The sequence below is a fragment of the Caballeronia sp. LZ001 genome, from assembly GCF_031450875.1.
In the GTDB taxonomy this organism is placed as follows: domain Bacteria; phylum Pseudomonadota; class Gammaproteobacteria; order Burkholderiales; family Burkholderiaceae; genus Caballeronia.
Genome location: NZ_JARTVX010000004.1, coordinates 2,045,802 through 2,271,530, shown reverse-complemented (window position 1 = coordinate 2,271,530; position 225,729 = coordinate 2,045,802). Strand labels below are relative to the sequence as shown.

General features: G+C 59.8%; 230 protein-coding genes, 1 tRNA gene and 7 pseudogenes (2 of these 238 running past the window's edge). 153 read left to right on the top strand and 85 right to left on the bottom strand.

Annotated features, from left to right (window positions below; all coding sequences use genetic code 11):
- Both P9292_RS21545 and P9292_RS21540 read left to right on the top strand, forming a co-directional pair.
- A protein-coding gene (locus P9292_RS21545) for a sigma-54 dependent transcriptional regulator (RefSeq protein WP_244827452.1) crosses the window boundary here: on the top strand, window positions 1-579 show its end. The gene continues 828 nt to the left of window position 1, outside the view; only the last 579 of its 1,407 coding nucleotides appear in the window; its start codon lies off the left edge, out of view; it ends in the stop codon at window positions 577-579.
- Between the two features lie 239 nt (window positions 580-818).
- The gene (locus tag P9292_RS21540; RefSeq protein WP_309961158.1) at window positions 819-1,025 is read left to right on the top strand and encodes a hypothetical protein; all 207 of its coding nucleotides are present in this window, start codon (window positions 819-821) and stop codon (window positions 1,023-1,025) included.
- A 24-nt stretch (window positions 1,026-1,049) separates the two neighbouring features.
- Here the strand turns inward: P9292_RS21540 and P9292_RS21535 are convergent, their stop codons facing one another.
- The gene (locus tag P9292_RS21535) at window positions 1,050-1,232 is read right to left on the bottom strand and encodes a hypothetical protein (RefSeq protein WP_309961156.1); all 183 of its coding nucleotides are present in this window, start codon (window positions 1,230-1,232) and stop codon (window positions 1,050-1,052) included.
- A gap of 2 nt (window positions 1,233-1,234) precedes the next feature.
- On the opposite strand from P9292_RS21535, the gene P9292_RS21530 reads away from it, so the two are divergent.
- The 4 genes from P9292_RS21530 to P9292_RS21515 all read left to right on the top strand — a co-directional run bounded on the left by P9292_RS21530 (window position 1,235) and on the right by P9292_RS21515 (window position 4,629).
- The gene (locus tag P9292_RS21530; protein ID WP_244827455.1) at window positions 1,235-1,471 is read left to right on the top strand and encodes a hypothetical protein; all 237 of its coding nucleotides are present in this window, start codon (window positions 1,235-1,237) and stop codon (window positions 1,469-1,471) included.
- A gap of 191 nt (window positions 1,472-1,662) precedes the next feature.
- Window positions 1,663-3,123 (top strand): alpha,alpha-trehalose-phosphate synthase (UDP-forming), encoded by a 1,461-nt coding sequence (gene otsA / locus P9292_RS21525; protein WP_309961153.1) that lies wholly within the window; start codon window positions 1,663-1,665, stop codon window positions 3,121-3,123.
- A 131-nt stretch (window positions 3,124-3,254) separates the two neighbouring features.
- A complete protein-coding gene (locus tag P9292_RS21520; protein ID WP_244827457.1) occupies window positions 3,255-3,605 on the top strand; it encodes a chemotaxis protein in 351 nt (116 codons plus the stop codon).
- Between the two features lie 115 nt (window positions 3,606-3,720).
- A complete protein-coding gene (locus tag P9292_RS21515) occupies window positions 3,721-4,629 on the top strand; it encodes a YihY/virulence factor BrkB family protein (RefSeq protein WP_309961151.1) in 909 nt (302 codons plus the stop codon).
- A 137-nt stretch (window positions 4,630-4,766) separates the two neighbouring features.
- Here the strand turns inward: P9292_RS21515 and P9292_RS21510 are convergent, their stop codons facing one another.
- Window positions 4,767-6,254, bottom strand: a complete 1,488-nt coding sequence (locus P9292_RS21510) for an RNA polymerase factor sigma-54 (RefSeq protein WP_244827459.1) — start codon at window positions 6,252-6,254, stop codon at window positions 4,767-4,769.
- Between the two features lie 474 nt (window positions 6,255-6,728).
- Between P9292_RS21510 and P9292_RS21505 the strand changes: the two genes are divergently transcribed.
- Window positions 6,729-7,067, top strand: coding sequence for a BON domain-containing protein (locus P9292_RS21505; RefSeq protein ID WP_244827460.1), 339 nt, complete (start codon window positions 6,729-6,731; stop codon window positions 7,065-7,067).
- Between the two features lie 312 nt (window positions 7,068-7,379).
- Entirely contained in the window at window positions 7,380-7,595 is a 216-nt protein-coding gene (locus P9292_RS21500) for a hypothetical protein (protein WP_250463988.1), read from the top strand.
- A gap of 167 nt (window positions 7,596-7,762) precedes the next feature.
- On the opposite strand, the gene P9292_RS21495 is transcribed toward P9292_RS21500, so the two are convergent.
- The 7 genes from P9292_RS21495 to P9292_RS21465 all read right to left on the bottom strand — a co-directional run bounded on the left by P9292_RS21495 (window position 7,763) and on the right by P9292_RS21465 (window position 12,614).
- Window positions 7,763-8,215: a PA2169 family four-helix-bundle protein gene (locus P9292_RS21495; RefSeq protein WP_250463990.1), complete on the bottom strand. Its 453-nt coding sequence runs from the start codon at window positions 8,213-8,215 to the stop codon at window positions 7,763-7,765.
- A gap of 114 nt (window positions 8,216-8,329) precedes the next feature.
- Entirely contained in the window at window positions 8,330-8,899 is a 570-nt protein-coding gene (locus tag P9292_RS21490) for a hypothetical protein (RefSeq protein ID WP_244827463.1), read from the bottom strand.
- An 83-nt stretch (window positions 8,900-8,982) separates the two neighbouring features.
- A complete protein-coding gene (locus P9292_RS21485; RefSeq protein WP_244827994.1) occupies window positions 8,983-9,270 on the bottom strand; it encodes a DUF1488 domain-containing protein in 288 nt (95 codons plus the stop codon).
- 113 nt (window positions 9,271-9,383) lie between these two features.
- On the bottom strand, window positions 9,384-9,917 hold the full coding sequence (locus tag P9292_RS21480) for a DUF4142 domain-containing protein (protein ID WP_250525580.1): 534 nt from the start codon (window positions 9,915-9,917) through the stop codon (window positions 9,384-9,386).
- A 62-nt stretch (window positions 9,918-9,979) separates the two neighbouring features.
- Window positions 9,980-10,531: a type 1 glutamine amidotransferase domain-containing protein gene (locus tag P9292_RS21475; RefSeq protein WP_250463994.1), complete on the bottom strand. Its 552-nt coding sequence runs from the start codon at window positions 10,529-10,531 to the stop codon at window positions 9,980-9,982.
- A gap of 136 nt (window positions 10,532-10,667) precedes the next feature.
- Window positions 10,668-12,035, bottom strand: a complete 1,368-nt coding sequence (locus P9292_RS21470; protein WP_250463996.1) for an MFS transporter — start codon at window positions 12,033-12,035, stop codon at window positions 10,668-10,670.
- A 75-nt stretch (window positions 12,036-12,110) separates the two neighbouring features.
- Window positions 12,111-12,614, bottom strand: coding sequence for a YbhB/YbcL family Raf kinase inhibitor-like protein (locus P9292_RS21465; RefSeq protein ID WP_250463998.1), 504 nt, complete (start codon window positions 12,612-12,614; stop codon window positions 12,111-12,113).
- Window positions 12,615-12,930: 316 nt separating this feature from the next.
- Between P9292_RS21465 and P9292_RS21460 the strand changes: the two genes are divergently transcribed.
- Window positions 12,931-14,412, top strand: a complete 1,482-nt coding sequence (locus P9292_RS21460; RefSeq protein ID WP_250525582.1) for a sensor domain-containing diguanylate cyclase — start codon at window positions 12,931-12,933, stop codon at window positions 14,410-14,412.
- 18 nt (window positions 14,413-14,430) lie between these two features.
- Here P9292_RS21460 and P9292_RS21455 read toward each other — a convergent pair whose 3' ends face one another.
- Window positions 14,431-14,826 carry a hypothetical protein gene (locus P9292_RS21455; protein WP_309961149.1) on the bottom strand — a complete coding sequence of 132 codons (396 nt, stop codon included), beginning with the start codon at window positions 14,824-14,826 and terminating at the stop codon, window positions 14,431-14,433.
- 156 nt (window positions 14,827-14,982) lie between these two features.
- Here P9292_RS21455 and P9292_RS21450 point away from each other — a divergent pair, with 156 nt between their 5' ends.
- Window positions 14,983-15,660: a TetR family transcriptional regulator gene (locus P9292_RS21450; protein WP_244827470.1), complete on the top strand. Its 678-nt coding sequence runs from the start codon at window positions 14,983-14,985 to the stop codon at window positions 15,658-15,660.
- 75 nt (window positions 15,661-15,735) lie between these two features.
- Here P9292_RS21450 and P9292_RS21445 read toward each other — a convergent pair whose 3' ends face one another.
- A complete protein-coding gene (locus tag P9292_RS21445) occupies window positions 15,736-16,602 on the bottom strand; it encodes a shikimate dehydrogenase (protein WP_309842074.1) in 867 nt (288 codons plus the stop codon).
- 239 nt (window positions 16,603-16,841) lie between these two features.
- Here P9292_RS21445 and P9292_RS21440 point away from each other — a divergent pair, with 239 nt between their 5' ends.
- Both P9292_RS21440 and P9292_RS21435 read left to right on the top strand, forming a co-directional pair.
- On the top strand, window positions 16,842-18,758 hold the full coding sequence (locus P9292_RS21440; RefSeq protein ID WP_250464024.1) for a sugar phosphate isomerase/epimerase and 4-hydroxyphenylpyruvate domain-containing protein: 1,917 nt from the start codon (window positions 16,842-16,844) through the stop codon (window positions 18,756-18,758).
- Window positions 18,759-18,824: 66 nt separating this feature from the next.
- The gene (locus tag P9292_RS21435; protein ID WP_250464003.1) at window positions 18,825-18,995 is read left to right on the top strand and encodes a hypothetical protein; all 171 of its coding nucleotides are present in this window, start codon (window positions 18,825-18,827) and stop codon (window positions 18,993-18,995) included.
- On the opposite strand, the gene P9292_RS21430 is transcribed toward P9292_RS21435, so the two are convergent.
- Window positions 18,979-19,299: a hypothetical protein gene (locus P9292_RS21430; RefSeq protein WP_309961147.1), complete on the bottom strand. Its 321-nt coding sequence runs from the start codon at window positions 19,297-19,299 to the stop codon at window positions 18,979-18,981. The two genes, P9292_RS21435 and P9292_RS21430, sit on opposite strands and share 17 nt — an antisense overlap.
- Before the next feature lie 881 nt (window positions 19,300-20,180).
- Between P9292_RS21430 and P9292_RS21425 the strand changes: the two genes are divergently transcribed.
- Together P9292_RS21425 and P9292_RS21420 are read left to right on the top strand one after the other, a co-directional pair.
- The gene (locus P9292_RS21425) at window positions 20,181-21,467 is read left to right on the top strand and encodes a hypothetical protein (RefSeq protein ID WP_309961145.1); all 1,287 of its coding nucleotides are present in this window, start codon (window positions 20,181-20,183) and stop codon (window positions 21,465-21,467) included.
- Window positions 21,467-22,564, top strand: a complete 1,098-nt coding sequence (locus tag P9292_RS21420; protein ID WP_309961143.1) for a hypothetical protein — start codon at window positions 21,467-21,469, stop codon at window positions 22,562-22,564. Before P9292_RS21425 ends, P9292_RS21420 begins: the two co-directional genes overlap by 1 nt.
- 140 nt (window positions 22,565-22,704) lie before the next feature.
- Here the strand turns inward: P9292_RS21420 and P9292_RS21415 are convergent, their stop codons facing one another.
- Both P9292_RS21415 and P9292_RS21410 read right to left on the bottom strand, forming a co-directional pair.
- The gene (locus P9292_RS21415) at window positions 22,705-23,190 is read right to left on the bottom strand and encodes a hypothetical protein (RefSeq protein WP_309961141.1); all 486 of its coding nucleotides are present in this window, start codon (window positions 23,188-23,190) and stop codon (window positions 22,705-22,707) included.
- An 8-nt stretch (window positions 23,191-23,198) separates the two neighbouring features.
- Window positions 23,199-24,323: a HigA family addiction module antitoxin gene (locus tag P9292_RS21410; RefSeq protein ID WP_309961139.1), complete on the bottom strand. Its 1,125-nt coding sequence runs from the start codon at window positions 24,321-24,323 to the stop codon at window positions 23,199-23,201.
- Window positions 24,324-25,078: 755 nt separating this feature from the next.
- On the opposite strand from P9292_RS21410, the gene P9292_RS43230 reads away from it, so the two are divergent.
- Window positions 25,079-25,342, top strand: coding sequence for a helix-turn-helix domain-containing protein (locus P9292_RS43230; protein ID WP_409015400.1), 264 nt, complete (start codon window positions 25,079-25,081; stop codon window positions 25,340-25,342).
- Between the two features lie 392 nt (window positions 25,343-25,734).
- Here P9292_RS43230 and P9292_RS21400 read toward each other — a convergent pair whose 3' ends face one another.
- The 3 genes from P9292_RS21400 to P9292_RS21390 form a co-directional block, all read right to left on the bottom strand.
- Entirely contained in the window at window positions 25,735-26,688 is a 954-nt protein-coding gene (locus tag P9292_RS21400) for an IS5 family transposase (RefSeq protein ID WP_309961136.1), read from the bottom strand.
- 197 nt (window positions 26,689-26,885) lie between these two features.
- Window positions 26,886-27,221: a hypothetical protein gene (locus P9292_RS21395; protein ID WP_309961135.1), complete on the bottom strand. Its 336-nt coding sequence runs from the start codon at window positions 27,219-27,221 to the stop codon at window positions 26,886-26,888.
- Between the two features lie 92 nt (window positions 27,222-27,313).
- Entirely contained in the window at window positions 27,314-27,931 is a 618-nt protein-coding gene (locus P9292_RS21390) for an MSMEG_1061 family FMN-dependent PPOX-type flavoprotein (RefSeq protein WP_309961132.1), read from the bottom strand.
- 434 nt (window positions 27,932-28,365) lie between these two features.
- Here P9292_RS21390 and P9292_RS21385 point away from each other — a divergent pair, with 434 nt between their 5' ends.
- From P9292_RS21385 to P9292_RS21375, 3 genes are all read left to right on the top strand, one after another.
- Window positions 28,366-28,887 carry an AraC family transcriptional regulator gene (locus P9292_RS21385; RefSeq protein ID WP_309961130.1) on the top strand — a complete coding sequence of 174 codons (522 nt, stop codon included), beginning with the start codon at window positions 28,366-28,368 and terminating at the stop codon, window positions 28,885-28,887.
- Between the two features lie 148 nt (window positions 28,888-29,035).
- Window positions 29,036-30,577 carry a diguanylate cyclase gene (locus P9292_RS21380; protein ID WP_309961128.1) on the top strand — a complete coding sequence of 514 codons (1,542 nt, stop codon included), beginning with the start codon at window positions 29,036-29,038 and terminating at the stop codon, window positions 30,575-30,577.
- Window positions 30,578-30,736: 159 nt separating this feature from the next.
- Entirely contained in the window at window positions 30,737-32,614 is a 1,878-nt protein-coding gene (locus P9292_RS21375) for a methyl-accepting chemotaxis protein (RefSeq protein ID WP_309961126.1), read from the top strand.
- A gap of 509 nt (window positions 32,615-33,123) precedes the next feature.
- Here P9292_RS21375 and P9292_RS21370 read toward each other — a convergent pair.
- A pseudogene (locus P9292_RS21370) lies at window positions 33,124-33,473 on the bottom strand (IS256 family transposase); the annotation flags it as partial.
- 737 nt (window positions 33,474-34,210) lie between these two features.
- Here P9292_RS21370 and P9292_RS21365 point away from each other — a divergent pair.
- Together P9292_RS21365 and P9292_RS21360 are read left to right on the top strand one after the other, a co-directional pair.
- Complete coding sequence (locus tag P9292_RS21365) at window positions 34,211-34,540, top strand: hypothetical protein (RefSeq protein WP_309961124.1); 330 nt, start codon at window positions 34,211-34,213, stop codon at window positions 34,538-34,540.
- A gap of 163 nt (window positions 34,541-34,703) precedes the next feature.
- Window positions 34,704-35,435, top strand: coding sequence for an OmpW family outer membrane protein (locus P9292_RS21360; RefSeq protein ID WP_309961122.1), 732 nt, complete (start codon window positions 34,704-34,706; stop codon window positions 35,433-35,435).
- Between the two features lie 1,062 nt (window positions 35,436-36,497).
- On the opposite strand, the gene P9292_RS21355 is transcribed toward P9292_RS21360, so the two are convergent.
- The 3 genes from P9292_RS21355 to P9292_RS21345 form a co-directional block, all read right to left on the bottom strand.
- Window positions 36,498-36,713 (bottom strand): hypothetical protein, encoded by a 216-nt coding sequence (locus P9292_RS21355; protein ID WP_250492048.1) that lies wholly within the window; start codon window positions 36,711-36,713, stop codon window positions 36,498-36,500.
- A 66-nt stretch (window positions 36,714-36,779) separates the two neighbouring features.
- Window positions 36,780-36,959 carry a hypothetical protein gene (locus P9292_RS21350; RefSeq protein WP_250464033.1) on the bottom strand — a complete coding sequence of 60 codons (180 nt, stop codon included), beginning with the start codon at window positions 36,957-36,959 and terminating at the stop codon, window positions 36,780-36,782.
- 238 nt (window positions 36,960-37,197) lie between these two features.
- Window positions 37,198-37,413 (bottom strand): hypothetical protein, encoded by a 216-nt coding sequence (locus tag P9292_RS21345; RefSeq protein WP_309853176.1) that lies wholly within the window; start codon window positions 37,411-37,413, stop codon window positions 37,198-37,200.
- A 799-nt stretch (window positions 37,414-38,212) separates the two neighbouring features.
- Here P9292_RS21345 and P9292_RS21340 point away from each other — a divergent pair.
- On the top strand, window positions 38,213-38,560 hold the full coding sequence (locus P9292_RS21340) for a hypothetical protein (protein ID WP_309961120.1): 348 nt from the start codon (window positions 38,213-38,215) through the stop codon (window positions 38,558-38,560).
- Between the two features lie 293 nt (window positions 38,561-38,853).
- On the top strand, window positions 38,854-39,717 hold the full coding sequence (locus tag P9292_RS21335) for a DUF535 family protein (protein ID WP_309964114.1): 864 nt from the start codon (window positions 38,854-38,856) through the stop codon (window positions 39,715-39,717).
- A 799-nt stretch (window positions 39,718-40,516) separates the two neighbouring features.
- Here P9292_RS21335 and P9292_RS21330 read toward each other — a convergent pair.
- The 3 genes from P9292_RS21330 to P9292_RS21320 all read right to left on the bottom strand — a co-directional run bounded on the left by P9292_RS21330 (window position 40,517) and on the right by P9292_RS21320 (window position 42,674).
- Window positions 40,517-40,750 carry a hypothetical protein gene (locus P9292_RS21330; protein WP_250464040.1) on the bottom strand — a complete coding sequence of 78 codons (234 nt, stop codon included), beginning with the start codon at window positions 40,748-40,750 and terminating at the stop codon, window positions 40,517-40,519.
- 26 nt (window positions 40,751-40,776) lie between these two features.
- Window positions 40,777-41,616 carry a hypothetical protein gene (locus P9292_RS21325; RefSeq protein ID WP_309961118.1) on the bottom strand — a complete coding sequence of 280 codons (840 nt, stop codon included), beginning with the start codon at window positions 41,614-41,616 and terminating at the stop codon, window positions 40,777-40,779.
- A gap of 347 nt (window positions 41,617-41,963) precedes the next feature.
- Complete coding sequence (locus P9292_RS21320) at window positions 41,964-42,674, bottom strand: helix-turn-helix domain-containing protein (protein ID WP_309961116.1); 711 nt, start codon at window positions 42,672-42,674, stop codon at window positions 41,964-41,966.
- A gap of 94 nt (window positions 42,675-42,768) precedes the next feature.
- Here P9292_RS21320 and P9292_RS21315 point away from each other — a divergent pair, with 94 nt between their 5' ends.
- Window positions 42,769-43,182, top strand: coding sequence for a carph-isopro domain-containing protein (locus P9292_RS21315; protein WP_309961114.1), 414 nt, complete (start codon window positions 42,769-42,771; stop codon window positions 43,180-43,182).
- A gap of 557 nt (window positions 43,183-43,739) precedes the next feature.
- Complete coding sequence (locus P9292_RS21310; protein ID WP_309961112.1) at window positions 43,740-44,543, top strand: ParB/RepB/Spo0J family partition protein; 804 nt, start codon at window positions 43,740-43,742, stop codon at window positions 44,541-44,543.
- 100 nt (window positions 44,544-44,643) lie between these two features.
- Here P9292_RS21310 and P9292_RS21305 read toward each other — a convergent pair whose 3' ends face one another.
- The 7 genes and pseudogenes from P9292_RS21305 to P9292_RS21275 form a co-directional block, all read right to left on the bottom strand.
- Complete coding sequence (locus tag P9292_RS21305; RefSeq protein WP_309961110.1) at window positions 44,644-44,913, bottom strand: hypothetical protein; 270 nt, start codon at window positions 44,911-44,913, stop codon at window positions 44,644-44,646.
- A 45-nt stretch (window positions 44,914-44,958) separates the two neighbouring features.
- Window positions 44,959-45,144 carry a hypothetical protein gene (locus P9292_RS21300; protein WP_309961108.1) on the bottom strand — a complete coding sequence of 62 codons (186 nt, stop codon included), beginning with the start codon at window positions 45,142-45,144 and terminating at the stop codon, window positions 44,959-44,961.
- Between the two features lie 10 nt (window positions 45,145-45,154).
- A complete protein-coding gene (locus P9292_RS21295) occupies window positions 45,155-45,472 on the bottom strand; it encodes an XRE family transcriptional regulator (RefSeq protein WP_309961106.1) in 318 nt (105 codons plus the stop codon).
- Between the two features lie 95 nt (window positions 45,473-45,567).
- A pseudogene (locus P9292_RS21290) lies at window positions 45,568-45,771 on the bottom strand (helix-turn-helix domain-containing protein).
- A gap of 150 nt (window positions 45,772-45,921) precedes the next feature.
- Window positions 45,922-46,323: a HigA family addiction module antitoxin gene (locus tag P9292_RS21285; protein WP_309961105.1), complete on the bottom strand. Its 402-nt coding sequence runs from the start codon at window positions 46,321-46,323 to the stop codon at window positions 45,922-45,924.
- Entirely contained in the window at window positions 46,289-46,597 is a 309-nt protein-coding gene (locus P9292_RS21280; protein ID WP_309961103.1) for a HigA family addiction module antitoxin, read from the bottom strand. The genes P9292_RS21285 and P9292_RS21280 overlap by 35 nt, the downstream gene beginning before the upstream one ends.
- 15 nt (window positions 46,598-46,612) lie before the next feature.
- Window positions 46,613-46,891, bottom strand: coding sequence for a type II toxin-antitoxin system RelE/ParE family toxin (locus P9292_RS21275; RefSeq protein ID WP_309961101.1), 279 nt, complete (start codon window positions 46,889-46,891; stop codon window positions 46,613-46,615).
- 12 nt (window positions 46,892-46,903) lie between these two features.
- On the opposite strand from P9292_RS21275, the gene P9292_RS21270 reads away from it, so the two are divergent.
- The 32 genes from P9292_RS21270 to P9292_RS21115 all read left to right on the top strand — a co-directional run bounded on the left by P9292_RS21270 (window position 46,904) and on the right by P9292_RS21115 (window position 72,876).
- Window positions 46,904-47,833, top strand: a complete 930-nt coding sequence (locus P9292_RS21270) for a Bro-N domain-containing protein (RefSeq protein ID WP_309961099.1) — start codon at window positions 46,904-46,906, stop codon at window positions 47,831-47,833.
- 130 nt (window positions 47,834-47,963) lie between these two features.
- A complete protein-coding gene (locus P9292_RS21265; protein ID WP_309961097.1) occupies window positions 47,964-48,317 on the top strand; it encodes a hypothetical protein in 354 nt (117 codons plus the stop codon).
- Window positions 48,314-49,417, top strand: coding sequence for a helix-turn-helix domain-containing protein (locus P9292_RS21260; protein WP_309961096.1), 1,104 nt, complete (start codon window positions 48,314-48,316; stop codon window positions 49,415-49,417). Before P9292_RS21265 ends, P9292_RS21260 begins: the two co-directional genes overlap by 4 nt.
- A 150-nt stretch (window positions 49,418-49,567) precedes the next feature.
- Entirely contained in the window at window positions 49,568-49,897 is a 330-nt protein-coding gene (locus P9292_RS21255; protein ID WP_309961094.1) for a hypothetical protein, read from the top strand.
- A complete protein-coding gene (locus P9292_RS21250) occupies window positions 49,891-50,475 on the top strand; it encodes a hypothetical protein (protein ID WP_309961092.1) in 585 nt (194 codons plus the stop codon). Before P9292_RS21255 ends, P9292_RS21250 begins: the two co-directional genes overlap by 7 nt.
- Window positions 50,475-50,879, top strand: coding sequence for a nuclease domain-containing protein (locus P9292_RS21245; RefSeq protein WP_309964112.1), 405 nt, complete (start codon window positions 50,475-50,477; stop codon window positions 50,877-50,879). Before P9292_RS21250 ends, P9292_RS21245 begins: the two co-directional genes overlap by 1 nt.
- Window positions 50,876-51,241 carry a hypothetical protein gene (locus tag P9292_RS21240; protein WP_309961090.1) on the top strand — a complete coding sequence of 122 codons (366 nt, stop codon included), beginning with the start codon at window positions 50,876-50,878 and terminating at the stop codon, window positions 51,239-51,241. The genes P9292_RS21245 and P9292_RS21240 overlap by 4 nt, the downstream gene beginning before the upstream one ends.
- On the top strand, window positions 51,238-51,480 hold the full coding sequence (locus tag P9292_RS21235) for a hypothetical protein (RefSeq protein WP_309961089.1): 243 nt from the start codon (window positions 51,238-51,240) through the stop codon (window positions 51,478-51,480). The genes P9292_RS21240 and P9292_RS21235 overlap by 4 nt, the downstream gene beginning before the upstream one ends.
- Before the next feature lie 246 nt (window positions 51,481-51,726).
- On the top strand, window positions 51,727-52,209 hold the full coding sequence (locus P9292_RS21230; RefSeq protein WP_309961087.1) for a hypothetical protein: 483 nt from the start codon (window positions 51,727-51,729) through the stop codon (window positions 52,207-52,209).
- A 126-nt stretch (window positions 52,210-52,335) separates the two neighbouring features.
- The gene (locus P9292_RS21225; protein WP_309961085.1) at window positions 52,336-52,689 is read left to right on the top strand and encodes an HNH endonuclease; all 354 of its coding nucleotides are present in this window, start codon (window positions 52,336-52,338) and stop codon (window positions 52,687-52,689) included.
- Between the two features lie 249 nt (window positions 52,690-52,938).
- On the top strand, window positions 52,939-53,325 hold the full coding sequence (locus P9292_RS21220; RefSeq protein ID WP_309853211.1) for a hypothetical protein: 387 nt from the start codon (window positions 52,939-52,941) through the stop codon (window positions 53,323-53,325).
- Between the two features lie 205 nt (window positions 53,326-53,530).
- Window positions 53,531-55,246: a terminase large subunit gene (locus tag P9292_RS21215; protein WP_309853213.1), complete on the top strand. Its 1,716-nt coding sequence runs from the start codon at window positions 53,531-53,533 to the stop codon at window positions 55,244-55,246.
- The gene (locus P9292_RS21210) at window positions 55,243-56,544 is read left to right on the top strand and encodes a phage portal protein (RefSeq protein WP_309853215.1); all 1,302 of its coding nucleotides are present in this window, start codon (window positions 55,243-55,245) and stop codon (window positions 56,542-56,544) included. Before P9292_RS21215 ends, P9292_RS21210 begins: the two co-directional genes overlap by 4 nt.
- Entirely contained in the window at window positions 56,534-57,214 is a 681-nt protein-coding gene (locus P9292_RS21205; protein ID WP_309853216.1) for an HK97 family phage prohead protease, read from the top strand. The genes P9292_RS21210 and P9292_RS21205 overlap by 11 nt, the downstream gene beginning before the upstream one ends.
- Before the next feature lie 11 nt (window positions 57,215-57,225).
- A complete protein-coding gene (locus P9292_RS21200) occupies window positions 57,226-58,488 on the top strand; it encodes a phage major capsid protein (RefSeq protein ID WP_309853218.1) in 1,263 nt (420 codons plus the stop codon).
- A gap of 309 nt (window positions 58,489-58,797) precedes the next feature.
- On the top strand, window positions 58,798-59,160 hold the full coding sequence (locus P9292_RS21195) for a head-tail connector protein (RefSeq protein WP_309853221.1): 363 nt from the start codon (window positions 58,798-58,800) through the stop codon (window positions 59,158-59,160).
- A complete protein-coding gene (locus P9292_RS21190) occupies window positions 59,160-59,474 on the top strand; it encodes a phage head closure protein (RefSeq protein ID WP_309853223.1) in 315 nt (104 codons plus the stop codon). Before P9292_RS21195 ends, P9292_RS21190 begins: the two co-directional genes overlap by 1 nt.
- Window positions 59,464-59,817: a DUF3168 domain-containing protein gene (locus P9292_RS21185; protein WP_309853226.1), complete on the top strand. Its 354-nt coding sequence runs from the start codon at window positions 59,464-59,466 to the stop codon at window positions 59,815-59,817. The genes P9292_RS21190 and P9292_RS21185 overlap by 11 nt, the downstream gene beginning before the upstream one ends.
- A gap of 61 nt (window positions 59,818-59,878) precedes the next feature.
- Entirely contained in the window at window positions 59,879-60,373 is a 495-nt protein-coding gene (locus P9292_RS21180; RefSeq protein ID WP_309961083.1) for a phage tail tube protein, read from the top strand.
- 70 nt (window positions 60,374-60,443) lie between these two features.
- Window positions 60,444-60,779 carry a hypothetical protein gene (locus tag P9292_RS21175; protein ID WP_309961081.1) on the top strand — a complete coding sequence of 112 codons (336 nt, stop codon included), beginning with the start codon at window positions 60,444-60,446 and terminating at the stop codon, window positions 60,777-60,779.
- Between the two features lie 20 nt (window positions 60,780-60,799).
- On the top strand, window positions 60,800-61,168 hold the full coding sequence (locus tag P9292_RS21170) for a hypothetical protein (protein WP_309958894.1): 369 nt from the start codon (window positions 60,800-60,802) through the stop codon (window positions 61,166-61,168).
- Window positions 61,161-61,664, top strand: a complete 504-nt coding sequence (locus P9292_RS21165) for an HK97-gp10 family putative phage morphogenesis protein (RefSeq protein WP_309961079.1) — start codon at window positions 61,161-61,163, stop codon at window positions 61,662-61,664. Before P9292_RS21170 ends, P9292_RS21165 begins: the two co-directional genes overlap by 8 nt.
- Window positions 61,654-64,413 carry a phage tail length tape measure family protein gene (locus tag P9292_RS21160; protein ID WP_309961077.1) on the top strand — a complete coding sequence of 920 codons (2,760 nt, stop codon included), beginning with the start codon at window positions 61,654-61,656 and terminating at the stop codon, window positions 64,411-64,413. Before P9292_RS21165 ends, P9292_RS21160 begins: the two co-directional genes overlap by 11 nt.
- A complete protein-coding gene (locus P9292_RS21155) occupies window positions 64,410-64,769 on the top strand; it encodes a phage tail protein (protein WP_309958821.1) in 360 nt (119 codons plus the stop codon). The genes P9292_RS21160 and P9292_RS21155 overlap by 4 nt, the downstream gene beginning before the upstream one ends.
- A complete protein-coding gene (locus P9292_RS21150) occupies window positions 64,766-65,464 on the top strand; it encodes a phage minor tail protein L (protein ID WP_309958820.1) in 699 nt (232 codons plus the stop codon). The genes P9292_RS21155 and P9292_RS21150 overlap by 4 nt, the downstream gene beginning before the upstream one ends.
- Before the next feature lie 3 nt (window positions 65,465-65,467).
- Complete coding sequence (locus P9292_RS21145; protein ID WP_309851386.1) at window positions 65,468-66,232, top strand: C40 family peptidase; 765 nt, start codon at window positions 65,468-65,470, stop codon at window positions 66,230-66,232.
- Entirely contained in the window at window positions 66,220-69,372 is a 3,153-nt protein-coding gene (locus tag P9292_RS21140) for a phage tail protein (protein ID WP_309961075.1), read from the top strand. The genes P9292_RS21145 and P9292_RS21140 overlap by 13 nt, the downstream gene beginning before the upstream one ends.
- Window positions 69,373-69,377: 5 nt before the next feature.
- Window positions 69,378-70,358, top strand: coding sequence for a pentapeptide repeat-containing protein (locus tag P9292_RS21135; RefSeq protein WP_309961073.1), 981 nt, complete (start codon window positions 69,378-69,380; stop codon window positions 70,356-70,358).
- Between the two features lie 353 nt (window positions 70,359-70,711).
- Window positions 70,712-70,912, top strand: a complete 201-nt coding sequence (locus tag P9292_RS21130) for a hypothetical protein (protein WP_309853404.1) — start codon at window positions 70,712-70,714, stop codon at window positions 70,910-70,912.
- A 71-nt stretch (window positions 70,913-70,983) separates the two neighbouring features.
- Window positions 70,984-71,481 carry a lysozyme gene (locus tag P9292_RS21125; protein WP_309853401.1) on the top strand — a complete coding sequence of 166 codons (498 nt, stop codon included), beginning with the start codon at window positions 70,984-70,986 and terminating at the stop codon, window positions 71,479-71,481.
- A 66-nt stretch (window positions 71,482-71,547) separates the two neighbouring features.
- Window positions 71,548-72,132, top strand: coding sequence for a hypothetical protein (locus P9292_RS21120; RefSeq protein ID WP_309853399.1), 585 nt, complete (start codon window positions 71,548-71,550; stop codon window positions 72,130-72,132).
- 153 nt (window positions 72,133-72,285) lie between these two features.
- Complete coding sequence (locus P9292_RS21115; protein ID WP_309961071.1) at window positions 72,286-72,876, top strand: lysis system i-spanin subunit Rz; 591 nt, start codon at window positions 72,286-72,288, stop codon at window positions 72,874-72,876.
- Window positions 72,877-74,546: 1,670 nt separating this feature from the next.
- Here the strand turns inward: P9292_RS21115 and P9292_RS21110 are convergent.
- Both P9292_RS21110 and P9292_RS21105 read right to left on the bottom strand, forming a co-directional pair.
- A complete protein-coding gene (locus P9292_RS21110) occupies window positions 74,547-76,598 on the bottom strand; it encodes a prolyl oligopeptidase family serine peptidase (RefSeq protein ID WP_309853393.1) in 2,052 nt (683 codons plus the stop codon).
- Window positions 76,599-76,833: 235 nt separating this feature from the next.
- Window positions 76,834-77,634, bottom strand: a complete 801-nt coding sequence (locus P9292_RS21105; RefSeq protein ID WP_309853391.1) for a hypothetical protein — start codon at window positions 77,632-77,634, stop codon at window positions 76,834-76,836.
- A 363-nt stretch (window positions 77,635-77,997) separates the two neighbouring features.
- Between P9292_RS21105 and P9292_RS21100 the strand changes: the two genes are divergently transcribed.
- Window positions 77,998-78,630 carry a response regulator transcription factor gene (locus tag P9292_RS21100; RefSeq protein WP_309853388.1) on the top strand — a complete coding sequence of 211 codons (633 nt, stop codon included), beginning with the start codon at window positions 77,998-78,000 and terminating at the stop codon, window positions 78,628-78,630.
- Window positions 78,631-79,234: 604 nt separating this feature from the next.
- On the opposite strand, the gene P9292_RS21095 is transcribed toward P9292_RS21100, so the two are convergent.
- Window positions 79,235-80,332, bottom strand: a complete 1,098-nt coding sequence (locus P9292_RS21095) for a site-specific integrase (protein ID WP_309853386.1) — start codon at window positions 80,330-80,332, stop codon at window positions 79,235-79,237.
- 214 nt (window positions 80,333-80,546) lie between these two features.
- Between P9292_RS21095 and P9292_RS21090 the strand changes: the two genes are divergently transcribed.
- From P9292_RS21090 to P9292_RS21080, 3 genes are all read left to right on the top strand, one after another.
- Window positions 80,547-80,621: transfer RNA gene (locus tag P9292_RS21090), tRNA-Arg, on the top strand.
- A gap of 290 nt (window positions 80,622-80,911) precedes the next feature.
- Window positions 80,912-81,739, top strand: coding sequence for a hypothetical protein (locus tag P9292_RS21085; RefSeq protein ID WP_309853383.1), 828 nt, complete (start codon window positions 80,912-80,914; stop codon window positions 81,737-81,739).
- A complete protein-coding gene (locus P9292_RS21080) occupies window positions 81,736-82,149 on the top strand; it encodes a hypothetical protein (protein WP_309853381.1) in 414 nt (137 codons plus the stop codon). Before P9292_RS21085 ends, P9292_RS21080 begins: the two co-directional genes overlap by 4 nt.
- Before the next feature lie 7 nt (window positions 82,150-82,156).
- Here the strand turns inward: P9292_RS21080 and P9292_RS21075 are convergent, their stop codons facing one another.
- The gene (locus P9292_RS21075; protein WP_309853379.1) at window positions 82,157-82,699 is read right to left on the bottom strand and encodes a DUF4224 domain-containing protein; all 543 of its coding nucleotides are present in this window, start codon (window positions 82,697-82,699) and stop codon (window positions 82,157-82,159) included.
- 32 nt (window positions 82,700-82,731) lie between these two features.
- Window positions 82,732-83,103, bottom strand: coding sequence for a toxin-antitoxin system HicB family antitoxin (locus P9292_RS21070; protein ID WP_309853377.1), 372 nt, complete (start codon window positions 83,101-83,103; stop codon window positions 82,732-82,734).
- A 222-nt stretch (window positions 83,104-83,325) separates the two neighbouring features.
- Here P9292_RS21070 and P9292_RS21065 point away from each other — a divergent pair, with 222 nt between their 5' ends.
- Window positions 83,326-83,454 carry a hypothetical protein gene (locus tag P9292_RS21065; RefSeq protein ID WP_309853375.1) on the top strand — a complete coding sequence of 43 codons (129 nt, stop codon included), beginning with the start codon at window positions 83,326-83,328 and terminating at the stop codon, window positions 83,452-83,454.
- Between the two features lie 292 nt (window positions 83,455-83,746).
- On the opposite strand, the gene P9292_RS21060 is transcribed toward P9292_RS21065, so the two are convergent.
- The 6 genes from P9292_RS21060 to P9292_RS43225 form a co-directional block, all read right to left on the bottom strand.
- A complete protein-coding gene (locus P9292_RS21060) occupies window positions 83,747-84,103 on the bottom strand; it encodes a hypothetical protein (RefSeq protein ID WP_309853370.1) in 357 nt (118 codons plus the stop codon).
- A 20-nt stretch (window positions 84,104-84,123) separates the two neighbouring features.
- Window positions 84,124-84,363 (bottom strand): hypothetical protein, encoded by a 240-nt coding sequence (locus P9292_RS21055; RefSeq protein ID WP_309853368.1) that lies wholly within the window; start codon window positions 84,361-84,363, stop codon window positions 84,124-84,126.
- A gap of 73 nt (window positions 84,364-84,436) precedes the next feature.
- A complete protein-coding gene (locus P9292_RS21050; protein WP_309961068.1) occupies window positions 84,437-84,745 on the bottom strand; it encodes a S24 family peptidase in 309 nt (102 codons plus the stop codon).
- Window positions 84,742-85,110: a hypothetical protein gene (locus P9292_RS21045; protein ID WP_309853364.1), complete on the bottom strand. Its 369-nt coding sequence runs from the start codon at window positions 85,108-85,110 to the stop codon at window positions 84,742-84,744. Before P9292_RS21045 ends, P9292_RS21050 begins: the two co-directional genes overlap by 4 nt.
- A 177-nt stretch (window positions 85,111-85,287) precedes the next feature.
- A complete protein-coding gene (locus P9292_RS21040; protein ID WP_309853362.1) occupies window positions 85,288-85,713 on the bottom strand; it encodes a hypothetical protein in 426 nt (141 codons plus the stop codon).
- A gap of 31 nt (window positions 85,714-85,744) precedes the next feature.
- Window positions 85,745-85,897: a helix-turn-helix transcriptional regulator gene (locus P9292_RS43225; RefSeq protein WP_404989499.1), complete on the bottom strand. Its 153-nt coding sequence runs from the start codon at window positions 85,895-85,897 to the stop codon at window positions 85,745-85,747.
- Window positions 85,898-86,067: 170 nt separating this feature from the next.
- Here P9292_RS43225 and P9292_RS21035 point away from each other — a divergent pair, with 170 nt between their 5' ends.
- Window positions 86,068-86,628, top strand: a complete 561-nt coding sequence (locus tag P9292_RS21035; RefSeq protein WP_309853360.1) for a hypothetical protein — start codon at window positions 86,068-86,070, stop codon at window positions 86,626-86,628.
- Window positions 86,629-86,676: 48 nt separating this feature from the next.
- Here P9292_RS21035 and P9292_RS21030 read toward each other — a convergent pair whose 3' ends face one another.
- Both P9292_RS21030 and P9292_RS21025 read right to left on the bottom strand, forming a co-directional pair.
- A complete protein-coding gene (locus P9292_RS21030; RefSeq protein ID WP_309853358.1) occupies window positions 86,677-87,513 on the bottom strand; it encodes a Bro-N domain-containing protein in 837 nt (278 codons plus the stop codon).
- Between the two features lie 266 nt (window positions 87,514-87,779).
- On the bottom strand, window positions 87,780-88,496 hold the full coding sequence (locus P9292_RS21025) for a LexA family transcriptional regulator (protein ID WP_309853356.1): 717 nt from the start codon (window positions 88,494-88,496) through the stop codon (window positions 87,780-87,782).
- Between the two features lie 587 nt (window positions 88,497-89,083).
- Between P9292_RS21025 and P9292_RS21020 the strand changes: the two genes are divergently transcribed.
- The 54 genes and pseudogenes from P9292_RS21020 to P9292_RS20760 all read left to right on the top strand — a co-directional run bounded on the left by P9292_RS21020 (window position 89,084) and on the right by P9292_RS20760 (window position 133,850).
- Window positions 89,084-89,413, top strand: a complete 330-nt coding sequence (locus P9292_RS21020) for a helix-turn-helix domain-containing protein (protein ID WP_309853354.1) — start codon at window positions 89,084-89,086, stop codon at window positions 89,411-89,413.
- Window positions 89,410-90,321: a hypothetical protein gene (locus P9292_RS21015; RefSeq protein ID WP_309853352.1), complete on the top strand. Its 912-nt coding sequence runs from the start codon at window positions 89,410-89,412 to the stop codon at window positions 90,319-90,321. Before P9292_RS21020 ends, P9292_RS21015 begins: the two co-directional genes overlap by 4 nt.
- Complete coding sequence (locus tag P9292_RS21010) at window positions 90,318-92,129, top strand: toprim domain-containing protein (RefSeq protein ID WP_309853350.1); 1,812 nt, start codon at window positions 90,318-90,320, stop codon at window positions 92,127-92,129. The genes P9292_RS21015 and P9292_RS21010 overlap by 4 nt, the downstream gene beginning before the upstream one ends.
- Window positions 92,126-92,503, top strand: a complete 378-nt coding sequence (locus P9292_RS21005) for a hypothetical protein (RefSeq protein WP_309853348.1) — start codon at window positions 92,126-92,128, stop codon at window positions 92,501-92,503. Before P9292_RS21010 ends, P9292_RS21005 begins: the two co-directional genes overlap by 4 nt.
- 35 nt (window positions 92,504-92,538) lie before the next feature.
- Window positions 92,539-92,775 carry a hypothetical protein gene (locus P9292_RS21000; RefSeq protein ID WP_309853346.1) on the top strand — a complete coding sequence of 79 codons (237 nt, stop codon included), beginning with the start codon at window positions 92,539-92,541 and terminating at the stop codon, window positions 92,773-92,775.
- Between the two features lie 88 nt (window positions 92,776-92,863).
- Window positions 92,864-93,364 (top strand): MarR family transcriptional regulator, encoded by a 501-nt coding sequence (locus tag P9292_RS20995; protein WP_309853344.1) that lies wholly within the window; start codon window positions 92,864-92,866, stop codon window positions 93,362-93,364.
- Window positions 93,365-93,536: 172 nt separating this feature from the next.
- A complete protein-coding gene (locus P9292_RS20990; protein ID WP_309961066.1) occupies window positions 93,537-94,703 on the top strand; it encodes a tyrosine-type recombinase/integrase in 1,167 nt (388 codons plus the stop codon).
- Window positions 94,700-94,930, top strand: a complete 231-nt coding sequence (locus tag P9292_RS20985) for a hypothetical protein (protein ID WP_309936379.1) — start codon at window positions 94,700-94,702, stop codon at window positions 94,928-94,930. The genes P9292_RS20990 and P9292_RS20985 overlap by 4 nt, the downstream gene beginning before the upstream one ends.
- 19 nt (window positions 94,931-94,949) lie before the next feature.
- On the top strand, window positions 94,950-95,405 hold the full coding sequence (locus P9292_RS20980; RefSeq protein WP_309853338.1) for a hypothetical protein: 456 nt from the start codon (window positions 94,950-94,952) through the stop codon (window positions 95,403-95,405).
- Window positions 95,406-95,631: 226 nt separating this feature from the next.
- A complete protein-coding gene (locus P9292_RS20975) occupies window positions 95,632-95,880 on the top strand; it encodes an HNH endonuclease signature motif containing protein (protein WP_309958773.1) in 249 nt (82 codons plus the stop codon).
- 106 nt (window positions 95,881-95,986) lie between these two features.
- A complete protein-coding gene (locus P9292_RS20970; protein ID WP_309960039.1) occupies window positions 95,987-96,463 on the top strand; it encodes a terminase small subunit in 477 nt (158 codons plus the stop codon).
- On the top strand, window positions 96,460-96,762 hold the full coding sequence (locus P9292_RS20965; protein ID WP_309961063.1) for a hypothetical protein: 303 nt from the start codon (window positions 96,460-96,462) through the stop codon (window positions 96,760-96,762). The genes P9292_RS20970 and P9292_RS20965 overlap by 4 nt, the downstream gene beginning before the upstream one ends.
- A 196-nt stretch (window positions 96,763-96,958) precedes the next feature.
- Complete coding sequence (locus P9292_RS20960; RefSeq protein ID WP_309958841.1) at window positions 96,959-98,146, top strand: phage integrase central domain-containing protein; 1,188 nt, start codon at window positions 96,959-96,961, stop codon at window positions 98,144-98,146.
- A 45-nt stretch (window positions 98,147-98,191) separates the two neighbouring features.
- Window positions 98,192-98,413 (top strand): AlpA family transcriptional regulator, encoded by a 222-nt coding sequence (locus P9292_RS20955; protein WP_309851577.1) that lies wholly within the window; start codon window positions 98,192-98,194, stop codon window positions 98,411-98,413.
- A gap of 781 nt (window positions 98,414-99,194) precedes the next feature.
- On the top strand, window positions 99,195-99,440 hold the full coding sequence (locus P9292_RS20950) for an AlpA family phage regulatory protein (RefSeq protein WP_309854387.1): 246 nt from the start codon (window positions 99,195-99,197) through the stop codon (window positions 99,438-99,440).
- Window positions 99,441-99,450: 10 nt separating this feature from the next.
- Window positions 99,451-99,702, top strand: a complete 252-nt coding sequence (locus tag P9292_RS20945; RefSeq protein WP_309854389.1) for a hypothetical protein — start codon at window positions 99,451-99,453, stop codon at window positions 99,700-99,702.
- Window positions 99,695-100,123, top strand: coding sequence for a hypothetical protein (locus tag P9292_RS20940; RefSeq protein ID WP_309854391.1), 429 nt, complete (start codon window positions 99,695-99,697; stop codon window positions 100,121-100,123). The genes P9292_RS20945 and P9292_RS20940 overlap by 8 nt, the downstream gene beginning before the upstream one ends.
- Window positions 100,116-100,349, top strand: coding sequence for a hypothetical protein (locus tag P9292_RS20935; RefSeq protein WP_309854393.1), 234 nt, complete (start codon window positions 100,116-100,118; stop codon window positions 100,347-100,349). The genes P9292_RS20940 and P9292_RS20935 overlap by 8 nt, the downstream gene beginning before the upstream one ends.
- A complete protein-coding gene (locus P9292_RS20930; protein ID WP_309841010.1) occupies window positions 100,346-100,576 on the top strand; it encodes a transcriptional coactivator p15/PC4 family protein in 231 nt (76 codons plus the stop codon). Before P9292_RS20935 ends, P9292_RS20930 begins: the two co-directional genes overlap by 4 nt.
- Before the next feature lie 131 nt (window positions 100,577-100,707).
- The gene (locus P9292_RS20925; RefSeq protein WP_309854398.1) at window positions 100,708-101,019 is read left to right on the top strand and encodes a hypothetical protein; all 312 of its coding nucleotides are present in this window, start codon (window positions 100,708-100,710) and stop codon (window positions 101,017-101,019) included.
- Window positions 101,016-103,748, top strand: a complete 2,733-nt coding sequence (locus tag P9292_RS20920; protein WP_309958840.1) for a DUF927 domain-containing protein — start codon at window positions 101,016-101,018, stop codon at window positions 103,746-103,748. Before P9292_RS20925 ends, P9292_RS20920 begins: the two co-directional genes overlap by 4 nt.
- 1,165 nt (window positions 103,749-104,913) lie before the next feature.
- Window positions 104,914-105,531, top strand: coding sequence for a DUF3164 family protein (locus tag P9292_RS20915; protein ID WP_309958839.1), 618 nt, complete (start codon window positions 104,914-104,916; stop codon window positions 105,529-105,531).
- The gene (locus P9292_RS20910) at window positions 105,528-105,812 is read left to right on the top strand and encodes an HNH endonuclease signature motif containing protein (protein WP_309958838.1); all 285 of its coding nucleotides are present in this window, start codon (window positions 105,528-105,530) and stop codon (window positions 105,810-105,812) included. Before P9292_RS20915 ends, P9292_RS20910 begins: the two co-directional genes overlap by 4 nt.
- Window positions 105,813-106,088: 276 nt before the next feature.
- Window positions 106,089-106,346 carry a hypothetical protein gene (locus P9292_RS20905; RefSeq protein ID WP_309961061.1) on the top strand — a complete coding sequence of 86 codons (258 nt, stop codon included), beginning with the start codon at window positions 106,089-106,091 and terminating at the stop codon, window positions 106,344-106,346.
- Window positions 106,343-107,857 carry a terminase TerL endonuclease subunit gene (locus P9292_RS20900; RefSeq protein WP_309854541.1) on the top strand — a complete coding sequence of 505 codons (1,515 nt, stop codon included), beginning with the start codon at window positions 106,343-106,345 and terminating at the stop codon, window positions 107,855-107,857. The genes P9292_RS20905 and P9292_RS20900 overlap by 4 nt, the downstream gene beginning before the upstream one ends.
- A gap of 68 nt (window positions 107,858-107,925) precedes the next feature.
- Window positions 107,926-109,797: a phage major capsid protein gene (locus tag P9292_RS20895; RefSeq protein WP_309958836.1), complete on the top strand. Its 1,872-nt coding sequence runs from the start codon at window positions 107,926-107,928 to the stop codon at window positions 109,795-109,797.
- Between the two features lie 75 nt (window positions 109,798-109,872).
- Window positions 109,873-111,144: a phage portal protein gene (locus P9292_RS20890; RefSeq protein ID WP_309958835.1), complete on the top strand. Its 1,272-nt coding sequence runs from the start codon at window positions 109,873-109,875 to the stop codon at window positions 111,142-111,144.
- Window positions 111,125-111,448 (top strand): head-tail connector protein, encoded by a 324-nt coding sequence (locus P9292_RS20885; RefSeq protein WP_309958834.1) that lies wholly within the window; start codon window positions 111,125-111,127, stop codon window positions 111,446-111,448. The genes P9292_RS20890 and P9292_RS20885 overlap by 20 nt, the downstream gene beginning before the upstream one ends.
- Window positions 111,448-111,768, top strand: coding sequence for a phage head closure protein (locus P9292_RS20880; protein ID WP_309958833.1), 321 nt, complete (start codon window positions 111,448-111,450; stop codon window positions 111,766-111,768). The genes P9292_RS20885 and P9292_RS20880 overlap by 1 nt, the downstream gene beginning before the upstream one ends.
- A gap of 97 nt (window positions 111,769-111,865) precedes the next feature.
- Complete coding sequence (locus tag P9292_RS20875; RefSeq protein WP_309851536.1) at window positions 111,866-112,333, top strand: hypothetical protein; 468 nt, start codon at window positions 111,866-111,868, stop codon at window positions 112,331-112,333.
- 429 nt (window positions 112,334-112,762) lie between these two features.
- On the top strand, window positions 112,763-114,223 hold the full coding sequence (locus tag P9292_RS20870) for a terminase TerL endonuclease subunit (protein WP_309964108.1): 1,461 nt from the start codon (window positions 112,763-112,765) through the stop codon (window positions 114,221-114,223).
- 8 nt (window positions 114,224-114,231) lie between these two features.
- The gene (locus P9292_RS20865; protein WP_309958903.1) at window positions 114,232-115,563 is read left to right on the top strand and encodes a phage portal protein; all 1,332 of its coding nucleotides are present in this window, start codon (window positions 114,232-114,234) and stop codon (window positions 115,561-115,563) included.
- On the top strand, window positions 115,541-116,419 hold the full coding sequence (locus tag P9292_RS20860; RefSeq protein ID WP_309961058.1) for a head maturation protease, ClpP-related: 879 nt from the start codon (window positions 115,541-115,543) through the stop codon (window positions 116,417-116,419). Before P9292_RS20865 ends, P9292_RS20860 begins: the two co-directional genes overlap by 23 nt.
- Before the next feature lies 1 nt (window position 116,420).
- The gene (locus tag P9292_RS20855) at window positions 116,421-117,716 is read left to right on the top strand and encodes a phage major capsid protein (RefSeq protein WP_309961056.1); all 1,296 of its coding nucleotides are present in this window, start codon (window positions 116,421-116,423) and stop codon (window positions 117,714-117,716) included.
- Between the two features lie 27 nt (window positions 117,717-117,743).
- Entirely contained in the window at window positions 117,744-118,064 is a 321-nt protein-coding gene (locus P9292_RS20850) for a head-tail connector protein (protein ID WP_309958829.1), read from the top strand.
- Window positions 118,064-118,378 (top strand): phage head closure protein, encoded by a 315-nt coding sequence (locus P9292_RS20845; RefSeq protein ID WP_309961054.1) that lies wholly within the window; start codon window positions 118,064-118,066, stop codon window positions 118,376-118,378. Before P9292_RS20850 ends, P9292_RS20845 begins: the two co-directional genes overlap by 1 nt.
- A complete protein-coding gene (locus tag P9292_RS20840) occupies window positions 118,368-118,724 on the top strand; it encodes a DUF3168 domain-containing protein (protein WP_309851881.1) in 357 nt (118 codons plus the stop codon). The genes P9292_RS20845 and P9292_RS20840 overlap by 11 nt, the downstream gene beginning before the upstream one ends.
- Window positions 118,725-118,809: 85 nt before the next feature.
- A complete protein-coding gene (locus P9292_RS20835; protein WP_309851437.1) occupies window positions 118,810-119,313 on the top strand; it encodes a phage tail tube protein in 504 nt (167 codons plus the stop codon).
- Window positions 119,314-119,369: 56 nt separating this feature from the next.
- Entirely contained in the window at window positions 119,370-119,705 is a 336-nt protein-coding gene (locus P9292_RS20830; protein WP_309851440.1) for a hypothetical protein, read from the top strand.
- A 20-nt stretch (window positions 119,706-119,725) separates the two neighbouring features.
- On the top strand, window positions 119,726-120,109 hold the full coding sequence (locus tag P9292_RS20825) for a hypothetical protein (RefSeq protein ID WP_309851443.1): 384 nt from the start codon (window positions 119,726-119,728) through the stop codon (window positions 120,107-120,109).
- Entirely contained in the window at window positions 120,106-120,609 is a 504-nt protein-coding gene (locus P9292_RS20820; RefSeq protein WP_309961052.1) for an HK97-gp10 family putative phage morphogenesis protein, read from the top strand. The genes P9292_RS20825 and P9292_RS20820 overlap by 4 nt, the downstream gene beginning before the upstream one ends.
- The gene (locus tag P9292_RS20815) at window positions 120,599-123,358 is read left to right on the top strand and encodes a phage tail length tape measure family protein (RefSeq protein WP_309961050.1); all 2,760 of its coding nucleotides are present in this window, start codon (window positions 120,599-120,601) and stop codon (window positions 123,356-123,358) included. Before P9292_RS20820 ends, P9292_RS20815 begins: the two co-directional genes overlap by 11 nt.
- Entirely contained in the window at window positions 123,355-123,714 is a 360-nt protein-coding gene (locus P9292_RS20810) for a phage tail protein (RefSeq protein ID WP_309851381.1), read from the top strand. The genes P9292_RS20815 and P9292_RS20810 overlap by 4 nt, the downstream gene beginning before the upstream one ends.
- Window positions 123,711-124,409, top strand: coding sequence for a phage minor tail protein L (locus P9292_RS20805; RefSeq protein WP_309961048.1), 699 nt, complete (start codon window positions 123,711-123,713; stop codon window positions 124,407-124,409). The genes P9292_RS20810 and P9292_RS20805 overlap by 4 nt, the downstream gene beginning before the upstream one ends.
- Window positions 124,410-124,412: 3 nt before the next feature.
- Window positions 124,413-125,177 (top strand): Mov34/MPN/PAD-1 family protein, encoded by a 765-nt coding sequence (locus P9292_RS20800; RefSeq protein WP_309964106.1) that lies wholly within the window; start codon window positions 124,413-124,415, stop codon window positions 125,175-125,177.
- On the top strand, window positions 125,165-128,317 hold the full coding sequence (locus tag P9292_RS20795) for a phage tail protein (RefSeq protein ID WP_309961045.1): 3,153 nt from the start codon (window positions 125,165-125,167) through the stop codon (window positions 128,315-128,317). Before P9292_RS20800 ends, P9292_RS20795 begins: the two co-directional genes overlap by 13 nt.
- Window positions 128,318-128,322: 5 nt before the next feature.
- Entirely contained in the window at window positions 128,323-129,303 is a 981-nt protein-coding gene (locus tag P9292_RS20790) for a pentapeptide repeat-containing protein (RefSeq protein ID WP_309961042.1), read from the top strand.
- A gap of 308 nt (window positions 129,304-129,611) precedes the next feature.
- A complete protein-coding gene (locus tag P9292_RS20785) occupies window positions 129,612-129,812 on the top strand; it encodes a hypothetical protein (RefSeq protein WP_309842091.1) in 201 nt (66 codons plus the stop codon).
- A gap of 71 nt (window positions 129,813-129,883) precedes the next feature.
- Window positions 129,884-130,381 (top strand): lysozyme, encoded by a 498-nt coding sequence (locus P9292_RS20780; protein WP_309842093.1) that lies wholly within the window; start codon window positions 129,884-129,886, stop codon window positions 130,379-130,381.
- Window positions 130,378-130,962, top strand: coding sequence for a lysis system i-spanin subunit Rz (locus tag P9292_RS20775; RefSeq protein WP_309842095.1), 585 nt, complete (start codon window positions 130,378-130,380; stop codon window positions 130,960-130,962). Before P9292_RS20780 ends, P9292_RS20775 begins: the two co-directional genes overlap by 4 nt.
- Before the next feature lie 264 nt (window positions 130,963-131,226).
- Window positions 131,227-131,454 (top strand): annotated as a pseudogene (locus P9292_RS20770) (RHS repeat-associated core domain-containing protein); the annotation flags it as partial.
- Between the two features lie 30 nt (window positions 131,455-131,484).
- Window positions 131,485-132,345 (top strand): hypothetical protein, encoded by an 861-nt coding sequence (locus P9292_RS20765; protein ID WP_309845338.1) that lies wholly within the window; start codon window positions 131,485-131,487, stop codon window positions 132,343-132,345.
- 341 nt (window positions 132,346-132,686) lie between these two features.
- Window positions 132,687-132,959, top strand: a pseudogene (locus P9292_RS43220) (RHS repeat-associated core domain-containing protein); the annotation flags it as partial.
- A 30-nt stretch (window positions 132,960-132,989) separates the two neighbouring features.
- Window positions 132,990-133,850, top strand: coding sequence for a hypothetical protein (locus P9292_RS20760; protein WP_309842097.1), 861 nt, complete (start codon window positions 132,990-132,992; stop codon window positions 133,848-133,850).
- 379 nt (window positions 133,851-134,229) lie between these two features.
- Here the strand turns inward: P9292_RS20760 and P9292_RS20755 are convergent, their stop codons facing one another.
- Entirely contained in the window at window positions 134,230-134,460 is a 231-nt protein-coding gene (locus tag P9292_RS20755; RefSeq protein WP_309842099.1) for a hypothetical protein, read from the bottom strand.
- Window positions 134,461-134,748: 288 nt separating this feature from the next.
- On the opposite strand from P9292_RS20755, the pseudogene P9292_RS20750 reads away from it, so the two are divergent.
- Window positions 134,749-135,215 (top strand): annotated as a pseudogene (locus P9292_RS20750) (ABC transporter permease); the annotation flags it as partial.
- A gap of 33 nt (window positions 135,216-135,248) precedes the next feature.
- On the opposite strand, the gene P9292_RS20745 reads toward P9292_RS20750, so the two are convergent.
- Together P9292_RS20745 and P9292_RS20740 are read right to left on the bottom strand one after the other, a co-directional pair.
- Window positions 135,249-135,377: a hypothetical protein gene (locus tag P9292_RS20745; RefSeq protein WP_309842102.1), complete on the bottom strand. Its 129-nt coding sequence runs from the start codon at window positions 135,375-135,377 to the stop codon at window positions 135,249-135,251.
- A 143-nt stretch (window positions 135,378-135,520) separates the two neighbouring features.
- Window positions 135,521-136,531, bottom strand: coding sequence for a site-specific integrase (locus tag P9292_RS20740; protein ID WP_309842106.1), 1,011 nt, complete (start codon window positions 136,529-136,531; stop codon window positions 135,521-135,523).
- Window positions 136,532-137,297: 766 nt separating this feature from the next.
- Between P9292_RS20740 and P9292_RS20735 the strand changes: the two genes are divergently transcribed.
- Entirely contained in the window at window positions 137,298-140,462 is a 3,165-nt protein-coding gene (locus tag P9292_RS20735; protein ID WP_309961040.1) for a PAS domain S-box protein, read from the top strand.
- A 9-nt stretch (window positions 140,463-140,471) separates the two neighbouring features.
- Here P9292_RS20735 and P9292_RS20730 read toward each other — a convergent pair whose 3' ends face one another.
- From P9292_RS20730 to P9292_RS20705, 6 genes are read right to left on the bottom strand one after another with little or no spacing between them, the layout of a single operon-like run.
- Window positions 140,472-141,794: a hypothetical protein gene (locus tag P9292_RS20730; RefSeq protein WP_309964103.1), complete on the bottom strand. Its 1,323-nt coding sequence runs from the start codon at window positions 141,792-141,794 to the stop codon at window positions 140,472-140,474.
- Window positions 141,794-143,374, bottom strand: a complete 1,581-nt coding sequence (locus P9292_RS20725) for a VWA domain-containing protein (protein ID WP_309961038.1) — start codon at window positions 143,372-143,374, stop codon at window positions 141,794-141,796. The genes P9292_RS20730 and P9292_RS20725 overlap by 1 nt, the downstream gene beginning before the upstream one ends.
- Before the next feature lies 1 nt (window position 143,375).
- Window positions 143,376-144,389: a VWA domain-containing protein gene (locus P9292_RS20720; protein WP_309961037.1), complete on the bottom strand. Its 1,014-nt coding sequence runs from the start codon at window positions 144,387-144,389 to the stop codon at window positions 143,376-143,378.
- Complete coding sequence (locus P9292_RS20715; RefSeq protein ID WP_309961035.1) at window positions 144,376-144,891, bottom strand: DUF4381 domain-containing protein; 516 nt, start codon at window positions 144,889-144,891, stop codon at window positions 144,376-144,378. Before P9292_RS20715 ends, P9292_RS20720 begins: the two co-directional genes overlap by 14 nt.
- Window positions 144,888-145,871: a DUF58 domain-containing protein gene (locus P9292_RS20710; RefSeq protein ID WP_250492068.1), complete on the bottom strand. Its 984-nt coding sequence runs from the start codon at window positions 145,869-145,871 to the stop codon at window positions 144,888-144,890. The genes P9292_RS20715 and P9292_RS20710 overlap by 4 nt, the downstream gene beginning before the upstream one ends.
- Window positions 145,872-145,889: 18 nt before the next feature.
- The gene (locus P9292_RS20705) at window positions 145,890-146,849 is read right to left on the bottom strand and encodes a MoxR family ATPase (RefSeq protein WP_250464128.1); all 960 of its coding nucleotides are present in this window, start codon (window positions 146,847-146,849) and stop codon (window positions 145,890-145,892) included.
- A 240-nt stretch (window positions 146,850-147,089) separates the two neighbouring features.
- On the opposite strand from P9292_RS20705, the gene P9292_RS20700 reads away from it, so the two are divergent.
- From P9292_RS20700 to parC, 11 genes are all read left to right on the top strand, one after another.
- On the top strand, window positions 147,090-148,298 hold the full coding sequence (locus P9292_RS20700) for a formylglycine-generating enzyme family protein (protein ID WP_370652093.1): 1,209 nt from the start codon (window positions 147,090-147,092) through the stop codon (window positions 148,296-148,298).
- Between the two features lie 45 nt (window positions 148,299-148,343).
- Window positions 148,344-149,417, top strand: a complete 1,074-nt coding sequence (locus tag P9292_RS20695; protein ID WP_309842123.1) for an HAD family hydrolase — start codon at window positions 148,344-148,346, stop codon at window positions 149,415-149,417.
- 43 nt (window positions 149,418-149,460) lie between these two features.
- On the top strand, window positions 149,461-151,125 hold the full coding sequence (locus P9292_RS20690; RefSeq protein WP_244827481.1) for an arylsulfatase: 1,665 nt from the start codon (window positions 149,461-149,463) through the stop codon (window positions 151,123-151,125).
- An 18-nt stretch (window positions 151,126-151,143) separates the two neighbouring features.
- On the top strand, window positions 151,144-153,723 hold the full coding sequence (locus P9292_RS20685) for a fused MFS/spermidine synthase (RefSeq protein WP_309961031.1): 2,580 nt from the start codon (window positions 151,144-151,146) through the stop codon (window positions 153,721-153,723).
- Window positions 153,724-153,802: 79 nt separating this feature from the next.
- Entirely contained in the window at window positions 153,803-154,771 is a 969-nt protein-coding gene (locus tag P9292_RS20680) for a transporter (protein WP_250508789.1), read from the top strand.
- Window positions 154,772-154,900: 129 nt separating this feature from the next.
- Window positions 154,901-155,701 (top strand): hypothetical protein, encoded by an 801-nt coding sequence (locus P9292_RS20675; RefSeq protein ID WP_250464137.1) that lies wholly within the window; start codon window positions 154,901-154,903, stop codon window positions 155,699-155,701.
- A 116-nt stretch (window positions 155,702-155,817) separates the two neighbouring features.
- Window positions 155,818-156,558, top strand: a complete 741-nt coding sequence (locus P9292_RS20670) for a methyltransferase domain-containing protein (protein ID WP_309961028.1) — start codon at window positions 155,818-155,820, stop codon at window positions 156,556-156,558.
- 187 nt (window positions 156,559-156,745) lie between these two features.
- Window positions 156,746-157,105 carry a DUF4399 domain-containing protein gene (locus P9292_RS20665; RefSeq protein ID WP_244827998.1) on the top strand — a complete coding sequence of 120 codons (360 nt, stop codon included), beginning with the start codon at window positions 156,746-156,748 and terminating at the stop codon, window positions 157,103-157,105.
- 313 nt (window positions 157,106-157,418) lie between these two features.
- On the top strand, window positions 157,419-159,353 hold the full coding sequence (locus P9292_RS20660) for an ATP-binding cassette domain-containing protein (RefSeq protein WP_250464141.1): 1,935 nt from the start codon (window positions 157,419-157,421) through the stop codon (window positions 159,351-159,353).
- Between the two features lie 335 nt (window positions 159,354-159,688).
- Window positions 159,689-161,668 carry a DNA topoisomerase IV subunit B gene (locus P9292_RS20655; RefSeq protein ID WP_244827487.1) on the top strand — a complete coding sequence of 660 codons (1,980 nt, stop codon included), beginning with the start codon at window positions 159,689-159,691 and terminating at the stop codon, window positions 161,666-161,668.
- A 65-nt stretch (window positions 161,669-161,733) separates the two neighbouring features.
- Window positions 161,734-164,052: a DNA topoisomerase IV subunit A gene (parC, locus tag P9292_RS20650; protein WP_309961025.1), complete on the top strand. Its 2,319-nt coding sequence runs from the start codon at window positions 161,734-161,736 to the stop codon at window positions 164,050-164,052.
- A 49-nt stretch (window positions 164,053-164,101) separates the two neighbouring features.
- Here the strand turns inward: parC and P9292_RS20645 are convergent.
- Both P9292_RS20645 and P9292_RS20640 read right to left on the bottom strand, forming a co-directional pair.
- A pseudogene (locus P9292_RS20645) lies at window positions 164,102-164,679 on the bottom strand (PIN domain-containing protein).
- On the bottom strand, window positions 164,676-165,143 hold the full coding sequence (locus tag P9292_RS20640; RefSeq protein WP_309845180.1) for a helix-turn-helix domain-containing protein: 468 nt from the start codon (window positions 165,141-165,143) through the stop codon (window positions 164,676-164,678). The pseudogene P9292_RS20645 and the gene P9292_RS20640 overlap by 4 nt, the downstream one beginning before the upstream one ends.
- A gap of 137 nt (window positions 165,144-165,280) precedes the next feature.
- On the opposite strand from P9292_RS20640, the gene P9292_RS20635 reads away from it, so the two are divergent.
- The gene (locus P9292_RS20635) at window positions 165,281-165,739 is read left to right on the top strand and encodes a CopD family protein (RefSeq protein WP_244827489.1); all 459 of its coding nucleotides are present in this window, start codon (window positions 165,281-165,283) and stop codon (window positions 165,737-165,739) included.
- A gap of 3 nt (window positions 165,740-165,742) precedes the next feature.
- On the opposite strand, the gene P9292_RS20630 is transcribed toward P9292_RS20635, so the two are convergent.
- The 5 genes and pseudogenes from P9292_RS20630 to P9292_RS20610 all read right to left on the bottom strand — a co-directional run.
- Window positions 165,743-168,235 carry an EAL domain-containing protein gene (locus tag P9292_RS20630; protein ID WP_309842142.1) on the bottom strand — a complete coding sequence of 831 codons (2,493 nt, stop codon included), beginning with the start codon at window positions 168,233-168,235 and terminating at the stop codon, window positions 165,743-165,745.
- A 659-nt stretch (window positions 168,236-168,894) separates the two neighbouring features.
- Entirely contained in the window at window positions 168,895-169,356 is a 462-nt protein-coding gene (locus tag P9292_RS20625) for a RidA family protein (RefSeq protein WP_244827491.1), read from the bottom strand.
- A gap of 54 nt (window positions 169,357-169,410) precedes the next feature.
- Window positions 169,411-170,607, bottom strand: a complete 1,197-nt coding sequence (locus P9292_RS20620; RefSeq protein WP_309961023.1) for a PLP-dependent aminotransferase family protein — start codon at window positions 170,605-170,607, stop codon at window positions 169,411-169,413.
- A gap of 146 nt (window positions 170,608-170,753) precedes the next feature.
- Entirely contained in the window at window positions 170,754-171,680 is a 927-nt protein-coding gene (locus P9292_RS20615; RefSeq protein WP_309961021.1) for a DMT family transporter, read from the bottom strand.
- Between the two features lie 296 nt (window positions 171,681-171,976).
- Window positions 171,977-172,639: pseudogene (locus P9292_RS20610) on the bottom strand (VOC family protein); the annotation flags it as partial.
- Between the two features lie 225 nt (window positions 172,640-172,864).
- Between P9292_RS20610 and P9292_RS20605 the strand changes: the two are divergent.
- A complete protein-coding gene (locus P9292_RS20605; protein ID WP_309961019.1) occupies window positions 172,865-174,304 on the top strand; it encodes a PLP-dependent aminotransferase family protein in 1,440 nt (479 codons plus the stop codon).
- Window positions 174,305-174,357: 53 nt separating this feature from the next.
- On the opposite strand, the gene P9292_RS20600 is transcribed toward P9292_RS20605, so the two are convergent.
- The gene (locus P9292_RS20600; protein WP_309961017.1) at window positions 174,358-174,930 is read right to left on the bottom strand and encodes a Rhs element Vgr protein; all 573 of its coding nucleotides are present in this window, start codon (window positions 174,928-174,930) and stop codon (window positions 174,358-174,360) included.
- 187 nt (window positions 174,931-175,117) lie between these two features.
- Here P9292_RS20600 and htpG point away from each other — a divergent pair, with 187 nt between their 5' ends.
- The gene (gene htpG / locus P9292_RS20595; protein WP_309961015.1) at window positions 175,118-177,022 is read left to right on the top strand and encodes a molecular chaperone HtpG; all 1,905 of its coding nucleotides are present in this window, start codon (window positions 175,118-175,120) and stop codon (window positions 177,020-177,022) included.
- Window positions 177,023-177,203: 181 nt separating this feature from the next.
- On the opposite strand, the gene P9292_RS20590 is transcribed toward htpG, so the two are convergent.
- A complete protein-coding gene (locus P9292_RS20590; protein WP_250492084.1) occupies window positions 177,204-177,455 on the bottom strand; it encodes a hypothetical protein in 252 nt (83 codons plus the stop codon).
- Between the two features lie 124 nt (window positions 177,456-177,579).
- Here P9292_RS20590 and P9292_RS20585 point away from each other — a divergent pair, with 124 nt between their 5' ends.
- The 6 genes from P9292_RS20585 to P9292_RS20560 all read left to right on the top strand — a co-directional run bounded on the left by P9292_RS20585 (window position 177,580) and on the right by P9292_RS20560 (window position 182,841).
- Window positions 177,580-178,227, top strand: a complete 648-nt coding sequence (locus P9292_RS20585) for a chorismate lyase (protein WP_309961012.1) — start codon at window positions 177,580-177,582, stop codon at window positions 178,225-178,227.
- Window positions 178,224-178,706: a DNA-deoxyinosine glycosylase gene (locus tag P9292_RS20580; protein WP_309961010.1), complete on the top strand. Its 483-nt coding sequence runs from the start codon at window positions 178,224-178,226 to the stop codon at window positions 178,704-178,706. The genes P9292_RS20585 and P9292_RS20580 overlap by 4 nt, the downstream gene beginning before the upstream one ends.
- Window positions 178,703-179,605 (top strand): spermidine synthase, encoded by a 903-nt coding sequence (locus P9292_RS20575; RefSeq protein WP_250508800.1) that lies wholly within the window; start codon window positions 178,703-178,705, stop codon window positions 179,603-179,605. The genes P9292_RS20580 and P9292_RS20575 overlap by 4 nt, the downstream gene beginning before the upstream one ends.
- A 250-nt stretch (window positions 179,606-179,855) precedes the next feature.
- Complete coding sequence (locus P9292_RS20570; RefSeq protein WP_244827500.1) at window positions 179,856-180,113, top strand: DUF3311 domain-containing protein; 258 nt, start codon at window positions 179,856-179,858, stop codon at window positions 180,111-180,113.
- Window positions 180,113-181,663, top strand: coding sequence for a monocarboxylate uptake permease MctP (gene mctP, locus P9292_RS20565; protein ID WP_244827999.1), 1,551 nt, complete (start codon window positions 180,113-180,115; stop codon window positions 181,661-181,663). The genes P9292_RS20570 and mctP overlap by 1 nt, the downstream gene beginning before the upstream one ends.
- A gap of 89 nt (window positions 181,664-181,752) precedes the next feature.
- Entirely contained in the window at window positions 181,753-182,841 is a 1,089-nt protein-coding gene (locus tag P9292_RS20560; protein ID WP_309961007.1) for an FUSC family protein, read from the top strand.
- A gap of 34 nt (window positions 182,842-182,875) precedes the next feature.
- Here the strand turns inward: P9292_RS20560 and P9292_RS20555 are convergent, their stop codons facing one another.
- The 7 genes from P9292_RS20555 to P9292_RS20525 all read right to left on the bottom strand — a co-directional run bounded on the left by P9292_RS20555 (window position 182,876) and on the right by P9292_RS20525 (window position 188,851).
- On the bottom strand, window positions 182,876-183,310 hold the full coding sequence (locus P9292_RS20555) for a VOC family protein (protein ID WP_250464167.1): 435 nt from the start codon (window positions 183,308-183,310) through the stop codon (window positions 182,876-182,878).
- A 197-nt stretch (window positions 183,311-183,507) separates the two neighbouring features.
- The gene (tal, locus tag P9292_RS20550) at window positions 183,508-184,461 is read right to left on the bottom strand and encodes a transaldolase (protein WP_244827503.1); all 954 of its coding nucleotides are present in this window, start codon (window positions 184,459-184,461) and stop codon (window positions 183,508-183,510) included.
- A gap of 210 nt (window positions 184,462-184,671) precedes the next feature.
- The gene (locus tag P9292_RS20545) at window positions 184,672-184,977 is read right to left on the bottom strand and encodes an energy transducer TonB (RefSeq protein ID WP_250464169.1); all 306 of its coding nucleotides are present in this window, start codon (window positions 184,975-184,977) and stop codon (window positions 184,672-184,674) included.
- Window position 184,978: 1 nt separating this feature from the next.
- Window positions 184,979-186,181, bottom strand: a complete 1,203-nt coding sequence (locus P9292_RS20540; RefSeq protein ID WP_250508804.1) for a benzoate/H(+) symporter BenE family transporter — start codon at window positions 186,179-186,181, stop codon at window positions 184,979-184,981.
- Between the two features lie 13 nt (window positions 186,182-186,194).
- Window positions 186,195-187,370, bottom strand: coding sequence for a VWA domain-containing protein (locus P9292_RS20535; protein WP_244827506.1), 1,176 nt, complete (start codon window positions 187,368-187,370; stop codon window positions 186,195-186,197).
- Between the two features lie 25 nt (window positions 187,371-187,395).
- Complete coding sequence (locus tag P9292_RS20530) at window positions 187,396-187,986, bottom strand: GNAT family N-acetyltransferase (protein ID WP_309961004.1); 591 nt, start codon at window positions 187,984-187,986, stop codon at window positions 187,396-187,398.
- A gap of 22 nt (window positions 187,987-188,008) precedes the next feature.
- The gene (locus P9292_RS20525) at window positions 188,009-188,851 is read right to left on the bottom strand and encodes a MoxR family ATPase (protein ID WP_244827508.1); all 843 of its coding nucleotides are present in this window, start codon (window positions 188,849-188,851) and stop codon (window positions 188,009-188,011) included.
- 397 nt (window positions 188,852-189,248) lie between these two features.
- Between P9292_RS20525 and P9292_RS20520 the strand changes: the two genes are divergently transcribed.
- Together P9292_RS20520 and P9292_RS20515 are read left to right on the top strand one after the other, a co-directional pair.
- Window positions 189,249-189,614, top strand: a complete 366-nt coding sequence (locus P9292_RS20520) for a c-type cytochrome (protein WP_061121774.1) — start codon at window positions 189,249-189,251, stop codon at window positions 189,612-189,614.
- 96 nt (window positions 189,615-189,710) lie between these two features.
- On the top strand, window positions 189,711-190,091 hold the full coding sequence (locus tag P9292_RS20515; RefSeq protein WP_244827509.1) for a c-type cytochrome: 381 nt from the start codon (window positions 189,711-189,713) through the stop codon (window positions 190,089-190,091).
- 96 nt (window positions 190,092-190,187) lie between these two features.
- On the opposite strand, the gene P9292_RS20510 is transcribed toward P9292_RS20515, so the two are convergent.
- The 3 genes from P9292_RS20510 to rsxB all read right to left on the bottom strand — a co-directional run bounded on the left by P9292_RS20510 (window position 190,188) and on the right by rsxB (window position 192,282).
- A complete protein-coding gene (locus P9292_RS20510) occupies window positions 190,188-190,619 on the bottom strand; it encodes a DUF1841 family protein (RefSeq protein WP_250464171.1) in 432 nt (143 codons plus the stop codon).
- Between the two features lie 101 nt (window positions 190,620-190,720).
- Window positions 190,721-191,365, bottom strand: coding sequence for an endonuclease III (nth, locus tag P9292_RS20505; protein WP_309961002.1), 645 nt, complete (start codon window positions 191,363-191,365; stop codon window positions 190,721-190,723).
- Window positions 191,362-192,282, bottom strand: coding sequence for an electron transport complex subunit RsxB (rsxB, locus tag P9292_RS20500; RefSeq protein WP_409015182.1), 921 nt, complete (start codon window positions 192,280-192,282; stop codon window positions 191,362-191,364). The genes nth and rsxB overlap by 4 nt, the downstream gene beginning before the upstream one ends.
- A gap of 261 nt (window positions 192,283-192,543) precedes the next feature.
- Here rsxB and P9292_RS20495 point away from each other — a divergent pair, with 261 nt between their 5' ends.
- Complete coding sequence (locus P9292_RS20495; RefSeq protein WP_244828000.1) at window positions 192,544-193,176, top strand: TetR family transcriptional regulator; 633 nt, start codon at window positions 192,544-192,546, stop codon at window positions 193,174-193,176.
- Between the two features lie 112 nt (window positions 193,177-193,288).
- Here P9292_RS20495 and P9292_RS20490 read toward each other — a convergent pair whose 3' ends face one another.
- Complete coding sequence (locus tag P9292_RS20490) at window positions 193,289-194,560, bottom strand: polyhydroxyalkanoate depolymerase (RefSeq protein WP_250464175.1); 1,272 nt, start codon at window positions 194,558-194,560, stop codon at window positions 193,289-193,291.
- 347 nt (window positions 194,561-194,907) lie between these two features.
- Entirely contained in the window at window positions 194,908-196,782 is a 1,875-nt protein-coding gene (locus tag P9292_RS20485) for a glycoside hydrolase family 15 protein (RefSeq protein WP_309842184.1), read from the bottom strand.
- A 396-nt stretch (window positions 196,783-197,178) separates the two neighbouring features.
- Between P9292_RS20485 and P9292_RS20480 the strand changes: the two genes are divergently transcribed.
- Window positions 197,179-197,427 (top strand): hypothetical protein, encoded by a 249-nt coding sequence (locus tag P9292_RS20480; RefSeq protein WP_244827515.1) that lies wholly within the window; start codon window positions 197,179-197,181, stop codon window positions 197,425-197,427.
- A 65-nt stretch (window positions 197,428-197,492) separates the two neighbouring features.
- Here P9292_RS20480 and P9292_RS20475 read toward each other — a convergent pair whose 3' ends face one another.
- On the bottom strand, window positions 197,493-197,645 hold the full coding sequence (locus P9292_RS20475) for a DUF3096 domain-containing protein (RefSeq protein WP_244827516.1): 153 nt from the start codon (window positions 197,643-197,645) through the stop codon (window positions 197,493-197,495).
- Between the two features lie 170 nt (window positions 197,646-197,815).
- On the opposite strand from P9292_RS20475, the gene P9292_RS20470 reads away from it, so the two are divergent.
- Complete coding sequence (locus P9292_RS20470; RefSeq protein WP_309960995.1) at window positions 197,816-199,159, top strand: lactonase family protein; 1,344 nt, start codon at window positions 197,816-197,818, stop codon at window positions 199,157-199,159.
- Between the two features lie 275 nt (window positions 199,160-199,434).
- Entirely contained in the window at window positions 199,435-200,502 is a 1,068-nt protein-coding gene (locus tag P9292_RS20465; protein WP_244827518.1) for a transporter, read from the top strand.
- A 6-nt stretch (window positions 200,503-200,508) separates the two neighbouring features.
- Here the strand turns inward: P9292_RS20465 and P9292_RS20460 are convergent, their stop codons facing one another.
- Entirely contained in the window at window positions 200,509-204,174 is a 3,666-nt protein-coding gene (locus P9292_RS20460; RefSeq protein ID WP_409015397.1) for a DNA translocase FtsK, read from the bottom strand.
- 151 nt (window positions 204,175-204,325) lie between these two features.
- Window positions 204,326-204,898: an META domain-containing protein gene (locus P9292_RS20455; protein ID WP_309960990.1), complete on the bottom strand. Its 573-nt coding sequence runs from the start codon at window positions 204,896-204,898 to the stop codon at window positions 204,326-204,328.
- A 296-nt stretch (window positions 204,899-205,194) separates the two neighbouring features.
- Between P9292_RS20455 and purT the strand changes: the two genes are divergently transcribed.
- The 4 genes from purT (at window position 205,195) to P9292_RS20435 (ending at window position 208,982) form a co-directional block, all read left to right on the top strand.
- Window positions 205,195-206,463: a formate-dependent phosphoribosylglycinamide formyltransferase gene (gene purT, locus P9292_RS20450; protein WP_309960987.1), complete on the top strand. Its 1,269-nt coding sequence runs from the start codon at window positions 205,195-205,197 to the stop codon at window positions 206,461-206,463.
- 45 nt (window positions 206,464-206,508) lie between these two features.
- Complete coding sequence (locus P9292_RS20445; protein ID WP_309845184.1) at window positions 206,509-206,664, top strand: DUF6726 family protein; 156 nt, start codon at window positions 206,509-206,511, stop codon at window positions 206,662-206,664.
- A gap of 58 nt (window positions 206,665-206,722) precedes the next feature.
- Entirely contained in the window at window positions 206,723-207,091 is a 369-nt protein-coding gene (locus P9292_RS20440) for an MliC family protein (RefSeq protein WP_309964101.1), read from the top strand.
- 421 nt (window positions 207,092-207,512) lie between these two features.
- Window positions 207,513-208,982, top strand: coding sequence for a DEAD/DEAH box helicase (locus tag P9292_RS20435; RefSeq protein WP_250464186.1), 1,470 nt, complete (start codon window positions 207,513-207,515; stop codon window positions 208,980-208,982).
- 240 nt (window positions 208,983-209,222) lie between these two features.
- On the opposite strand, the gene gluQRS is transcribed toward P9292_RS20435, so the two are convergent.
- Window positions 209,223-210,098 (bottom strand): tRNA glutamyl-Q(34) synthetase GluQRS, encoded by an 876-nt coding sequence (gene gluQRS, locus P9292_RS20430; protein WP_309960984.1) that lies wholly within the window; start codon window positions 210,096-210,098, stop codon window positions 209,223-209,225.
- Window positions 210,099-210,117: 19 nt separating this feature from the next.
- Complete coding sequence (locus P9292_RS20425) at window positions 210,118-210,972, bottom strand: sulfurtransferase (protein ID WP_250464190.1); 855 nt, start codon at window positions 210,970-210,972, stop codon at window positions 210,118-210,120.
- 213 nt (window positions 210,973-211,185) lie between these two features.
- Between P9292_RS20425 and dnaE the strand changes: the two genes are divergently transcribed.
- On the top strand, window positions 211,186-214,716 hold the full coding sequence (gene dnaE / locus P9292_RS20420) for a DNA polymerase III subunit alpha (RefSeq protein ID WP_409015181.1): 3,531 nt from the start codon (window positions 211,186-211,188) through the stop codon (window positions 214,714-214,716).
- Window positions 214,716-215,777, top strand: coding sequence for a glycosyltransferase family 4 protein (locus P9292_RS20415; protein WP_309960979.1), 1,062 nt, complete (start codon window positions 214,716-214,718; stop codon window positions 215,775-215,777). Before dnaE ends, P9292_RS20415 begins: the two co-directional genes overlap by 1 nt.
- 24 nt (window positions 215,778-215,801) lie before the next feature.
- Here P9292_RS20415 and P9292_RS20410 read toward each other — a convergent pair whose 3' ends face one another.
- Both P9292_RS20410 and P9292_RS20405 read right to left on the bottom strand, forming a co-directional pair.
- Window positions 215,802-216,563: a glycosyltransferase family 2 protein gene (locus P9292_RS20410; protein ID WP_309842203.1), complete on the bottom strand. Its 762-nt coding sequence runs from the start codon at window positions 216,561-216,563 to the stop codon at window positions 215,802-215,804.
- 54 nt (window positions 216,564-216,617) lie between these two features.
- Window positions 216,618-217,613, bottom strand: coding sequence for a glycosyltransferase (locus P9292_RS20405; protein ID WP_250525617.1), 996 nt, complete (start codon window positions 217,611-217,613; stop codon window positions 216,618-216,620).
- 159 nt (window positions 217,614-217,772) lie between these two features.
- Here P9292_RS20405 and P9292_RS20400 point away from each other — a divergent pair, with 159 nt between their 5' ends.
- The 3 genes from P9292_RS20400 to P9292_RS20390 all read left to right on the top strand — a co-directional run bounded on the left by P9292_RS20400 (window position 217,773) and on the right by P9292_RS20390 (window position 222,382).
- Window positions 217,773-219,050 (top strand): O-antigen ligase family protein, encoded by a 1,278-nt coding sequence (locus tag P9292_RS20400; RefSeq protein WP_309960976.1) that lies wholly within the window; start codon window positions 217,773-217,775, stop codon window positions 219,048-219,050.
- Between the two features lie 172 nt (window positions 219,051-219,222).
- Complete coding sequence (msbA, locus tag P9292_RS20395; RefSeq protein ID WP_370652127.1) at window positions 219,223-220,941, top strand: lipid A export permease/ATP-binding protein MsbA; 1,719 nt, start codon at window positions 219,223-219,225, stop codon at window positions 220,939-220,941.
- 181 nt (window positions 220,942-221,122) lie between these two features.
- Window positions 221,123-222,382, top strand: coding sequence for a CotH kinase family protein (locus tag P9292_RS20390; protein ID WP_309960974.1), 1,260 nt, complete (start codon window positions 221,123-221,125; stop codon window positions 222,380-222,382).
- A 291-nt stretch (window positions 222,383-222,673) separates the two neighbouring features.
- Here P9292_RS20390 and rng read toward each other — a convergent pair whose 3' ends face one another.
- From rng to rsfS, 4 genes are all read right to left on the bottom strand, one after another.
- Window positions 222,674-224,143: a ribonuclease G gene (gene rng, locus P9292_RS20385; protein WP_250492108.1), complete on the bottom strand. Its 1,470-nt coding sequence runs from the start codon at window positions 224,141-224,143 to the stop codon at window positions 222,674-222,676.
- A 7-nt stretch (window positions 224,144-224,150) separates the two neighbouring features.
- A complete protein-coding gene (locus P9292_RS20380; RefSeq protein WP_309960972.1) occupies window positions 224,151-224,762 on the bottom strand; it encodes a Maf family protein in 612 nt (203 codons plus the stop codon).
- 66 nt (window positions 224,763-224,828) lie between these two features.
- Window positions 224,829-225,299, bottom strand: a complete 471-nt coding sequence (gene rlmH, locus P9292_RS20375; RefSeq protein ID WP_309960971.1) for a 23S rRNA (pseudouridine(1915)-N(3))-methyltransferase RlmH — start codon at window positions 225,297-225,299, stop codon at window positions 224,829-224,831.
- Between the two features lie 14 nt (window positions 225,300-225,313).
- Window positions 225,314-225,729, bottom strand: partial view of a ribosome silencing factor gene (rsfS, locus tag P9292_RS20370; protein WP_244827534.1) — the 3' portion only. Its footprint extends 40 nt past the window's final position; only the last 416 of its 456 coding nucleotides appear in the window; its start codon lies beyond the right edge, outside the window; the stop codon is at window positions 225,314-225,316.

The following is a 225,729-nucleotide window of genomic DNA, read 5'->3' as shown; positions in this document are numbered from 1 at the left end:
CTGATTGCCGCGACCAATCGCGATCCCGAGCAGGCCGTGCTCGAAGGCAAACTGCGGCTCGACCTGTATCACCGCCTGAACGTGTTCCCGATCAACCTGCCGCCGCTGCGCGAACGCGGCACGGACGTCGAATTGCTCGGGCAGGCGTTCCTCGACGAACTCAACTCGCGTTACAACACGAAGAAGGTGTTTCCCGCCGCCGTGCGTGAAATGCTCGCGTCCTACAACTGGCCCGGCAACGTGCGCGAGTTGAAGAACTACGTGCAGCGCGCGTACATCATGTCGGGTACGGATTCGGATAGCACGGCCACCGTGCCGCTGCAGATTTCACTGTCGCGTCCTTCGGCGGGCACGGCCGTGACGATTCCCTTCGGCACGTCGCTCGCGCAGGCTGATCGGCAACTCATTCTCGCTACGCTCGAACAATGCGGCGGCGTGAAGACGCGGGCGGCGGAAATTCTCGGCATCAGCCTGAAGACGCTGTATAACCGGCTCGTCGAATACGGCGAGGATGCCGCTGGCAAGGCAGCCGTCGGAGAAGGCGGAGACCTTTCTGACGCGGATAGCGAAAATACCTGAACCTCGCTTATCTTTAGACAAAACATTGCCCGCTGCTTGCAAAAGCGCGGGCTTTTTTATTTGTCGCATGCGGATTCAGCGCCGATAATGAAGCGGAGTCCTGGCGTGAGGTAGGCGTAAATTGGAAGAAACAAGGGCATAGGCCTTGCTGACCTCTGACTGCCATCCACGCGCGGGAAACCGCAGGAAAAGGAGCGTGGATGCGGCGATTACGATCACAAGACCGCAAGGAGCCTGACATGCCCGATTTCGCATCCGATAGCGCTCGAATCAGCGCGCAGACGCCCCAGCCGCCGGACCCGCCCGTGACGCCGCCCGATCAGCCGCCGCCCACGCCGATCCCGCCCGACACGAATCCCGATCCGACTCGCGAGCCGCCCGAACAACCGATGCAGCCCATTGGCGACCCGCCGCCCGGACCGAACGAAGCGCCGCACGCGCAATAAGGGAATTGGCGGACTTTCGACCATTCACTGAATCTGTGCAGGCTTTGAATAAGTTTCCATCTCGAAGGTAGGGATTACAACGTAGCCAGCAACGATGACCGGCGCTGCAAGCAGTGTCCGGTCGATTTTTCTAATAAAGACGCATTGCGACAAGATCGGTCCGACGCCGCCGACGTCATTTTCGACGGCCTTCTTCTCTGGAGGCATTGATGAGGCATCCCGCACTCCGACGCTCCGCGCGTCACTCTTCCAAGCGCGAAGCACGCGCCGAGGCGGCTAAAACCGCTGGTGGCGAAGCCGCGCCGGCACCGCCGATCGAACACGATCCCGCCAGCCAGAACCGCCCCGCACCTGACGCTCCGCCCGACGGCGAGCACAATCAGGGCGGCGTGCGCCGCGAGGGAATCGACTATCAGCGCGACCTGGGTTCGGAGCAGGATTCCTGATTTCACCGCCTTCGTTTCCTTCGACGAAAGAGCAAAAACTTCTACGCGGCGACGGCTTACCGCGTATCCGATTTCGTTCGTAACACTTGGATACGAATTTTCATCCTGCCCGTGTCTCAAAAAGGCACGGCTCTTGCATATCTTCAGCCGCCAATTCGAGCAAGCAACGACAACTGAGAGGTGATGCTGTAATGGGCAGATTGATCGTGGTTTCGAATCGCGTCGCGCCGATCCAGGAAGGCAAGCCCAGCGCGGGCGGTCTTGCTATCGGCGTTCTGGATGCGCTCAAGGAGACGGGCGGCGTATGGTTCGGTTGGAGCGGCGAGATCGTCGGTGAAGCGGCTGACCCTGTCATCGAGAAAAACGGCAATGTGACGTATGCCACCGTCGGCCTGACGCGCCGCGATTACGACCAGTATTACCGTGGTTTTTCGAACGCCACGCTGTGGCCGACTTTCCACTACCGCAACGACCTGTCGCGCTTCGATCGCGAGGAATACGCGGGCTATATGCGCGTGAACGCGGGACTCGCCGCGAAGCTCAAGACGCTCATCAAGCCGGATGACATCATCTGGGTACACGACTATCACTTGCTGCCGTTCGCGCAGGAGTGCCGCAAGATCGGCATCCAGAATCCGATTGGCTTCTTTCTGCACATTCCGTTTCCGGTGCCGGAAGTAATGCGGACCGTGCCACCGCACGAGGAACTGATTGCCGGCATGTGTCAGTACGACGTCGTGGGCTTTCAGACCGATGCCGACAAGCAGTCCTTCACCGATTACGTCGAACGCAGCGGACGGGGTCATCTGAGCGAAGACGGCATGTTGCAGGCGTTTGGCCGCATGCTGAAAGTGGGCGCGTATCCGATCGGCATCTATCCGGACGCCATCGCCAAGGCAGCGGATCAGTTCTCCAACCGCAAGCAGGTCAAGAGCCTGCGCGACAGCATGCGTGGCCGCAAGCTCATCATGAGCGTCGATCGGCTGGATTATTCGAAGGGCCTCGTCGAGCGCTTCCAGGCTTTCGAGCGCCTGTTGCTCAACGCGCCGGGCTGGCATGGCCGCGTTTCGCTCGTGCAGATCGCGCCGCCGACGCGCTCGGATGTGCAGACGTATCAGCGCATTCGCCAGAACCTGGAAGGCGAAGCGGGGCGTATCAATGGCCGTTTTGCGCAACTCGACTGGACGCCGATTCAATATCTCAACCGCAAATACGAACGCAATCTGCTGATGGCGCTTTTCAGGCTTTCGCAGGTCGGATATGTCACGCCGCTGCGCGACGGAATGAATCTCGTGGCGAAGGAATATGTCGCGTCGCAAGACCCGGCCGATCCGGGCGCGCTCGTGTTGTCGCAATTTGCCGGCGCGGCAGATCAACTGCCGGGCGCGCTCGTCGTCAATCCGTTCGATCTGTCGCAGATGTCCGAGGCGCTCGAACGTGCGTTGTCGATGCCGCTCGCCGAACGCCAGGCGCGTCACGCCGATATGATGGCGCCGCTGCGCGAGAACAATCTGTCCGTGTGGCGCGATTCGTTCCTGTCGGATCTGCGCAGCGTCGCAACCGCGACTTCCGTCACAGAGCAGACCGTCAAGACGGTGCGCCAGGGCGCGAGTACATCGACGCAGGCAAGACGGCCCTCCGCCAAGGCTTGAACGTGTAATCAGAAAACCCCGCGCCTCTACACGGCGCGGGGTTTTTATTTGTGCGCGCCATTCGACGCCGCACGGTTTGCGCGGAACGCTCCTTGCGCTTCAACCTTCGACACGAAACGAAGGAGGTCACGATGAGCGGAAGCACTCTGAATCCCAATGAAGAAGGCGAGATCGAAGTTGGCAAGGGGCACGGCACAGGCGCGTTAGGTCCGAGCGATTCCTCGGATAGCGGTTCCGACGTGCAGGGCGAAATGCGTCATCCGGGCGACATCGAAGACGAACTCGATGCCCACGCGCTCGGCCAGTCCAAAGCCGAACTCGCGAGCGATACCGACCGCTACGGCACGGGCGAGGCAGCTTCCGCCGATGGCGACCACAATCTCGAACCGGACGCGGACATTCTGCCGGACGACATTGAGGACGAAACGCGCGGCCTGCTCGACGAAGACGCCGACCCCGCGGACGACGAAGACAAGGTCTGAGCACGCATTAACGATCGATACGGCGTGCCGCGATGCACTTGCGGCGCGCCGTTTTTACGCACGTCTTTCGAAGCGGCGTTAACATCGGCGATTGATAACCGCCAAGCTTACGCCGATGACCCGAGAAGTTCCGACCTCTTCCACGCCTGTCGCTGTCGGCCGCACGTCGCGTTTCGGCTGGGTTGCGTGGTTCGTCGATCCCGTCAGGCAATGGATTCAGGACCATTGCCTGATGTTCTCCGCATCGATTTCGTTTTTCGCGGCGTTCTCGCTGGCGCCGACGCTCGTCATCGTCATCGCGGTCGCGAGCGTTTTCTTCGGCGCGGATGCCGTGCAAGGCAGACTCTTCGATGAAATCAGCGGCGTGGTCGGCCCCGATGCGGCGCACGCGCTCGAAGCCATCGTCGCCAACGCGTGGCACGCCGATATCGCGCGCAGCACGGCGCTGCTTTCGGCGGGCGGCGTGCTGATCGGCGCGTCGGCGACGTTTTCATCGCTGCATAGCGCGCTGAACGTGATCTGGCCCACGCCTATTGTGAGCGCGAAGGAAAGCATCGTCTCGCTGCTGCGCGTTCGGCTGATGTCCTTCGGCCTGGTCGTCGGCTCCGGCTTGCTGGTGGTTGCGTTGCTCGTGCTCGATGCGCTCGTCGAAGTGCTCGGCCATTGGGCTTTCGGCGACGGCAATCCGTTCATCATTGTGTCGAGCGTCACGCAGCGCGCAATTTCACTTGGCATGCTCACGCTCGCGTTCACGCTTCTGCTCAAGTTCTTGCCGACCACGCGCATGATGTGGCGCGACGCCGCGTTAGGCGCAACCGCGGCGGCCATGTTGTTCGAGGCGGGCAAGCGACTGTTTGCGTTTTATCTCGCGCATGCGGGCACGGCTAACATGTTCGGCGCGGCGGGGTCGCTCGCGATCATCCTCATGTGGCTCTACTACTCGGCGGCGGTGTTTTTGCTCGGCGCGGAGCTGGCGGCAACGGCGGCACGCAGGCGCACGCATCGGGAAGCAGGCTGGCGTTAGCGCGTCGACTAAACGCGGCGATTCGGCCGCGCATAAAAAAACCGCCCGTTGAAAGGGCGGCTGCATGCTGAGGCTACGAGGCGACTCTCTTGACCGGGTCGTCGCCCAATGCGTCAGCGCGTGAAATCTGCATGCGTTCAGGCTTGGCGGCGCAACTCGGCGGGCGGCACCTTCATCAGATGACGATACTTCGCCACCGTGCGGCGCGCGACGATTACGCCCTGATCCGCGAGCATCTTGGCAAGGCTCACGTCCGATAGCGGGTCGCGCGAGTTTTCCTTCGAGATCATTTCCTTGAGCAGCGCGCGCACGGCGGCAGCGGAGCATGTACCGCCGCTTTCCGTGCTGAGTTCGCGCGGGAAGAAGTGTTTGAATTCGAAGATGCCGCGCGGCGTCGACATGTACTTGTTGCCCGTGGCGCGCGAGATGGTCGATTCGTGCAGGCCGAGCTCGTCGGCGACATCGCGCAGGACGAGCGGCTTGAGCGCGATTTCGCCGTAATCGAAGAACGCCTTTTGATGCGAGACGATACATTCGGCCACGCGTTGAATCGTCGTGAAGCGCTGCTGCGCGTTGCGGATCAGCCAGCGCGCTTCCTGCAACTGTTGCGCGAGCGGCGAACGGCTTGCGCCAGCGGACTGCGCGAACAATTCCGCGTACATGCGGTGGATGCGCGCGCGCGGCAACACCGCCGGATTGATCGTGACGACCCAGCTTTTCTTGACCTGACGTACGATGACGTCCGGCACCACGTAGTTGTCTTCGCTCGCGCCGTAGTTCTCGCCCGGCTTCGGGTCGAGACGACGCACCAGCGCACACGCTATACGCAGTTCTTCCGCGCTGCAGCCGATCTTCTTTTGCAGTTCGGCCTGCTCGCGACGTGCAAGTCGTTCCAGATGATGTCCCACGATCTCGCGTGCGACGGCGCGGCCCGGCGTGCCTTCGGGCATCGCATCGAGCTGCAGGGTCAGGCATTCCGAGAGGTTGCGCGCACCGACGCCCGGCTTGTCGAGCGACTGCACGAGCTTGAGTGCGATAGTGAGTTCGTCTTCGGTCAGCGCCGGTTCGATATCGACCACATCGGCGAGTTCGCTCAGTTCCTGACGCAGATAGCCGTCGTCATCCAATGCTTCGATGATGAGCTGGGCAATCGCGCGGTCGCGCTGGCTGAGTTGATAGAGGCGCAGCGTATCGTGCAAGGTCTCATGCAGCGACGGCTCGATGCGTACCCAGTCGGCGGGATCGGAACCTTCGCCGTCGCCGCTGTTGCGCGTCGAACTGCGGCCGAACGGATCGGACGAGTAGTCGCTCATGGAGTCGTCGCGCGAATTGTTGTCGCCGCCGGAGTCGCTGTCCATGCTGCTTTCGGAGGCCATTGGCGCTTCGGTCGCATTGTCGGACGAATTCGAGAGCGGCGAGTCGCTCATCGAATTGCCGTTGTCGGCGGAAAGGGCGTTGTCTTCGGTTTGCGACTCGTCGTATTCGAGAAACGGATTCGTGTCCAGCGCGTTACGCAACTCCTGTTGAAACTCCAGCGACGACAACTGCAGCAGGCGTACCGACTGCTGAAGGCGCGGGGTGAGTGCGAGGCTTTGCTTGGTGCGAAGTTCGAGTGTAGGCGGCATTGCTTGCTAATCCTCGTTATTCTGGACTGAGAGGTGTTCGTAACGAGGACTAAAGCAATGGTTATGCCAATGCGCATCGGATGCCTGCTGCATCTACGTTTCGATCTTTGTCCACGGCTTGTTTTCACTTGGCGAAGCGATGCTTTCGCGCACTTTTTACACGCACTCAGACAAAAGCGCCGCGCCCTCCCGGGCTTATGGATTGGACTTGAGCGGTTGATGCCGCGCTTGCCGAGGACGACTTCGAGAAGCGCCAAGCCCTTTGATTCGTCGGGCTTTTTTGCTGCGTGCGGAGACCCACTAAGCACTTTTGACGGGGCACGGCACGCAAGTTGCGGTAGGGGGGACACGATTCGTGCAACACGCGGCGAACGTGATCGAGCATCACTAAAAGCAGCACCCACGGGGCGTTCCGCAAACAGGCTCAAAGCCGCGGACGCGCAGTATCGAAAATCGAAAAAATGGAGTATTGCCATGAAGACGACTCAATTCCTCAAAGCTGCTGGCGGTATCGCATGTGTCGTGTTCGCGCTGAACGTGAACGCGCAGACCACGACGACGAACTCGGGTTCGACGGACACGTCCGTTGGCCAAAAGGTCGATGACAGCGCAGTGACGACCAAGGTCAAGGCCGAACTGCTGCAAGCGAAGAACGTCAAGTCGACGCATATTCACGTCAAGACGCGCGCCGGCGTCGTCTCGCTGACCGGCACGGTGCCGTCGGCGGAAGACAAGACCGCCGCCGAAGAAACCGTTAAGCAGGTTTCCGGTGTTGCTTCCGTGAAAAACCATCTTAAAATCGCTGCCAACTAATGGCATAGTGCGTATGCCCGGCTCGTCACGGCGGGTCGCGGTGTAGCAGTCGCAGTATCGGAACCCGCGCGGAAGTTTGGCGAATCGCTCTCTTGAACGATGAAGCCAGGCTTCTAGCGCGGGTCTTGCATGAGCAGCGTGGAGAACGTGCGCGCGGCCATGCGAAAGTCGCAGACAGACATGACACGCAATACCCTCGCAGCATCTTTGCTACCTTAAAACGAAGTACGTCCGTTCGAGGACGTTACGCAAAGCCGGCCTGCGAATGCTTCCTTCGCGATGCATCCAAGGGCCACGGCAAATGGAGCTCTTATGAAGACGAAAAAGATGGCCTTGATTGGCGCGCTGGCACTCGCATTCTCGACGACGGCATTCGCGCAAGCGGCTTCCGACGCCGCTGCCGCTCCGGCGAAGAAGCAGAAAGGCACGTATCTGCATCAGCAAGACAAGGCGCACAAGCTGAAGGGCGCATCGGCGGCCGCTGCGGCTTCCGCGCTCGGGACGAACGATAAGGGTCAGCCGCACTAAGCCTTCGTCGTTGCCTGCTGCTTAACTGAAACGGCCGCGCAAGCGGCCGTTTCTCTTTGAGCTTTCGCTTCCACACGCGCGCGCCGCAATAAAAAATCGCCGCGCACTTGGCGCGGCGACTGTCGCATCACGAGCCGCCAACCTCGCGGCTTCGACGCTAAACCGAATCAGGACTTCGCTGCGGCGTACTGATCGCGCAGATCGCGGATACGGTCGTGGTTCTCGAGCACGCCCTGATACTGGCGTTCGACCACGGCACGCACATCGGCGGGCAAATCCTTGTCGAGTGCTTCGCGATAGTTCTTCTTGGCGGAATCTTCACCGCGCTCGCATTCGGCGAGAATCGCGTGATCGCCGTGACCGGTGACGGCCGATTTGACATCGACCCAGCCGCGATGCAGCGCGCCTGCAACCGAGCCGCCCGTTTCCGGCGTGCCGCCCAGACGCTGAACGATTTCCTGCAACTCGCGTGCGCCCGTCGTGCAGGCTTGCGCGCGGTCCTGGAATAGCAGCTTGAGGCTTGCGTCACGCGTCTCTTCGGCGGCCTTGAGGAAACCCTTTTCGCCGTCCTTCGACGTTTCGATGAGATCGTTGAGTACCGATACGACATTCGTGCTCATATGACACCTCCTATTAGTTTGGATCTTGCCATCGTGCAACATCCGGCACGTTGGCTCTGGTACGAGTAGACGCACGCGGCGTGCCCGGCAGACCGCTTTCCGCAGTCATTCGCTTCAGGCACGATGTTCCGCAAACTTTTCCACCGGCTTCGGCGGCTTGGACGGATCGAAGTCGCTCCACTTGCCTTGCTGCCAGCGGCCCGACGCGCGTTCGACATCGACGCCGCCTGCATCGCGCAAGATGGTGGCGGCATCGTTCGAATTCTCCGGCGACACATGCACCGCGACCAGCACGCCCGCATGACGCGGCGCCGCTTCGGTGTGAGCCGATTCCTTGGTCTTGGTATGCGACATCGCGCCCGCCAGCGAGCCAACGTAGGCGCCGACGCCTGCTGCGATGGCCGAGACGATCAGCGGCGCCTTGAAGATGGCGAAGAGCGCCGCGCCGACGATAGCGCCCACGACCGCACCGATGGTCACGCCTTTACCTGCGCCCTTGGGCGAGGAGCGCGCGCCAACGTCGGTGCCGACATCGCCACCCAGCGGATGCCGCGCATGTTGACCGCCCGGATTCACGAAGAACAGGGTGACATCTTCTTCGATGAAGCCGCGTTCGAAGAGGCGCTGTGCCGCGGCTTCGGCAGCGGGAAAAGTCTGGAAGCGACCCGCGATGATCAGGGACATATTCCCTCCTTCTTTTCAGTGTTGCGTGGTTCGGCCCGGGCGCGTGCGCTCGCGGGACAAAGGATTAACGATGTAAGTCCTGCTCAATCCGGTTCGAGTCCCGCGACTCGGAACAAGCCGCTACGCAGCACGACGGGCACGCCGCCGTTGTCATCGAGCACTTCGGCGCATACCGCGCGAATGCGCGCCTCGCCGCGCTCGAATGCGGGAAGCAGATCGTCCTCGCGCGCGGATGGAGCGCCGAAATGATCTTCTAGCGCTTCGGCGCTGATAGAGCACACGACGGGTTCGGAGTCGACGAGCGCGGTGAAGTGGAGGGCGAGGTCGTCGCCATCGAACACGGGTTTTTCGTCTGCAAAGGTGATATGCATGGTCGAATCCTCATAGGCCGGACGATGTCTTGCATGCGCGTCCGCTACGGCGCGGGTCAGCCGTGTTGCAGGGCTGTCGGATACATCGATGACTTCCATGAATTGAAAGACGCTCATGACGCCGCCTTTGCCTTCGCCAGTTGTTGCGCCATGGCGTAGTGATGGCCGATAACGGGCAACGCCTTCGCCGCGACTGCCTTCAACGCGGCGTCATTGCCTTGCTCGCTTTCTTGCTTGAACAACTCCATGGCCTTGCGATGCCCATCGACGGCTACCTTTTGGATATAGGCATCGTCGAATGCATCGCCCTGAAGATTTTGCAGGCTGCCGATCACCGACGAATCCGCGCTCGGTGGCTCGCTCATGCCGTGGCGTTTTGCGATTCCATCCAGGCTGTGCGCGAGCTTCGTATGATCCGCAATCATTCGCTGTGCAAAGTCCTTTACCTGCTTGCCGCTTGCATGCGTGAGCGCGAGCTTGCTGGCTGCGATTTCGGTCGCGCCCGCGGTGCCGGCGTCTTGCACGAACTGCTGGTCGACGCTCGACAGTTTGGCGCTCGCGGCGTCACCGGTCTGCGCGTGAGCAGCGCAGGCAACGGCCAGCGTTATCGCACTTGCACAGCCTGCGAACAACGATCGCGGCATCATCGGCTCGACTCCGTTTTGGTCGTTGATTCTTGTTGAATACGGTGGCCCCGTCGCTTCTTGTTTCAGGCGGCGCGCGTCTTGCCGAGCGCGTCGATCAGTGCCTTGTTGAAAGCGGGAATGTCGTCGGGCTTGCGGCTCGTGATGAGATTGCCGTCGATCTGTACTTCCTGATCGACCCAAGTGCCGCCCGCGTTGCGAATGTCGTCCTGCAGGCTCGGCCAGCTCGTCATCGTGCGGCCTGCAATGATGCCCGCCGAGATCGGCAGCCAGCCGCCATGGCAGATCACGGCGATGGGCTTCTTCGCCTGATCCGCTTCCTTCACGAAGCTTTGCGCCTTGGCGTCCAGGCGGATGGCGTCGCCGTTGACCACGCCGCCCGGCAGCACGACGGCGTCGTAATCGGATGCGTTGGCGGCGTCGAAGGTTTGGTCCACATCGACCTTGTCGCCTTTGTCGACGTGTTTGAAGCCCTGGATCTGTCCGGGCTTTTGAGAAATGACATCGACCTGCGCGCCAGCTTCCTTGAGCGCGCGCTGCGGCTCGATTAGTTCGGCTTGCTCGAAGCCGTCCAATGCAAGAATCGCGACCCTGTAACCGTCAAGGGAAATTGCCATTGCTTCACTCCTTCATTGCTCGAATTTTGATGCACCGCAAGAGGCGGATACCTGATTCGAAAAGGAGCAAGGGGTGTGCCCAAGTGGGGGCTGGGGCGCGTCGGTGATCGGCCAAACCATGGCTAAAGCCGAACCATCAAACGGTCTCGACGCTACGCTTCCCCGTCAGCCGCAAGAGACTAACCAAAGCCGCCGTCGCCGCGAAACCAGCGCCTACGCCAAGCGCGATCAGCGGCCCGTGCTGCGGCTCGACGCCAAAGATCAACGCGACGATAGCCGCGCCGAGTGTCTGCCCCGTCAGCCGCGCCGTGCCGAGCATGCCGCTCGCGCCGCCGCTGCGATGCCGTGGCGCGGAAGAAATGATTTGTCGGTTGTTCGGAGACTGGAACAGCCCGAAGCCAAGCCCACAGACAGCCATGCGCCAGCCGATATCGAACGCATCCGGATGCGGGCCTGTCGTGGCGAGCAGCGCAAGACCCACGGTCAGAACCGCCAGCCCGATGCCGCCCAGCAGACCAGCGGGATAACGATCCGCGAGCACGCCCGCGAGCGGCGCGACGAACACGATCACGAGCGGCCACGGCGTCATCAGGAAGCCAGTTTCGACCTGACTCATGCCGAAGCCGTTCTGCAGCAGAAAAGGCAGCGACACGAACGCCAGCATCTGCGCGCAGAACGAACACACCGACGCGCCAATCGATAGTGCGAACACTGGAATGCGCAACAGATCGACGGGCAAAAGCGGCGCGCTTTGACGCAATTGCCGGCGCACGAAAAAGTAGCCGATGACCGCCGTCACGATGAACTCGCCGATCACATACGGCCGATGCTCGCCGTGCCCGAGCCCGTCGACCGCGACGATGGCAAGCCCGAAGAAAAGCGCGTTCATCAGCGCGCTGATGTAGTCGTAAGGCCGGCGATGCCCGTCCATGCGCGGCAGCGCCTTCGTGCCGATGGCAAGCGCCACGAGTCCTATCGGCACGTTGATGGCAAAGAGCCACGGCCAGGTGGCGACCGAGAGCACGCCCGAGGCGACCGTCGGACCGATCACCGATGAAATCGCGACCACGGTTGCATTGATGCTGATGCCGCGCCCCAGATGCTTTTGCGGATAGATCATGCGCACGATCGCGGTGTTCACGCTCATGATTCCCGCCGCGCCGAATCCCTGCACGATTCGCGCTAGCGTCAGCGTGAGCAGCGAACCGGACATCGCGCAGGCCAGCGACGAGACAGTGAAGACCGCGAGGCCGGCCATATACACGCGACGGTAGCCGATACGGTCGCCGAGCGAAGCCAGCGGCAAAAGCGAGATGGTGATGGTGAGCTGATACGCGTTGACGATCCAAATGGAATCCGCGGGCGAGGCCAGCAGATTGCGCGCGATGGTCGGCAACGCGACGTTGGCGATGGCGCCGTCGAGTACCGCGAGCGTAATGCCGAGCGCGACCACCGCGATGGCCCAATAACGCTGCGGCAGGGGAAGACCTTGTTCGGAATCCATCGGTAGGCGAGAGGTAGGAGCGGCGCGTTCAACGGCCGGACGATGCGCGCATCGTCCGGAGAAGAAGCGTGGTGCTTATTTCAGCTGATAGAGACCGGTGTACGTCGCCGAGTCGATCTCGTTGAGATGAGTCATGAAGCGCGCAACGGCATTGGTCGCGTTGGCGTCGAGCGGCAGTTGATCCGCCTTCAGCGCGTGAATACGGAAGATGTAGCGATGCGGCTTGTCGCCACGCGGCGGCGCGGCGCCACCGAAGCCAACCGTGCCGTAGTCGTTGCGCATTTGCAGCGCGCCCGCCGGCAAGAGGCTGCCATCCGCCTTGCCCGCGTTGCGCGGCAGCGAGCGGACATCGGCGGGAATGTTGACCACGACCCAGTGCCAGAAGCCGCTGCCGGTGGGCGCGTCGGGATCGTAGACGGTAAGCGCGAGGCTTCGCGTGTCGGCCGGCGGGTCTTCCCATTGCAGCGCCGGGGAAAGGTTGTCGCCCGAGACGCCGAAAGCCTGCTGATCGAACTCGTGCTCGCGCGTCAAGTAACCGTTGGCGGGAAATTCGTCGGACCAGATGCGGAAATCAGCCATGAGAGTCATGCCTCCTTGTCGCGTGTTGGGAGTTGGCGGACTGAAGGGTCCGCGGACGTGTGTCGATGCACGCTTGAATACGGCAGCACGCAACCGATTGCAGCAAGCATGCCTACGATCGGGAGTTGAACTTGCGGCGCGTTATTCGATCGAGTGTAGCATCCGCCCCTCAATTGAGTCGGGCGTCGCTCCCGATTCGGGAAAATCGCCCGGAATCTGCTCGCTTTTCAGCGGATGGGACGTAAAAGCGGCGCGCTACAATATTGAGACAAATCGTGCGATGAATAGCGCTCCGACGCGAGCCGAAGGGATTTTTATGCCAAACGATCCGCGCCCAATCACTGGACAGTTCACACCCGCGAGCGTGCCGGAAGACGATGCCGACATGTTCGACCTCGCTCCGGTCTCGCTCTGGCTCGAAGACTTCAGCGCCGTGCGCGAGCAGTTCGAGCGCTGGCGCGCCGCGGGCGTCACCGACTTGCGCGCGTTCCTCGAAGAAGACCCGGCGCGCATCGTCGAATGCTCTTCTCGCATTCGGGTGGTGAAGGTGAATCGGCGCACGCTCGGCTTGTTCGGCGCGAAAGACCTCGATCATCTCGTGCAAAACCTCGAACGCGTGTTTCGCGACGACATGCTGACCACGCACATCGACGAACTGGAGCAACTCTGGTCCGGCGAACCGCGTTTCGTAAGCCAGACGGTCAACTACACGCTCGACGGCAAGCGTCTCGACGTGCTTCTCAAGGCCGCGATCTTGCCGGGGCACGAGAATACGTGGAGCCGTGTGCTCGTCACCATCGAGGACATCACGGAACTCGAAACCATGCGCCGCCAGACCGCGGCGAGCGGCCTTTATGCGCGCGGCCTTTTCGAGCATTCGCCGGTTTCGCTGTGGGTGGAAGACTTCAGTTCCGTGAAAGACTTGCTCGACGATGTACGCGAACGGGGTATCGTCGACTTCCGTACCTTTACGAGCGTGCATCCCGAATTCGTCGAACGATGCATGCAAGAGATTCACGTCCTAGACGTGAATCAGCACACCTTGCGCATGTTCGCCGCGCCCGACAAGGCGACCTTGCTCGCGCGTCTGCCGGAAGTGTTCCGCGACGACATGCAGCAGCACTTTCAGGAGCAGTTGATCGAGCTATGGGAGCACAAGCTCTTTCATCAGCGCGAGGTGCTGAACTATTCGCTCGATGGCAACGAGGTGCACGTGCACCTGCAATTTTCGGTGTTTCCGGGGCACGAGAAGCGCTGGGATCTCGTGCTCGTCGCGCTCACGGACATCACCGCGCGCAAGAAGGCCGAGGCGTATCTGGAGTTTCTCGGCAAGCACGACGTGCTCACCAAGCTCAAGAATCGCTCGTTCTATGCCGATGAAATCAATCGGCTGGAGCGCAAGGGCCCGTTCCCCGTGACGGCCATCGCGGTCGATGTGAATGGCCTCAAGACCGTCAACGATCAGCTCGGCCACGCGGCCGGCGACGCCTTGCTGCGCCGCGCGGGCGAAGTGCTCTCGAAGGCGGTGGAGAAGCCGTTCCAGGCGGCGCGGATAGGCGGCGACGAATTCATGGTGCTGCTGCCCGGCACGGACGAACGCGGCGGCGAGGCGCTGATGGACGGCATTCGCCAGTTGCTCGAAGTGAACAATCAGTTCTACTCGGGCATGCCGCTCAGCTTCGCGATGGGCGCCGCGACCGCGCACGAAGGCGAGCGCATCGAGCCGATGCTGCAACGCGCCGATGCCGCGATGTATGTAGAGAAGCGCCTGCACTACGCCAACGCGCAACGCAAATAAGGCGCTTCGGACGACGGCTTATTGAGCCTGTGCCGTCGCTTCATCGATACCCTTGTTCAGCGCCGGGCAGGCTTCGTCGACCTGCTTTTGGTATTGCGCCGGATTGCTCGTCTGCAGCTTGTTGATGCGATCCACCGTCGGTTGCGCCTGCGCGAGCCCGAGCTTCCACTCGGCGTCGAAGTCGGGCGCATCGGGGAAGTTCTTGCGTGCCATGTCCTTGAAACGGGCCACCTTGGCAGCGTCGATATGACACACGTCGGCTGCGCCGCGCGCGATGTTCGCGCTCGTCATCACGCCTTCGGCGGCAAGCAGTTGCGGCGTGGCGGGATGACCGGGAGGCAGTTGCGTCTGCGCCGCCGCGTGCAGGGCGCCAAGACCCAGCAAGGATGCGGCAAGTACCTGAAGGTGCTTCATTCGATTCTCGTTTGATTGATGCGGACCACGCATCGGGGACCGAAAAATTATAGGTTAAGCCTTTGAAAACAAATGCCGCGCATAGGGATGAAGCGCATAAGACGCTTGGAAACCCCATGCTAGAATCGATTTTCGATGCCGTTCTCAGACAGAAAAATGAAGAAAGGAAGCAAGGCCGCCAGTGCTGCGCCCTCGTCGTCCTCGGAAGGGCGGCGCAAGTACGATCCTGAGGAGACCAAGCGGAACATCCTTGACATCGCGACGCAGGAATTCTCGGCAATGGGTCTGACCGGCGCGCGCGTCGACGCAATCGCGGAGCGCACCAACACCACGAAGCGCATGCTGTATTACTACTTCGGCAGCAAGGACGGTCTCTATGAAGCCGTGCTGGAGCAGGTGTATGGCGACATCCGCGCGCTCGAACAAGAGCTCAGGCTGGAAGAGCTGGACCCTGAAGAGGCCATGCGCGAGTTCATCGGCTTCACGTTCGACTATCACGACAAGCATCGCGATTTCGTGCGTCTCGTGACTATCGAGAACGTGCATGGCGCGAAGTACATCGAGCAGTCGAAGACCTTCAAGGCGCGTAACTCGACCGTCATCAAGACCATCGAAGACCTGATTGCGCGCGGTGTCGCGGCGGGGCGTTTTCGCGAGGACATCGACCCGATCGATCTACATCTGATGATCAGCTCGTTCTGTTTTCATCGCGTGGCGAATCGGCATACGTGGGGCGCGGCGTTCGGGCGCGATCCATCCGGGCCGCGTTCACGGGCGCGGCATCGCGAGATGATCATCGAAGCGGTACTGCGCTTCGTGCGCCGCGAAGACTGAAGCCAAGACGAGCCAAGACAAAACGGCGGCACTTCTGCGAGTGCCGCCGTTTTGGTTTCGAGGGCGCCGAAGGGCTCAGCGTTCCAGCAAGGTCTGGAAATGCGCGAACATGCGCTCGGCATCCGGTTCGAGGCCGGTAAAGATGCGCAACGCATCCACGGCCTGACACACCGCCATGCCGCCGCCGCTCACCGTGCGGCAGCCGAGCGCGCGGGCTGCTTTCAGCAACTCCGTTTCGAGCGGGAAATAGACGATCTCCGCCACCCACAAGTCCTTGTGCAGAAACTCGGCGGGCAAGGGCAGGCCGGGCAGTTTCGCCATCCCGGTGGGCGTCGCATGAATCAGGCCGTTCGCCTTCTGCAATACGTCGCGTAGATCGCCGCCGCTCTTGACTTCGCGATCGGGAAAACGCGCGGCGAGTTCGCTTGCGAGCGCGGCCGCGCGAGTGTCGTCCGAATCGAATAGCGTGAGCGATCGCGCACCCATGGTCAGCGCGGCATGGGCCACCGCCGCGCCCGCGCCGCCCGCGCCGAGTTGCACCACGCGATCCATCGGCACACCCGGCAGACCGCGTTCGAACGCCCGCGCGAAACCCGACCAATCGGTGTTGTAGCCGATCCGCTTGCCATCCCTGAAGACAACCGTATTGACCGCGCCGAGCGCGCGGGCGTCGGGGTCGAGGTCGTCGAGCAAGGGGATCACGCTCTGCTTGCACGGATACGTGATATTGAGCCCGTCGAAGCCCATGCGTTCGGCGGCATCGAGCAGATCGGGCAGCGCGGACGGTTCGAGCGCGAGCGCCTGCAAGTCGATCCGTCGATACACATAGTTGAGCCCGAGCTTGCCGCCTTCTTCCTCGTGCATCGCGGGCGTGAGCGAGCCGCCAATACCCGAGCCGATCAGCCCGACGAGATAGGAGCGGGGAGACGCTTTGCTGGTCATGCGCAATACTCCAGTGCAAATAATGTAAGCGCAGTGTGACGGGCGCTCGGTGCCGTGTCCTTCGGTGTTTTCACGTATTTGTACGGTCTAGTTAGTTTGTTATGCTTGCGCACAATGACGTGGATTGCGTGCGCACCGCTCCGTTTCCCGCAAGCGCCGCGAACGTCCTACACTGACGGGACTGCACCGATCCACCCGCATCATCTGAATGCAACGAGGAGGCAGCGATGCTGCGTTCAATCCGGACATCCATTGCGACGGTATCCATCAGCGGCACCTTGCCCGAGAAGCTGAAGGCAATCCGCGCGGCAGGGTTCGATGGCGTCGAGATTTTCGAGAACGATCTGCTGTACTTCGACGGCACGCCCGCCGACGTGCGCCGCATGTGCGCGGATCTTGGCCTCGCCATCTATCTGTTCCAGCCGTTTCGCGACTTCGAGGGCGTGAGCGCCGAGCGTCTCGCGAAGAACGCCGAGCGCGCGAAGCGCAAGTTCGAGCTGATGCACGAGCTCGGCGCGGATCGCATGCTGGCGTGCAGCAATGTGTCGCCGGACACCATCGGCGACGACGCGTTGATCGTCGATCAACTCGGCAAGCTCGCGCGCCTCGCGGAAGAAGCGGGCGTGATCGTCGGTTACGAAGCGCTTGCGTGGGGGCGTCACGTCAACTCGTACAAGCACGCGTGGAAACTCGTCGATGCCGTGAATCACGCGAGTCTCGGTATCGTGCTCGACAGCTTCCATACGCTTTCCATCCGCGATTCGGTGGAGGAGATCGCGCGGATTCCGGGCGACCGCATCACCTTCGTGCAAATCGCCGATGCGCCCGTGCTCGCCATGGACGTGCTCGAATGGAGCCGTCACTATCGCTGCTTTCCGGGGCAAGGCGCGTTCGATGTCGCGGGCTTCACGGCGCGCGTGTTCGAAGCGGGTTATACCGGCCCGCTCTCGCTCGAAATCTTCAACGATGGTTTTCGCGCGGCGCCCACGGCCATCACCGCCGCGGACGGGCATCGCTCGCTGCGCTTTCTGGAAGAGCAGACGCGCGCATTGATGGGCGACCAGGCGCCAGCCGAACTCTTCGATCCGCCCGCGCCGCCCGCGCATATCGGCTTCCAGTTCCTCGAATTCGCCGTCGATGCCGCCACGCGCGAACATGTCGCCGGCTGGCTCGGCAGGTTGGGCTTTCGGCTGGCGGGCAAGCATCGCTCGAAGGATGTCTCGCTGTACCGGCATGGCGCGGGGTCGATCGTGCTCAACGCGGAAGCCGATTCCTTCGCGAGCGCGTTCTTCGAGCAGCACGGCTTGTCGCTGTGCGCGTCCGCATTTCATGTCGATGACGCGAAGCTCGCGTTCGAACGCGCGGCCGCTTATGGGTCGAAGCCGTTTTCGGGGCAGGTCGGACCGAACGAGCGCGTGGTGCCAGGCGTGCAGTCGCCTGACGGCAGCCTCGATTATTTCGTCGATGAGGAACCGGGCGGTCCCACGCTGTGGGAATCCGATTTCATTTTGACGGACATCGACGGGCCTTACGAAGTGGGTCCGCTCGAACGTATCGACCACGTGTGTCTGTCGCTGCCCGCCGACGCGCTCGACACCTGGGTGCTGTTTTTCCGCAGCGCGTTCGGCTTCGAGGTCGAAGCGAGCGTGACCGTGCCGGACCCGTACGGTCTCGTGCGCAGCCGTGCGGTACGCAGCCGCGACGGGTCGGTGCGCATTGCGCTGAATGCGTCGATGGACCGGCATACGGCGGTGGTGGAGTCGCTGACGACTTATCGCGGTTCGGGTTTGAATCACGTGGCGTTCAGCACGTCCGATATCTTCGATGCCATTCCTCGACTCGAAGCCGATGGCGTCAAATTCCTGCGCATTCCGCGCAACTACTACGACGATCTGGTTGCGCGCTACGGCCTGGCCGACGAACTGATCGACGCCATGCACGAACACAACATTCTTTACGATCGCGACGAGCGTGGCGGCGAGTTTTTTCATGCGTACACCGAGCAGCTCGATCAGCGCTTCTTCCTGGAAGTGATCGAACGGCGCGGCGGTTACGATGGTTACGGCGCGGCGAATGCGGCCGTGCGGCTCGCGGCGCATGCGCAACAGCAGCGGGCGCGGCAGGGGGCTTCAACTTCGGCTTCGGCGGGCGGATGATTGGCTGGCCGTGCGTGACTGCACGTCCTATCATGAAGACATGGCGGCAATTCAAAGGAGGGCGCCATGTTCGACTTACCGATGTTTCTAGTGGGCCTCGCGGCGCTTGCCGCCATTAGCATCGTCTTGCTGGCCGACGATTGGCGCGATGCGCGGCGCGAGCGCATGGCGCGACGTGAGCTCGAACAAGCGGCGCATCATCCGCTGCGGGAGTGGTGGCTCAGGCATCGGCACTGAGCGGCGCGCCGGGTTCGATATCGGCAGCATCGGCCAGGCGCTTGGCTTCGCGTGCCTCCGCGGCGGCTTCGAACCGGTCGACATACAAATACAACCGATGCACCGTCTGCAACTGCGTGTGAGACAGATGCGCCTGCCGCGTGATGGCCGCGAGACGCTCGCGCCAATACGCTGGTGGCAGCGCGTACCCGCCCGCGTCGCGCGACAATGACTGCCGCAACACCCGCTCGAGATGAGTCAGGTCCTGGTCTGCCAGCAATGCCGAGAACGCGCCTTGTGGCTTGGTATCGGGGATAGGGTCCATTATTGCGATGGCGGCCGTTTCTGATCCAACTTGATAGGGATAAACCCTGAACGTACGCCGTTGGCGTCAGCGTGATGAATTTTCCGCGCGACGTCCCGATTAGCGCGAGTGGCGTTTGCTATACTCTGCGCTCGCTTGCCGTCTCGCAACGGCGAGCCGTGCGCCTCGATGCTGGCGCGCTCCCCGTAGTTCACGGGGTGGAATGAGGGGCGCAACGCCTCTCACGCGGAGCACTGACCATGTGCTGTAGCAGATTTGTAGCATCGCTTCCGCCGCGCCATTGAAGGCGAGGGGAAAATCAAGGCGTTCCGAGACGTTTCCCCGCCAGGACCAAAAGCGCAAAATTGAGCTCGCGCTTTTGTTGGTTCTATGGCTCCATACGTTTAACGACATTCAGCTTCGCTAACTGTCCCCGATAGAACTTCATTCTCGCAAGCGTTCTTCCTGCGTAGCCGTTAATTTTCGGCGATTGGCTGTCTCGATTCGCACCTGCGATCCCTCAGCATGCCATTAAAATGTCGCAGACGCTGTAGGCGGTGACGGTTTCACTGTTGAATCGAAAAATGACCGGTTGTCCCCACGAATCGCTACGTGAGGTGACAAAGCACGAAATAAGTGGTCGTCAGCGTATGGAAAACTGGTCATGTTGCGATGCGGACGCTCGTGGTCGCGAGCTGACCGATCGTGTATTCGATGCGACCGCTCGATTACTAATGCGAACCGCCATCACCACCATGCGCGCAGTACGGACATTGGTTAAGTTGTTCAGCCGCCGCGAGCAGTTGGAATCCGCGTGTCGGACGCGATGTCAGATAATTCAACTAGTGCGAAATTTGTCTTATTATTCACACTATCCATGCCGACAATAACAAAGGGGACGCATGAATACAAAGAATCAAACGACTGCGGAGTTTGCCCATGACATCCAAACTGGCCTGGCGAGGCTAAGCGTACCGGAATATGAGCAGCTGCCAATTATTGGAATGGCTGCGTCATTGGCGCTGCATATCCGGGGACTGGGCGAAATCGACTATGTAGTGATGAAGCCGGTCGCTGACTACTATTTCGACATTCCGGCAATGGTCTTGCCGCAAGTCCTCTCCGTAATGGAGGAGGTTCGGCACGTCAATCTAGTGACCGAAGGGAAAACCATCAAGAAAGTCATTCCGATGGTACCGCACTTCACAACTGTGTATAAAGGCCTTGGCGACTATGTGGGGACGATTGCACTAACGGAGCACGAGCAACTCTCGGTCGCCATCCTGAATGAGCTCTCCCAAAAGGCCGAAAAGCGTGATGCACTGTTCACGCGACTCGGCGCGGACACGCGAGCATTCTCGCGTGTCGAATCGATTACTCAGGCTGGCGGACTTGTAGTACCAAAACGCGCCCGCGGGCACGACATCCTCGTGAGCCCCACGTACTTTGCCGATAACCTAGATGCACTGGCAAATCTCGCAGCGGCCGGTGGTGCGAAGAAGATAGAGAAAATCCTTGGCCTCATCAAAGCAACACAAGGGTGGCCGCTTTCTGTCATTCTGAAAACTGGGGAAGTGCACGGGACGAAGCTTGATCCGACTGAACTGGCTTTGCTTCAGAGTCTCATTGCTGACGGCATCCTTAAGCCGCCCACTATCAAGAATGGCACAACGGGAGCGCTGGAGCACTTTATTTTCACACCGAAGCCCGGCAAGGTGAGACTAGATGGCGCTAACCGCATGATCTTTGAACGTTCCATGGCTCTGGCAGCTGCCGTGCGGAAGGGGCAACTCCTACCGAACGTTTATCCTATCAAGTATCCGACTGCACTTTTGAGGAAGTTGCGGGACGAGAAGCAAATTGGAGCAACTACGGAGGCGGCTTTTCAATATCAAAATCTGGTATCCCTTTCAGTCGGTCGACTCGACAAGGTGTCAGGCAACCGTTACAGGCTATCTCTGATCGACACTCCCGAAAATATTCAGGCGGTCGACGGAGCTATTGCCCTCTTTTCGGGCAGTGCGGCATTCGAAGCAGGCTACTCGGATGACGCTCGGATCGCACTGCAGAAGGATGAGGCCTATATGCATTCAATTGTTGGTGCAGCGCAATTCCGCGCTATCAGACGCCCTGAGCTGGATGAGGCGGCGAAGGCCGAAGTAGAACAGCTGTTGTTGGACTTGCGATAATGAAAGACAGCGGACAAAAACAAAAAGCGATCCGATATTGCGTAGCGATGGGCGTTGTTCCTTATCTTGAAGCCGTTGTGCGCTATGACGCTGATGTCTCCGACGTAGTTTCGGATATCACAGATGTGGACGTTCTTGGCATAAAGGCTAGTGACGCTAATCGATCGCAACGCATCATCTTTGATTGCAAGACGCTGGCGAAAGTAAGCGGTATTAGCAGAGCACTATGGGCAGCGGGATTGAAGCAGTTCGTCGAGGCAGACGATGCGTTCGTTATCCTGAATAAAGCGGCGCCGGAAGGTCATCGTCTTGCGGCGGGAACACTGGGCGTCCGCCTTTTCTCCGAACCTCTCTTCGACCAATTCGCGGCATCTGCATCGAAAAACTATTTCGCTGAGTCCTCCTACCTTGAGAGTATGGAGGCTTGGGAAAAAGTCTTCGAAGCGCGCAAGTCGAATCCGCGGTTGGAGGAGCTGGTCAATTATCTAACTTCCGACGCTCCCCTTGAGAATAATCCAGCAGCAGGCTTTCGGAGTCTGCTTGCGAAGTTCAAGCGGGCGGGGGGCGAAATTGATCCATCGAAACCTGTCCACCGTGCCATTTTTGGCATGATGCTAAGCCAAGCTCTGGTGTTCCTTAGCGAGATGGCATGTGCTCTTCATTATGTTTTCGATGCCAATGGGAACTCAGCGCAGTACGAGAAAATGCTGCGTTATTACATTTGGGGTGGCAAGGAAGGCTACGAACTGCGTCAGAGGCTCACGGTCTCGCTCAAGGCGGCAAAAGGTATGGATGATTTGCCAAGCTTCGATCTTCCGAACTGGGGGGAATTCAAAGAGTTGATGCGAGCCTATCTTGACGCTCCGTTTTCTCTCAGTGCCGCTTGCTTGCCGATGAAAGAGCTTGCTTTCAGAGAGATAGCTACCAATGCTGCGAAGCAAGATCTTGAACTATCGCGGCGGCTCAAGGCAAACAATCGCATTCATCAGTTTTCTCTTGTACTAATCAATTATTTCGCCGGCTTGTCAATGCTGACTAGGGAGTGCGGAACTCGTTTCGCCAGAACGATCCCTGAAGTCGGTGCAATAGCACCATAAATTCGGACCGCCTCGCTCCGCTCAATTAGGCGGAGACCGAGAAAAACACAACTCCTGTGAAAATGAAGATGCTTGAGCGCTCCGAGCTTTCGCCGAACTAATGCTGGAACGTGGGCTCGGCCCAGGAGGACCGTTGCAACTCACGCAGCGTCTCCGGCGCCGTAGCCTGGCGAGTTTAGGCGCTCTTCTACGTCATACGTTAAATCCATCTCCTGTTGAATAGGTTCTTCTTCGGGATGTTTGCTGTTCCAGATCATTTCATCAATTTTCAGGTGCACCGCGTCCCCGACCATTTGTTGCCGGCGGTCGGTGAGAGACCAAAGCATTTGCGAGCGAGTTGCATCCTCCATGTCAACCCACAGTACCATTTGTCGGCCATCGTTATCCCTCTTGCGCAGCGCGTGGTTTGCGCGATAAGACAACCCTGTCTTGGGATCGACACGATACTCGGCGCGTGCTGCGTCGGCCAGCTGAGCGGAGAATAGCTCGCGCGCGGTCTTTGGCTTCGGAAGTGTGGCTCCTTGGCGAATCGCCCAGTCGGCGATTTGCTCCATATCAACGGCCTTTTCCCCGGTCTCTTGCTTGTACCGATGTATCAACGCTAGCAACCGCTCATTCTTCGTCATGCCATTCCTCAACTCAAGCCCACCGGTGCAACGTCACCCCATCCATCTACAACCGCACTGGGCAAAACGCGATCGCGGATCTTTGCGAGATGGGGACGAAAGAGGTCATACCTGCCCGTTTTGAATTGAATCTGTCCCGCGACGAGGGCCGGGTGTACGCCGAGTACCTTTGCAAGACCTAGAAAGTCGCGCTCAGGGAAAATAGGTGCTTTCCGCTTGATGAAACTATCGATGCGTGCCTTGGGCGCGCAGAACTCTGAAGCAGCCGTATTGGCTAACTTCTCTTCTTCGTCAATGACATTTCCATTCAGATCGACATCAAGCGACGGTTCCGTCTTGCCGTGGCCCAACAAGACGTGTTCGAGCTCGTGCCGAAGCACAAACCAGAAGTTATCCATGCGATCGAACCGCATTGTCATACCGATCACAGGTGACTGCTCGTCGAGCCAAAGACAAATTCCATCGATCTTCGACGACTTAAGCGCCTCTACCACGACAAATCGAATGCCACATTCGTTAAGAAAACGAGGCACGTGTCGCGCCTCTTCTGGAGCGCTCAGCAAAGCCCGAAGCTTGGGCAGCATGGCACGCGCGGAGGCCTCGCGATACCTAGGCACCAGCAGCTCCTTGGCTATATGCCGGACACGATACAGCCAGGCTAGTTGCGCTGCTGACGCCTGCTCGCCTGCGGACGTTCTCCTAGCAGCGTGAGGCGTCCGCGCGATCTGACTTGGATTTTGGCCGTCAAAGAATGTGTAAAGCGCCTGATCCACAGCTTCCAAGTCGCGTATGTCGTCTGCATTGATCCACTGCCGTTTGATTAACTCGGCTACAGGCAACTCAGCGAACACCTGAGCGCGTTCGGCACGCACTGGATTCGGAATTGTGACAATTCGCGCCTTGGCCAAATCAAGATTGCGCTGAAGCTCAAGAAACCGCTCTGCAGGTAGGCCGAATACTTCTTCCAGTGAGATGGCGACCTCAGGTGTGACAGCCTTCTTACTAGAAATCAACTTACTTACGCCGGTTTCCTCTACTTCAAGCACAGCGGCTAATACGCGATTGTTCCATCCGCGTTCGGTAAGCAACGCCTCAATGAGCTGGCCGGGAGTGCGATACTGAGTAGATTCCATTTGTTTGCGATGATACCCAAACTTGCACCAAATCGCAAACTTTTACGGTGTCTCGCGTGATAGTAGGTCGATTCGGTCGAGTGCGAGGGCGATGTACTTTAGGTTGGATGGCGAGGCGAATTGGCGGATAGAGGCAGGTCTGTGTCAGTCCGGCCGCTAATTGCTTGTGATTTGCTGTACGGTTCCTCGCCGCCGCTGGTAGCAGTCGATGTAGTCAGGGTCGAGCGTTTTGTTATTCGCGTCAGTCCTGACTACGGATGTCAAGAGGCCGCGCGGTAGACGCTCGTCTCAAAGGACTCTGTTTGACGCAATTTCGCGAGCAAGCTTAACGCGACTGTCCTTGCGATCCTGTCTGCCATCGGTACTTGCAGGCGAACAGGCGAAAAGATGAATTCGGCAGATCGACCGACTCGTGCCCTTGAAGGTGCGCGCGTTCTGGACATCATCCTCAATTCCTCGCAGCACTAATGTGCGGCATGTCCTTCGCTGCGCTTCGCAGATCGCCTACGAATGTCGGTGACCGTGCGGCGCACGCAGGCTGATCGGGCGGCAGTGCGTCCAAACAGCGGCGTATGGTCTTTGACGGGGTCGGCGGGGAAGCTGCAGGTCTATCGCAAACGTCACGGCGTGGAATGCGAGCGGTGATGACTCTCAGGACTGGTCTCACGTATTTGCTGTAGAAATTTGCAGCAAGGCGTTTTTCGGACTACGAGTGAGGAGGGGTTGAACGTTGGGCGCATGCAGCGTCACGTACGCTGGCCTCGTGCAGCGCCACGGGCAGTGAGTCGCCGCCGCTTCACTTCAGAGACTGGGCTCACGATCACTGTGCGGCGGCAAGTGAGCCTGTCGCCAGTGTTGCGTATCAGGTCGGATATGACAATGTGAGCGTGTTTATCGCAGTATTCCGGCGAACCTTCGGTATCACGCCGGGCCGCTATTTCGCGGCTGAGCTGGCTTCACTTGGAGCCACCCTCGAGTCTCCGAGTCTCCGCGGGGCGTGGACAAAAGCACCACCATGATCAACGGCTAAAGCCGCGACTCGAACTTCAGGCCGATCGCTGCGTCATCGGGAGTTGTGAATGGATCATGCATTCGAGGTCCGCACAAAGTGACCAATGACCAGAGACGAGACATCCTCGAGTCTAACGTGAAGATGTTTTTGAAATCGATTGACCGACGTCACGAAACGGTCGGTGCAGCCATCCGAGTTGCGAGGGCAACGGTGCACAGCGAGTCGCCTCGGCAGTGACGCGCAATTAGGGACGGTCTGCAGAACACGGTTTAAAATGCCTGTGCACCATGTAGACGTTGGAGCAGTTTTTTTATCCAGCTCGGTCCATCAATGACAGAGGCGATGGGCCCAATTGTGCCCTCAACGAGGGTGCGGGGCGAGTTCAACCTGCGGTGTCTTTTACGCTTTGCGCAGCGCCTTGCGCACCATCCATAAATTGCCCAACGCAAATAATGTGGTGATCTGTGCGGTGTTCTTCGCCAGCCCCCGGTATCGCGTCTTCAAATAACCAAACTGTCGCTTGATGATTCGGAACGGATGTTCGACCTTTGCACGAATCCCGGCCTTCAGTCGTTCTATCTTGTCGTATATCGCATCGAGAGGATTCTTCAAGTTCAATTTCCTTCGCTTGCTGGGCCGCATCGCAATATGCCATCGAGCCGAGCCCGTTTGCTTACGTTTTTCGATGCCTTGGTATCCAGCGTCAGCGTAAACATCCGTTTCTTCACCGTGCAATAGCGCAAGGGCCGCGTTGATGTCGTGCTCGTTAGCCGCCGTGCCGATGACCGTGTGAACGAGGCCTGATTCTGCGTCCACGCCTATATGCGCCTTCATGCCGAAGTACCAATTCCTGCCTTTCTGGGTCGACTGCATCTCCGGGTCACGTGTGCCCGACCCGTTCTTGGTCGAACTGGGCGCTGCGATCAACGTAGCATCGACAGCCGAACCGGCTTTAAGCATCAGTCCCTTTTCATTCAATATCTCATTGACGACCGCAAGAATCTGCGCAGCGATGCCATGCGCTTCGAGCAGGTGCCGAAACCGCAAGATAGTCGTTTCGTCTGGAACACGGGTCATCCCTCCATCGAAGCCTGCGAATTCGCGATACAGCGGGACATCATAGACGGCTTCTTCCATCGCTGGATCCGACAGACCAAACCATTGCTGGAGGAAGTGAATTTGCAACATCGTCGCTACCGGAAATGGCGGCCGACCGGTCTTCCCCTTCGGATAATGCGGCTCGATCAATGCAATCAGCCTCGACCATGGCACCACTCGTTTCATCTCGTCCAGAAACTCCCGCTTACGCGTGCGCTTGGTTGACAGGTCCAAGCCGAGATGAAGCTGCGTCATCGTGATGCCTCCAAGTCGCTTGTTTACTAATAGTATTCCTTATTGTAACCACAAGAAGGAGTTCTGCAGAGTCTCCTTAGCAGCATACGCCGCGAGTCGTGGCTTCCTCCGTGGTGCCCGAGTTGGCGCATCGAGCCGGCAGCACGAGCGCCGTTAGGCCTACATCAGAACCAGCTTGCAAGCGTCATGCATTGCGCTCAATTATTCCCTGCGCGGTGATAAACGCTCGCGCTAACTTGGCCTTTAATGTCGCTTTCGGGAAAGGCATTTTGCTCTGCGCGTTCGGTCAGACAACGCCGAGCTGCATGACGCAGCCGCTTTGCTGCGTTGAGCGCAGAGTCGTTGACCTGCGACCACTCCCAATCGGAATGCCACCAAGCGATGTGGCCGGCAGCACTCCTGACCGTCGGTGCGTCTACTACCGCCAAGACATCCAACGCGACCGATGCCCACCAGGCGGCGCTTTCGCCGTCCGCATTTGGATCAATGGCGTCCCGATAAACTCTTTTAATCTGCTCTAAGGTCATTTTCATGCCGTCTATTTATACTAATGCGCCGCGTTAAGACGTTCGGATACTGCAGGCACCATTTCTATAGTCCAATGTCCCTGCCCAAGCCTTGGCGCTCAATACAAGTTCTTGCGGACTGACTGGTAGTACGCATCGTCGATCGTGCGTACGATGTTCGCATCCTTTTCAGCCATTGCCGCTTTCATTTCTCCAGGCGACGGAACGCTCGAACGATCAAGTCGCGATGCGTCGCTCCAGAGCTTTGCTCGATTAATTGCTTTGCCGCAGTGAAACAGTACCCCGTCAATCGTCACGACAATTACCGTCTTGGGTGTTTTTGTGCCCTCGGCAAAGCGTCCTAGAACTGCTGGGTCACCTGTGATTGTGGCGCGTCCATTAATGCGCATGAATACCTCGAGACCGGGAAACAAGAACAACATGCCAACGCGGTCGTCTTCGGTCAAATTTCGCAACGACGCTATGCGGTTATTTCCCGGCCAGTCCGCAAAGGCGACGTGCTTTTCGTCGAGCGCGTGCACGAATCCGGGTTCGCCTCCGCGAGGTGACGCATCTAGACCTGCAGCATTGCCTGTAGCGAAACAAAAAAAACTCGCAACACGCAAGTAGGCAAGGTGGAAAGGTAGCAGGCGCGGCAATACGCCCTTTGTGATGAATTCGGATGGTTGATCATACAAGCGGGCGAGGTCGCTCGCGTCGAGCGCGGCAGATGACATGGTTCGGCTCCGGCAAGAGGATGCTCGAAGCATAATCCGATAAGCGTTGGCAGCGGTAGACTATAGGTGCCAACCGATAGCGCGAAGCCGCCATGCCTTCACTCAATCATCTGCAGAGCAAATTCGACCTCGTCCATACGTTGACGGGTGTGGATCCACCGTTGATCGCGCTAGCGGGGAAGCAGAGCGCTCCGCGCGAGTCAGGGGCCCATCAGCACCCTACGGGTCAATTGCTGGGCCTCTTTCAAGGCCTGCTGAGCGTTCGGACTCATAGCGGCGCTTGGGTACTTCCGACGACACGGGCCGCGTGGATCCCGCCATCAACCGTCCACGCCGCACGTTCGCACGGTCCGTTCTCGGGTTGGGCGGCATACGTGTCTGCGCACGCGTGCGCTGCACTGCCCAAAGAGCCGCGCGTTATCGAGATGACGGGCTTGCTGAAAGAGGCGATCGTGCGTGCGGCCGAGTGGGAGTACGCGCCTTTAGACAACCGACAGCGGCACATCGCCGCCGTGATCCTCGACGAGATCGCCGGCAGCCCCGCCGATGCTTTTAGCTTGCCGATGCCTAGCGACGCTCGGCTATTACGCATCGCGACCGCACTTGCCGATTCGCCCGCTGACACGCGATCGCTCGAAGACTGGTCCATCTGGGCGCATGCAGCACCACGTACGGTAAGTCGCCGCTTCGTTTCAGAGACTGGCATGACGTTCACCGCGTGGCGACAGCGAGCTAGGCTTGTGCGCGCACTCGAGTTGCTAGCGGCAGGAGAGCCAGTTACCAGTATTGCCCTGCAGCTCGGGTACGACAATGCGAGCGCATTTATCGCGTTATTCCGGCGGACGTTCGGCACGACGCCGGGCCGCTACTTCGGGGCCGAGCCCACTACGCTCGGGTGTGCGCCTGACTCTCTTGCAACTCTATCAAAGCCAGCGCCGAAATTAACACATCTATAGCTCTTGGCGGAAGGCGGCAACACGCCTTTCCTGCTGCGGAACCTATAGAAGATGGCGGATGTGCCGTTATACCTTTCGTGCTGTCGCGCCGTTCCGTGCATAGAGCAGAAAGCGCGGTGTCTCACGCTTGACCCATAGCATTTTGCAAATGAAGCGCCTTACAAATTTCTTGATAGTAGTGTCGACGTATGGCGCGCTTGCATGTTTAGGCATAGCCCTGACCCGGACGACATGGGGCGTCAGCAGTATATGGCCTGCAAATGGTCTGATTGTCGGCCTGTTTTATAACGGCCGTAATACCCACTGGAGCGACCTTGTCAGCGCTGTCGCCATCGGCGGCTTCATCGCCAATGCGGCGTTCCTGACTGATCGCACGGCGGTGCCGCTTTTCACATTCGGAAATGTTATTGAACTCGTGGTCCTTTGGATTTCGTTCACCGTTTCTCATGCCTCCGTATCAGCAGTCAAGAATCCGCGCAGTTTGTTTTGGTTTTTGACCTGCGCGGTGCTTTTTCCGGTAACAGTGTCGGCGGTCACGGTCGGGGTGGCCTCGCATCTCGCACTAGGGTGGCCTCCGCTGTCTGTCAGCCGCAGTTGGTTCGTCAGCGATGCGCTCGGTCTATTGCTTTTCATGCCGCTCGGCTATGTTTTCCGACGTGCGCAGCGTCAATTGTTCGTTGCAAGAAGGCGCCGAAGGTCATCAGAGAACGTCCTGAGGATGTGCCGACAAGGCGCATTTGCGCACGCAATCGTTTTAGTCGTGACCATCGCCGCATTTCAACAATCGCACTGGATACCAGCCTACTGGGTATTGCCCTCTGTGGTACTCGCCGTTCTTTACGCAGGCAGTTATGTGGCTGTAACGGGCACCTGCATCGCCACGGCGCTTGCGGTGACTTGCACCGTTGGACAACCGCTTCTTAGTCCGCTGGGCACATATACAGGTCCCGAGCAGGCCATTCTCGCAGTTCAGGGATTTGCTCTGGCATGCGTGCTTGCTTCATATCTGATGGCGTCTGTACTTTCTGACCGCCGTCAATATTTGACTCGGGTGCAAACGATCTGCCGTACGCAGCAGGACCTTGCAGAAAGGCTTCGCGCTGCGAATGACGAACTTGCAACGCTGGCGCTGCGAGATCCTCTAACTGAGCTTGCTAATCGTCGCTGTTTCGAAGCAGCATTGATAAATGTCCCACGTGCTAAGGGCGTAGCTGACAACAAGATCGCGATTCTGTTCATTGACGTCGACTGGTTCAAATGCTTCAACGATCGCTACGGACACGCATTCGGCGATGCGGTCTTGAGGGCGGTCGCGCTTGCCATCAGCGAGCCGTTGCCGGTCGGCTCGACGGCTGCGCGGATTGGCGGCGAGGAATTCGCGGTGTTGTGTTCGGTCGACAGCGTGCTCGCGGCGGAACAACTCGCGGAAACAGTGGTGCAGAGAGTTCGAAATCTTTCGATCACGCATGCCGATAGTGCATACGGTGTTGTAACGGTGAGCGCGGGTCTCATGCTATTCGAGCATACGCAAGTTGTCGAAGGAGTGCGCGTGCTGGACCTCGCTGACGCAGCAATGTATCGCGCCAAACATGCAGGGCGCAATCGTTGGGTCCGTCTATCGCACGACGAATCGACGCAATATAGCGGCGACCTCGTTACGAACGAGCCGAAGTTGTCCTGTGCGATATGACAACTATATGGACGACGATGGTGCTCAACGCTCAACTTTGTTAGCGAGAGAACCGTTACCCATAAAGCGGTGGATGCTTCGTTCGATGCAGGCATGTTGAGCAATCGGATGATCCCCAAACGGTCTGAAATCCCCTTTCCTTCTTTGCAGCGAAATAAAATGAAGCTTCTCAATCGTCTCACGGTCCGCCAAAAGCTTCTCGTAGCAATGGGCTTCGCCATCCTTTGTTTTGTGTTGGTCTCGACGGGGTTGAGTGTCGCCCTAACAGGCAACAGCATCAAGCAGCGGGCGGTGGCCGTCGAGTTGCCAGCCGCGCTGGGCGAAATTCGTAATGACGTGTTGCGGCAGATTGGCGCGCCGCTTGCGCTCGCGGATGGGATGGCCTCGAATACCTTCCTGCTGAACTGGGAAGCCAAAGGCTTGCCCGATGATGGCATTGGAGAGTGGAAGGCTTATGCGGAGGCGTTGAAGAAACAAGCAAATGCGTCGACGATTTCGTGGGTGTCTGCTAAAACGGGCAAATATCTGAACGAGACTGGCCTGTCCCGGACAGTTTCGCGAAGCGACGCCGGCGACCAATGGCTATATAAATTTCTTTCGAGTGGCAAGCCGTATGAGTTGGATCTCGACAAAGACAAGGCTTCGTCGCAATACAACCTCTTTATCAACTCTCGCTTCGACGCAGGCGGAAAAGTCGGCGTTGCGTCACTCGGACTGTCCATCAGCCAACTCGCGGATGCGATTCGCAACTACCGCATCGGAGAACACGGTTTTGTTTATCTTGTGCGCCCGGACGGCGCTTACGTTATTCATCGCGACACGACGCTCGCAGATGGTCATCACTTCCTGAAAGACCAACTTGGTTTTGGCGGGGAAACTGTGAAAGCGCTGCTTTCCGGGCAGAAATTCGCAATAACAAGCGTGGCCGGAGCAAATGGGCGGGAGTTCGTGGCTGCCTCATACATGCCTGAGCTCAACCTGTACGTGCTTGCTGAGGTGCCTGAAGCAGACGTATTGGGCAAGATTACACAAACATCGACAATTGCTGCCATCGTCGCTTCTCTGGTTGGCGGCGGCATTGGATTGCTAATCATCATGTTCGTGTGTCAGACGATTGTCGGTCCGCTCGGTCGCGCAGCGTTGATGCTGCGTGAAATTGCGAACGGCCAAGGTGATCTCACTCGGCGCATGAAAGTGGAAAGCTCAGACGAAGTAGGGGTGCTTGCTCAGTCTTTCAACCGTTTCGTGGAATCGTTGAACGGCATCATCGGAGAGGTACGCACCAGCACGCAGACGATCACTACAGTCTCGGGTGAAATCGCCTCCGGAAATTTGGACCTTTCCGCCCGCACTGAAGCCCAAGCGTCTAGCCTGCAAGAAACTGCGGCGGCAATGGAAGAACTCACAACAACTGTGCAACAGAATGCCATGAATGCGCGTGCGGCTAACGATCTGGTCGTCGCCGCCGTGGGGTGCGCGCAACGCGGCGGTGAAGTCGTCACTGATGTAGTGAACTCAATGGCTGCGATCAGCGAGTCTTCACGGCGGATCACGGAGATCATTGCGGTTATCGACGGCATTGCATTCCAGACCAATATCCTCGCGCTAAATGCGGCCGTCGAGGCTGCCCGCGCAGGCGAGCAAGGGCGCGGCTTCGCAGTCGTCGCGTCGGAGGTACGCTCGCTGGCACAACGCAGCGCTAGCGCCGCGAAGGAAATCAAGCATTTGATCGATGGGTCCGCCGAAAATGTCGATGAGGGCAGCCGTCAAGTTGCGATCGCTAAAGCATCAATGACAGAAATCGTAACTTCAGTTGAACGCGTGACCCAGATAATCAGCGAGATCGCGAATGCGAGTTCTGAGCAGAGTGTCGGTATCGGTCAGGTTAATCAGGCGGTGGTACAAATCGATCAAAATACACAGCGCAATGCAGCGCAGGTCGAGGAAGCGGCTGCAGCGGCCGGCGCGATGCAGGATCAGGCCGCCGCGCTGGCGCGCATTGTCGCAATGTTCAAGCTTGACGATCACGTGTGCTGATCGGCATCAGGTACTGGGCCCCGCGTGTCATGCGAAATACGTCCGCAGCGCTCAAAGATAACGGAGCGGATGCGATGCAAAGAAGGGCAAGCGAAATCTTTTTATTAGACGTGTATGCAAGCCTTTCCCTGATTTAGATGGCGCTTCGTCAAGCTCGCAAGCCGGCGACCGGGACCGCGGCCAATGCGACGGTATGGCTTAACGCCGGCCATCACATAATGTTTTGAATGCTCAGCGTTAATCGCTGGCATGAGCACATAGACGAAGAGTCGGACGGTCACCCGTCGCTTAACAAGTCCTATGCCTTTCACACTAAGCGTTCTCTGCGGCTACCGCCCGCGCATGTACTGACTCAGAAAAGCCAACGCTAAACGCTTCTTCGCATGCGGCCACATAGATAGTAGGGATCGTATATCAATCTCTTTTGAGATACTGGCGGTTCATCTGACTCGCGGCTCGAACGAGCTAACGTCAAGAGTGGTGTATGAGCAGCATCGTCACGGTCGATTTCAAGCGGCGAGTTTCTGCTGAACCGGTCGATCGCCTTGCACCGGTTCGCCGTCCTTGAAGGTGACGCCTTCGAGCAACAGCTTGATCTTTTCCGGTCCGTTGATGCGGCGCCAAGTTTTCTCCGCCTCCTCCATCAGCTTGTATGCCAGACCGAGGAAGGTAGGCCGCGACACGCAGTTACGCGTACGCGTCGTTCGATGATGTACCGTCGCGAACGTCGACTCAATCGCGTTGAAGAACGCCAACAGGCTCTCTCGCGATCCTTTTTCAGCGTCTCGGTTGCCCTCGGATATTTCGCCGAATGGATCGACACGAAACGGTCGAAAGCGGCGTACGCGTCGGCTCGTGTCACCAACCGGCGCTATCGAGTCATTCCCTCGATATTGCACAGTTTCATAGTCCGGAACAACGATGATTGCCGTTCCCGCCCGCGAGTGCCTCGACGCGCGCTTACAACTAAACCCAGGCACTCGTTATCAATCTGCTGACCTGCCGCGCTCTACATTACGGAACTTCTGAGGTACGTGTGCTTCTCGCGCGTCGCTTAGCCACGAGAGGCGGAGTGCCAGCACGCAGCTTCGACTCGTCATCCGCTGCGGAGCAAGCCGGGCGGTATTTGACGACGACTGAAGCGCTGATTTCAAACGACCGTCTCGCGTGAGGACGCGCGAAGTGTGCCCTGAAGGAGAGCCCTCTTACGCGCGGATGCGGCGCTGAACGCTACCCAGAAATGGCAGTGCTTTACGCATATAAAAGCCGAATAAACTAAAAAAGTTTGATATATCTTATAAATCGTTTACTTATCGTGAATTATTAGAACGAAAACGAATTTCGTTGGCAAAAGTGTCGCACGTTGTATCGCCGTGCGAACAATGCATCAGCAAAAAAACATGTCTAGGCAAGTAAACTTTGCCGATGCCTCATTTTTGGTGTTTAATTGTGTTGCGGCTTGGCTAGGCGGCACGAACGCGAGGATTGAGCCCTCCACGCGCCGCAGTTTGACGAGTGTATACATTGAAACGTACACAGCGATGCTGAGGTCACTCGCGCGCTCGCTACGCGTTAAAAGTACCGAACCGAGAGGAAATGATGCTTTGCAACATCGAGTGGGGCAGACACGCAATCGCTGTGGTAGTGAAGAGCAGGGTGTTCGTTGGTGTATTCCCGCGAGCAGTCAATGTTGGTTATGAAGATTCAGCCTTCCATATCCTGCACCTTGCAAACGGCGCGTCGCTGAAAGACATCTTCGCCTGTAAAGACTTAAAGTTCACTGGCGGAGAAAACGAGGTCAGCGAGTACCTTCTCGAATTCGTCTCGCAGGCTAGGCAGACAGTAGGATCGATTCACGTTCCATCAACTCATCCAAGATTTGTAAGCACGATCGCGAGAGGAGGCTGGCATATAACATCCGGGTAAATTTGCGGTAAGGCTTCGGACAGTGCGCTTCATCTTGCGTCGTCTACCATAATCGTTCTGTCCGGTAGTGCTTACACCATTAATCGACTTATGCGTTATCAATCGGGATCGCGCCAAACACCCTATATTGCGAATCCGTCATCCTGCACTAACGAAAATAAACATGAGATTTTTTCTGAGCGCCATACTCTTACTTATTTCCACAAATGCGCTGTCGAAACTGGCTGATCCGACATATGTCTTGGTAGGAGGCGAGACGGCGATTTTCCACGCCAGGAGCGGTCCGATCTTAATCAGTGAGAGCGGAATTCTCCATGATTCCCCCGGAACGGGAATCAGCATCAAGGATGCAAGTGCCGCGAATCTCACCATCGGCCATTTCCTCACGAACAACATTTCGGTTGAGGCTGAGGTCGGCTCACCATATGACTATGCGATTTACGGAAAGCTTGAGGAATTTGCAAATCGCGACTTGGCGCATGGATCGCTTATTCGTGGAACCGTTCAAGCCAAGTATTTCTTTGATATTCCGAATACGACGATTCGCCCTTTCCTAGGCGGCGGGGTCGCGCTCCAGTTCGAAAATGGTGTCCACCTGAGTAATGACGTTTCTGACTGGCAGCCCCACGTTGTTCAGATGAACATGAGAACTCCATTGGCGGCGCCATTGGTGACTGCTGGCGTGTCTTTCCACTTCAATCAACACTTGTTTGGAGTGTTCTCACTTTCTGCCAGTCCACTTCAGTCGCGGATAAGCTACCGCCATCACATGGAAGAAGACACTTATGTCGTCGACGGCCATAAGCGCGTGTATCCAGCAAGAGAATTGTACGGCAATGCTGTCTTGCCACTAAATCCGGTAACTGCAAGCCTGAACATCGGATACCGGTTCTAATGACCTGACTGTTCGCATGCAATCCTCGGCCTCACGTCGATTGTGCGAAGCGGGTGTGCCCAGAGAGCACGGCAAGTGCGAATACTATCGAAGTCCCGTTCTCACGTCTGAAAGCCACCGCAACTTAGCTGGCCGTATGGAAAAGCACCAAATTGCTCCAGTTCGAGCCAATGCAGCATGCAGAGAGATTTTTTGGGAAGGAGGCTCGCGTTGCCCTTGCAATGGTTCAGTTAATTAGGCCCGCGAGTTGCTTGTATGAAGAATCTCGGACGGAGGTCGCCATGCACAAGATCGGCGGTTACATCGTGGAATGCTTGGTAGAAGAATATCGGGACGGATGGAGAGCTATTCTGCGGCTATTCCGCCATTGGCCGACATCACACCGTCGCGAGGCGGCAGTGCAATACTCTGTCCCTGCGTTATTCCCGGCTAAGTCAGCTGCCGAACGTGCTGCGTTTCTTTGGGCTCGCCGGCTGAATCGATACTAACCGAGACAACATTGAGCTCGCGCTGGCGGACGCGGAGTTGGATGGCGAGTTGGCAACCCACCGGTAACTTGCATAGACGCCTCATCTGTCCTCAGATTCGGTGAGGCGGAGAAGTAACTCGTTTAGCACGGCGACTTCGCTTTGTATAAGCGAACCTCGGGCAAGCAAGTCTACGATGCGACGCCGCCAGTACGCGGGCGGCAAAACTTGATTTGGCGAGCGCAGGACAATGGCCACGGCGACCTGAAGGTGTGCTAGCTCGCCATCATTCATGTTAATGACACGCGCGTCGAAGGGAGGGCCGGAATGTGAAGTCACACCATGATATCGGCATGGGTGTGCTTTTCTTAAAGATTCGCTTACAAATAAATTCGTCTTGTAAGCGTATTGCCTAACCGACGAGCCGGTCAGCCGATGGCGAACCTTACAGCGTCGTTCAACCTTCGAGTGGCGTCGTCATCGCGGCTGCGATAGCCTAAGTGTTCCTAGCTGCTCGCGACGGTCGGCTGCGACTGAAAGCGACGGCCGCGGACGATTTCGTTTCAATCTCAGCGCGATACATCACGGAGGGCACTTATCGGTCGAGCACTTCAGCCACCTCAACTGTGGTGCTGACGACTAAACCTGCGATCTGATCAAGAAACATGCGTATTTCCGGAGTGAGTCCCGCCTCTTTCAGTTGCTCGGAAAAATCGTCCGCACGTGCCGAAATATCAGCAAGTCCAACTTGGTATGACCGGATCGCCTTAAACATCTGAACCTTCGTCCAGGCGACATCGTCGTCTTTCATAATTCCGCCATTTTGTATAAAAGCGTTGTAATCAAAACAAAAGCCGAATCATAGCTTCACGCCCAATCACAGGCCCAGGCTTATTTTCGCGGCATGATTTGCCTCAGCCACCGCGCGAATCGTCTCAACGACGAAGACATGTGCCTCAAGATCGAGTCCACGGGAGTTGGCCACTTCGAGCATGGCGTCGGCTTGCTGCGAGATCTCTGACAGTCCGGCCTGAAGCGCCTGGATTGCGTCGAGCATCTGAAGTTTCGTGAACGGTATTATTTCATCGAACATCTCTTTTTCCCTGTCGGCCACAAGTCGTCAATGACAAAAAAAGAGACACCACAGGTCCTGCCGCGCTACCTCTTTAAGCTCCTACTTACATCATGGACGGAAGTTCGTCAAATTACTATTGCGTTCTCTCATGCGGGGTCCACTGCTCGACAGGGAAAAGGCAGCTCCAATCGATGCCGACTAGCCTCGGCTCAAGCCTGTGTCAGGGCCACAGGCTGTGAACCGCAGTCATCCGAGCTCTGTTAATTGTTGCTTCGATGCTGAACACAGCATGGCGGGACTCGGCGTTTATCAGATGCTTGCGCCCAGCTAGGGCCAGCACTTCGACGTTATCCGAAACCTCGTCCAAAGCGGTTTGAAGTGTCTGAAGTGCCTCGAAGAGCTGCACCTTGGTGAAGGGAACTTCGTCGTCGACCATCTATCTCTCCAAAAAGCGTAGGGCGTTAGGAAGTACCACGTATTGGTTCGCCGTTATCAGTCATCGAGGACGTCACGTTGCGGGATGCGCTGCTGCGACGCGGTCGAGCATGTCCTGAGGCTGTCTAAAGCCCAAAGTGGGCCGACAAAATGCCGGTGATTCCGATGTTTCTGCCGTGGCAATGCACAGGACATCTCGATAAAGATTGAGATTAAATGACTATTCCGAATCCGACGACTCGGTAAAGGAGCTGTTTTGGCTTCTGTTCGTGCAATCGCCACACCACACGACGTGCTGTGCCAGTCTGGGGCGCTCAGCACTACTAGATTGACCCGGATTTCGGCAACAATCAGCCAGGCGTACGAAAGCCGATCGACGCAACTCTCATTGTCTCCCGCACTTGAATATCGAAATACTCCAATTGAGCGCGCAGGATGATAGCGGCGATGGTCATGGGGCGCTCCACGACCGTCACGCGGACATTGAGAAGCTTCGGCGGAGCAATCAGCGCGCCGGCGCCCAAATGGACGCGGCTGGTGCGCCGGTTTAAGTAGAAGGTCTTTCAAGCACCGTTCACATCATTTCCCATAGCCGACTAAACCGTTCACGTCGATTTCAACGCGCTTCGATATCCTAGACAACGTTATCCCTCTGTCGAATGCGCCAAGCGCTGGCAGGCATCTGAAACGATCTCTCGATTCAACATAATTCGTTCAGACTTTGGCCTCGAACTTTGGTACCCGTCTGATTCCATCGCTAACGAGCCAACGCTACTCTCTCTTTTCTCGCGAACACATGAATGAAGGGGTCGAAATTGAAGGCTATGAAAAAAGTCGGCGAAGTGATGGTCTTGGTGTCTTGCATCGGCGCTGCTTGCTTATCCTACAGCGCGGCAGATGCAGCTGTAGTTTCCAACGTCTCAAATGGACGATCGTATGCGGAACACTTACCGGCAAAGAGCCGGTTGAAGCGAGGCTCCAAAGAGGGTAAGAAAAAACGCAAGCACCATCGCTCTAAGTCATTCGAGCAACAAAGTTGGTTGATGAACCCGAGCAACCGCACGGGGAAGGCCCTTCGCCGTGACAAGACACATGAACACGCTCGCTCCCAGCGTCGCGATGCTGGCGTGGAATTGACCTCCTACTGACTTTGAAGAAACAGCAAGCCTAAATTGACGCCCGCACCTTCACGTGAGGGAATTGTCGCCGCGATTACTAAAGGGATTTTGGGCTTAATCTTCTTTACCGTCTTTCGAAGCGAGGCTCATGCGAACGGTCGACATTAATTCAGGGGTGTCGCCAAGTCTCACCCGAGTGCACGTTTTAAACAAAGAAATTGAAAGAATATAAACAGAAATGGATCCCGAAGCTAGCATCGATAAATCGAACTCGTTCGCGGTTTGTTGCGGAGTGCGCCTTGCATGTGTATCCGGGCAAGACCATGTACGCGCGCTGGCGTAGATTCCGATTTGTTACCCGAACTCTAATTTGCTACAAGACGACTATTTGTTGGTTAGACGCTTGCTTATCGTCAAAAACTCCAGGGCTAGTGAGCCGAGCGCCGCAATGCTTTGAGCGTATTCACCGTCCGTTCCTGCACAATGCGCTCCAGCCAGACGACATTCTCCGAGTGAGTTTGGAGCATCAACGTTTCGCATGCAAACTGCTTCCTTCGATAGCAGGCGAAATTGCTAAGTCAGGCGTCGCGGTTGTCGCAACCTTCTCAGTAGGTGAAGAAAGCTGGCAGGTCGTAATTGAAGTGCTAGAGCAATTTAAGAGGGAGGGAGATTGGACGCTATCCATCAAAGACGCAGAAGGCTATTCCGTCGTTTCATGCTCGTTTTCAATAGCCAGCTTAGGAGGACGAATTTTTCGTCCAAGGTTGATGATAGGAAGTGTGCAAGGTCCGGCACAGGGGAGGAACGGGCAAGAACTATTCCGGTCGTTGACTCACAAATGGCATGGATGGCGACCGAAGCAACTGGCTGTTCGCCTGATTCAGGAGATTGCTCATGAGATTAACGCGCGTAACGTTTTGATTGTATCGAACGATTCCCACGTTTATGCGAGCTGGCGCTATCCGTCGTTCAGGTACCGCATCGCTGCGGACTATCAAACCTTAGCGATCGAATGCGGTGCGAAGCGACAGTGGCGAGGATGGCTCATCTTGGGTTGCGCAAAAACGCCGAGAAAAGGGCGAGACGATGAGGAATTCGTCACGCGCCGAGGCCGACGCACGGCACTTTTGAGGCAACTGACAGAGCAGATTCGATGCTCAATCGGCTTGACGGAATCCAGCAACTGATTGGTACCGCCTGGCTAAGGTTTGCACCGGAGGAGCGGACTGCAACCACATTATAAGTGGCAAGTTGGCTGCAATGTCCCTGAAGCGTGGGCAGGACGCCTTCGCCTTCATGCTCTGTAATCGATATTTTCCTGCAGCCGGAGAGGGCGGAAAGTTTGCTGATGTTCAACTCGCTTTATCAAATGTCCCAACGAATATTCGCTGGACCCTTTATACGAACGGCCATCATGCTCGCGATATTGTCGGTTAGCGTTGCAACGGCAGTAGGTATATCGCTGAATGATAGATTAGCGAGGCATCGGGCAGTCATGTTTGTCGTGTCCATTGCTCTCAGTGACTTCCGTGAAACACGGCACGGCGCCGTTCGCGTTTTCAATTATGCACCAAACGAAACGGAGCAGACTCTGTCTTCCTCCATTCAAAGATGGCTGAATGAAGGCGATAAGACTAACCTACGACTTGTGTATCCGGACCAGGAGACCATCTTCGCGGCTTACTGGGCAGCGACGCAAATGTCAGCGACTTCCCCGTGCTTCTCTAGAATTGAAAGCGAGGGTTGTCAAAAGGAACTGGGGTATTGGCTCGCGCGTGTACGGACCGGAGATCCTAGGTTTATCGCAGCTTACGAGCAATCTTATGTCCGACTCGGCTTGCCACCTTTAGTGCGGCAAAGCGACTGAAATCTTTTATAGGCGCCGATAAGGTAGATAGGGAGGTGGAAGCGGTACGCCTCGTTCGAATGCGGCGAGCGATCGTCTGCATCGCGCCATGGATTGGTTCAGATTCGCCAGGCGTCATATCATGCCGCAGCTCGCGCACGCGCCTTCTTTGACATGGAATCCAAATAGTCCGCAACAGCCTCGTACGATGCAAACCGCTTAGAGCCCTCCGTGTAAGTTGCGATCGGGAAGGTTTCAGCGCTGACTTGGTTGCGGATAGTGCCCTCCGACATCGCGAGTAGCGTTGCCAACTGATTCATCGTGAGGCGAACACCGTATTTTTCCAAAATGAAGGCGCGGGTTAGAAGAGTCATCGTTTCGTCTCTGTTGTTCACGAAGGTTAAACCTTGATGAAACGATTATCATCGCTCAGTGTGTAGATGGTGTATGGGTCTAAGCCGTCCTCTCCAATGTATCCGACCTTCATGAGGTAACGCCTTTCCATGAAATCCCAATACCAAATGCTGATTTGACCAAGCTTGCCAGCGCTTGCTTTGCCTTGAAAGCCGGTGATCGCAGTTCCATGATCGTCTACAGCAGCGACTCCACCATCGCCAGCGACAGCTGTTCCGCAGCGACCCGCCACGGACGTGCCGAGAAAGCCGGTGGTTGCTACTCCGCGAGCTCCAACTAACGCAACGCCACGATTTCCCGCGACAGCGGTTCCGTTATCTCCAGCGGATGCTGTGCCAAGCGCGCCAACGATAGCGGACTTGCCATTGCCGACGGTGCGATGCTCACCAATCACGGGAAGCTCGCGAGCGCGGGGCTCATGCGTAATGAGATATTCAGCAGCCTTCTTGCGCGGGCCAATAAAAAGCACCTTACCGCGCGGAAACTTGCAGATACCGTGGAATTCGATGATGTCGCTCGTATCCGCCTCGACAACGAGCCACTTCGCTGTCGGCTCGATACATCCGCCAAGGGCATACTCGCCATGACCGTAGAGCCAACCACGAAGACCGCCAAAGCGAAGGTTCGGCTCCCAGATGGAAGCTTCTGCCGTTTCGCCAACACTCGGCCATGTGTAGCCAAATTCGGTCGACCTGTCAGCGCCAGATGTGCAGAGCACGAGCGATTTGTCCGAATGAAACGGTTTCGGTGGATCGTCTTTGAACGGAAAGCCGAGAAGCGTAGCGGCTTTGGGGAACGGCAATAGTGCTAAAGCTGCCTCAATCATATGTATTCCACTTAGTAGACCTAGGTTTTGTGCCATCGTAGACATTTAAGGGCGCCGTGTTTGATCAACTGGGCCTGCATGGCCCATGCGATGTCCGCCACGCATATCAATATCGGTGACCTAATCCTGATGGGTGTGCGCGATATTCCTACCGCCGCAGGCTGTTGATCAATTGCGGTTGAGGTGCTGGCTAAGCACATGCGAACGATACATATGAAGATATTAGGAGAGGCTAACTTAAAAGTCAATAGCGAGGAGAAGCGCGTGGCGCTATCGTCGAACAGGGAAGAGGACTAACGGGCGAGTTGCAAGGAGAAGATAACGCGGAGCCCGCTGCCTTAGTGCGGTTAGAGAAAGTTGTCGTTCCAGAGCGCGCGGCCAACGAGCATTGTTCGATCGTCAGGCGGAAGAATTTTGTCTGGATGTGCAGCCTTGTCAGGATTGTCGCTGCGCATAATCCAAGTCTGTGCGCCTATTGCGGCGTGGTAATCCCAAATCAACCGCTTTAGAACAAGCCCCCCTTCGGGTATGCACATGGCAAAGACTTTTCCGTCTTTAGGCGTTACATCAGCCGTGTTGATTAAGACTGAGCAACCGTCATGCAAAGTCGGCCACATGCTGCACCCGACAGCACTGATTATTCGTGCCGTTACCTCGGTGACGCCGAGGGCTCTCAAAGTTGAGCGCCTGAAAACGAAATTGCCCTGCACGTCGGCATGCTCATTAAGCCGCCCATCCCCGCAGGCTGCGGAAATATCTAGTTGCGCAATTAGCGCGAAATCATCGTGCGGCAGATGATCGTGAGGTCGGAGTTGCGCGTTCGAATCGGCCTGTATGTGCGCGGGCTGGCCCTTCATTGGCCCCTTGCCAGTAGCCAGCCACTCTTGCGAAACCTTCAGCGCCCGTGCTGCTGAGAGCAGGTTTTCGCCACGAAGAAATTTTGACTTTCCACTAAGCCATCCATGGACGCTGGGCGGCCGAACACCACAGGCACGCGCAAGCTCTGCTTGGCTAATGCCTTCGGCCTTCATTGCAAGAAGTAGTCTTTCAGAGAGCATTAGTTAATCCTAACACTTTAACGCAAAGGAGAAGCTATTGACAATGACTTTAGCTAGTCCTAACATGGTGTGGTTTTGCACTGTTTTTTGAGATATGAGACCTTCCGCACTCATCGATTCTTTGGGCGGCACGACAGCTGTGGCGCGGCTGTTGGGCATAACCGCGCCTTCCGTTCATGCGTGGCGCAAAGGCGGCATCCCAGACGACAAATTGATTCGTCTTGCACCTTTGGCGGAGAAACGCGGGATTTGCCGTCGCCGCGATCTGCGACCCGCTGACTGGCATCTGATCTGGCCGGAACTCGCTCAAAAGCAGGCCGCATTCGTGAAAGGACGATTCCGATTTCGGCGCGAAAGATCGAGCGTTAGGGATCGGCCGTGCCCACTGCGTCCGACGCCATCCGCAGCGGTTCGACGAAAAGCAAGCGCCTTGCCTCCACTTGCGACCTCAGGGTCCCTCTTTTCACAACGTCGCATCCGGCGAAACAAAAATAGCCGCGGAGTTTAAAGCATTCGCTAGGACCCGACAGTCACGGCTTTGATGCTTACGCGGACTATCGCTGGGAAAGAGGTTCCCAGCATTTGACAAGCGGCGGCGGTTGGTTCGGTCAATCAAGGGGATGAAGCCGGAAGGCGCCATGTTTTGCGTACCATAAGGAGAAGCAAGAATGCTTACTGAGCGGCATCATCGAATGCTTAAGAATGCGACTAGCGAAACACTTGAGGCAATTGTCGAGCAAGTAAAAACCGAATGTCCTGGAGCCTTTCATGTTGAGACCGGCGAGAACGAGACACTCTCACAGCGGCGCTTTGTCTATGAGCCCGCAATGCCATTACCAATGGCAGCTTTCACCGTCGCGCGGAACAGAGCCGCAGACGCCATACCGTCAGCTCCGCAGGAAGCCCCGCAGCAGCAGACGAATCAGTAACTGAAAAGGCGCGATTGACGGGTGTTCGTTTTGCGGTTAGTACGACTACGAAAAATGCGATACGCCGGATTGCATTACGGCAGCAAACCCCTGCGCTCATGGATCGATTGAGACGCGAAATTGATGAGCATGAACTATGGCAAAGAACTCAATTGACGCTTATGGCGCATCGGGAAAGACGAACCTGCTCTTCTTCGATCCTGACAAGCTGGTGTTGGTGACGGACCTGAATTCGCCGCTTTATGATCCACGCGTTGACCTCCCGGTCAACGAGGATCTTGCTCGAAACATCGACTTTCAAGGCGTCTTGCAACCTATCTCGGTTGTGAAAAACACCGAGACCGGAGAGACCGAGGTTGCGGTTGGTCGGCAACGTACCAAAGCGGCCCAGTTGGTCAACGAGTGGCGGCGAGCACGTGGCGAGACGCCTATTCAGATCCCGGCGCAGGTGTATCGAGGCGACAGACGCACGACGCTGACTGCAATCATCGGCGAGAACGAACTTCGTGAGGCGGACACGCCGCTCAGCCGTGCTGAGAAGATGAGGCGCGTAATGGCGCTCGGCTACAGCGAAGCCGAAGTCGGCACGATCTTCGGGTGCGGCATAGGCACTGTTCGCGCCACCATCGCGCTGCTCGACTGCTGTGCCGACGTCCGCAAGGCGGTAGAGAGCTTGCGCATCAATGTCACGCACGCGCGCCAACTTTCGAAGCTTCCACCGGACCAGCAACGAGAAAATGTTCAGAAATTGGTTGCAGCGGGGCAGCATGTCGTTGGCCACGCACGCGCTCGCGCGCAACGTGCAGTAATCGGCGCTGCGAAGCCAAAGCTGCGCGGTCGAAAGGAGATCACGCGCGAGCTCGAAAAGTCGTCGGGAGATCGCGCAGCCGCGCTGCGCTGGGTGTTGGGAATGGAGCACAACGGTGAGGGAGGAGCATGACGGGCTCGATTTTCTCGTCCGCAGCTTCTGGGGAACTACGCGCTCTCAGTCTTTTAGCGAGACCCGTTCTCACGCCTAAACGGCAGCTCGGATCGTTTGGTCAGCTTAACTTGCGTGGACGCTGGGCAGCACATCCCGCTAGTTCTGCACCCGAACTCTTTTCTGACGGCGTCACGCTGAGCCGCTTAATTAACGCTAGTGGCAGCGCTTCACTTGCGCGTTTAAAGAAATGCGCATCTGCTTTCGTCATCTCACGGACTTCGCCCTTGCTGTCGGTTAAGGGGACTAAAATTGGAACTTCGTATGTATCGACAGTGAGTTTCTCACCGCGCGGCGACTTTTTCTTACGATTGCCGTTGTCGCGTCCCACGTCAACCGCCGGGCAGTGCTTGCGGCAAGCGCGTTATTCTTCCAATTATGCGGCTGCCGGTGTCTTCGTGCCGATGCGCTCGTCAACTTCAGCGTGGCTGAGGCCTGCTTCGCGCCACGTAGCCAGGATCTCATCAAGCAGCGCGTACTCTTCGCTATTCAGTCTGTTGTACTCCGCGCGCACGGCCACGTCAGCCAGTGCGCGTTCTCGCAATTCTTTATACGTTGCCATTCCGGCTCTCCTACCTGCGCTCGAAAGCGATTTTCGGCTGACTGGACTCAAGCTCTATGCGGGGATGCAGGCCAGCCCGCGCAGCCAACCTGACGAGCAAGTCGAGGCTGAACTGGTTGATCTTCCCTCGTTTGATGTCAGACACGCGCGCCTGTTTAGTGCCAAGCACTTTCGCGACTGCGGCTTGCGTCATCGTCTGACCGTCCAACCAGGTCGAGAGCCCTTGAAGCAAGATTGCGCGCATTTCGAGCGACGCCGCTTCGCTATCGGCGAACAAGTCATAGAAAACGCTTTTCCCTCGCGTCGTTTGCCCGGTAATCAATTGCATAAAGAGCTAACTCGTATTCAGCAGAGTTTGTTTCGGGCTTGCTTATCGCGATCGACGTCACTCGCCGTCAGACACCGGAACAAAACTGCGCCCACTCAACTGCTTTGCAGATCGCGAAGCGCTTCCGGGTGCAGCGCCGCAACGCGCAGCGAGGCTTGGGCAGCTCCGGTCGGCTTGCGCCGGCCTTGCTCCCACTCCTGCAACGTGCGCATTGAGACGCCAATAAGCTTGGCGAATTCATTTTGTTACAGACCGCTTTTATCGCGAGCGACAGATGCTGTGGACGGCTCCACGTGCATGACGCGAACTGCACGGCCTTCCTTCATTTCGCGGATCGCCTGCAGCAACTCGCCAGCAAGATTCCGCTTCGCTTCTTTTACGGCGAGATTTGGTTTTGTGAGTGTCATTATAAAAATAAAAGACATCGATGGCCATGCGTGCGCACCAAATCAACCAGCGTGTCTTTCCAATGGTTTGATGTCCGGCCTTGGTTGCTGCTGCGCTTGCCAAAGATCCCACTGGGCTTGCATCCCCATCCATAGGTCGGGAGGAGTCCCGAGCCAAGCTGCTAAGCGCAAAGCAATATTCGCCGTTGCGCTTGCCTTGCCATTCAAAAGCTTCGACAACGTCACACGATTTATCTGTAGCGCCTTGGCTGCCTGCGATACGGTGATTCCTTCTGGAATCCATTCCCTGAGGACCTCGCCAGGGTGGGGCGGATTATGCATTCGGCTCATGTGGTGTTTATGGCGATTGTCATACTCAGCCGCGCGCACGTCGTTGTGGCGATATTGGGACCAGCGCACAAATCGTTTTTCAGAAATGGGCCGCTTCGCGAGGCGAAATCTCACGCTCAATATCGCGAGCAAGGTCACGCTCGGCAATCTTCATGTCGTACATGAGTTGAAGGTTCATCCAGCTTTGGGCATCTCCACCAAAATAGCGCGCAAGTCGCATTGCGGTGTCGGGCGTAATGCCGCGCCGCTCCCGCACGATGTCATTGATACGCCCGGCCGTGACATGCAGCGCGTTCGCCAAAGCGTTTGCGCTCATCCCAAGCGGCGCGAGGTAGTCCTCGCGCAGAACTTCACCTGGGTGCACCGGGCGCATTCCATTTTTGACCATTTCATTAGCTCCTGTTCAGTCATAGTCGACGATCTCAACGTCGGCAGGACCCTTTACCGTCCACGTGAAACAGATTCGCCACTGACCGTTAATTCTGATGCTGTACTGGTTCGCGCGGTTGCCCTTGAGACTCTCCAGCCGGTTACCCGGCGGGGAGCGCAGCGCATCCAAGGTTGCCGCTGCATCAAGCGCGCTGAGCTTGCGTTCGGCGGTGGTCAGGATGTTCGCAAAGCGCGGGATGCGTTGGCCTTCAAAAAGCGCCTTCGTATCGGCGCATCGAAACGACTGGATCATGCTGCAGATTATATGCTGTTTGCCGATAAACGGCAAATCTCGGGCTTGACCGCTTCCTACCGTGCTGCCTATACTCAAAGCGTCGCTCACACCAAAGCGATCGGGTTTAGCAGCCTGGAGAACACAAGCGCACAACCGCGCAACGCGGTTTTTTTGTGCGTAACGCCTCTGTGCGCCTCTTTCAATGGGCGGGCCTTGGCGGGGGAGCCTTCGGGCTCGCCGGTTTCTTGTGTTCCCGGTCTGCTAACCCTGTCATGTGCCCGCCCACCCCATTTAGCAGTGGGGAGCGGGTTGTTAACCCGAACACAAGAGGCCGCCATGCGTGCCAATACCCTCGCTCGTCCTGAGCAAACACGATCTCTTTGTTTTCAGACTTACTGCTTCGACGTTATCGATCGTTACGGTCAACGTTGGCTAAGGGCGCAGCAGATTGCTGATGCCCTTGGCTACAAAAATCGTCATCGGGCGATCAGCGACTTATTCGAGCGCAACGCTGCAAAATTCAGCGACGACATGACCAGCGTTGTGGCGCTGCCTGCAAAAGGTGGCGATGAGCAAGTCCGCATTTTCTCTCTACGTGGCGCGCACTTACTCGGCACGCTTGCGCGTACCTCGAAGGCGGCCGAGTTTCGGTGTTGGATAGCGGAGTTGCTCGAATGCGAAGCGACGGGCTGGATCGCGATCAGGCATGACGAAGCCCAGCACCTGGGCGCGCTCTTAATCCATCTCACGATTGCACAAGCTGCCTGGCGCAAAGCAATGCCTGCGCTGCAAGCGCTTGAGTCGCCGCTCACTCGGCATCAAGACGCGTTCGCACACGTCTCCTTCTATGCGTCCACGATCTCCGCGATTCTTGCGAGACACGCTGCATCGGGCGCGGGCACGTCTGAACGTCAACCGTGGGATAGGGCTTCCCGCAAAACTTCGGAGGCACGCTCATGAGCGGCTACGTCTACAGATGGGTCGAGCACCGGCAACTTGGCGACCTTGTGCTTAAAACGCATACGCATTGGACTGTTCTCTTGTGCTCTCGCGCTATTCCCGACGCTCAAAGTGACCGTGGAGGTGGCGCATGAGGCTGTTAGAGTTCCTCGATAACGTAGGCCACCCGTGGGCCTATTATCCCGCTCTCGCTACTCCCCTTGGGGGCGCGAAGGCCGCGTTGTTTCTCAGCGCCATTGCCGCGTGGCAAGACGAATGTTGCGGGCCGCTGGGCGTCAGCAAATCCGTTGATGAGATCCAGCGCGCAACCGCTCTCACGGCAACTGAACAGCGCACAGCGCGTAAGGCGCTGCGCGCAGCTGGTGTACTGATTGAAGTTGAGCGGCGTCTCGAACATAAGCTGTATTACCGGATCGATGTTGTCGCATTGCTTGCTCTGATCGATCGTACGCGCGCCATTGGTGTCGAAAGGAGGGCGCGTTGAGCCGCTTCATCATCATTCCACATCGCGTGCTCTCGGACGCGCGCTTTACCTCAATGACGCCTCTGCGCGTCTTGATGGCGCTTGGCAACCGAACCGATAAGAACGGCTGGGCATTCGTCAAACGCAAAACCCTCGCCGAAAGCGTGGGCGTATCACGTGCGCGCATCAGCCAGTGCATTGCTGATCTTCGCGCGTGGGGCTACATCGAAGTCATAGCGCAGGAACGCAGCGGCGGCGGCGGACAGACCTGCAATCGTTATCGCGTGCTGTATGACGTTGGTGGTCCCGAGCAGCTCGACGAGATCGACGACGAGGACGGAAACGGTCCCACTCCCGGGGTAAGCGTCCCTGACCCCCCGGTAAGCGACGCTAACCCCCCGGTAAGCCCCAAGGAGCTTACCCCCCGGTTAGCAGCGCTTACCCCCGGGTTAGCTCTATACGATTTACCCCCCGGTAAATCCCGGGGATTTACCCCTGTAGTTAACGATGTTGTCGTTAACGATAAAAGCAGCAGCAACGCGTGCGCGCGCGACCCTGTGGATAACTCCGATGCTGCCGCTGCTGCTTTCTCGAAAACCCAGAATCCAAACCTTGAGCACGAGCTCACCGAGCTGCTTATCGCTTTGGAGGCGGCTCGTCGCAAACGTTGTCGTGTCAATCGCAGTTCGGACCGAGCGCACGTGCTCGCATGGGTGCGCCGTGGGATCACGGCCGATCAGCTTCGCGAGGCGCATTGTCGAGCGGTGGCGGCGCGCGAGCGGGACATTGACAGCCGTGCCGTGAATGTTGGCTTCCTGGCTCGGTTCGTTGACGAGGTACTTGCCGAAGCGCCCAGCGCTCGCTCAGGCGCCAGCCGAAATGAGTGGTGGCTCGGCGGCGAAGCCGATGTCTGCGGCGAGGCTGCGCGACTCGGTGTGCGCCCTAAGGACCCTGACGAGTCGTTGCCCGAATACCGCGTGCTGGTCGCGAAGGCCGCAGGCAAAGGGCCATGGATAGACCACGTGCTGAAAGACGCCCAGCGCAGTGGGTCCGAGCGCTTCTATCGAAACGTGCTCGACATATTCGGCGATGCACTGTTGCCGGCGGATTTTCACGCCTGAGCCGTGAGAACACATACGCCTCGAGGTAGCTCCGGCAACGAAGCAGTGTTTCGTCCGGGCTTTCGCAACTGCGCGTTCCTCCCCGACTGGCGTTACGTGTCGGGACAGTCGACGTGTCTTATCGACCTTTTTTTGCTGGAGTTGAAAATCATGAATCTTCGGAAACTTGTACGTACCATCTTCTTCGACATTTTGCTGGTTATCTGCCTGTATCTGTGGATCGAGTGCGGATATGAACACGCGCGAGAAATCGCCATTGCTTACCTCTGCATCATTGCCGAAATCATGTGGATAGCGGCGTTGTTGGTGCGTGCAAGGGACTACGAGCATGGTTATCCGGTGAACGCGTTCTACGATTTCGTAAGCACGATGGCAATCATCGGCATTCTCGTGTGGCAGCGCGAATCCTACATTGCGCTGTTTCTGGGCATCCCGTATTGCCTCACGTTGGTAAAACGAGAGGTAGCGCAAGCATGGTGAAACGCTGCTCATCTTGGCCCGTGCACGTGCCGGCAGGTACGAAGAACGTCGGCACGGCGCGCGTACGCGACATAACTGTTGGTCGAGATTCGCAGCAGCGTGCGCTTGCGCAGAAGTTCGGCACACAGCCAAACAGCGAAGTCGACGAGATCATGTCCGGCTTCGATCCGGTGGTGTCTCAAGTAGTGGCGGCGCGCGGCACGGCGACACCGGGCGAGGCTGCGAGAAAGACACTTCACGCGCTCGGTCGGCTTCGCGACGGCGAGCAGAACGCAACCGAGCGTCGTTATGAAGCGCATCTCGAACAGCAACGACGCTCAGGCGAAATCCAGTGGTACATGTTTGAGGGCATCAAGCTGAAACTCGCGCCGAGGACCTTTCTGACTGTGGATTACGTGGTGTTGCCTGCGTCCGGGGTGCTGGAGATGCACGACGTGAAGGGTGCGCGTGCCATCTTCAGCGACGACGCCAAGGTCAAGATGAAGGTCGCTGCACGGATCTTCCCCCTCGTTTTCAAGGTGGTGTATCCGAGAAAGGCGCGCGACGGCGGCGGCTGGGATGTGGAGGAAATTCGGTGATTAACTCGCGACTTACGCCGTCGCCATTCAGAAAGACGGCAGACCGGTCGACCACCCTGCGACGCACGGCGATAAAGCGGCGCATCAAGAAGCCGACGGTGGCCGAAGGTTCCAAGTATCTCGCTGCATGCTGCGGCGAATCATGCTGGATTCGGCTTGCAGGAGTCTGCCTTGGCGCGTCAGCGTCGGTCGTGCCCTGCCACTCAAACCAAAGCAAGCACGGCAAGGGAATGGGGCTTAAGGCGAAGCACGAGTTCACCGTTCCGGGCTGCCACGCTTGTCATGCGTGGATCGATCAAGGGTCGGCGGCGCGCAAGGTCAAGTTTGCAACGTGGGACCGCGCATTCGCGCGATGGGAGCGAGTGCGCGCTGTGAAGATGGGTTTGAAAGAGGAAAGCGCATGAAGATGATGCAGCCGATGGTATTAACCGTACAGATCCCCGTAGTTGGTCTGGTGACTGAGAGAGGAATGCGCGGACGATACACCTATATGACGAACAAAACGCCATTAGAAACGATGGTGCATGGCTTGCGCCGTGTGCGGCATCTTGATCACAGCGGTGAGGAATACAAGGTGAAGGCGCTGGCTTTTATCCCTTTGGGATACCGCGGCTCGATCCAAAGATCTGATTGGGTCAATCACGAATACGCATGGGTCGATTGCCTTTATGCGAGTAACTGGAAGTCGCTTGAGGCGTTTCGCGATAGCGGCGATCGGACATGGATGGCGCCGGACGCGCCGGCATCGGAAAGGGCCACAGCATGATTAACATCCACACCGGACGTACAAACACGGAAACCCACCGCGCGGTAGTGCATGCAGAGCAGATCAAGCACATCCTCGCGGACCACGTGTGTAACGCCGCAGGCGTCCCCCGCGCGAGCGATGGCACGAGCGTCGTTGTGCAGCTTAGCAGCCGGATGGGAAGCTGCGGAACAGAGTACGAAGCCGTCGTCACCATCACGGTCGATTTCGAGAAGCTGCCGCGTGCGAGCCGAGAATGAGCGCGTTCACGTACATACAGATGTCTGCCATCCCGGGGCCTATATTGCAGATGGCCGTCCGACGCGTTGATTGCGGTCAAAGTTGGATCTCATTTCCGGGTTGTCCTTTCGCGGGAATCGAAGCGGGAGGTGAGGTCCAATTACCGTATCCTCGCAATCAAGAATTGCGCGAGCAGTTGGTGGCTTGGTTGGATCAGTGGAGTATTTCTTATGGGGTTGAGCGATAGCAGGATGAGCGGAGAGGCTATGAGTGAACAGGAGTTGAGCGAAGGGGCACGCAATGCGGCGGACGACAAGGCGCATCGCTGGGTCATCTGGTGTCTGACGCGCCGCATCTTTGCGCCGTACGTCAAGTCGAACGTGCTCGCGCGTCTCCAGCCGCCGCGGCGTTTGACAGCAATGGAGCCTGACTCGTTTCTTGATCCAGAGATGCCATTTTTCAACATGGCAATCAGCGAGCTATGCAATCGCGAGGAGTTGTTTGAAGAGGCCGAATGCTTTCTTGGATTGTATTGGTTTCGCGCTAACATCAAGTTGGTAGCCCATCAACAGCAGTGTGCACGCGGTACTGTTTATAACCGAGCGCGGCGGTTCGCCATTCGAGCTACAGCCCTAGGTAGGTCTATCCGGCGTAAGCGGGAGCGACTCGGCCTCGACAAAGTGTTCAATTCAATTGAACAAAATAGTTGTACTGCTGATCGAACACTTTGGTCTAAAATCAGCCCTTAATCGATAGGCTGCGTCATTGCCTCTAAAGCCCGCGCAGCGTCCGTCGCGTGGGCTTTTCATGAAGTCAGTCTCGCGCGGTAGCCTCGTTCGAGGCTAGTTCATTGATCACTCTGTTGCAACTTACGAATGCCACCCAGACCAATGCGTCCATGCAGACATCGTGGATGCGGCGCCCTTGTGTCAGGTGGCAATTCGTATTGTCTGCACCACGCGCGTGAAAATGTGAAGTGGCAGCCGGACGCCGTGCGCGGTAATCGGCATGCACGCGGTTACGGGTCTGTGTGGGTTAAGCAGCGGGAGCGGATCCTGCTGCGCGACGGCGGTTTGTGCCAGGTCTGCAAGCGCGCTGGCCGTGTGGCCCTAGCAGCAGAGGTCGATCACCGAGTTCCCAGATCTCAAGGCGGCACTGACGATGATGAGAATCTTCAAAGCATCTGCCGAAAGTGTCACGCGACTAAGACTGGCAGTGAACGCCGCTGATGGGGAGGGGGTGGAAAAACTCTGGGTCGAATCGGCCAGGGACCGACCGTTCCGTCGAATTTTTACATCCACAAAATTCATGTTTCGGGTGTAGTCGGTAAAGCCTTGTCGCATAAGGCATGTGCTCCATAAAAGTCGCCAATTTGCTCAAAAATTAAACAATGAGATTTGAAAAGCGCGTCTGGGCGACAGGTCAACGAGTCCGAACAGCGCGGCGCAATTGCTCGCGCTTGAGAAGAGGGTTAATCCATGGCGCGTCCACGTACGCCAGCTGCAGTCTTGGAGTTGCGTGGCTCCTACAAACGAAATCCGAAAAGGCGTCGCGAAGAGCCGGATGTCTCTGGCCCGCTTGGAGATGCGCCCTCTTATTTCTCCGGCGAGGAGCTGGTGGCATGGAATGACATTACAAGCGGAGCGCCGCGTGAGGTACTCACGAGCGCCGATCGCATCACAGTCGAGCTTTCGGCACGCCTGCTGGCAGAGTCTCGCCTGAATTGGACAAATTTTAGCGCCGCCAAACTCGCTCGCCTGGAGGCGATTCTCGGCAAATTTGGAATGTCGCCGGCCGACCGGTCGAAGGTGACGGGGGGCGGTAAAAAGAAAGATAGCAATCCGTTTGCTCAATTGCTCGGATAGACCAGCGATCATGCTCTGAAGATCGTGCGGCTTCGCGCGCTCGTCGACTATGCAGAGTGTCTCGATGCAAAGCGTTGGCGCGATGCTCACGGCCAAGCAGGTCCTTAGGCAAGCGCCGTTGCGCCAGCGCTCGGCGATGCATGCACCGTGAACTGAGTAACGGCTTCGGGATATGATTGAATGTTTTTTTTGGCCTTAAATCCGGATGGCAGCAAGCTATACGCGCGTGGAGCAGGGTCTCCAGTTTGCGCGCGCCGTCGTGCGCGGAAAGCGGCTGGCAGGGAAATACGTACAGCTCGCGTGTCAGCGTCATCTGAAAGAACTTGCAGCGAGCCGTAAAAGAGATTTTCGCTGGAAGTTCGATGCGGCGGCGGCCGAAAGAAAGCTTGCACTGATTGAACTGATGCCGCATGTGAAGGGCGATTGGGCGTTCAAGCGGCAGCTTGTGACGCTTGAGCCATGGCAGAAGTTCGGTTTGATGTGCACGTTCGGATGGGTGAGCAAGCGCACGGGACAGCGCCGTTTCCGCGAGAGTTATTGGGAGGTGCCACGCAAGAATGGAAAGTCGGTTATTGCGGCGGGCGTCGGCATCGGAATGTTTGTACTCGACGACGAGTTCGGCGCCGAGGTGTACGCCGGCGCGACGACTGAAAAGCAAGCATGGGAAGTGTTTCGACCCGCTCGTCTGATGGTCAAGCGTTCGCCGATGCTGATCGAGGCCGCAGGAATCGAGGTGAATGCCTCGAACATGAACAAGCCGGAAGACGGCAGCCGCTTTGAGCCGCTGATCGGCAATCCGGGCGACGGCGCATCGCCGTCGTGCGCGATCGTGGACGAGTATCACGAGCATGATTCATCTGCCCTCTATGAAACCATGCTTACCGGCATGGGTGCGAGGCAACAACCTCTAATGTTCATCATCACGACGGCCGGGGCAAACATCGAAGGTCCGTGCTACGACAAGCGGCGGCAGGTCATCGAGATGCTGGAAGGAACTGTGCCCGACGATGAGCTTTTCGGCTGGATATGGACCATCGACGAAGGCGACGACTGGACCGATCCGCGCGTGCTGGCGAAAGCCAACCCGAACATTGGCATCTCGGTTTATCAGGAATATTTGGAGAGCCAGCAGCAGCGCGCGATCAAGTCGGCGCGCTTCACGAACACGTTCAAGACCAAACATTTGAACGTGTGGACGTCGGCGAAGGCGGGATATTTCAACCTCGAGGACTGGAAGAGCTGCGAGGACCCGACGCTCAGGCTCGAGCAATTTGAGGGGCAGGACTGCATTCTGGCACTGGACATGGCGCGCAAACTCGACTTGAACAGCCTGGCACGACTCTTCTGGCGCGATATCGAGGGTCGACGGCATTACTACAGCGTCAAGCCACGCTTCTGGGTGCCGGAGGAAACGGTAAAGAACACCGAAAACCGGCGCATGGCGGAGCGGTACCAGAAATGGGTTAATTCGGGCCATCTGCTCGAGACGGATGGTGCCGAGATTGACTATCGCGACATTCAGCATGAGGCTGTTGAGTCTAACCGGAGCAGCCCAGTGCAATGTGTGCCGATGGACCCGCACGGCGCGACCAACCTTGCGCACCAGCTCGCAGACGAGGGGCTGACACCGGTCACCATTGTGCAGAACTACACGAACTTGTCCGATCCGATGAAAGAACTTGAGGCTGCGATCACCTCGGGCCGGTTCCATCACGACGGTAACCCGATCATGTCGTGGTGCGTGAGCAATGTGGTCGGCAAGAACTTGCCAGGCAACGATGACGTCGTGCGCCCGATCAAGCAGGGTAACGACAACAAGATTGACGGCGCGGTGGCGCTGATTATGGCAGTCAGCCGGGCCATGCTCGCAGGGCAAACAGGCTCCATCGGAGATTTTCTTTCGAGTCCGATCATCGTATGAAGCAGAGCAAGCAGAAGTCGCCGGGGCGCGTCAAGGCGCGCGTCCTGAAGTGGCTTGGCGTGCCAATTTCACTCACGGACGGTAGTTTTTGGGCAGCGTGGGGCGGGATGAATTCGTCCAGTGGCGAGTCCGTCACCGTTGATTCGGCGCTTCAGTTGTCGGCGGCATGGGCGTGCGTGCGCTTGATTGCTGAAACGATCGCAACTCTGCCGATGAACTTCTATCGAAAGACGACTAATGGAACGCGATTGATCGCTACGTCCCATCAGCTTTACGACATCCTGCATCGCCAACCGAACGCCGAAAACACGGCGACCGAGTTCTGGGAAGTGATTGTTGCGAGCATGCTGCTGTGGGGCAATGGTTACGCGCGCAAGCTTGTTTCGGCTGGAACCATCATCGGCCTTGAAATGATGCTTCCTCAGCGCACGCAGGTGAAACGTCTTTCAACCGGAGCGCTGCAATACACGTATCAAGATCTCGATGGAACGACGGCGACGCTATCGGAAGATGACGTCCTGCACTTTCGGGGCTTCAGTCTCGACGGTCTGATGGGGCTTTCCGTGATCTCGTATGCACGTGAGGTACTCGGTAACGCAACTGCGGCGAACAAGACTAGTAGCAGCGTCTTCAAGAACGGCTTGCGGCCGTCGGGGGTGCTTTCGACTGACCAGATACTGCAAAAAGAGAAGCGAGGCGAGATCCGCAACGACCTTGCCGAGCAGTTCGGCGGCGCAATGCAGGCCGGCAAGACGATGGTGCTTGAGGCGGGCATGAAGTATCAGGCCATCACCATGAATCCGGGTGATGTGCAGTTACTCGAAACCAGGGCGTTTAACGTCGAAGAAATCTGCCGCTGGTTTCGCGTGCCGCCGTTCATGGTCGGGCACAGCGAGAAGTCCACCAGTTGGGGTACGGGCATTGAACAGCAAATGATCGGCTTCTTGACTTTCTCATTGCGCCCGTGGCTGACCCGCATCGAACAGACAGTCAGCAAAGGATGCCTCCCGCCGGCTGAGCGCGGATCGTACTACGCCGAGTTTTCAGTTGAGGGCCTTTTGCGCGCTGACAGTGCAGGGCGCGCGGCTTTCTACTCCACCATGACGCAAAACGGCCTGATGACGCGCGACGAGTGCCGAGTGAAAGAAAATCTGCCGCCGATGAGCGGCAATGCGGCAGTTCTCACGGTGCAGTCGGCGCTGCTGCCGATCGACGAGCTCGGCGAGCAGTCGGCCGCGTTGCAAGCGCAAGACGCGCTCAAGAATTGGCTGAATCAGGAGCAAAAGAATGAATCGTAGAAGCCGAAATGGTTACAAGGTCCGCGCGTTCGATCTCGACGTTAAATCTGTCGATGATGCGGGGCACTTCTCCGGCTACGGATCGGTGTTTGGCAACGTCGACAGTTATGGCGAGATCGTCGCGCCTGGCGCATTCGGGAAAAGCCTCAAAGAACTCCAATCCAGCGGCCGCGCGCTTCCAATCCTCTGGCAGCACGACACCTATACGCCGATCGGATCGTGGTCGGGCTTGAAAGAGGACGATCACGGCCTTTTCGGCGACGGCGAACTGTGGATCAACGATGCGCCGAACGCAAAGATCGCGTATCGCGGCATGAAGTCGAAGGCCATCACCGGCCTGTCGATCGGCTATTACGTGCTGGACTCCAGCTACAACGAGAAGACCGGCGTTCGTACTCTGAACGAGCTAGATCTCGTCGAGATCAGCATCGTGACGAACCCAGCAAACCCGGACGCGCGCATTGAAGCCGTGAAGTCGGTCATCGCACACGGCGGCATGCCATCGCTTTCACAATTCGAGCGGTTCCTGCGCGATGCAGGCTTCTCGAAATCGCAGTCTGCGGTGATCGCCAATCGCGGACTGAAGCACCTGCTCCAGAGCGAGTCTGGCAGCGAGGCGAACGATGTAGGTAATCGGCTGCTGGACAGCCTCAAATCTCTCTCTTTCTGAGGAATCGCACAATGAGCACCGCGCAATCCCGTGAATTGGGTCGTAAGGAATACGGCCGCAAAGACACCGGCTCGAATCCCGAGCAGGTCATGGAACAGGTCACCGCCGAACTGAAGCGCATCGGCGACGAAGTAAAGAAGTTCGGCGAAGAAGCGCTGAAGCAGGCGAAGTCAGCTGGAGAAGTAAGCGCCGAGACGAAATCAAAGGTGGACGAACTGTTGCTAAAGCAGGGCGAGTTGCAAGCGCGGCTGACTGAGGCGGAGCAAAAGCTTGCGCGACGCGGAGATCTCCGCGAGCCCGTCGAGGTTAAGAGTTGGGGACGCCTGGTCGCCGAATCGGAAGAGATGAAGGGGATAGACAGTAGCGCGCGCAAATCCGTGCGTGTTCGCATCGACCGAAAAGACATCATGAATGTCCCGGCGAGCGTGGGTGCCAGCACAAGTGCGACAAATTCGCTGACCGTTGCCGACCGTCAGGCCGGCATCGTGGCGCCGGGACAGCGCACGATGACAATCCGCGATCTGCTCATGCCCGGTCAAACGAGCGCCAACTCCATTGAATACACCGTCGAGACGGGGTTCACCAATGCTGCAGCGACGGTGGCTGAAGGCAAGCAAAAGCCGCAATCGGACATTAAGTTTGATCTGAAGAACCAGCCGGTCCGCACGATCGCGCACGTTTTCAAAGCATCGCGGCAAATTCTTGACGATGCACCGATGCTCCAAAGCTACATCGACGGGCGCGCTCGTTACGGCCTGATGTATTCAGAAGAAGCTCAACTGCTTAGCGGCGATGGCACGGGTTCGAACATCCTCGGCATCATGCCGCAAGCTTCGGCATTCAAATCTACTCTGGACTTCGCGAGTTCTACTGCTATCGATCGCCTCCGACTCGCGCTGTTGCAGGCCGTGCTCGCGGAGTTTCCGTCGACTGGTATCGTGCTCAACCCTATCGACTGGGCGACCATCGAGTTGATGAAGGATAATCAGGGGCGCTATCTTATCGGCAACCCGGTTAACGGGACCGCGCCGCGCCTGTGGAATCTTCCGGTAGTGGAGACTCAAGCGATGGAGCGAAACCACTTTCTGACCGGGGCATTTGCAATGGCTGCGCAGATCTTCGATCGGATGGAGGTCGAAGTTCTGATCTCGACGGAGAACCAGGACGACTTCATTAAAAATATGGTAACGCTGCGCGCGGAAGAACGACTCGCGCTGGCGGTCTATCGTCCTGAAGCCTTCGTGACTGGTGAAGTCACGGCGAAAGCACGCTGACGCTGCGTCGCGATCTAGATAGGGAGCCGCCTTCGATGCGGCTCTCTTTTTGGGGGGAGTTCAATGAGCAGTTACAGCGATCCGAACAAGGTTTGGGTGCAGCCAATCTGCACCTATGGCGGCGAGGATGGGTTCAAGAATCCTACTAGCGCCCCGTATGAAGTTACCCGTGCGCGAGCGGCCGAGTTAAAGGCCAATGACCTTGTTCGCGAATTGGACAGTGGTGGCGAAGTTGGGAGCGGAAAGATCGCTTCGCCCCCTTCAAACAAGAAGGCGCCTGATCCGCAAAACAAAGCCAGGGCGCGATGAATGGATGATCCGACGCCCATCATTACGAGGGAACAAGCACTTGCGCATTTGCGCGAGGACGCGGGCGTAGCTGATCAATTGATCGCGCTCTACACGCGCGCAGCGGTGCAGTCTGCTGCAGACTTTCTTAATAGACAGATCTACGCAAACGCGGATGACATGGCTGCGGCCGTTCGCGCCGGGACGGCTGGTGATGATCCAATCGTGGTCAATGACGCCGTACGCGCGGCGATTTTATTGATTCTCGGCACGCTGTACGCTTATCGCGAGGACGTCGCTGTCGGCACCTCGTCGAGCATTTCAGAACTGCCCCTGGTATCGAAGCAATTGTTGTTTCCGTACCGCAATGGGCTTGGCGTCTAATGCGTGCGAGCGAACTAAACAGGCGAGTGCGCATTGAGCAGCAAGACACGCAAAGTAAGTATGCCAACGGAATCGAATGGGTGCTTGTCGACACTGTATGGGCTGACGTGTTCATGGATAGCGGTCGGACGGTGATTGCCTCCGATGCACTCATCAGCGAGGTCCGAGCGAGTGTGCGCATTCGCTATCGACGGGATATTCGTGCAGGCATGCGCGTGGTTGTGGATGGGCAAGCAATGCGTATAGAGGCGGTGCGCCTCGATTTGCGTCGACGCCAACACGTCATCCTCATTTGCGTGAGTGATGAGCGCTGAAGACATTGTTCGCGATGCTTTGGCGAACCTGGCGGACGGCCACGTTTTTGCTGACGTCGCCAAGCAAGGCGTGCCTCCGCCCTGGATCGTGTATCAAGTGGCGGGGGGCGAAATCGCGGCGGATCTGAGCGGCAGGCCATTCGACGAGTATCTTGCGCGCGTGCAGATCGCGGTGTGGCATGCAACGCCGGAGGGTCGCTCCTCGCTGATGCAACAAGTCGTGCGCGCAGTGATTTGCCCTGAGGTAGGGGCTGTACCGCTAGGCGCGCCTGCGAACATCTTCGAGCACGAGACGCGGCTATTCGGTAGTCGCGTTGAAGTGAGCGTTTGGAGTGATTTGTAGCGAGACGCGCAAATCTATTGAACCGCGAGATTGTTTTTGTTGCTTTAAGAGGAGTACAGATATGAACGAAATGCGAGTATCGCCAGACGGTAGCAACAGTGCCGATGTCTCAAGCGCAGTACCGTCTCTCGGTACGCAATTGGATTACAAAAAAAATGGTGAAGGCGATGAGAAGTTTGCCGCAGTCGCCAACTTTACGGACATCTCGAGTTTCACGGGTTCAGCGAATCTTGTTGATGTGACGCGCCTAAACAGCAAGGGGCGAGAGAAGAGGCGCGGCATGCCAGATTGGGGGCAGGTAACGGTTGCCTTGCACATCAATATGACAGAGCGATCGCATCAAGACTTGTTCAATGCGAGAAAAGACGGAACGCTTCTTAACTTCAGGCTCACGTTGCCTGATGAAAAAAACGATTCGAAGGATAAAGTGCGAACGTCGATTCACTTTAACGCCTACGTGAAAGATTTCCCGATTTCCGCGAAAGTCGACCAGATGCTATCGAGCTCGGTCAACCTTGAGGTGACGGGCGACATCGAGATCAACTTCCGTAAGTAAGTATCGATTGAGTCTCCCCGCACGTCCCTTCGGTGTACCACATGAACAGCGAGAGCTGAAAAGGATATCAATGAAAAGAGAACAAATGCTGGCGGCGTTGGAGCCGCTGATTGTCGAGGAACCAGTTAAGGCGCTGAGTGGCAGTTTGATACGGTTTCGCGAGCTTTCGGGCGCAGCGCGCGACGCGCTGTACGACAGTGTAAAGAACAGTGGCGGCAACAGCGGCTTCGAAGCGGCACTGATTGCGGCCACCGTTGTTGACGAGAACGGGGTTCCGGCCTTTCGCGAAGACGATATCGACACGCTGCAAGCAGCGCGCACGCCGCTGTTGGAGGAGCTATCGCAGATCGCGATGCGCCTGAATGGTTTGGGTCAGCACGCGCAGGAGGAAGCCTCAAAAAACTGAAGGCCGACCCGCGGAAATTGATGTGGATGCGCATCGCCATGAAGCTGGGCATGTCAGTGCGGCGCGCCAAGCTCGAGGTGTCCAGCGCTGAATTCGCGGACTGGGTTGCGCTGTATGAGCGCGAGCCTTGGGGTGAGCACATTGAGGATCTGCGGGTGGGCGCCTTGATGAGCCTGCTGTACAACATGAGTCGTGCTCAAGACGCGCCGGTGGCGAGCGCCGCGCAGTTCACGCCTTGGTCGGGATGGAGCCGAGATTCGCTCAAGCCGCGCAAGCGCAGCGCACATGAGATCGTAGCGAGCATGTTGGGTGTCGATCTGGAGGCGGCCGCGCGCTCTGGCATGAAGCGCGTGATCGTGCGCAACGGTGAGGTGATCGAAGGTGAGTAAAAACTTTCGTGTCGACAATCTGGAGGCGTTGAAGGGGATGTTGAGCAAGCTCGACGGGGCGATCAGCGAAAGCACGCTTCGCCAGGCGGCGGTCGCCGGCGCTCGCGTCATTCACGATGAGATCAAACGGCGTGCGCCGGTGGGTGACCGAGAGGGGATGCGTAGAGGTCAGCCGCACGCCCCCGGTTTCCTGCGGGACCATATGCTGATTGCCTATGATAGGGAAGAGTCGGTGCCGGGCAAGTATGCCTCCTACCTCATCACCTGGAGCAAGGATGCCTTTTACGGGCGCTTCGTCGAACTTGGCAAGCGCAACGCGGTAAAGCTCACTGAGCGCACGCTTGCGCGCGCGATTCGAGAGATCGAGTTCGGCAGTTCGCGCACGCCTGCGCAACCCTTCATTCGCCCTGCCTTCGATGCCAAGAAGTCTGAAGCAGCTCGGAAAATAGCTGAAGTGGTCGAGCGGAAGCTAAAGGAGGCCGGCTGTGACAAATGAAGTCGTCACGCGTGTCAGTGTCGATGCGAGCGGTTTCGAAGCAGGCATGGAGCGCACCAAGCGAGCTGCGAACGGGTTCGTGGCGCATCAGCAAGCGAGCGCGAGCAAGTATGAGGCGTCTCAGCAGCAGATGGCGGCAAGCAGCGCTATTACGGCCCGCGCGCTTGAGGAAGCGGCGAGGTCGGGCAGTGCCGCGACGGCACGGCAGGTAAGCGCTGCTGTGAGGGGATTCGAGAAGGTTGCGGATACAGCAGGTAAGACGCGCTTTGATCTGATGCGATTGAGAGCGGCAAATCTCGGCATTGCCGAGTCTGCGGAGCCTTTGATTGCAAAAGCCGAGGCGGCGTCCAAAGCGATGCATCACTTAGGCGCAGGCTCGGTAGCGGCTCGACGCGAGCTCTTTGTGCTGGGTCACGAGGCGATGCAGGGCAGCTGGAAAAACTTCATGGGTTCGCTCATGGTGCTGGCCGAGCGCATCGATGTGTTGCCGATGTTGTGCGGGCCGGCGGGCGTAGCGCTCGGCGCGCTGGGCGCAAGCGGCTATGCTGCCTATCATGCGATTCATTCGTTGACCGAGCAGCAGGAAAAGCTTGATCGCGCAATGCTGCTCACGGGCAACTATGCAGCGCTCACGCAGGGCAAGTTGCAGGCGTATTCCGACATTATCTCTCGTCGCGTGGGCGTCTCGGTCAGCGAGGCGCGCGATGCGCTGATGGCGCTGGCCAGTTCGGGGCATGTGGCCGGAGCGGATATGCAGCACGCGGGTGAGAGCGTTGCGGCCTACGCAAAAGTTTCGGGCCAGGCGGTCGAGGAGGTCGCCCGCCAGTTTCTGCAATCGTACGGTCATGCAGCGGACGCTGCGCGCAAGTGGCGCGAGGACCATCACGATCTTGGACAAGCGCAGATCGACCATATTCGCATCCTTGAGTTGTCGGGTGACAAGGCAGGAGCTTGGGCGGCGTTCGTGCAGGCGGCAAGCGCGAGGGCACGCCAGGCAGTGGCGTCCGACAACCGCGAGATGGCGCAAAGCTATGAAACGCTCGGCCAGAAGTGGGACCGTTTCTGGCGAGCCATGACGGGCAAAGGCGACGCTTTGCAAAAGGCGCAGGACGAGCTGGCAGCGGCGCGCTCGGCGCTGCTCGATCCCGAGTTAAATCCCGGCGGGATGAACACGGAGGCGTTCGACAAGAAGATCAAAGCGCTTGAGCAGTTGCAGCAGACATTGCTTAACGCGAGTGAAAAAAACGATCCGCATCAAAAGAGCGTTGAGACGTTCAAGGCGATGATGGATCATCATGCCGAGTACATGAAATCGGCGCGCTCGCGGCAGGAGCAGCTTGCCGACGCGAACAAGGAGACCAACGCGTATTTCGATACGCTGAAAAGAGCGGGCCAGGCAGCGGGCAAGACTCGCGAAGAGCTCAAGGCGCTCGATGCAGAGCGCCAAAAAATGCTTGCGCATAATGAAGACCGTTACCGGCCGCACGACCGAAAACTGCATGCGTCTCAAGTCGATGCCGCGGCACAGTATCTGGAGCGTATCCGAGAGCAGGGCGCTGTGCTCGATGCGCAATCGCATACAACGGACAAACTCACGAACGCGCAGAAGGAACTCGCGCAGTTCAACGAGAGGGTGGCTGCTGCCAAGCAGCATGTTGCGAGCGCTGACGATAGGAGCCTGCTTCATTCGGAGAAGCAAATCCGGTTTGCGCTTGAGCACAACGTGGCGCTGGAGAAGGCAAACACGCTGCGGGAGGCACAGGCGAAGCTCGCGCAGCGCGCAGATCGGACGCACGCGAATTTGATTGAATATCAGCAGGGCCAAAAGGAGCGCTATGCACGCGTGCTCGATGAGCGCGCGGGCGGCGGCCAGGTCGATCCTTTGCGTCGGCAAGCGCGGGCGGATATGACCGAGATTGTGCGCCATTATCAGCATGCGCTCGATGCGCTCAAGCAGACGACACCCGCCGAGTTGCTCGGCAGTGACGCGTATCGCAAAGCAGTTGAGCAAATCAAGGCAAATCTTGATCTTTCCACCGCGATGCACACCGAACACTTTGCGACGCTCAAGCGCCTGCGTGACGATTGGGCGGCGGGCTTAGGCAATGGCGTCGCTGATTTTTATAAAGACACGCTCGACAGGGCTGAGACCGCGAGACAGGCGATGGTCAATGTCATGAGCCGGATGGAAGACGCGGTGGCGAAGTTCGTGACGACGGGCAAGCTCGGTGTGAGAGAGTTTGTCGCCAGCGCGCTCGCCGATCTCTCGAAGCTTGCATTGCACCAGGCAATGGGGGGCGTGATTGCAAGTCTCATGGATCGCTCACCGACCACGGGGGTGATTGCGCAGCTTCTGAAGCTGCTGCCCCATCACGCGCAGGGCGGATCCATTTCCGGGCCAGGCACGGGCACGAGCGACAGCATTCCTGCGATGTTGTCCAACGGCGAGTACGTGGTGAACGCCGCTTCGGCTCGCCAGCATCATGCGCTGCTTGACGCGATCAATTCGAACCACGCTACGCATTTCGCTTCCAGCGGCGTCGTGGGCGCAACGGCTGCAGCGGCCCCACGATCAGCGGGCGCGCAAGTTCATCTGGAGGTCCACCATCACGCAGGTGCGGGCTTGGGCGAACAGGACGCACGTGAGTTGCAGGAGATGGTGCGCGCATTTGTGGATCAGAGAATCGCCCGCAAGATGGGCGGGCAGGGCGGAGTCGGTTATTTGATGTCGCAGGGGTTGCTTGCGTGAGCATATCAGCTACGCATCGCACCTTTACCTGGTCACCTTCTGTTGATGCGGAGGGAACCACGCACTTTCGAGTGCGTGCGGTGCAGTTTGGCGACGGCTATAGCCAGGTCGTGGCGGACGGCGCGCGCAACGTTACCGAGTCGTGGCCGTTACGGTTTGTTGGTGATGGGCAAGAAATCGGCGCAATCCGCGCGTTTCTTGATGCCACGCGCGGTACCGAAGCCTTTTACTGGACACCGCCATTACGCACGCGCGGTCTGTTCCGACTCGACGCTCAGCAGGGCGTGCAAACGCGCGCGCTCGGCGGCGATCTTTACGCATTGAGTGTGACATTCAAGGAGGTCTTTGACGCATGAGTGAAGTGATCAATGCGGCACGTGCGGATGTGCAGCGACTGGAGCCGGGTGCGCTGATCAATTTATTCGAGCTCGATCTGACAAGCCGAGGCGGTGAAGTTCTGCGGTTTCACGCGCATCAGAACGGCGGCGTGATCAAATGGCAAGGACAGGAGTACCACGCATTTCCCGTGCAGATTATGGGCTTCGGACGAACGGGGGACGCCGCACAACCCACGCCTACGCTGAGCGTCGCCAATCTCGACGGCGCGATTTCCAGACTATGTGAGCGATTTGCCGATCTTGTGGGCGCGCCGGTGCGACGGCGCAGAACGCTTGCGCAGTATCTTGACGATAGCGCGCAAGCCGACCCGCATGCCGAGATGCCCGTCGAGGTGTGGCTAATTGAGCAAAAGACGCTTGAAACGGCGGCGGTGGTCGAATTCTCTTTGAGTTCACCCTTGGATCTGTCGGGGCGCAAACTGCCTGCACGCCAGATTATCAGTGCGGTGTGTCAATGGGAGTACCGCGGTGCTGAATGCGGTTATCGCGGAACGGATTACTTCACGCGCAACAACATTAAGACGGACAATCCGGAAGAGGATAGGTGCGGTGGGCGATTGTCGTGCTGCCGAAAGCGCTTCAAGGACGTGCCGCTGCCTTTTGGTGGCTTTCCGGCGGCAGGCGCGGATGGCACGCTCACGCGCGGCGGATAAGTGATGCTTGCCGATCGGACGCGTGCGGCGATTCAGAAGCACGCGCTCGCGTGTTATCCGAACGAATCGTGCGGGCTAATCGTGAACGGCGCTTACCTGCCGTGCGCCAACGCTTCTCATCACCCATCCGAGCACTTTTCCATTTCAGCGGCCGACTATGCTTGCGCAGAAGATGTGGGGTCCGTGCAGGCCATCGTTCATTCGCATCCTGATGCGAGTGCTCTGCCAAGCCTTGATGACCTGTTTGCATGTGGGACGTCAGGCGCTCCGGTGTGGCTCATCCAAAGCGTTGAACGCGGCGAGGGCGGCGCCGCTCAGGCAGGCCGCCTTCACCAATTTACGGCGCAAGCAATCGCTCAAGCGACTGCCACCGCGCCGCTCCTCGGTGCGCGCTTCGTACACGGCACACATGATTGTTATGGCGTCGTGCGACGTTATTACCGCGCAGCACTCGGGCTGGATCTGCCGGACTTCGAACGCTCCGGGAAGTGGTGGATCGATCCCGCCCGCTCGCTGTACCTGGACAACTACGAAGCGGCGGGCTTCGCGAACATAGAGCTCAGTGCAAGCTTGCATACGGGCGACGTCTTACTTATGGCAATTGCGAGCCGATACGGCGTGCCCAACCACGCCGCAGTCTATCTTGGGAACGACGAGATATTGCACCACCTTTGGGGTCAGCTCTCGCGACGTGAGCCGCTGCCCCGTTACCGCAAACACGTGACGCATGTGCTGCGTCATCGGGAGACGCTCAATTGGAAGATGTAGTGCGCCCAATCAGGCTCTATGGGAGTCTGGGGGCCAAGTTCGGTCGCGACCACGCCTATATCGTGCGTTCTCCTCGCGAAGCGATCGGTGCCCTCGGTGCCATGATTCCGGGCTTCTGGCGCGAGCTCTGCAAGAGCGGGGAACAAGGCGTGCGCTATGCGGTGTTCGTCGGACAGCGCAACGTGACAGAGACGCAGCTTGGCTGGCCGTCTGGCGGCGAGCCGATTCGTATCGCACCGGTGCTTGCAGGAAGTAAGGCGGGCGGGATCTTCCAGACGATTGCGGGCGTGGCGCTTGCCGCGGCAGGCGCTGCGTCGATGTGGCTGATTCCAGGCAACAAGTTCGGCATCGACATGATGCTCATGGGAGGATCGTTGGCGCTTGGCGGAATCGCGCAAATGCTCTCGCCACAAACGCCTACACCGCCTACGGCAAACCAGCATGGGATGCCAGGTATCCAAAATGTGGTCGCTCAGGGCGGGCCCGTACCGTTGCTCTATGGCCGTATGCGCGTGGGTTCGACCGTGATCAGCGCCAGCATGCTAGCCGTCGAAGCGCATGTGAGCGCCGTGCAAGAGCAGCCCGGGCAAGATTCATTATCGCAAGCGAGCAGCAGTCTTGCGGAGCAAAGCAAGACGCCTATTAAGAGCCGCCTGTGTTGCACGACGGTTGACCTGATTTCCGAGGGGGAAATTTCCGGTTTAGCAGAAGCAGATCAAGTTAAGCTTCGCTCGGTTTATTTGGACGGCGTGCCGGTCGAAAACAATGATGGAAGCCGTAATTTCCAGGTTGAGCAGTTTGAGACCCGTAAGGGAGGGATTCAGCAAGACGCCATTGACTGGGTGACGGCGGCCTCAAGTGAGGTGCAAGTCGGTCACGAGCTGCAGCGTCGTCTGGTTGACAAAGAGGAGAGCGGTGGGAAGATCAAGGTGACGCATTTCACGCCTTGTTCGATCGAGGTCTCCGAGCCGGACGTGAGTGAGGTGGATGTTACTGTCCAAGTGAGCAATCTGTGGTGGGATTCGAACAAGGGGCACACCAACGCGACGGTCGAGCTGCAGTTCGAACCATCCTATAGAACACTGTCGAAGGACGAGCTTCCGCCGAAGACCGAGTCCTGGGAAATCACCGGGTTGAAGGACAAGCCTCCGCCGAAGACCGAGTCCTGGAAAATCACCGGCGTCTGTCAGGTTTATTGCAAGACCTTTACCTTTCCCGTGCATTTGGCTGCGGGGGCGCGATTCGTCTTGAAAATCTCCCGGACAGACGTCATTGACCAGGGTGAGAATGCGGGTAAAAAGCATGGCACAGCGCACGTGCTTAGCTACACCAAGCGCCGCACCGGAAAGTTTAAATACCCCGGCAGCGCGCTGGTGGCGATGCAAATCAGCTCGCAGAAATTTGACCGGGTACCTGTTCGCTCGTACGACGTGAAGGGATTGCTGGTTGAGGTACCGGACAATTACGATCAGGCCGGTCGCGAGTACAAGGGCACGTGGACCGGGAAATTCAAGCGAGCTTGGACCGACAATCCGGCCTGGATTTTTAGGGATCTTCTGCTCAATCGGCGGTACGGCGCCGGTGCCTGGGTGAACGAGTCGTGCGTAGACCGGTATGCGTTGTATGCCATCGCAAAATACTGCGACGAGAAGGTTCCAAGTAGTGGTGGCGGCACAGAGCCGCGCTTCACGTGCAACTGCTATATCACATCACGCACGCACGCCTTCGCTTTGCTGCAACAGCTTGCGAGCATATTTCGGGGGATTGCTTATTGGTGCGCGGGCAGTGTGCTGACGTCGGCGGACATGCCGTGCGACCCGGCATACATCTACAACCCGAGCAATGTAGTGGAAGGGGTGTTCAGGTACGCCGGGAGCGCGCTGAAGTCACGCTACACGGCCGTGATGGTGACGTGGTGTGACCCGAACAATGGGTTTCAGCGCGCCGTCGAGAGCGTTGAAGATGCCGACGGTATTGCGCTGTACGGGTATAACACCGCTGAGATCACCGCCTTTGGCTGCACCAGCCGATCACAGGCGCAACGCGCAGGCCATTGGTTGCTCCATACATCGCGCCTAGAGACCGATACGGTGACATTCGGCGTCGGGCTCGATGGGGCGCTTGCACTTCCCGGACAGGTTATAGAGATTGCCGATCCGTTGCGCTCGCAGCGTTCGGCCGGTGGGCGTGTCAAGGCGGTGAGCGAGACAGGCCATGTGATCCTGGACCGCGAGGTGCAAGCGCTTTGCGGGGACTATCTCACGTTGATGCTGCCGGATGCGCAGATTCAGCGCGTGGAAATTGAGAGTGCGCACGGCGCGGAGGTCACACCTTGCAGGCCACTTTTGCAGACGCCGGTTTGTGGTGCCGCATGGACGATTCAACCGGCAGCCGAGGTACGGCAGTTGTATCGCGTGGTCAGCGTATCTGAATCGCATGACGGAACGTCTTTCACGATCACGGCGACGCGGCATGCGCCAGAAAAGTTCGCGCTCGTCGACAATGCGGCGTCGACTGACAAGACCGATCAAGCTTACGTGCCGATTGCCGCGCCAAGCGCGCTACGCATTGAAGCACTCGCGGACTACGGTGCCAGAATGTCGGCCAAGATATCGTGGGGCGCGGTGGCTAGCGCCAAGCAGTATCTGATTGAATGGCATGAGCCGGGTCACGAAGTAAAGAAAGAGCGGCTTGCAAACATGAAGTGCGAGTGGGTCGTGCACGACTTAAAGCCCGGCAACTACAAAGTGCGCGTTCAGGCCGAGGTGTGGGACGGTCTCTTATCGGAGGTGGCTGAGGTGAGCCGGACGCTCAATGGATTGGTCTCAATCAAGGATCTGCGCCTGGGCCGTGATCGTAGAGCGTTGATGATCGACTGCGAGCTCGAAGGCGCAACGAACACACTGCAATGGCGTGTTGAGATTCGCCTAGGTGAGACGGACAAGTTCACTGACGCCAGGGGCAACCTATACGGCGAAATTGGCTCCGCACGGATGCGGGTAGCCGAGCGCCGTTCAGGATATTGCTGGGTCCGGGCGATCTATGCGATCCCCTCTCCATCTGGCGACTTCAATAGCCCTCATTCAAGCGCCTGGTTTCCGAGTGAAGCCGGGCCTGGCATGCGATACGAAAAGGATTGACGCGGATGCAAGCGAACGAGACCAGGTGGGGACTTCTACCTTGGAACAAAGGTTTCGACTATAAGAATCGCCGAACGGGCAAACTGATCCTCACGCAAACCGACGATAAATTCCGAGATTCGCTGCGTGAGGCTGTTTCCAAAAAGCGTGATCTCAGCCATATCGACCTGGGTAGAACAACAATATTTAGTGGCGCTCCGCTATCAGATTCGCAGTTGAGCGCAGCGCGCCTGGCCGACGCAAATCTGGTGGGGGCGAATCTGGAACGAGCTACGATTGAAAAAGCCGATATGCGCAGTGCCGATCTAGAGGAGGCAGTGCTCGTTGGCGCGCAATTGAGCGGTGCCGTTCTGTGCGGCGCTAATTTGGTCAATGCCAAGATGGCTGGGGCTGTATTGCGCGGTGCGGATTTAACAGGCGCTAACTTGTACGGAGCTGACTTGAAAGGGGCTGATTTGCGCGATTGCAACCTGAGCGGCGCGATGCTTGAGGGCGCGAACCTCGACGGCGCAATTCGCAGCGACACGTCGTGGAAGCGTGGTACTGAGATCAAGAACCGCCATACCGGTGCGGTGATACTGACCACGCAGAGCGACAATCTTGCTGACGATCTCAGTCAAGCTGCGAACAGGAATCTAAGTCACGCAGATCTTGGCGGCGAGCATCGGGGCAGCGCGCCGCTCGTGAATGTGAAGCTCGCGAACACCGCGCTTTGCGATGTCGACTTCACTGGAGCAAAGCTCACATGCGCGGACCTGCGTGGGGCTGATTTGCGGGGTGCGATTCTTGTGCGAGCTGCGCTTGAGGGCGCGAATCTGAGCGGAGCTTGTCTGCGCAGCGCGGACCTGTCCGAAGCTGACTTGCGCGGAGCCGACCTAAGCGGCGCTGACCTGGATGGAGCGCGGCTGGAAAATGCGAAGCTTCGCGGTGCGGATTTGGCGGGTACAAACCTGCGTGCTGCGTGCTTGAACCGGACCCAGCGATAATAAAGCTATTGCACGGGACGTCGGTCGGCTATCTGCCGCGTGGCGTTGCGACCTCAGAATTCGTACGCGTCATATTGTTCAAGGAGCAGGATGCTTTTACAGTAGTACCGCTCCGCACCGATTGGTAACGGCGTTGCTTGTCCGACTGGACGAGCGATTGCGGAGTAGTTTGTGATCCTCGACCCTGGGGGCCATTTTCAAGCCCTCTTTAAGCCGCCTTGTGCGGCTTTTTTTTTCGTCCACTGAAGCGCACGAATGAAGCGGCTAACGCCGCTGCAGAGAAAGCGCGTCTGCGCGAAACGGATCGCAGACTAAGCAGGCAGACGACACAAGCGGTAATTAGCGGAGATGCAATGAAAGATGACCTAACTATAAGCGTTGCAAAAGCGATGCCCGTCGTTGGTGGCAACTTCTGGTTATGGCTGAGTAGTCACGATATTAACTGGTGGGTCGCGGTGGCGACGCTTGCCTATATTGGCGCGAGTTTCGTGTTCGCCTGGAGAAAAGACCGGCGCGATCAACGCGCGCGCGAACGCGAGTCGGCTCACGTCTGATCCGCCAAAATCTGAGCAAAGCCCCGTTTGCCATCGAAAGCCGGGGCTTTGTTGCTTCTGGAGACTCTTAAATGGCCAACCTTGGGAAAGCAGCGCTCGCGGGCATAGTCGGCACCGTAGCTGCGACTACGTTGTATTGCATCGTGCCTCGCTTTGAAGGGGTGGTGCATCGCGGTTACCTCGATCCGGTGGGCGTTGCGACGAAATGCAGCGGCGACACGCACGATGTCGTTGTCGGTCAGTCGTACAGTTCGGCCGAGTGCTGGGAGTCGTTGAACCGCCAACTCATGAGGCATGCCGATATTGTGCTTCGGTGTACGCCGGAATTGAAGGACCATCCGAATCAACTCGCGGCCGCGGTCAGCTTTGCCTACAACATAGGCGGCACAGCCTACTGCAAAAGCACCACCGCGAAACGATTCAATGAGCGTGACTGGAGGGGCGCTTGCCGGGCGATGAATGAATCAGACGACGGGCGCGCTCAATGGGTGAGTTCAAGAGGCCAGGTGCTTCCTGGTCTTGTAAAACGGCGCGCTGAGGAGCGTGCACTTTGTGAAAAGGAGCTGTGAATGAGGAGTCTGAATCGAATACGGTCGATAGCGCGAACGTTGCGGCGAGGCATACCAACGTCGAGGATGCCTAGACCTCCCGCCGATTACACCGGCGAGGCGCGCAGTATTGCTTTGATGATCATGCGCTGGCTGGGTCTTGCGTTCGTCAGCCTGTGCGTTGTATCAATAGCGTGCCTTATGGCACCCGTTCTACCGTTATTTGCCCTCGGTAGTAATACTTTGCCGCGTTGGTTGCGATGGTTCCAGACACCCGATAACTCTTTAGACGGCGACGAAAATTTTAAGAAAGACGTTGCACCCTTTCCCGGGCCACAACGGGGCTGGCGGCAGTATGTTAACCGGGTTGTCTGGCTGTGGCGCAATCCTTCTTACGGGTTCGACCTCGAAGTTCTTGGGTTCACCGCGACAGAAGACGCGACTCTGTCCACGTTCGGCACGCTGCCGATGAACGTTGCTCCGCCGCGTACGGGATGGTACTTCGCGGTGGCGGAAAATCTTGACGGTACAACCGCGTGGCAGTTTTATGCCGTAAAGCGTTGGAGAGCGTGGGCGTCGCGCGTGAATTTTGGCTGGAAGCTGTGGAGCGTGCCTGGCAGGTGCCAGTTTGTCGTGACGATACAGCCTTACCTTTCGATATCGACGCAATAGCTGGCGCGTCGCACACGGAAAACGCATGATGTAGCCGCTGATTGCCGAGTCGATCGGCGGATGCAGCTATCGCTTGAACTTCACTGACGCGAGCTTCTCGGTTGGAGCCCGTCAGTCGATTCGCATTGAATTTCTAAAGCGAGGAAAGGACTCGTGTCCTCAACTTTCAGCGACGTAGCTCTCCGTTTGGTCTTTGGCGTCGTGATCGGTGCGACGTCGATGCACGCGTTGGACAACGCTCAACTCGTTTTCGAGCAGGCTGCGCATGCGCGCGATAACGAAGCGAATGCGCAAAAGCTCAGTGCGGTATCTGATGCTGCGGCCAAGGCCGCACGCGAGTCGATCGCCGCGCATAACGAAGCGGCCGCGCAAATCGCAGCACTCGACGAACGTTTCTCTAAGGAGCTTGCATCTCATGAAGATGATTACGCCAAAAATCGCGATGCTGTTGCTGACGGCACTCGTCGGTTGCGCATCGCAATCGCGGACGCAGAACGCCGTAGCAGTGCCGCAAATCCAAGCACTGCCGCCGGCGGCGTGGGCGATGGAACGCGTCGCTACGCCGAGTTATCACCAGCGGTTGGAACAGCTCTTTTCGGAATAGTTGACGATGCGGACAACGACGCCCGTAGAAAAGCCGAATACCTCCAGCGATACATCTGCGCGCTTCACAAACAGGGCGTGATTGCGGGCAGATGTTCCGACCGGGACCGCGGGCGCGAGCTTCCAACGGGCGCTTCTTGATACGGCGAATATTTGACGTAATGATTTGGCGCGAGAAAAATGAATTGCATAGGCTTCGACGAACTTCAGCGTCAGCAAAGCAATTACATGATTGTGGGAATATTTTTGTGTCAGGCAAGGCTCAAATTCGTACGAGTCCAATTGTCGGGCAAGCAGAATATTCATAAAGTAGTTTCCGCTCCGCGTCTGTATCAACAGCACGCCTGATCTGAACGGTCAAGCAATTGCGGAGCAGTTTGTGATCCCCGACCTTGGGGGCGAAGCACGCCCTCCTTAAGCCGCCTCGTGCGGCTTTTTTTTTGACCGCTCGTTGGTTTCATGCAACGAGCGCGACCGGCGCGGTGGATGTCGGTGAACAAACAGGCGAGCGCCGGAAGACAACGATGGATTACTTCTCACGGTGAAAAATCTTGACGGTCTGGTGAAGCGTTGGGCCACGGAGCGCCCACTTTGCGAGTAAGCTTTATGACGCAAGTGTGTGTATCTGCAATTCGAACAGACTTCATAAATCGGCGACGACATTTCGCCTAAGAGTTCTCTCAGTTCATATCCGTGTGCTTTACCGGCATTGCATATTGCGCATGCGGCAGGCCTTTGCGCGTTTCTGGTTGAATAAGAACCAACTCGGTTCGTAAGGCGACAGTTGTATTTTTTAGGCGCGTTGACTCACCCGCATTTATGTAGGGCTTCGGTAGTACGACTACCCGTCTACTTGGAAGTAGCACAATGAATGGAGACATCCTCACTGGGTAGTCGGTTGGATTCGTAATCGTCAAGGTGTTGCCTAACTCGTGAAATTGCAACTTGGTCCATGGTTCGATGTTTCCCTTCAACTCCGCTGGCCCAGAAAAAATCCTCACTAACGCTATTCCCGCACTTGACGAGAGTGTGGAACTGATTGAGTTGGATGTTGGCTCGGAAGACCTTGCGCTTTCGCGGGGTGCAGGAGGTATGACGTTCGACGCCAGCGCCTTGGCGTTGATGGCAAGAGGGTTAGAGCTACCGCACATGCTGCACTGCTCAAAGGAATGCTCTACATAGCCGGTGTTATGGCCGGGCACATGCCCGAGAATCAGCCACGCCAAGATGGTAGTTATGAGATCGTCGGTTGTCATGCCTATATTGTTGCGAGTTAAAGGAACTAAGCTACGCGATGAAGGCGACAACATCAATCAGACGCTTCTCGGACTTGTCATTGAGACGGCCGAGGGCGCCAATGCGTCATCGTAGGACTGCAACCCGTTAATGTCGAACTGTCGGATGGGAAGCTGAGAAAGCTTCGTATGGCCCAGCCCCAAGGCCCTAAAATCGTCATATCTCTCAGCGTTACAGCAGACTTCTTATGGGAGCTGTCGGCGTCATTGGCGTTGAAACCGGTGCGCATGCCGAGCTATCACTAGAAGTTGCAGCAACTCGTTTCAAAATGGGAGATGACGCCGAGCATAGCGCTCGCGCAACAGTTAATATTTGCAACGCTATGTCTGCGCGCTACGGCAGGAAGCGAGTCTCGTCGGCCACCGCAAGACTCCTTTCCCTCGAAGTGACGATTGTTGTGACCGTCTGTACTGCCTCTGCTAGACCACGGTAACTAGGTCGAAAGGGACCGTCGGGCAGGAAAGTATTGACTCTCACCAGAACCTGTTTGCGGACGGCTCCGCGCTGCGTGGGAATCACCCGTCAAGAAGCCCAATCGTTTTGCGAAAAAATTCAAAGTTGATCGCTTCACTGCGCGCGATCTGTACAGGTGTCACTCCCGCGCCGTGTCCTCCTTCATCCACTTCTCGATACCAAACGTTGCTGTGCCCTTGCGCCTGCATCTTTGCCACCATCTTACGCGCATGAGCCGGATGCACGCGGTCATCGCTCGTAGATGACGTGAAGAGTGCCGGAGGGTATGTGACATCAGCTTTCACATTTTGATAGGGCGAATACGACAACAAATTGCTGAGGTCGTCATTTTTATTGGGGTCCCCATATTCGTCAATCCACAATGTGCCTTGCAGTAGCAAGTGAAACCGCGTCATGTCGAGTACCGGCATTTCCGACAGCACAGCACCGAATAGATCGGGTCGCTGCACCATGCATGCCGCCACCAGTAGGCCGCCGTTACTGGCGCCGCGAATCGCGAGCTGCTTCGGCGACGTGACATTCGAGTGAATCAGCTCCTGCGCGACCGCAATGAAATCGTCGAATGCTACTTGTCGGTTCTTGCGCAACGCCGCCTGATGCCAGGCTGGTCCAAACTCGCCGCCGCCGCGAATGTTGGCGACCGCATACAAGCCGCCGCGCTCAAGCCACGCGATGCCTGTCGTCGCATCGTAATGCGGATCGAGTGCGATTTCGAAGCCGCCGTAGCCATAAAGCAGGCAAGGGCGGGCAGCGGTGTATGTTTCAACATTGTGGCCGATCAGCCAGTACGGGATGCGTTCGCCGTCCGGCGCAATAGCATGATGGCGCACGGCTGACATTCCGTTCGCGTTGAACCGGGCGGGCGACTGCGCTAGCAGTTGGCACGGCGCGTTGTTGGCGAGGTCGGCATAGTAGAGCGTAGGAGGTGTCAAAAAATGTTCGACTTGAATTAAGACCGTATCGTCCCGCTTGCCGTCGACTGCGCGCACGGACATCTGACCCGCTTCTGGTATGGGAAAATCGCGCCATTCCCACGAAGCGTTGCAGTCGACTGTCGGGCGCATCAACGTTATGTGCGGCCTACCATCGTCCTTTTGGGAGACGACGAGCCAATGTTTTGTATGATCGATTCCGGCGAGCACTCTGCGATCGGACGGTGCGAATAGCTCTGTAAAGTCTCGCCCTCCGGCAAGGAAAGTGTCTCGGAGGATGACGAGCAGCGAACCCGCATCATGGCGCTTCTCGTTAACGGTCCATTGTTTGCGCAGCGTGACGATAAGCCAGCGGTTCCAATGATCGATTTCAGCGTGTGCCGGCAGGTCATACTGCCTCCAGCAACCTGTTGTTTCGTCAAGCCAATAGTGCAGCGTTTCGTAGAACGTCAAGTTGCGAAATGCAAAACGCAACTTCGCAGCCGGGTCATAGAAGGCAACCGCAACCATATCGCTTTTTGCGCCTTCAAACGCGACGGGTGCATCGGCGAGACGCGTACCGCGGGTCCAGAGACGCGATTGTCGCGGTAAGCCTGAAGTTGTGACCGCGTCTTCTGTGTCAACGAGGCTGTCATCCCAACTTACGTAGACAGCGTCGCAACTGATCCATGAAATGAAATGTTTCCCGACGTTGGGAACATTGAAGCCGTCGTCTATGAAACGCTTTGCTTCAACATCGAATTCGCGTACTACGCACGCGTCGGACCCGCCACGAGAGAACTTGATCAAGGCGCGGTTGTGGTCGGGGTGCAATAAAGCGTAGCTAGCCAGCGTCCAATGGATGTCTTCTATATCGGACACGTTCAGGTCAATCGCGCCAACATCCAAAACTGTTTCCCAATCCGGTTCACCAGCGAGCCATGCATGCCAGGCAGTGCGTCTTAAGATACCTAGGGGATACTCATTGTCTTGCCAGGTGTTGTATGCCCAGTCGCCATGACGCGTGCACATCACCATCCGGTCCTGCGACGTATATGCCCGTTCGAGGCGCGCCGCGAGTGCGAGGGCGTCTGCTGTCTCGCCGAACGACACCTCGGTGCGACATGTTTGGGCGTCAACCCAAGCCTGCGCGCAAAGACTATTTAGCGATTCGAGCCCCATGAAAGCGTCGGGATCGTTTGATTTGGGCCAAAGTAGGCCGTCGCAGTGCCGTGATTTATAAGTCATCAACGAGAAAATAAAAACTGCTCTAGAAAAGAATCGGCGATTCGAACGCAGCTTCAACGTAAGAAGGCGTCACAGTGCTCTGGTTATCACTGCCGTGCGGCTGGTTCGCCTACTTCAACCCCGGTTATGGTAAAGCCCAAATTTTGTCTTGGGAATTAACACCGCAGCGTTATTCAAATGGTCCATGCCATGAGCGTTCGATTGCAGTCCACGGACGCAGATGCAGATCAAGCGAAGAGGTCGTGACCCCAGTCGGAGTCTCGATGGTGATACCGATAGCGGATGGTGTCATGCCTGACGCCACTCCGCGGCAGAGCTGCCATGACTGTGGCGCGATGTAGCGCTGCGAAAGCACAAACGTTTGACCGAAAGGGACCAAGGTGACTAGCGGAGAAAGAAAGACAATATGCGCGCTACGATTCTCAATGATTACGTCGCCATATTTGTTTATCGATGCAGAGAGCAACTCGCATGGGTCGTCTTCAAACTTTAGTCCCGCTGGTCGAAAAATTAAAGGAATGGATGTCTCCGCCTCCTGCGTGGCAGCGTTGGGATAGGATTGGAACCATTCGAAACGGGCTCGGTACAATTGTTCTGTCTCTGCTTCGCCCGTGAGGAGAACGTAGTCGATAGTTCCACACTCCCCGCTTTCTAAACTCATCATAAGGGGCATTACCATGATCGATGTCGCCTGCGTCTCCGGGAACCGGTGAACTGACGGTAAAACTACAATGCGAGACCTGCCTACGTTTTGAACCGCCAGTTTTGTCTGCTTCGCGTCCGTATCGATCGTGATCATACGCGCACCGATGGCTAGCGAATCAAATAGTGAGAATTCCTCATTCTCTTGGTTCAAATCGGAGCTTTTGCAAGCTGGCTCTATTCTCATCTTATCCAGAAGGCGCCTCTTCCCGCGTTGAAGTTTCGTGATAATCGATCTTGGTTTGTCGATGAACGATTGGGTCGGCATATCATTTTCTCCCTCGTGTGTTTGTCAGTTAAGCATCTGACATCCAATTTTGCGCGTCTGATTAGTTTGGCTTGAACTTCGGACATAGACAATCGGACCTTTCGTACTTGCGCCTCGAATGTGTCCGACCCGAATCGAAGCCCAATTTCAGTACGGGTGCAGTTTTCAACGGCGCGTCATCATTCTGTGCGCTAGATTCGTACGAGTCAGATTGAGGGCGGCCGACAGTTCATCTAATCTGACTGCCCTTTGTGCGTCCGGTGATCCGCTATCCTCTGCGGCGTACCTTCACGTTCCATGAGTTGGCTAAAAATGTGTATAAAAGTTATATCTGCTGAAAGCCACCCGCTAACCGCGCTCGGAGTGAAAACTCTAATTCAGCGTTATGAAGGGATGGATTTGGTGGCAGTCGTTCGGAGAAGCGATGAACTTTCAAACTTGGCGTCAGCGCACGATTTTCACGTCGTGATTACAGATCAGGAGGCGGCGTGTGAGGCGGCCGGAAAGTCGTTCAGACCGTTGCTTAAAATAATCCTTGAAGACCATCCAGCGGTGGGCGTGGTTCTACATTCTTGTGTCCGCAATCCGGCTTATGTATCGACTTTAGCGCAGCTTGGTGTACATGCGATACTTGATAAAGAAGACATAATCGAATTTCTACCAGTCGCTATTTTGGCAGCTCACGCGAAGGCTACTTACGTTTCTCCGAAACTTGCAGGTTTTAACGTTGCACCAAGCTCGACTGCTGATGTCAGGCCGTTGTCTCGATGCGAGATAAATGTGTTGAAATCGGTCTTGGCCGGATTGTCTGTGAAGGAGATATCGTTGACGCTCTACCGGTCGAAGCAAACAGTGAGCACGCACAAGAAAAATGCGATGCGAAAGCTTCAAATTAATTCAGACGCCGAGTTGTTCCGAGCCTTCTCTGAGCAAGATTTCGCGATTGTTGAGTCTGGGCTTCGTTATGTCACTGGTGGTCCGCAATGCAGAGGGTAAGCGGATCGTTCAATGTTAGCCGATGTAGGCAGTCGGTCATTCCAGCTATTATCCTTTGCGTTGCTTTCGGGCTGTTGGGCTGTACAGACCTGCACGAGCACGGCTATGCAGGCTCTATCCCAAATTCAGATGCGTCACCCACAAATCCTGGGCCGGAGCTACCTCTTTATCGAGTTGAAGATCTTTCAGGGCGGGTTCAGAGTTTTTTGGCTGACGGCTACGTCGTTGTAGCCGTGGCGGCTTTCGTCACAAGTGACGAAGGTAAGGAACGAGAGAAAGCAGTACAGTTTGGAGCGGACAACAACGCCGACGTTGTGATTATGTGGGACGTACCAGCCAAGGAGTCATTCATGGACATACCTTCCGGCCTGCCACCGCAGTTTTGTCGATTCGCGGGCAGCCGATGTGGCTCCATCAGTATTGCTCGAGCGAACCGTGCGCACGTGTACGTTGCAATGGCTAGGCGACCAAATGCTGACACGACCTAACGTCGAGATCTCCCAAATTTGGTGGACCTTGAATTGCAAACGATGCCGTGGGGTAGTGATGCGCGTTCGTATAGAGCGGAGCGAGAATGCCGTCGAATTCCCAGGTCGCCCCTCGATTAGGCAGCCGAGTCGATAGTGAGGCGTCCTTTCTTCGCAATGTTGGCGACGTTTAAATTTGTGTAGCGCTTGAGGTTACGCCAATCCTTATGGCCGGTGACTGCCGCAACTTCGGGAATCTCCCATCCTGCCTCAAAAAGAGCACTCGTTGCTTCATGCCGCAGATCATGTAGACGGAGGCCGACTATTCCTTTCGCGTCGCATGCTTGTTTGAAGTATTTGCTCGCGGTGCCTTTGTTAAAACGAAAAATGAATTCGTTTTTATGCGGCGGTAGGGAAGGGTCAGCGGCTCGCTTGCGCATGTAATCTTCCGGGACCGGGTAGCGCGGTTGCCTTGCAATGACCTCGGACGAATCGCCGATAAGCGGAACCCACTCGTTGTTGCCGGCCTTCTGCCTCGGATGTTTTCGGTCTCGCACAAGCGCTAGGTGTCTCTCAGTGTCGATGTCATCCCAACGTAGCGAGAACAGCTCCCCCCGGCGAAAAGCGCACTGTATTGCAACCCGCAGCAAGTCTGGCATTGCCTGCTCCCGCTCCGGGTGTTCTACAAACCAAGCGAAGATCTGTTCAATTTCTTCTTTCGAGGGGCGGCGTTCTCGCTTTTTCCCCGGTCCTATCAGATGCAGGTGATGGAGGGCCGGCCGCGCGGTGCCCACTGCATCAGGTAACGCAATGTCCAGGAGCGAGGCGGTGTGACGCATTACTGTGCCGAGTTTTGATAAGTCCATGTCGATTGTGTACGCGCCAGCACCGCCCGCTTTGCGCGCTTGGGCAAACTTGACAATCCGCTGCGTATTCAGCTCGGCGGCTAAGCCATCGCCAAACTCATCCTCCAGCCGTTGCAGAATGTAGTGTTCATTCGACTTAAGCTTGATTTGGCGGCCGGACGCAGCGCGTGCCTCGCGATATTTGCCAATCAGCTCTCCGACAGTGACGGCGCGAGCGTCGGCGGCGTTTTGTCCTTTGTCGATCGCTGTTTCCTGTTCGCGTGCCCACGCTTGTGCCGCGCCTTTCGTTTTGAATGTCTTTGTTATACTCTGCCCGCAACGGCGCACCTGGGCGCGCCAGCGGCTACCAACTTGCAAGATAGAAGCCATCCGTGATCTCCATGGTTGTAGCAGTGCCAGATCAATCTTTAGCCCAAAAAGTGGGTTTTGTAGCAAAAGTGTAGCAAAGATGGTGTTAAACGAGGTCTCATTGCGTGTCACGGTGCTTCATTTAGGAAGAAGCTTGAACGGCCGGAAACGCAAGCTGTATAAGGCTTAAGGACTGATCTTCGTGAGCCCGAGTCGTCCCCTCGGAATGGTCTCTCTCCCCGTAGTTCAATGGATAGAACGAGTGCCTCCTAAGCGCTAGATGCAGGTTCGATTCCTGCCGGGGGGACCAATGAACGGCGTCGGAGCATTGTCGGGAAAGGGATTGCGTGAAGTTTGGCGTAAATCTGGCGTAACGGAGAAAATTTGTCGCTACGTTGGAGCACACTAGATTCCGCCAAGCATCATCGACTTCAGTCACTTATACTTCGTTACCGCGCCGCGTGCTGGGCCGGCACCCATGTTCGGCGCCGCACTGTTTTTTTGCGGTTTTGCCCTCAAATTTTGGGCATGGCGGACGTTAATGTGTATGTGAGCAGGCGTCTGCAATCGCCTCGATGCACTCAAGGTCGTTACTGTCAAATGCCAATTTTCGCAGCCGCTAGCAACGCTGAAGAGCAGATCTTCAACGAAGTTGTGCACCTCCTTGTGAGGCAGCGAGACGCTTCGGTTTCCGGGGCATTGATCGAGCTCAAAGCGCAGTTGGAAGCCATCTATCAACGCAAGATGAAGGATGTTGTTGCCTGCCAGATGGGGCTCGGCCTTGCAAACCTCGGGCTGGGCGATCACGCAGAGGCTTTCAGGTTGATCGCTAACGCACAAAAGATTGCTCCAGGGGTCGATTACGTGGTGGGCAACGCGATTGTTGCCTTCGTGAACATGGGGTACTTTGAGGACGCATTGAAGCTGGCGAACACTGCCGTAGTTAGATTCGAAGGTGACCAACTGGTCCTACGCGCGGCGACGCTCGCACTTGAATCGACGTTGCACTTCGAAGAAGCATCTCAAAGTATTGATAACCTCCTGAAATTCGCTCCGGACGCCAACATGCAAGCATCTCTTGTCGCTCGTCAAGCACTTCTGGCACAGTTGGCCGCAAGGGGCAAGCATGATGGATTTGATGGCGATTCATTGATGGCACGTGCTCAATGTGCGGTCGAGTGCTTGAAGCGATCTGGCAAGCAGATCTTCTCGATTGATCTGCGTGGAGTCCACGTCAACTCTGTAGCGCTGGAACTCTCGATCGATGCGTCACCGCAGGAATGCGCGGAGTTGAATTACGTCGTTGCCGAGGCACTTTTCGACAACTTCGAAGATGCGACGGCTGTTGATCTTGTCACCTTCTCAGTTCGGTCGTTTGTAGGAGCGTCGCCTCTTTCCACTTTCGCGGATTCGCGGGTAATTGCATGACAGTTTCGTCTGCGGACTTCCTCGTTAGCGCGATCGCCTGCAGCAACGGCGGCGCCGAGATCGATTTCAGGAATTGCATCAGCCGCGCATACTACAGCGTTTATCATGCTGCGCTCCCGGTCGCGGACGCACATTTTCCCGACACAAATGCTGCCTTGGCGATGGGGACTCACGAGCGCCTCAGCAAGCGTTTCCTTGCGTCTCCGACGAGGTCGGCAAAAGGCGTTGGATACGTTCTTGAAAACCTGAAGCGCGCCCGCCATCGAGCTGACTATGATCTTGGCGATGAAGTGACAGGTTCAGACGCAGCTCAGGCGATAGCTGATGCCCGCGCGTTCGCGCAACGTTTGTCGCAGTGTGTTCCGGCAACGGCGATGTCAGCTTCTGCCGTTTCCGCGCAGAAAACGTAACTTGGCCTTACGACCGTTTCGGGAATAGCGGACGCAGCGGAGGTCGAAGTTCCGCGATGGGCCCACTGTCTAGCCGATATTTTCGGGCCAACAATAATTCGAACGTGTCCCAAGTCATAACAACTAGGCCGTCGTTACGACGCACGACGTTAATCGCGAAGTTCTCCGCAAACCAGTCAGCCTGTTTGTTCCGCTGAAGCAACCCCGTCACTTCGGCAAGGTCTGCATGAGTGAGTAGGCGATCGCCCATCGTCTTCTCACTCCATGTAATCGGCGTTTGGACTAACGAAGAATCTGCCACCGATCTTCTTAGGAGGAGGGTAGATGTGCCCGTCTTCCATCCATTTGCGGATGTCGTCATGTGCGGCGCATGGTCACCGAACATGATCTCAGCCCAGATTTTGAGCGGCACATATCTCGGAAAACCTTTGAGTTGGGGCTTCGTTGCATACTTCGCAGCGCGCTTGGCGATCGCCTCGCTCCGTTCGTCCATGCCTTTGGCAACCCACTCGGCAAGCCAATTCGGGTTGCTGCGGTCGACCTTTGGCATCGTCGATCCTCTATCCTCAAGTCGGGACGTGTTCACTTGTGAGCGCTAATCACGCTGAGCAATTGACGCGCAATTTCAACCTCTCGCCTCAACGAGCCAGCCTCGCTTTCACCCGATACTCTCGACGGCGCGTGCGCGACACGATCGAGCACTTCGGCGGCACGGCCCAAGCCACTCCAAAGTATTCCGTTGTGCTTCATCAGCGAGTCGGTGAGTTGGGTATCTCGTTGCCGAATTGCTTCAAGGATGTCGGACGTCGCGTCCTTGTGTGGGTCGTGACGCAACCGTAGCGTGACTTCGGCGTTGAAGGACGAACCGGCGGCATCCGCAGCATGGGTGATGGCCGCGTGTAGCTCCGGCGGCATGCGAAGCGTCGTTTTGTTCTCTTGGTCGTCGGCGGGCATGCGCGAATTCTATCCGCCGGGTGATAGAACGGCTACCGATAAGGAAGCCGACGCCGATTATCGCAGGTAAATGCCCTCATTTTGGCGCTTCGATACTACATTTGAGACGGCACAATGCCATCGCTTTATCCACGATGCGAGATGGCTGCAGGCCAACATGTAAGCCGGAAGATCGCGATAGTCGACTTGCTGACTGACCGATCGACTCCGATCGAAGCACTTATGGCCGCGCTCATCGCAGTGACCGAAACCCCGGATCTGCCGATCGAGCAGTTGCGCTCTCTACTTGGCCTTGCGGCGGACATGGCTTCGGACGTGTCAACGGCCGCAAGTTCGATGCTCATCAGCTAAAGCGCGCGCCGACGTCGGCCTGGCCGGCCTGCCGGAATCACTCCTTTATTGCTCCGCGCCCATTCGAGTACATCGCTCGCAAACCAACGCCGCTGCGCCTGTTTTGAATCGACGGGGCGAAAGGAAGATGGGAATCCGGGTCGGGTAACCACACGCATTTCAACGGTCGTCTTCGACAAACCCAGCCATTGCGCAATCTGATCGACGCTCCAAAGCGTTTCGCTAAGCGGGCGCCGATTCTCCAATGCCGCGACTAGACGCTCAATCAAATTCTCTTCGATCGTTTCGGTACTCATGCTAATTCCTTTTCAGGCACCTGGGGCCAAGCACTCGATAATCCGTTTGTGAGACGCGCACGACGGGCGGCGCGCATCGCTTCAATATGTTTGCGCGACACGGGATTGACCAGGTGCGGACCTTCTCCAAGCGTGTCGGTTTCAACGTGTCCGAAAGTCGTCACGACGCCGACGTGGGATTGCGACACCTGCGTGAAGCATGACAGCAGCCCGCCGAGAATTGCTACGACTAAGAAGGCGATAACGCTGTATCGGTACTGGGGCTGGCGGTCTTTGCGCAGGAGCGCGCTGCCTATTGCGGCGAGGGCTGCGATCGTACCGCCGAAAAAGATGATGACGAGGACTTGGAACATTTCGGGGCCTTCTAGATTGGTTAGGTGGAACGACGTTCGGATTCGTTGTTGTGCTGACGCTGCAAGGCTTCGTCGCACAGGGCAATGACGGTCTCGGGCGTCATCAGCTGCGCGAAGATGTCGACGGCGCGGAAGGCGAAAACGGCCGGCAACATCGGATCGAGTTTCATGGCCTGCGCCGACTTCGCGGCGCGCTTAATGTGTTCGATTTGGTTACGGGTCATCAGAAGTCCCTGAGTTTGAAAACGCGGATCAACCACGTGCAGACATCATTGCTGATGATCTCGTGCGACCAAGCGCGCATCACGATGCGTTTAAGTGGGGTGCGGAAGTTCACGTCGCAGACCCCGCAATCTCGTTGTAGAAGCTTGCTTTGCAGCGGCCGATAATCGGATAGCAGGCTTTCACATCATCACGGCGCAAAGTGCTTGCGGCGGCTGGTGTGTAAGAGCGCAGCCGGTACCTGTCCCCGTCGAAGGACGCCAGCGAGCGCACGATCGTCTGCCCGTTCGTGAGGTTGATTACGACGTCGTCGTCGGGCTCGGTCGCATCTTCGGTGTCGTAGATGACGACTTCATTGACCTTGATCCGCGGATGCATGTCGCGCGACTCGACGCGCAGTGCGAAGTAGCGCTCACTCATTGCGACACCGCTTGGTTTTCTTGCTGAACTTCGTCGATCCGGTCGGCGTAGAACTCGATCTTGTCGATCGCCATTTCGGCCAGCGCTTGAATCGCCGAGTGCAAACCGCCTGTCATGTATCCGTCGAGCGGTTCGCATCCGTTATCGGACGAATAGCGATCGTTTGTGAGAAGGGTGTTCACGACAGCGATGCCCTGAAGTGCACGATGCACGTGGTTGAGACAGTGCGCTGCGCCCGCATCGCCTAATAGTGGCTGGGCGCTGATGCGGTTATATCGGTCGTTGTAATGGTTCGATTCCTCAAACTCGCTGACCGCGCCCCGCTTGCCATCGCTGGCCAGTTGTGTAGAATCCGCCGTGTTCATGTTTCAAGTCCTCGTTGTGCGACGCGCCTCGGCTGCCACCAGCGGCGCGTCATTCTTAAAAGCCGTGTTCTCGGCGCCTTCAAAAATTTGCAAATTCTCGATTCGTAAGTACGAGTGCTCCCCCTCAGTAGTAGTACTGAGTAGTTGCAACGAAGTGGTTACAGCTTTTTGGCTGTCTTATGCGGCGCTATCGCTGATCCATTCGGCGGTCGATTTCGCGTGATCTCGGCAGTACATTTCGTCAGCCATGTCGTGCAAGATGCACTGCACGTCGGCGGGCAGTTCATGCTCGCTGAGTTCCTTGAGGCTATGGCGGATGTCGGCAACATACGCGGTTGCGTCCAGAATTGCGGCGACCATCGAAAGGCTCGAAACAGCGGAAGTCCCCCGCAAATCGGATATGACAGTGGAAAGGACAGCCGAATCGCGCTCTTTAGCGAGCTCGTCGGCCACATGCGCTGATGCCGACAACAGTTCGGCGGACGCTGCAGAATCGCGGTTGGCAATGTCGTGCAACTGCAGTCCAGCGTTGTGGATTGCGGCGGAGAGTCGCGCGGCCGCGCCACCTTCGTCGTAATTGACTGTTGGGATGGGATATTTCACTTTCTTCCTCCGTTGTATCCTGGCAGGCTTGCTACAGCACTGGGCTTAGCCAAGCGTCCAAGTCTTCCTTCCGGTACCAGACTCGGCCCCGCTTGATGAACTTCGGTCCCTTCCCGGAGACCGCATACATGGCTAGCGTTTTCACGGACAGGCCGGTGTACTTCGCCGCATTTTTCCGATCCATCCGACCGTCCGGTAGCACGGTGACTTCGACATGTCTGAGATGCTCCACCTTGTAAGTTCCTATGTGTGTTAACAGACAGTACACGAATCATACAGAATTTCAGATGTTGTACAAGAGCTGCGATGTGTTTAAAATCACCACATGGATTCTTATAGAACATTGAGGAACAGATGATCGACGACGCAGAGAAGCGAAAAGGCGGTGGCGCTAAGACGAGCCGGTCGGAAACGGTGACGGTTCGACTCGAGCCTCGGCTCAGATACTTAGCGGAGCTTGCCGGCCGGAAACAACGCCGCACGCTCTCGTCATTCATCGAGTGGGCAATCCTCGAAAGTCTCGAAAGGGTGAACATTGATGACGGCGGTCCGAACCACAACTCGGAGTCGATCGCTGAGGCCAGCAGCAGACTGTGGGATGTTGATGAGGAAGATCGTTTCGCAAAGTTGGCTTTGCATTTCCCCGAGCTGTTGACGCATGACGAGCAAGTCTTATGGAAGCTAGTCAAGGAGAATGGGTATCTCTGGAAGGGAAGATATGCACGGCCCAACCTCGTTTGGACGTGGTCAACAGACGAAGCCAGTCTGATCTTTGAGAGGCTGCGTGAGCACTGGGCCGTATTCAATGCTGTTGCAAGAGGAGAGCGGCCAAGAACTGATTTACCGAGCTGGAATCGAATCGATCCAACCAAGGCCGGCGATCCTGATCCTATGGACGACGACATTCCGTTCTGAGGAATACTTACTGTAGTCGTTTTTCTCTTGCGCACATGTGCCTCCTTTTCAGCGCGTCGTGGCGATGCCGAACAGACCAGCCCCGGCGAGCGGTTCGTCGGAAGCCGCGTTGGCGCGCACCTTGAATCGTCCGCTAATGTAGGGGTGCTCGAATTGAGCTGTCGTTACTGGCCGACACTCGTCGACAAACCGCCGGAACACCGCAGTCACATCTTTTCGCCACCAAACGGTGTAAGTCGAGCCGTTCGCGTCTTCGTGGTTATTCTTGACCTCGCCGGCAGGCTTCGGTGCGAGCGGGCTCTGGCGGATTACCTCGTCCACGATTTTTGCCGACAAGCCGAACTCTTCGGCGATGCGTTTGCGAATATGGGTGATCGACTCCGCGTTGCTCGGGCATGACGTGAAAGCGCGGGTCTCGGTGAGGTCAACGACCTGCTGGCGCACGAGCTCAATCGCTGCTGCCTGTTCGATCTGACGCGTTTCAATCTCGGCCATCAGCTGTGCGCTCTGCAGGAACATCTGCGCCGGCGAAAGTGGCTGCGCACCAGGCATCGCATACGACCCGGTCTTGCGGATCGACGGCAGCACTTCCTCAAACACCCAGCGCTCGAACTTCTCGGCGGCCGGCATTCTGCTGTTCACGATCAGTCGGAGCACGTCGGCCTCGGTCAGGACTCGGAGTTCCTGCATTCCGCCAGCCGTCTGAAGGGGGTAGCGATTCGTTACCCCCTTGCAGTGATCGTTCATAGCCTTGCTGGCGTTGGCGTAACTCAGCACGTCACACACATCTTTGCCGACGAAGTGCTGAATGCCATCAACATCAACCACGCGCACGTCGTGCTTCTTGCCATCCGACGCAAACTGGAAAATGTTGAGCGCGCTCATGCCGACACCTCGGCCGCAGCCGGGCGCTTGACGTCGATGCCTGCACCGCGCATCCACTCGGCTTGTTCGGCGTCAGCGTGGCCGCGCATGAATGCGCAAAGGACTGCGACTAAGACCGCCCAAATCAGGGCGAAGAGTGCTGCGTGTTGGAGGTCCATCTAGGCTCTCACTGGCGGGTGACTGTGAGAGGCAGTATCGCAAAAGCGATTAAAGCGCGCAATGGCTTTTGCGATTTTTAAGAAAGAAAATTACTATCGTGCGATAGCTCACATAGTTAAAGCCGATCCAGAGCGATACACACATTGGCCGATGATCCAGAGGCGATCAAGGTGGATAGGCTCGACAGTGCGGTCCAGATAGTTCTTGCTTAATGCGTGGACGACAAGCGTCCCGCCGGCAAGTTTGAAAATCTGCCGGATGATAGGCTCACCTTCGAAGATCATCGCGAACACTTGGCCGTCGCGCGGCTCGCAATACGCAGTGTCAATCAGTACGAGATCGCGGTCATTTAGAAGAGGTTGCATAGCGGTCCCCCGCATCGTCACGACCTTACAATCCTTGGGATCTCGCCCCGTCGCGACGAAGAAATCTCGTGGAACAGGGACAGCCAACCGCCTGACGGCCAGCCAGTCCACAGCATTTTCCTGCTGTGAACTTCGTTCGAAGGTCTCGAGATCGAACCAAAAGTGAAGGTCTTGACTTGCCCTGCCGTGATGCAGTCCAGGAGCGGCTTTGGTCGCCTCGCTCGTCGCTTCAAAGTCACCATCCATTCCGACACTCAACCTCGGCGGTGTCCCATCCAGCAACCATTTCACGTTCGTATTTAGCGCGTCAGCAATCTGCACCACATGCTTGCTTCCTAGATTGCGACCCGTTTCGATATTGTTGATCGTGGTCTGCGACACTCCCGCGAGCTTGGAAAGCTCGGCTTGCGACAGGCGGGCCTCTCGGCGCGCAATCTTCAACCGTTGACCTAGCGTCATCTCTGTTCCCTATGGCAAATGCCTTGCGAAATATTCGCAAAAGCCATATATTGCGATAATCGCCAAAGCGATTGGCGTCCACCGCGTTCGCAATATTAGGGCATATATGAAGGCAAATCTACTTGTCCACGAATTGATTCTGTTGGGTCTCACACAATTGGAGATCGAGCAGCGCTCTGGCGTCGGTCAGTCCGTAGTCTCAGATCTGAAGACCGGCCGCAAAGGCAAACGTGTTTCGTACGAGACGGTGGTAGCACTCGAACGCCTCCGAGACGCCGTTCTGCACGAACGCTTCGCTACCTCGGTTCGGCGCACCCCGCGATCGAGGAGGATCGCTGCAATGGAAACGGTGGAATGAGGCGCGCTTGTCTGACTCTCGCTCCGAGATCCGATTTCGACCGTGAGCGTCTGATCGGTCAACTCGGCGCGCTCGTCTGCTCGTCGTCTTCGACGCGCCTTTGGCGGATCACCTGCATGGCCGCCCAGCGCCGCCTGATCCGCGGTCGTTCGCCAATTCAAGTCGCCAAGATGGACACGCAGTTGCGCGTCCGTGCCTATCAAGAACAATCGTCCGGACGCCGTCGCAAGTGAAGCCCTATACCTGGCGCCAAGCCATTATTCGGTCGGAGCTTCCGCCGACGACCCGTCACGTTTTACTGACGCTTGCCTGCCATCTGAAAGAGGATGGCGCCGTACCTCCCACCTCGAACGACGTCCTTGCCTTCGAATCGGGCCTGTCTGAACGGTCCGTCACGCATCATCGCCGTCGCGCGACAACCCTCGGTTGGCTTGACAGAGCGCAACAGCCGGCAATTCCGTCGAACTTCTCGCCCTCATTTCTCGGCGACGACGACTCTGTTTTCCGCGAAGTGGACCGCGAGTCCTCGCAATCTAACCGTCGCAGTGTGCCAGCATGAAACCCACTTCCCCGAAAGAGAAAACGGCACCGCGTCGATTTCAAGGCGTATGGATCCCGGCCGAGATGTGGCTTGATCGCTCGCTGTCATTCGTCGAAAAGCTAATGCTTGCCGAGATCAGCTCACTCGAGAGCGACGCTCGCGGATGCTATGCGTCGAACACGTACTTCGCTCAGTTCTTCGACCTCTCGCCGTCTCGCGTGTCTGAAATCATCTCGTCGCTGTCGGCCAAGGGGCGAGTCGGTGTAACGCTCATTCGGAAGGGTAAGCAGATCATCGAACGGCAGATCCGGACCTTACCCCCCTTCGATTTTCCGAATACCCCCTATTCGGAAAACACGGAGAACCCTATTCGGAAAACCGACGAGGGGTATTCGGAAAACACGAAAGAGATAACAAAGAAAAGCATTAATACAAAAGCAGACACACACTCGGCTGACGCCGAGGAGCGCGAGACCGAAAACGAGAAATCGAACGACGATGCCGACTTCGAAGAAGCGTGGAAGCTCTATCCGAAACGTGACGGCGGAAATCCGAAGGCAGCGGCGCTGAAGGCATGGAAGGCGCGGATTCGTGAAGGCATCGAGGCAGCCCGACTTGTCGCGGCCACGCGCGGCTATGCGACAGCGATGCTGAAGGCGGGGAATGTCGGCACGCGGTTCGTCCTCCAGGCGTCGACGTTCTTCGGTCCTGATCGGCGATTCGCGGAGTTCGCGCCTCGCGATGATGAAGCCAGTGAAGCCGGCGCGACGGAAGCGCTGCTGCCTTGGTGGCGGCGCGCCGGGTTCGATATGGAATGGAAGGCCATCAACGCCGGCTGCAGCGAAAAATACGCTTTCGTGTGGCGGCACGGCGTGCGGATGACTGACGACGAAATCCGCGCGGCTCGCGAGCGAGGTGAACTGTGAACGCACGCGAACTGAGCGCGCTGATGGCGGAGAGCGCCGAACACATTGCGGCGCACCTGCTGCGCGAAGGTAAGAAGCAAGGCCGTGAGTTCAAGGCAGGAAGCATCGCCGGCGAGGCGGGCAACAGCCTCTCGGTTTGCGTCTCGGGTGCCAAGCGGGGAGTGTGGAAGGACTTCGCGACCGGTGAGACCGGCGACATGCTAGCGCTGTGGTGCGCGTGCCGCTCGCAATCTGTCGCGGAGGCAATGCGTGACGCGAAACGCTTCCTAGGCGTGCGCGACGAGATGCCTGCTCGTTTAATGCCGAGCTACAAACGGCCGCCGCGGCCGCAGAATGCAAAACGCCCGACCAGCGCGGTCTCCGACTGGCTGTCGGCGCGAGGCCTGAGCGAGAGCACGATTGCGGATTTCAAAGTCGCGGAGATTGTGCGCGGTGACTCGGTGTACGTCGTGCTGCCATACCTGCGTGACGGCGAACTGATCAACGCGAAGTATCGGAACATCGCCGACAAGAAGGACATGCGTCAGGAAGGCGGCGCGGAGCCCTGCTTATTCGGCTGGCATCTTGTCCCGCCCTCTGCCCGGACCATTGCTATCGCTGAGGGCGAGCTTGACGCGATGTCGCTTCATCAGATGGGCATTTGCGCTTTGTCCGTGAACGCTGGGGCAGGGAATCACGGATGGATCGATAGCGATTGGGACCGGCTCGAGCGTTTCGATGAGATCCTGCTTTGCTATGACGCAGACGACGCTGGTCGAAAGGGCGCGAAAGAGGTCGCCACGCGGCTCGGACTTGACCGTTGCCGAGTCGTCACTTTCGGCGATTCTAAGGATGCGAACGATTTCCTGCTAGCCGGGGCTGACACTGCAGCGTTCCGCGCCTGTCTGGCGGCGGCGCGCTCTTTCGACCCGGACGAGCTGCGGTCATTGGCTGACTTCTGGCCCGGCGTAAAGGCGCTGTTCTGGCCGGCGCACGAAGGCGCGCACGCGCCGTTCCTATCGTTCTGCGGCCAGTCGCAGCTCTGGTTTGAGTTCCGCTATGGCGAGGTGACGGTCTGGAGCGGTTACAACGGTCACGGCAAGTCGCTGTTACTGAATCAAGTTCTCATTGGTCTGCTCGACCAAGGCGAGCGCGCCTGCGTGTTCTCGGGGGAGATGACGCCAGCGCGTCAGGGCAAGCGTCTCGCGAAGCAACTGGGCGGACTCGACAGGCCTTCTCCGGCGTATCTCGATCACATGGCCGACTGGGTTCGCGATCGGATGTGGATCTTTGATCTCGTCGGGACCGCGTCGATCGACCGCCTCTTGATTGTCTTCACGTATGCATTCAGGCGCTACGGGATCAGGCACTTCGTCATCGACTCTCTAATGATGACCGACACACAGTCCGATGGTCCGGGATCGATCACTGCGCAAAAAGAAGCGATGCGCAAGCTGGCGAGCTGGGCGCGCGCCAACGATACCCACGTCCATTTGGTCGCGCATCCCCGCAAGGGACAAGACGAAAAGCGCACACCTGGCAAGCAGGACGTTTCTGGGGCCGGCGTTATCACCGACGCGGCTGACAACGTGTTTTCCGTGTGGTCTGCCCAAAAGCAGGACGTTATGCCCGGCGACCCCGAGCCGGATGGCTGGCTTGAATTGCTGAAGCAGCGCAACGGCGATGTCCAGAACAAGAGGCTGGCGCTGTTCTTCAACCGAGAAGCTCAGCAGTTCAGCACCTCGGACTCCCGGCGTGCGCACACCTATCTGGAATACAGCGCTCAGCCTGCGCAGTACGACGCTGCCCGCGAGGGATACATGCAATGACTATCGACGAACTGATGAAGGACATCGCGATCATGTTTCCGCGCATCAAGCGGATGCAGCGGCAATACCGATGGGCCGATGACGACGAGCCACGCTGGATGATCGGGGCCGCATCGGACGTCCTGTTTGCCGACGCCCTCCCGATTTTCTGGGATCTTATGAGCGGCGAACCTTCCCACGATGGCGGCGTACACACAGCTTTCACGGCATGGGTCGAAAGCCGCGGTTGGTATCTTGAACGCGTCGATGCCTTCTGGTGGATGCCGGTCGAACAGCCGACCGAGGAGGAATTCACAGAGATGGGTGAAGAGGAGTCGGCGCGCATCGAGCAAGCCTTGCAAGGTCCGCACAACCCCTTCGATTGCCCGTTCTGATCATGCCGACCAATTGCACACGAGGAGATCTCGCAGTGATCGTGCGGGCATCGGCCAATGGCGATGAGGCGTATCGCAAGTACACGAAGCGTCTGATCGGAAGGGTCGTGACCGTGACGAAGTGGGAGATGCAGGGCGCCGAAGTGTGCTGGGCGATCCGCCGGCCGTTCTGGATGCGCATCGACGGCGTGAAGACCCGGGTCACAGGCATCCACGACAGCCTACTGCAGCCCATCCGCGGCGCGGCGGCGCGCGAAGTTGAGGTCCTATGAGGCGCTTCGAATATCTCGATCCGGCGATCGTGCTTGAGCGAAAGCAGGAGGGCACGTGTCTCGGATGCGATTTGCTGGAGATCTCCCGATGGAGCGGCACGCGGAAGTACGTTTGCAGCAAGGGCTTTCAAAAAGCATCGACGGAATGGTCCGAGATGCGTCGATGCAGAAAGTACGAGGAGCCGGTATGAGGCCGCCGTTGACGTTCGAAATCGTGATGCTGCTGAGCAAGTCGGAGTTGGGCCTGCAGAGCGCCATGATCGCGCGAGAGCTAGAGGCCTCGCGCCATGCAGTCCAGAAGGCGCTACCGAAGTTGGTTGCGCGGGGGTTCGTCACTCGCGCCAAGGCGCGCAAGGGCGAGTTCAGCCGCTATTTCGTCACAGATGAACAGGCAGCGCGATACCGGCTCAGCTGCGTTCGCAGGGCGCCAGCGCAATTCGGCGCAATGCGCGACGACGCCATCGCCAGGAAACTCAAATTTCTTGAGTCGGTTGGACGCGGGGTGTTCGGCGAGAGTCCTGTGCTGGCCGAGATCATTGCGGATTTTCAAGAATTACGCCGGCGTCAAGCCGAGACGGAGTCGCGATGAAGACGCCGCACACATGCTGCTCACGAGGGACCCGGGTTCGCGTCGTGCTTCGCAATGGAGACGTGATCGTTGATCGTTTTGTTGAACGCACGGGCAAATTCATCGTGCTTGCTAACCATCGGCTTCGCGGAGGCGATTTAAAGTCGTTCGGGATTTATCGAGGGGCGACCCGGTGAGCTATCGGTTATTTCGTATTGGAAAGATCTGGCATTACCGCTTTCAGTTAAACGGCGCGCGCGTGCAGCGCAGCACACGCGAGAGTGTCAAGCACAAGGCCGAAGCCGTGGCCGCGCGCGCCTATAACGATGTCAAGCTTTGGTCCAGAGGATGCGAGCCCGTCCCGACGTTGCGGGACTTGTTCGTCAAATGGATCGCGGCCAACGAGCCGGTTGTGAGCAACGCGCACATCAAGTCGATGCGAACCGTCGCCCGTTTGCATCTGTACGAGCTCGGAGATGTTTCGGTCGATCAGTTGACGAACGGGGCCATTGAGCAGGCGCGCATCGAGCACTTGAAGACCCACAGTCGCGCGAGTGCCAATCATTGGCTCAAGTCGATCAAGGTCGTGTGCAATTGGGCGGTTCGTCGCAACATCCTACCGATGGTGCCGTGGTCGGTGAAGCTGATCAAGCTGCAGAAAAGGCCACGCACGACGTTGCCGGCGTCGATGGCTTCGAAGTGGTTGATCGAAGTGGATGCGGCGGCCGCTCGGCAGCCGGGTGTGTCGATCGCCGTGAGGTTGATGCTCGGATTGGGGCTGCGCGAAATGGAGACCATCACGGCGCGCTGGGAGTGGCTCGACTGGGAGCGCGGCACCTATACGCCAGGTCGGACCAAAGGGCGCGAGGCCGACCCCGTACCAGTGCCTCAATGGTTGCTTGACTATCTGCATCCGATGCGCCACGCATGCGGACTGATCGTGACGCGCAAGAGCGGCGAGGCGTTCAAGGCGGGTTTTACGCGTCGAGCGATGTTCGCCGCAAACGCCGCATGTGAAGTGGTCGGGCTCACACCGCACCGACTGCGAGGCACGTTCGCCACGCTATTGAGCGAACAGGGTGTTCCCATCCAAACCATTCGGCGGGTGATGCGCCATAAGGATCCACGCACGACGATGGTGTACTTGGAGGCGGACCTTGCGGCAGTTGTCGATGCACAAGCACGGCTGAGCGACAAGATGGGCTTGGCCGATGCATCAAAACCTAAAGTGAGTGGCGAAAAAGTGGCGAAGAGCATCGCTCAAACCCTTGTCGTTACTGAGTTGTCAAATTCCTGTGAGTCATCCGCTCAAGGCGCAAAAAGCGGGACTAAGGTCATCATGAAACCATCGACATCATGAGCGCGTACACCTACATTGAGATGTCTTCTGTCCCGCGCCCGCTCTTGCAGATGGCCGTGCGACAAGTAGAAGGATTGCAGAGTTGGATCTCGTTTCCCGGCTGCCCATTCGCTGGAATCGAAGAAGAAGGTGAGGTCCAGTTCCCGTATCCGAGCAACCGCGAATTGCGCGAGCAGCTGGTCGCTTGGCTGGATCACTGGAACATTTCTTACGGCGTTGAGCAATAGCGCGATGAGGAGCGAGGCTATGAGTGAACATAGTTTGAATGAAGATGCGCGAAACGCGGCAGACGACAAGGTTCATCGTTGGGTCGCTTGGTGTCTGACACGCCGCATCTTCGCGCCGTATGTAAAGTCGAATGTGCTCGCGCGTCTGCAGCCCGCCCGTCGAGCAATGGCGCGCGAGCCGGACTCGTTTTTGGATCCCGAGATGCCGTTCTTCAATATGGCGATCCATGCGCTGTGCGAACAAGGCGGTAGCGCGCACGAGGCGGAGTGCTTCCTCGGGGTCTATTGGTATAACGCGAACATTAAGGCATTGGCCTACGAGCAGAAATGTGCGCGTGGCACAATCTATAACCGCGCCCGGCGGTTTGCGGTACGCGCCGAATCGCTTGGTAAATCAATCCGCCGGGCAAGTGAGAGCTTCATGTCCGAAAAGTGTTCAAGAATTATTGAACAAAATAGTTCTACTGCTGATTGAACACTTTCATATAAAATCGGCTCTTAATCGATAGGCTGCATCACTGTCTTTAAGGCCCGCATGGCTCAAACCATGTGGGCTTTTTTGCGTTGGTGCGCGTCTTGCGCGATAGCCTCGTTCGAGGCTAGTTCATCCATCTCTGTGTTGCAACCTGCGAATGGCGAGACTGAGGACCCTTAAGCCCCGACTGGGTAACGTGAAGGCCAATAGGCTCTCGTTGTTGGACGTGAAAGCTGGATCCACGGTGCGCATTCGCGGGCGCAGATGGATGACGACGCGCATGCGCATCGCCGCGCGTGACAACTTTTGCTGCGCGCGGTGCGGCCGATTGTGGAACGAGCATCTCGATCACGTCGATCACCGCGTTCCGCTCGAAGCTGGCGGCAGTAACGACGACGCCAATCTGCAGTTGCTCTGCGTTGACTGTCATGCGCGCAAGACGGCGGCGGAGGCTGCGGGGCGGTTTGGACGTTGAGCAAGTGTTTGGGGGGGAGGGGGTGTCGAAAGTCTGGTGGGTTCGAGGCTCGGACACCGACTGCTCTCTCACGCGCAGAAAATTTCCCCTTTTACGAGAGTTGCTAATGTCGCTAACGAATAAGCAACGGCTGTTCGTAGAGGCGTATCTCGTTGATGGAAAAGGGAAAAACGCCGCAGTCGCAGCCGGATACAGCCAGCGCACCGCTAGCATCGAAGCTAATCGGTTGCTAAAGAACCCGCGGGTGTTAGCGGAGATCGAGCGTCGAAAAAAGTTGCTTGATCGTCCCGCGAAGGTCGATGCGAATTTGGCAAGTGTGGCCGCGGCCGCAGGGTTCGACATATCTAAAGCGGTCGCGACGCGCGACGCGCTGGAGTTTTTAATCGCCGTGTTTAATGATCCGATGACCGAGCCGAAATTACGCGTTGATTCGGCGAAAGCGGTTGTTCCGTATCAACACGCGAAGAAGGGCGAGGGCGGCAAGAAGGATGCAGAACAAGAGGCAGCGAAGCGGGCTGCATCCAAATTCGGGGCGCCTCCACCTGCACCGCGCCTTGCGGCGAGCGGGGGTAAGAAGCTGTGACGCCCGAACAAGAGGAGATCGTTCTCGATTGGGTCACGTCATGTAAGGATTGGGGCGAACGGATCAAGGAAGGCCGCACGATCATCCCGCCGCCGATCTTCGCCGAGGAGGCCGAGTATGCGCTGTCGATCTTTAAGGCGCTGAAGATCGTTGACGCCCCCGGTTCACCTTCGTATGGCGAGGCGTCGGCGCAGTGGGTGTTTGATCTGGTGGCGTCGATCTTCGGTGCGTATGACCGCGCGAACAATCGGCGGCTGATTATCGAATGGTTTGTGTGCCTGCCCAAGAAGAAGGAATAGCACCTTTTCGAGGGCGTTCTACCCCGTCTGCGGAGGTACGGGCGCTTATTCCAACTTCATGATTTCATTGCGTTTGTCGCGCTAGTTTTATTCGGCGAGGTCCTGGGAGATACCTTCGCAGCGTGCCCTTTTTGGGGGTGCGCGTGGGGGTAGCGGTAGCGTCGAAGTGCTTTTCATAAAGAAGATACCCCCAAATATGCGGCTAACCAATATCGCAATTCGCAACGCCAGACCGGCTGGAAAAGCCAGAAAACTGTTTGACGGACGCGGCCTGTATCTGCTGCTTACACCGAGCGGCTCGAAATGCTGGCGAATGAAATATCGCTTTGCTGGCCGCGAAAAGCTCATGTCCTTGGGCATGTATCCGGACGTCTCATTGGCTGAGGCGCGTGAACGTCACGCACAGGCGCGCAAGGTGTTGTCGGGTGGTGTGGATCCGGTGCAGGAGCGACGCAAGACAGAAGTCAAACCCTACGTGACGTTCAAGGAGGCGGCCGAAGCGTGGTTCGCACATTGGAAGCCTTCGCGATCGCCGTCGCGGGTCAACCAGGTCGAAAACTATCTAGCTTCGGACATCTATCCGATCATGGGCGGGCGGCCGGTCACGGATATTCGGCCAGCAGTGCTTCGCGAGATGCTCAGGAAAATTCAAGCACGGGGTGCGCCCTCAGTCGCCAAAGTGGTCCTGCAGATTTGCAATCAGGTATTGCGTTACGCGATGGCGCACGACTGGGCAGAGCGGAACCCTGTCGCCGAGCTTCGCACAGGCGATCTACTGTCTCTTCCTACAGCGAAAAATCACGCCCGCGTCTCGGAGGCTGATCTGCCTGCCTTGCTGCATGCAATCGATTCGTACGGCGGCGAGGAGCAGACGCGGCTTGCGTTGAAACTCATGAGCTACTGCTTTGTGAGAACGGGTGAACTGGTGGATGCCCCATGGTCTGAGTTTGATCTCGATCACGCTCGTTGGACGATCCCGGCCGAGCGCATGAAGATGCGCACGCCGCATATCGTGCCGCTTTCGCGTCAGGCGGCCGATGTCGTGCGTCGGCTGAAAGAGATCGGCGTCGGAGGCGAGTTCGTATTCCCGGGTTATCACTCGCACAAGAGGCCGATGAGTCGAGCGACGATGCTCATGGCGCTACAGGCGCTTGGTTATCGCGGCCGCATGACTGTGCATGGATTCCGCGGCGTTGCCTCGACGATCCTGCATGAGCAAGGCTGGTCGCACGAGCATATCGAGCTTCAGCTCGCGCACCAGTCGCGTGGCAAGGTGAGCGGGGCTTACAACCATGCGCAATATCTCACGCAGCGAGCCGAAATGATGCAGGCATGGGCGGACTATCTCGATGCCCAGCGCGCCCGCTACGTGCGCCCTGTCTGACCAACCAACCTATTAACACCACAGCCCGCGCATGCGGGCTTTTTTATGGAGTTCACAGTGGAACAAAGACTTCTTCGATTGCCGCGCGTGCGTGAGAAGACGGGCCTGAGTCGCACAGCTGTTTATAGCAACCCGTCGTTTCCTAAGCCAGTGAAGATCGGCGAGCGGGCGGTGGCATGGCTGGAGAGCGAGGTCGATGACTGGATTGCTCAGAGGATCGTCCGGAGCCGGGGTTGCGCTTTTGACGCTGGTGAGGGTCGGGTTTGATGAGTGGAAATGCAGACAAGATCGATATGCCGCACCGAGCGCCATACTCGTGCCCTTTGCCGAAAAAACGAAGTGAGAAAATCTCACTTCGGTAAGCACGTAGCGCACTGGCTGACAAACGCTGAAACGAAGCAATATCTCACTGCCTTTGCAGAGGCGCTAAAAAGTCGGATTTCCGATGTTTTTCGAGCGCGCCACACCAATGGGAATTGCCAATATCTAAGACCGAAGCGTGGGCTGACAGCAGCGCTAAATCCCACAGATGTGCGGGGTTTAAGTCCTGCAATTAGAAACGGGAAAATTCCGTTTCTAAAGCTCATCCGCCGCGACCTTAGATATCTCGGATGTGAGAGCTTTGAACCGGGGATTTGGGTGCTGAGAGCGCTGCAACGGCAGACAAAAAGAGCTGGCCCGAAGGCCAGCGAATACACCTTTCGAAGGAGACTGCACCGCAATAATAGCTATGCGATGCGGTCAGCGCCATCTGACCGGTCTGAAAAATACTTGCACGAACGTCGGAGAACTCCGTATACTTCTCACGTGGCCGAAACAGAGGTCACCCGGATTGGAGTCCGGAAGCGTTCTCTGGCGGACACACCGCCAACTGGCGGTTTTTTTACGTCCGCTGCCTTGCGCACGCCTTCAATGGTCGGGCCTTGGTGGGGGAGCGTTCGCGCTCGCCGGTTTCCAGAGACGCCGGTACTCCAATCCTGCCTTGTGCCTGGCCACCCCAATTGGAGTTGGGAGGGTCGGGATTTTACTACCGTCTCTGGAGTCCGCAATGCGTGCTAATCCCTCCGCTCGTCCTGAGCAATCACAGCAGTCTGTTGCCCCCACCACGACCTTAATCAAGCTGCCTCGTGTGCTTGAGAAAACCGGTCTGAGCCGTACGGCCGTCTACACCGAGGCATCGTTCCCGAAGTCCATCAAGATTTCCTCTCGTGCTGTTGCATGGATCGAGCAGGAAGTCGACGACTGGATCGCGGCACGAATCGCGGCGAGTCGCTCTGCCAACGAAACCGAGTGAGGGCGCGACGATGACTGCAAATATCCTCGCTCGTTCTGAGCAAACCCAAATCCCCGTTTTCGTCGTTCAAATCGACATCATCAATGGCGCGTTGCGTGAAGCGGCGCTTGCCGCAACTGCGAATGATGCGCTGGACATCACCGGAAATGCGCTGCGTCAGCTGGTGGACATTGCTCGGGCGAGCAGTGGCGAAAAATCCCCGTATTTCGGGTATTTGACCTGTCCCGCAACCGGAGATGATGCAGAGGTGCGTCATGACTAACACCACAGAAGCGATCGTTCGTCGACACACGACGGCCGCAGGCTTGATTGATTTCTTCTTCGAGCGCTTCGATACCGCCCATGCGTCGGACAGTGAATTGGAATATCTCGCGGGCTTCACAGGCACCGTTGCGGACATGGCTGAATCGCTCTCTACGTTGACCGCGGGCATCGGTATGTTGGTGAGCGCGGATTGTCGATCGGAGAACAAGCACCTTCGCGTCGAAGCTTTGCAGGGCAAAGATGAGCCGCTGTTGCTCTTTCATATCGCGGCCGAGATCGAGCTGATGGCTCGCATTGCGGAAGTAGCAGCCGATTCAAATTGCAACCTGCAACGACGGTTCATTGACCGTCTCAAGGTTGAGCGCTCTCGTCGTGGATTTAGCGATGAGTACTCCTCACATGATGTAAGCCATGGCTAAGAACAGTGAAATGCCGGCGAAGGTGCAACAGATCCACGACACCTTGCAGATGCTGCTGATCGCTATCAGCCATCTTCCTATCAGCGACGGCCACCCGATTTATGGAGTCATCTGCTTGTTGATCGATCAGGCTCAGGAGGTGGCAAACAAGCTGTCCGATCCAGCGTATGCGGGTGATGACGCGCGTTTCGAGAAGCACGCAGGCGGTTCGAAGGAGGACGTATGAGTACGGTCGATCAGGACAAGATGGTGATGGAGGTTCAGAAGAACGCGACGCAACGCGTTCGTATCTCGCATCGCTGGTACAAGGGCCGTCAGTACGTTGATGTTCGTCTGGTGGTTGTTGATATGGCGGGTGATTTTGTGCCGACTCGACAGGGCATCATGCTTCGCCCGGAGTTGCTTGCGCAGGTCATTCAAGGGCTGACGCTGGCCGCGCGGGAGGTTGTATGAAAAACAGAAAGAACATGGGTAAGAGAACGGTCATTCTGCGTAGCGCCCAAGAAATTTGGGACGAGCGCTGTCGAAAGCAAGCTTCCACTAGCGGCGCGGAACGGCGCATAAACGAGAACTACGAGCTGGGTATGCCCATCGCTGAGGGCGAGTATGCAAGCCCGACGCAATGTGTGCTGATGTGCGGTTTCCTCGTGTTTCAAGCGAAGAAGGTTGATGACGAAGTGCGCCAGTTCGCACGCCGCGTGCTCGATGTTGTATTTGCCGCAGCCGCCGAGAACGGATTTCGCAACAGCGATCTGCTTGAAACCATGATGTCCAAGCGTGAACCATCGCCGCGCATGCGCGTTCTCGCGGAGCAGGCGACGGCGGCGATCGGCGACAACCTTGCTTTCGCTCGCGTGGTTGCACGGGCAGGTGTCATTGCGGGAGGCAAGCAATGAGCACTGTCTTTGACCATCATCAGCGCATCCTCGAAGCACTGTCATACATCCCGCCGGACTGTGATCGAGACGTATGGTTTCGAGTTGCTGCTGCGTTGAAACACGGAGAAGGGGAAGCAGCGTTCGAGACCTTCGACACCTGGAGTAAGGCGAGCCCGAATTACTCGGCCGCTGACACGCGCGACACGTGGCGCTCGATCCGTCCCGACGCCGGAATCACGATCGCGACGCTGTTCGCGATCGCCAAGAAGTACGGCTACAACACGCGTTCGAAAGTCGGTGCGGTTGTTGATCCGAAGGAGGTCGAGCGTCGTCGTGCCGAGCGCGACGCCCGTGTTGCGCAGGACGCGCAGAAACGCGAGGTGAAACGCAAGCATGCAGCATCGCTTGCGCTTGCCATCGTCGAGAAGGCCGGGTCTGCACGCGATGATCATCCGTATCTGTTGCGCAAGGGTGTAAGTGCTGTTGACACGCTGCGCGAAATGGATGCCGCGAAGCTTCAGAGGCTGATCGGCTACCGTCCACAGTGCGGCGGCTCGCACCTCGAAGGCCGGATTCTGATCGCGCCGGTGACGATCAGCGGCGCGATCACGACAGTCGAGATGATCGATGAGTCGGGGCGCAAGTCCGCCTTGGCGAACGGCGAGAAAGCGGGCGGCTGTTGGTTCGCGTGCGCCCTGCCCGAGAAGTCCGAGCGCATCCTCATTGCTGAAGGTGTCGCCACGGCGCTGTCGGCTCACCTGTGTACGGGTGATGCGGCTGTGGCGGCGCTCTCGGCAGGCAACCTCATGAAGGTTGCTCAGGCAATGCGCGCGGCTCATCCCGACGCCGAAATCACCGTGCTGGCTGATCTCGGCAACGGGCAACAGAAGGCAGTTGATGCGGCGCGCTCGGTAGGTGGCGCCGTCGCTGTTCCCGACTTCGGAGATACGCGTGCAGATAACGAAACCGACTTCAACGACATGCACACGCGCTTTGGCGCGGACGCAGTCGCCGCGCAAATCGAGAAAGCTGCAAAGCCCGATGGTGACGAGCAACGCGATAAGGGCTGTGTGCCACGCGGCTTCTCAATAACGAAGGAAGGTGTGTTCTATACAGACGATGACGGCATGCCGCATTGGATGTGCTCACCGCTTCATGTGCGTGCCTTGGTTCGGGATCGGGCTTCGGAGAATTGGGGGCGACTGCTGGAGTGGACGGACGCCGATGACCATCCTCACGTGTGGGCCATGCCAATGGAGATGTTGCGCTCGGACGGCGCGGACATGCGCGGCGAACTCGCTCGACTCGGACTGGACATCGCGCCAAGCAATCGAGCGCGCAACAAGCTCACGGAGTATGTGACAACCGCCAAACCAAAAGCGCGGGGGCGGTGCGTCACTCGCACGGGCTGGCATAGCGGCGCTTTCGTGTTCCCGGACAAGACCATCGGAAACGCGTCCGAACGTGTCATCTTTCAATCGGAGGCAATTATGCGTGCATATTCACAGGCCGGAACGTTAGACGACTGGAAGCGCGACGTCGCTTCGTATTGCTCGGGCAACTCCCGCATGCTGGTCGCGGTCTCGACGGCATTTGCCGGGATGATGCTCGCGTATTCGGGTCAGGAGTCGGGCGGCCTGAATTTCGTTGGCGACTCGTCGACAGGTAAAACGACGGCGCTTCGAGCCGCGTGCAGTGTCTACGGCGGACCCGAGTACATGCAGAGGTGGCGTGCAACCTCGAACGGGCTTGAGGGTTTGGCCGCCCTACACAACGACACGCTGCTCGTGCTTGATGAACTCGCGCAGGTCGATCCTCGGGAGGCGGGTGAGATCGCCTACATGCTGGCAAACGGCAGCGGCAAGGCACGAGCGGGGCGAACCGGCTCGGCGCGGGCGCGGCAATCGTGGCGGCTGCTGTTTCTGTCGGCAGGCGAGATCGGCCTCTCACAGCACATGCAGGCAGGTGGGAAGAAGGCCAAGGCGGGCCAAGAGGTGCGCTTGGTAGAAATTCCGGCTGACGCGGGTCGTGGCTTCGGCTTGTTCGAGACGCTGCACGAGCAAGTCGGCGGCGCGCAGCTCTCGACGCTGATCAACGAAGGTTGCAAGCGTAGCTACGGCGTTGCCGCCATCGAGATGCTCAATGCTATTGCCAATGAGCCGGAGGTGATCGAGCAGTACCTGCGTCAGGAGACGGCCAAGTTCCTCGCCGAGCATCTGCCAGCAGACGCCAGCGGACAAGCCCACCGTGTTTGCGAACGGCTTGCACTCATTGGTTTGGCGGGCGAATACGCGACGAATCGGGGTATTACTGGATGGCAAGACGGCGAGGCGCAATCAGCCGCAGCTTATTGCTTTAAAGCGTGGTTGAGCAATCGCGGCGGCGCGGGGAATCACGAACATACTGCGATTCGCGCTCACGTAAAAGCGTTCTTCGAAGCGCATGAAGAGTCTCGTTTTACCGACTTAAACGAAATGTCGGAAAGACCGACGATTAATCGAGCGGGATTTAAAAGAACGGTTGACGGTGTTGTTGAGTATCTCGTTTTTCCGGAGGTATTTAAACGCGAAATTTGCAATGATGTGGATGCAAAAACCGCCGCCAAGCTTCTAATCGATTCTGGCTGGATTAGGCCTGCCGCAAACGGGTGGGCGCAGCGCGCTGAGCGACTTCCCGGGAAGGGGCCGACGCGCATGTACGTCTTCACTTCGTCGCTCTGGTCGGGAAACTCTTCACCATCCTGCTGAATATCGCTGTTACGGCTGTTACGCTGTTACAAAAACGCGCAAAGCCCCAGTGGGCGGGGCTTTGCGCGTAACAGCGAAAGCGTAACAGCGAAGCAGTGTAACAGCGCCCCGCTGTAACCTCGATGCACGACGCTCCACCGTTCTATCAACTCCGCTGTTACAGCATGCCGCTGTTACGCTTTCGCTGTTACGCGCAAACCTTTACCGGTAAAGGCTTTCGACGAAGGTGTAACAGCGTAACAGCCGTAACAGCGAAAAAAAACAGATGGGTGAGACTTACTGAGTGGATTCCGTGCGGCCATCGAGACGCCTTACATGTGGCGCTCAAGAAAGAGCAGGAGGAAGTCGTCGCTAACCCATGATTTTGACTCGGTTCAGTCGTTAGGTGGGTAAGCGCAACCATGCGTTTTCATACTATCTTTCATGCACTGACGGTAACCAGATTCCGCTTTCGAATTGCATTTTTCCACGCTGTTCATGAATGTGTGGAAACATCTGCTTTCGGCGTCGTCATCTCTTATTTGCAAAACAAGATAGCCGATTATCACAAGAAAAAGCAATGTAATCAAAATGTGCTTTAACTGCTGCCTCGTTAGAGAACAATTCATATTCAGACGCCAAATTAAAAGACTGCCGGTTCGAACTGCCTATATCCGCTATTAGATATCAAATTCGGCTGTTCGCAAATCGTACTTGTCCTGGAAATCTCGTGTTGAGATAGCAATTGAGGTCGAGACTGACATGCTTAGCTTCGTGCGCTTCCTGGATACCCGTTTAAGACCGATAACTCGTCGGTTAAGAGTTGCATTCATGCTTAGGTCGTCGCTTCACATCCAGAGGAGATGGCGGCCATCACCGTGACAGGTTCCTCCTGAGGGTTTAGGAACTGTATGGGTTCAACTGCCAGCGGCCACCTTCGATGAGAGAGGTACGAAAAGAAGAAGGGGCGAGAGTTTCGCTCACCCCTTTTCGTATTTGTAGTGGCGAGAAAGTGGCGAAGTGCATCGCGCAAACCCTCGTGGTTACGGGATTGCCACATTCTTGTAGGTCATCCGTTCAGGGCCACCCCGCGTCCTCAGCGTCGCATATCATTGCCATGAGTTAGGTTTTTACGACATATAATTTGTCGATTAGTCAACAGTAGATTCACTTATTCGAATCCATCGTGAACTCGCAACCTGTAATGCCCGGCTTCGTCCTTGACGCGCGAGGCCGCTACGTCCCCGAATCAATGATCAAGCCCGTTGATCGTCTGCGTGACCAGACGGTCATGGCCCTGATCGACACTGCGAAAAAACATCAGGAACAACTCCTTGCATTCAAGGAGCTGGCCTTTGCTGATGTCGCCGCGTTCGTCGAAGCCAGCAGCGAGCAATACGGCGTGCGCATGCGGGCCATCAAAGGAAATATTTCGCTAGTGACCTTCGACGGGCGCTATAAGGTCGTGCGACAGATCGCCGAGCACATCCAGTTCGGCGAACAGTTGCAGGCGGCCAAGGAGCTGATCGACGCGTGCATTCACGAGTGGACCGAGGGTAGCAGCGACGAGATCAAGGCGCTGATCAACGAGGCGTTCCAGGTGGACAAGCAGGGCAACGTCAGCACGGCCCGCGTGCTTGGCCTGCGTCGCCTGTCCATCAGTCATCCGACGTGGGACACCGCCATGCGTGCGATCTCCGACAGCATCTGCGTAACAGGGACGAAGCCCTACATCCGTTTCTACGAGCGCGACGCCGCGACCGACGCATGGCGTGCGATCAGTCTTGATCTAGCCAGCCTATGACAGGTACGGCTCGGACCCGAGGCCGTCGATGGCTTCGCATTCGAGGTCGCATCCTTGAGCGTGACCCGATCTGCATGCGCTGCGCATCGGCCGATCAGGTTAGGGAATCAGTGATCGTGGACCACATCATCCCATTGGCCCAAGGCGGCACGGATGACGAATCGAACCTGCGCGGGCTGTGCACCGCCTGCCACGACGCAGTGACACGCGAGCAGTTCGGATATCGGGAGCGTAAAGCGTTCGGCGCGGACGGGTTGCCAGCGGACGGCGAGTGGTCGTAATGGATGGCGGGGGGTAGGTCGATTTCTGGCAGCGCGCGGGGCGGACACCGACCGTTCCCCTTCGCGACCATAAACGTGGACAAAAAAAGTAAAAAATGGCTCAACGGGGAAGGAAATCCGCGGCATCGCTGGCAATCGCGCCAACGGTGCCGATCGCGCTCGAGCAGCGTCTCGCACCGCCCGTTCACCTTAGTGACGCGGAGCGCGCAGCGTGGCTGGAGCTCGTCAACGACCAGCGCCGGCGCATTCAGCGCGACTCACGCTCCATTGCTGGAAATGTACTGTCGGCACGTCGTCAATGCCCGCACGCTCGCCGATGAGCTGCTCAACTTTGAGCGCGCATGGCTTGCGCGTGACGATGGTCTGAAACGCTATGACCGGCTACTGGCGATGAGCGAACGTGAGAGCCGCGCAGCCTCGTCGCTCGCCACGCGTCTTCGCATCACGCGGCAGGCCGTGGAGCATCCGACGACCGCCGGGCGGGCGATTGCCAATCAGAAGAAGGCGGGCAAGCCGTGGGAGCTGCCTACGTGAGCACCCGTGGTCGGCTCGCGCGCAGCAAGCGCAACATTGAATGGATCGAGGCGCACTGCCGGGTGCCCGAAGGCCGTCTTGTCGGTCAGCCGGTGAAGCTCACTAAGGAACAACGGCGCTGGCTCAAGCGAATCTACGACACGCCTACGCGCACCTTCATCCTGTCGATGGCGCGCAAGAACGCCAAGACCGCGCTCTCCGCGTTTCTCGTGCTGCTGCACCTCGTCGGCCCCGAGGCGCGAGTCAACAGCCAGCTTTACAGTGCGGCTCAATCTCGCGATCAGGCGGCGGTGCTGTTCGAGCTGGCGGCGAAAGTCGTGCGCATGTCGCCGGAGCTCTCGCAGTATGTGACCATTCGCGACACCGCCAAGGAAATGCTATGCGCTGAGCTGGGCACGTTCTTCAAGGCGCTCTCGGCGGATGCGACGACCAAATTTGGTCTGAGCCCCGCGCTCGTCATCCACGATGAGCTGGGCCAGGTCACGGGGCCGCGCTCGCGGCTATATGAGGCGCTTGAAACCGCAACCGGTGGGCAAGAGAGCCCGCTGTCGATCGTGATTAGCACGCAAGCGCCGACCGATGCAGATCTGCTCAGTCTGCTGATCGACGACGCGCTCACAGGCGCCGATCCGCTCAACAAGGTCGAGCTGTACACCACCCCCACGGACATGGACCCGTTCAGCGATCGCGCCATTCGCCTGGCGAACCCGCACTTCGACGTGTTCATGAATCAGGCAGAGGTGCGCCGCATGGCGCGCGAGGCCAAGCGCTTGCCGAGCCGCGAGGCTACCTACCGCAACTTGATCCTCAATCAGCGCGTGGACGCGCGCAATCCGTTCGTGGCGCACGCCATTTGGATGGAGAACGGCGAGCCGCCTGCCAACATTGAAGGCGAGACGGTCTACGGCGGCCTCGATCTCTCCTGCGTGAACGATCTGACCGCGCTCGTGCTGGTGTCCGAAGCGGGTGATGTTCACCCAACCTTCTGGCTGCCGGAGGCAGGTCTTGCTGAGAAGTCGCGCGCCGATCGCGTGCCGTACGATTTATGGGCCCGAGATGGTTACTTGCAAACGACGCCGGGGCGTGCGATCGAGTATGAGTTCATTGCCCAACACCTGCGCACGGTGTTCGACCGTTGCGACGTACGGGCGCTCGCCTTCGACCGTGCGAACATGCGTCATCTGAAGCCATGGCTGGCACGCGCAGGTTTTACCGAGGAGCAGTTAAGCCGCTTTGTTGATTTTGGGCAGGGCTGGGTATCGATGTCGCCTGCCATTCGCGAACTTGAAGCACGCTTGCTTGCGTGCAAGCTGCGTCATGGGAAGCATCCGGTGCTGACGATGTGCGCGGTCAACGCGGTGACAGAAGCAGATGCTGCGGGCAACCGCAAATTCACGAAGCAGAAGGCCACGGGGCGCATTGACGGGATGGTAGCGCTGGCAATGGCCGTGGGCGCAACGCAACTTAATGCGGAGGAAATGGAGAAAGAACCGCAGATGTTCTTTATCTAGGCATTGTAATTGCATTAAATGCGTGCTATACCGCATCGATGCACAATTACTATCGATCAACCCCGGTTTTGACGCAATTCGTTGCGAAGAACACGCCCACACCGTCGAATAAAGCGTTCTCCCGACTTCAGGTCAAGCGCCTCGACGAGGATTCCCGCACCCTTACCGGTATCGCCAGCACGCCCACTCCTGATCGCGTGGGCGATGTTGTCGTGCCGGATGGCATCCAGTTCAAGACGCCGTTTCCGCTGCTGTGGCAGCACGACCCGCGTCGGCCGATCGGCACCGTGACGAAATTGACTGTGACGAAAGCGGGGGTCGAAGTCGAGGCAAGCATCGCCCCCGCGGGGACTGCGGCCTACATCGACGAGGCCTACAGCTTAATCAAGGCGGGGCTCGTGCCGGGACTGTCGATCGGCTTTCGCCCCATCGACGCGGAGTTCGACCGCTCAACCGGGGGCTTTCTCATCAAAGCGTGCGAGCTCTTCGAAATCAGTGCCGTCACCATCCCGGCGAGCGCCGACGCCGCCATTCAATCCATCAAATCGCATGACAGCGCGCGCGCGGCTATGCCCGTCGTGCGCTTGAGCGCATCTCTTCCCAAGGAAACCGATATGACCATCGCAGAACAGCTCAAGGCGCTGAACAAACAGCGCACCGCTCACCTCGCCCGACGCAAGGCGCTCATGGACGACGCAGCGGCCGACAATGCGCGCACGCTCAATGACGACGAGTCGGCCGAATACGACCAGCTCGGGCTTGAACTGAAGTCGCTGGACGCTCACGAGGTGCGGCTAAAGGAGCAGCAAGCCCTTGAAGCGAAGTCGGCCGTGCCGGTCTCGGGCGGCCCCGCCTCGCACGCCCCTATCTTGCTTAAGCCAAATGTGGCCAAGGGCACGGCTTTTACACGCTACGCCATCGCGCTGATGCGCTCCAAGGGTAACGTCATGCAGGCGGTCGAGATCGCCAAGGAGTGGAAGGACTCGACGCCTGAGGTCGAGTTGGTGCTCAAGGCGGCGGTGCAGGCGGGGACCACCACCGATCCGGCGTGGGCCAAGCCCTTGGTGGAGTATCAGAGCATGGCGAGCGAATTCATCGACTTGCTGCGCCCGGCCACGATCATCGGGCGCATCGAGCACTTCCGGCGCGTGCCGTTTAACATCAAGGTGCCCGGTCAGGTCACGGGCTCCTCGGTCAACTGGGTCGGAGAAGGCAAGCCCACGCCTGTCTCCTCCTTGGCCTTTAACACCACCTCGCTCGGCCACTCGAAGGTCGCGGGTCTGGTGGTCATGACCGAGGATCTGGTGCGCTTCTCAAGCCCTAGCGCCGAGGCGCTGGTTCAGCAAGACCTGATCGCAACGGTGGGCGGCTTTCTTGACGGCCAGTTCATCGATCCGAAGAAGGCCGAAGGGGAGTACGGCGTCTCGCCCGCGTCCATCACGCATGACCTGAACCCGATCAAGGCATCAGGCGTCGATGCGGCGGCCGTGCGCGCGGACGTGAAGGCCGCATTCGACGCCTTCATCGCGGCCAATCTATCGGTCGCCAAGGCGGTCTGGGTCATGTCCGAGAGCACGGCGCTGGCGCTCTCGATGATGCACAACGCGCTGGCGCAACCGGAGTTCCCGGGCCTCACGATGGCGGGCGGCACCTTCTTCGGGCTTCCTGCGCTGCTCTCGCAAACCGCCGGCGACATGATGATTCTCGCCAATGCGTCGGAAATCCTGCTGGCTGACGATGGTGATGTGACGCTCGACGCGAGCCGCGAGGCGTCGGTCGAGATGGAAAGCGGGCCTAAGGGCGGTGCCACGCAGCTCGTCTCGCTCTGGCAGAACGGCTTCGTTGCGATGAAGGCCGCGCGTTTCATCAACTGGAAGCGCCGCCGCACGCAGGCTGTCCAGTACATCACGGGCGTGAAGTACGGCGCGCCCAAGGCTTAAGCGGAATCATTGATGCGCCTGTTTCCGTGGCATAACAAGTCGGCTCCTCGCGCCTCGGTCGTCCCGGCCCGGTCAGTGCACAGCGCGCAAGCTGTCCCGGTCGGCGCAAACAGCTTTATTGGCATGATCCGCGAGGCGTTTGCGGGCGCGTGGCAATCGGGCGAAACGCTCGACTGTCGAGAGAATCTGCTGGCCTTCTCGGCCGTCTACGCGTGCGTGGATCGCATCGCCTCGGACATCGCCAAGCTTGGCGTGCGCTACGTGAGGCGCGAAGGCGCGATCTGGCAGGATTACCGTGCGCCACGTTTCACGACGCCACTGCGCCGCCCGAATCCGTATCAGAACCGCATCCAGTTCATCAAGGCGTGGCAGACCTCGAAGCTGCTCTTTGGCAACACCTACGTGCTGCTGGCGAGAGACGTGACGCGCAATGTGGTCGCCATGTACGTGCTCGATCCGACGCGCGTGCGGCCACTGGTGGCCACTAGCGGCGCGGTGTTTTACCAGCTCGGCACGGATGCACTCAGAGGCTTGCCCGAGCAGATCACGGTTCCTGCCTGCGACATCATCCACGATCGCGGCATTTGCCCATGGGATCCGCTTATCGGCGTCTCGCCGATCGTGGCGGCCGCTGCCGCCGGCACGATGGGCAACCGCATCCAGTTCAACAGCCGCAAGTTCTTCGGCAACCTGTCGCGCCCCGGCGGCATCCTCTCGACCGACGGCAAGATCAGCGATGAGACCGCCAACCGCCTCAAAACGCAGTGGGAGACGAACTACAGCGGCGAGAACGCGGGACGCGTGGCCGTCGTCGGGGACGGCCTGAAATACGCCACCGTCATGATGAGCGCCATTGACGCGCAGCTCATCGAGCAACTCAAATGGGCGGTGGAGGATGTGGCGCGCTGCTATCACGTGCCGCTCTACAAGATCGGTGCGGACCCGACCGGCTCAAAGACAGCGGCCAACATCGGCGCGCTTGAGCAGTCCTACTACACCGACTGTCTGCAAGCGCCGATCGAGGAGCTCGAGCTTTGCCTGGACGAGGGGCTTGACGTGCCAGACGGTCAGGGCTTCGAGGTCGATGTGCGAGATCTGTTGCGCATGGACCCGGTGGCGCGCTACGACGCGCATTCCAAGGCGGTCGGCGGCGGTTGGATGGCGCCGAACGAAGCACGTGCGGCCGAGAACCTGCCGCCGGTCGCGGGTGGCGACACGCCCTACCTCCAGCAGCAGAACTTCGCGCTCTCGGCGCTCGCCGCGCGTGACAAGCAGCCCGCGCCGAGCAACACGGCCGCGCGCAGCGAACCGAACAAGGAGCCGACCGATGGCAACGAGCCTGAGTAAGCCGCTGGTGTCGCTGGGGCGTGCCTGTGCGCATCTGCGCGTCTCGCCCGGTGAGGATGACGCAGCCATCAACGACCTCATCAGCGCGGCAAGCGACATCGTGATCGACTATCTGAAGAAGCCCGCGCCTGAGGAGTGGAAAGTCGAGAGCGATTTGACGCCGAGCACAGTGCCGGGTCCGGTTCGCTCGGCTGTGCTGCTCGTGCTCGGGCATCTCTATGCCGATCGTGAAGGCGGTGGAAGTCCAATCAGCCCGGCCGTCGAGTCGTTGCTCATGCGCTTTCGTGATCCGGCGGTGGCGTGATGCTGCGAGCTGGCTCACTTAACCGGACGGTGCGCATCGAACGGCGTGCAAAGGCGAAGCCGGGCGATATGGACATTCGCTGGGAGGAAGTGGTGACGGTGCCCGCGAACATCCGCATGCTCAACGGCAAAGAGGTGATGGCGGCAAACGCGAACATCTCGATGGGCACGGCGAGCATCCGCATTCGATATCGCACAGATGTGAAGGCGGGCATGCGCGTCGTCCATGGTGACGCGGCGTTCCACGTGACCGCCGTGCTGCCCGATTATGTGAGACGTGAGCACGTCGATCTCACTTGCCAGACGGATGATATTCACTAGCCATCAGACTGATATCGCGCAAGGGTACCCGGGATCGAGGACCCCTTGTCAACGAGAACGGGACTGTCCTCGCCCGTTGTCCCTACGGGGTAGCCAAATGAAAAAACATCGTGACCTGACGCAGCATGACCGCCACGCGGTGGACGATCTCATCAATCGTTGGGTGGAATGGTGCCGAACGCGCCGCATCTTCGTGCCGCCGGTGAAGTCGAACGTGCTCGCTCGGCTTCGGCCGTCACGGCGCACGCGCACCGATGAACCCGACGCGTTCCTTGACGCCGAAATGCCTTACCTGAACATGGCGATTCACGCGCTTTGCGAACGACCCGATTTCGCGGGTGACGCGGAGTGCTTCCTCGGCGTGTACTGGTATCGCGCCAACATCAAAGTGATCGCGCATCAGCTTCAGTGCTCGCGTGGCACGGTTTATAACCGCGCACGAGCCTTCGCGAGGCGCGCTCAGTCCCATAGCGCCACGATCCGCCGGATACATGAGCACTTCACGTCGGCGGACAACAACGAAACTTTCGTAGTGAGCAATTCTGAGGGGTCACACGCTTCTTGAGAAATCAGTGCTCGTTGTCATGCGTATCGACCCAATCGCGTCCCCATAAAATCCCAGCCATTTCCGCTTCCACACACGAGTCGCGCAATACGACTTGGACAAATCGAAAACGCCGTTTCGGTGACTGAGGAGTGACCGGTGCAGCCTCTAAATAAACGCTTGCACTGTAGGGTTTGCCAGTGTCTGAACAAGCCGCTTTCACCGTCCATTGTCGATAGGTTTCTTGCCGCATTATGGTTTGCCTCGTCTCCCGCATGCCGAACAACATTTGTCGAGTCGGCAGCCGAGCTTGGAAGGAATGCAGTCTTCAGTATCGCTCAGGACACGAGCCCTCACCACTGCCTTTATCGAGGGGGTAACTAACGGGGTATCAGCGGTATCCTTGCCAATGAGAACCTTGCCCAATAAGCGACAGCGGGGACATTTCGCATTTCCAAGAAGAACAGTAAGTCGACGCTTGCGGCGGGCATCATGATGACCGCGATGCTGGTCAATCAGCGCCAGTCGGCGGAATTCGCCATTCTCGCGCCCACCATTGAAGTCGCGAACAACAGCTTCGCGCCATCGCGTGACATGGTCAAGCACGAACCCGAGCTCGAGCCGATCTTTCAGGTTCAGGTGCACGTGAAGACAATCACGCACCGCATAACGGGCGCGACGCTCAAGGTTGTGGCGGCTGATGCCAATACGGTATCGGGCAAGAAGTCGGTCGGCACGCTTGTTGACGAGCTATGGCTGTTCGGGAAGATGGCGAACGCAGAGGACATGCTGCGCGAGGCCATCGGCGGTCTCGCGGCTCGCCCTGAAGGCTTCGTTATCTACCTGACCACGCAGTCGAACGAGCCGCCCGCAGGTGTGTTCGCCAAGAAGTTGCAGTATGCGCGCGACGTTCGCGACGGCAAGATTATCGACAAGCAGTTCGTGCCGGTCATTTATGAGCATCCACCGGAAATGGTGCGCTCGAAGGAACACCTAAAGGTCGAAAACTTGGCGATGGTCAATCCGAACTTCGGATTCTCTGTTGATCAGGCGTTTTTAGAGCGCGAGTTCCGCAAGGCGCGCGAAGAGGGCGAAGAGTCATTCCGGGGGTTCCTCGCGAAGCACGCCAACGTAGAGATCGGCCTTGCATTGCGCTCAGATCGCTGGGCGGGCGCGGAGTTCTGGGAGGCAGCAGTACTCGCGTCGGGTCTCACGCTTGAGGCGCTGATGGCTCGTTCAGAGGTAATCGACGTGGGAATCGATGGCGGTGGTCTGGACGATTTGCTCGGTCTCGCGGTAGTGGGTCGCGAGAAAGACACCCGTAACTGGCTTGCCTGGACGCACGCGTGGGCGCATCCGTCTGTGCTCGATCGTCGAAAGGAGATTGCGCCGCGATTGCGCGATTTCGAAGATGATGGCGACTTAACGATGGTGGCGCAGATTGGCGATGACGTGCGCGATGTCGCGGAGATCGTTTCGACGATCTTTCAGGCGGGCCTGCTCGATAAGGTGGGGGCCGACCCAGCAGGCATCGGCAGCGTGCTCGATGCGCTGGCCGAAGTAGGCATACCCGAAGACAAGGTAGTTGGAATCTCGCAAGGCTGGAAGCTCTCAGGCGCGATCAAGACTGCCGAGCGTCGTCTCGCGACTGCGGGTAGTGGTCACAGCGCAGACGATGAAGGCGCGCCCGATGGCGTGCTCATGCACGGTGGTCAGCCGCTCATGGCGTGGTGCGTTGGGAATGCACGCGTGGTCCCGGTTGGCAATGCGGTGAACATCACGAAACAGGCCAGTGGGACGGGCAAAATCGATCCGTTGATGGCGCTATTTAACGCCGTGACGTTAATGGCGCTCAATCCCGCCGCGGCGCGTCGCTCGGTGTATGAAACGCGTGGATTGTTGTTTATCTGAGGAACGGATTGGGATTGCTCAACATTTTTCGGCGCGGCGATGCATCGGCGCACTCGCCGCACGCGATGAGTGCTGTCGATCGTAGTGAGGCGATTGCGCGCGTAGAACCCACGATGACCCGCGCCCATGCCTCGGTGGGACTGAGCGCGGCAGGCGTGACGTTCGACGGGCTCAACGATCCTCGTCTGCTGGACTATATCCGCGAGGGTCAGTCGGGTGGCGGCATGTGGGGCAGATCGTGCAGCTTGCGCAATATGGCGGTGCTGCGATGCGTGACACTGATTTCCGAGGCGATCGGAACGCTGCCTTTGAATCTGATTGGCAGCGATGATCGCAAACAGGTGCAGCGAGACCACCCGGCGCACCGGCTCTTGAAATACAAGCCCAACGATTGGCAAACGCCATACGAGTTTAAAAGCCTGCTTCAGCTGCATACGCTGTTGGACGGTCAGGGCTTTGCGCGCGTTATATGGTCGCGTGATCGGCCGGTGCGGCTCGTGCCGATGCCACGAGGCTCGACCAAGCCTCGTCAGACGGATACGTGGGAGATGAAATATGACTTCACGAGCGCCTCAGGCGAAAGCATCACGCTGGGCGCGCGCGACGTATTCCATTTGCGTGACTTGTCACTGGATGGGGTCAATGGGCTGTCTCGGGTGACGCTTGCGAGCGAGGTCTTGGAGCTGGCCTCGGCCGCGCAGCGCGCCGCATCGCGCACATTCCGCACAGGTGTCATGGCCGGAGGGGCGCTTAAGTTCAAGGAGGGTCTGTCCGAGCAGACCTATGCTCGCATGCGCGAGCAGCTCGATGCGTTCGGTGGCCCGGAAAGCGCGGGCCGATGGCTGATTGCCGAGGAAGGTGCGGAGCCGGTGAAGTTCGCTAACACGGCGTCCGACGCGCAGCAGGTCGAGAACCGTAATCACCAGATCGAAGAGGTAGCGCGCATGTATGGCGTGCCGCGCCCACTGTTGATGATGGATGACACGAGCTGGGGCAGCGGGATCGAGCAATTGGCCATCTTCTTTGTGCAATACGCGCTGTCGCACTGGTTCACGGCGTGGGAGCAGGCCGCTGCGCGCGTGTTATTGCCTGAGGAGGCACTTGACGAAATGCAGTTCAAATTCAATGAGGGTGCGCTGCTGCGCGGCACGCTCAACGACCAGGCGAATTTTTTTGCCAAGGCGCTTGGCGCGGGCGGCCACGCGCCGTGGATGTCGCAGAACGAAGTGCGCGATCTGTCGAACCTGCCGAAGTCTCGCGATGCGCAGGCCGATCTGTTGCGTAATCCCATGACACAGAAACGTAAAGGAAGGGGCGATGAGTCTACTCAGCCTGCCTGAGATTCGAGCGGATGGACGGCTTGCTGCCGCCCAGTTCGAACTGCGTCCGGATGCGCTGGAGCGCTGGGAGCCTGAGATTCGCGCGGCGACGGGCGACGATGCGGCAACGATTTCGATCTACGATGCGATTGGTGAGAACTGGGAAGGTAGCGGCGCGACGGCCAAGCGAATCAGTAGCGCGCTTCGTAATATCGGGGCGCGCGATGTGACGGTCAATATCAATTCGCCGGGCGGTGACTTCTTCGAGGGCGTAGCGATCTATAACCTGCTGCGCGAGCACAAGGCGAAGGTGGTCGTCAACGTGATGGGGTTGGCCGCGTCCGCGGCGTCAGTGATTGCGATGGCGGGCGACGAAATTCGCATGGGTGATGGTGCGTTTCTCATGATCCACAACGCGTGGGGGGTGGCGGTGGGCAATCGTCACGACATGATCAATGCCGCCGCTGTGCTTGAGCCATTTGATGGGGCGATGGCAAAACTTTACGCGCAGCGCACGGGCATGACCGAATCCGAGGCTGCGGCGTTGATGGACAAGGAGACATGGATTGGTGCGAGCCAGGCGCTCGCCGATGGCTTTGCCACGGGCAGACTCGACCAGGCGCAGCAATCTAAGAACACGCAGATGAGCACGAGCCGAAAGGCGCTTGCGCTCATCGAAGCATCGATGGCGCGCGCGGGATATACGCGTGCGCAACGCCGCGAGGCGATCAAGGCTTTATACGACGGCCGCGACGGCCGCGACGGCCACGACGGCCACGACGGCAAGCCGGGCGCTGCCGGTTATCCCGCCACGCCGGGCGCTGGCGATGCCGTTGCAGCTTCGCTGCGCAATCTTCTTAACACTATCGAAGGCTAATATGAATACGTCTAGCTTCATCGCTGCGCTCGCCGCGGCGTTGACCCCGCGCGCCGGTTTCGTGCCGCGCGGCCTAATGTTTGTGCGCGCCGAGGGCGCAATGCCCGAGGTCAAGGCGTTGGTCGAGACGCTGCAAAAGGCATTTCACGACTTCAAGGCCGAGCATACGAAGCAGCTCGAGATCGTGAAAGCGGGTTTGCCCGCAAGCGACATCGCAGCCAAGGTGACGAAGATCGACGCCCACGTCGAGGAGCTACAGAAGGCCATCGACGATGCGAACATCAAGATTGCGGCCACGCAGATGAATGCGGGCGGCAAGCAGCTTCGCGACGCGCAATACACGGAAGCGTTTAATGCGCATGTGAAGCGCGGCGACGTGAATGCGGCGCTCAATAAAGGCGCCGATGAGCAGGGTGGCTATTTGACGCCAGTCGAGTGGGACCGCACGATTACGGACAAGCTGGTGCCTATCTCACCGATGCGGCAGATCTGTCGTGTGCAATCGGTCTCGAAGGCGGGCTTCTCGAAGCTGTTCAACATGGGGGGCACCGCAAGTGGCTGGGTGGGCGAAACGGAGGAGCGCAAGCAGACCGGCACCGCGCAATTCAAGTCTTTGACGTTTGGTTCGGGCGAGATCTATGCGAACCCGGCGGCCACCCAACAAATCCTCGACGACAGCGAGATCGATCTCCAAACCTGGTTCGCTGATGAGGTGCAGGCTGAATTTGCCAAGCAGGAGGGTAGAGCGTTCCTTGACGGCGACGGCGAGAACAAGCCCTGCGGCATTCTGCAATACGTGAAGGGCGGTGTGGCTGAAAAAAAACACCCATTCGGCGAGATTGGTATCGTAGGCTCGGGCACAGCGGGCGCAATCTCGTCAGACGCAATCATCGATCTTATCTACGATCTGCCATCGGCCTTCACCGGCAACGCGCGCTTTGCAATGAATCGCAACACGCAGCGCGCGGTGCGTAAGCTCAAAGATGGGCAGGGCAATTATTTGTGGCAACCGTCGTTCGTCGTTGGTCAGCCCCCGACCCTGGCAGGTTATCCGGTGACGGAAATGCCCGACATGCCGGACGTTGCGGTCGCTGCGACGCCGATCCTGTTTGGCGATTTCAAGCAGTCGTACCTCATCATCGATCGCATCAGCACTCGCTTATTGCGCGATCCCTACACGACCAAGCCGTATGTGATGTTTTACACGACTAAGCGTGTTGGCGGCGGCTTGCTCAATCCCGAACCGATGCGTGCGCTCAAGATCGACGGTGCAGCCTCGAAGAAGAGCGAGGTCTAATTCATCGTGGCGCTTGTGGATTTGCAGGTGGCGCTCGACTACCTGCGGGTCGATCCAGGCGTGGAAGATGGCGTGATTGAGGTGCTCGTGGAAGGGGCGATTCAGTATGTGGCGGATTACCTGAACCGGCAGGTGTTCGCCACAGAAGCCGAGCTTAAGGAGGCGCTTGCCAAGAACGAGGCGGGCACTCAGCCGATGGTCATCAATCCAGCGGTTCGCATGGCCATACTCAAAGTGGCCGCCGATCTTTATTCGAACCGCGAAAACAGTGCGCAAGGCTCGCTTTCCGAGGTGCCGCTGAGTGTTCGCAAGCTGTTGGCGGCTCATCGTCGCCGGCCGGGGCTGTAGTGAGCATCGGCAGCTTCAATCGGCGCGTGCGCATCGAGCAGCAAGACACGCAAAGTCCGCATTCCGATGGCATCCAATGGGTGCTCGTGGACACCGTATGGGCTGACGTGTTCATGGATAGTGGCCGGACGGTGATCGCCTCCGATGCACTCATCAGCGAGGTCCGGGCGAGTGTGCGCATTCGCTATCGACGGGATATTCGTGCAGGCATGCGCGTGGTGGTGGATGGGCAAGCGATGCGTGTGGAGGCGGTGCGGCCCGATTTGCGTCGGCGCCGACACGTCATCCTCATTTGCGTGAGTGATGAGCGCTGAAGACATTGTTCGCGATGCTTTGGCTAACCTGGCGCACGGCCACGTGTTTGCTGACGTCGCCAAGCAAGGCGTGCCTCCGCCCTGGATCGTGTATCAGGTGGCGGGGGGCGAAATCGCGGCGGATCTGAGCGGCAGGCCATTCGACGAATATCTTGCGCGCGTGCAGATCGCGGTGTGGCATGCGACGGCAGAGGGTCGCTCCTCGCTGATGCAACAAGTCATGCGCGCGGTGATTCGCCCTGAGGTAGGGGCTGTGCCGCTAGGCGCGCCGACGAACATATTCGAGCACGAGACGCGGCTATTCGGTAGCCGAGTTGAAGTGAGCGTTTGGAGTGAGCTGGGGTGAGCCGGGGGTAAGTGGTAGCGAGCAGTGCAAACTTCTTGGCCACGCTGAGTCGGGGGATTACGTATGATGAGGGAGAGCAACTGAAATGGCTGAAGTGAGAACGCTACAAGACAGCGTCCAAACGCAGAAAAGCACAAGCGCTGTGCGATCGCAGAAGACAGTGCTGCAGTACAGCGTTGCTGGCGGCGATTCCCAAGCAGTAACTTGGGAGCAGGTCACAAACCTGAGCGACATAACAGGCTTCAATGGTTCGGCCAACATGGCCGATGTCACGCGTCTCGATAGCGAAAGCAAAGAGAAGAGTCCTGGCTTGCAGGACTGGGGACAGGTGACGATCGCCCTATTTATCAATTTCAAGGAAGCGTCTCACAAGGCCCTGCTTGAAGCTAAGCAGAAAGGCACCTTGCTCCAATTCAAGCTCACGCTCTCGGATGGGAGCACGATCGAGTTCAAGGCGTATGTCAAGGACTTCCCGATTTCTGCCAAGGTTGATCAATACGTGGCGGGCTCGATCAATCTCGAGATTACCGGTGACATTACTGTAAAGCCGAGCACGAGTAGCGTCGATCACGCGAAGCCAACGACGTAATCCAAGCCCGACGCTGTGGACCGGTCCTTAAATTTAAGATGCAGGATGCAAAGGTGATGAACAAGGAGCAGTTTCTCGCGGCGTTTGCGCCGCTTGTTGTGGAAGAGCCGGTGCAGACGCTGGATGGCGAAACGGTGCGCTTTCGAGAGCTCTCAGGGGCGGCGCGCGATGCACTCTACGACAGCGCGAAGAATGGCGGGGGCAATAGTGGTTTCGAAGCAGCCCTGATTGCGGCGACGGTCGTGAACGAAAACGACGAGCCGGTGTTCAGCCAGGATGATGTGGCGGTCATGCGCGCCGGTCGTGCGCCGTTGCTCGAGGAACTCGCGCAGATTGCGATGCGCCTGAATGCGCTGGGTCAGCGCGCGCAGGAGCAAGCCTTAAAAAACTAAGGGCCGACCCGCAGAAACTGATGTGGATGCGCATCGCCATGAAGCTGGGCATGTCGGTGCGGCGCGCCAAGCTCGAAGTGTCTAGCGCCGAGTTCGCGGACTGGGTAGCGTTGTTCGAGCACGAGCCGTGGGGCGAGCACATCGAAGATTTGCGGGTAGGCACGCTGATGAGCCTCTTATACAACATGCATCGCGGCAAGGATGCGCCCGCGCTGCGTGCGGCGGATTTCACGCCATGGTCCGGTTGGTGCAACCCGGCTCGTTCAGCATCCGAGCGTGCTGGCGAGTGCAATCGAAGTGCCGACGAAATCGCGATCTGTGCCTTCGGCATCGATCTCGAGGAGATCAAGCGCTCTGGGGCGAAACAGGTGATTGTGCGTAAGGGCGAGGTCATTGGGCGATGAGCCGAGACTATCGTATCGAGAATCTCGAATCGTTGACGGGGATGTTGCGCTCGCTTGACGAGGCGGTGAGCGAAAGCACGCTTCGCCAGGCGGCGGTCGCCGGCGCTCGCGTCATTCATGACGAGATCAAACGGCGTGCGCCGGTGGGTGACCGAGAGGGGATGCGTCGAGCTCAGCCGCACGTCCCCGGTTTCCTGCGGGACCATATGCTGATTGCCTATGATAGGGAAGAGTCGGTGCCGGGCAAGTATGCCTCCTACCTCATCACCTGGAGCAAGGATGCCTTTTACGGGCGCTTCGTCGAACTGGGCAAGCGCAACGCGGTAAAGCTCACGGAGCGCACGCTTGCGCGCGCGATTCGAGAGATCGAGTTCGGCAGTTCGCGCACGCCTGCGCAACCCTTCATTCGCCCTGCCTTCGATGCCAAGAAGTCTGAAGCAGCTCGGAAAATAGCTGAAGTGGTCGAGCGGAAGCTAAGGGAGGCCGGCTGTGACAAATGAAGTGGTCACGCGTGTCAGTGTCGATGCGAGTGGTTTCGAAGCGGGCATGGAGCGCACCAAGCGAGCTGCGAACGGGTTCGTGGCGCATCAGCAAGCGAGCGCGAGCAAGTATGAGGCGTCTCAGCAGCAGATGGCGGCAAGCAGCACCATCACGGCCCGCGCGCTTGAAGAAGCGGCGAGGTCCGGCAGTGCCGCGACGGCACGGCAGGTAAGCGCTGCGGTGAGGGGCTTTGAGAAGGTTGCTGATACGGCGGGCAAGACGCGCTTTGATCTGATGCGATTGAGAGCGGCGAATCTCGGCATTGCCGAGTCCGCGGAGCCGTTGATCGCGAAGGCGGAAGCTGCCTCGCGTGCCATGCATCATCTCGGCGCCGGGTCGGTGGCCGCCCGGCGCGAATTATTTGTGCTGGGTCACGAGGCGATGCAGGGCAGCTGGAAAAACTTCATGGGCTCGCTCATGGTGCTGGCCGAGCGCATCGATGTGTTGCCGATGTTATGCGGGCCGGCGGGCGTAGCGCTCGGCGCGCTGGGCGCAAGCGGCTATGCTGCCTATCATGCGATTCATTCGTTGACCGAGCAGCAGGAAAAGCTTGATCGCGCAATGCTGCTCACGGGCAACTATGCAGCGCTCACGCAGGGCAAGTTGCAGGCGTATTCCGACATTATCTCTCGTCGCGTGGGCGTCTCGGTCAGCGAGGCGCGCGATGCGCTGATGGCGCTGGCCAGTTCGGGGCATGTGGCCGGAGCGGATATGCAGCACGCGGGTGAGAGCGTTGCGGCCTACGCAAAAGTTTCGGGCCAGGCGGTCGAGGAGGTCGCCCGCCAGTTTCTGCAATCGTACGGTCATGCAGCGGACGCTGCGCGCAAGTGGCGCGAGGACCATCACGATCTTGGACAAGCGCAGATCGACCATATTCGCATCCTTGAGTTGTCGGGTGACAAGGCAGGAGCTTGGGCGGCGTTCGTGCAGGCGGCAAGCGCGAGGGCACGCCAGGCAGTGGCGTCCGACAACCGCGAGATGGCGCAAAGCTATGAAACGCTCGGCCAGAAGTGGGACCGTTTCTGGCGAGCCATGACGGGCAAAGGCGACGCTTTGCAAAAGGCGCAGGACGAGCTGGCAGCGGCGCGCTCGGCGCTGCTCGATCCCGAGTTAAATCCCGGCGGGATGAACACGGAGGCGTTCGACAAGAAGATCAAAGCGCTTGAGCAGTTGCAGCAGACATTGCTTAACGCGAGTGAAAAAAACGATCCGCATCAAAAGAGCGTTGAGACGTTCAAGGCGATGATGGATCATCATGCCGAGTACATGAAATCGGCGCGCTCGCGGCAGGAGCAGCTTGCCGACGCGAACAAGGAGACCAACGCGTATTTCGATACGCTGAAAAGAGCGGGCCAGGCAGCGGGCAAGACTCGCGAAGAGCTCAAGGCGCTCGATGCAGAGCGCCAAAAAATGCTTGCGCATAATGAAGACCGTTACCGGCCGCACGACCAAAAGCCGCATGCGTCTCAAGTCGATGCCGCGGCACAGTATCTGGAGCGTATCCGAGAGCAGGGCGCTGTGCTCGATGCGCAATCGCATACAACGGACAAACTTACGAACGCGCAGAAGGAACTCGCGCAGTTCAACGAGAGGGTGGCTGCTGCCAAGCAGCATGTTGCGAGCGCTGACGATAGAAGCCTGCTTCATTCGGAGAAGCAAATCCGGTTTGCGCTTGAGCACAACGTGGCGCTGGAGAAGGCAAACACGCTGCGGGAGGCACAGGCGAAGCTCGCGCAGCGCGCAGATCGGACGCACGCGAATTTGATTGAATATCAGCAGGGCCAAAAGGAACGCTATGCGCGCGTGCTCGATGAGCGCGCGGGCGGCGGACAGGTCGACCCTTTGGGTCGGCAAGAGCGGGCGGATATGGCCGAAATCGTGCGCCACTATCAGCATGCGCTCGATGCGCTCAAGCAGACCACGCCTACGGAGTTGCTCGGCAGCGGCGAATACCGCAAGGCGGTAGAGCAAATCAAGTTGAATCTGGATCGATCGAGCGCGATGCACACCGAACACTTTGCGACGCTCAAGCGCCTGCGTGACGATTGGGCGGCGGGCTTAGGCAATGGCGTCGCTGATTTTTATAAAGACACGCTTGACAAGGCTGAGACGGCGAGACAGGCGATGGTCAACGTCATGAGCCGGATGGAAGACGCGGTGGCGAAGTTCGTGACGACGGGCAAGCTTGGTGTGAGAGAGTTTGTCGCCAGCGCGCTCGCCGATCTCTCGAAGCTTGCATTGCACCAGGCAATGGGTGGCGTGATTGCAAGTCTCATGGATCGGTCACCGACCACCGGGGTGATTGCGCAGCTTCTAAAGCTGCTGCCCCATCACGCGCAGGGCGGATCCATTTCCGGGCCAGGCACGGGCACGAGCGACAGCATTCCTGCGATGTTGTCCAACGGCGAGTACGTGGTGAACGCCGCTTCGGCTCGCCAGCATCATGCGCTGCTTGACGCGATCAATTCGAACCACGCTACGCATTTCGCTTCCAGCGGCGTCGTGGGCGCAACGGCTGCAGCGGCCCCACGATCAGCGGGCGCGCAAGTTCATCTGGAGGTCCACCATCACGCAGGTGCGGGCTTGGGCGAACAGGACGCACGTGAGTTGCAGGAGATGGTGCGCGCATTTGTGGATCAGAGAATCGCCCGCAAGATGGGCGGGCAGGGCGGCGTCGGTTATTTGATGTCGCAGGGGTTGCTCGCGTGAGCATATCAGCTACGCATCGCACCTTTACCTGGTCACCTTCTGTTGATGCGGAGGGAACCACGCACTATCGAGTGCGTGCGGTGCAGTTTGGCGACGGCTATAGCCAGGTCGTGGCGGACGGCGCGCGCAACGTTACCGAGTCGTGGCCGTTACGGTTTGTGGCATGCGGCCAGGAAATCGGCGCAATCCGCGCGTTTCTCGATGCCACGCGCGGTACCGAAGCCTTTTACTGGACACCGCCATTACGCACGCGCGGTCTGTTCCGACTCGACGCTCAGCAGGGCGTGCAAACCCGCGCGCTCGGCGGCGATCTTTACGCATTAAGCGTGACATTCAAGGAGGTCTTTGACGCATGAGTGAAGTGATCAATGCGGCACGTGCGGATGTGCAGCGACTGGAGCCGGGTGCGCTGATCAATTTATTCGAGCTCGATCTGACAAGCCGAGGCGGTGAAGTTCTGCGGTTTCATGCGCATCAGCACGGTGGCCTAATCAAATGGCAAGGGCAGCAGTATCACGCATTTCCCGTGCAAATCATGGGCTTCGGACGAACGGGGGACGCCGCACAACCCACGCCTACGCTGAGCGTCGCCAATCTCGACGGCGCGATTTCCAGACTATGCGAGCGATTTGCCGATCTCGTGGGCGCGCCGGTGCGACGGCGCAGAACGCTTGCGCAGTATCTTGACGATAGCGCGCAAGCCGATCCGCATGCCGAGATGCCCGTCGAGGTGTGGCTAATTGAGCAAAAGACGCTTGAAACGGCGGCGGTGGTCGAATTCTCTTTGAGTTCACCCTTGGATCTGTCGGGGCGCAAACTGCCTGCACGCCAGATTATCAGTGCGGTGTGCCAATGGGAGTACCGCGGTGCTGAATGCGGTTATCGCGGAACGGATTACTTCACGCGCAACAACATCGAGACGAAGAAGCCGGAAGAGGATAGGTGCGGTGGGCGATTGTCGTGCTGCCGAAAGCGCTTTAAGAACGTGCCGCTGCCTTTTGGCGGCTTTCCCGCTGCGGGCGCGGATGGCGCGCTTACGCGAGGCGGATAAGTGATGCTTGCCGGGCGCACGCGTGCGGCAATTCAATCGCACGCGCTTTCGAGTTATCCGAACGAATCGTGCGGGCTAATCGTGAACGGCGATTACCTGCCGTGCGCCAATGTTTCAAATCTTCCGTCCGAGCACTTCTCCATTTCAGCGGCCGAGTACGCTTGCGCAGAAGACTTGGGATGCGTGCAGGCCATCGTTCATTCGCATCCTGATGCGAGTGCTCTGCCAAGCCTTGATGACCTGTTTGCATGTGGGACGTCAGGCGTTCCGGTGTGGCTCATCCAAAGCGTTGAACGCGGCGAGGGCGGCGCCGCTCAGGCAGGCCGCCTTCACCAATTTACGGCGCAAGCTTTCGCGCAAGCGACTGCCTCTGCGCCGCTGATCGGCGCGCGCTTTGTGCACGGCGTGGACGATTGTTACGGCGTCGTGCGTCGTTATTACCACGCCGCACTTGGGCTGGAGTTGCCGGACTTCGAACGCGCCGGAAAGTGGTGGACCGATACTGCGTGCTCGCTGTATCTCGACAACTACGAAGCGGCGGGCTTCATCAGCCTGGGGTTCGACGCGCGTTTGCATACGGGCGACGTCTTACTTATGGCGATTGCGAGCCGATACGGCGTGCCCAACCACGCCGCAGTCTATCTTGGGAACGACGAGATACTGCATCACCTTTGGGGTCAGCTTTCGCGACGCGAGCCGCTGCCCCGTTACCGCAAACACGTGACGCATGTGCTGCGTCATCGGGAGACGCTCAATTGGAAGATGTAGTGCGCCCAATCAGGCTCTATGGGAGTCTGGGGGCCAAGTTCGGTCGCGACCACGCCTATGTCGTGCGTTCTCCTCGCGAAGCAATCGGTGCCCTTGGTGCCATGATTCCGGGCTTTTGGCGCGAGCTCTGCAAGAGCGGGGAACAAGGCGTGCGCTATGCGGTGTTCGTCGGACAGCGCAACGTGACAGAGACGCAGCTCGACTGGCCGTCTGGCGGCGAGCCGATTCGCATCGCACCGGTGCTTGCAGGAAGTAAGGCGGGCGGAATCTTCCAGACGATTGCGGGCGTGGCGCTTGCCGCGGCAGGCGCTGCGTCGATGTGGCTGATTCCAGGCAACAAGTTCGGCATCGACATGATGCTCATGGGAGGATCGTTGGCGCTTGGCGGAATCGCGCAAATGCTCTCGCCGCAAACACCTACACCGCCTACGGCAAACCAGCATGGGATGCCAGGTATCCAGAATGTGGTCGCTCAGGGCGGGCCCGTACCGCTCCTCTATGGCCGTATGCGCGTGGGTTCGACCGTGATCAGCGCCAGCATGCAAGCCGTCGATGCGCATGCGAGCGCCGAGCAAGAGGAGGCTGAGAAAAACTCTCTATCACAAGCGAGCGGCAGTTTGGCTGAACAATTCAAGACGCCCATTAAGAGCCGCCTGTGTTGCACCACGGTCGATCTGATCTCCGAGGGGGAAATTTCCGGTTTAGCAGAAGCAGATCAAGTTAAGCTTCGCTCGGTTTATTTGGACGGCGTGCCGGTCGAAAACAATGATGGAAGCCGTAATTTTCAGGTTGAGCAGTTTGAGACCCGTGAGGGGCAGATTCAGCAAGACGCCATTGACTGGGTGACGGCGGCCTCAAGTGAGGTGCAAGTCGGTCACGAGCTGCAGCGTCGTCTGGTTGACAAAGAGGAGAGCGGCGGGAAGATCAAGGTGACGCATTTCACGCCTTGTTCGATCGAGGTCTCCGAGCCGGACGTGAGTGAGGTGGATGTTACTGTCCAAGTGAGCAATCTGTGGTGGGATTCGAACAAGGGGCACACCAACGCGACGGTCGAGCTGCAGTTCGAACCATCCTATAGAACACTGTCGAAGGACGAGCTTCCGCCGAAGACCGAGTCCTGGGAAATCACCGGGTTGAAGGACAAGCCTCCGCCGAAGACCGAATCCTGGAAAATCACCGGCGTCTGTCAGGTTTATTGCAAGACCTTTACCTTTCCCGTGCATTTGGCTGCGGGGGCGCGATTCGTCTTGAAAATCTCCCGTACAGACGTCATTGACCAGGGTGAGAATGCAGGTAAAAAGCATGGCACAGCGCACGTGCTTAGCTACACCAAGCGCTGCACCGGAAAGTTCAAATACCCCGGCAGCGCGCTGGTGGCGATGCAAATCAGCACGGAGAAATTCGACCGGGTACCTGTTCGCTCGTACGACATGAAGGGATTGCTGGTTGAGGTACCGGACAACTACGATCCGGCCGGCCGCGAGTACAAGGGCACGTGGACCGGGAAATTCAAGCGAGCTTGGACCGACAATCCGGCCTGGATTTTTAGGGATCTTCTGCTCAATCGGCGGTACGGCGCCGGTGCCTGGGTGAACGAGTCGTGCGTAGACCGGTATGCGTTGTATGCCATCGCAAAATACTGCGACGAGAAGGTTCCAAGTAGTGGCGGCGGCACAGAACCGCGGTTCACCTGCAACTGCTATATCACATCACGCACGCACGCCTTCGCTTTGCTGCAACAGCTTGCGAGCATATTTCGGGGGATTGCTTATTGGTGCGCGGGCAGTGTGCTGACGTCGGCGGACATGCCGTGCGATCCGGCATACATCTACAACCCGAGCAATGTAGTGGAAGGGGTGTTCAGGTACGCCGGGAGCGCGCTGAAGTCACGCTACACGGCCGTGATGGTGACGTGGTGTGACCCGGACAATGGGTTTCAGCGCGCCGTCGAGAGCGTTGAAGATGCCGACGGTATTGCGCTGTATGGGTATAACACCGCTGAGATCACCGCCGTTGGCTGCACCAGCCGATCACAGGCGCAACGCGCAGGCCATTGGTTGCTCCATACATCGCGCCTAGAGACCGATACGGTGACATTCGGCGTCGGGCTCGATGGGGCGCTTGCACTTCCCGGACAGGTGATAGAGATTGCCGATCCGTTGCGCTCGCAGCGTTCGGCCGGTGGGCGTGTCAAAGCGGTGAGCGAGACAGGCCATGTGATCCTGGACCGCGAGGTGCAAGCGCTTTGCGGGGACTATCTGACGTTGATGCTGCCGGATGCGCAGATTCAGCGCGTGGAAATTGGGAGTGCGCACGGCGCGGAGGTTACGCCTTGCAGGACACTTTTGCAGACGCCGGTTTGTGGTGCCGCGTGGACGATTCAGCCGGCAGCCGAGGTACGGCAGTTGTATCGCGTGGTCAGCGTTTCTGAATCGCATGACGGAACGTCTTTCACGATCACGGCGACGCGGCATGCGCCAGAAAAGTTCGCGCTCGTCGACAATGCGGCGGCGACTGACAAGACCGATCAAGCTTATGTGCCGATTGCCGCGCCAAGCGCCCTACGCCTTGAAGCACTCGCGGACTACGGTGCCAGAATGTCGGCCAAGATATCGTGGGGCGCGGTGGCCAGCGCCAAGCAGTATCTGATTGAATGGCATGAGCCGGGTCACGAGATGAAGAAAGAGCGGCTTGCAAACACGAAGTGCGAGTGGGTCGTGCACGACTTAAAGCCCGGCAACTACAAAGTGCGCGTTCAGGCCGAGGTGTGGGACGGTCTCTTATCGGAGGTGGCTGAGGTGAGCCGGACGCTCAATGGATTGGTCTCAATCAAGGACCTGCGCCTGGGCCGTGATCGTAGAGCGTTGATGATCGACTGCGAGCTCGAAGGCGCAACGAACACACTGCAATGGCGTGTTGAGATTCGCCTAGGTGAGACGGACAAGTTCACTGACGCCAGGGGCAACCTATACGGCGAAATTGGCTCCGCACGGATGCGGGTAGCCGAGCGCCGTTCAGGATATTGTTGGGTCCGGGCGATCTATGCGATCCCCTCTCCATCTGGCGACTTCAAAAGCCCTCATTCAAGCGCCTGGTTTCCGAGTGAAGCCGGGCCTGGCATGCGATACGAAATGGATTGACGCGGATGCAAGCGAACGAGACCAGGTGGGGACTTCTACCTTGGAACAAAGGTTTCGACTATAAGAATCGCCGAACGGGCGAACTGGTCCTCACGCAAACCGACGATAAATTCCGAGATTCGCTGCGTGAGGCTGTTTCCAAAAAGCGTGATCTCAGCCATATCGACCTGGGTAAAACAACAATATTTAGTGGCGCTCCGCTATCAGATTCGCAGTTGCGCGCAGCGCGCCTGGCCGACGCAAATCTGGTGGGGGCGAATCTGGAACGAGCTACGATTGAACAAGCCGATATGCGCAGTGCCGATCTAGAGGAGGCAGTGCTCGTTGGCGCGCAATTGAGCGGTGCCGTTCTGTGCGGCGCTAATTTGGTCAATGCCAAGATGGCTGGGGCTGTATTGCGTGGCGCGGATTTGATGGGCGCTAACTTGTACGGAGCTGACTTGAGAGGGACTGATTTGCGCGATTGCAACCTGAGCGGCGCGATGCTTGAGGGCGCGAACCTCGACGGCGCAATTCGCAGCGACACGTCATGGAAGCGTGGTACTGAGATCAAAAACCGTCATACCGGCGCGGTGATTCTAACCACGCAGAGCGACAACCTTGCTGACGATCTCAGTCAAGCCGCGAACAGGAATTTAAGTCACGCAGATCTTGGCGGCGAGCATCGGGGCAGTGCGCCGCTCGTGAATGTGAAGCTCGCGAACGCCTCGCTTTGCGATGTCGACTTCACTGGAGCAAAGCTCACATGCGCGGACCTGCGTGGCGCTGATTTGCGGGGCGCGGTTCTTGTGAAAGCGTCGCTTGAGGGCGCGAATCTGAGCGGAGCATGTCTGCGCAGCGCGGACCTGTCCGAAGCTGACTTGCGCGGAGCCGACCTAAGCGGCGCGGACCTGGATGGCGCGCGTCTGGAAAAAGCGAAGCTTCGCGGCGCGGACTTGGCAGGTACGAATCTGCGCGGGGCCGGGACCGCGGGAATGGAGCGGTAGCAGAAACGCCGTATTAAGCAACTGTGAAAGGCGATGAGCCTGAATAGGAACAAGCGATCACGTACATCCGAAGATTCACACCGTTTGCACCTGAAGCATGCGCACAAGCCGCTTGCATCGGAAAGGCTGTGTTGTAAAAATCGGCCTTGCCTCGCAGCAGTGCGTTCGCCGGTGTCGGGACTGCGGCGCACGGTGAGGTCTCTCGAAGCATGGTGATGGTCTTTAAGCCGCCTCCGGGCGGCTTTTTTTAACCATTGCAAACGCAACGGCATGCGCGATCGCTCACCAGGATGAATGTGGGAGAAGCGATGAACGATGAATTTGTTGCGAGCGCGGCGAAGTGCGCGCCCGTGGCAGGCGGGAACATGTGGCTGTGGTTAGGCAAGCACGATATCAACTGGTGGGTGGCGGTGGCGACGCTTGCCTATATTAGCGCGAGTTTCGTGTTCGCCTGGAGAAAAGACCGGCGCGACCAACGCGCGCGCGAACGCGAGTCGTCTCGCGCGTAGTTCTGCTCAATATTAATGAAACCCCGCTTGCCATCGGCAGCCGGGGCTTTGTTGTTTCTGGAGATCATTGAATGGCAAACCTTGGGAAAGCAGCGCTCGCGGGCATAGTCGGCACCGTAGCTGCAACCACGCTGTATTGCATCGTGCCTCGCTTCGAAGGGGTTGTGCATCGCGGTTACCTCGATCCTGTGGGCGTTGCGACGAAATGCAACGGCGACACGCATGACGTCGTTGTCGGCCAGTCGTACAGTCCGGACGAGTGCTGGCAGTCGTTGAACCGCCAACTCATGACGCATGCCGATGATGTGCTTCGATGTACCCCGGGCCTCAAGGATCATCCGAGCCAACTCGCGGCCGCGGTGAGTTTCGCCTACAACATAGGCGGCCGCAACTATTGTGCGAGCACGACCGCAAAGCGATTCAATGAGCACGATTGGAGGGGCGCATGCCGGGCGATCAACGAATCGGACGATGGTCGCGCGCAGTGGGTGAGCTCGCGAGGGAAAGTGCTTCCCGGCCTAGTGAAGCGTCGCGCCGAAGAGCGAGCGCTTTGTGAGCGAGACTTATGAGTTACGCACCATACCTCATCGCCGGGCTGACAGCATGCGCTGTTGGCGTCGCAATCGGCGGCGGCGCTGTTCACGTGTTCGACAACAGCCAGCTCGCTACGGAGCAGGCCGCTCACGCGCGCGACAACGAGGCGAACGTACGGAAGCTCGCGACCCTGTCGGAGCACGCAGCGAAGGAAGCGAGCGTTGCGATCGCGGCTCACAACGCAGCGGCCGCTCGTATTGCCGCGCTCGATCAACAATTCCACCGTGAGAAAACGTCCCATGAAGCAGACAATGCGAAAAATCGCACCGCTATTGCTCACGGCACTCGTCGGCTGCGCATCGCAATTACCAAAAAAACCAGCGGTGTCAATGCCCCAGGTACAGGCACCACCGCCGGCGGCATGGGCGATGGAGCCCGTCGCTACGCCGAGTTATCACCAACGGTTGGAGCAGCTCTTTTTGCAATAGTTGACGATGCTGATGGCGACGCCCGAATGAGAGCAACATACTTGCAGCACTACGTGCTCATGCTGCAACGGCGAGGTCTGATCACCGGAGACGAGCCGTCGAGTAACGCGGCCAAAGAATTTGATTAGCGAAGCGGGATACTCGGTATTCCTCCATCAATAATGCGTCGATCCGCCGCGCGCTGAACGACGGTTCAGATTCTAGCGAATAACTAACCAATCCGAGTTGTATTCGCGAATGTGGTGTTCGGTCGTTCCGGTGGGACGCTTGCCTGACGACACTGTTCGTGCAAAAAATGAACGTCACGGAAGATGACAACACGGCTTTGCTTTTGAACGACCTACACGACGTTGTTGTCACGTCAGACGAAGCGCAGACATTCGAGATTTCATATGGATCAAACGGCATCAAGCAGCACACGGAATGCAGACAGAAAACTCCCGGCATTCGGCGGGGAGCGGCACGATGCATTTAGCAACGCCTACCATCTGGGTAACGGGTACAGAGCGTACAGTCCCGCATTAATGCGCTTCCGATGCCCGGATAGCTTGAGCCCGTTTGGAGCGGGCGGCATTAATCCCTACGCATATTGCGCGGGCGACCCCATTAACAGGCTGGATCCCTCCGGACATCTTAGTTGGCAGGCGTGGATGGGTATCGGTTTGGGGTTAGTGGGACTAGGGCTCGCGGCATTCACCGCGGGCACTTCCATCGCCGCTGCAGGCGGTGTCATAGCCGCAATCGAAAGCGCTTCCGCCGTGGGACTGGCTGTTGGAACGGCGGGCGTAGTCGCTGACGTTACGGCGATCGCGAGCGGCGCTGTTGAGGATAGCGATTCGAAAGCATCAGCCATCCTAGGGTGGATGTCGCTGGGCGCGGGTGCTCTTGGAGTGGCTTTCGCACGGCCATTTGGGTTGCGCGGTATTGCTCGCACAGCGAACGAGGGGGCTCCCGAATTTGTCGCAATGGGAGGCAATATCAGGCTTTTGGTTTTCCCTTATCAATCTGCCTTCTATTTCGGTGACAATTATAAAGGCCTGAGGCGCCTGAATATAGTAGCGCATTCAACACATCAGCATGGAATTACTTTCTTGCAGAGGCACCCGACCGACTTACTCACGGCTGGCCAACTTGCGTATGTCTTAGAACAGTCATTTATCGACATAGATGCCTATCGCTACGTTCGACTTGTATCTTGTTTTGCTGGCTATGGAGGAGCGAATTCTTACGCTCAGAGGTTTGCCACCATGATTAACAAACCGGTGAAAGCTTATGCTGGACGCGTGTATGCGACATCGCCGAGGTTTTGGCCTGAGGGCCTTTTTCGTGAGATGCATGCGCTTTATCCAGCACCTCCCCACATCACAAACCCTTCTGAGGTGCTTCGCTATCAATTTCGGGCTTTCAACGCAAACGGTCATCGGTTCCGTGTTGACAAGTCTCGACTGAATTATCAACCAGTCCACTTTGTGCCGCAACGTCCGCCGCTGACTCCGCCGCTAAGCCCATGAGGAAAGCAGCTCTGCTCCTGAGCAGAATCGACGCAATCAATCCAAACAAGTATGCTGAACTCACTATGAGATAGGTACTTTAGTTTCCCTTCGGTTTATACACACAGGCCATTAGGTTGATGATGCTGCGGCTCGTTTGGTCTCGCGAGGCAAGCTATATTTCAGGGCTTTGACCGGGTCGCGCTCTCAGCTTAAACACAATTACCGGGCGGAGCAACTTTCAAATTGGATCTCAGACTCTACTGCGGGTCGGGAGCAGCACCTACTGCGTTTGGGTCCGGCCACCTTGGCGCAGGTTAACGACGGTGCGCAGCAGACGACGTGGCTCACTGGTACTAGCGATGGCCATGAAGTCGTTGCTGCGTTTAATAGAACTTAACATGTGGAGTAGGTATATGGCCCGTATGGTGAAAAGAAGTGAGGCACCGGGCCTCCCGGCTTATGGCGGAGAACGGCGAGACGCCGTGAGCGGTGCCTACCATCTTGGTAACGGGTACAGAGCCTACAGTCCTAGCTTGATGCGCTTCACATGCCCAGACAGTCTGAGCCCGTTTGGGGCGGGCGGCATTAACCCTTACGCATATTGCGCGGGCGACCCCATTAATAGGCTGGATCCCTCCGGACATCTCAGTTGGCAAGCCTGGATGGGTATCGGCCTGGGGGTAGTGGGGCTAGGGCTTGCAGCATTCACCGCAGGCGCTTCCATCGCCGCAGCAGGCGGCGTTATAGCCGCAATCGAGAGCGCGTCCGCAGTAGGACTGGCTGTTGGAACGGCGGGCGTAGTCGCTGACGTTACGGCGATCGCGAGCGGCGCTGTTGAGGATAGCGATCCGAAGGCGTCGGCTGTACTCGGATGGGTATCGCTCGCCGTCGGCATATGCGGGTTCGCTGGCGGTGTGCGGCAGGTCTCGCAACGTTTCGCCCGACGGAGTAAGTTGTCTTACGCATCACGCATTACTCTGGGAGGTGCAATGGAGCTTGTAGCGTCAGAACCTGGCTTTTATTTGTTTGACGACATTTATAAGAACGCCAAGCGTCTCAACCTTGTTGCTCATTCACGTTTCGTGAACGGCGAACTGCATATTGGTGAAATGAACGCATCGGCGAGCCAGGTGAGTCGGCTTCTGCGTTGTTATTATTCCCTCGAGGACTATAATTACTTGCGACTTGTAACTTGCAATGGGGCGGATGGCGGGCCTCGCTCCTTTGCCGCAAAGCTTTCAATTGAAACTTTTACTCCCGTTAAAGCTTATCAGGGAGAAATAAGTATCATGGAGAGTCTTGATCCGCGATATGTACATCAGACGGTGAATGGAGATATTGCCCGAGCACGTTGGCCTGGCACGAATATTGTAGAAAGATTTGATTTCTACAACGCTGACGCCGGGCCTTTCGCTATCGAGAAAGAAGTGCCGGGATATTCGCCACAGTATTTTCTTCCTCGGCGACATCCCACCTTTGAGCGATTGCTAGGCGGCCAAAAAAGGCGCCGTCGGTGCTTATAAAGACCGGTGTTGACTAGAATGATCAATGCACATGAGCGCACGGCGGGGATGCCTCGGCGCACCACTTGGAATAGGCGCATTTCTCATTCAATCGTGTTTTGAAAGGTGCCACCGCGATCGACTGGTACATCGATTTAAACTCCGGTGGTATGAGTCAGGAGTCCGTCGCGATGAAACTCTAAGCAACCAGTGACGTACCGCAAATCCAGCACCGCTGTAGGCATGGGCGATAGACACGCCGCTATGTCGGGCTGTCACTAGTGGTTGCAGAAGCTTCTTCTGGGATGGCCGATAATGCTGACGCCGACGCATGGGGTAGTGCTAAACGTCCCAGCGTGAGGTCTTTACCCTTCAAGCGCAGGGCGTTATCGCAAGTCACTTATTCGATAAAGGCGTAGGCCCGGCAAGGGAAACCAAAGATATCGAAAGAAAGCCTCGCACCGAGGAAGCAGTAGACGCAAACGCGGAAGCGCTGCACCAACCGGAAGCAGGATAAACCATGGCGGAAAAATTCTGGGCACGTCTCGACGAGCACGTTGCTTGCGTGATCTCCAGGCTCTTCCACGATCCCGGTGCCGATATCTCGATTCAGGGCAAGCAGCTCTGCCAAGACCGACCCGAGTCGTCGAGAACACATCCCTATACTTCAAGTCCTCACGCCGAATGACGCCTATGTGCGCCTATTTCGCATTGCCTCGGATCATAACAAGGTGAACGCGCAGCGTTACTGATGGACTTCGGCACATCTTTGTCGGCCTCACTGAAATCCAAAACAGCTTCCTGAAACGTTGATCTATATCGTGCGTAGTTGTGCGAATGATGCATCGATTAGTGATGGGAAAATCCGGTCCGAGCGCGCGTATGTCTCTCCGGCTAATGGGTTGATGTGCTGATGCGGCATATCGATCTTTCGGTGGCGTCGGTGCTCGGCGCATCGAGCGCGCTGATGGGCGTGCTCTGGCACATGGGTTTGCCGATGCCGCTCGTCATCGTCCTCGTGCTGTTGTCCGGCGTGCTTGCGGGGCTAATGAACGGGCTCGTGATCGTGCGCTTCGGTTTGCCTTCGCTGGCCGTGACCATCGGCACGCTGGCGCTGTTTCGTGGCCTTGCGTACGTGCTGCTGGGCGATCAGGCAATTGCGGATTTTCAGGCGGCGTACATGGCGTTCGGCATCAGTACGGTTTGCGATTCATTCCTGCCGACGCCCTTCGTTCTGGTGATCGCGGGCGCGATCGTTTTTGCGGTCCTGCTTCAGGCGACGCCGGTCGTCCGCAGTCTCTACTCATTCGGCGCGAACTCGACCGCCGCGCAGTTTTCGGCATTGAAGTCGCGGGCACCAAACTCAAACTTTTCATGATGTCCGGCGCGCAGGGTGAGATCTATCACGGCAGTTAAGCGTTACTGCGATTGAATGATGATGGTCGGCATGTTGGCGGGCAGGGGGTAGGGCGTTTGCGCGCCGCCGCCTTTGGGCATGGCGGCCTGCTGTGCCTGAAACTGCGCCTGATGTTCGTCTGCGAAGCGCATAGCGTCAATCACGCGATCACAGGACGGAGGCTCAACCCTGTTCGCACATTCGGCTTATTGCGCGGCGTTTGCGCTCTCGAAAACGCTCACTACTCCTGCCACAATCAAAATCTTGATTTTCATGGTTGTTCTCTGTCTGCGGCCTAGTCTAGGCGCGCAGCGAGTTCCGCTGGCGTCTCGTCATAGTAAATCATCAACGATTGAATATCGCGATGCCCGATCATCTTGGCGAGCGCCAGCACATTAAGCTTCCGCGAAAGTCTTGTGGTCGCTTCATGCCGTGAGTCGTGAAAATGCAGATCAGCCATATGCGGATGTTTCTGAGCAAGTTTGTTTCGTACCTTGCGCCACAATGCATCGACACTACTCTGCGCTATAGGGAAACACCTTTGATCACCCTGAATCTCCGGAAGGCGCTTCCACAACTCAACCGCCTTAGTTGTTAGCGGAACATCACGCGCATCACCGTTTTTCGATTTCGGGATATGCACGTACCGCTGCAATAAATGGACGTTCGGTCGAATAGTGTTTAGCAATTCTCTTTGCCGCATTCCCGTCTCAATCGCGATAAGAAAGGCCACCGCAGCGTACTGCTGCGTCGTCGCAATTATCGTTCCATCTTCAAGTCCAAGAGCATGGGTCATGAGCGATGTGTCTGAGTCCGGAACGCGCCGGCGGCGAGGTGGCGGGTCTTTTGGACGCTTCACCTCGTGACAGGGATTATCGTGAATCCACTTCCATTCCGTTTTCGCTGCCTCGAACACGGCAGAAAGCAGGTTCATGTCTCTGTTAACGGTCGATGACTTCACATTCTTTAGGCGCTTGTCTCGCCAGTCAGCGATCGACTCGGGCCTTACATTGCGGATCAGCTCGCCGCAGAAGTCCAGTTCGGCTTTCAAAAAAGCGATGCGGGTCACATTCCAGTCGTGCTTGCCCAAATTCGGCGAGATCTTATTGAGGTATTCGTCCATCGCGTCGGACAGCGTCTTCTGGACCTTCGCGTATGCCCGCCGCCGGCCACCCGCAATCTCAGCTTCGAGCTTCGTGGCCCATTCGACAGCCTGGGCCTTGGTATCGAATGTGGCCGACTCTCGGACGCCGCCCTTTGCCACCTCTGCGCGCCAACTCGTGCCGCGCTTCCTGTACGTTGCCATGCTTCCCCATCAGTTGGCGTAAATTTGGCGTAAAGCATATCCGAAATGCGGGGAATTCTGATGGATTTCGATGTCGGAAATGTCGGCTACCGAACGCGCCGAACGCCCGCCAGCATTGAGTTTGAAGGCATTTGATAGTGTTGCCTAAAAGTTTGCTGTTTGCCGGGAGATTCCTGCCGGGGGGACCATCCTAGGTGCCGACATCACCTAGGAAAACCCCATCGCCCTCTCGAAAACGCCAATCGGCAGGGCGCGCTCATGAGCGGCAAGCGCCCGTCTAATGGATACGCCTCGGCTCGGGCGTCTTGCATCCTGTCGCAAAGCGCGGCCACCTCATGGATTCCCCAGTCCTCGTGTGCGGGACGTCAGTCATTGGTTGACGCACCCATTTGATGTGTCCACTACGGCTTGAGTCGATCAAGTCTGCCGAGACGCTGCGGCACCTACGACGAACCCCAAAGCGCGCTCGCAACGACGCCGGAATCGTTGCAAGCGCCTGGGATCGAGTTCAAGCCGACGCTGTAGCCAGCACGCATATCCAACATTGCCCCTGAGCGTCTTCCGCCATGAGATGCGCCCGTCGACTACGCGTGCCTCAATCAAATCGATCTTCACCGCCTGTTTAATTTTTTCCTTCCAGTGCCGTTAATCCAGAAAGTTCGCGCTTAGGGAAAAGGTTAAGTGATCGTCGAATTCGATCCATGAGACAACTTCGTTCCAACCTGCCATCAGCGCATATCGCCGCAACTTCTACTGGCGGGTGACAATGCATAACAATCCGGTCAAATTCTCCTTTACTCCGGCCGATCAGGAAGCGCTGGAGAGAAGCCTCGGGCGGATCGCCTTCGCGCCCGACGGCAGCATCCTTCGTGTCAACGAGCGCTTCCTGGAGCTCTTCGACTACAAGGGCTGGGAGCTCGTCGGACGCAATCGCAGCATCTTCAGGCCGCTCGCGACAGGCGCCACCGCGCCGGACGAGATCGATACGGTCTTCGCAACCGCCAAAGCCTTCTTCGGCGAGATGCAGCAATTGAAGCGCGATGGCACGTCCTTCTGGACCGAGGTTTCCTGCATACCGGTCGCAGCAGAAGACGGCGCGGTCGGCGAGACCGTCATGCTGGTGCGCGACGTCACTGACCGCATGATGTTGGCCGCCGACGTCGCCGGCCAGATCGCCGCCATCAACACTTCGCAGGCCGTCATCCATTTCGCGATGGACGGCACCATCCTTCATGCCAACGAGAAGTTTCTGGAAGCCACCGGCTACCGGCTCGACGAACTCGTCGGCAAGCATCATCGAATGTTCGTCGCCGCCGACGAGGCCAGGGACCCGTCCTATGCCGCCTTCTGGGAACGGTTGCGGCAGGGTTTGCACGCTTCCGGCGAATATCGGCGATTCCGCAAGGACGAAAAGGCCGTCTGGCTTCGGGCAACCTACAATCCGATCCTCGACCTCGAAGGACGTCCGTTCAAAATCGTCAAGTATGCGGTCGATGTCACGTCGGAGAAGAAGCAGAACGCCGATTTCGAAGGCCAGATCGCCGCGATCGACAAGTCGCAGTGCATGGTGACCTTTTCGCCCGACGGCACCATTCTCGACGCCAACCGCAACTTCCTGGAAGCGGTCGGCTACACGATGGAGGAGCTCGAAGGCCGTCATCACCGCATGTTCGTCGATCCCGCATACGCGCACAGTCTCGACTACGAGATCTTCTGGAGCGATCTGGCCGCCGGCCGTCATCGCAGCGGCGAGTTCCGGCGGATCGGCCGCGACAAGCGCGAAATCTGGCTGCAGGCAATCTACAGCCCGGTGCTCGACCAGGACGGGCGGCCCTTCAAGATCGTCAAATACGCGACGGTGGTCACGCGTGAAAAGCTTCGCCAGGCGGACCACCAAGGCCAGATCGCCGCGATCCACAAGTCGCAGAGTGTCGTCGCCTTCAATGTCGACGGCACGATCCTCGACGCCAACGACAACTTCCTGGACCTGACGGGCTATCGGCTGTCCCAGGTCATCGGTCGCCATCATTCGATGTTCGTCTCGGCCGAGGAGCGCGAAAGCGAAGCTTATGGGAAGTTCTGGCAGACGCTCGCCGCGGGCGAGTATCAGGCAGGCGAGTTCAAGCGGCTCGGCCGCGATGGCCGCGAGATCTGGCTGCAGGCTTCCTATAATCCGATCCTCGACATGAACGGGCGCACCTTCAAGGTCGTCAAGAACGCCGTCGACGTCACCGGGCAAAAGCTGCGGCAAGGTGATTACGAAGGACAGATCGCCGCCATCAACAAGTCGCAAAGCGTCGTCTCGTTCGACATGGACGGCAATGTGCTCGAGGCGAACGACAACTTCCTTACCCTGATGGGCTACGCGCTCCCGGAGGTCGTCGGCCGGCACCATCGCATGTTCGTCGACAAGGAGACCGTCGCGCATGCCGATTACGCACGCTTCTGGAGCGATCTGCGCGCGGGCAAGTTCCTGTCCTCGAAGTTCAAACGCATCGCCGCGAACGGGGCGGAAGTGTGGATTCAGGCGTCCTACAATCCGATCTACGACCTGAACGGCAAGCCCTTCAAGATCGTTAAGATCGCCGCCGACATCACCGCCGACGTCTCGCTCGCCGCCGATCTCTCGCGCGCCCAGAAAGAAGTCCAGCACGATCCGGCGACGGGCCTTCCGAACCGGCTCGGCCTGCGCAAGTTCATGCGTCAGGTGCTTTCGGCGACCGACAGCGAGCTCGCGCTCTTCTATCTCGATCTCGATCACTTCAAGCCGATCAACGACACGTTCGGCCATGAAGTCGGCGATCTCGTCCTGCGCACCGTTGCCGCCCGTCTGACGGGCGAGTTGACGGAAGGGCAGCTCGTGGCGCGGATCGGAGGAGACGAGTTCGTCGTCGCGGCCACGAATCTCACGCGGCCGCAGATCGTCGAACTCGCGGAGCGCCTCATCGAGTCCGTGTCGCAGCCGATCGCTCATGGCGAGCGGTGGCTGGAGGTCGGTCTTTCGATCGGTATCGCGCTGACGCCGCAAGACACGCTGGAGGAAGACGAGCTTTTCCGCTTCGCCGACGTCGCGCTCTATCGTTCCAAGGGCAAGCAGCGTGGCACCTTCACCTTCTACGCCGAGGATGCGGAAACCTCCGCCGAGACCGAGCGGCATCTGGCGCACGACATGCTGATCGCGATCAAGGCGCGTGAGTTCGATCTTGCCTGCAGCGTGCGTGTTTCTGCAAACGACGCAATCGCCGTCGAGATTCAGCCGTGGTGGAACCACCCGACGCTCGGCCGCCTCGGCACCGAAACCTACCTGCGCGTCGCCGAACAAAGCGGTCTCGTCGTTCCTCTCGGCGACTGGATCTTGCGCGAGGCCTGCAAGCTCGCCACGGACTTGCCCGAGATTACCGTTTGCGTGCCGGTCTATCCGAAGCAGCTCCTGACCAGCGACTTTGCGCAGACGCTGACGCTGGCGCTGCGAGAGAGCGGCGTGGACGCGAGCCGCCTCGAACTGCGGCTCGAACGCGGCACGGCGCGCGTCAACACGGAAAGCCTTCGCTCCGATGTCGCAAAGTTCAGGGCGATGGGTCTCGAAGTCGTCGCCGATAGCGTGCTCGCCGGCGAAAACGCGCTTTCGAATCGCGCCTACTGGAGCATGGACCGGGTGATGGTCGACGCGCGCCTCGGCGCCATTCTCAAGAGACAGGCTCATCCGCTCGCAACCGAGATTGCCGAGATCGAAGCTCGCGACGCCAAGGCGAAAATTTCCGGCAAACGTTGCTTCGAGATCGACGCCAAGGCGGCGCTACACAGCTTCGTGGTGCTCGATACGGTCAAACCGGCCGAGCTCACGGCCGCGCTTCGCGAGACGAGTAAGAGCGCGGAGGATGCGCAGGCCGAAGACGACGGGATGATCGCGAACAAAGAGAACGTCGCGTGAGAGTCGGTTCTACCGATCTTCGTTGTCGTTGAGCGGAGCCAGCGCCGGGCGCTTCGTTCTCCAACTTCGCCAAAACTTCGTGTGACGGCGCAGACGTGTGGGTGGCGCTTCATCGGCGCGACCCGTGCCCTGATAATGAACGATGGCCGAATCCGCTAGTCGCTTCAAGTCGCTCGGTTCGAACTCGCCGATATTGCGAAGCCGCGCCGGACGCGGATAACGCGGATTGACGTCCATCCATCGGTAAAGCGCCGGAACGATGCGCGACATGCTGCCCGCGCTCGCGGCCTTTCGAAGCGCCTGCCACGCGGCGAACTCGCCTTCCGCGCGTGCTTTGCGCCACGCCGCCCACCGGCGCCAGCCGCGCTCGATCAGTACACGCATGCGCGGATAAAACCAGATCGCGAGCGCCATAGCCGCCAGAGCGACACACGCATACATGACATCTCTCTCATCGAGGTAGATCACCGTATGCCGCGCCAGGCCGCCCGGAATGTCCCAAAGCGGCCGTTCGCTCGCTGCATGCGCGCGAAAGCTAAGCGCCGGAAGATGAATCTTTTCGCGCGCGCGAGTGGTCGTGTTCCACCATTCGATATCGATTGCCGGCAGCGTGTACGTTCCCGGACGCTCGACGAGATACGCGACCGTATCCGTGCGCTCGCCCGCGACGAATCCCGAACGGTCCTGCGTGATATTGCGGGTTACCGGCGGCTTCGAATAACGGCGCAATCCGGCGATGTCCGCAAAAGCGAGCGGTGGAATCAGCATCGACTCGGTGCCTTCCGCGCGCTCCGTGACGGCACGCGTCAAGGTGCCGCCGACTTCCAGCTTGCCGTCCGAAGGTTCGATTCTTTGCGTCACGGTAAGCTTTGGCGTCGGGAAAAACGACGCCATGTCTTCGGCCCCCGCCGGCACGCTTGCGACCAACTCCAGCCGGGGCGTCGTAAGCGTGACCGGTCCGTCGGCGCCGCCGGGATGCAGCGTGATGGCGAACGGCGGCACATCGAAAGTGCCCGCCGCGCGCGGCACGATTCGATAGACGCGCCGGACCCCGAACCAGCGCACACCGTCCATGGTCTCCGAAAGATTCTGCGCACTCTCGTCAGGCAACGTGACGAACGCATCGTGCACGTCGAACAGCGGCCAGTCCGGCGCGGCCGTGAACCATGTGGTCGTGAGCGCATCGACGACGAGTTGCGCCGCGCTGCCCGCCACCACCTTGCCAGCCGGTTCGAGATGCGCGCGCAACATGGTTCGGGGCGCATCGTCCGCGTGAGCGATCGAAAACACGTTCGAGAGAATGACGAACCCTATCGCGAGGAGCAATCGCATCACGGGCTCGCTCCTGCTTCCTGTTCGAAGCGCTGATGTAAAAACGCCGCGGGCGATGTATTCAGATTACGCATCCACGTTTCCTCCGATGGACGCTGTTGCTCGACCAGCACGCGCTGGCCGCCTTTGATCTTTTTCTTGTCCGTCTCGACCTGATCGGGCTTCTGCGTGGTCGATTCGTCACTCTGCTCGTCGTCCTCGATGAGCATCTGTACCAGCTTCCGATTTGCACGCGCCTCCGCGAACCCTGCGCGATGCGCAATCGCGGCGTCGTAAGCCTTCATCGCGCCCGCGTAATCTTTCATCCGCGCGAGCGTGTTGCCGACATAGAACAACGCGTCCGGCGTGTCGAGTCGGGTGAACGTATCGAGTGCGCCGGCAAAGTCGCCGGCAAGATACTGTGCGCGGCCTTTCCACATGGGATCGTCGAAACGCGCGGCGGCACGCTTGTAGTCGCCATGTTCGAAGCTGTAGCGACCCTGCTGATCATGCGTTGCGAAGAGATCGAGCCACTCGAACGACGCGGCTTGCGCCTGCCTGGGAAAGTAAGCCATTGAAAGCGCAACCAGTATGATCGGCAGCCACTTCACCGTCCAGCCGCGCCTGAAGCAATACAAGGCGATGACGAGAATCGGCGCGAGCAGCCAGTAGCCCGATTCCTTCCAGCGCGGCACGATCTTCGAACCCTGCGCCGCTTCGAGATACACCTGCGCACGGTGCTGCACCCATTGCACGTCGTCATCGTCCGCGCGCATGCTTGCAAGTGGAATCGAAGCCGCTTGCGTGACTTTGCGGATGGCGGCTGCATCGAACGTGCCGGGGAGAGGGCGGCCCGCTTCGTCAGTCGCGATTTCGCCGTTCGCTCCCCGGATCGCGCCGCCGCGTTCCGTGCCGACCGCGAGCCAAAGCAACTGGTGGCGCGATTCTTTCGCCATCCGAACGAAATCATCCGTATGGCTTTCATCGAAACCGTCGCTCATGAAGACGATCGTACCCGCTGCGTCGTCGGCCTTCTGCAAGACACGCTCCGCAAGCGCCAGGCCGGCAGCGGCGTTCTTGCCGTCATGCGGCATCAATTCGGGCGCGAGCGCAGGCACATAAAGCCCGAGCAAGGCGGGATCTTCCGTGGGCGGCACGACGAGATGCGCGCTCGCCGCGAACACCAGCAGCCCGGTGCGCGCGCCTTTGCGCGCTGCCGCGAGATCGAGCACCTTTTGCCTTGCCCGTTCGATACGGCTTGGCGCGACATCGGTTGCATCCATCGAACGCGCGAGTTCGAGGACGATCATGAGCGGCGCCTTGTCCCGATCGAAGGGCGGACGTTCCTGTTGCCACGTCGGCCCCGCCACGGCAATGGCGGATAAGGCGATCAGCGCGGCCAACGAATGGATCGGCTGCAAACCACGCTTCGCACGCTCGCCGACGATCAGATGCTCCAGCAAATGCGGCGCGATGATGTTGCGCCAGCGTGAACGCACATCGTTACGACGCAACCACGCAAACGGTAATAGCACGGCTGGAATGAGCAGCAAGAGCCATAACGGGCGCAGGAAGTGAAAAGCCGTCAGATCGATAGCCATATCAAGCTCCGATCTCCCCGGGCACGCGACGCGGCGCGCGCAAGAGCGCAACGAGACAGGCAATGCCGTGATACAGCGTGAAGAGCGACACCGCGAGCGCGAGCGCCAGCCAGTAGAACTCCCGGCGCGGTCTGTACACCTCGCGCGTGATCTTTTCCGGCGTCATCTTGTCGATCTGCGCGTACACGGACGCGATGTCTTCCGCGCGGCCCATTGCATGAAACGACGTCCCGCCAGTCGTCCGGGCAATGCTCGTCAGCGCGTCGAGATCGACCTTGTCCTCGCCTTCGGTCTGCGGATCGCCGATACCGATGGTGTGCACCACGATGCCGTGATGCTTCGCAATCTGCGCGGCCTGCGTGGGCGCGATGGCGCTTGCGGTGTCGTTGCCATCGGTGAGCAGAATCAGCACCTTTTCCTGCGCGGGCGTGTTTTCCATGAGTCTGACCGCCAGCCCGATCGCGTCGCCGATAGCCGTGCGCGGTCCCGCCATGCCAATGCGCATGGCGTCGAGCAGCATCAGCACGCTGTCGTGATCGAGCGTGAGCGGCGCTTGCGGATAAGCACCGTCGCCGAACACGATCAGGCCGATGCGGTCGCCCTTGCGCTTCGCAATGAAATCGGCGACTACGCGCTTGACCGCGCTCAGGCGATCGAGCCGTTCGCCGGTCGCGCCATCGATGAAATCGCGCTCGCTCATCGATTGCGACAGGTCGATCGCAAGCAGCAAGTCACGCGCGGGCAACTCGTGCGTGACGGGCGGTTCGAGGAACACCGGCCGCGCCGCCGCAACCAGCAGCAAAATCCAGAGCACGGGCATGAGCAAGCGCTGCAGCCAGTTGCGGCGCAGACGGACGCCGCCGGGCGCGGGTTTCTCGCCGGCAGCATGGGCCATTTCCTGAAAGAACGGCATGCGCACGGCCGTCGATGTCGTGCGATACGCGGGCGCCAGCCACCACACGAAGAGGGGCAAGGGCAGCAGCGCGAACATCCACACGTACTCAAACTTCCACATGATGATGCTCGATCCAGTCGCGCGCCGCGTGAACGAGACGGTCGGCGTCCTGTCGCGTGATGGCGGCGAGTCGCGCTTGCGGCGCATATGTCGCGGTGAAAAGCAGCGCGCCGCTCGCATCGTCGAAGTGACCGTGCGTGGCGCGCAGAAATGCAAGCCAGGTTGCGCCGGTGAGCGCGGCCACTTGCCCGCGCGGCGCGGCGGCAAGCGCGGTACGTTTGATGAGCGGCGCGATCTCGGCAAGCGCGGCCGCACGGCTTGCTTCGTCGGCAAGCTTCGCTTCGATGCGCGCCAGTTCGGCAAGCGCCTCGCGCCGGTAGCGGCTCCTTTCATGCCGACGCCAGGCGAACCATCCGGCGAGCGCCGCCAACGCCGCGAGCAAGATAAGCACGATTAGCCAGCCGATGGTCCGCGGCATATACGACACGGGCTCGGGCAACGGTAACTCGCGCAGCGCCTGCAACGCGGCGGGCGTGTCGGCGGGCATGAGCGGCGTGGTCATAGGCCGCCTTGCGCCGCGCGACGCACGCGCTCGCCGAATAAGCGCCGCACCTGATCGACGACCGGTTCGGCGGTCGATAACGCCATCAACGGCACGCCGCTCGTGCGCAATAGCTCCGCAATCGCTGCCGCGCGGCCCTTGAAGAGGCTGGCGAGCGGCGCACGCACGCGTTCGTTTTCCATGCGCAGTTCCACTTGCAAGCGTCCTTCGCTCACCACCAGCGCGCGATGCTCGGGCATGCCTTGCCAGAGCGGATCGAAGACGAGCGCCGCGATCACGTCGTTATGCGCGGCAATTTGCCGGAGCAGCCGGCGCGTGCGTTCATCGGCGCCTGCAAAGTCGCTCATGATGCACACCAGAAAGTCGTGCGATGCGATCTGCAACACGCCTTCGAGCGCCGCATTGAGTTGCGCGTAATTCGTTCGCGCGAGACTCTCGGCATGCAACGACGCGTTCATCCGCGCGATGGCGCCGAACAGCAAGTCGATGCGCGCGCGACTTCGCAACGGACGCACGCGGACCACTTCTTCGTCGCCGAACACGACGCCGCCCACGCGATCCCCGGCGGCAAACGCCATCCACACGGCGAGCGCCGCCGCTTCGGCCGCGACCACGGACTTGAGCGCACGGCTCGATCCAAAGAACATGTTCATGCGCTGATCGACGATGACCAGAAGCGGCCGATCGCGCTCCTCGGTATAGACCCGCACATGCGGCTTGCCCGTGCGCAGGCTCACGCGCCAGTCGAGATGGCGTATGTCGTCGCCGGGCAAATAGCCGCGCAGTTCCTCGAAATTCAGGCCGCGTCCGCGCATGCGCGACGCTTGCCGTCCCGACAAGATGCTCGTTACGGGCGCGGGCGCGACGAAGCTCAAACCCCGCGCGCGGCCTTCGAGCCCGGCGAGATGCGCGGCATCGACATAAACGCTGCCGATGGCCGAAGCGGGCGGGCCATGAACGTCTGCTGCGTCGTGCGGCATCGCGGGTTTCCTCCAGGCTCAAGCTGGCACGGCCACTTTCTCCACTAGCCGGTCTATCACTTGGTCGGCGCCGACCTTGTCGGCGGTCGCATCGTAGGACAGCAGCAAACGATGCCGCAGCACCGGATGGATGACCGCGCGCACGTCGTCTGGCGTGACGAAATCGCGCTCGTCGAGCCATGCATGCACGCGGCTCGCCCGATCCAGTCCGATCGCGCCGCGCGGGCTCGCTCCGACTTCGATCCATTTGCCGAGGTCGGCATCGAGCGCGCCGCCATGACGCGTCGCGTTGACAATCGATACGATGTATTCGTCGATGGCCGGCGCCACCGCGACGCGCCGGACGGCCTCGCGCGCGGCGAACACATCTTCCTGCGTCAGCGTTTCCATGGCGGCCGGCGCGCCCTCGCTTTCGCGACGCAGCAAGCGCAGCATGTCCGCCTCGCTCCGGGGCGACGCATAACCGATCAGCACCTTCATGAGAAAACGGTCCATCTGCGCTTCCGGCAGGGGATAAGTGCCTTCCTGTTCGATGGGATTCTGCGTCGCCATCACGAGGAAGAGTTCGGGCAGCGGGTACGTCTTGCCGGAGATTGAAATTTGCCGCTCTTCCATGGCTTCGAGCAGCGCGGATTGAACCTTGGCGGGCGCGCGGTTGATTTCGTCCGCGAGAATCAGATTGCCGAAGATGGGACCCGGCTGGAACGAGAGCGTGCGTTCGTTGCCCGATTGCAGAAGCGTCTCGCCGCCCGTGATATCCGAGGGCAGCAGATCGGGCGTGAACTGGATGCGCTTCATCGTGGCGGCCAGACGCGCCGCGATGGCCTTGACGGTACGTGTCTTTGCGAGACCCGGAAGGCTCTCGAGCAGCACGTGCCCATCCGCGAAAAGCGCAATGAGAATCTGGCGCACGACGGCCTCCTGGCCGATCACCGCTTGCCCGATGCTCGTCTCGAATCGCCGGATGAGGTCTTGCATGGCTCGCTCGCTAAGAGTGCAACGCGCACGCGTTGCTGATGCGATGATCCCGAAGCTGTCTGAACACGTGCTGCACAAGTTACTAAAGCAAGGCGGTTTCGTCAAAGCCGTGTCGGCCCTTTCGCAAGGATGCCTACCGTTTGCGGCATCGCTCGAAAAAAAGATTGCTAACATTTATTCGTTCGTATATTGGTGGCTCCATTGTGTTGGCTCCCATGCGACACGGTCGGGGTGACGGCAATGGCGAACATACCGGTGAATCACAACGCGGCCGGGCGAAGCTCGGAATTCAACGCAAGGCGCATGGCGCTGTGGGCCGTGCTCGTGCTGCTATGTCCGGCGCTCGTCGGATTCGCGGTGAGCCGCGCGCTGCGCGAGCCCGCCAGGCCGATGGTCCATGCCGTCCTCGGCGACGGCGTGAGCGGCCCGAAAGGCATGGCGTGGATACCCGGCGGCGAATTCCAGATGGGCAGCGACAGCAAGCTCGCGCAAGCCAACGAACGTCCGGCGCATACGGTGCGCGTTCACGGTTTCTGGATGGACGAGCATCACGTGACGAACGCCGAATTCGGCGCGTTCGTGGCGGCCACGCACTACATCACCACCGCTGAAAAGAAACCCGACTGGGAGACGCTCCGGGTGCAGTTGCCACCCGGCACGGCGCGTCCGCCGGACAGTGCGCTCACGCCGGGCGCAATGGTGTTCGTCGGCACACGGGAACAGGTGTCTCTGCAAGACTATTCGCGCTGGTGGCGCTTCGTGCCGGGCGCGGACTGGCGGCATCCCTCGGGGCCGTCGAGCAATATCGATGGCAAGGACGATCATCCCGTCGTGCAGGTCTCCTACGAAGACGCCGAGGCCTATGCCAAATGGGCGGGCAAGCGCCTGCCCACCGAAGCCGAATGGGAATTTGCCGCGCGCGGCGGGCTCGATCAGGCGACCTATTCCTGGGGCAACCAGTTCGCACCCGACGGCAAGCAAATGGCCAACGTCTGGCAAGGCCAGGAAAAGCAGCCGTTCCCCGTCGTCAACGCGAAAGCGGGCGGCGCGGCCGGGACGAGCCGCGTGGGGAGTTTTCCGGCCAACGGCTACGGACTCTCCGACATGACCGGCAACGCGTGGCAATGGGTAGCCGACTGGTACCGGGCCGATCAGTTCAGGCGCGAGGCATCGATAGGCGGGGTGGTCAACGAGCCCGCGGGCCCGGCCAGTTCATGGGACCCGGCCGATCCCGGCGTTCCCGTGGAAGCGCCCAAACGCGTTACGCGCGGCGGTTCGTTTCTGTGCAACGAAGACTACTGCCTGAGCTATCGGCCAAGCGCGCGGCGCGGCACCGACCCCTACAACAGCATGTCGCACCTCGGTTTCAGACTCGTGGTGGATAAGGACGTCTGGCAAGCGGCGCATGGCGCATCGCCGGCGAATCCGACCCGGACCGCCGCTCGCTGAACGCATCGGCGCGGCAACACATTGCTTTCGCGAAAGGAGAGTCGAGTGCGGCGGGGACTTCGACACATTCTTGCTGGCGTGCGGGCCGCGCTGCTGACTGCCGCGTTCGCGGTGCTCCTGGCGGGCTGCGCGCGCTCCGGCAACGACGCGTCCGCGCAGGCCAGCGCCGGCGTGAGCGCCAGCACCGCGCAGACGGCGCAAGGCGTTCTGCCGTCGTGGCGCGGCGGCCGCGCTCGGCAAGCGCTCATCGACTTCGTGCAAACCGTCACGCGCGAAGGATCGCCAACCTATTTGCCGCCCGCGCGACGTATCGCCGTGTTCGATAACGACGGTACGTTGTGGAGCGAACAGCCTATCTATTTTCAGTTTGCCTTCATGCTCGATGAAGTGAAGGCGGCCGCGCCGAACCATCCGGAGTGGCGCGGCGACCCGGCGTTCAAGGCGTTGGCATCGGGCGACAAGGCCGCGCTCGCGGGCCAGCAAAAAGCATTGCTGAAACTGCTCGCGGTGGCGAACAGCGGCATGACGGTCGATGAATACGACAGCGCCATTCGCGCGTGGCTCGCAACATCGAAGCATCCGACGCTCGGGCGTCCGTACACCGCGCTCGTCTATCAGCCGCAACTCGAACTGCTCGACTATTTGCGGGCGAATGGCTTCAAGACCTTTATCGTGTCCGGAGGAACGATCGAATTCATGCGCGTGTTCGCCGAACAGGTCTACGGCATTCCGCCCGAACAGGTGATCGGGTCGAGCCAGCTCGTGAAGTACGTCGTGCGCGACGGCAAGCCCGCGCTCGTGCGCGAACCGAAGCTCGATTTCGTCGACGACGGTCCCGGCAAGCCCGTCGGCATCTACCGGAACATCGGCAGAAAGCCCGTGCTCGCATTCGGCAACTCGGACGGCGACTTGCAGATGCTGCAATACACGGCCGCGCAGGAAGGGCCGCATCTTGAACTGATCGTGCATCACGACGACGCGGCGCGCGAATTCGCCTACGACCGCCAGTCGAAGATCGGCAAGCTCGACCGCGCATGGGACGAGGCGCTCGCGCGCGGGTGGATCGTCGTGAGCATGAAGAACGACTGGAAGGCGGTTTATCCGGCAAGCGCGCCATGACGGGCGACGCGCGAAAGACGTATGGCGCTCAAGGAGAATCACAATGACCAAGCCGCAACTCCGACGCTTCCGCTATATCACCGGCGCGCTCGCCGCGCTCGCGGCGATCTGCGTGCTGATCGTCCCGCCGATCGTCTCGACCGCGCAGACGCCGAACGCGGCGAAGCCCGCGAAACCCGCGCCGGCTCCCGCGCCCGCCGCCGCGCAGAACAATAATCAGAATGGGAAGAAGCCCAACATTCTCGTGATCTTCGGCGACGATATCGGGCAGACCAATATCAGCGCATATAGCAAAGGCGTGGTTGGCTACGAAACGCCGAACATCGATCGCATAGCCAACGAGGGCATGCTCTTCACCGACTACTACGCGGAGAACAGCTGCACGGCGGGCCGTTCGACCTTCATCACGGGCGAAGTCACCTTGCGCACGGGGCTGTCGAAAGTGGGCATTCCCGGCGCGGACGTTGGCCTGCAGGCGCAGAACATCACCATTGCCGAGGCGCTCAAGCCGCTCGGCTATGCGACCGGCCAGTTCGGCAAGAACCATCTCGGCGACCGCGATCAGTACTTGCCCACCAAGCACGGCTTCGACGAGTTCTTCGGCAACCTGTATCACCTGAACGCCGAGGAAGAACCGGAGCGTCCTTATTATCCGAAGAACGACACGGCGTGGGTCAAGGCGAACGCGCCGCGCGGCGTGATCCATTCGTTCGCGGATGGCCGCGTGCAGGACACGGGTCCGCTCAACACCAAACGCATGGAGACGATCGACGACGAAACGACGAGCGCCGCCATCGACTTCATGCAGCGCCAGAACAAGGCCAACAAACCTTTCTTCGTGTGGATGAACACGACGCGCATGCATTTGTTCACGCACGTGCGGCCATCCATGCTCGGTCAAAGCGGCATGCCGGGCAACGAATACGCCGACGGCATGATCGAGCATGACAACGACGTCGGCAAGCTGCTCAAGGCGCTCGACGACATGAAGATCGCGGACAACACCATCGTCGTCTATACGACGGACAACGGGCCGAACCAGTTCTCATGGCCGGATGCCGCCACCACGCCTTTCCGCAGCGAGAAAAACACCAACTGGGAAGGCGCGTTCCGGGTGCCCGCGATCATCCGCTGGCCCGGCAAGATCAAGCCGGGGACGGTTTCGCGGCAGATGATCTCGGGCCTCGACTGGTTCCCGACGCTGGTCGCCGCCGCGGGCGACAACGGCATTGCCGACCGCTTGCTCAAGGGCGCGGCGATCGGCGGCAAGAACTTCAAGGTGCATCTGGACGGCTATAACTTCGTGCCGTATCTCACTGGCCAGACGAAGGACGCGCCACGTCACGAGTTCTTTTACTTCAACGACGATGGCCTGCTCGTCGCGATGCGCCAGGACGACTGGAAGGTGGTCTTCTGCGAGCAGCGCCAGCCGGGCGGCTATGAAGTGTGGGCGAACCCGTTCACGTGTCTGCGCGTGCCGAAAATCTTCAATCTGCGCATGGACCCTTACGAGCGCGCCGATATCGTCTCCGACCAGTATTACGACTGGACCACGAAGAACGTGTATATCGCGCAATACGCCGTCTCGAAGGTCGCGCCGTTCCTCGCGACGTTCAAGCAATATCCGCCCGCTCAACGGCCCAGCAGCTTCAGTATCGACCAGATGACCGACAACTTGATGAAGAGCATCGAAAGCGCGGGCAAGTGATCCGGGAGCCGAGAGACGATGACAGATCTGAGCGCCGCGATCAAATCCGCCCGGACCAAGGCAAGCCGCCGCGCACCGGCCAGCGCCGATGCGCATCACGCGAGCACCATGCGTCTCGCGTGGCCTGCGTTGCTGTTGTTTGCATCGGGCGGCGCGGCGCTGATCTACCAGGTGTTGTGGGTGCGGCAACTCACGCTCGTGGTCGGCATCGAAGTGCAGGCCGTGACCGTTGCGATCAGTGCGTTCTTTGCGGGACTCGCGCTCGGCGGATGGATCTTCGGCAAGCTCGCCGACCGGAGCATGCGGCCTTGGTTGCTGTACGCGGGACTGGAACTCGCCGTGCTTGGCCTCGGTCCGGGCGCGACGCACGCGCTGGCGCACTCGGCCGCGCTCTTCGCGACGCTGCAAGAGCGCGCCGGGCCGCTTGCGTGGTTCTTGCCGTTCGCGCTGGTCGGCGCGCCTGCCATCGCGATGGGCGGCACTTTGCCCGTCCTCATGCGTGCAACCGGCGCGTCGCGGCAAGACATCGGTGGCGCGGGCGGGCGGTTGTACGCGGCCAATACCGCGGGCGCCATCGCTGGCGCGTTGCTGCCGGTGTTCGTGCTGATTCCTTTGCTAGGCGTGCAGGGCAGCGCCTATGCGGCCGCGCTTCTCAACGCCTGCGCCGCGATCGGTGCAATGTTGCTCATGCGCCGCGCCGCCGTGCAGAACGGTTCGCTCGATGACCCCGCCGCGCGCGCCAGCGCCGCTTCCTCCGGCTCGCGCATCGCCATTGCGCTCTATGCCGTCGCGGGTGGCATCGCGCTCGGCTACGAGGTGATCTGGTCGCAGGCCATCGGGCAATTCGTCAGCACGCGCAGCTTCGCTTTTTCTATCGTGCTCGCCACGTATTTGCTCGGTCTTGCGCTCGGCAGCGCGATCGCGGCGCGCCATGCCCAACGGATACGCGACCCGTGGAGCGCATTCGGCGTGCTGATCGCGTTGGCGGGTCTGGCCGCGTTCGCGGGCGTCGCATGCGTGGGCGACTGGCTTTCGCTCGCCCAGCGTCACGCAGCCGACTTCGGCCTGAGCGTGACGGGCAACATGCTCGCGTCGATGAGCGCGGGCTTTGCCGTCGCCGCATGCGTGATCGTGCTCGTGCCGACGATCTTGCTCGGCGCGGCGTTCCCTTTCGCGCTCGCCATGGCCGCCGATGGGGACACGGCGCACGGAAGCGGCATCGCAAGCCGGGTAGGGCGCGTCGTCGCGATGAATACGGCGGGCGGCATCGGCGGGACGCTGTTTGCGGGTTTCGTGCTGATTCCGTCGCTCGGTCTAATCCGCTCGCTCGGCTTGCTTGCGGTCGCGGCGAGTCTGATCGGCTTGTCGGCGGCACTGAGCGCGCGCTCCGCACAAAAGGCCGGCATCTGGGCAAGCGCGGGCATTGCGGCGATCTCGGTTGCCGTCTCGATCGTCGTGCCGTCCGACCGGCTTGGCGTGCTGCTCGCCAAGGCGCATCACGGCAGCCTTGCCTATTACGAGGAAAGCTCGGGCGGGACGGTCGCCGTGCTCGAACAAGGCCCTGAGGCGCAACGGTTCCGCCGTCTCTACATTCAAGGTGTCTCGAACTCGGGCGACGCCATGACGTCGCTGCGCTACATGCGTCTGCAAGCGCTGCTGCCGCTCATCGTGCATGCCGGTGCGCCGCGTTCCGCGCTCGTCATCGGACTCGGCACGGGTATCACGGCGGGCGCGCTGCTCGCGTGGCCGGGCCTCGACAAACGGGTGGTCGCCGAATTGTTGCCGGCGGTCGTGCGCGCGTCGCCGGCGTTCGCGGGCAATTACGACGTGAGCGCCGATCCGCGCATCGAACTTCGAGCCGGAGATGGCAGGCGCGAACTGCTGTCGCGCGATGAACGCTACGACCTCGTGACGCTCGAACCGCCGCCGCCATCGGCGGCGGGCGTGGTGAACCTGTATTCGACTCAGTTCTACCGGCTCGCGGCGGCGCGATTGAACGAGCGCGGTATCGTCGCGCAATGGTTGCCAATCGCGACGCAAAACGAGCAGGAAACGCGCTCGCTCATCCGCAGCTTCATGCAGGTGTTTCCGCATGCCGCGCTCTTCACGACCGAGTTCCACGAGATGATGCTGATCGGCTCCAGGGAGCCGTTGACGCTCGACGTGCCGCGCATTCGCGAGCGCTTGGCACAGCCCGACGTAGCGCGCGCGTTGAACGAAGTGGGCATCGGCTCGGCGGAAGCGCTTCTTGCAACTTATGTCGCGGACGGCCCCGCACTTGCCTACTATGCCGCCGATGCCCGCCCCGTCACCGACGACGATCCGCGCATCGAATACGCGCCGTGGGTCGAGCCGACGGATTTTCCGGCGACGCTGACGCGCTTGCTGGCGTTGCAGAGCGAACCGCCGCTCGCAAACGACGACGCCGGATTCACCGACGCGCTGCACAGCGAGCGCGACACACTGCATGCGTTTTACCGGGCGGGACTCGATGCGTATCGTGGCGACCGCAACGCATGGGCGGGGGAAATTCGCGCGGTGCTGAGCGCCGACCAGGCGAACCCGTATTACCGCTGGGTGCTCGGCGCGCACGACTGAGCGCCGCATCTTGCTTGCGTGAAATCGTTGTTTTTTCTAAAGGCGATGAACCGGCATGACGTTACCGACACACCACCTCATGCATGCTTTCCGAGTCCATTGGCATCGCCTCGCCGTGGCGCTTTTCGTGGTCGGCGTCTGCCTGCTGCCTTTATCCTCGCGCGCGACCGAGGGCGCGTTGGGGCGGCCCGTTGCGGGCATGAGCGTGCTGTCCGGGATCGGCATTGTTCCGCCGGAGCCGCTGACGCTGGTGAGTCTGCAGCAAATTTATATCGATGGTTCCATCAGCGGCAATCGTCAGGTCCCGATTGCCGGCAAGACCTCGCTCGGGATCGACGGGCAAGTCGCCTTCACGCTCGCGACGGTGCTCAAGGTATGGGGCGGCTTTGCGGGATGGGACTTCGCATCGGGAATCACGGTTCCGTACGTATGGACCGAAGTGACGGCATCGTTTTCGGCGGGGCGTTTCGGAACGACGAGCAGCGACCGCGCGTCGAATCTGTTCGACCTCTACTTCACGCCTATCGTGGCCGGGTATCACTTTTCCCAGACGGCGCATATCGCGCTCAGCTTCAATTTCTGGGCGCCCACCGGTCACTACGATGCGAACGCGCTCGCCAATCCCAGCCTGAATAACTGGACCTTCGTCCCGCAGGTCGCGTTCACCCAGTTGATGCCGAAATACGGACTCGAATTCGACGTCGTGGCCGGTCTCCAATTCTATACGCGAAACACCGCAACCGATTATCAGAACGCGCCATTGTTCACGCTGGATGCAATGGGACTGAAGAAGTTCTCGAACGGCCTGGGGGTTGGCCTCGTGCTCGGAACGGTTCAGCAGTTGGGCAACGACTCGGGACCGCTCGCGGACAGGCTGAACGGCTTTCGGGGGCACGACTTTTCGATGGGTCCGATCCTCACCTACGACACCAAGATCGACGGCAAGCGCCCGTTGTCGGCGAGCTTGCGATGGGTGCCGTCGATTGCAAGCACGAACCGGTTGAAGAGCACGGCGAGCGTGATGGCGACCATGTCCGTCGCTTTCTAGGCCGCGGCCGCCCTTCGATCGACGAGTCGAAACGCTGCGTCCCCGGCGTTTTTTCAACTGCACCGCGCCTGCTTTCTGGTCGATAATGCGGCGAACCGTTGCGCCGCCGCGCCCACGACCCATGCGCTCATGACTGAAGTCGAATCCGCCGTCCTCGTTTTCGCGTTGCTGCTCGCAAGCACCGGCTTGGGCGCGATCGTCCGGCCGTTGCTGCCCGAGGAGCACAAGGCGCAGGAGACCGTGCAACTCGTGCAACTGCTGGTCGGCATGCTGGTGACCTTCGCGGCGCTCGTGCTCGGCTTGCTGACGGCATCCGCGAAAACGGTCTTCGATACCACCAACACCGACTTGCGCAGCTACGCGACATCGATCATCGAACTCGATCACACCATGCGCGATTACGGCGCCGACCTTGAGCGCGCACGTGCGCTCTTGCGCTCGTACACCGCTGCGGCGATCGCCAGCACCTGGCCCGACGAAGCGCCGCCCTTGGGCGATTATCCGGCGGTCGGCACATCGCTTGGCGGAGCCGACAATCTCGCGAGCCGCACACTCGGCGAATTGCTCAATCGTGGCCAGCATGAAGTGCGCATGCTCGCACCGGGCGATGCCTACCACCAGCGCCTCGCCGACGAATGCGCGACGCGCTTCGAAGACCTCATTGCGCTGCGCTGGAAGCTCGTCGAGGAAGCGCATGGGTCGATCTCCTATCCGTTCGACCGGATTCTCGTCGGCTGGCTGCTCATCATCTTTCTGTGCTTCGGGCTGATCGCGCCGCGCAACGCGCTGTCGCTCGTGACGATCACGCTGGGCGCGCTGTCGATCGCCTCGGCGGTGCTCGTGATCCTCGATCTCGACACGCCGTTCTCCGGTCCGATCATGGTGCACAGCCAACCGATGCGCGACGCGCTGGCTTATCAGAGCCGCTAATCTCCGGTTACGCTGATGCGTGCTTCGTCGCGCTCGCCGACGAGAAGCGCTAATCTCCTGTTACGCTGAGCGGCGCTTCGTCGCGCTCCATCACTCGTTCGCCTACAGAGCCGCTCATGTCCAGTTACGCTGATCCACGCATCGTCGCGCTCTACGACGCGCTCAATCCCGCCGCCGCCGATACCGCTTTTTATCTCGCGCTAGCCGAATCGGCGGGACATATCGTCGATCTGGGCTGCGGCACGGGCTTGCTCGCCTGCGAATTGGCGATGCGTGGCTACAAGGTCACGGGCATCGATCCTTCCGCGCCCATGTTGCGCGTTGCGCGCGCGCGTGCGCATGCGCATGGCGAGCGCGTGACGTGGATCGAAGGCGACGCCTCCGCCTTGCCGTTCGTCGCCCCTGCCGATCTCTTGTTGATGACGGGTCACGTCGCGCAAGTCTTTCTCGACGACGCCACCTTTCTCGCCACGCTCGTGGCCGCGCGCCGGGCGGTGCGTCGTGGCGGACGCATCGCCTTCGAAAGCCGCAATCCCATTGCGCGCGCGTGGGAGCGATGGACGCCGGAGCATTCGCGACGTCGCGTGAGCGGGCCGGATGGCCGCGGCGTCGAAGTGTGGCAGGAACTCCACGCGACCCCCGATCCGCTAATCAGCGCACGCGCGGCCTTCACGACGCACTATCGTTTCGACGATGGCGAGACGCTATCCGCAAAGAGCGAGTTGCGCTTTCGCTCGCGCGATGAGTTGGCGCGCCTGCTCGATGACGCGGGTTTTGCGCAGATCGATTGGTATGGAAACTGGGATCGTGCGCCGGTGACGGACGAGAGTCCCGAGTTGATCGCCGTGGCGTCGTGAACGCTCGGACGCGAGCGCGCCACGTTGGCGTGGCGAGTAGCCACGACAACTTCACGACACGCGGTGTATCCTTGGTCGCGGCCTCGGCGCGAAGGCTCGCGCAATCGGCCGGTTTATCGACAAGGAGAACACGATGCTTAAGAAAACGCTCTCGAAAGCGCTGTTGCCCGGCGCATTCGCGCTCTCGATGCTCGCTGGCGCGGCACATGCGCAATCGTCGCGCGTCTACTTCGTGGAGCCGAAGGACGGCGCCACCGTCACGAGCCCCGTGCATGTGAAGTTCGGCGTGGACGGCATGAAGATCGCGCCAGCCGGCACGATGACGGAAGGCACCGGACATCACCATCTGCTCATCGACAGCGGTCCCTTGCCCAAGGGCACCGTGATTCCCGCGAACGATACCTCGCTGCACTTCGGTAAAGGCCAGACGGAAGCCGATGTGAAGCTACCGCCGGGCGATCACACGCTCACCATGCAGTTCGGCGACGGCCAGCACAAGTCGTATGGGCCGGAAATGAGTTCCACCATCAAGGTTCATGTGAAGTAACGTGAGAGCGGCGGGGCAGCGGCGATTCCTTGCGGAATGGCCGAGGCTGCCGTCGCGATTCTTTCGTCCCTACACCGGCACGCCGCATCCGCATCCAGCCGACGATTGCATCAGCCGCATCGACGTCCCATGCGTTTCGGACCAGCCACGCCGCCGCCCTCATCCATACGGCCAGGGCCTTTGCCGACGACCGCGCGCGCACGCCGCGTTTCCGACTCGCCATCCTCGTCCATTCAGCCAGCGCCCCAACCCTCGGGCCTAACATCGGTACAATGGCCGCTTCCCCGGTATCGCACTGTTCGCATCCATCCCCATGTCGCTTTATTCCATTACGGACGCGCAGCTCGCGTTCGGTCACGTCGCATTGCTCGATCACGCGGATTTTTCGCTCGAAGCGGGTGAACGCGTCGGTCTGATCGGCCGCAACGGCGCGGGCAAGTCGTCGCTACTCAAGATCGTGGCGGGGCTCGCCGCGCCCGACGACGGTCTCGTCACGCGTCAGAACGAACTCTCCACGGTCTATGTGCCGCAGGAACCCGAATTCGATCTCGACGCCACCGTGTTCGATGTCGTCGCCTCCGGCCTGACCGAAGCACGCGCGCTCCTCGACGAATACGACGCCGTCGCCCACGAACTCGCGGATACCCCCGAAGGCGCGCAGCACGACGCCTTGCTCTCGCGCATGAACGCGCTGCAATCGGCGCTCGATTTGCGCGATGCCTGGAACTGGCGCAATCGCGTCGCGACCACGCTCGCGCAGATCGGTCTCAACGGCGACGCGCGTTCGGGCGCGCTGTCCGGCGGCATGAAAAAGCGTGTCGCCCTGGCCCGCGCGCTCGTCGTGCAGCCCGACGTGCTCTTGCTCGACGAACCGACCAACCATCTCGACTTCGACGGCATCCGCTGGCTGGAAGACCTGCTCGTGACACTGCGCACGGGGCTGCTGTTCATCACGCACGATCGCGCGTTTCTGGATCGCGTGGCTACACGCATCGTCGAACTGGATCGCGGGCGGCTCTTGTCGTATCCCGGCAACTTCAGCGCGTACCAGACGAGAAAGGCGCAGCAACTCGAAGTCGAACAGGTGGAAGCGGCGAAGTTCGACAAACTGCTCGCGCAGGAAGAAGTGTGGATTCGCAAGGGCGTGGAAGCACGCCGCACGCGCAGTGTCGGACGCATTGCGCGGCTCGTCGAGATGCGCAACGAGCGCGCCGAACGCCGCAACGTGCAAGGCAACGTCAAACTGGATGTCGGGCAGGGCGAGAAATCCGGCAAGATCGTCTCCGAACTGACCGATGTAACCAAACGCTTTGGCGGGCGCACCGTCGTCGATGCCTTCACGGCCACCGTCATGCGCGGCGACAAGATCGGGTTCGTCGGGCCGAACGGCGCGGGCAAGACGACGCTGCTCAAGCTGATTCTCGGCGAATTGCAGCCCGACGAAGGGCGCGTGCGTACCGGCACGAACATTCAGGCGGCGTATTTCGATCAGATGCGCGCACAGCTCGATCTCGACAAATCGCTCGCCGACACCATCAGCCCCGGCAGCGAATGGGTCGAAGTGAACGGCGTGAAGAAGCACGTGATGAGCTATCTCGGCGACTTCCTGTTCGCACCGGAACGCGCGCGCTCGCCGGTGCGCTCGCTGTCGGGCGGCGAGCGCAATCGGCTGCTGCTTGCGCGGCTCTTTGCGCGGCCCGCCAACGTGCTCGTGCTGGATGAGCCGACCAACGACCTCGACATTCCCACGCTCGAACTGCTCGAAGAACTGCTCGCGGAATACGACGGCACCGTGCTGCTCGTGAGTCACGACCGCGCTTTTCTCGACAACGTGGTGACGTCCGTGTTCGCTGCGGAAGGCGGCGGCAAGTGGCGCGAGTATGTCGGCGGCTTCTCGGACTGGCAGATTCAGCGCGAACGTTCGGAGCGTATCGCCGAGGAAGCCGCGCGTCAGAGCGCGAAGGAAGCGACGAAGGACGACGCGCCGAAGGAAAGCGCGGCCGGCCGCAACGCGCAACGCAGCGTCAAGATGTCGTTCAAGGAACAGCGCGAGCTGGAAGCGCTGCCGGTGCGCATCGCGGAACTGGAAGAGGAGCAAAAGCGCATCGGCGCGCAGCTGGAAGACGGTTCGATCTTCGCGAAGGACGCGAAGGAAGGCGCGCGTCTTTCGGAGCGGCACGCAGCGATCGACGAGGAACTCATGGTTGCGCTCGAGCGCTGGGAAGAGCTCGAAGCCAAGCGCAAGTAACACACGCATTTCAGCATGCCTGGCCGCGACCGCGCGAAATCGGCGCGGTCAGGGCTGGCCTTTTATTCGTCCGATGTGGGCGGCGCGGACGAAAACCGCTATTCTCCTAGCGCGGCCAAGGATCGGCGGGCGGGGCGAGCGCTCCGCACGAGCACATCCGGCCAGGCAGATAACGTTTCGAGCAATCGATCAAGCATTCGCCGGCACTTCGGGCGCATGTCGTGGCATTCCCGCGAGCACGCACGATGCCGGGTCAACGTTCAACTATGACCACGAAAAAATCCAGCGCGGCCGAGTCAGGCACGCAACACCGCGCAGCGCAACGAGAGCGCGCGATGAGCGCGAAAGCGGCCGGCTACAGCGAAGCATCGATCAAGGTTCTCAAGGGGCTCGAGCCGGTCAAGCAGCGGCCCGGCATGTACACGCGCACCGAGAACCCGCTGCATATCATTCAGGAAGTCATCGACAACGCGTCCGACGAGGCGCTCGGCGGCTACGGCAAGCAGATCACCGTCACGCTTCATACGGACAACTCCGTGTCCGTCGAGGACGACGGCCGTGGCATTCCGTTCGGCTTGCATCCGGAAGAAGGCGTGCCGGTGGTCGAAATCGTGTTCACGCGCTTGCACGCGGGCGGCAAGTTCGACAAGGCCGCGGGCGGCGCCTATACGTTTTCCGGCGGGCTGCACGGCGTGGGCGTTTCGGTCACGAACGCGCTTGCCACGCGCCTCGAAGTCACGGTCTGGCGCGACAACAAGATCGCGCAACTGGCGTTCGCCAATGGCGACGTCATCGAGCAACTCGTCACGCGCCCCGGCGACCGGGGCGCGAAAAAGACGGGCACGCGCGTGCGCGCATGGCCCAATCCCAAGTACTTCGACTCCCCGAATTTCCCGCTCGGCGAACTGCAGCGCCTGTTGCGTTCTAAAGCCGTCTTGCTGCCGGGCGTGGAAGTGGCGCTCGTCATCGAGAAAACGGGCGAACGGCAATCGTGGCGATACGAAGACGGTTTGCGCGGCTATCTGCTCGAAGGCATGGGCGGCAGCGACTTGCTGATCCCGCTTTTCGAAGGCGAACGTTTCGCGGAAAGCTCGCGTTCCAGCGAGGAAACCTTCGCCGAAGGCGAGGGCGCGTCGTGGGTCGTCGCGTGGAGCGAGGAAGGGCCGCTTCTGCGCGAGTCTTACGTCAATCTGATCCCGACGCCCGCGGGCGGCACGCACGAATCCGGCCTGCGCGACGGGCTCTTTCAGGCGGTTAAAAGTTTCGTCGAGCTTCATAACCTTCAGCCGAAGGGCGTGAAACTTCTCGCCGAGGACGTGTTCGCGCGCGTGTCGTTCGTGCTCTCCGCGAAAGTGCTCGATCCGCAGTTCCAAGGCCAGATCAAGGAACGCCTGAACAGTCGCGATGCCGTGAAACTCGTTTCGTCGTTCTCGCGTCCGGCGCTCGAATTGTGGCTCAACCAGCACGTGGAATACGGCAAGAAGCTCGCGGAACTGGTGATTCGCCAGGCGCAGGCGCGTACGCGTGCCGGGCAGAAGGTCGAGAAGCGCAAGAGTTCCGGCGTCGCGGTGCTGCCGGGCAAGCTGACGGATTGCGAATCGACGGATATCGCGCGTAACGAACTCTTTCTCGTCGAGGGCGATTCGGCGGGCGGCTCCGCGAAAATGGGCCGCGACAAGGAGTTCCAGGCCATCCTGCCCTTGCGTGGCAAGGTGTTGAACACGTGGGAAACGGAACGCGACCGGCTTTTCGCGAACAACGAAGTGCATGACATCGCCGTGGCGATCGGCGTCGATCCGCATAGTCCGGACGACAAGATCGACCTGTCGAATCTGCGCTACGGCAAGATCTGCATTCTCTCGGACGCGGACGTCGACGGCTCGCACATTCAGGTGCTCTTGCTCACGCTTTTCTTCAAGCACTTCCCGCAATTGATCGAACGCGGTCACGTGCATGTGGCGCGTCCGCCGCTCTTTCGTGTCGATGCCCCCGCGCGCGGCAAGAAGCCCGCGCAGAAACTCTATGCGCTCGACGAAGGCGAACTCGAAGCCATTTTAGACAAGCTGCGCAAGGACGGCGTGCGCGAAACCGCATGGACCATCAGCCGCTTCAAGGGCCTCGGCGAAATGAGCGCGGAACAACTCTGGGACACGACCATGAACCCCGACACGCGCCGTTTGCTGCCGGTCGGCCTGGGCGATCTCGGCTTCGATCTCACCGTCTCGCGCATGACCATGCTGATGGGCAAGGGCGAAGCCGCGTCGCGCAGAAGCTGGCTCGAAGAGAAGGGCAACGAAGTGGAAGCGGACATCTGAGCCTCGCAATCTGGCCCATAGCGCCCGCATGCAACGCGCCCTGAACGCATAACAACGGATATTCGATGGGAATCACAGACGATCTCTTCGCCGATCAGCAAGCAGCACCGGAAGGCGAACAACTCACACTCGGCGATTACGCCGAACGCGCTTATCTCGACTACGCGGTGAGCGTGGTCAAGGGCCGCGCGCTGCCCGACGTGTGCGACGGGCAAAAGCCCGTGCAGCGCCGCATCCTCTACGCGATGAGCGAGATGGGGCTCGCCTCGGGCGCGAAGCCGGTGAAGTCGGCGCGCGTGGTCGGCGACGTGCTCGGCAAGTATCACCCGCACGGCGACCAGTCCGCCTACGACGCGCTCGTGCGTCTCGCGCAGGACTTTTCGATGCGCTATCCGCTCATCGACGGTCAGGGCAATTTCGGCTCGCGCGACGGCGATGGCGCGGCAGCCATGCGCTACACCGAAGCGCGTCTCACGCCCATTGCGCGCCTTTTGCTCGATGAAATCGATCAGGGCACCGTCGATTTCATGCCGAACTACGACGGTTCGTTCGAAGAGCCGAAGCTCTTGCCCGCGCGTCTGCCGTTCTTGTTGCTCAATGGCGCATCGGGCATTGCGGTGGGTCTCGCAACCGAGATTCCCTCGCACAATCTGCGCGAAGTGGCGCAGGCCGCCGTCGCGATGATCCGCGACCCGAAACTCGGCCATGCCGGCGTGCTGGAAAAGCTGAACGGCCCGGACTTTCCGGGCGGCGGGCAGATCATCTCGAGTCACGCGGAAATCTCGACGGCCTACGAGACCGGACGCGGCAGCCTGAAAGTGCGCGCCCGCTGGAAGATCGAGGAACTCGCGCGCGGTCAGTGGCAACTCGTCATTACCGAATTGCCGCCGAGCACGTCCGGACAGAAGGTTCTCGAAGAAATCGAGGAGCTCACCAACCCGAAGATCAAGCTCGGCAAGAAGACGCTCACGCCCGACCAGTTGCAGACCAAGCAGACACTGCTCGGCTTGCTTGACACCGTGCGCGACGAGTCCGGCAAGGACGCGCCCGTGCGGCTCGTGTTCGAGCCGAAGTCGAGCCGTATCGACCAGACCGAATTCGTGCATTCGCTGCTCGCGCATACGAGCCTCGAATCGAACGCGGCGATCAACCTGGTGATGGTCGGCGCGGATGGCCGGCCGCGGCAAAAGGGCATCGTCGAAATCTTGCACGAGTGGGTCGGCTTCCGCTTCGTGACGGTGACGCGCCGCACGCAGCATCGGCTGAACAAGGTGAACGACCGCATCCATATTCTCGAAGGGCGGATGATCGTCTTCCTGAATATCGACGAGGTCATTCGCATCATCCGCGAGGCGGACGAGCCGAAGCAGGCGCTGATCCAGCGCTTCAACCTGTCGGACCGGCAGGCGGAAGACATCCTCGAAATCCGCTTGCGTCAGTTGGCGCGGCTCGAAGCGATCAAGATCGAGCAGGAGCTGGCCGACCTCGGCACCGAGAAGACGAAGCTCGAAGAGTTGCTCAATAGCGATGCCGCGATGAAGCGTCTGCTCATCAAGGAAATCGAGTCGGACGCGAAGCAATATGGCGACGATCGCCGCACGCTGATTCAGCAGGAAAAGCGCGCGACCTTCGAAGTGCGCGTGGTCGACGAACCGGTGACGGTAGTCGTCTCGCAGCGTGGCTGGGTGCGCGCGCTGAAAGGCCACGGACTCGATCCGGCGGGCTTCACCTTTAAGGCGGGCGACAGTCTTTACGCGGTGTTCCAGGCGCGCACGCCGGACACGCTCATCGCATGGGGCAGCAACGGGCGCGTGTATTCCGTGGCGGTCGCCTTGCTGCCGGGCGGCCGTGGCGACGGCGTGCCGGTCACGTCGCTGATCGAACTGGAGTCGGGCTCGCACTTGCTGCATTACTTCGCGGCGACGGCGGAGCAGCCGTTGCTGCTGGCATCGAGCAATGGCTTTGGCTTCATGGCGAAGCTCGGCGACATGGTGAGCCGCAACAAGGCGGGCAAGGCGTTCATGACGATCGACGAAGGCGCATTGCCGCTTGCGCCGATGCCGGTCGTGCCGGGCGCGAACTATGTCGCGTGTTTATCTAGCACGGGGCGACTGCTCGTGTTCGGCATGGACGAGATGAAGACGCTCTCGGGCGGCGGACGCGGCGTGATTCTGATGGCGCTCGACCCGAAGGAAACCTTGCGTCAGGCGCTTGCCATCGATGCACGCGGCGTGGTGATGATCGGCACCGGACGCGGCGGCAAGCCGAAGGACGAGAAGCTGTCGGGCTCGCAGTTGCAATTGCATCTGGGCAAGCGGGCGAGAAAGGGCAGGACGCCGGATGGGACGTTGAAGGTCGCGGAGTTGAGGCCGGTGTTTGAGTGAGGGCGATTGCGGGTCCGTCGCGATGCCGGTTTGCTTCCGGCATCGCGCTCTACAAGACCGACCGGAATCTCGCGAGAGATTTACAAGTAGTGACGAGCCCCTGCTTCGACAGGATGTCGAGATAACGGTCCACGTCGAGCAAAGGGTTCCTTAGCTGTCTGCGTTGACGTTGGGCCGCGAGCACCACGGCGGCTTCGTCGAGATCGAAAAGATTGTCGACGAACACATCGGGGTGCTGCGCCTCGACGTCGTAGGTCGACAAGACTTCGTCTGGAAAATCGCGCTTGTTGAACGTGACGATAACGCTCGCGCCGCAGCGAATTGCCGCCGCCAGCACATGGCGGTCGTTGGGATCGGGAAGGTCGAGCGCGTCGATGAGTTCGTCATAGTGGCTGACGAGTGCGTCTGGAATGGCGGCATCCATCAGGGCGGCCGTGCGGTCCACTTGTCGTGCCGACAAGTCGGGACGGTTACGCAAGAGATTGCGCTTCCATTCGTCGTGTATTCGCGCGCTCCATCGCGCTCTGAAAAAAGCCCGGACAAACCCAGCCACATCAGAAAGTCTCGCAACGGCGCCGGGTACAACACGCACGCATCATAAATAACCGTAAAGCGGGAACTCCTCATTCGTAACCCATTCCTAGTTCTTGTGCCTGTCGGGTTAATGCTTCCATGGCCCGCTCGCTTTCTTGATCGCGCTCGGCTTTGTAGCGCATGAGGTCCGTGAAGCGCACGCGGCGATGCTTCCCGGTCTTGCGAAACGGCAACGCATTGGATTCGAGCAATTTGACGAGATGCGGTCTGGAAACGTTGAGCAGATCGGCGGCCTCCTGCGTGGTCAGCTCGGCGTGAACCGGGACCACTCTTACAGCGTTGCCGTCCGCAAGTTCGGCGAGGATATCGACGAGCAGTCGAAGCGCCGAAGTTGGCAATTCAACTTGATGCGCCTTTTCATGGTCATCGTAAATTTGAATGCGTTGAGTCTGAAATCCGGTCGAGAGATAGGCGGCAAGTGTGCGCTGTCCTTCGCCCGCAACCTGTACTTCGCGTTCGACCGGCAGCGTCGTCTCGGATATGGCTGGATGGGTCATGGCTGTTCTCATGTACGTTCGGCAGGCTTTCCATTTTATTCGAAATAAACGAAAATCGCAGCAAACAAAACGGCTACACATCGCGTCACTCGCGGCACCTTCCTCCCGAACCTAATCACCCGATAATCAAAAGACCCATGACCCACGCCATCGAAGCCGCCCTTTTCCTGCACCTGCTCGGTGTCGCCATATGGATAGGCGGGATGGTCTTCGCGCATTTCTGCCTGCGCCCGGCGCTCGGCGATCTCACGCCGCAATTGCGCCTGCCGCTCTGGGAAGCCGTGTTCGCACGCTTCTTCAACTGGGTCGCGGGGTCGGTGCTCGTGATTCTGCTCACGGGCGGCTTCCTGCTGTGGCAGTTCGGCGGTGGTCACGCGGCGTGGCCGCTGCACGCCATGGCGGGGCTCGGCATCGTGATGATGCTGATCTTCGGGCACATCCGCTTCGGCGTGTTTCCGCGCATCCGTCGCGCGGTGCAGGCGCAGAACTGGCCCGATGGCGCGCGCGCCGTGGGCACGGTGCGGCGCCTCGTCGTGATCAACCTGGTATTGGGCGTGGTGACGATCGGTACTGCCGTCTTGTCGCGCGGCTTTTGAGTCTCAAACGCCGCGTTCGTCGCTCAGCGCGGGACTCGGCGGCTCTTGACCCGCATGGCCCGCATCTTTCTCCGAGCGTGGCATGACCCCTCGTGTCAAGCCGCATACGCCAAAGCGGTCGAGCAAGGCCTGCACGCCATCCGCGGGTACGGGCCGCGAGAACAGGAAGCCTTGCGCTTCCACCGGACCGAGCGCCGCGAGCCACACGATCTGCTCTTCGCGTTCCGTGCCTTCCACGACCACCGTCAGGCCGAGTGAACGCGCGAGATTCACGATGGCCGACACCATCACGCACACGCTGCGGTCTTCGGGAATCGCCTGGATGAAGGAGCGATCGACCTTCAAGGTATCCACCGAAAAACGGTTCAGATACGACAGCGACGAATAGCCCGTGCCGAAGTCGTCCAGCGCGATACGCACGCCAAGACGCTTCAACGCCATGATCTTTTCCTGCACGAGCTCGGGATATTCAACCATCACGGTTTCGGTGATCTCGAGTTCGAGCTTGTCCGACGGAATGCCGCTCGCCTCGATGGATCGCGCCACCGTCTCAAGCAAGTCTCCCCGCCAGAATTGCACGGCCGATATGTTCACCGCGAGCGACAAGCCGGTGTAGCCCTCGCGCTGCCATTGCGCGAGCTGCATGCAGGCCGTGTGAACCACGAAGTCGCCCACCGCGACGATCAAGCCGGTCGACTCCGCAACCGGAATGAATTCGTTGGCGGGAATCAGCCCATGCTGCGGATGATTCCAGCGCACGAGCGCCTCGAACCCGGTAATGCAGCGCCGCGCCAGATCGATCTTCGGCTGATATACGAGAAAGAGCTGCTGCTCCGTCAACGCGACGCGCAACTGCTGCTCCCACTTCATCAGATGATCCGCGCGATGCGACAACTGCGGCGAATAGAACTGATAGCAGTTCTTGCCCGCGTCCTTCGCGCTGTACATCGCGAGATCGGCCTTCTTCAGCAGATCGATCTCGCTTTCGTTCGATACCGAAAAGAGCGCAATGCCGATGCTCGCGTGCAGCACGAACGCACTGCCGCGCACATCGAACGGCGTGGCGAACATGGTCGAGATGTCGTCGGCGAGCGTGATCGCGCGCTGCTCCACTTCCTCGCCCTTGACGACCACCACGAACTCGTCGCCGCCGATACGCGACAGTGTGCCGCTTTGTCCGACGGTTTCGGCGAGACGCGACGCCGTCATCTGCAGGACGATATCGCCCGCGTTGTGGCCGAGCGTGTCGTTGACGGTCTTGAAGTTGTCGAGGTCGATGAAGAGCAGCGCAAGCCGTCCGATGTTCTCGGTGTGCGCCACGTCCTGCCGCAGCCCGCGCAGAGTCGAATAGCGATTACGCAAGCCTGTCAGCAAATCGTATTCGACGAGATGCGTCATCTCGCGCTCGCGCCCGAGCAGCTTGCCGATGAGACCCGTGGCGACCGCGAAGAAGCCCAGCATCGCGAGCGAGATGAAGCCCGCCATCAGCAGATACACGTTGCGCGTGTGATTGAAGTCGACGAGTTCCTCGCGCTCCGAAAGGCCGACGAGCACGCCGAGCGGATAGCCGTCGATATGCCGGTAAGACACGATGCGCCTCACGCCGTCGATCGGATCGACATAGATGCCCGACGCGTGCTCCGAGGTCGGATACACGCCGCTCGCACTGAACTCGCCGTGGACGGGGCCGCTCGCGTTGCGCGCGCCGCTGCCCTTGGCTACGGCGTTCGGCGCGCGTGCATCGGAGGCCGCAGACGAAGCGCCAGAGGCGCCGGATACGCCAGCTACGCCAGAAGTGCCCGCGCCGCCGCCCGTACTGCGCGCGAGCACCGAGCCGTTGTCTGACACGACCGCGATCACGCCTTCATGCCCGATGGAGGCGACGTTATAGAAATCGCTCGTGAAGTACGCCGGGTCTTCCGAAACGACGACCACGCCCGCGAACGAGCCATCGGAATGATTCAACCGCCGCGTGATTTGCAGCGTCCAGATGCCGGAGACGCGTCCGCGCACGGGCCGGCTGATATAGAGCAGGTCGTCGTTGGAGTGGACGTGAACCTTGAAGTGCTCGCGATCCGACAAGTCGATGGGCTTCGGATGCGGATCGGCCGTCGTGGCGATGAGCGCGCCGTGTTCGTCGATGAGCGAGACTTGCACGAGCGTGTCGCTCTGCACGACGCCTTTGTCCACGGTAGCGATGAGATCGAACTCGCTGGGCGACTTCTCGTATTCGTACTTGACAAAGCGCGTGATCTGATCGACCTGATGGATCGCCTTGATCGTGTGCTGTTCGAGCGCGGAGGAGAGGATGGCGGCGGACGCCATGGATTCGTGCGTGGTGGATTCACGTTCCACCGAGAGCCGCGTGAAGATCACGGCCCACAACGACACCAGCACCAGTGTGCCGAGCACGGGAATGAGCAGCAGTGCGCGCCGCCGCCGCGCGCCCGGTGTCACGGAGCGCGCGTCGCTGGCCTTGATGCGCGAGCGCTTCATGGAAGGCGTGGGCCCGCGAGGGCATGCAACGCTTCGGCTGACGAAGAGCACGAGAGGTTGCAAGCTGCCGAGCGCGCGATGTGTATGAAGCGGACCATGTCTTCTTGCGTTGAGGCGAAACGAGCCACTATACCGCGCGAGTTGGGCGACCACGCTTCGAACGACGATGCATGGCGAATCTGGCGCCATGCGCTTCGCGTGAAAAGCGTTCGGCGCCCGGCGGTTACTTGAAGCCGTGCGGCAACTGAAGCAACTACAACACGGATTTGACGATGAGGGTGCGACTTATCTGACAGCATACGTTTGCGCCGAAGCGCAAGCGGCTGAATACGACACGAATCGCGCTCGAGCTTTTGTGGTCCCCGATTGTTCAGATATTAGCGAACAGACCCGAGTTCGGAAAGGGGCGTCGCCAAGGGGTATACGCGTGGCACGACTTGCCGATGAACCGGCGTCCCGCAAGCAAAATGTGCCATCGAATATCGTAACGAAATGGCTGCCGATGCCTGCCGACGAATCGTTTCGGCAGGCGCGAATGCATCGGCGAGGGGCTTTCACCGCGAACGCGCATTCAGCCGTTCTTGGCAAGCATGCAAACAAAAAACCCGGCGCCTGATGACGCCGGGTTCTTGCGACCGTGCGGTGCGAAGGCGAAAGCGTCAGGCTACTTCGGCGATCAGTTCGATTTCCACGCATGCGCCAAGCGGAATCTGCGCCACGCCGAAGGCCGAACGCGCGTGCTTGCCGGCATCGCCGAAAATATCCGCGATGAGTTCGGACGCGCCGTTGGTGACGAGATGCTGCTCGGTGAAGTCTGGCGTCGAATTGACGAGGCTCATCACCTTGACGATACGGCGCACGCGGTTCAGGTCGCCCACATGCGCGTGCAGCGTCGCGATCAGGTCGATGGCCACGTTGCGCGCGGCGGCCTTGCCTTCTTCGGTGGAAAGCGTGTCGCCGAGCTTGCCCGTATAAACCTTGCCGTCTTTCTTGGCAATGTGTCCCGACAGATAAACCGTGTTGCCGCTCTGCGCGCTCATCACGTAGGCGGCGGCGGGCGCGCCCGCGGTCGGCAGGTCGATACCGAGTTCCTTCAGCTTGTCGTAAACGTTGGATGCCATCGATGACTCCTGGAGTGAGTTGAAGCGCGACGCCAATGAAGCGCCGCGCGTGGATCAGACGCTCGCGCGCAGCAGTGCGCCGAGCCTGGCGACGCCTTCGTCGATCTTCGCGGGCGGCACCGTCACGAACGAAAGACGCAGCGTGTTGTGCTCGGCGTCGTTGGCGAAGAACGGACCGCCCGGCACGAACGCCACGTTCTCCGCGATGGACTGTTCGAGCAGCTTCATCGAATCGATGTGCTTCGGCAGTTTCACCCACACGAACATGCCGCCTTCGGGCCGGTTCCATTCGACACCGGCGGGCATGTGACGTTCGAGCGCGTCGAGCATGGCCTGACACTGGTCGCGATACAGCGCGCGGATGGTCGGCACATGTCGATCGAGGAAGCCGTCCTTGATGACTTCATGAACGATACGTTGCGTGAGACTCGGCGTATGCAGATCGGTTGCCTGCTTGGCCTGCACGAGTTTGAAGTGCAGTTCCTCGGGCGCGATGATGTAGCCCACACGCAGACCCGGCGCCAGCACTTTCGAGAACGAGCCCAGATGGACGATGTGATCGGGCGCCATCGAGAGCAGCGTGGGCAGCGGAGCGCCGGCGTAATCGAGCGCGCCGTAGGGGTCGTCCTCGATGATCGGAAACCCGGCGCTTTGCGCGAACGCGGCGAGCGCGCGGCGGCGTTCCAGCGGCAGACGGCGACCCGTCGGATTCTGGAAATTCGGCTGTGCGTAGAGCAGGCGTGCATCGGCGGTGAGCGCGGCGCTCAGTCCTTCGGGGATGAGGCCGGCTTCGTCCGTCGGCATCTGCACGTAATGCGGCTCGAACATCGAAAAGGACTGCAGCGCGCCGAGGTAAGTCGGCGTTTCGACGAGCACGCGGCTGCCGGGATCGACGAGCGTCTTGCCAAGCAGATCGAGCGCTTGCTGCGAGCCCGTCGTGATGAGCACCTGGGTCGGACGAATGGTCACGCCGTCTTTCGAATAACGCGCCGCGATCCATTCGCGCAGCGGCATGTAGCCTTCGGTCGCGCTGTACTGAAGCGCGGCGGCGGGCTGATCGCGCAAGATGCGTTCGGACGCGACGCGCATTTCCTCGACGGGAAACGTCTGCGGCGAGGGCAGGCCGCCCGCGAAGGAAATGACTTCGGGCCGCTCCGTGACTTTGAGAATTTCACGAATCGCCGAGCTGGTGAGCTTGCGGGCGCGTTCGGAAAGTTGCCACGGCGTGGCGCGCAGATCGGCTTGATTCATGGAATGTCTCGCTTGGGGTTTCCGGGGTTGACTACAACTGGCTGAAGCTGATCCTGAATCCGGCGGCAAAGTGCACGGCCGCCTGAAATGTCGATTATCGCCCAAGCGAACTTGCGTGCACGGTCTCGGGCTTTCGGCCTGGGTGCTTATCTTGCGCTGTTCGGGCTTGCCGCCGCAACGGGCAGCGGCGCCGCGCGCACCGCCGTCTTGCGCCCGAGCACGACTGTCACGATGACGGCGGTCGCGTAGAGCCACGTCGTCGCGCTCACCTGTTCGCCGAAGAAGAGCGCGGAGAATGCCATCGTGAAAAAAATCTGCAGCAATTGCACTTGTCCGACGCGCGCGATGCCGCCCATCGCGAGACCCGCGTACCACGCGAAGAAGCCGATGAACTGCGAGAAGAGCGTCACGTAACCGAACGCGAGCCACGTGCGTAAAGCGAGCGGCTCGGGATGAGCCGCGTGATGCGCCCACGCGAGCCAGCCGACCGGCAGCACGAGGAAGGGCGCCGATAGCACGAGCGCCCAGCAGATCACCTGCCATCCGCCCATCTGTCTGGCGAGCCGCGCGCCTTCCGCATAGCCGAGCGCGCCGATGCAGACCGCGACGAGCATCAGAAGATCGCCTGCCTGCAAGCCGCCGCCGCCCGTCTGCAAGGCGAACGCGATGACGATCGCGCTGCCCGCGATAGCGCTCACCCAGAAGAGTTTCGATGGCCGCTCGTGCGAGAGCCACGCGGCGTAGATCGCGACGCACAGCGGCTGCAAGCCATTGACCACGGCGCCGTGCGACGCAGGGACGGTTTTCATCGCCCAGGCGGAAAACACCGGAAACGCGACGATCACGCCAAGAGACACGACCGCGAGGCTCTTGATCTGCGGCCAGGACGGCCGCTTTTCGCGGCACCATGCAAGCAGCAAGGCGGCGGGCAGCGCGGCGACGAGCGCGCGCCCGAGCCCGTTCAGAAGCGGATGCACTTCCTGCACGACGATGCGCGTCATCGGCAGCGTGAGGCTGAAGATGACGACGCCGATCAGGCCGAGCAACATGCCTTCGGTTTCGCGGGTTCTCATCGTTCCATGTCTCCTTTGGGGCGGGCTCTTGGGCTCGCTGGTTAGTCGTCGTTGTCGTCGGTAGGTGCGGCGTCGGCATCGACCGTGGCTTGCTCATTCGTCTCGGCTTGCAGTTCGCGCGGATCGCTTTGCATGCTGGATGCACCGCTTTCTTCGGCAGACGAATCGCCATCCGACGCAACCGCCGCAGCCTTGTCTCGCACACGCCTTCGCTTGCCTGCCGCCTGCCGCGCCTGCTCGTTCGCAAGCCGCGCCGCCTCCACCGATTCCGCCGATTCGCCGAGCGTCACCATCGAGCCATCTGGCAGCTCGAAACGCGCGACGAGAGCGGGCGCGCCACGCGTTGGCTCGACTTGCATCAGATGCGCCGCGCCGAGCCATTCGAGCTGTTGCGCCACCGCATCCGCGTTCGGATGAAACCCCGTGAGCGATGCCAGCGCAATGCCCGTTTGCGGCAACGTATCGCTCGGATGACGCGGCGTATCCCATTGGATCAGCGCGGGCAACACGCCATCGCCCACGCCTTGCCACGCGGGGAACGCGCCGTCGTCCGGCACCGTCAGCCCCCACGTATTGCCGGAGCGCGACATTGCCACCACGGGCGCGATGCGTTCCGGATACTGCTCCTGCCAGCGCACGAGCGACTTCGGCCGATCCACACGAAGCACCCAGTGCACGAGCTGCGGACCGTCTTCGAGGCGACGCTGCAATGCCGGGTCGTCGAGCGCGAAGAGGCGCGGGCGCGATGTGGCGGGCGAAGGCGCGTCCGGATCGATTGCGATCACTTCGATATAAGCGCCGCCCCACAGGCTCAAGAGCCGGTTGTGCGTGCGCATGAGCGGATGCGCGCCACCGGGCGCGGTCTCCACGCCGAACTTCGCGGCGATGAATTGCGCGCCCTCGGCAAGCGTGCGCGCGGCAATCACGAGATGGTCGAGTTTCAGCGGATGAGCGGTCATGGCACAAGCCCGAAGCGTCAATACAGGGGCCGATAGCATAACCGCTCGCCCGCGCCGCCCGAAGCGCACGGTTACGGAAAGGATGCGCCATCCAGTGCAGCCCGAATGCAGAATGTAGCTGCTGCCACCAGAACAGTAACGGTACAATCGGCGGAATACTGTTCTGTACAGTTTTGAGCATATCGAACGCTTCGCCTGAACCGCACATCCGCCACGGAGGCCCGCATGTCCGTCCCGCTCGATCAGATTCCCGCTCCGCACGACGCCGCGCAGCTAACGCTCGTCGATCAGCTCGTGCAGTGGGGACGCCGCCGCATCGACGAACGGGTGTTCCGGCCGGGCATGCGCATGCCGTCCATCCGCAAGTTGGCAGTCGATAAAGGCGTGTCGCGCTTCACCGTGGTCGAGGCTTATGAGCGGCTCATCGCGCACGGCTATCTCGATTCGCGGCGCGGGTCGGGCTTCTACGTGCGCGACCGTATCGTGGCCGCCGCGAGCCCGGCGCCGGAGCAGGCGCCCGTGCAGAACGCGATCGACGTGGTCTGGCTTCTGCGCAACATGCTGCACAGTTCGAGCCCCGAGAAGGGGCCGGGGCTCGGCTATCTGCCGAACCGATGGCTCGACGGCGAGCTCATCACCAACGCGCTGCGCTCGATGAGCCGCATGTCCGGCGCGCAGATGCTCGGTATGGGCACGCCGCATGGTTTTCTGCCGCTGCGGCTGCAGTTGCAGACGCGTCTCGCGGAACTGGAGATCGGCGCGACCGAGCAGCAGATCGTAATGGTGTCGGGCATCACGCAGGCCATCGACCTGATTTCGCGCCTTTACGTCAAGCCGGGCGATGCGGTGATCGTCGGCGATCCCGCGTGGTTCCAGATGTTCGGCCGTTTCGCATCGCAGGGCGCGCGGCTCGTCGGCATGCCGTACACGCCGGATGGGCCCGATCTCGACGCGCTCGAATCGCTCGTCGCGACCTGGCGGCCGAAGATGCTGATCATCAACTCGGTGCTGCAGAACCCGACCGGCACGTCGCTCACGGCGGCGCAGGCGTTCCGCATCCTGCAACTCGCGCAGCAGTACGACTTCATGGTCATCGAGGACGATATCTACGGCGATCTGTGTGCGCCTTCGTATCCGGCAACGCGCCTTGTATCGCTCGATCAACTCAAGCGCGTAATTTTTCTCGGCAGCTTTTCGAAGACGCTCGCCGCGAATCTGCGCGTGGGCTATGTCGCCGCATCGGCGGAAGTGGCGAAGGCGCTCGCCGATCAGAAGATGCTCGTCGGCATGACGACGCCCGAACTCAACGAACGCGTGCTTTACAAGGTACTGACCGAAGGGCATTACCGGCGGCACGTCGAACGGCTGCGCGGGCGGCTCGACGCCGTGCGTGACAAGACCGCCCGCATGCTGGAAAAGACCGGTCTGAAGCTGTTCACGACGCCATCGGCCGGCATGTTTCTTTGGGCCGACACGGGTGTCGATTCGGAAAGTCTCGCGGCGGCGGGGCACGAAGCCGGCTTTTTATTGACGCCGGGCAGCCTGTTTTCGCCGAATCAGTCGCCCACTACGTGGATGCGCTTCAACATCGCCAACTGCGGCGATCCGGCGTTGCCGGAGTTGCTGGCGAGTCATCGGGAAAAGGCGGCGCGGCGGGGTTCCTAGGCGAGCGGCTCGGCTGAATGGTGTCGTGGAAAACCGCGCACCCCGGCCGCACGTCAACTCTCCCGACGCGGCCGATTCCGAAGACGAGGCAAATGCCGCCGGTCCGATGGCGCATTCAAAAACCCCGCCAGCACGTGCTCGAAGAGCGCAAGCGCACCCGGCATCAACCGATACCGACGCTCATAGAGCCGCGCCTGTCCGCTGCAAAACTTTAGCGCGTAATAGTCGGCAAGCAGGTTGCCTTGCGCTTCCATGTTGTAGTCCGCGAGACCTTTGTCGGCCGCGAGCGCATAGCGATAAGGCAGGCCGATACGAATCGCCCCGCGCAGCCTCACCCAATAGCCGAGCTGGAACTGCCACACATGCGTCATCTCGTGGATGAACCACATGCGCTCACCGAGGTCGCAGGCGGAGAAGTCGTGCTGGTAGCATGCGCGTGGAAAATAGAGGTTGCCGTTCGGCGACATCGCGGTGTGTCGCGGTTGCAGTCCGAACGGCAGATAGCCGCGAGCGTGAACGCGGACCGTCGAATAATCGATCGAAGCGCCGAACACGCACCGCGCCAGCGCGATCTCACCGGGCGTGAGCGGCCGTGCGCGTATCAAGGGCTTCGGCGTGTGAAACATGGTCGGGCGATCGGTCGTGCTAAAGCGTCATCCTAACCGGCTTTTCACCGGCCCTTGAAATAGCCCGTCCCGCCCATATATCGGACGAATTCTGCGCGTGTACGCGGCGCATGCCATGCAAGTGGCTTAAGATCGCACGCCGCGCATTCCGAACCGCATCTATAAAACTCAACCAGAGGACTCGACCATGGCGCAAGAAACCATGAGCTTTCAGGCGGAAGTGAAGCAGCTTCTGCAACTGATGATTCATTCGCTCTACAGCAACAAGGAAATCTTCCTGCGCGAGCTGATTTCAAACGCATCGGACGCGGCAGACAAGCTGCGCTTCGAGGCAATCGAAAACAGCGCGCTCTACGAGAACGATCCGGACTTGCGTATCCGCGTGTCGTTCGACAAGGCGGCGCGCACCGTCACCATCGACGACAACGGCATTGGCATGAGCCGCGAAGAAGCCATCTCGCATCTGGGCACGATCGCGCGCTCGGGCACGAAAGAGTTCTTCTCGAAGCTCTCCGGCGACCAGCAAAAGGACGCCGCGCTCATCGGACAATTCGGCGTGGGCTTTTACTCGGGCTTCATCGTCGCCGACAAGATCACAGTGGAATCGCGCCGCGCCGGTCTGCCGGCATCGGAAGGCGTGCGCTGGACGAGCGCGGGCGAAGGCGAGTTCGAAGTCGAGAATATTGAGCGCGCGCAACGCGGCACGACCATCACGCTGCATCTTCGTCCGGAAGAGGACGAACTGCTTTCGAGTCACAAGCTCAAGTCGATCATCCAGAAGTATTCGGATCACGTCGCGCTGCCCATCCTCATGAAGAAGGAAGAATGGGACGCCGAGAAGAGCGAGATGGTCGAGAAGGACGAAGACGAGACCGTCAATCAGGCGAGCGCGCTGTGGACGCGTAACAAGAGCGACATCACCGACGAGCAATACAAGCAGTTCTACCAGCATATTTCGCACGATCACGACGACCCGCTCGCGTGGACGCACAACCGCGTGGAAGGCCGCAGCGAATACACGCAACTATTGTATGTGCCGAAGCACGCGCCGTTCGATCTGTGGAACCGTGAACATCGCGGCGGCCTCAAGCTCTACGTGAAGCGCGTCTTCATCATGGACGATGCCGAGCAATTGCTGCCCGCGTATTTGCGCTTCGTGAAGGGCGTGGTCGATTCGGCCGATCTGCCGCTCAACGTCTCGCGCGAGATCCTGCAGGAAAGCCGCGACGTTAAGGCAATTCGCGAAGGCGTGAGCAAGCGCGTGCTGTCGATGCTGGAAGAAATCGCATCGTCATCGGCCGAAGCAACCGACGAAGCCGACCGAGAAAAGTACACGAATTTCTGGAAGGAATTCGGTCAGGTGCTCAAGGAAGGCATTGGCGAGGATTTCAGCAACCGGGATCGCATCGCGAAGCTGGTGCGTTTTGCATCGACGCATAACGACTCCGACGTGCAAAACGTCTCGCTCGCCGATTACGTCTCGCGCATGAAGCCCGAGCAGACGAAGATCTACTACGTCACCGCGGACAGCTGGCAGGCCGCGAAGAACAGTCCGCATCTGGAAGTGTTTCGCAAGAAGGGCGTGGAAGTGCTGTTGCTGACGGATCGCGTCGACGAATGGATGCTCTCCTTCCTCAACGAATTCGACGGCAAGCCGCTGGGGAGCGTCGCGCGTGGCGACCTCGATCTGGGCGCGCTGAACGACGAGGAAAAGCAGCAGCAGGAAAAGGTCGGCGAGGAATTCAAGCCGCTCGTCGAGAAGATGAAGGAAGCGCTCGAAGGCAAGGCCAAGGACGTGCGCCTGACCTTCCGCCTGACCGATTCGCCGAGCTGTCTCGTGGCCGACGAAGGCGACATGAGCGGCTACCTGCAACGCATGCTGAAGGCAGCGGGGCAGAACGCACCGAAGATGGAGCCGATTCTCGAAGTGAACCCGGAACATCCGCTGGTGAAGGCGCTGCAGACCGATGGCGCGAATTTCGCGGATTGGTGTCATCTGCTGTTCGATCAGGCGTTGCTGGCCGAAGGCGGATCGCTGGAAGATCCGGCGAGTTTCGTGAAGCGGACGAATGCGTTGTTGTTGGCGCGTTGAGGTCGAGAGTTGGTTGTTGAGGTGAAGGACGCGCCGCCGAGTGAACGGCGGCGCGTTTTTTTTGCGGCTACGACTTCTTGGCCCGCTCTGGCACGGAAGCGGACTGAAGCGTTGTCGTTAGCGCGCTTGAAGTCTCGACCTTTGGATGCGCGCTGCCGGAACGGACCGGCAGCGTGTATTTTTACTTGCGCTCCTTGTTGGACTGGGCGAGCACGGAAGCAGCTAGCGTCTTCGTTTCCTTCGAATACTTCGGGCTTTTCAGCACTTCGCTTGCCTTGTGCTCCATCGCGCCGCTTGTTTGCTTCGCGCTATGGGCCTGTGATAGAGCCGACGCGGCAAGACTCTTTTTGATCTCCGATGCTTTCGGATCATGAAGCGTCTCGGATGCCAAATGCGCCACCTTGTTCGACGTCTGCTTTGTGTTTTTAGACATTTAGATATCCTTTTATAAATGCGCTGATCGTGAAATCCACGGTCTGCAATTCAGTGTGCTGCGTTGCGCGCCGCCATTCCATACGATTTGTCCGAAGGGCAAGCGCGGTTTTATAATCAATGCCATGCTGACCTGCACCGATCCCGTCGACCGCCATTGGCGCAGCGCGCCGCTCGCATCGCTTACGGGGCATCAAAAAGACTGGCTCACACGCGGCGGCTCCCTGACCGCGCACTTGCGCGCGCTAGGACAAGTCACTGTGGAAGTGACGCGCGAATGCGTCGCCGCGCCGTGGCTTGACGAATGGCAATCGCTCGGCGTCACGCCGCGCACGCCAGTGTGGACGCGCGAAGTCGCGTTGAAGGTCGATGGCGTCGCAGTTGTAGTCGCGCACAGCATCGTCGCGCTGTCGCACAGCACGGGCATCTGGCAATCGATGCGCCGCCTGCGCACCCGCCCGCTCGCCGAACTTCTCTACAGCGACAGCAGCGTGTCCCGTTCCGTACTCGCAAGCCGCGTCGTCACCGCGCGGCATCCGCTCCATGCGCTGGCCTTGCGCGAAACGCCGCCCGGACATGCTCTGCACGCGCGCCGCTCGGTATTCCTGCGCCACGGCGCGCCGCTCATGGTCACCGAATGCATGCTCGATGCGCTCTGGGCCCGGCTCGCGGAATCGGCAAGACCGCGGGGTGTTCATCATCGTGAGCATGCGCGGGCGTTCGAGCACCTGAGTTCGCATGCAAAGCGCGTCGCGGACGAGAAAGCCCGATGACGCTGACCGGATTCGCGCCCGTGGCCGACCGCGCCACGCATACGCTGATTCTTGGCAGCTTTCCGGGCGTCGCATCGCTGACGGCGACGCAGTACTACGCGCATCCGCGCAATCAATTCTGGCGGCTCGTGGGCGCGGTGATCGGCGAACCGCTGCATGAATTCAGCTACGAGGAACGTCTGCAACGCCTGCTCGCTCATCGGATCGGCTTATGGGACGTGCTCGCCGCATGCGAGCGCCAGGGCAGCCTCGACAGCGCAATCCGCAACGCCGCCGCGAACGACTTCCACGCATTTCACACGCGCTTTCCCGCGCTCGGGAAAGTCTGCTTCAACGGCAAGACTTCGGGCCGCTTCGAAGCGCAGGCGAGCGCCGCGGGTTACGCGACGCTCGTGCTGCCTTCGTCGAGCGCGGCCAATGCTATGCTCTCGTTCGACCAAAAACTGCGCGTCTGGCGCGACATTCTCAGCACACAATGAAGAATCTGATCAAGCGCGCATCCGCCGAAGCACGCGCGTTCGGCCGCAACAAGGACGCGGCGAAACAGGACCGCCGCCGCATCAAGGGCGATGACGACGATCTCGCCAACGCGCCGCGCATCGACGCGCCGCGTAAGCCGCGCTTCGCGCCCGTGACGTTCTCGGAAGAGGGCGGCGTGCGTTATCTGCACTTCGGCACTGAATGGATCCAGGGCGCGATGCGCATCAAAAAGCCCGATCACCTCGAACTCGAATACGCGCAGCAGATGATGGCGTGGCTGCTTTTCATCGAGACGCCGGCGCGCATCGTGCAACTCGGGCTCGGCTCGGCCGCGCTCACCAAGTTCTGCTATCGCTTCCTGAAACGCGCGCAAGTCGAAGCGGTCGAGTTGAATCCGGCGGTCGTGATCGCCGCGCGCGCCATGTTCGAGCTTCCGTACGACGACGCGCGCCTCACCGTCACCGAACGCGACGCGTGGGAGTTCGTCAACGACCGCGCGAACCACGGCACCATCGGCGCGCTGCAGATCGATATCTACGACGCCAGCGCGCGCGGTCCCGTGCTCGACAGCGTGTCGTTCTATCGCGCGTGCCGGGCGTGTCTCACACCGGATGCGGGCGTCGTCACGATCAACCTGTTCGGCGATCACCCGAGCTTCGTGCGCAACATGCGGCATCTGAACGAGGCATTTGCCCATCGCGTGATCGCGCTGCCGGAAGTACACGACGGCAACCGTATCGCGCTCGCCTTCGCCGGTCCCGCGCTAGACGTGCCGTTCGCCGCGCTCGAAGCCCGCGCCAGGCTGATCGAAGCGCAACTCGGCCTGCCCGCGCGCAAGTGGGTAAAAGGCCTGGCTGAAATCGCGAAGCTGCCGATGACCGGTTCGTTCGCCATCTGATCCTCGGTTCCGCTCCAGCCAATCCAGGCAGGCGATCCCGGCGATTTTTACGATCTCATTTCTTATCAGGGGATTAGTCGGGATTCCCCCTGCTTGACCCGCGTTTTTCGGTCCATATACTCCTCCTGTTATTTCGGGGCGCTTTCAGCGGCGTGCCATGCAAGATGGCAACCGGCCTTTCGAGCGAGCGACCGACCGTCCTCGCCTGGCCGCGGCCAAAGCGAATGCTCAAAACAATAGGGAGACCGTCATGGCTCACGAAGCTGCGACCGGCACAGGACAACCACGCAACAAGCATTGGCTCTGGCTTCTGATCCTTCCATGGATCGGCGTGGTTTGGGTGCCGTTTTACAACAAGATCGAGCCGGTTCTGTGGGGCTTTCCGTTTTTTTACTGGTATCAGTTGCTGTGGGTGCTAATCAGCGCGGTCATCACGGCCGTCGTCTATAAGAAGACCAAGGCGCTGTCCTCGGGTCGTGCCACGCCCCGACAAGGAGCCCCGCGATGATGAATCTCACCGCGACTTTCGTCTTCGTCCTGTTCTTCGTCGGCGTGACGATTCTAGGCTTCATCGCCGCGCACTGGCGCAAGGGCGATCTCGGCCAGCTCGACGAATGGGGCTTGGGCGGCCGGCGCTTCGGAACCGTCGTCACGTGGTTCCTGCTCGGCGGCGATCTCTACACCGCGTACACCTTCGTGGCCGTGCCGGCGCTCGTGTTCGGCGCGGGCGCGACGGGCTTTTTCGCGCTGCCTTACACCATCCTGATCTATCCGTTCGCCTTCGTCGTGTTTCCGAAGCTGTGGAGTATCGCGAAGCGGCACGGCTACGTAACCGCCGCCGACTTCGTGCATGCACGCTACAACAGCCGCATGCTCGCGCTGGCGATCGCCGTGACGGGTATCGTCGCGACCATGCCGTATATCGCGTTGCAACTCGTGGGCATCGAAGTGGTGATCGGCGCGCTCGGCTTTTCGACGCAAGGATTGCTCGGCGACATGCCGCTCATCATCGCGTTCGCGATTCTCGCGGCCTACACGTACACCTCGGGCCTGCGCGCGCCCGCGATGATCGCCGTGGTGAAGGACGTCCTGATCTACATCACCATCATCGCCGCGATGATCATCATTCCCGCGCAGCTCGGCGGCTTCGGGCACATCTTCGGGGTCGTGCCGCCCGCCAAGCTGCTCTTGAAGGCGCCCGATACCGCGAGCCTCAACGGCTACAGCGCGTACGCGACGCTCGCGGTGGGTTCGGCGCTCGCGCTGTTCCTGTATCCGCACTCGGTGACGGCGATTCTTTCGTCGAACTCGGGCAACACCATTCGCCGCAACATGGCACTGTTGCCCGCGTACTCGCTCGTGCTCGGGCTGCTCGCGCTGCTCGGCTACATGGCGCTTGCCTCGGGCGTGAAGGACATGCCGGAATACGCGTCGTACTTCAAGGCCTATGGCGCGAACTTCGCCGTGCCGGCGCTCTTTCTGCATTACTTCCCGTCGTGGTTCGTGGGCGTGGCGTTCGCGGCCATCGGCATCGGCGCGCTGGTGCCCGCGGCGATCATGTCGATCGCGGCGGCCAACCTCTACACGCGCAATGTGCATCGCGAGTTCGTCAACCGGTCGATGACGCCCGAGCAGGAAACCAACGTCGCCAAGCTCGTCTCGCTGATCGTGAAAGTGGGCGCGGTGGTGTTCATTCTCGCGCTGCCGCTCACTTATGCCATCCAGTTGCAACTGCTCGGCGGCATCTGGATCATCCAGACGCTTCCCGCGCTCGTGCTCGGTCTCTATACGCGCGTGCTGGATCATCGCGGTCTGCTGATCGGCTGGGCGGTGGGTATCGGCACGGGTACGTGGATGGCCGTATCGCTGCAACTCAAGGGCTCGATCTTCACCGTGCATATGTTCGGCTACGCCGTGCCGGGCTATGCGGCGGTGTGGGCGTTGATCGTCAATCTCGTGGTGTCCATCGTCGTGAGCCTGCTGGTACGCGCGCTCGGCCTCAAACGTTCGGATGACCGTACACGTCCGGAAGATTATCTGGACATCGTGGAAGGTTGATCGCGCGATTCCTCCGCGTTTGATACCCTGAACGCCCGTAACCGCCTTCCGGCTGTTGCGGGCGTTTCGACTTCGGACCACGAGCGACCATGCCCTTACAGACTTCCGTGTCACCCCGGCGCATGCAGGCAAGGCGGCTCATGCACGGGCTCGCTTCGCCGTATTTTCGATACCGGCATGCGAACGTGATCCACGCGGTGCGCGTCGCGCTCGGCATGGCAACCTCGTTTCTGGTGACGACCGGCATCAACGTCCCGCATGGCGTGTGGGCGTCGGTGTCGCTGCTGGTCGTGATCGGCGGCTTGCAGCACTACGGCAATATCCGCAAGAAAGCCGTTGAACGGGCACTGGGTACGGCGCTCGGCGCGGGCATCGGCCTCTTTCTGATCCTCGTGCATGCGCTGTTCGGCTCGCTCCTGCTGTTTTTCTTTCTAATGTCCCTGTTCGCGGGCGCGTGCGCCTACTACGCAATCGGCAAGGCGGGCTATGTCGCGCTGCTGACCGCGATCACAATGGTCATCGTCTCCGGTCATGGCGATCTTTCCTTCGATGTCGGGCTGTGGCGCACGGCCAATGTGATGATCGGCATTGCCATCGCGCTGGCGTTCTCGTTCGTGCTGCCGCAGTACGCAACGTATTCGTGGCGCTATCGGCTGGCGGACAACCTGCGCGAATGCGCGCGGCTTTACGGCGCATTGCTCGATGGCAAGCCGCTGTTGCCCGAGGAAACCACGCGGCGCTTTCTTGCGATGAGCCAGCGTCTCGTGCAGGCGCGCGGCTTGATGGAATCGGTCGCAAAGGAAACACATGTGCCAATTGCGCGGCTAGAGGAGATTCAGCGCCTGCATCGTTCGATCCTGGCGGCACTGGAAATGCTGGCTTCGTCGGCGGGGGAGAATTTCGGCATTGACTGCACGCCGCGTGAGCAGGAGGCGCGGCACAAGCTGCTGCGCATGTCGCGCGCGCTGCGTTTCGGGCGCGTGGGTCTTTTGCACCGAAGCGTGGACCTGACCGTATTCACGCCGATGCCAGGAGAAGCGAATGAAAGTGATTTATCGACGCAGGGCATGCACTGGCTCGCCATGCGTTTTGCGGAGCAGGTGGAACGCCTGCGCTTGCGACTGAGTGAGATCGAGCGGCAGTGGAACATAGAAGGCGCACGGCCGCTCAACGATTGACTGTGCTCGTCTCGCGCCTTCAGTGAGCGGGCTGTCACGCCTGCGCGGGTGCTTCCTCGGTGGTATTGACCACGTTGATGAGCCAGGGCACGCCGAAACGATCCTTCAGCATGCCGAAGCCTGCCGTGAAGAACGTGGCCTGCCACGGGGTCAGCACTTCGCCGCCTTCGACGAGCTGGTTGAACATGCGCTCGCCGGAAGCCGCGTCGTCGGCGGCGATGGACAGCGTGAAGCCCTGATAAGCCTTCGACGGCTGACCGAACTGGCCGTCCGACACCATGATGGCGTTAGGTCCCACGCTGAAGAGCGCGTGCATGACCTTGTCCTGCCATTCGGGCGGAACGCTCGCGCTGTCGGGCGTGTCGCGAAAGCGGATCAGCGCATGAATCTCCGCGCCGAGTGCGGTTTGGTAGAGAGCGAGCGCGTCCGCGCAGTCGCCGTTGAAGAACACATAAGTATCGAGTTGCATGACTGACTTTTTAAGCTCTTACGTTTTGCCTCAGAGCCTCGCAGTCTATTGCAACGCGCGTTTATGGAAACTGGGAAAAGGTCAATTTAGGTCAAAATAAACGGGAATAGTGCGTTTACAGAAACACTGACCCATGACAACAAAATGGCGCAGTGCAAGTGCGCCATTTGTTGTACTGCATTGGGGAAGCGCCCGGCTTATTGAAGCGCGGTAATCAGCTTTTCGAGCTTGATTGCATCGGCAGCGAACGCGCGAATACCTTCCGCGAGTTTTTCGGTGGCCATGGCGTCGTCGTTGACGAGGAAGCGGAAGGTCGGCTCATCGACGCTGATCTTCTCGACGTTCTCGTTCTTGACCGAATCCGCGGAGAGCTTGCGCTCAACCTTCTCGTCGCTGTCGGCGAGTTTCTTCAGGAGATCGGGGCTGATGGTCAAAAGATCGCAACCCGCGAGTTCCGTGATCTGGCTCACTGTGCGGAAACTCGCGCCCATGACTTCCGTCTTGTAGCCGAACTTTTTGTAGTACGCGTAGATGCGGCGCACCGACTGCACGCCCGGATCGTTAGCGCCGCCCATTTTCGCTTCGTCCCATTCGGCGCCCGCCGACTTCTTGTACCAGTCGTAGATGCGGCCGACGAACGGCGAGATCAGTTGCGCACCGGCTTCCGCGCACGCGACGGCTTGCGCCAGCGAGAACAAGAGCGTCATGTTGCAGTGGATGCCTTCCTTTTGCAGCACCTCGGCCGCGCGGATTCCTTCCCACGTGGACGCCAGCTTGATCAGCACGCGGTCCTTCGAGATGCCCGCTGCGTCGTACAGCTTGATGATTTCGTGTGCCTTGTCGATCGAGCCTTTGGTGTCGAACGAAAGGCGTGCGTCGACTTCGGTCGATACGCGGCCCGGAATGATCTTCAGAATCTCGGTGCCGAACGCGACGAGCAGATTGTCGATGATCTGACCCATCGGCTTGTCCTTGTGCTCCTTGACGGTCTTCTCGAGCAGCGGCTTGTAGTCGTCCTTCTGCACGGCCTTCAGGATCAGCGACGGATTGGTCGTGGCGTCCTGCGGTTTGAACGCGACGAATTGCTGGAAGTCGCCGGTATCGGCGACGACGGTGGTGTATTGCTTGAGCTGGTCGAGAGCGGATGTCATGTCGAGTTGTCGGCGCAATGCGCCTTGTCAATTGCGGTGGCCCGCGGTTTGCCCTTGAACGCGACGCCGCATGCGATGCTTCGGCTGCGGCGCGCCCCTGATTTCTGACTTCATCATTCTAGTCCCGCGCACGGGTTTCACGCTTGAAAGCGCGCACGCGGCATGCCCGGCTTCGACCGGAGCTGCACGGCACGGTTCCTTACAGCGCGGTCACTCGATGCTGTACGCCAGCTCGTGCCAGCGCCGCACCGTGCCTGAACCGATCTGCCCGCGTGGAAAGCGCATGGCGCGTACTTCCTTGAGGGCGCGCGCGTCCTTGGCCGTATCGCCGCAACTTTTTTTGAGCACGACATCCTGGACGGTGCCGGTGTCGTCGAGCAGGACGCGAACGATCGTCTTGCGCTTTGTCGCGCCGGCGGAGATGCCGCGCGCCAGTAATTTGTCGATCAGAGACATGACGGTGATGCAGAAGTAGTTGCAATGTCTCGGCCAGATAATGCCGGCCGATACCGTCATTTTAGGCGCTCGGCCGGCGCGCATTAAGGATCAGATGCGTCACGACGCCCGCGATTAAACCCCAGAATGCGGAGCCGATCGACAGCAGGGTCAGCCCGGAAGCCGTCACCATGAACGTGACGAGCGCCGGCTCGCGCTGGCGCACGTCGTGCATGGCGTTGGCGAGTCCGCTCATGATCGAACCGAAAAGCGCGAGCGCCGCGACCGAAACGACCAGCGCTTTCGGGAACGCCGCGAACAGCGCCGCAATGGTCGCACCGAACGTGCCCGCGACGAGATAGAAGACGCCGCACCAGACCGCCGCCGTATAACGCTTGTCGCGATTTTCATGCGCTTCGCGGCCGGTGCAGATGGCGGCCGTGATCGCCGCGAGATTGACGCCGTGCGAGCCGAACGGCGCGAGCAGCAAGGAAGCGATGCCGGTGGTCGAAATGAGCGGCGCGGAAGGCGTGTCGTAGCCGTCGGCGCGCAAGACGGCGATGCCCGGCACGTTTTGCGAGGCCATCGCCACGATGAAGAGCGGAATGCCGATGCTCACGATTGCCGAGACGGAGAACGACGGCATCGTGAAAACGGGGTGTGCGAGCGCCACATGGAAGCGCGAAAAGTCGAGCAGTCCGAGCGAACCCGCGACGGCGATTCCGGCGATGAGCGTCGCCGGAATGGCGTAACGCGGCGCCAGGCGCTTGGCGATGAGGTACGTGAAGAACATCACTAGCACGAGCGCCGTCTGCATTTGCGCCGCTCGAAAAATCTCGATGCCGATTTCGAACAGAATGCCCGCAAGCAAGGCTGCGGCGATGCCCGACGGAATGCGCTTCATGAGCGTGTCGAACCAGCCCGTCACGCCGACCGCGGTCAGGAGCACCGCGCACACGATGAACGCCCCGATCGCCTCGCCATACGCCACGTTCGGCAGCGACGAGATGAGCAAGGCCGCGCCCGGCGTCGACCACGCGACGACGATAGGCGCGCGATAGCGCAGCGACAAGCCGATCGTGCACAGCGCCATGCCGATGGAAAGCGCCCAGATCCACGACGAAATCTGCGCGTCCGACAGATGCGCGGCCTGGCCCGCCTGGAACATCAGCACGAGCGAACTGGTGTAGCCGGTCATCATCGCGACGAAGCCGGCGACGATGGCGGAAAGGGAGGTATCGGCAAGCGGGCGAAGCGGGGCGGGCGTGGAGGAAGAGACGTTCATGCGTGGTGGATGGTTATTTGGACAGCGCGCGCATCGCGCTTTCGAGGCCTGCCATGGTGAGCGCGTACATGCGGTTGCCGAGGACATGGCGGATCGCGGAAACGGACTGGCGATATTCCCACAGCCGCTCGGGCTCCGGGTTCAGCCACGCATGATGCGGAAACTGATCGGCAAGACGCCGCAGCCACACCGCGCCGGCTTCGGCGTTGTTGTATTCGACCGAGCCGCCCGGTTGCAGCACTTCGTAGGGACTCATGGTGGCGTCGCCGACGAAGATCAGCTTGTAGTCCGGCGTGAATTTATGCAGCACGTCGAAGGTCGGCGTGCGTTCGGCATGCCGGCGCCGATTGTTTTTCCACAGATAGTCGTACACACAGTTGTGGAAGTAAAAGAACTCGAGATGCTTGAACTCGGCCTTCGCCGCCGAAAAAAGCTCTTCGACGCGCTTGATGTGATCGTCCATGGAGCCGCCGACATCGAGCAGCATCAGCACTTTCACTTTGTTGTGGCGCTCCGGCACCATCTTCAGATCGAGCCAGCCGGCGTTGGCTGCCGTGCTGCGAATGGTGTCGGGCAAATCGAGTTCGTCCGCGGCGCCTTCGCGCGCGAAGCGGCGCAAGCGTCGCAAGGCGACCTTGATGTTGCGCGTGCCGATTTCCACCTGATCGTCGTAATCGGCATAGGCGCGCTCGTTCCACACCTTGACCGCGCTGCGCTCGCCGGGCGAATCGCCGCCAATGCGGATGCCTTCCGGGTTGTATCCGCCATGTCCGAATGGCGACGTGCCGCCCGTGCCGATCCACTTGTTGCCGCCTTCGTGGCGGTCCTTTTGCTCGTCGAGCAGTTCCTTCAGGCGCTCCATCAGCTTGTCGATACCGCCCATTGCCTCGATGCGCTTTTTCTCTTCCGGCGTGAAGTCGCGTTCGAGCCGCTTCTTGAGCCAGTCGAGCGGAACCTCGAAGGCTTCGTCGGGCAACTCGGTGATGCCATGAAAGTACGCGCCGAACGCGCGGTCGAACTTGTCGAAGTACTTCTCGTCCTTGACGAGCGCCATGCGCGCGAGGAAATAGAACTCGTCGAGCGAGGGCGAGATGACCTGGGCCTTCAGCGCTTCGAGCAAGGTCAGGTATTCCTTGACCGAGACGGGCAGCTTCGCGTCGCGCAGCGAGTAGAAAAAGTCGATCAGCATGGCGCGCTCTCCATAGCGAGGTGAATCAGCGGTCGAGCCGATACTTCAGATGCGCGCGCACCGCGGGCCATTCCGACTGAATGATCGAGAACACGACGGTATCGCGCAACACGCCGTCGCGTCCTATCTGATGGTTGCGCAGAATGCCGTCTTGCTTCGCGCCAAGCCCCGCAATGGCTGCACGCGAGCGGTGATTCATGAAATGCGTGCGGAACTCGACGGCGATCGCATCGAGCCTTTCGAAGGCATGCGTGAGCAGGAGCAGCTTGGCTTCGGTGTTGAGCGCGGTGCGCTGCACGCGCTTTGCATACCACGTATGGCCGATTTCCAGCCGCCGATGCGTTTCGTCGACCGCGAAATAGCGCGTGGAACCGACGACATCGCCAGTCTTCGCATCGATCACCGCGAAGGGATGCGCGCCAAGACGGTCGCGCATGTCGAGCGCTGTATCGATATATGCGCGCGTCTTGTCGAGCGACGGCACGAAGGTGTACCAGAGTTTCCACAACTCGCCGTCGGAAGCAGCGACCGTGAGCGCGGCTTCATGTTCGACGGTGAGCGGCACGAGCTTGACGTGCTCGCCTTCGAGCGTGACGGGTTCGATCCAGCGGCTCATGCGTGCTTTTTCCAGGGCTTGGTTAGCGGTTGTTGCGGTTCATGAACAGAAGCCGCTCGAATAGCGCGACGTCCTGTTCATTCTTCAGAAGCGCGCCGTGCAGCGGCGGCACGATCTGCTTTTGATCAGTCGAGCGCAGTGCTTCAGGCGGGATGTCGTCGGCGAGAAGCAGCTTCAGCCAGTCGAGCAGCTCGGAGGTGGACGGCTTCTTCTTCAGGCCCGACACGTTGCGCAGTTCGAAGAAGCTCTGCATCGCGGCGGCGAGCAACTCCTGCTTGATGTCCGGGTAATGCACTTCGACGATTTCTTTCATCGTCTGCGCATCCGGGAACTTGATGTAGTGGAAGAAGCAGCGGCGCAGGAACGCGTCGGGCAGTTCCTTCTCATTGTTCGACGTGATGATGACGAGCGGGCGATGCCGCGCCTTCACGAGTTCCCGCGTCTCGTAGACATAGAACTCCATGCGGTCGAGTTCGCGCAGCAGGTCGTTCGGAAACTCGATATCGGCCTTGTCGATCTCATCGATCAGGAGCACCGTCTGTCGATCCGCTTCGAAGGCCTGCCACAGCACGCCCTTGACGATGTAGTTGCGGATGTCCTTCACGCGCTCGTCGCCGAGTTGCGAGTCGCGCAGGCGCGAGACGGCGTCGTATTCGTAGAGGCCTTGCTGGGCCTTGGTGGTCGACTTGATATGCCATTGCAGGAGCGGCATGCCGAGCGCGCTTGCCACTTCCTCGGCAAGCATGGTCTTGCCGGTGCCGGGTTCACCCTTGATGAGGAGCGGGCGTTGCAGCGTCACCGCGGCGTTCACCGCGAGTTTGAGGTCGTCGGTCGCGACGTATTGCGATGAGCCTTCGAAACGCATGACGAAGTCCGGTGAGGAAAAAAATCCCAGTATAAGTCAGAAGACCTTTTGGCATCGGGGCTTGCCGGGGTATCGTGTGAGCCGCTTCAGGCACGCCGGAGCACGCGCGCCGGCCCTGCATCCGAAGTCGGGTGAAGTCAATCGGAATGTTTGTGCAGGGACCAATTGTCGCAGGCGGGTTGGCTGCTTTTCAGCCGATTCCCCTTGTCAGCAGGGCTTTCGCGCGATCTCCCCTTGTGGACGGTGGGGAGGTCGCGCGGTACAATTAGCCCGATTTTTTTGGCCTGCGTGGCTAAATAGCGAAAACAGTCCCGAGAAGGTTGTGATGCGCTCGGCGCGGCCTTGGCCCCAGGCGGTAGAAGCGCGCCGGATTTCCCCTCATGCTAGGTTAGAAGCTATGAACAATTTTGTCGGCAAATGTGCCGTGATTGCAGCGCTGTCGGGTCTTGCCGGCTTCGCGACCCAGGCGTCGGCCGACGTCGTGGGCAACGCAAAGGCCGCTGAGGGCAAGGTCGCGATGTGCATCGGCTGCCACGGCATACCCGGCTATCGCACGGCGTATCCCGAAGTTTATGAAGTGCCCATGCTCGGCGGTCAGAACGCGCAGTACATCGCCAATGCGCTGCATGCCTACAAGAAGGGCGACCGCCACTTCGACACCATGCGCGCCATCGCGACTACCTTGTCCGATCAGGACATCGCCGATATTGCCGCGTACTACGCCGCGCAAACTCCCCAATCGAAGAACAATCCCGACAAGTGATCCGTGCTGTTTAGCGTTTGACTCGATGCGACGCGCGCGCACTCATGCGCCGACGTCGATACGGCAATCCGGTATTGCATGGACACAGGAGAATTCATGATGCCCTCTCAGGCACTCCACACAAGCTTCAAGGCGGCATGCGCGGCAGCGGCGCTCATCGGCATGGCGGCGTTGAATGTTGCGCACGCGGCGGACGTCGGCAACGGCAAGGCACTGTCCGAGAGCCACAATTGCTCGGCCTGCCACGGCCCTAACCTCAATAAACCAGTGAGCGGCGAGTATCCGCGTCTCGCGGGTCAGCATGCGAGCTATATCTACTGGGCGCTCCGGCAGTATCAGATTGGCGGCGGAAATCCGAATTTCGGCCGCAACAACGCCATCATGGCGGCGCAGGTGCAGAACCTGTCGCAGAGCGACCTGAAGGATCTCGCGGCTTATATCGAATCGCTCGATGGCAACCTCGTGCTGAAGAAGTAAGCGCGCTTCGGTTCGTTCGCATCAAACGAAACACCCCGCATCGAGCGGGGTGTTTTGCTTTGTCGCGCGGCTTCGAAGATGTTTAGTCCGGCGAAGTTAGTCCTTTGAAGCTCGACGCTCGATGAGCGCGAGGTATGCGTCGGTATCTGGCGGCGTGTTGCTGCGCTGCGCTTCCCAGATCACCTGCCCGAGGCATTCCATGATGGCGTGCTGCGCCTCGTGCGTGGAACCGAGCCGCGCGGCCAGTCGCTCGTGCGCTCGACGAATGCCAGGCGGCTGATCGATCGACAACTGTTCGGTGATCGCAAGATGCATCGACAGATGCAGAAACGGGTTGCTCTGGCCGCGATCGGGCGAATAGTCCGCGCCTTGTGCTTCAGGATCGATGAGCGCGTCGTGATATTCCGGATGCTCGCGCATCCAGTCGGCGGCCATGCTTTCGAGCGGCGTGAGAATTTCGCTCGCGCGCTCCTTGCGCCAGGTTTCGGTGAAGAACTGACGAACTTCGTCGCGGCTAGGGTTGAACATAAGGTATTGATTCGATTGCGGGATTCAGACCGCTATTGTAGAGCTTGGGGTGGGGGTTCTGCTTGAGCGCTGGGGCAATTGGCGCTTGGCTGCCCGGCGGTTCAAACCACCGGCGCCGGCGTCTTCGGCCGATATTCGCAAAGCGGCTCGATCGCGCAATGCCAGCACTCCGGCACGCGCGCCTTGCAGACGTATCGCCCATGCAGGATCAGCCAGTGATGCGCGTGCTGCAAAAATTCAACCGGGACATACTTCTCCAGCGCGGTTTCGACCGCCCGCACGTCCTTGCCCGGCGCCAGTCCCGTCCGATTGGCGACGCGAAAGATATGCGTGTCGACGGCAATGGTCGCTTGCCCGAACGCAATATTCAGCACGACATTCGCTGTCTTGCGTCCGACGCCTGGCAGCGCTTCGAGCGCCTCGCGATTGTCGGGCACCTCACCGCCGTGTTGCTCGATCAACATCCGGCACGTCGCGATCACGTTCTTCGCCTTGGTCCGATACAGCCCGATCGTGCGGATAAAGTCCGTCACGCCTTCCTCGCCGAGCGCAAGCACTTTCCCAGGCGTGTTGGCGACGGGGAACATCTTGCGCATCGCCTTGTTGACGGAGACATCGGTGGCTTGCGCCGAGAGCATCACGGCGATCAACAGTTCGAATGGCGTCGTGTATTCGAGCTCCGTCTTCGGCTCCGGGTCGATGCTTTGCAACGTTTCGAAGATGGCGCGGCGCTTTTTGGCGTTCATCGGGAGTTCGGGGGATCGTTGTTCGCGTCTTCCTGCATGGCGAGCTGCCGGCGGCGCTCCTCGGCGGCATCGATCTGCGCTTGCACGGCGGGGCTCACGTTGTCCGTGTTCTTCGGGCCGGTGCCTGCGCGCGCCATCTCTTCCTTCTTCTTGCGTGCGCGGTCGAGCGCGGCCTGAATGATCGCGCGTTTCCTGGCTTCGGGGTCGTCGGCTTGCACGGCGGCGCTTACGGCTGCTTCGGGCTGTGCGGAAGATGCCGCCGCTTGCGCCCGACGCGCCGATGCACGCGCTTCGGCCGCCGCGCGCTCACGTTCGTCGCGCGCCACGCGCCGGTCATGACGCTCGCGCGCCGCGTCGGCTTCCGGTTGAGACCACGCATTCCAGCCGGTGGCGTCGCCGGTCACGGGAATCATCGCGATGCAATCGACGGGGCAGGGCGGCACGCATAGATCGCAACCCGTGCACAGTTCGGGGATGACCGTATGCATCTGCTTCGCCGCACCGACGATTGCATCGACAGGGCACGCCTGCATGCAAAGCGTGCAACCGATGCACGCGTTCTCGTCGATCACGGCAACGGGACGCGGACGTTCGACGCCATGCGTGGTGTCGAGCGCAATCACGGGCTTGTCGAGCAATCGAGCGAGCCGCGCGATGCCTTGTGCGCCGCCTGGCGGGCACTGGTTGTAGTTTGCATCGCCCGCGGCGATGGCTTCCGCATAAGGCCGGCAGGCGGGATAGCCGCACTTGGTGCACTGGGTCTGCGGCAGCAAATCTTCAATGCGCTCGGCGAGCGTCTTTGAAACGATAACGGTCACGAAGGGGTCGCGATATGGCTTGGGGAGTCGAGGCAGGGAGGAGCGCAAGAACGGCTCGACCACAATCAAACACGTATGACGGTTGCTCGCTGCCTGCATTCGGCGCGCTTATTCCGCTTTTGACGACGGTACGCGCTCGGGTTTAGGCGTCATTATCGCCGAAGTCGCAAATAGTCGTGCTGCGAACGCTTAATCCCAATTGCCAATGACGTGGCGATGTGCGCATAATCAAAGCGCTTTATCGTTTGACCGCAGGACGGTGTTCCCCAATAACCATGGGCAGCGCCCGTTCACGTCATGTACCCAAACGCGGGCCGCGTGACGCTCATCCGGACAACGCGGCTCCTGAATCATGCCACCATGAATCAGCCGAAAATCAAAAGAGATCCTGAAGGCACCCGTCGCCGTATCCTGCTGGCTGCTGCAGAAGAGTTTGCAGCGGGAGGACTGTTCGGCGCGCGCGTCGATCAGATCGCGCGCCGGGCCGAAACCAATGAACGCATGCTCTATTACTACTTCGGCAGTAAGGAGCAGCTTTTCACGGCAGTGCTTGAACACGCCCTCGGCTCGCTGGTGGAAGCCGAGCGCACGCTCGACCTCGACGGCGTGGCGCCCATCGAGGCCATCACGCGCCTTGCCCATTTTGTCTGGGATTACTACCGCGATCATCCGGAATTGCTGAGGCTGATCAACAATGAAAACCTGCACGAGGCGAAATACATCAAGAGCTCGAATCGCACGCGCGAACTGATCTCGCCCATGCTCGAAACGGTCACCGCAATTCTGGATCGCGGCCAGAAAGCGGGGCTTTTTCGAAACGATGTCGACCCGTTGAAGTTCTATATCACGCTGTCGGGGCTCGGCTACTACATCGTATCGAATCGATTTACGCTCGAAGCCACATTTGGACTCGACTTTAGCGAAACGTCGCAGCGCGAACAAATGGTGCGGATGAATACGGAATTGCTGCTCGCGTTTTTGACGCGTCGTTAATCGTCTGACACGCGGCCAATAAAAAGTCGCGCCTGGAAACGGGCGCGACTTTTTCGTCTTTTACGGAACCGGTTCTATGAACCGGCGCGTAGTCGAACTCGGTCACTGAATCTCAGGCCGGCACGGCTTCCTTCTTCGGCGCCTTGTCGTGTTCGAGAATGAACTCGCGCAGTTGCGGATACACCATCGTGCGCCAGCGGCGTCCGGAGAAGATGCCGTAGTGACCAGCTTTTTCCGCCGTGAAGTGCCGCTGATTCTGCGCGGGAATGCCCGTGCAGAGATCGTGCGCGGCGCGTGTCTGACCGCTACCGGAGATGTCGTCCAGTTCGCCTTCAATGGTGAACAGGGCCGTCGCCGTGATGTCTTGCGGGCGCACGCGCTCGCCGTTCACGTCCCACGTGCCTTCGGCAAGACGGAACTCCTGGAACACGATACGGATGGTCTCCAGGTAATACTCGGCGGCCATGTCGAGCACGGCGTTGTACTCGTCGTAGAAACGGCGATGCTGCTCGGCGTCGTCGTCGTCGCCGCGAAGAAGGTTCTGATAGAAGTCCCAGTGCGCGGTAAGGTGGCGCTCTGGATTCATCGCGACGAATCCCGCGTGCTGCAAAAAGCCCGGATACACCTTGCGGCCCACGCCCGGATAATTCGCCGGCACCGTATAGATGACGTTGTTCTCGAACCACTCGTAAGAGTGCTCGTTGGCGAGCGAATTGACCGATGTCGGGCTGCGGCGCGCGTCGATCGGGCCGCCCATCATGGTCATGGTGCGCGGCGTGTCCTCGCCGCGGCTCGCCATCAGCGAAATGGCGGCAAGCACCGGCACGGTCGGCTGACACACCGAAATGACATGCAGGTCCTTCGCACCGATATGACGGATGAACTCCTGAATGTATTCGACGTAATCGTCCAGATGGAACGCGCCATTTTCGACCGGCACCATGCGCGCGTCCAACCAGTCGGTGATGTACACCTTATGGTCTTGCAAAAGCGTGTTCACGGTATCACGCAAGAGCGTTGAATGGTGCCCGGAAAGCGGCGCGCACACCAGCACGATAGGCTCGTCCTTCAGCTTGGTGACGGTGGCGCTGTCGTCGGCGAAGCGCTTGAAGCGCAGCAGACGGCAAAACGGCTTTTCGACAACCGTCTGCTCGACGATCGGAATGTTATGGCCGTCCTTCACGATCTGGTGAATGTCGAACTGCGGCTTTTCGTAATCTTTGCCGAGCCGGTACAGCAATTCGTAGCCGGCGGCAAAACGGCTCGCGCCGGGAACATAGGAAAGCGGGCTCGCCGGATTCACAAACGACTTCGATGCGGCCTGGGCCCAGGCGGTGAGGGGCGACAACATGGCCCGCTGAACTTCGTGGATTTGGTAGAGCATGGTTGCCCCGTGAAAAACCGGTCTGCGTGTCGATCCCGGCAAGACTTCCGGCGATCAGGCTCAACGACGCTCGATAATCCCCGCGTGCGGCGGGCTGTCGCCGCACGCGAGGCACTGTCTCTTCCCTTACTACAAACGTCTGATGCTTGATACTGGGCAACTTCTGGGCATTTAACGACACGCCCGGTTCGGAGCTTGAGCCGAAGCAGAATTTTCCGCGCAACAAACGCACGATTCCACTAAACGGTTAAAAATACCAGCTTTTGCTTCGCTACGCGCAACAGTTAAATTTTGTGCGTTGCACCAATCTTAACTGCATGGCATTCGTATTCCAAACACGACTTTGCCTATTTCTTGGCCATCGCGGCTTCCAGTGCTGGATTTGCCTTGAGATTTCCGTCTTTCGAGTCACCAGCAGGTTGACCCGTCGCTTCGGCCATCTCTTCTTCGTGCCGCATCAGATTCATGCCGGTGTGCACCAGCGCCACGTGCGTGAACGCCTGCGGAAAGTTGCCAACCATGCGCTTCGCTATCGTGTCGTACTCCTCGGCCAGAAGGCCTACGTCGTTGGCGAGGCTGGCGAGACGCTCGAACATCTGATGCGCCTCATCGAGCCGTCCTTGCAGCGCGAGGTTGTCGACCAGCCAAAAGCTACAAGCCAGAAACGTGCCTTCTCCAGGCGGCAGACCATCGGCGACTTCGGTCGTGTGATAGCGCTTGACCAGCCCATCGTGCGTCAGAGTGGTTTCGATTGCATGTACGGTTCCGGCCACTCGCGGATCATCGGGCGGCAAAAAGCCGAGCAATGGGATCAAAAGAAGGCTCGCATCGAGCGCATCGCCGTCATACGTCTGCGTGAACGAATTGATTTGCGGATTCCAGCTTCTCGCGCAGACGGCGGCATGCACGCGCGCGCGCATCTCGCGCCAATGATCCACCGGACCTTCCAGATCGAACTTTTCCGCCGATTGAATAGCGCGGTCGTAGGCCACCCACGCCATCACCTTGGAGAACGTGAAGTGCTTGCGGCCGCCGCGCACTTCCCAGATGCCTTCGTCGGGCATCTCCCAGACGGTGTCCAGGTGCTGAAGCATGGCGCACTGGATCGACCATGCGGTTTCGTCGCTTTGCAGGCCACCGACGCGCGCGAGATGCAACGCGTTCATCACTTCGCCATAGACGTCGAGCTGCAACTGATTGACCGCGCCATTGCCGATGCGCACCGGTTGTGCGCCTTCGTAGCCCGGCAGCCAGGGAATCTCGTATTCGGGCAGACGCCGCTCGCCCGCGATGCCGTACATGATCTGCACCTGATCGGGCGAACCCGCCATCACGCGGCCCAGCCACGCGCGCCAGGCGCGGGCTTCGTCGTAGTAGCCGCCGCGCATCATCGCGAGCAGCGTGATGGTCGCGTCGCGCAGCCAGCAATAGCGATAATCCCAGTTGCGCGTGCCACCGAGCTGTTCGGGTAGCGACGTTGTCGGCGCGGCAACGATGCCACCGGTCGGCTCATACGCCAGCGCCTTGAGCGTAATGAGCGAACGGCGTATGGCGCTGGCCCACTTGCCCTTGAGTTCACTTTGGCTAGACCATTCGCGCCAGTAATTTTCGGTGCGTGCAAGTTGCGTGTGTGGATCGTGCGCGGGCGGCAGCCGCAAATGCGATTGCGAATAGCACAGCGAAAAGGGCACGCGTTCGCCCGCGCCAACGTCGAAGTACGCGGTCGTGCGCATGTTCTCGCCGACGAGATCCACGGGCGTACGCAGCACGGCGAGATCGGGACCGGCAATCGCGCGAATGCCGCTTGCGTCGGGCAGGCGGCTGACCCACGGAATCGCCGAGCCGTAGTCGAAGCGCAGCACCAGTTCCATCTTCATGCGCACCGAGCCGCGTTTGCCCACGACGATGCGCACCAGTTCCGAATGACCGTTGCGCGAAGGCATGAAGTCGACGATCGTCACCGCGCCATCGGGCGTCTCGAAGTCGGTTTCAAGGATCAGCGTGTCTTCGCGATAACGACGCCGGATGACCGGCGCTTTACCGTCGGGCATTTCCGGCGCGAGCAGCCATCGGCCATGTTCGGGTGTGCCGAGCAACGCCGAAAAACACGAGGCTGAGTCGAAGCGCGGCCAGCAGAGCCAGTCTACGGAACCGTCACGGGAAATAAGTGCTGCGGTGTGGCCGTCGCCGACCATGGCGTAATCTTCGATCAATGCTGGCATGCGGACATCTTCCTGCTGGCGGCGCCCGAGAGCGCCGAGGGTTGGAATGAGAACGACACAGACATGTAAGACGCAAAACGCAAACCCTTGGTCTGGCCGCATTCTGCCGCATTCGTTCACTGTGAGCAGGAAACCGGGCGAACGCTCCTTTATCGCGGCGGCAACGGCGCGCCCCGCCGGGCTGGCGGAAACGCCCGCGTGACTCGCCGATGAAAACTTGCCGGAACGATCGGCCAATGTTTAAATGAAGTCTTACGAACGGCCTTCAGGTCGCGTCGTTCAACTGCGCGTCGGGGCCATGTCGCGCTGTCATCGAACCTTCTTTCGCACCACGGTTTCACGCTTCGCACGTCGCATACCGGTTCATCACTTCGTGATTTCGGGGAACAGGACACCATGCACAATCCGTCGAAAGCTGACTGCATCGCCATTCTTTCCGCAGCAAGCCGGTTGAACGAGCCCGACACTTTGCTCGCGCTCGATCCCGGACATCTCGGTTTGTCGCGCAACGCGATGGAAACCGCCGCTGTCTTTCTCACCGAGCGCGGCTGCTTCAGCGGCTATTCCTTCGACGCGGCGGGCGTCGCGGTAGGCGCGCTGTCCTTGCAAGGCCGCTTGCGGCTGGATCAACTCGCCAACGGTTGAAACGCGAATACTTTCGCGTCCAGTCCTAGGACATGCGCGCGGTTCAAGCCGCGCGCATGCGTTCGTCAGAAATGCGCCGAGCCCATGCCGAATAGCCCGATCAGTCCAATCACGATCAGATAGATCGCGACGATGAAGTTCAGCAGTCGCGGCATCACGAGGATGAGAATCCCGGCGATCAGCGACACCAGCGGCCCAAGGCTTACGTGAATGTTCATCGCAGCAACTCCTTTTTGTTGTTGGTTCGAATGGTTGGGTTTAGCCTGTTGCGGTTTGCCCGGTGGCACGGTAGGAGCAAAACTTGGCCGCGCCACGCCAGCCAGACGATGCCGCAGCCGTTCGCGCATCGCCCTCGATAACAAGCATCAGAAGACGATGAGGAGCTTTCATGCACCCGAGCCATCCGTTGCCGGAACGGTTGTCCGCCGTCGCGGCGAGACGCACGTCGCAAGTGCCGCGCCCGCTACAGAATACGCTCACGAGTTCGCTCTTGGCTTCATTCAAGCCGCGTAGGTGGGCCCGGGGTTTCGCGTTGATCCTGTCGATCGCGGCCACGCATGCCGTGGCGCAGACGCCCGCAAGCGCGACGCCGGCCGCGGGCGCCAGTGGCGCTGCGGTTTCATCGGGCGGCGAGGTGCTCGATCTGCTCATCGGCACTTACACGGGCGGCGGCAAGAGCGAAGGCATCTATGTTTATCGCTTCGATACCGGCAATGGCGAGCTGACACGCGTCGCGTCGGCGCAGACGGTGAACCCGTCGTATCTCGTCGTGAGTCGCGATCACAATTACGTGTATGCCGTAAACGAACTGCCCGGCGACAACGGCCCGGCTTCGCAACGCGGCGGCATCAGCGCGTTTCGCTTCGACCGCGCAACCGGCCAGTTGAGCTTTTTGAACCGCGTGTCGGCGGATGGCAACGACCCGTGTTACCTCGCGCTCTCGCCGGATGGCAAATATTTGCTGACAGCCAATTACTCGGTGGCGGCCAATCCCGGCGGCAGCTTCGCGGTGTTTCCGATCAACGCCGATGGTCACGTCGGCACCTCCGTGCTGACGGTGCATCACGAAGGCAACGGGCCCGTGAAAGGGCGGCAGGACAACTCGCACGTTCACTCGACCGTGTTCTCGCCCGATGGCAAATATCTCTTCACGCAAGACCTGGGCGTCGACAAGGTGTTCGCGTACCGCTACACGCCCGATGGCAGCCGCGGCCTGTTCGGTCCGACCGATGCGCGTTACACGCCGATCAAGGCTGGTTCGGGCCCACGGCATCTGATTTTCGATGCCAGCGGCAAGCATGCGTATCTCACGACCGAAATGAACGCGTCGGTGCTCGTCTTTAACTATCGCGACGGCAAACTCAGCGAAACGCAGAGCGTGCCGATGACCGCGCCCGGCTTCAAAGGCAAGATCGGCGGCGGCGCGGTGCATCTGTCGCCCGATGGACGCTTTCTGTATGCGACCAATCGTGGCGACGCGAATGAGCTCGTCGCGTTCGCGGTCGATCCGAACAACGGCCATCTCAAGCTCTTGAAACGATATCCGACGCTTGGCAAGACGCCGCGTGAGTTCGCGATCGACCCGAGCGGGCGCTGGCTCATCGTCGGCAATCAGGACAGCGACAGCGCGTTCTTCTTCCGGCGCGATCCGGCATCGGGCGAACTGGCATCGGATCCGAAGCGGCTTTCTATCGGCTCGCCGGTCGATTTCAAGTTCGTCTCGCCGTCTTGAGAAGTTTTGCGCGGTGCATTGTCGATCGCGGCAATGGTCCGTTCCAGGCTTTCGTCACGTGACCGCGACGCGAAGCCGTCACGGTTTCATCTCTGTGAACGGTCTTCGCGCTTCTCATGCGGCCCGTGCAACCGATGGCAACGGCGGCGTTGTGTTCTTCCGGGTCCGCCACGAGTTCTAGTACGATGCTGCGTCGGCTCGCGCAGCCTGGCATTCGGAACCGAAAGGTATCCTGATGAAATCGAAAGACAACGGAAATTGCAGGGAAAGCAAGATTGAACACGACTTACACTTCCGGCCGCGCCGGGCGTCCTGAACCGGGCCCGCAACCTGACAAGAACGAAGCGGCGCCGCCCGGCTTCATCAGCGCGTTTCGCTTTGCGGGCGGCCAGGCGCTGCGGCTTTCGTGGGACGAAGCGCGCGATGCAATCACGGGCGACGGACCGACGTGGCTCCATCTCTCGGCCAACGACGATACCGTCGAAGGCTGGCTCGAAGGCGTGAGTTCCATGCCCGATGTCGCGCGCGAATTTCTGAACGGCGAGGACAAACGCCCGCGCGTGCACATGGGACCGAATTTCATGTACGGCGTCGTCGCCGACTTGGAGCTCGTCGCGGCGACGCCCGCGGGCGCGGAGCCGGGCGCACGCGAGGCGATTCGCGCGACCGGCGCGTTGCGCTTTTACGTCGACCGCAACCGCATGATTACGGTGCGCGCGCGTCCCTTGCAGTCGACCGACCGGCTGCGTCATGCCGTGCTCGAAGGCGCGATGTTCCGCGATACCGTCGATCTTTTCGCGGGTTTGATCCGCGCGCTCAACGAGACCTTCGCGGACCGTATCGATGAAATCGGCGACCGTCTCGACGATGTCGAAGAGGGCGTGCTCGAAGGCGGCCATTCGAACTGGCGCGTCGAACTCGGCGTGGTGCGGCGGCGGCTGGTGGAGGTCAAGCGCTTTATCGACCCCGAGCGTAACGCGCTCACGCAACTCGTGACGCGCCGGCTTGAATGGGCCGAACCGCGCTCGATGGAAGCGCTCGTGCAAGCCATTCAGGTGCTCAACGGATTGGGCGGCGGGCTCGAAGGACTCTACGAGCGCGCCAAACTCTTGCAGGACGAAATCGCCGCGCTGCTTTCCGAGGACATCAACCGCAAGCTCTTGTGGCTCGCGATCATGTCCGCGTTGTTATTGCCCGCCACGCTCGTGACGGGCATCTTCGGCATGAACGTCGCGGGCTTGCCGGGCACGCACAATCCCGCTTCGTTCTGGGTGGTGGTCGGCGTGATGGCGGGCTGCGCCGCCATCACGATCTTCCTGTTGCGCCGCTTGCGGCTCTGGTAAAAACGCTTAGTCGGCCGGGCCCGGCGGTGCGAGCACTTCGCGATTGCCGTTGCTGCCCATCGAGGAGACGAGCCCGGCCGTTTCCATCTGCTCGACGAGCCGCGCCGCGCGGTTATAGCCAATACGCAGTTGCCGCTGCACCGACGAAATTGAGGCGCGCCGTGTGCGCAACACGAACGCGACGGCTTCGTCGTAGAGCGGGTCGGCTTCGGCCTCGGGCGTTTCGCCGAACAGGTCTGGCGACGCGCCTTCGGACGTCGGCCCGGACAGAATGCCTTCCTCGTATTCCGGCTCGCCAAACTGCTTCAAATATTCGACCACGCGATGCACTTCGTCGTCCGCGACGAACGCGCCGTGTATGCGTTGCGGGTAGCCGGTGCCGGGTGGCAGGAACAGCATGTCGCCTGCGCCGAGCAGCGATTCCGCGCCCATCTGATCGAGAATCGTGCGCGAATCGATCTTGGACGACACCTGAAACGCCACGCGCGTCGGAATGTTGGCCTTGATGAGACCCGTGATGACATCGACCGAAGGCCGCTGCGTCGCGAGAATCAGGTGGATGCCGGCCGCGCGCGCCTTCTGCGCAAGACGCGCGATCAATTGTTCGATTTGCTTGCCCGCGACCATCATGAGGTCGGCCAGTTCGTCGATGATCACGACGATGAGCGGCAGCGTCGATAGCGGCTCGGGTGCATCGGGCGTCAGCGAAAATGGATTCGTGAGCTTCTTGCCGGCCGCTTCGGTGGCGCGGATTTTTTGATTGAAGCCCTGCAGATTGCGCACGCCCACCGCCGACATCAGCCGGTAGCGCTTTTCCATTTCGCCGACACACCAGTTGAGCGCGTTCGACGCGAGCTTCATGTCGGTGACGACGGGTGCGAGCAGATGCGGAATGCCTTCGTAGACGGACAGTTCCAGCATCTTCGGGTCGATCATGATGAGGCGCACGTCCTCAGGCGTCGCCTTGTAGAGCAGCGAAAGGATCATTGCGTTGATCGCGACCGACTTGCCGGAGCCCGTCGTGCCCGCGACCAGCATGTGCGGCGCCTTGGCGAGGTCGGTGACGACCGGATTGCCGACGATGTCCTTGCCCATCGCGATGGTGAGATTCGACTTCGACGCGCGGTACACGTCCTGTTCGAGAATCTCGGACAGACGGATCATCTGGCGTTTCGCGTTCGGCAGTTCGAGGCCCATGCAGGTTTTGCCGGGAATCGTTTCGACGACGCGGATCGACGTGAGACCGAGGCCTCGCGATAGATCCTTCATGAGGCCGACAATCTGACTGCCGCGCACGCCGAGCGCCGGGTCCACTTCGAAGCGCGTGATGACGGGGCCAGCGGATGCGCCGACGACCGTGACGGGCACCTTGAATTCCTGCAGCCGTTGTTCGATTAGCTGGCCGGTTTCGGCGAGTTGCTGTTCGGAGACGGGTTCGGCGTCTTCGGATGCGGGTTCGAGCAGGTCGAGCGTGGGCAATTCAACTGCGGATGCGTGCGGCGCGTGGAATTCGAATTCGGTGGGCGCGAAGCCGCGTACCGGCGGGCGCGGGGCGCTTGCTGGTGACGTTGTTGCGGCGGGTGGCGCTTCGGCTTCGGCCTCTTGCAACGGGACGGCGACGGGGAAGCGCACGATGTTCGATGGCTTTTCCGGCGCGTCGAGGGCTTCCTCGCGCGCGGTCTCGCGGACGGGAGACGTCGAAGCGCTTTGGATCGAGTCATCTCGAAGCGACGCGGGCGCGTGCCGCACGGTGCCGTCGCGCGGCAACGCGGGTGCGCTTTGGCCGGTTTCGTCGCCAGGCAACGTGGATGCGCTTCGGAATGTTTCGTCGGGAGGCAATGCCGTCGCGTTTCGCACGGGATCCGCACCAGACGGGACGGGCTGATCGCGAGCATCGTCGAATGCGTCCGCGAGCGGCGGCGGCTCGTCCATCGGCAGGAACGACGGCAGCGGAGGTGGCTCGTATCTCGGCGACGATGACGGCTCGTCCAGCCACGGCGGTGTAGGCGTTTCAGTGTGACGCGTTGGCTCGACGAAGTCAGGCTCGATGCGCTCCGGCGTGAACTTGCGCTTACTCGTTGGCGTAGCGGACGTTGCGGGCGCTTCCAACGAAGGCGCTGCCGGTGCTTGTGACGCAACGTTGGCTCCCATGCGTGAGAAAACGAGCGTGCTTGCCCCAACGGAGGTGGCATCGTCTGAAATGGCGCTGTCCGCGTTCAGACCGCCGTCGATCAACGTGTCCGCTGGCTTCGGAGAGAAGTCGACAGGTTCCGTACTCGTGGGCGCTCGCGTCACGGCGTCGCTCGCAGATTGCGATGCGACTTGCGAGCCAGACGCTGCGGCCATATCCGCCACCATCGCTTCAGGTTCACGCGCGAGCCCCGTTCCGGCGAGCGACGTCCATAACGCGGCGTTCTCCTCGATAGATCGCAGCGTCGCCTGAACGGACTCGGGCGGTGGAGGTGGTTCGAGCGGCGGAAGTGCCGAACGCGCCAGCGCGTCGGCGGGCGTTGGCAGCGAACGCCCAGCAAAGTCACGCGTGGCCGGTGTTGCGGTCGGACGAGCGGGCGGCGCGCGCCGCACGAGCCCGGGCGAAGTCTGCCCCGCACGACTTTGTGCGGGCATCGGACCGCGTGCATTGCCTCCTGCCGATACTGAAGCGGTGCCACCCCGGGCCAGTGCAGCCGATGCAGCCGGAGCCGCACCCGCCCGAAGAACATTCCCGCGCGGCTCGACCGCAACCGATGAGGCAGTACTGCGCGACGCAGAAGCCGCAGCCATTCCCGCGGAAGTTCGCGCCGACGCTGTCGGGCCATTCGCGCCTTGTGCCGGCCGCGCCCCCGGCGACACCGAGGCACGCGGCTGCGTGGACGGATTCAACCATCCACCGGGCGCGACCGGCTCGATGGGCATCGGCCGACCGGACGCGCTCTCCGCTTCGAACGCGGATCGGCTGAGACGCACGGCGGCATAGTTGGTCGACGCGGTGTTCCTCGCTGACGCCTGATCGCGATTCGCGCCGCTCTTGCCGATAGAAGGGGGACGCCACGCGGTAGGCCGCCGATAGCGTCCGCGTTGCTTGCCGGTCGGCAAACCGAGCGTGGGCTCATCCTGCGGCACGCGCACGGACGAGGCATCGAAACGATCCGCGCCGATGCCGCGCACGGGGATCTCGCGCGTCGTCTTGGTCTTGTCGCGCGCACGACGCTCGAACCAGCCGGATGCATCGCGTCGCCCACGGCGTTCCTTCTTCGGCTGCGGTTCGCGCTCGTTTTTTTCGGGTGGTGTCAGCCAGCTCTTCGGCAAATCGAAGCCGAACGCTTCATCGAACCAGATCAGCACCGAGCGCCACGAGAACTCGACGAGCCACGGCGCGAACATTGCCAGCACGAGGGCCGCAACGGCAATCGCGCCAGCCGGATAAGCCAGATTGACGAGAAGCAAGGCAAGCGCCCGACCACCGCGATTGATATTCGCCTGCGTTTCGACGCCACTTGCAAGCAGGCCTTCGAGCACGCTGCTCGACAGCAATACGCAGAAGAAGCCGACCCACAGCCGGATCGTGCCGGGGCCGCGCAGTCCGCTGCCGCTCGGGAGCACCGATTTCACGATGCGCCAGAGGAGTGGAAGGATCCAGACGACTGATGCACCGAACCAGCCGAGAACTACCATTTGCATGCTAGAGATAGAACCAATGTTGGGTGAGACGTATGAGACAGGACCAGACTCGCTGCCGGCTTCGGACGCATGCGCGTTCAACCAGGCAGTTTAACGGTTGCGGCGTGCGCCGATAGGTATGGCGCAAGCACGCAACACCTCGCGCTTACTTTGGCCGCGGCGCGAACGTGAGCACCTGTCCATCGGCGAGCGTCAGTTGCAACGCTGGCGGCGGGTTCATCTGAACGCCGCTTCTGGCGACATGTGCGAGCCCATCCAGATACGGCTGCTCCAACGCACCGCCCGTGCCGGAGACGCAGGCCATGCGCGTACCGGCGAGCGGGCCGAACGTGAGCTTGCCGTCTTTCAGGTCATAGGCGCCCGCGAAGCGGTTGCAACCGGAAAAGCCGCTCGCGCGCCGATGGCCGCTCGCCGTCGAAAAGTCGAGCGTGATGGGCTGTGCGCCGCCCGCGTCCTGAGGAAGCGCACGCGGCTTGCCGCTTGCATCGGTCCAGCGCGTGAGCTGCCATTGCGTGTCGTCGAGCAATTGCGTGGCGGCGGGATTGTACGGATCGGTGGGCGGCGCGCTCGAGTCGGGATGCTTGGGGAGCGCGCAGCCGGCGATGAAACCCGTGGCGAGCAACAGCACACCGGCGCGCCGCGATGCACGTGTGAGCCACGCCGGCGCTCCCCGAAAAAGCGGCGACGAAGACGGTGTGCGGATGAAGTGCGTGGGCATCGGGGAGTCCTGAAACTGGCGAAACCGTAAGGGTATCGCACTCGTCCTACGATTTGTCCAGCGCTCGATGCAACAAAATGATCGGCAGCGCTTTCCTCCCGTCGACGATCTTCGAAAAGCACGCGAATGCCTTGCAACTGAGCAGCGATACCGCTTGTCATACTGCTCTTGGCGCCTGTCAATAGACCGAATGGCAGAGCTGTTGCACTAAGCGGTGCGTGTTAACATCCGGGCCATTCTCGCCTCATCGAATGTTCGAGCAACAGGCGCCACCGAATCCGATTTCTGGAGCACTCATGCACACCGACTCGCAACGCGACCCCGCTACCGGCACGAATGCCGCGACCGACGTCGAGCGCCGCATCGGCACGCCGCTTTCGGCGCATGCCACGCGCGTGATGTTGCTCGGCGCGGGCGAGCTCGGCAAGGAAGTGATCATCGCGTTGCAGCGGCTCGGCGTCGAGGTGATCGCGGTGGATCGCTATGCGAACGCGCCGGGGCATCAGGTCGCGCACCGGGCGCATGTCATCGACATGACCGATGCCGTGGCGCTGCGCGCGCTCGTCGAGCAAGAGTCGCCGCATCTGATCGTGCCCGAGATCGAGGCAATCGCCACCGACGCGCTCGCCGACATCGAAGCCGCTGGCATTGCCACCGTGATTCCGACCGCGCGCGCCACGCAATTGACGATGAATCGCGAAGGCATTCGCCGCCTGGCCGCCGAGACGCTCGGCTTGCCGACCTCGCCGTACGCGTTCGCGCAGTCGCTCGAAGAGATGAAGGCGGCGATCGCGAAGATCGGTTTTCCGTGCGTGGTGAAGCCCGTCATGTCGTCCTCGGGCAAGGGACAATCCGTGCTCGGAAGCGACGCGGATGTCGAGCCCGCCTGGAACTACGCGATGGCGGGCGGGCGCGTGAACCACGGGCGCGTGATCGTGGAAGGGTTCATCGACTTCGAGTACGAAATCACGCAACTCACCGTGCGCGCGGCCGACCCCGCGACCGGCGAGACGGCGACCTTTTTCTGCGAGCCTATCGGCCACGTGCAGGTGGCGGGTGACTACGTCGAATCCTGGCAGCCGCAGGCGATGAGCGCCGTCGCGCTCGCCCGCTCGCGCGATGTCGCGGCAAAGGTGACGACCGCGCTCGGCGGACGCGGCCTCTTCGGCGTGGAACTCTTCGTGCGCGGCGATGACGTATGGTTTTCGGAAGTCAGTCCGCGTCCGCACGACACGGGTCTCGTGACGCTCGCCACGCAGCGTTTCTCCGAGTTCGAACTGCACGCGCGCGCCATTCTCGGCTTGCCCGTCGATACCGCGCTGCAAACGCCGGGCGCATCGGCGGTGATCTACGGCGGCCTCGACGAAGCGGGTATCGCCTTCGAAGGCGTGGCCGAAGCGCTTGCGGTGCCGGGCGCGGATCTGCGCCTCTTCGGCAAGCCCGAGAGCTTCGCGAAACGGCGCATGGGCGTCGCGCTCGCTACTGGCGTCGATACCGGCGAAGCGCGTGAGCGTGCGAAGCTGGCGGCGTCGAAAGTAAAGCCCGTATCGAGTCGAACGGGCTGACCATTGCCTGCAAATGGCAGGGAGAAGATAGTGAAGCGAATCATCATGGCCGCGTTGATCGTGGCGTGCGCGGGACTTTCGGGCTGCGGGCTGGCCGCGGCTCCGTGCCGGATCGCGTCAGCGGGTTTGAAGATCGTGCCGGTGGTCGGCCATGTCGCGGCCGCGCCCACGGACGCCTGCGCGGACGTGATCGATCCATGATCTTCGGGCCATCCATCAAGGCTCGCCGAGCCGCTTCCCACGATTTCCGGACTCGATGATGAAACGATCTCTCGTACTTTCGGCCGCGCTTCTTATGGCGTCTTCCGTCGCCACGACCGCGCGCGCGATGCCGCTCACCGTGCCGCAAATCCAGACCGCCTCGACGCAGACCACGCGCTACGACTGCAAGGATGGCAAGAGCGTGTCGGTGCAATACACCAACGCACGCAATTACCAGAGCTTCGCGGCATTGACGGTGGATGGCCGCAAACTGCTGTTCGTCAACGTGATCGCGGGTTCCGGGGCCAAATACGTCGCGGATCAATATACGTGGTGGACCAAGGGACCGCAGGCCAATCTCTATGACGAGATGGCGGCCAAGGACTCGCCGCCGCTACTGGCCGATTGCGAGGCGCACAACAAGTAAGCGCGGCCTACGTCGTGCGCCTCTGTCGCATGAAGCGCGGAAAGGGGCGGATCGACGCCGGATGCTACAATGTGCGGCTTTCCGGCTAAGATTTTTGCCCTGCAGCGTCGTGGTTCGCATCGGCTCGCGTGGCCTTCCACTTGAGCGTGCGTCGGCCGCCTTGAAGGCGTCATCGAAGCCGTGTTCCATCGCAGCGGGCCTTGTCCCCGAACCTGCGGCGTTCCGCAGGCCGCGACCATCGGCCGAATCTGCGTCAGGCGCTCGTTTTCCTGCCCGGCGCGCTTCAAGTGCATGGCAAGCGCCGCGCACAAATGCTTGCGCGGACAACCCTCCGCGTCACCGAAATACTCACGCGTAATCGACCGAACGCCCGCTTACGCACCGCTTCAAGCGGATTTTTAGCGAAAGCCCAATAGTCACCATGTCAGATTCCGTCGCCACGAACCCGTCCACCGCGCCTACGTTCGATCAGTTCGGCCTGGCCGCCGACATCCTCAAGGCAGTGAGCGAGTCCGGCTATACCACGCCCACGCCGATCCAGGAGCAGGCCATTCCCGTCGTGCTCGCGGGCCGCGATGTGATGGGCGCGGCGCAGACCGGCACGGGCAAGACCGCGAGTTTTTCGCTGCCGATCATCCAGCGTCTTTTGCCGATGGCCAATACGAGCGCCTCGCCCGCCCGCCATCCCGTGCGCGCGCTGATGCTTACGCCCACGCGCGAACTCGCCGATCAGGTTGCCGCCAACGTGCAGACCTACTCGAAGCACACTGCGTTGCGCAGCACGGTGGTGTTCGGCGGCGTCGACATGAATCCGCAGTCGGATGCACTGCGCCGTGGCGTGGAGATTCTCATCGCGACGCCGGGACGTCTGCTCGATCACGTTCAGCAGAAGACGCTCAATCTCGGCCAGGTGCAGATGCTCGTCCTCGACGAAGCCGACCGCATGCTCGACATGGGCTTTCTGCCCGACCTGCAGCGCATTCTGAATCTGCTGCCTAAGGAGCGTCAGACGCTGCTGTTTTCGGCGACGTTCTCGCCTGAAATCAAGAAGCTCGCGGCAACTTACTTGCGCAACCCGCAGACCATCGAAGTCGCGCGCAGCAACTCCACCGCGACCAACGTGCGGCAGATCGTCTTCGAAGTGCACGAGAGCGACAAGTCGGGCGCGGTTGCGCAACTGATCCGTCAGCGCGGATTGAAGCAGGTCATCGTGTTCTGCAACAGCAAGATCGGCGCGAGCCGGTTGGCGCGCGTGCTGGAACGTGATGGCATCGTCGCCACCGCGATTCACGGCGACCGTACGCAAGGCGAGCGCATGCAGGCGCTCGACGCGTTCAAGCGCGGCGAGATCGAAGCGCTCGTCGCAACCGACGTGGCCGCGCGCGGGCTCGATATCGCCGAATTGCCGGCGGTCATCAACTTCGACTTGCCGTTCAGCGCGGAAGATTACGTGCACCGTATCGGTCGCACGGGGCGCGCGGGTGCGTCGGGCGACGCGTTGTCGCTGTGCAGCGCGAACGAACGCAAGCAGCTTGCCGACATCGAAAAGCTGATCAAGCGTCCGCTCGAAGTGATGACGCTCGAAGTAGCGACGCCGGTGCGCCGTGAAGGCGCGCGGCGCGACGAGCGGCCGGTCCGCCCGGAGCGCAGCGAACATCGGCATGGCGCGCGGGAAGAAGCGGGTCCGCGCCGGCGCACGTCGGGGTCGTCGTATGATCGGCCGCGCGGGCGTCAGCAGCCGGTGGACGAATTCTTCCTCAAGCCTTACGAGCCCTCGCCCTCGGCGGTGAAGCGGCATGAGGAAAGCGTCGAGCCGGAGCGCAAGAGCGCGCCGAAGCAGCCGTTGGCCGCGTTGCTTGGCGGGTTGGGTGCGTTGCGTAAGTCGACTTGAGTTGGCGCGTGAAGCTCTAAGAAACGGTGGTCTCTGCGACTGCCGTTGAACCGTTGGGAACGGTACGTGTGGGATGAAAAGGGCAACCGGTTAGGTTGCTTTTTTTTGTGCCGCTCTTTGACCACTTAAAGGCCGCAGCCAAAGTCCTGACGCGACAAAAGGCCCAATCTCGTACCGCACTCGTCAGTCGAACGCTTACGCGGCGCGAGCGATTCGCCCCTCAAAAGAGAACGCATGCGGCTAAATAATCCCGAACCGACGCGCCCACTGCGCGGTCGCATCCGCATAAAACGACTCGAGCGAACCGGCGGCGGCCACTTCGATACTCAAATGCCGCGCCGCCTGCACCAACGCATCCAGCGGCGCGTCACGACCAAGCGGCGCCGCGCCCGTCTGCTTGCTGAGTTTCTCGCCCGCATCGTTGCTGACGACAGGCACATGCAGATACGACGGCGTCGGCACATCGAGACATTGCTGAAGATAAATCTGCCGCGCGGTCGAATCCAGCAGGTCTGCGCCGCGCACGACATGCGTAATGCCGGCTGAAGCGTCGTCGACGACGACAGCCAGTTGATACGCCCACAGCCCATCCGCACGCTTCAAGGCGAAATCGCCGACTTCGGACGCAAGATCTTGCGTTTGTATTCCCTGCCAGCGATCCACGAAACCGACGCGCGCTGCGTCGCCGTCCGGCACGCGCAGTCGCCACGCGCGCGCGGGACGGCCATGCAAGCCGCTTCGACAAGTACCGGGATAAGCGAGTGTCGCGTGACGAGCATGCGCATGAACGAGCGAGTCGGCGATCTCGCGTCGCGTGCAGCCGCAGGGATAAACGAAGCCGGCGGCAAGCAAGCGCTCGAATGCATCTTGATAAGCCGCGTCGCGTTGACTTTGCCAGACCGGCGGTTCGTCCGAATGCATGCCGAAATGCGCGAGCGTTGCGAGAATCTCGTCGGCCGCGCCAGCCACCGTACGCGGTGCATCGACATCTTCTATTCGCACGATCCAGCTACCGCGATGCGCCCGCGCATCGAGAAGACTAGCAAGCGCGCTGACGAGCGACCCCGCGTGCAGCGGCCCGGTGGGCGAGGGCGCGAAGCGGCCACGGTAAGTCATCTCAGGGCTCGTTCAAGGTTCAGGCGGCCTTCGCATCCGGATGACACGCCGGGCACGTGGCGCCCGGCACGTACAACGGCGACTGCTGATCTTCCACGCTGACCACCGCGCGGCAGCCGAAGCATTGCGAAGTGGAGGTCTGCTGCAGGTTCGGATCGAGCGCCGTGCGGTAGTCGAACACGAAACATTCGCCCGAGTAATGCGCGCCGCCCACTTCCTCGAAGTATTTGAGGATGCCGCCCTCGAGTTGATAGACGTGATCGATGCCCACTTCCTTCATGTGAATCGCAGCCTTCTCGCAACGAATTCCGCCCGTGCAGAACGACACCACCGTCTTGCCTTCCAGATCGGCACGGTTTTGTTCGATCACCTCGGGAAACTCGCTGAATTTCGTGATGCGGTAGTCGAGCGCGTGGTCGAACGTGCCGACGTCCACTTCGAAGGCATTGCGCGTGTCGAGCATGACGACCGGACGGCCTTCGTCGTCATGACCGCGGTCGAGCCAGGCCTTGAGCGTCACCGGATCGACGGCGGGCGCGCGGCCGAGTTCCGGCTTGATCGCGGGCTTCTTCATGGTGATGATCTCGCGCTTGAGTTTCACCAGCATGCGGCGAAACGGTTGCTTTGCGGAGAGGCTTTCCTTGAATTGCAGATCGGCGAAGCGGTCGCCGAAGAGCGCGTCGCCCCGAATGTAATCGATGAACTCGCGCACCTCCGCGACCGGCCCCGCGATAAAGAGGTTGATGCCCTCCGGCGCGAGCAGAATCGTTCCCTTCAGGCCAAGCGCGTTGCAGCGTTCGGTGACGAGCGGGCGCCAAGCGGCGCTGTCGTCGATGGAAACGAATTTGTAGGCGGAGAGGTTCAGAATGCTCATGATCGGATAACGGGGCAAAGCCGGTAAAAAGGGCGGCAAAAAGCGGATGCTGGGACGCCGCGCAACTCCGTATTATCCCGCAAATGGCGCAGGTCTTTTCGCAGGCGCGGGCCGCCGCGTTCGCGCCGTTTGCGCCAGCGCAATTTCGAGAATCGCCGAGGGCTTGTCCGTTCGGCTAACGCGCGCCCCTTAGCCGTTTTCGCGATGGGCCGCATGTACAATATCGTCATGTCAGATCCCCGCTTCGTTCATCTTCGCGTCCACTCCGAGTTCTCGATTGCCGACGGCATCGTGCGGCTGGACGACGTCGTCAAATCCGCCGCGAAAGACGGTCAGGGCGCACTCGCGCTGACCGATCTCGCCAACGCGTTCGGCCTCGTGCGCTTCTACAAGGAAGCGCGCAGCAAGGGCATCAAACCCATTGCCGGCTGCGATGTCTGGATCACCAATCCCGCCGATCGCGACAAGCCTTCGCGGCTGATCCTGCTCGTGCGCGACAAGACCGGCTATCTCAACCTGTGCGAACTGTTGAGCCGCGCGTGGCTGACGAATCAATATCGCGGGCGCGCGGAAGTGCTCGTCGAATGGCTCGAAGAAGGGCTGGCTGAAGGTCTGCTCGCCATTTCCGGCGCGCAGCAGGGCGACATCGGCATGGCGTTCGCGGCGGGCAACGCGGCAAGCGCGCAACGCAACGCCGAACGCTGGTCGGCGCTCTTTCCGAACGCGTTCTACATCGAACTGCAGCGCGCCGGTCAGCCGGGCGAACAGGCATATTTTCAGGAGGCCGTCGCGCTCGCCGCAAAGCTCGGGTTGCCTGTGGTCGCCACGCATCCGCTGCAATTCATGACGCCCGACGACTACACCGCGCACGAAGCGCGCGTGTGCATTTCGGAAGGCGATATCCTCGCCAATCCGCGTCGTCAGAAGCGCTTCACGACCGAGCAGTATTTCCGCACGCAAGACGAAATGTGCGCGCTTTTCGCGGATATTCCTTCCGCGCTCGCCAACACGGTTCAAATTGCGAAGCGCTGCAATCTCACGCTCGAACTCGGCAAGCCCAAACTGCCGCTTTTCCCCACGCCGGACGGCCTCACGCTCGACGACTACCTCGTGCAGTTGTCGAAGGAAGGCCTCGAGGTGCGGCTCGCGCAGCTTTATCCCGATGAAGCCGAACGCGAGGCACAGCGCGAGACTTATTACGCGCGGCTCGAATTCGAGTGCGGCACGATCATCAAGATGGGCTTTCCGGGCTACTTCCTGATCGTCGCCGACTTCATCATGTGGGCGAAGAACAATGGCGTGCCGGTGGGTCCCGGCCGCGGTTCGGGCGCGGGCTCGCTCGTCGCTTATGCGCTCGGCATTACCGATCTCGACCCGCTGCGCTACAACCTGCTGTTCGAACGCTTCCTGAATCCCGAACGCGTGTCGATGCCCGACTTCGACATCGACTTCTGTCAGGAAGGGCGCGACCGCGTCATTCAGTACGTGAAGCAGAAATATGGCGCGGACGCGGTTTCGCAGATCGCCACCTTCGGCACCATGGCGGCGAAGGCGGCGGTGCGCGACATCGGCCGCGTACTCGATCTCGGCTACATGTTCACCGACGGCGTCGCCAAGCTCATCCCGTTCAAGCCGGGCAAGCACGTGACCATCGCGGACGCGATGAAGGAAGAGCCGACCCTGCAGGAGCGCTTCGACAACGAAGACGAAGTGCATCAATTGCTCGAACTCGCGCAGCGCGTGGAAGGGCTCACGCGTAACGTCGGCATGCACGCGGGCGGCGTGCTGATCGCGCCGGGCAAGCTCACCGATTTCTGTCCGCTCTACACGCAGGGCGAAGACGGCGGCGTGGTCAGTCAGTACGACAAGGACGACGTGGAAGCCGTCGGTCTGGTCAAGTTCGACTTTTTGGGCCTGACCACGCTCACCATCCTGGACTGGGCCGAGCGCTATATTCGCCGGCTCGATCCCTCGAAGAAAGACTGGAATCTCTCGCAGGTTCCGCTCGACGACCCTGCTTCGTTTTCGATCCTCAAGAAAGCGAATACCGTCGCCGTGTTCCAGCTGGAAAGCCGCGGCATGCAGGGCATGCTGAAGGACGCGCAGCCGGACCGCTTCGAGGACATCATCGCGCTGGTGGCGCTGTATCGTCCGGGCCCGATGGACCTGATTCCGAGCTTCTGCGCGCGTAAGCACGGGCGCGAGATCGTCGAGTATCCGGACCCGCGCGTCGAGCCCGTCCTGAAGGAGACCTACGGCATCATGGTCTATCAGGAGCAGGTGATGCAGATGGCGCAGATCATCGGCGGCTATTCGCTCGGTGGCGCGGACTTGCTGCGTCGCGCGATGGGCAAGAAGAAGCCCGAAGAGATGGCCGTGCATCGCGAGTTGTTCCGCGAAGGCGCGGCGAAGAACGGTCTCACCGCGCAGAAGGCGGACGACACCTTCGACCTCATGGAGAAATTCGCGGGCTACGGCTTCAACAAGTCGCACGCGGCGGCTTACGCGTTGCTCGCTTATCACACGGCGTGGCTGAAGGCGCACCATCCGGCGGAATTCATGGCGGCCAATATGTCGCTCGCCATGGACGACACCGACAAGGTCAAGATTCTCTTCGAGGACTGCATCGGCAATGGCATGGCCGTGCTGCCGCCGAACATCAACCAGTCGGCGTATCGCTTCGAACCGGTCGCCGAAGCGGACGGCAAGCGCTCGAAGACCATTCGTTACGGTCTCGGCGCGGTGAAGGGCAGCGGCCAGAACGCAATCGAGGAAATCCTGCGTGCGCGTGAAGACGGGCCGTTTGCGGATCTCTTCGACTTCTGCGAGCGGATCGACCGGCGCGTCGTGAATCGCCGCACGGTCGAAGCGCTGATCCGCGCGGGCGCGTTCGACTGCCTGCACGAGAACCGCGCGCAACTGCTGGCCTCCGTGCCGCTCGCCATGGAAGCCGCCGATCAGGCCGCCGCCAACGCCATGCAAGGCGGTCTCTTCGACATGGGCGACGCGCCGCTCGAAAAGCATCGGCTCGTCGATGAACCCATGTGGTCCGACAAGAAGCGCTTGCAGGAAGAAAAAACCGCGCTCGGTTTCTATCTGTCTGGCCATCTCTTCGACGCCTACAAAGGTGAAGTGCGCCGCTTCGTGCGTCAGAAAATCGGCGAACTGAAGGAAGGGCGCGACAAGCTCGTCGCGGGCGTGATCTCGACCACGCGCACGCAAATGACCCAGCGCGGCAAGATGCTGATCGTCAATCTCGACGACGGCACCGGCCAGTGCGAAGTCACCGTGTTCAACGAGCAGTTCGAAGCCAACAAGGCGCTGTTCAAGGAAGACGAGTTGCTCGTGGTGCAAGGTCAGGCGCGTAACGACGCCTTCACCGGCGGCATTCGCTTTACCGTCGATACCGCGATGGACCTCGAACGCGCGCGCAGCCGCTACGCGCAGTCGGTAAAGGTCGAGATGAACGGCAACGCGGATTCCTTGCGTCTGCGCCGCGTGCTCGAAGCGCATGCGGCGGGTGCGGAAGCGCCGGCGGCCGTGGCGCCGCCCGCGCGCGAAAACGGCAGGCAGCGCCAGTCCGCACCCATCCCGAACGGCTTGAACGTGAGCATCGTTTATCGCAGCGAGCATGCGGAAGGCGAAGTGCGGCTCGGCGATGCCTGGCGCGTCAAGCCCACCGACGAACTCATCACCGCGCTGCGCGGCGAGTTCGCGGGCAGCGCAATCGAAATCGTCTACTGATGCGCATCGGCATCTCGGCGAACGCGCTCAAACTGAGCGGCGGGCTCGAACGCTACGCCATGGACCTGGTGCGCGGTCTTGCCGCCGCCGGCTTCGAGGGTCGCCAAAAGCCCGCGTTCTTTGCCCGCAAGATCGACTCGTCGTTGCCGGAGAGCAAGCTCGTCGAGGCGCATCGCATCAAGGTGTCGTTTCTGCCGGGCAAGCTGCGCGACGTGTATTTTTCGTGGGCGCTCAAGCGCGCGCGCAATAAGGCCAGGGTCGACGTGCTGATCGGCTGCAATCGCGTGGAAGGCTCGGAGATCGCCATCTGCGGAGGCACGCATATCGGCTTTCTGCGCGCAACCGGGCGTCGCGAAAAGCGGTCGGATACGCGGCAGATCGCGCTCGAACGCAGGCAGTATCGGGACGCGCGCGTGATCGTCGCGCACTCGGACATGATGCGTAACGAGCTTCGCGGGCTCTACGGCATCGACGAACGGAAGATTCGCGTGCTTTATCCGCCCGTGGATGGCGCGCGTTTCGCCTTAGCCGATGAAACCTCGCGCGCCCGTCTGCGCGAACGGTTCGGTTTCAAGGAAAACGAAATCGTGCTGCTCTTTCCTTCGAGCAGTCACGAGCGCAAGGGTTTGCCGCTGATCGAGAAGGCGCTCGGCGGCGCAGGCTTGCCGATCGTGATCGCCGTCGCCGGGCGCGCGCCCGAGAAGAGCGCGCCGAACGTGCGCTATATCGGCTACGCGAAAAATATCGAGGACGCTTATCGCGCGGCGGACTTCACCATTCTCGCGTCGAGCTACGAGCCGTTTGGGCTCGTGGGCATCGAATCGGTCATGTGCGGCACGCCGGTGATCTTTCCGGCCTGCATCGGCTGTGGCGATGCCATCGACGAAAGCGCCAAGCACGTTTTCAAATCTGGCGATGCGGACGACCTGCGGCGCGTCGTCGCTGCGGCAATTGCTTCACGACGCCGCGTATCCGGCAATGCCGTTCGTTATGACGCGAGCGTCGCGTCGCATGTGAATGCGCTGCTGGCGCTGGCGGAAGAAATCAGCGGCGGTCGTTGAAGCCGCTGAGCCAAGCCGTGGCGCCTATCGTCTCTCGTTCAGATGCTCGAGCTTCAAGAACCGGTAATACACCGTCTGCGCATTGAAGAGCGCGATCATGAAGCCCGTGCGCCCATCCAGAAAACCGCGGCGCAGAAAATACGTTCGCAAAAAAGCCCACGTGCCGCGTGTTAGCGCAACCCCGAAACCGCCGCGCTTGCCTGCCGCATGACGCTGCACGGCGCCCGCGGTCGAATAAGCGTCCAGCTTGCGCAGCACGGTCTCGAAGTCTTCGTAGGAGTAGTGCATCAGCCGGCCATTGAGCCTGATCGCGGGCTCGTTCGTGGAAAGCACCAGACGCTCGTGCACGAGATCCGACGAGAAGCGCGCCGCGCCCCGCTTGAACAGCCGGGGAATCCAGTCCGGATACCAGCCGCTGTGTCTCACCCACGTTCCGCAAAAACTCGATAACCGGTCGACCGAATAGACATCCGCTTGCGGGCGAGCGATGGCGGCTCGAATCGATGCGGCGAGTTCGGGCGTCACGACTTCGTCGGCATCGATAGACAAGACCCAGTCGGTGGCGAGCGCATCCAGCGCGCGATTCTTCTGCGGCCCGAAGCCGGGCCAGTCGCGCGCTTCGATCACGCGCGCGCGATGTGCCTGGGCGATACCCACGGTGGCGTCGGTGCTGCCGCCATCGACGATGACGATGTCATCCGCGAACGAAACCGAGTCGAGACATTGCGCGAGCCGCGCGGCCGCGTTGTAGGTGATGATGGCGATGCCAAGCGTTGGCGATTTCATGTTGCCCGAGTCCGGCCTCTGATTCTTGTCGTGGTCACGTTCGATTGGAAAAGCCTAGCCGCGCAAATGCCATTTCACGAAGAAGAACGGCGAAAGCAGCCACGGGCACGTCGCATACACGAACATCTTGATGCGAAATCCCGGACTGACTTCATTCGATCCAGCCAGCAACGCGACCTTGCGCGCCAACGACGCGTCGCCGAACACGGCGCTCACGTAGCGCTCGCGCGCCGACTTTCGCGCCAGCATCGCGCGCATCCGAGCGCCGACGCCGACCTTGTCCGCGTCGCTTTCGAGCTGACGCGTCTCGCCCGATCCGTTGATATTCGCTAGCTTGATACGCGCGACGAATTCCGCCGGCGTGCGCCATTTGCGCTTGCTCGACAGCCCGCCGCGCCGGTACAGCACGAGCGGTTCGTGCAGCGTATGCGCGCCGTGACTCATGATCGCGCGAAACGCCATGATCTGGTCTTCGCCGTAGATGCCGGGCGCGATCGGCCCGAACTCCTCGAAGAGACGCCGCGCCCACGCATGCGCCGCGCCGACCAGATGAGGCCGCCGTTCCATCCAGTCGTCGAAGCTGCGATAGTCATCGAGGTCCGTTACGCGCAGGATGTCGTGCGTATTGCCTTCGGCATCGAGGTCTTGCAGGTCGGTCGCGATGAGGTCGTGGCGCTTGCCGCTTGCGAGCCACACTTCCATGACGCGCGTGACGCGTTCCGGTCGCGAGATATCGTCGCCCGCCGCGATAAAAAGCATCTCGCCCGATGCGCGCGCCGCGAGCGCACTGAGATGCGCGCTGATACCCGTGTTCTTCTCGTTTCGATACAGCCGCACCGTATGCGGCCCGCGATATTCGCGCACGCAGCGCTCGGCGACGGCGTAAGTGGCGTCGGAGGAGGCATCGTCGGAAATGAGGATTTCCAGCGGCGACCAGGTTTGCGCGAGCGCCCCGGCAATCGCGTCGGCAACGGTTTCCTGCTGATTGAAGGTAATGAGCAAGAGACTCGCGAGCGGCGCGTTCTGCTCTGGCTGTGATATTCCTGACATGTACGATTCTGAGTGCTTCGGAGGCCCGGCGCGTCTTGGCCACGGCGTTGCGCGCTCGCGGAGAGCGAATCTCATGCCAGACGGCAGCGGCTATAATAACCCGCGATTTGGGGATAGGCGACCGGGCCGGCCGGTCAATCCCGCTTAAGGTTCATCGATTTGGAAAAAACTCTGCGCTACATGATCGCCAGCATGGTCTTGCTGGCGCCCGCGAGCACACTCGTCGTGCGAGGAGGGACGGGCTACTGCTTCTTCGTGTTGCTTGCCATCGCGCTCTTCGCGGGGTTCAGCAAGCCGTTTCGTCTGAGGCTCGGTCTGCTCGTCAATGCGTTCCCGCTCTATACGGTGGCCATGCTGTGCTTCATGGTTTATCTGCCGTTGCAGCAAGCCATCGAAGGTTATTATCTGCCGCGCGAATTCGACGGCATGTCGCGCTTCGCACTCGCGTTGCCGATTTTCCTGCTGCTCGTCAACGTGCCGATTCGGCAACTGAAGGCGCTCGGCTGGGGCTGCGCGCTCGGTGCCATCGGCGCGGGTTTCTGGGCCGTGGACAGCGCCATCCACATGACGGTGACGGAACTCGATCGCCTCGGCAACGATTTCACCAATCCGATTCCCTACGGAAATACCGCGCTCCTGCTCGGCTTTCTTTCGGTGATGTCGATCCGCTGGGATCGTTATCCGAACGTGCTTACGAAGCGCCTCGGCATTGCACTGAAGCTGCTCGGACTGGTGGGCGGCATTTACGCGTCGTATCTGTCGGGCACGCGCGGCGGCTGGCTTGCCATTCCGCTCTTTCTCGTACTGTGCCTGCTCAATTTCGGCTGGATCAAACACCCTCGTCACTGGCTGACCGCGCTCGGCGTCGCCGTTCTGGCGATGGCGCTCTTGCTCGCCTCGCCGATCGGCCGTGAACGTGTGCAGGCGACGCGCTCCGACATCGCGCGCCTGTCGCACGGCGCGGCGGCGGACAGTTCGCTCGGCGCGCGGCTGCAGTTGTGGACCGCGTCGATTCATCTGTTCGAGGCGAATCCGGTCTTCGGCGTCGGCAAGGGACATCTGAAGAATTCGCTCAAGGGCATGGCCGATGCCGGCGAGGTATCGCCGCTCGTCGTCAATCAACGCGCGCACAGCGAGTTTTTCTCGACGATCGCGGAATTGGGCGCGTCGGGCGTGGTCTGTCTTGCGTTGCTGTATTTCGGGCCGCTCGTGTATTTCCTGCGCTACCGGAAGTCGCCGCATCCCGATGTGTCGACGGCGGCGTATTGCGGGATCGCGGTCTCGGGGTCGGTTATCATCTTCGGACTGAGTATCGATGTATTCACGGTCGTGATGAGCACGTCGCTCATCGCGCTCTTCTGGGCCGTGCTGCTTGCGGTCATCACGCACGACGCGCGCGAGCCGCTTGGCAAGCCGGGGCGCGGACCGATCGGCTGAATTCGGGCCGGCCGGTTTCATTCTCCGGCTGACGAGAAATCACAAAAGTAACCAACGAGCGCCGCGGGAAGAGCTGGAAAGCGCCGGGCGAAGTGGAGATACGCTCTTGAAACGAGAAGGTAGTTTGCGCAAGCCGATTGGCGGCGCGGAAAGTTCGTCGCCGACCGCGGTCATGCGGCGCCTGTGGCCCTACATCCGCCCGCTCATGGGCATGGTGTTGCTCGGGCTCGGCACGATGGGTATCGTCGCCGCGACCGAAGCCGGCATCCCGATGCTGCTCAAACCGTTGCTCGACCACGGTTTTGGCTCCAAAAGCAGCGATCACGCGAAATGGCTCGTGCCGGCCGCGGTGATCGGACTCGCGCTCGTGCGCGGCGCGGCGCAGTATGCGTCGGGCTATTTTCTGTCGTACGTGTCGAACAAGATCCTGCTGCAACTTCGCCTGCAGATGTTCGAGCGCATGATCCACACGAGCGCCGGCTTCTTTCAGCGCGAGACGGCCAGCACGGTCATCAATGCAGTCGTGTTCGAGGTCAACCAGATTCTGAGCGTGCTATCGAGCGTCGTCGTCACGCTTGTGCGCGATTCGCTCACGGTCGTCTTTCTGCTCGGCTATCTGTTCATCCTCAACTGGCGGCTCACGCTGATCGTCGCGGTCATCCTGCCGGTGATCGGCTGGCTCGTGAGCAAGATCAACCGACGATTGCGGCGGCTCAATCGCGAGCATCAGACGCTGACCAACGAGTTGTCCTATGTCGTCGAGGAAACCGTCGCGGGCTACAAGGTCGTCAAGGTGCATAACGGCGAACCGTACGAAATGGACCGCTTCACGGAGATGAGCCAGCGCCTGCGCGGCTACTCGATGCGCATGCAGGTTTCCGGCGGCCTCGCGCAGCCGCTCACGCAGTTTCTTGCGTCGATCGCGCTCGCGGTGGTCATCACGATTGCGGTCGTGCAGTCCACCAACGATCAGACCACGGTAGGCGGCTTCGTTGCCTTCGTCACGTCCATGTTGCTCGTTATCTCGCCGCTCAAGCATCTGATTGACATCAATCAGCCGATGCAGCGTGGCATGACGGCGGCGGAGCTGATCTTCGGCCTGATCGACGAACCCGAGGAGCCGAAGGGCGGCGGGCGGCGTCTGGAACGCGCGCAAGGCGAAGTCGAGTTCCGCGATGTCACGTTCAGCTACGGTTCGCTGGACCGCATGATTCTCGACCGCGTGTCGTTCAAGGTTGCGCCCGGCGAGATGGTCGCGCTCGCGGGGCCGTCAGGCAGTGGCAAGACCACGCTCGTGAATCTGCTGCCGCGCTTCTTCGATCCACGCGGCGGGCAGGTGCTCGTCGATGGCGTGCCGATCACCGACTACGACCTGCACGACCTGCGCGGCCAGATGGCGATGGTGAGCCAGGATGTCGTGCTGTTCAACGACTCCATTGCGGCGAACGTTGCTTATGGGCAGAAGCCCGATCGCGACCGCGTGTTCTCGGCGCTGATGGCGGCGAATCTCATCGATATGGTGCAGGCGCTGCCTGATGGCATGGATACCTTGATCGGCGGCAACGGAATGCGCTTGTCCGGTGGACAGCGGCAGCGTTTGGCGATTGCCCGCGCGATCTACAAGGACGCGCCGATCCTGATCCTGGACGAGGCGACATCGGCGTTGGATTCCGAATCGGAACGCTACGTGCAGGCCGCGCTCGAAACGCTGATGAAGGGACGCACGACGCTCGTGATCGCGCATCGCTTGTCGACCATCGAGCGCGCGGACCGCATCCTCGTCATGGAAGGCGGGCGAATCGCGGAGCAGGGCAGCCATGCCGAACTATTGCGCAAGGAAGGACTGTATGCGCATCTGCACCGGATTCAGTATCAGCAGCAGCCGGCTTGATCGGCTTATTGACCATCGGCGCTTGTTCGCGACTTCGGTCAACTATTGATACAAACGCTTCGATTCGCCTTGATATGATCCGCAGCCCAATTCGTGGGACCGGATCATTGAAAGAGAAGCGAAGATCATGTTGCAGTTCGTTGTAAAAGCAAAAACGCGCAGCCGGCCGAGCCTTGCGTCGATGGCTACGGTGGTTCTCATCAGCACCGTTCTTGCTGCCTGCTCGGGCGGCGGCTCTAGCGCTCCCTCGAAGGATTCGACGGATACCACGGGTACGACGGACCCGTCGGGCAAGAGCGCAACGCCCGCGGCCGCGCTGCCGGCCATGTCCATTAATACGGATGGCCGTGTTTCAATCGTCGATAAAGATGTTTATCTCGGCGCCGATCTCGGCATCACCGGGCCGGACGATGTCGATCCCTTCACAGGCAGGACGAGCATCAAGGGCCATGGCAACAGCACGTGGACGGCGGACAAGAAGCCATATCGCTTGAAACTCGACAGCAAGGCAAGTTTTTTTGGGCTGCCGAAGGATAAGAACTGGATTCTGCTCGCGAATTACTTCGACAAGACGCTTTTGCGCAATCGCACGGCGTTCGAACTCGGTAGGCGTTTTGGCATGGCGTGGACGCCGCATGACGTTCCCGTCGAACTCACGCTCAACGGTCAGTATGCGGGCGTGTATGACGTGGTCGAGTCGGTGCGGGTGGACAAGAACCGCGTGAATATCGCCAATAGTGACAACGTGGTCGCGCCCGAGAGCACAGGCTTCCTGGTCGAAATCAACGAGCGCATGGACGAAGACGTTTGCTGGCGCACGACGCACGGCATTGCGCTTTGCATCGACAGTCCGGATTCGGCATCGGACGCACAGGTCGCTTTTATCAAAGACTATATGCAGCAGGCCGAGGACGCATTGTTCTCCGATGCGCGGAATTACGAGCAGTACTTCGATGTCGCATCGCTGATCGACTGGTATCTCGTCAACGAGATTTTCAAGAATCAGGACGCGCGGGATTTTGCGAGCATCTACCTCTATAAGGATGCCGGCGGTAAATTGAAGTTCGGGCCGTTGTGGGACTTCGACATTGGCGCGGGCAACATTAACTTTTCCGACGCGCAGTATCCGGAAGGATGGTGGGTTGCAAACGGTCAGTGGATCTCACGCATGAAGCAGATCGATCCGAGCTTCGAGACACGTGTTCGGGCACGGTGGGATCAACTGAAGGCATCGCAAATCGATACGATCGTGAGTTATGTCGATGAGAACGCGCAGGCGCTTCAGGCAAATGGCGCAGCTAAGCGCAACTTTGATAAGTGGCCGGTGCTTGGGAAGAAGCTTTGGCCGAATCCGGTGGTGACGGGTACTTATCAGGGTGAGGTAGCTTATCTGAAAGATTGGCTCACGCGGCGGATTGCCTGGTTGGATGGGAATCTTTGAGGGTGGAATTGAAGGAGCGTCACGCGCTCCTGTTTGCTATTTGCTATTTGCTGTTTGCTGTTTGCAGCATCGATACAGAAGAGCCGCTCGGCTCAGTCGTCTGGAAAACCATACCAGCCATCCATTAAGGCGCTGATTTCGATGTCGACAAATTCTGGTCTGCCTTCGAATGAAGCTTCGTAATGACGAAGGGCCGCTGTTCGGCCCTTTCGTTGCTTATTTATGCGTCGATGAACAAAAGGTTCGAACGCGCGCCCCTGCGTGTTTCTTTAGAGGTTGTATGAGTTAGTCCTACATCAACACAATGTCATACTGCTCCTGACTCAAATTCGACTCCACCTGCAACGAAACCGGCTTGCCGATAAAGTCCATCAACATCGCCAGATGCTGTGACTCTTCTTCCAGAAACAGATCGATCACCTGCTGAGAAGCCACCACGCGAAATTCGCGCGGATTGAACTGCCGCGATTCGCGCATGATCTCGCGCAACACGTCGTAACACACGGTTCGCGGCGTCTTCACCTGCCCCTTGCCCTGACAAGTGGGACACGGCTCGCACAACACATGCGCAAGAGATTCCCGCGTGCGCTTTCGCGTCATCTCCACGAGCCCGAGTTGCGAAAAGCCATTGACCGTCACGCGCGTACGATCCCGCGACAGCGCGCGCTTCAATTCGCTCAGGACCTGATCGCGATGCTCGACGTTCTCCATATCGATGAAATCGATGATGATGATTCCGCCCAGGTTCCTCAACCGTAATTGCCGCGCGATGGTGTGCGCCGCTTCGAGGTTCGTCTTGAAGATGGTGTCGTCGAAATTGCGCGCGCCGACATAGCCGCCCGTATTCACGTCGATGGTGGTCATGGCCTCGGTCTGATCGATCATCAGATAGCCGCCCGACTTCAAATCGACGCGCCGCGACAGCGCCCGCAAAATTTCCGCCTCGATGTTGTACAGGTCGAAAAGCGGCCGCTCGCCCGTGTAGTGATGCACGCGCGATGCCACCGCCGGCGTGAACTCCGCCGCAAAATCCGCCAGCATCTGATACGTCTCGCGCGAATCCACTTGAATGCGCGTGGTCTCGTCATTCACGAAGTCGCGCAACACGCGCTGCGCCAGATTTAGATCCTGATAGAGCAAAGTGGTCGGCGGTACGCGCTGCCCTTGAGCAACTATCGTCGCCCAGGTCTTGCGCAGATACGAGACATCGGCGGCAAGCTCTTCACTCGATGCATCTTCGGCAATCGTCCGCACGATATAGCCGCCTTTCTCATCGGCGGGCAGCACGGCGGTGAGACGCGCGCGAATAGCTTCGCGCTCCGTCTCGCTCTCGATCTTCTGCGAAATCCCGATATGCGGTTCCTGCGGCAGATAAACCAGCGTGCGCCCCGCAATGCTCACCTGCGTGGAGAGTCGCGCGCCCTTCGTGCCGATAGGGTCCTTCACGACCTGCACCATCAGCGCCTGTCCTTCGAAGACGATCTTCTCGATAGGCACATGCGGCGACGATCCATGCGGCTCGCCCGCCACGCGCGGATGCCATATATCCGCAACATGAAGAAACGCGGCGCGTTCCAGACCAATGTCGATGAACGCCGACTGCATGCCCGGCAACACGCGCACGACCTTGCCAAGATAGACGTTGCCGACGCGGCCGCGCGAGAGCGTGCGTTCGACGTGAAGCTCCTGAACGGCGGCTTGCTGCACCAGTGCGACGCGGGTTTCTTGCGGTGTGACGTTGATCAGGATTTCTTCGTTCATGGCCTGTTTAGAATTCGACGCGTGCCACGCGCAAGAGTGCTGCGGTTTCGAAAAGGGGCAAACCCATGATACCCGAATAGGACCCGTCGATTCGCTCGATAAATGCTGCCGCGCGGCCTTGAATGCCATACGCGCCGGCCTTGCCCAAAGGCTCGCCCGTCGCGGCGTATCGTTGCAGCGCAGCACGGTCGACCGGCGCGAAACGCACCGTCGAGCGCGAGAGCGCGGCGTGACATGCGCCATCGGCATCGACGACGGTCAGCGCCGTCAGCACTTCATGTTCGCGACCCGCGAGCTTCGTCAGCATCGCGACCGCGTCTTCTTCATGCGCGGGCTTGCCGAGTATTTGTCCGTCGACGGTCACGGTGGTATCCGCGACGAGAATGGGCGCTGTCCCATGATTGCCCGCGACGAGACGTGCGCGCGCCGCATGCGCCTTCAGCATGCAGACACGCTGAACATAGGCATGCGCTGCTTCGCCGGGCAGCTCGGCTTCGAGCGCTTCGGCGTCTTCATCGGGACGAGGCAAGAGAAGTTCGAACCGCACGCCCAGTTGCCGCAGCAACTCCTGGCGGCGCGGGCTTTGAGACGCAAGATAGACGAAGGGATAAGTAGACATTCGATAGCGGGTCTCGACAAGCGCGCCGGCCTTCGACACCACCACGGAATATCAGGGCATCTGCCGTTACGCGCGATGATAAGGATGATTCTGCGCGATGCTCCACGCACGGTAAAGCTGTTCGGCAAGCAGCACGCGCACCATGCCGTGCGGCAGCGTGAGACTCGAGACACGCAGCATGAGTTCGGCGCGCGCCTTCACTTCGGGCGCGAGGCCGTCTGCGCCGCCGATCACGAACGCGACATCGCGGCCGTCCTGTTGCCAGGCGGGCAGGGCGTTCGCGAGTTGCATCGTGGTCCAGTCGCGGCCGCGTTCATCGAGCGCAATCACGCGGGCGTTCTTCGGCAGGGCGGCTTCTATTCGCTGCTTCTCGGCAGCCATCACGCTTTCGGCATTGCGGCCGGACGAGCGCTGCTCGGGCTTGATCTCTTTGAGCTCGATGCGCAATTCGGGCGGCATGCGCTTCGCGTATTCGTCGAAGCCATTCGTGATCCAGTCGGGCATCTTGTGTCCGACTGCGAGAATGACGAGCTTCATCGACGCGCTGCGCTTTAGGCCTGCTTGCGCGCGGTCTTGCGGGCGGGACGCTTGACGGCCGGTGCGGCATCTTCCTCGTCTTCGTCCTCGTCGGCTTCGACGTTCGCGCCGCCGAACATGCTCGGCTTGCTCAGTTTCACGCGCACGGGTTTGTCGCCCCAGACTTCTTCGAGGTTGTAGTACTGGCGCAGCGCCGGTTGCAGGATATGGACGACCGCGTCGCCGCAGTCGACCAGCACCCATTCGCCGATCTCTTCGCCTTCCGTGCTGATGATGTCGCCACCGGCTTCCTTCACCCGTTCGCGCACGCTGTTGGCAAGCGCCTTGGTCTGCCGGTTCGACGTGCCGCTCGCCACGACCACGCGGTCGAACAGCGACGTCAGGTGAGTGGTGTTGAACACTTTGATGTCTTGCGCCTTGACGTCTTCGA

Excerpts from the sequence above, each read along its gene's own strand:
- P9292_RS20945 (WP_309854389.1), top strand. The coding sequence starts at position 99,451 with ATGACTGCAAATATCCTCGCTCGTTCTGAGCAAACCCAAATCCCCGTT.
- P9292_RS21035 (WP_309853360.1), top strand. The coding sequence starts at position 86,068 with ATGATCGACGACGCAGAGAAGCGAAAAGGCGGTGGCGCTAAGACGAGC.
- P9292_RS21170 (WP_309958894.1), top strand. The coding sequence starts at position 60,800 with ATGTGGATGCGCATCGCCATGAAGCTGGGCATGTCAGTGCGGCGCGCC.
- P9292_RS20725 (WP_309961038.1), bottom strand. The coding sequence starts at position 143,374 with ATGGCTATCGATCTGACGGCTTTTCACTTCCTGCGCCCGTTATGGCTC.
- P9292_RS21495 (WP_250463990.1), bottom strand. The coding sequence starts at position 8,215 with ATGAGCACGAATGTCGTATCGGTACTCAACGATCTCATCGAAACGTCG.
- P9292_RS20490 (WP_250464175.1), bottom strand. The coding sequence starts at position 194,560 with ATGCTCTACCAAATCCACGAAGTTCAGCGGGCCATGTTGTCGCCCCTC.
- P9292_RS21230 (WP_309961087.1), top strand. The coding sequence starts at position 51,727 with ATGAGTGAACAGGAGTTGAGCGAAGGGGCACGCAATGCGGCGGACGAC.
- P9292_RS20405 (WP_250525617.1), bottom strand. The coding sequence starts at position 217,613 with ATGTCAGGAATATCACAGCCAGAGCAGAACGCGCCGCTCGCGAGTCTC.
- P9292_RS21275 (WP_309961101.1), bottom strand. The coding sequence starts at position 46,891 with ATGATCCAGTCGTTTCGATGCGCCGATACGAAGGCGCTTTTTGAAGGC.
- P9292_RS21175 (WP_309961081.1), top strand. The coding sequence starts at position 60,444 with ATGAAAAGAGAACAAATGCTGGCGGCGTTGGAGCCGCTGATTGTCGAG.
- P9292_RS20970 (WP_309960039.1), top strand. The coding sequence starts at position 95,987 with ATGTCGCTAACGAATAAGCAACGGCTGTTCGTAGAGGCGTATCTCGTT.
- P9292_RS43225 (WP_404989499.1), bottom strand. The coding sequence starts at position 85,897 with ATGGATCGGAAAAATGCGGCGAAGTACACCGGCCTGTCCGTGAAAACG.
- P9292_RS20985 (WP_309936379.1), top strand. The coding sequence starts at position 94,700 with ATGAGCGCGTACACCTACATTGAGATGTCTTCTGTCCCGCGCCCGCTC.
- P9292_RS20820 (WP_309961052.1), top strand. The coding sequence starts at position 120,106 with ATGAGCCGAGACTATCGTATCGAGAATCTCGAATCGTTGACGGGGATG.
- P9292_RS21500 (WP_250463988.1), top strand. The coding sequence starts at position 7,380 with ATGAAGACGAAAAAGATGGCCTTGATTGGCGCGCTGGCACTCGCATTC.
- P9292_RS20445 (WP_309845184.1), top strand. The coding sequence starts at position 206,509 with ATGGCCGCGTTGATCGTGGCGTGCGCGGGACTTTCGGGCTGCGGGCTG.
- parC (WP_309961025.1), top strand. The coding sequence starts at position 161,734 with ATGGGAATCACAGACGATCTCTTCGCCGATCAGCAAGCAGCACCGGAA.
- P9292_RS20410 (WP_309842203.1), bottom strand. The coding sequence starts at position 216,563 with ATGAAATCGCCAACGCTTGGCATCGCCATCATCACCTACAACGCGGCC.
- P9292_RS21395 (WP_309961135.1), bottom strand. The coding sequence starts at position 27,221 with ATGAAAATGACCTTAGAGCAGATTAAAAGAGTTTATCGGGACGCCATT.
- P9292_RS21015 (WP_309853352.1), top strand. The coding sequence starts at position 89,410 with ATGAAACCCACTTCCCCGAAAGAGAAAACGGCACCGCGTCGATTTCAA.
- P9292_RS21185 (WP_309853226.1), top strand. The coding sequence starts at position 59,464 with ATGAGCGCTGAAGACATTGTTCGCGATGCTTTGGCGAACCTGGCGGAC.
- P9292_RS21280 (WP_309961103.1), bottom strand. The coding sequence starts at position 46,597 with ATGGTCAAAAATGGAATGCGCCCGGTGCACCCAGGTGAAGTTCTGCGC.
- P9292_RS20615 (WP_309961021.1), bottom strand. The coding sequence starts at position 171,680 with ATGAGAACCCGCGAAACCGAAGGCATGTTGCTCGGCCTGATCGGCGTC.
- P9292_RS21135 (WP_309961073.1), top strand. The coding sequence starts at position 69,378 with ATGCAAGCGAACGAGACCAGGTGGGGACTTCTACCTTGGAACAAAGGT.
- P9292_RS21220 (WP_309853211.1), top strand. The coding sequence starts at position 52,939 with ATGGCGCGTCCACGTACGCCAGCTGCAGTCTTGGAGTTGCGTGGCTCC.
- mctP (WP_244827999.1), top strand. The coding sequence starts at position 180,113 with ATGAATCTCACCGCGACTTTCGTCTTCGTCCTGTTCTTCGTCGGCGTG.
- P9292_RS20540 (WP_250508804.1), bottom strand. The coding sequence starts at position 186,181 with ATGAACGTCTCTTCCTCCACGCCCGCCCCGCTTCGCCCGCTTGCCGAT.
- P9292_RS20670 (WP_309961028.1), top strand. The coding sequence starts at position 155,818 with ATGTCCAGTTACGCTGATCCACGCATCGTCGCGCTCTACGACGCGCTC.
- P9292_RS20705 (WP_250464128.1), bottom strand. The coding sequence starts at position 146,849 with ATGCAAGACCTCATCCGGCGATTCGAGACGAGCATCGGGCAAGCGGTG.
- P9292_RS20860 (WP_309961058.1), top strand. The coding sequence starts at position 115,541 with ATGAGTCTACTCAGCCTGCCTGAGATTCGAGCGGATGGACGGCTTGCT.
- P9292_RS20700 (WP_370652093.1), top strand. The coding sequence starts at position 147,090 with ATGGCGAACATACCGGTGAATCACAACGCGGCCGGGCGAAGCTCGGAA.
- P9292_RS20875 (WP_309851536.1), top strand. The coding sequence starts at position 111,866 with ATGAAAAAACATCGTGACCTGACGCAGCATGACCGCCACGCGGTGGAC.
- P9292_RS21335 (WP_309964114.1), top strand. The coding sequence starts at position 38,854 with ATGTACGCGCGCTGGCGTAGATTCCGATTTGTTACCCGAACTCTAATT.
- tal (WP_244827503.1), bottom strand. The coding sequence starts at position 184,461 with ATGACATCCGCTCTCGACCAGCTCAAGCAATACACCACCGTCGTCGCC.
- P9292_RS20735 (WP_309961040.1), top strand. The coding sequence starts at position 137,298 with ATGCATAACAATCCGGTCAAATTCTCCTTTACTCCGGCCGATCAGGAA.
- P9292_RS20710 (WP_250492068.1), bottom strand. The coding sequence starts at position 145,871 with ATGCCGCACGACGCAGCAGACGTTCATGGCCCGCCCGCTTCGGCCATC.
- P9292_RS20935 (WP_309854393.1), top strand. The coding sequence starts at position 100,116 with ATGGCTAAGAACAGTGAAATGCCGGCGAAGGTGCAACAGATCCACGAC.
- P9292_RS20730 (WP_309964103.1), bottom strand. The coding sequence starts at position 141,794 with ATGCGATTGCTCCTCGCGATAGGGTTCGTCATTCTCTCGAACGTGTTT.
- P9292_RS21390 (WP_309961132.1), bottom strand. The coding sequence starts at position 27,931 with ATGTCATCTGCCGCGCTCGACGCGAGCGACCTCGCCCGCTTGTATGAT.
- P9292_RS21450 (WP_244827470.1), top strand. The coding sequence starts at position 14,983 with ATGAAGAAAGGAAGCAAGGCCGCCAGTGCTGCGCCCTCGTCGTCCTCG.
- P9292_RS20805 (WP_309961048.1), top strand. The coding sequence starts at position 123,711 with ATGAGTGAAGTGATCAATGCGGCACGTGCGGATGTGCAGCGACTGGAG.
- P9292_RS21025 (WP_309853356.1), bottom strand. The coding sequence starts at position 88,496 with ATGACGCTAGGTCAACGGTTGAAGATTGCGCGCCGAGAGGCCCGCCTG.
- P9292_RS21205 (WP_309853216.1), top strand. The coding sequence starts at position 56,534 with ATGAATCGTAGAAGCCGAAATGGTTACAAGGTCCGCGCGTTCGATCTC.
- P9292_RS21005 (WP_309853348.1), top strand. The coding sequence starts at position 92,126 with ATGACTATCGACGAACTGATGAAGGACATCGCGATCATGTTTCCGCGC.
- nth (WP_309961002.1), bottom strand. The coding sequence starts at position 191,365 with ATGAACGCCAAAAAGCGCCGCGCCATCTTCGAAACGTTGCAAAGCATC.
- P9292_RS21365 (WP_309961124.1), top strand. The coding sequence starts at position 34,211 with ATGATGCTTTGCAACATCGAGTGGGGCAGACACGCAATCGCTGTGGTA.
- P9292_RS20460 (WP_409015397.1), bottom strand. The coding sequence starts at position 204,174 with ATGGTAGTTCTCGGCTGGTTCGGTGCATCAGTCGTCTGGATCCTTCCA.
- htpG (WP_309961015.1), top strand. The coding sequence starts at position 175,118 with ATGGCGCAAGAAACCATGAGCTTTCAGGCGGAAGTGAAGCAGCTTCTG.
- P9292_RS21330 (WP_250464040.1), bottom strand. The coding sequence starts at position 40,750 with ATGACTCTTCTAACCCGCGCCTTCATTTTGGAAAAATACGGTGTTCGC.
- P9292_RS20485 (WP_309842184.1), bottom strand. The coding sequence starts at position 196,782 with ATGCCAGCATTGATCGAAGATTACGCCATGGTCGGCGACGGCCACACC.
- gluQRS (WP_309960984.1), bottom strand. The coding sequence starts at position 210,098 with ATGACTTACCGTGGCCGCTTCGCGCCCTCGCCCACCGGGCCGCTGCAC.
- P9292_RS20840 (WP_309851881.1), top strand. The coding sequence starts at position 118,368 with ATGAGCGCTGAAGACATTGTTCGCGATGCTTTGGCTAACCTGGCGCAC.
- P9292_RS21190 (WP_309853223.1), top strand. The coding sequence starts at position 59,160 with ATGCGTGCGAGCGAACTAAACAGGCGAGTGCGCATTGAGCAGCAAGAC.
- P9292_RS21265 (WP_309961097.1), top strand. The coding sequence starts at position 47,964 with ATGAGGCTGTTAGAGTTCCTCGATAACGTAGGCCACCCGTGGGCCTAT.
- P9292_RS20825 (WP_309851443.1), top strand. The coding sequence starts at position 119,726 with ATGTGGATGCGCATCGCCATGAAGCTGGGCATGTCGGTGCGGCGCGCC.
- P9292_RS21480 (WP_250525580.1), bottom strand. The coding sequence starts at position 9,917 with ATGATGCCGCGATCGTTGTTCGCAGGCTGTGCAAGTGCGATAACGCTG.
- P9292_RS20495 (WP_244828000.1), top strand. The coding sequence starts at position 192,544 with ATGAATCAGCCGAAAATCAAAAGAGATCCTGAAGGCACCCGTCGCCGT.
- P9292_RS21445 (WP_309842074.1), bottom strand. The coding sequence starts at position 16,602 with ATGACCAGCAAAGCGTCTCCCCGCTCCTATCTCGTCGGGCTGATCGGC.
- P9292_RS20800 (WP_309964106.1), top strand. The coding sequence starts at position 124,413 with ATGCTTGCCGGGCGCACGCGTGCGGCAATTCAATCGCACGCGCTTTCG.
- P9292_RS21345 (WP_309853176.1), bottom strand. The coding sequence starts at position 37,413 with ATGGTCGACGACGAAGTTCCCTTCACCAAGGTGCAGCTCTTCGAGGCA.
- P9292_RS21095 (WP_309853386.1), bottom strand. The coding sequence starts at position 80,332 with ATGGCTTCTATCTTGCAAGTTGGTAGCCGCTGGCGCGCCCAGGTGCGC.
- P9292_RS20530 (WP_309961004.1), bottom strand. The coding sequence starts at position 187,986 with ATGAGCCGCTGGATCGAACCCGTCACGCTCGAAGGCGAGCACGTCAAG.
- P9292_RS20740 (WP_309842106.1), bottom strand. The coding sequence starts at position 136,531 with ATGGCAACGTACAGGAAGCGCGGCACGAGTTGGCGCGCAGAGGTGGCA.
- P9292_RS21400 (WP_309961136.1), bottom strand. The coding sequence starts at position 26,688 with ATGACGCAGCTTCATCTCGGCTTGGACCTGTCAACCAAGCGCACGCGT.
- P9292_RS21350 (WP_250464033.1), bottom strand. The coding sequence starts at position 36,959 with ATGCTCGACGCAATCCAGGCGCTTCAGGCCGGACTGTCAGAGATCTCG.
- P9292_RS20390 (WP_309960974.1), top strand. The coding sequence starts at position 221,123 with ATGGCTACGGTGGTTCTCATCAGCACCGTTCTTGCTGCCTGCTCGGGC.
- P9292_RS20675 (WP_250464137.1), top strand. The coding sequence starts at position 154,901 with ATGACTGAAGTCGAATCCGCCGTCCTCGTTTTCGCGTTGCTGCTCGCA.
- P9292_RS21515 (WP_309961151.1), top strand. The coding sequence starts at position 3,721 with ATGACCCGAGAAGTTCCGACCTCTTCCACGCCTGTCGCTGTCGGCCGC.
- P9292_RS21225 (WP_309961085.1), top strand. The coding sequence starts at position 52,336 with ATGCCACCCAGACCAATGCGTCCATGCAGACATCGTGGATGCGGCGCC.
- P9292_RS21180 (WP_309961083.1), top strand. The coding sequence starts at position 59,879 with ATGAACGAAATGCGAGTATCGCCAGACGGTAGCAACAGTGCCGATGTC.
- P9292_RS21340 (WP_309961120.1), top strand. The coding sequence starts at position 38,213 with ATGAAGGGGTCGAAATTGAAGGCTATGAAAAAAGTCGGCGAAGTGATG.
- P9292_RS21240 (WP_309961090.1), top strand. The coding sequence starts at position 50,876 with ATGAAGATGATGCAGCCGATGGTATTAACCGTACAGATCCCCGTAGTT.
- P9292_RS20470 (WP_309960995.1), top strand. The coding sequence starts at position 197,816 with ATGCACCCGAGCCATCCGTTGCCGGAACGGTTGTCCGCCGTCGCGGCG.
- P9292_RS21490 (WP_244827463.1), bottom strand. The coding sequence starts at position 8,899 with ATGTCCCTGATCATCGCGGGTCGCTTCCAGACTTTTCCCGCTGCCGAA.
- P9292_RS20855 (WP_309961056.1), top strand. The coding sequence starts at position 116,421 with ATGAATACGTCTAGCTTCATCGCTGCGCTCGCCGCGGCGTTGACCCCG.
- P9292_RS20575 (WP_250508800.1), top strand. The coding sequence starts at position 178,703 with ATGAAGAATCTGATCAAGCGCGCATCCGCCGAAGCACGCGCGTTCGGC.
- P9292_RS21080 (WP_309853381.1), top strand. The coding sequence starts at position 81,736 with ATGACAGTTTCGTCTGCGGACTTCCTCGTTAGCGCGATCGCCTGCAGC.
- P9292_RS20525 (WP_244827508.1), bottom strand. The coding sequence starts at position 188,851 with ATGCGTTTCGAAGGCTCATCGCAATACGTCGCGACCGACGACCTCAAA.
- rlmH (WP_309960971.1), bottom strand. The coding sequence starts at position 225,299 with ATGAAGCTCGTCATTCTCGCAGTCGGACACAAGATGCCCGACTGGATC.
- P9292_RS20630 (WP_309842142.1), bottom strand. The coding sequence starts at position 168,235 with ATGAAGCGCTCGCGCATCAAGGCCAGCGACGCGCGCTCCGTGACACCG.
- P9292_RS21420 (WP_309961143.1), top strand. The coding sequence starts at position 21,467 with ATGAAAGACAGCGGACAAAAACAAAAAGCGATCCGATATTGCGTAGCG.
- P9292_RS21050 (WP_309961068.1), bottom strand. The coding sequence starts at position 84,745 with ATGAGTGAGCGCTACTTCGCACTGCGCGTCGAGTCGCGCGACATGCAT.
- P9292_RS21505 (WP_244827460.1), top strand. The coding sequence starts at position 6,729 with ATGAAGACGACTCAATTCCTCAAAGCTGCTGGCGGTATCGCATGTGTC.
- P9292_RS21270 (WP_309961099.1), top strand. The coding sequence starts at position 46,904 with ATGCTGTTTGCCGATAAACGGCAAATCTCGGGCTTGACCGCTTCCTAC.
- P9292_RS21105 (WP_309853391.1), bottom strand. The coding sequence starts at position 77,634 with ATGCCGACCCAATCGTTCATCGACAAACCAAGATCGATTATCACGAAA.
- P9292_RS20635 (WP_244827489.1), top strand. The coding sequence starts at position 165,281 with ATGACCCACGCCATCGAAGCCGCCCTTTTCCTGCACCTGCTCGGTGTC.
- P9292_RS20720 (WP_309961037.1), bottom strand. The coding sequence starts at position 144,389 with ATGTGGAAGTTTGAGTACGTGTGGATGTTCGCGCTGCTGCCCTTGCCC.
- P9292_RS21415 (WP_309961141.1), bottom strand. The coding sequence starts at position 23,190 with ATGACGAAGAATGAGCGGTTGCTAGCGTTGATACATCGGTACAAGCAA.
- P9292_RS20620 (WP_309961023.1), bottom strand. The coding sequence starts at position 170,607 with ATGAATCAAGCCGATCTGCGCGCCACGCCGTGGCAACTTTCCGAACGC.
- msbA (WP_370652127.1), top strand. The coding sequence starts at position 219,223 with ATGCGGCGCCTGTGGCCCTACATCCGCCCGCTCATGGGCATGGTGTTG.
- P9292_RS21255 (WP_309961094.1), top strand. The coding sequence starts at position 49,568 with ATGAATCTTCGGAAACTTGTACGTACCATCTTCTTCGACATTTTGCTG.
- P9292_RS20905 (WP_309961061.1), top strand. The coding sequence starts at position 106,089 with ATGTACTGTCGGCACGTCGTCAATGCCCGCACGCTCGCCGATGAGCTG.
- P9292_RS20580 (WP_309961010.1), top strand. The coding sequence starts at position 178,224 with ATGACGCTGACCGGATTCGCGCCCGTGGCCGACCGCGCCACGCATACG.
- P9292_RS21315 (WP_309961114.1), top strand. The coding sequence starts at position 42,769 with ATGAGACCTTCCGCACTCATCGATTCTTTGGGCGGCACGACAGCTGTG.
- P9292_RS21145 (WP_309851386.1), top strand. The coding sequence starts at position 65,468 with ATGCTTGCCGATCGGACGCGTGCGGCGATTCAGAAGCACGCGCTCGCG.
- P9292_RS20585 (WP_309961012.1), top strand. The coding sequence starts at position 177,580 with ATGCTGACCTGCACCGATCCCGTCGACCGCCATTGGCGCAGCGCGCCG.
- P9292_RS21195 (WP_309853221.1), top strand. The coding sequence starts at position 58,798 with ATGGATGATCCGACGCCCATCATTACGAGGGAACAAGCACTTGCGCAT.
- otsA (WP_309961153.1), top strand. The coding sequence starts at position 1,663 with ATGGGCAGATTGATCGTGGTTTCGAATCGCGTCGCGCCGATCCAGGAA.
- P9292_RS20995 (WP_309853344.1), top strand. The coding sequence starts at position 92,864 with ATGGAGCGGCACGCGGAAGTACGTTTGCAGCAAGGGCTTTCAAAAAGC.
- P9292_RS20660 (WP_250464141.1), top strand. The coding sequence starts at position 157,419 with ATGTCGCTTTATTCCATTACGGACGCGCAGCTCGCGTTCGGTCACGTC.
- P9292_RS20980 (WP_309853338.1), top strand. The coding sequence starts at position 94,950 with ATGAGTGAACATAGTTTGAATGAAGATGCGCGAAACGCGGCAGACGAC.
- dnaE (WP_409015181.1), top strand. The coding sequence starts at position 211,186 with ATGTACAATATCGTCATGTCAGATCCCCGCTTCGTTCATCTTCGCGTC.
- P9292_RS21125 (WP_309853401.1), top strand. The coding sequence starts at position 70,984 with ATGGCCAACCTTGGGAAAGCAGCGCTCGCGGGCATAGTCGGCACCGTA.
- P9292_RS21470 (WP_250463996.1), bottom strand. The coding sequence starts at position 12,035 with ATGGATTCCGAACAAGGTCTTCCCCTGCCGCAGCGTTATTGGGCCATC.
- P9292_RS21215 (WP_309853213.1), top strand. The coding sequence starts at position 53,531 with ATGGCAGCAAGCTATACGCGCGTGGAGCAGGGTCTCCAGTTTGCGCGC.
- P9292_RS21430 (WP_309961147.1), bottom strand. The coding sequence starts at position 19,299 with ATGGACCCTATCCCCGATACCAAGCCACAAGGCGCGTTCTCGGCATTG.
- P9292_RS21300 (WP_309961108.1), bottom strand. The coding sequence starts at position 45,144 with ATGGCAACGTATAAAGAATTGCGAGAACGCGCACTGGCTGACGTGGCC.
- P9292_RS20555 (WP_250464167.1), bottom strand. The coding sequence starts at position 183,310 with ATGCAACTCGATACTTATGTGTTCTTCAACGGCGACTGCGCGGACGCG.
- P9292_RS20955 (WP_309851577.1), top strand. The coding sequence starts at position 98,192 with ATGGAGTTCACAGTGGAACAAAGACTTCTTCGATTGCCGCGCGTGCGT.
- P9292_RS21530 (WP_244827455.1), top strand. The coding sequence starts at position 1,235 with ATGAGGCATCCCGCACTCCGACGCTCCGCGCGTCACTCTTCCAAGCGC.
- P9292_RS21085 (WP_309853383.1), top strand. The coding sequence starts at position 80,912 with ATGCCAATTTTCGCAGCCGCTAGCAACGCTGAAGAGCAGATCTTCAAC.
- P9292_RS20455 (WP_309960990.1), bottom strand. The coding sequence starts at position 204,898 with ATGCCCACGCACTTCATCCGCACACCGTCTTCGTCGCCGCTTTTTCGG.
- P9292_RS20480 (WP_244827515.1), top strand. The coding sequence starts at position 197,179 with ATGCACAATCCGTCGAAAGCTGACTGCATCGCCATTCTTTCCGCAGCA.
- P9292_RS20920 (WP_309958840.1), top strand. The coding sequence starts at position 101,016 with ATGAGCACTGTCTTTGACCATCATCAGCGCATCCTCGAAGCACTGTCA.
- P9292_RS20590 (WP_250492084.1), bottom strand. The coding sequence starts at position 177,455 with ATGTCTAAAAACACAAAGCAGACGTCGAACAAGGTGGCGCATTTGGCA.
- P9292_RS20780 (WP_309842093.1), top strand. The coding sequence starts at position 129,884 with ATGGCAAACCTTGGGAAAGCAGCGCTCGCGGGCATAGTCGGCACCGTA.
- P9292_RS20745 (WP_309842102.1), bottom strand. The coding sequence starts at position 135,377 with ATGCGCTTCGCAGACGAACATCAGGCGCAGTTTCAGGCACAGCAGGCC.
- P9292_RS20925 (WP_309854398.1), top strand. The coding sequence starts at position 100,708 with ATGCCCATCGCTGAGGGCGAGTATGCAAGCCCGACGCAATGTGTGCTG.
- P9292_RS21535 (WP_309961156.1), bottom strand. The coding sequence starts at position 1,232 with ATGCCTCCAGAGAAGAAGGCCGTCGAAAATGACGTCGGCGGCGTCGGA.
- P9292_RS20560 (WP_309961007.1), top strand. The coding sequence starts at position 181,753 with ATGCCCTTACAGACTTCCGTGTCACCCCGGCGCATGCAGGCAAGGCGG.
- P9292_RS21455 (WP_309961149.1), bottom strand. The coding sequence starts at position 14,826 with ATGAAGCACCTTCAGGTACTTGCCGCATCCTTGCTGGGTCTTGGCGCC.
- P9292_RS20950 (WP_309854387.1), top strand. The coding sequence starts at position 99,195 with ATGCGTGCTAATCCCTCCGCTCGTCCTGAGCAATCACAGCAGTCTGTT.
- P9292_RS20415 (WP_309960979.1), top strand. The coding sequence starts at position 214,716 with ATGCGCATCGGCATCTCGGCGAACGCGCTCAAACTGAGCGGCGGGCTC.
- P9292_RS21540 (WP_309961158.1), top strand. The coding sequence starts at position 819 with ATGCCCGATTTCGCATCCGATAGCGCTCGAATCAGCGCGCAGACGCCC.
- P9292_RS20775 (WP_309842095.1), top strand. The coding sequence starts at position 130,378 with ATGAGTTACGCACCATACCTCATCGCCGGGCTGACAGCATGCGCTGTT.
- P9292_RS20520 (WP_061121774.1), top strand. The coding sequence starts at position 189,249 with ATGAACAATTTTGTCGGCAAATGTGCCGTGATTGCAGCGCTGTCGGGT.
- P9292_RS21235 (WP_309961089.1), top strand. The coding sequence starts at position 51,238 with ATGATTAACATCCACACCGGACGTACAAACACGGAAACCCACCGCGCG.
- P9292_RS20690 (WP_244827481.1), top strand. The coding sequence starts at position 149,461 with ATGACCAAGCCGCAACTCCGACGCTTCCGCTATATCACCGGCGCGCTC.
- P9292_RS21360 (WP_309961122.1), top strand. The coding sequence starts at position 34,704 with ATGAGATTTTTTCTGAGCGCCATACTCTTACTTATTTCCACAAATGCG.
- P9292_RS21320 (WP_309961116.1), bottom strand. The coding sequence starts at position 42,674 with ATGCTCTCTGAAAGACTACTTCTTGCAATGAAGGCCGAAGGCATTAGC.
- P9292_RS20680 (WP_250508789.1), top strand. The coding sequence starts at position 153,803 with ATGCATGCTTTCCGAGTCCATTGGCATCGCCTCGCCGTGGCGCTTTTC.
- P9292_RS20440 (WP_309964101.1), top strand. The coding sequence starts at position 206,723 with ATGAAACGATCTCTCGTACTTTCGGCCGCGCTTCTTATGGCGTCTTCC.
- P9292_RS21250 (WP_309961092.1), top strand. The coding sequence starts at position 49,891 with ATGGTGAAACGCTGCTCATCTTGGCCCGTGCACGTGCCGGCAGGTACG.
- P9292_RS21150 (WP_309958820.1), top strand. The coding sequence starts at position 64,766 with ATGAGTGAAGTGATCAATGCGGCACGTGCGGATGTGCAGCGACTGGAG.
- P9292_RS21065 (WP_309853375.1), top strand. The coding sequence starts at position 83,326 with ATGGCCGCGCTCATCGCAGTGACCGAAACCCCGGATCTGCCGATCGAG.
- P9292_RS21120 (WP_309853399.1), top strand. The coding sequence starts at position 71,548 with ATGCCTAGACCTCCCGCCGATTACACCGGCGAGGCGCGCAGTATTGCT.
- P9292_RS21475 (WP_250463994.1), bottom strand. The coding sequence starts at position 10,531 with ATGGCAATTTCCCTTGACGGTTACAGGGTCGCGATTCTTGCATTGGAC.
- P9292_RS21410 (WP_309961139.1), bottom strand. The coding sequence starts at position 24,323 with ATGGAATCTACTCAGTATCGCACTCCCGGCCAGCTCATTGAGGCGTTG.
- P9292_RS21210 (WP_309853215.1), top strand. The coding sequence starts at position 55,243 with ATGAAGCAGAGCAAGCAGAAGTCGCCGGGGCGCGTCAAGGCGCGCGTC.
- P9292_RS20835 (WP_309851437.1), top strand. The coding sequence starts at position 118,810 with ATGGCTGAAGTGAGAACGCTACAAGACAGCGTCCAAACGCAGAAAAGC.
- P9292_RS21375 (WP_309961126.1), top strand. The coding sequence starts at position 30,737 with ATGAAGCTTCTCAATCGTCTCACGGTCCGCCAAAAGCTTCTCGTAGCA.
- P9292_RS20880 (WP_309958833.1), top strand. The coding sequence starts at position 111,448 with ATGCTGCGAGCTGGCTCACTTAACCGGACGGTGCGCATCGAACGGCGT.
- P9292_RS20790 (WP_309961042.1), top strand. The coding sequence starts at position 128,323 with ATGCAAGCGAACGAGACCAGGTGGGGACTTCTACCTTGGAACAAAGGT.
- P9292_RS20760 (WP_309842097.1), top strand. The coding sequence starts at position 132,990 with ATGGGTATCGGCCTGGGGGTAGTGGGGCTAGGGCTTGCAGCATTCACC.
- P9292_RS20600 (WP_309961017.1), bottom strand. The coding sequence starts at position 174,930 with ATGTTTCACACGCCGAAGCCCTTGATACGCGCACGGCCGCTCACGCCC.
- P9292_RS20535 (WP_244827506.1), bottom strand. The coding sequence starts at position 187,370 with ATGCTGATCGACTTTTTCTACTCGCTGCGCGACGCGAAGCTGCCCGTC.
- P9292_RS20715 (WP_309961035.1), bottom strand. The coding sequence starts at position 144,891 with ATGACCACGCCGCTCATGCCCGCCGACACGCCCGCCGCGTTGCAGGCG.
- P9292_RS21045 (WP_309853364.1), bottom strand. The coding sequence starts at position 85,110 with ATGAACACGGCGGATTCTACACAACTGGCCAGCGATGGCAAGCGGGGC.
- P9292_RS21060 (WP_309853370.1), bottom strand. The coding sequence starts at position 84,103 with ATGTTCCAAGTCCTCGTCATCATCTTTTTCGGCGGTACGATCGCAGCC.
- P9292_RS20510 (WP_250464171.1), bottom strand. The coding sequence starts at position 190,619 with ATGTTCAACCCTAGCCGCGACGAAGTTCGTCAGTTCTTCACCGAAACC.
- P9292_RS21075 (WP_309853379.1), bottom strand. The coding sequence starts at position 82,699 with ATGCCAAAGGTCGACCGCAGCAACCCGAATTGGCTTGCCGAGTGGGTT.
- purT (WP_309960987.1), top strand. The coding sequence starts at position 205,195 with ATGCACACCGACTCGCAACGCGACCCCGCTACCGGCACGAATGCCGCG.
- P9292_RS21460 (WP_250525582.1), top strand. The coding sequence starts at position 12,931 with ATGCCAAACGATCCGCGCCCAATCACTGGACAGTTCACACCCGCGAGC.
- P9292_RS21200 (WP_309853218.1), top strand. The coding sequence starts at position 57,226 with ATGAGCACCGCGCAATCCCGTGAATTGGGTCGTAAGGAATACGGCCGC.
- P9292_RS20960 (WP_309958841.1), top strand. The coding sequence starts at position 96,959 with ATGCGGCTAACCAATATCGCAATTCGCAACGCCAGACCGGCTGGAAAA.
- P9292_RS21030 (WP_309853358.1), bottom strand. The coding sequence starts at position 87,513 with ATGAGCGCGCTCAACATTTTCCAGTTTGCGTCGGATGGCAAGAAGCAC.
- P9292_RS21070 (WP_309853377.1), bottom strand. The coding sequence starts at position 83,103 with ATGCCCGCCGACGACCAAGAGAACAAAACGACGCTTCGCATGCCGCCG.
- P9292_RS21110 (WP_309853393.1), bottom strand. The coding sequence starts at position 76,598 with ATGGGGCTCGAATCGCTAAATAGTCTTTGCGCGCAGGCTTGGGTTGAC.
- P9292_RS21380 (WP_309961128.1), top strand. The coding sequence starts at position 29,036 with ATGAAGCGCCTTACAAATTTCTTGATAGTAGTGTCGACGTATGGCGCG.
- rsxB (WP_409015182.1), bottom strand. The coding sequence starts at position 192,282 with ATGCAGGCAGCGAGCAACCGTCATACGTGTTTGATTGTGGTCGAGCCG.
- P9292_RS20930 (WP_309841010.1), top strand. The coding sequence starts at position 100,346 with ATGAGTACGGTCGATCAGGACAAGATGGTGATGGAGGTTCAGAAGAAC.
- P9292_RS20940 (WP_309854391.1), top strand. The coding sequence starts at position 99,695 with ATGACTAACACCACAGAAGCGATCGTTCGTCGACACACGACGGCCGCA.
- P9292_RS20665 (WP_244827998.1), top strand. The coding sequence starts at position 156,746 with ATGCTCGCTGGCGCGGCACATGCGCAATCGTCGCGCGTCTACTTCGTG.
- P9292_RS21465 (WP_250463998.1), bottom strand. The coding sequence starts at position 12,614 with ATGGCTGATTTCCGCATCTGGTCCGACGAATTTCCCGCCAACGGTTAC.
- rng (WP_250492108.1), bottom strand. The coding sequence starts at position 224,143 with ATGAACGAAGAAATCCTGATCAACGTCACACCGCAAGAAACCCGCGTC.
- P9292_RS20910 (WP_309958838.1), top strand. The coding sequence starts at position 105,528 with ATGACAGGTACGGCTCGGACCCGAGGCCGTCGATGGCTTCGCATTCGA.
- P9292_RS20380 (WP_309960972.1), bottom strand. The coding sequence starts at position 224,762 with ATGTCTACTTATCCCTTCGTCTATCTTGCGTCTCAAAGCCCGCGCCGC.
- P9292_RS20655 (WP_244827487.1), top strand. The coding sequence starts at position 159,689 with ATGAGCGCGAAAGCGGCCGGCTACAGCGAAGCATCGATCAAGGTTCTC.
- P9292_RS20545 (WP_250464169.1), bottom strand. The coding sequence starts at position 184,977 with ATGACGGTATCGGCCGGCATTATCTGGCCGAGACATTGCAACTACTTC.
- P9292_RS20435 (WP_250464186.1), top strand. The coding sequence starts at position 207,513 with ATGTCAGATTCCGTCGCCACGAACCCGTCCACCGCGCCTACGTTCGAT.
- P9292_RS21520 (WP_244827457.1), top strand. The coding sequence starts at position 3,255 with ATGAGCGGAAGCACTCTGAATCCCAATGAAGAAGGCGAGATCGAAGTT.
- P9292_RS21130 (WP_309853404.1), top strand. The coding sequence starts at position 70,712 with ATGAAAGATGACCTAACTATAAGCGTTGCAAAAGCGATGCCCGTCGTT.
- P9292_RS20605 (WP_309961019.1), top strand. The coding sequence starts at position 172,865 with ATGTCCGTCCCGCTCGATCAGATTCCCGCTCCGCACGACGCCGCGCAG.
- P9292_RS20570 (WP_244827500.1), top strand. The coding sequence starts at position 179,856 with ATGGCTCACGAAGCTGCGACCGGCACAGGACAACCACGCAACAAGCAT.
- P9292_RS20785 (WP_309842091.1), top strand. The coding sequence starts at position 129,612 with ATGAACGATGAATTTGTTGCGAGCGCGGCGAAGTGCGCGCCCGTGGCA.
- P9292_RS21355 (WP_250492048.1), bottom strand. The coding sequence starts at position 36,713 with ATGAAAGACGACGATGTCGCCTGGACGAAGGTTCAGATGTTTAAGGCG.
- P9292_RS21295 (WP_309961106.1), bottom strand. The coding sequence starts at position 45,472 with ATGCAATTGATTACCGGGCAAACGACGCGAGGGAAAAGCGTTTTCTAT.
- P9292_RS20425 (WP_250464190.1), bottom strand. The coding sequence starts at position 210,972 with ATGAGCATTCTGAACCTCTCCGCCTACAAATTCGTTTCCATCGACGAC.
- P9292_RS20885 (WP_309958834.1), top strand. The coding sequence starts at position 111,125 with ATGGCAACGAGCCTGAGTAAGCCGCTGGTGTCGCTGGGGCGTGCCTGT.
- P9292_RS21485 (WP_244827994.1), bottom strand. The coding sequence starts at position 9,270 with ATGCATATCACCTTTGCAGACGAAAAACCCGTGTTCGATGGCGACGAC.
- P9292_RS21325 (WP_309961118.1), bottom strand. The coding sequence starts at position 41,616 with ATGATTGAGGCAGCTTTAGCACTATTGCCGTTCCCCAAAGCCGCTACG.
- P9292_RS20475 (WP_244827516.1), bottom strand. The coding sequence starts at position 197,645 with ATGAACATTCACGTAAGCCTTGGGCCGCTGGTGTCGCTGATCGCCGGG.
- P9292_RS20685 (WP_309961031.1), top strand. The coding sequence starts at position 151,144 with ATGACAGATCTGAGCGCCGCGATCAAATCCGCCCGGACCAAGGCAAGC.
- P9292_RS21510 (WP_244827459.1), bottom strand. The coding sequence starts at position 6,254 with ATGCCGCCTACACTCGAACTTCGCACCAAGCAAAGCCTCGCACTCACC.
- P9292_RS21310 (WP_309961112.1), top strand. The coding sequence starts at position 43,740 with ATGGCAAAGAACTCAATTGACGCTTATGGCGCATCGGGAAAGACGAAC.
- P9292_RS20640 (WP_309845180.1), bottom strand. The coding sequence starts at position 165,143 with ATGACCCATCCAGCCATATCCGAGACGACGCTGCCGGTCGAACGCGAA.
- P9292_RS21425 (WP_309961145.1), top strand. The coding sequence starts at position 20,181 with ATGAATACAAAGAATCAAACGACTGCGGAGTTTGCCCATGACATCCAA.
- P9292_RS20625 (WP_244827491.1), bottom strand. The coding sequence starts at position 169,356 with ATGGCATCCAACGTTTACGACAAGCTGAAGGAACTCGGTATCGACCTG.
- P9292_RS20765 (WP_309845338.1), top strand. The coding sequence starts at position 131,485 with ATGGGTATCGGTTTGGGGTTAGTGGGACTAGGGCTCGCGGCATTCACC.
- P9292_RS21435 (WP_250464003.1), top strand. The coding sequence starts at position 18,825 with ATGTTCGACTTACCGATGTTTCTAGTGGGCCTCGCGGCGCTTGCCGCC.
- P9292_RS20515 (WP_244827509.1), top strand. The coding sequence starts at position 189,711 with ATGATGCCCTCTCAGGCACTCCACACAAGCTTCAAGGCGGCATGCGCG.
- P9292_RS20830 (WP_309851440.1), top strand. The coding sequence starts at position 119,370 with ATGAACAAGGAGCAGTTTCTCGCGGCGTTTGCGCCGCTTGTTGTGGAA.